Source organism: Sutcliffiella sp. FSL R7-0096 (assembly GCF_038595065.1).
Classification (GTDB): domain Bacteria; phylum Bacillota; class Bacilli; order Bacillales; family Bacillaceae_I; genus Sutcliffiella_A.
Map to the genome: position 1 here is coordinate 4143986 of NZ_CP152003.1, position 230686 is coordinate 4374671.

212 protein-coding genes, 1 tRNA gene, 1 other RNA gene, 1 pseudogene and 2 riboswitches (2 of these 217 cut by a window edge) are annotated in these 230686 nt (G+C 40.7%); of the genes and pseudogenes, 31 read left to right on the top strand and 184 right to left on the bottom strand.

The window, feature by feature from the left end; all coding sequences use genetic code 11:
• A protein-coding gene (locus tag MKY77_RS21325; RefSeq protein WP_339147698.1) for a 3-hydroxyacyl-CoA dehydrogenase NAD-binding domain-containing protein crosses the window boundary here: on the bottom strand, window positions 1-152 show its 5' end (the start). The gene continues 2233 nt to the left of window position 1, outside the view; the window shows 152 of its 2385 coding nt (coding positions 1-152); its start codon is at window positions 150-152; the stop codon falls past the left edge of the window.
• 235 nt (window positions 153-387) lie between these two features.
• On the opposite strand from MKY77_RS21325, the gene MKY77_RS21330 reads away from it, so the two are divergent.
• Entirely contained in the window at window positions 388-534 is a 147-nt protein-coding gene (locus tag MKY77_RS21330) for a YuzL family protein (RefSeq protein WP_339147699.1), read from the top strand.
• 39 nt (window positions 535-573) lie between these two features.
• On the opposite strand, the gene MKY77_RS21335 is transcribed toward MKY77_RS21330, so the two are convergent.
• Window positions 574-1491: a proline dehydrogenase gene (locus MKY77_RS21335; protein ID WP_339147700.1), complete on the bottom strand. Its 918-nt coding sequence runs from the start codon at window positions 1489-1491 to the stop codon at window positions 574-576.
• 400 nt (window positions 1492-1891) lie between these two features.
• Here MKY77_RS21335 and MKY77_RS21340 point away from each other — a divergent pair, with 400 nt between their 5' ends.
• From MKY77_RS21340 to MKY77_RS21350, 3 genes are all read left to right on the top strand, one after another.
• Window positions 1892-2173, top strand: a complete 282-nt coding sequence (locus MKY77_RS21340; protein ID WP_339147701.1) for a hypothetical protein — start codon at window positions 1892-1894, stop codon at window positions 2171-2173.
• Between the two features lie 16 nt (window positions 2174-2189).
• Complete coding sequence (locus tag MKY77_RS21345; protein WP_339147702.1) at window positions 2190-2528, top strand: spore coat protein; 339 nt, start codon at window positions 2190-2192, stop codon at window positions 2526-2528.
• Window positions 2529-2725: 197 nt separating this feature from the next.
• A complete protein-coding gene (locus tag MKY77_RS21350; protein ID WP_339147703.1) occupies window positions 2726-3367 on the top strand; it encodes a hypothetical protein in 642 nt (213 codons plus the stop codon).
• Between the two features lie 590 nt (window positions 3368-3957).
• Here MKY77_RS21350 and MKY77_RS21355 read toward each other — a convergent pair.
• From MKY77_RS21355 to MKY77_RS21375, 5 genes are read right to left on the bottom strand one after another with little or no spacing between them, the layout of a single operon-like run.
• The gene (locus MKY77_RS21355; RefSeq protein ID WP_237663124.1) at window positions 3958-4209 is read right to left on the bottom strand and encodes a YusU family protein; all 252 of its coding nucleotides are present in this window, start codon (window positions 4207-4209) and stop codon (window positions 3958-3960) included.
• Window positions 4210-4255: 46 nt separating this feature from the next.
• A complete protein-coding gene (locus MKY77_RS21360) occupies window positions 4256-5008 on the bottom strand; it encodes an IucA/IucC family C-terminal-domain containing protein (protein ID WP_339147704.1) in 753 nt (250 codons plus the stop codon).
• On the bottom strand, window positions 5005-5823 hold the full coding sequence (locus MKY77_RS21365; RefSeq protein ID WP_339147705.1) for an ABC transporter ATP-binding protein: 819 nt from the start codon (window positions 5821-5823) through the stop codon (window positions 5005-5007). The genes MKY77_RS21360 and MKY77_RS21365 overlap by 4 nt, the downstream gene beginning before the upstream one ends.
• A 17-nt stretch (window positions 5824-5840) precedes the next feature.
• Window positions 5841-6896, bottom strand: a complete 1056-nt coding sequence (locus MKY77_RS21370; protein ID WP_339147706.1) for an iron ABC transporter permease — start codon at window positions 6894-6896, stop codon at window positions 5841-5843.
• Window positions 6893-7897: an iron ABC transporter permease gene (locus MKY77_RS21375; RefSeq protein ID WP_339147707.1), complete on the bottom strand. Its 1005-nt coding sequence runs from the start codon at window positions 7895-7897 to the stop codon at window positions 6893-6895. Before MKY77_RS21375 ends, MKY77_RS21370 begins: the two co-directional genes overlap by 4 nt.
• 179 nt (window positions 7898-8076) lie before the next feature.
• Here MKY77_RS21375 and MKY77_RS21380 point away from each other — a divergent pair, with 179 nt between their 5' ends.
• Window positions 8077-9069, top strand: a complete 993-nt coding sequence (locus MKY77_RS21380; protein WP_339147708.1) for an iron-siderophore ABC transporter substrate-binding protein — start codon at window positions 8077-8079, stop codon at window positions 9067-9069.
• 404 nt (window positions 9070-9473) lie between these two features.
• Here the strand turns inward: MKY77_RS21380 and MKY77_RS21385 are convergent, their stop codons facing one another.
• The 12 genes from MKY77_RS21385 to MKY77_RS21440 all read right to left on the bottom strand — a co-directional run bounded on the left by MKY77_RS21385 (window position 9474) and on the right by MKY77_RS21440 (window position 22438).
• On the bottom strand, window positions 9474-13661 hold the full coding sequence (locus MKY77_RS21385) for a 5'-nucleotidase C-terminal domain-containing protein (protein ID WP_339147709.1): 4188 nt from the start codon (window positions 13659-13661) through the stop codon (window positions 9474-9476).
• 389 nt (window positions 13662-14050) lie between these two features.
• A complete protein-coding gene (locus tag MKY77_RS21390) occupies window positions 14051-15328 on the bottom strand; it encodes an IS110 family transposase (RefSeq protein WP_342515391.1) in 1278 nt (425 codons plus the stop codon).
• 765 nt (window positions 15329-16093) lie between these two features.
• On the bottom strand, window positions 16094-16852 hold the full coding sequence (locus tag MKY77_RS21395) for a (S)-benzoin forming benzil reductase (RefSeq protein ID WP_339147710.1): 759 nt from the start codon (window positions 16850-16852) through the stop codon (window positions 16094-16096).
• A gap of 15 nt (window positions 16853-16867) precedes the next feature.
• Window positions 16868-17320 (bottom strand): site-2 protease family protein, encoded by a 453-nt coding sequence (locus MKY77_RS21400; protein WP_339147711.1) that lies wholly within the window; start codon window positions 17318-17320, stop codon window positions 16868-16870.
• Window positions 17321-17473: 153 nt separating this feature from the next.
• Window positions 17474-18256 (bottom strand): sulfite exporter TauE/SafE family protein, encoded by a 783-nt coding sequence (locus MKY77_RS21405; protein WP_339147712.1) that lies wholly within the window; start codon window positions 18254-18256, stop codon window positions 17474-17476.
• Between the two features lie 278 nt (window positions 18257-18534).
• Window positions 18535-19662, bottom strand: a complete 1128-nt coding sequence (locus MKY77_RS21410) for an MBL fold metallo-hydrolase (protein ID WP_339147713.1) — start codon at window positions 19660-19662, stop codon at window positions 18535-18537.
• Between the two features lie 53 nt (window positions 19663-19715).
• Complete coding sequence (locus tag MKY77_RS21415; RefSeq protein WP_339147714.1) at window positions 19716-20267, bottom strand: sulfurtransferase TusA family protein; 552 nt, start codon at window positions 20265-20267, stop codon at window positions 19716-19718.
• A 29-nt stretch (window positions 20268-20296) separates the two neighbouring features.
• Window positions 20297-20593: a rhodanese-like domain-containing protein gene (locus MKY77_RS21420; RefSeq protein WP_339147715.1), complete on the bottom strand. Its 297-nt coding sequence runs from the start codon at window positions 20591-20593 to the stop codon at window positions 20297-20299.
• Between the two features lie 218 nt (window positions 20594-20811).
• A complete protein-coding gene (locus MKY77_RS21425) occupies window positions 20812-21168 on the bottom strand; it encodes a rhodanese-like domain-containing protein (RefSeq protein WP_339147716.1) in 357 nt (118 codons plus the stop codon).
• Between the two features lie 14 nt (window positions 21169-21182).
• On the bottom strand, window positions 21183-21662 hold the full coding sequence (locus MKY77_RS21430) for a DsrE/DsrF/DrsH-like family protein (RefSeq protein WP_339149887.1): 480 nt from the start codon (window positions 21660-21662) through the stop codon (window positions 21183-21185).
• 35 nt (window positions 21663-21697) lie between these two features.
• Window positions 21698-21925, bottom strand: coding sequence for a sulfurtransferase TusA family protein (locus tag MKY77_RS21435; RefSeq protein WP_339147717.1), 228 nt, complete (start codon window positions 21923-21925; stop codon window positions 21698-21700).
• Window positions 21926-22177: 252 nt separating this feature from the next.
• Window positions 22178-22438 carry a metal-sensitive transcriptional regulator gene (locus MKY77_RS21440; protein ID WP_010196754.1) on the bottom strand — a complete coding sequence of 87 codons (261 nt, stop codon included), beginning with the start codon at window positions 22436-22438 and terminating at the stop codon, window positions 22178-22180.
• A 277-nt stretch (window positions 22439-22715) separates the two neighbouring features.
• On the opposite strand from MKY77_RS21440, the gene MKY77_RS21445 reads away from it, so the two are divergent.
• The gene (locus MKY77_RS21445) at window positions 22716-25136 is read left to right on the top strand and encodes a beta-galactosidase (RefSeq protein ID WP_339147718.1); all 2421 of its coding nucleotides are present in this window, start codon (window positions 22716-22718) and stop codon (window positions 25134-25136) included.
• A 206-nt stretch (window positions 25137-25342) separates the two neighbouring features.
• Here MKY77_RS21445 and MKY77_RS21450 read toward each other — a convergent pair whose 3' ends face one another.
• From MKY77_RS21450 to MKY77_RS21540, 19 genes are all read right to left on the bottom strand, one after another.
• Window positions 25343-26101 (bottom strand): sugar phosphate isomerase/epimerase, encoded by a 759-nt coding sequence (locus tag MKY77_RS21450; protein WP_339147719.1) that lies wholly within the window; start codon window positions 26099-26101, stop codon window positions 25343-25345.
• A 261-nt stretch (window positions 26102-26362) separates the two neighbouring features.
• Entirely contained in the window at window positions 26363-27331 is a 969-nt protein-coding gene (locus MKY77_RS21455) for a sugar phosphate isomerase/epimerase (protein WP_339147720.1), read from the bottom strand.
• Window positions 27332-27346: 15 nt separating this feature from the next.
• Window positions 27347-28384, bottom strand: coding sequence for a Gfo/Idh/MocA family oxidoreductase (locus tag MKY77_RS21460; protein ID WP_339147721.1), 1038 nt, complete (start codon window positions 28382-28384; stop codon window positions 27347-27349).
• A 13-nt stretch (window positions 28385-28397) separates the two neighbouring features.
• Window positions 28398-29120, bottom strand: coding sequence for a ThuA domain-containing protein (locus tag MKY77_RS21465; protein WP_339147722.1), 723 nt, complete (start codon window positions 29118-29120; stop codon window positions 28398-28400).
• Window positions 29121-29551: 431 nt separating this feature from the next.
• Window positions 29552-30535, bottom strand: coding sequence for a LacI family DNA-binding transcriptional regulator (locus MKY77_RS21470; RefSeq protein ID WP_342515467.1), 984 nt, complete (start codon window positions 30533-30535; stop codon window positions 29552-29554).
• 135 nt (window positions 30536-30670) lie between these two features.
• Window positions 30671-31762: a Gfo/Idh/MocA family oxidoreductase gene (locus tag MKY77_RS21475; protein WP_339147724.1), complete on the bottom strand. Its 1092-nt coding sequence runs from the start codon at window positions 31760-31762 to the stop codon at window positions 30671-30673.
• 58 nt (window positions 31763-31820) lie between these two features.
• Window positions 31821-35165: an amylo-alpha-1,6-glucosidase gene (locus MKY77_RS21480; RefSeq protein WP_339147725.1), complete on the bottom strand. Its 3345-nt coding sequence runs from the start codon at window positions 35163-35165 to the stop codon at window positions 31821-31823.
• Between the two features lie 319 nt (window positions 35166-35484).
• Window positions 35485-37644, bottom strand: a complete 2160-nt coding sequence (locus MKY77_RS21485) for a glycoside hydrolase family 3 N-terminal domain-containing protein (RefSeq protein WP_339147726.1) — start codon at window positions 37642-37644, stop codon at window positions 35485-35487.
• 154 nt (window positions 37645-37798) lie between these two features.
• Window positions 37799-38758 carry a carbohydrate ABC transporter permease gene (locus MKY77_RS21490; protein ID WP_342515468.1) on the bottom strand — a complete coding sequence of 320 codons (960 nt, stop codon included), beginning with the start codon at window positions 38756-38758 and terminating at the stop codon, window positions 37799-37801.
• Window positions 38759-38772: 14 nt separating this feature from the next.
• Window positions 38773-39636 carry a sugar ABC transporter permease gene (locus MKY77_RS21495; protein ID WP_339147728.1) on the bottom strand — a complete coding sequence of 288 codons (864 nt, stop codon included), beginning with the start codon at window positions 39634-39636 and terminating at the stop codon, window positions 38773-38775.
• A 2-nt stretch (window positions 39637-39638) separates the two neighbouring features.
• A complete protein-coding gene (locus MKY77_RS21500) occupies window positions 39639-41900 on the bottom strand; it encodes a DUF5696 domain-containing protein (protein WP_339147729.1) in 2262 nt (753 codons plus the stop codon).
• Complete coding sequence (locus tag MKY77_RS21505) at window positions 41893-43917, bottom strand: YIP1 family protein (protein WP_339147730.1); 2025 nt, start codon at window positions 43915-43917, stop codon at window positions 41893-41895. Before MKY77_RS21505 ends, MKY77_RS21500 begins: the two co-directional genes overlap by 8 nt.
• A gap of 18 nt (window positions 43918-43935) precedes the next feature.
• A complete protein-coding gene (locus MKY77_RS21510) occupies window positions 43936-44814 on the bottom strand; it encodes a carbohydrate ABC transporter permease (protein WP_339147731.1) in 879 nt (292 codons plus the stop codon).
• Between the two features lie 408 nt (window positions 44815-45222).
• Window positions 45223-46116 carry a sugar ABC transporter permease gene (locus tag MKY77_RS21515; protein ID WP_339147732.1) on the bottom strand — a complete coding sequence of 298 codons (894 nt, stop codon included), beginning with the start codon at window positions 46114-46116 and terminating at the stop codon, window positions 45223-45225.
• On the bottom strand, window positions 46106-49045 hold the full coding sequence (locus MKY77_RS21520; protein ID WP_339147733.1) for an extracellular solute-binding protein: 2940 nt from the start codon (window positions 49043-49045) through the stop codon (window positions 46106-46108). Before MKY77_RS21520 ends, MKY77_RS21515 begins: the two co-directional genes overlap by 11 nt.
• Before the next feature lie 214 nt (window positions 49046-49259).
• On the bottom strand, window positions 49260-50636 hold the full coding sequence (locus MKY77_RS21525) for an extracellular solute-binding protein (RefSeq protein WP_339147734.1): 1377 nt from the start codon (window positions 50634-50636) through the stop codon (window positions 49260-49262).
• Between the two features lie 503 nt (window positions 50637-51139).
• Entirely contained in the window at window positions 51140-51634 is a 495-nt protein-coding gene (locus MKY77_RS21530; protein WP_339147735.1) for a DUF1854 domain-containing protein, read from the bottom strand.
• Window positions 51631-53823 carry an ABC transporter ATP-binding protein gene (locus tag MKY77_RS21535; RefSeq protein WP_339147736.1) on the bottom strand — a complete coding sequence of 731 codons (2193 nt, stop codon included), beginning with the start codon at window positions 53821-53823 and terminating at the stop codon, window positions 51631-51633. Before MKY77_RS21535 ends, MKY77_RS21530 begins: the two co-directional genes overlap by 4 nt.
• 12 nt (window positions 53824-53835) lie before the next feature.
• The gene (locus tag MKY77_RS21540; protein ID WP_339147737.1) at window positions 53836-54591 is read right to left on the bottom strand and encodes an alpha/beta hydrolase family protein; all 756 of its coding nucleotides are present in this window, start codon (window positions 54589-54591) and stop codon (window positions 53836-53838) included.
• A gap of 354 nt (window positions 54592-54945) precedes the next feature.
• Here MKY77_RS21540 and MKY77_RS21545 point away from each other — a divergent pair, with 354 nt between their 5' ends.
• Entirely contained in the window at window positions 54946-55359 is a 414-nt protein-coding gene (locus MKY77_RS21545; protein ID WP_339147738.1) for a VOC family protein, read from the top strand.
• Between the two features lie 238 nt (window positions 55360-55597).
• On the opposite strand, the gene MKY77_RS21550 is transcribed toward MKY77_RS21545, so the two are convergent.
• The 7 genes from MKY77_RS21550 to MKY77_RS21580 form a co-directional block, all read right to left on the bottom strand.
• Window positions 55598-55906 carry a DUF962 domain-containing protein gene (locus tag MKY77_RS21550; RefSeq protein ID WP_339147739.1) on the bottom strand — a complete coding sequence of 103 codons (309 nt, stop codon included), beginning with the start codon at window positions 55904-55906 and terminating at the stop codon, window positions 55598-55600.
• 6 nt (window positions 55907-55912) lie between these two features.
• Window positions 55913-56644: an SDR family oxidoreductase gene (locus MKY77_RS21555; RefSeq protein ID WP_339147740.1), complete on the bottom strand. Its 732-nt coding sequence runs from the start codon at window positions 56642-56644 to the stop codon at window positions 55913-55915.
• A 28-nt stretch (window positions 56645-56672) separates the two neighbouring features.
• The gene (locus MKY77_RS21560) at window positions 56673-58226 is read right to left on the bottom strand and encodes an ATP-binding protein (RefSeq protein ID WP_339147741.1); all 1554 of its coding nucleotides are present in this window, start codon (window positions 58224-58226) and stop codon (window positions 56673-56675) included.
• Between the two features lie 167 nt (window positions 58227-58393).
• Window positions 58394-58759: a transfer-messenger RNA gene (gene ssrA / locus MKY77_RS21565) on the bottom strand.
• A 188-nt stretch (window positions 58760-58947) separates the two neighbouring features.
• Complete coding sequence (gene smpB, locus MKY77_RS21570; protein ID WP_060665428.1) at window positions 58948-59415, bottom strand: SsrA-binding protein SmpB; 468 nt, start codon at window positions 59413-59415, stop codon at window positions 58948-58950.
• Window positions 59416-59533: 118 nt separating this feature from the next.
• The gene (gene rnr, locus MKY77_RS21575) at window positions 59534-61894 is read right to left on the bottom strand and encodes a ribonuclease R (protein ID WP_339147742.1); all 2361 of its coding nucleotides are present in this window, start codon (window positions 61892-61894) and stop codon (window positions 59534-59536) included.
• 202 nt (window positions 61895-62096) lie between these two features.
• Window positions 62097-62837 (bottom strand): carboxylesterase, encoded by a 741-nt coding sequence (locus MKY77_RS21580; protein WP_339149888.1) that lies wholly within the window; start codon window positions 62835-62837, stop codon window positions 62097-62099.
• 462 nt (window positions 62838-63299) lie between these two features.
• Window positions 63300-63407, top strand: a riboswitch (cyclic di-GMP riboswitch).
• A 32-nt stretch (window positions 63408-63439) separates the two neighbouring features.
• Here MKY77_RS21580 and MKY77_RS21585 point away from each other — a divergent pair.
• Together MKY77_RS21585 and MKY77_RS21590 are read left to right on the top strand one after the other, a co-directional pair.
• On the top strand, window positions 63440-63586 hold the full coding sequence (locus MKY77_RS21585; protein ID WP_339147743.1) for an anti-repressor SinI family protein: 147 nt from the start codon (window positions 63440-63442) through the stop codon (window positions 63584-63586).
• An 88-nt stretch (window positions 63587-63674) separates the two neighbouring features.
• Window positions 63675-64013: a helix-turn-helix domain-containing protein gene (locus tag MKY77_RS21590; protein WP_339147744.1), complete on the top strand. Its 339-nt coding sequence runs from the start codon at window positions 63675-63677 to the stop codon at window positions 64011-64013.
• 19 nt (window positions 64014-64032) lie between these two features.
• On the opposite strand, the gene MKY77_RS21595 is transcribed toward MKY77_RS21590, so the two are convergent.
• The 11 genes from MKY77_RS21595 to MKY77_RS21645 form a co-directional block, all read right to left on the bottom strand.
• Entirely contained in the window at window positions 64033-65004 is a 972-nt protein-coding gene (locus MKY77_RS21595) for a metallophosphoesterase (protein WP_339149889.1), read from the bottom strand.
• A 72-nt stretch (window positions 65005-65076) separates the two neighbouring features.
• Window positions 65077-66867: an ABC transporter ATP-binding protein gene (locus tag MKY77_RS21600; protein ID WP_339147745.1), complete on the bottom strand. Its 1791-nt coding sequence runs from the start codon at window positions 66865-66867 to the stop codon at window positions 65077-65079.
• Window positions 66868-66960: 93 nt separating this feature from the next.
• Window positions 66961-68025: a nucleotidyltransferase family protein gene (locus MKY77_RS21605; RefSeq protein WP_342515732.1), complete on the bottom strand. Its 1065-nt coding sequence runs from the start codon at window positions 68023-68025 to the stop codon at window positions 66961-66963.
• 405 nt (window positions 68026-68430) lie between these two features.
• Window positions 68431-69708 carry an IS110 family transposase gene (locus MKY77_RS21610; RefSeq protein ID WP_342515391.1) on the bottom strand — a complete coding sequence of 426 codons (1278 nt, stop codon included), beginning with the start codon at window positions 69706-69708 and terminating at the stop codon, window positions 68431-68433.
• A gap of 178 nt (window positions 69709-69886) precedes the next feature.
• Window positions 69887-70354 carry a lasso peptide biosynthesis B2 protein gene (locus tag MKY77_RS21615; protein ID WP_339147747.1) on the bottom strand — a complete coding sequence of 156 codons (468 nt, stop codon included), beginning with the start codon at window positions 70352-70354 and terminating at the stop codon, window positions 69887-69889.
• A gap of 23 nt (window positions 70355-70377) precedes the next feature.
• Window positions 70378-70674, bottom strand: a complete 297-nt coding sequence (locus MKY77_RS21620) for a lasso peptide biosynthesis PqqD family chaperone (RefSeq protein ID WP_339147748.1) — start codon at window positions 70672-70674, stop codon at window positions 70378-70380.
• The gene (locus tag MKY77_RS21625) at window positions 70667-71608 is read right to left on the bottom strand and encodes an aldolase (protein ID WP_339147749.1); all 942 of its coding nucleotides are present in this window, start codon (window positions 71606-71608) and stop codon (window positions 70667-70669) included. Before MKY77_RS21625 ends, MKY77_RS21620 begins: the two co-directional genes overlap by 8 nt.
• Window positions 71609-71679: 71 nt before the next feature.
• On the bottom strand, window positions 71680-71838 hold the full coding sequence (locus MKY77_RS21630; protein WP_339147750.1) for a paeninodin family lasso peptide: 159 nt from the start codon (window positions 71836-71838) through the stop codon (window positions 71680-71682).
• Between the two features lie 20 nt (window positions 71839-71858).
• Window positions 71859-73772, bottom strand: a complete 1914-nt coding sequence (locus MKY77_RS21635; RefSeq protein WP_339147751.1) for an asparagine synthase-related protein — start codon at window positions 73770-73772, stop codon at window positions 71859-71861.
• A gap of 463 nt (window positions 73773-74235) precedes the next feature.
• Window positions 74236-74358 (bottom strand): paeninodin family lasso peptide, encoded by a 123-nt coding sequence (locus MKY77_RS21640; RefSeq protein WP_339147752.1) that lies wholly within the window; start codon window positions 74356-74358, stop codon window positions 74236-74238.
• A gap of 62 nt (window positions 74359-74420) precedes the next feature.
• Window positions 74421-76352, bottom strand: a complete 1932-nt coding sequence (locus MKY77_RS21645; protein WP_339147753.1) for an asparagine synthase-related protein — start codon at window positions 76350-76352, stop codon at window positions 74421-74423.
• 184 nt (window positions 76353-76536) lie between these two features.
• Here MKY77_RS21645 and MKY77_RS21650 point away from each other — a divergent pair, with 184 nt between their 5' ends.
• Window positions 76537-78996 carry a right-handed parallel beta-helix repeat-containing protein gene (locus MKY77_RS21650; protein ID WP_339147754.1) on the top strand — a complete coding sequence of 820 codons (2460 nt, stop codon included), beginning with the start codon at window positions 76537-76539 and terminating at the stop codon, window positions 78994-78996.
• A 307-nt stretch (window positions 78997-79303) separates the two neighbouring features.
• Here MKY77_RS21650 and MKY77_RS21655 read toward each other — a convergent pair whose 3' ends face one another.
• The 18 genes from MKY77_RS21655 to MKY77_RS21740 form a co-directional block, all read right to left on the bottom strand.
• Complete coding sequence (locus MKY77_RS21655) at window positions 79304-80824, bottom strand: sugar translocase (RefSeq protein WP_342515469.1); 1521 nt, start codon at window positions 80822-80824, stop codon at window positions 79304-79306.
• A gap of 30 nt (window positions 80825-80854) precedes the next feature.
• Window positions 80855-82135 carry a peptidase gene (locus MKY77_RS21660; protein WP_339147756.1) on the bottom strand — a complete coding sequence of 427 codons (1281 nt, stop codon included), beginning with the start codon at window positions 82133-82135 and terminating at the stop codon, window positions 80855-80857.
• A gap of 15 nt (window positions 82136-82150) precedes the next feature.
• Complete coding sequence (locus MKY77_RS21665) at window positions 82151-83116, bottom strand: polysaccharide pyruvyl transferase family protein (RefSeq protein ID WP_339147757.1); 966 nt, start codon at window positions 83114-83116, stop codon at window positions 82151-82153.
• A gap of 18 nt (window positions 83117-83134) precedes the next feature.
• Window positions 83135-84322, bottom strand: coding sequence for a glycosyltransferase (locus tag MKY77_RS21670; RefSeq protein ID WP_339147758.1), 1188 nt, complete (start codon window positions 84320-84322; stop codon window positions 83135-83137).
• 9 nt (window positions 84323-84331) lie between these two features.
• A complete protein-coding gene (locus tag MKY77_RS21675; RefSeq protein ID WP_339147759.1) occupies window positions 84332-85069 on the bottom strand; it encodes a glycosyltransferase in 738 nt (245 codons plus the stop codon).
• A gap of 6 nt (window positions 85070-85075) precedes the next feature.
• The gene (locus MKY77_RS21680) at window positions 85076-86233 is read right to left on the bottom strand and encodes an aminotransferase class I/II-fold pyridoxal phosphate-dependent enzyme (protein WP_339147760.1); all 1158 of its coding nucleotides are present in this window, start codon (window positions 86231-86233) and stop codon (window positions 85076-85078) included.
• Window positions 86234-86255: 22 nt separating this feature from the next.
• The gene (locus MKY77_RS21685; protein ID WP_342515470.1) at window positions 86256-86948 is read right to left on the bottom strand and encodes an HAD family hydrolase; all 693 of its coding nucleotides are present in this window, start codon (window positions 86946-86948) and stop codon (window positions 86256-86258) included.
• A 3-nt stretch (window positions 86949-86951) separates the two neighbouring features.
• Window positions 86952-87905 (bottom strand): ATP-grasp domain-containing protein, encoded by a 954-nt coding sequence (locus MKY77_RS21690; protein ID WP_339147762.1) that lies wholly within the window; start codon window positions 87903-87905, stop codon window positions 86952-86954.
• Window positions 87898-88497, bottom strand: a complete 600-nt coding sequence (locus MKY77_RS21695; RefSeq protein WP_339147763.1) for a sugar transferase — start codon at window positions 88495-88497, stop codon at window positions 87898-87900. The genes MKY77_RS21690 and MKY77_RS21695 overlap by 8 nt, the downstream gene beginning before the upstream one ends.
• Window positions 88481-88675, bottom strand: a complete 195-nt coding sequence (locus MKY77_RS21700; RefSeq protein ID WP_339147764.1) for a hypothetical protein — start codon at window positions 88673-88675, stop codon at window positions 88481-88483. Before MKY77_RS21700 ends, MKY77_RS21695 begins: the two co-directional genes overlap by 17 nt.
• Window positions 88676-88684: 9 nt before the next feature.
• Entirely contained in the window at window positions 88685-89758 is a 1074-nt protein-coding gene (locus MKY77_RS21705; RefSeq protein WP_339147765.1) for an EpsG family protein, read from the bottom strand.
• Window positions 89759-89788: 30 nt separating this feature from the next.
• Window positions 89789-90673, bottom strand: a complete 885-nt coding sequence (locus tag MKY77_RS21710) for a glycosyltransferase family 2 protein (protein WP_339147766.1) — start codon at window positions 90671-90673, stop codon at window positions 89789-89791.
• Window positions 90674-90686: 13 nt separating this feature from the next.
• Window positions 90687-91793, bottom strand: a complete 1107-nt coding sequence (locus MKY77_RS21715; protein ID WP_339147767.1) for a glycosyltransferase family 1 protein — start codon at window positions 91791-91793, stop codon at window positions 90687-90689.
• Entirely contained in the window at window positions 91778-92932 is a 1155-nt protein-coding gene (locus tag MKY77_RS21720; RefSeq protein WP_339147768.1) for a glycosyltransferase family 4 protein, read from the bottom strand. Before MKY77_RS21720 ends, MKY77_RS21715 begins: the two co-directional genes overlap by 16 nt.
• 13 nt (window positions 92933-92945) lie before the next feature.
• On the bottom strand, window positions 92946-93821 hold the full coding sequence (gene galU / locus MKY77_RS21725; RefSeq protein ID WP_339147769.1) for a UTP--glucose-1-phosphate uridylyltransferase GalU: 876 nt from the start codon (window positions 93819-93821) through the stop codon (window positions 92946-92948).
• Window positions 93822-93833: 12 nt separating this feature from the next.
• Entirely contained in the window at window positions 93834-95684 is a 1851-nt protein-coding gene (locus MKY77_RS21730; RefSeq protein WP_339147770.1) for a nucleoside-diphosphate sugar epimerase/dehydratase, read from the bottom strand.
• 233 nt (window positions 95685-95917) lie between these two features.
• Window positions 95918-96586 carry a CpsD/CapB family tyrosine-protein kinase gene (locus MKY77_RS21735; protein WP_339147771.1) on the bottom strand — a complete coding sequence of 223 codons (669 nt, stop codon included), beginning with the start codon at window positions 96584-96586 and terminating at the stop codon, window positions 95918-95920.
• A complete protein-coding gene (locus tag MKY77_RS21740; protein WP_339147772.1) occupies window positions 96567-97289 on the bottom strand; it encodes a hypothetical protein in 723 nt (240 codons plus the stop codon). Before MKY77_RS21740 ends, MKY77_RS21735 begins: the two co-directional genes overlap by 20 nt.
• Window positions 97290-97836: 547 nt before the next feature.
• On the opposite strand from MKY77_RS21740, the gene MKY77_RS21745 reads away from it, so the two are divergent.
• A complete protein-coding gene (locus tag MKY77_RS21745; RefSeq protein WP_339147773.1) occupies window positions 97837-98217 on the top strand; it encodes a helix-turn-helix domain-containing protein in 381 nt (126 codons plus the stop codon).
• A complete protein-coding gene (locus MKY77_RS21750; protein WP_339147774.1) occupies window positions 98210-98344 on the top strand; it encodes an anti-repressor SinI family protein in 135 nt (44 codons plus the stop codon). The genes MKY77_RS21745 and MKY77_RS21750 overlap by 8 nt, the downstream gene beginning before the upstream one ends.
• Window positions 98345-98409: 65 nt before the next feature.
• Here MKY77_RS21750 and secG read toward each other — a convergent pair whose 3' ends face one another.
• The 10 genes from secG to MKY77_RS21800 form a co-directional block, all read right to left on the bottom strand.
• Complete coding sequence (gene secG, locus MKY77_RS21755) at window positions 98410-98640, bottom strand: preprotein translocase subunit SecG (RefSeq protein ID WP_060665413.1); 231 nt, start codon at window positions 98638-98640, stop codon at window positions 98410-98412.
• A gap of 293 nt (window positions 98641-98933) precedes the next feature.
• On the bottom strand, window positions 98934-100229 hold the full coding sequence (gene eno, locus MKY77_RS21760) for a phosphopyruvate hydratase (RefSeq protein ID WP_339147775.1): 1296 nt from the start codon (window positions 100227-100229) through the stop codon (window positions 98934-98936).
• A 196-nt stretch (window positions 100230-100425) separates the two neighbouring features.
• Window positions 100426-101961, bottom strand: coding sequence for a 2,3-bisphosphoglycerate-independent phosphoglycerate mutase (gene gpmI, locus MKY77_RS21765; RefSeq protein ID WP_339147776.1), 1536 nt, complete (start codon window positions 101959-101961; stop codon window positions 100426-100428).
• Window positions 101954-102715, bottom strand: a complete 762-nt coding sequence (gene tpiA, locus MKY77_RS21770; protein WP_339147777.1) for a triose-phosphate isomerase — start codon at window positions 102713-102715, stop codon at window positions 101954-101956. The genes gpmI and tpiA overlap by 8 nt, the downstream gene beginning before the upstream one ends.
• A gap of 198 nt (window positions 102716-102913) precedes the next feature.
• The gene (locus MKY77_RS21775; RefSeq protein ID WP_339147778.1) at window positions 102914-104098 is read right to left on the bottom strand and encodes a phosphoglycerate kinase; all 1185 of its coding nucleotides are present in this window, start codon (window positions 104096-104098) and stop codon (window positions 102914-102916) included.
• Window positions 104099-104303: 205 nt separating this feature from the next.
• The gene (gene gap, locus MKY77_RS21780) at window positions 104304-105311 is read right to left on the bottom strand and encodes a type I glyceraldehyde-3-phosphate dehydrogenase (protein WP_339147779.1); all 1008 of its coding nucleotides are present in this window, start codon (window positions 105309-105311) and stop codon (window positions 104304-104306) included.
• A gap of 213 nt (window positions 105312-105524) precedes the next feature.
• Complete coding sequence (locus MKY77_RS21785) at window positions 105525-106544, bottom strand: sugar-binding domain-containing protein (RefSeq protein ID WP_339147780.1); 1020 nt, start codon at window positions 106542-106544, stop codon at window positions 105525-105527.
• 167 nt (window positions 106545-106711) lie between these two features.
• The gene (locus MKY77_RS21790) at window positions 106712-106954 is read right to left on the bottom strand and encodes a glutaredoxin family protein (protein WP_339147781.1); all 243 of its coding nucleotides are present in this window, start codon (window positions 106952-106954) and stop codon (window positions 106712-106714) included.
• Window positions 106955-106974: 20 nt separating this feature from the next.
• Window positions 106975-108318: an RNA polymerase factor sigma-54 gene (rpoN, locus tag MKY77_RS21795; protein WP_339147782.1), complete on the bottom strand. Its 1344-nt coding sequence runs from the start codon at window positions 108316-108318 to the stop codon at window positions 106975-106977.
• Window positions 108319-108923: 605 nt separating this feature from the next.
• Window positions 108924-109001: transfer RNA gene (locus tag MKY77_RS21800), tRNA-Arg, on the bottom strand.
• Between the two features lie 345 nt (window positions 109002-109346).
• Here MKY77_RS21800 and clpP point away from each other — a divergent pair.
• Window positions 109347-109931 carry an ATP-dependent Clp endopeptidase proteolytic subunit ClpP gene (gene clpP, locus MKY77_RS21805; RefSeq protein WP_060665404.1) on the top strand — a complete coding sequence of 195 codons (585 nt, stop codon included), beginning with the start codon at window positions 109347-109349 and terminating at the stop codon, window positions 109929-109931.
• A 44-nt stretch (window positions 109932-109975) separates the two neighbouring features.
• On the opposite strand, the gene MKY77_RS21810 is transcribed toward clpP, so the two are convergent.
• The 25 genes from MKY77_RS21810 to MKY77_RS21930 form a co-directional block, all read right to left on the bottom strand.
• Window positions 109976-110233, bottom strand: a complete 258-nt coding sequence (locus MKY77_RS21810) for an HPr family phosphocarrier protein (protein WP_063559560.1) — start codon at window positions 110231-110233, stop codon at window positions 109976-109978.
• Between the two features lie 76 nt (window positions 110234-110309).
• The gene (gene whiA / locus MKY77_RS21815; RefSeq protein WP_237663072.1) at window positions 110310-111254 is read right to left on the bottom strand and encodes a DNA-binding protein WhiA; all 945 of its coding nucleotides are present in this window, start codon (window positions 111252-111254) and stop codon (window positions 110310-110312) included.
• A 47-nt stretch (window positions 111255-111301) separates the two neighbouring features.
• Complete coding sequence (locus MKY77_RS21820; protein ID WP_339147783.1) at window positions 111302-112267, bottom strand: YvcK family protein; 966 nt, start codon at window positions 112265-112267, stop codon at window positions 111302-111304.
• The gene (rapZ, locus tag MKY77_RS21825; RefSeq protein ID WP_339147784.1) at window positions 112267-113157 is read right to left on the bottom strand and encodes an RNase adapter RapZ; all 891 of its coding nucleotides are present in this window, start codon (window positions 113155-113157) and stop codon (window positions 112267-112269) included. The genes MKY77_RS21820 and rapZ overlap by 1 nt, the downstream gene beginning before the upstream one ends.
• 46 nt (window positions 113158-113203) lie before the next feature.
• The gene (locus MKY77_RS21830; RefSeq protein WP_339147785.1) at window positions 113204-113662 is read right to left on the bottom strand and encodes an 8-oxo-dGTP diphosphatase; all 459 of its coding nucleotides are present in this window, start codon (window positions 113660-113662) and stop codon (window positions 113204-113206) included.
• A gap of 618 nt (window positions 113663-114280) precedes the next feature.
• The gene (trxB, locus tag MKY77_RS21835) at window positions 114281-115237 is read right to left on the bottom strand and encodes a thioredoxin-disulfide reductase (protein WP_339147786.1); all 957 of its coding nucleotides are present in this window, start codon (window positions 115235-115237) and stop codon (window positions 114281-114283) included.
• A 190-nt stretch (window positions 115238-115427) separates the two neighbouring features.
• Window positions 115428-116864 carry a tetratricopeptide repeat protein gene (locus tag MKY77_RS21840; protein WP_339147787.1) on the bottom strand — a complete coding sequence of 479 codons (1437 nt, stop codon included), beginning with the start codon at window positions 116862-116864 and terminating at the stop codon, window positions 115428-115430.
• Between the two features lie 546 nt (window positions 116865-117410).
• The gene (hisIE, locus tag MKY77_RS21845; protein WP_339147788.1) at window positions 117411-118085 is read right to left on the bottom strand and encodes a bifunctional phosphoribosyl-AMP cyclohydrolase/phosphoribosyl-ATP diphosphatase HisIE; all 675 of its coding nucleotides are present in this window, start codon (window positions 118083-118085) and stop codon (window positions 117411-117413) included.
• The gene (gene hisF, locus MKY77_RS21850; protein ID WP_339147789.1) at window positions 118082-118840 is read right to left on the bottom strand and encodes an imidazole glycerol phosphate synthase subunit HisF; all 759 of its coding nucleotides are present in this window, start codon (window positions 118838-118840) and stop codon (window positions 118082-118084) included. The genes hisIE and hisF overlap by 4 nt, the downstream gene beginning before the upstream one ends.
• The gene (gene hisA, locus MKY77_RS21855; protein WP_339147790.1) at window positions 118841-119572 is read right to left on the bottom strand and encodes a 1-(5-phosphoribosyl)-5-[(5-phosphoribosylamino)methylideneamino]imidazole-4-carboxamide isomerase; all 732 of its coding nucleotides are present in this window, start codon (window positions 119570-119572) and stop codon (window positions 118841-118843) included. It lies immediately after the preceding gene.
• Between the two features lies 1 nt (window position 119573).
• Window positions 119574-120206, bottom strand: coding sequence for an imidazole glycerol phosphate synthase subunit HisH (hisH, locus tag MKY77_RS21860; protein WP_339147791.1), 633 nt, complete (start codon window positions 120204-120206; stop codon window positions 119574-119576).
• 3 nt (window positions 120207-120209) lie between these two features.
• Window positions 120210-120797, bottom strand: coding sequence for an imidazoleglycerol-phosphate dehydratase HisB (gene hisB, locus MKY77_RS21865; protein WP_339147792.1), 588 nt, complete (start codon window positions 120795-120797; stop codon window positions 120210-120212).
• 121 nt (window positions 120798-120918) lie between these two features.
• Complete coding sequence (hisD, locus tag MKY77_RS21870) at window positions 120919-122196, bottom strand: histidinol dehydrogenase (RefSeq protein ID WP_339147793.1); 1278 nt, start codon at window positions 122194-122196, stop codon at window positions 120919-120921.
• Between the two features lie 4 nt (window positions 122197-122200).
• Window positions 122201-122833: an ATP phosphoribosyltransferase gene (gene hisG / locus MKY77_RS21875; protein WP_339149890.1), complete on the bottom strand. Its 633-nt coding sequence runs from the start codon at window positions 122831-122833 to the stop codon at window positions 122201-122203.
• Window positions 122827-124011, bottom strand: coding sequence for an ATP phosphoribosyltransferase regulatory subunit (locus MKY77_RS21880; protein ID WP_339147794.1), 1185 nt, complete (start codon window positions 124009-124011; stop codon window positions 122827-122829). Before MKY77_RS21880 ends, hisG begins: the two co-directional genes overlap by 7 nt.
• 635 nt (window positions 124012-124646) lie before the next feature.
• Window positions 124647-125159, bottom strand: coding sequence for an acyltransferase (locus tag MKY77_RS21885; protein ID WP_339147795.1), 513 nt, complete (start codon window positions 125157-125159; stop codon window positions 124647-124649).
• A complete protein-coding gene (gene ppaX, locus MKY77_RS21890) occupies window positions 125152-125802 on the bottom strand; it encodes a pyrophosphatase PpaX (protein WP_339147796.1) in 651 nt (216 codons plus the stop codon). The genes MKY77_RS21885 and ppaX overlap by 8 nt, the downstream gene beginning before the upstream one ends.
• Complete coding sequence (locus tag MKY77_RS21895) at window positions 125792-126736, bottom strand: nucleoside recognition domain-containing protein (RefSeq protein ID WP_339147797.1); 945 nt, start codon at window positions 126734-126736, stop codon at window positions 125792-125794. The genes ppaX and MKY77_RS21895 overlap by 11 nt, the downstream gene beginning before the upstream one ends.
• Window positions 126737-126796: 60 nt before the next feature.
• Window positions 126797-127660: a prolipoprotein diacylglyceryl transferase gene (gene lgt, locus MKY77_RS21900; protein WP_339147798.1), complete on the bottom strand. Its 864-nt coding sequence runs from the start codon at window positions 127658-127660 to the stop codon at window positions 126797-126799.
• A 22-nt stretch (window positions 127661-127682) separates the two neighbouring features.
• The gene (hprK, locus tag MKY77_RS21905; RefSeq protein WP_339147799.1) at window positions 127683-128621 is read right to left on the bottom strand and encodes an HPr(Ser) kinase/phosphatase; all 939 of its coding nucleotides are present in this window, start codon (window positions 128619-128621) and stop codon (window positions 127683-127685) included.
• 215 nt (window positions 128622-128836) lie between these two features.
• Window positions 128837-129187: a MetQ/NlpA family ABC transporter substrate-binding protein gene (locus MKY77_RS21910; RefSeq protein WP_339149891.1), complete on the bottom strand. Its 351-nt coding sequence runs from the start codon at window positions 129185-129187 to the stop codon at window positions 128837-128839.
• Window positions 129181-129681 (bottom strand): MetQ/NlpA family ABC transporter substrate-binding protein, encoded by a 501-nt coding sequence (locus MKY77_RS21915; RefSeq protein ID WP_339147800.1) that lies wholly within the window; start codon window positions 129679-129681, stop codon window positions 129181-129183. Before MKY77_RS21915 ends, MKY77_RS21910 begins: the two co-directional genes overlap by 7 nt.
• Window positions 129682-129949: 268 nt before the next feature.
• A riboswitch (SAM riboswitch) is annotated at window positions 129950-130055 on the bottom strand.
• 224 nt (window positions 130056-130279) lie between these two features.
• On the bottom strand, window positions 130280-130639 hold the full coding sequence (locus tag MKY77_RS21920) for a phage holin family protein (protein ID WP_339147801.1): 360 nt from the start codon (window positions 130637-130639) through the stop codon (window positions 130280-130282).
• Window positions 130639-130839, bottom strand: coding sequence for a PspC domain-containing protein (locus tag MKY77_RS21925; protein ID WP_063559538.1), 201 nt, complete (start codon window positions 130837-130839; stop codon window positions 130639-130641). The genes MKY77_RS21920 and MKY77_RS21925 overlap by 1 nt, the downstream gene beginning before the upstream one ends.
• Before the next feature lie 2 nt (window positions 130840-130841).
• On the bottom strand, window positions 130842-132032 hold the full coding sequence (locus MKY77_RS21930; RefSeq protein ID WP_339147802.1) for a DUF4097 domain-containing protein: 1191 nt from the start codon (window positions 132030-132032) through the stop codon (window positions 130842-130844).
• Window positions 132033-132473: 441 nt separating this feature from the next.
• Here MKY77_RS21930 and MKY77_RS21935 point away from each other — a divergent pair, with 441 nt between their 5' ends.
• Window positions 132474-132881, top strand: a complete 408-nt coding sequence (locus tag MKY77_RS21935) for a hypothetical protein (protein WP_342515471.1) — start codon at window positions 132474-132476, stop codon at window positions 132879-132881.
• A gap of 69 nt (window positions 132882-132950) precedes the next feature.
• Here the strand turns inward: MKY77_RS21935 and uvrA are convergent, their stop codons facing one another.
• Window positions 132951-135827: an excinuclease ABC subunit UvrA gene (uvrA, locus tag MKY77_RS21940; protein ID WP_339147804.1), complete on the bottom strand. Its 2877-nt coding sequence runs from the start codon at window positions 135825-135827 to the stop codon at window positions 132951-132953.
• 7 nt (window positions 135828-135834) lie between these two features.
• On the bottom strand, window positions 135835-137814 hold the full coding sequence (uvrB, locus tag MKY77_RS21945; protein ID WP_339147805.1) for an excinuclease ABC subunit UvrB: 1980 nt from the start codon (window positions 137812-137814) through the stop codon (window positions 135835-135837).
• Between the two features lie 401 nt (window positions 137815-138215).
• On the opposite strand from uvrB, the gene MKY77_RS21950 reads away from it, so the two are divergent.
• Complete coding sequence (locus MKY77_RS21950; protein ID WP_339147806.1) at window positions 138216-138746, top strand: hypothetical protein; 531 nt, start codon at window positions 138216-138218, stop codon at window positions 138744-138746.
• 98 nt (window positions 138747-138844) lie between these two features.
• On the opposite strand, the gene MKY77_RS21955 is transcribed toward MKY77_RS21950, so the two are convergent.
• From MKY77_RS21955 to MKY77_RS21965, 3 genes are all read right to left on the bottom strand, one after another.
• Window positions 138845-139105 (bottom strand): CsbA family protein, encoded by a 261-nt coding sequence (locus MKY77_RS21955; protein ID WP_342515472.1) that lies wholly within the window; start codon window positions 139103-139105, stop codon window positions 138845-138847.
• Between the two features lie 81 nt (window positions 139106-139186).
• On the bottom strand, window positions 139187-139609 hold the full coding sequence (locus MKY77_RS21960) for a hypothetical protein (protein WP_339147808.1): 423 nt from the start codon (window positions 139607-139609) through the stop codon (window positions 139187-139189).
• Between the two features lie 541 nt (window positions 139610-140150).
• Complete coding sequence (locus tag MKY77_RS21965) at window positions 140151-141728, bottom strand: peptide chain release factor 3 (protein ID WP_339147809.1); 1578 nt, start codon at window positions 141726-141728, stop codon at window positions 140151-140153.
• 150 nt (window positions 141729-141878) lie between these two features.
• Here MKY77_RS21965 and MKY77_RS21970 point away from each other — a divergent pair, with 150 nt between their 5' ends.
• Window positions 141879-142148, top strand: coding sequence for a hypothetical protein (locus MKY77_RS21970; RefSeq protein ID WP_339147810.1), 270 nt, complete (start codon window positions 141879-141881; stop codon window positions 142146-142148).
• Window positions 142149-142242: 94 nt separating this feature from the next.
• Here MKY77_RS21970 and gntK read toward each other — a convergent pair whose 3' ends face one another.
• The 3 genes from gntK to gnd form a co-directional block, all read right to left on the bottom strand.
• Window positions 142243-143775 carry a gluconokinase gene (gene gntK / locus MKY77_RS21975; RefSeq protein WP_339147811.1) on the bottom strand — a complete coding sequence of 511 codons (1533 nt, stop codon included), beginning with the start codon at window positions 143773-143775 and terminating at the stop codon, window positions 142243-142245.
• Window positions 143776-144190: 415 nt separating this feature from the next.
• Window positions 144191-145537, bottom strand: a complete 1347-nt coding sequence (locus tag MKY77_RS21980; RefSeq protein WP_339147812.1) for a gluconate:H+ symporter — start codon at window positions 145535-145537, stop codon at window positions 144191-144193.
• Between the two features lie 235 nt (window positions 145538-145772).
• On the bottom strand, window positions 145773-146669 hold the full coding sequence (gnd, locus tag MKY77_RS21985) for a phosphogluconate dehydrogenase (NAD(+)-dependent, decarboxylating) (RefSeq protein ID WP_339147813.1): 897 nt from the start codon (window positions 146667-146669) through the stop codon (window positions 145773-145775).
• 171 nt (window positions 146670-146840) lie between these two features.
• On the opposite strand from gnd, the gene MKY77_RS21990 reads away from it, so the two are divergent.
• Window positions 146841-147698 (top strand): MurR/RpiR family transcriptional regulator, encoded by an 858-nt coding sequence (locus tag MKY77_RS21990; RefSeq protein WP_339147814.1) that lies wholly within the window; start codon window positions 146841-146843, stop codon window positions 147696-147698.
• 201 nt (window positions 147699-147899) lie between these two features.
• Here MKY77_RS21990 and MKY77_RS21995 read toward each other — a convergent pair whose 3' ends face one another.
• Window positions 147900-148907: a DUF1646 family protein gene (locus tag MKY77_RS21995; protein WP_339147815.1), complete on the bottom strand. Its 1008-nt coding sequence runs from the start codon at window positions 148905-148907 to the stop codon at window positions 147900-147902.
• A gap of 437 nt (window positions 148908-149344) precedes the next feature.
• On the opposite strand from MKY77_RS21995, the gene MKY77_RS22000 reads away from it, so the two are divergent.
• Window positions 149345-149965 carry an SDR family oxidoreductase gene (locus tag MKY77_RS22000; RefSeq protein ID WP_339147816.1) on the top strand — a complete coding sequence of 207 codons (621 nt, stop codon included), beginning with the start codon at window positions 149345-149347 and terminating at the stop codon, window positions 149963-149965.
• A 238-nt stretch (window positions 149966-150203) separates the two neighbouring features.
• Here MKY77_RS22000 and MKY77_RS22005 read toward each other — a convergent pair whose 3' ends face one another.
• The 8 genes from MKY77_RS22005 to MKY77_RS22040 all read right to left on the bottom strand — a co-directional run bounded on the left by MKY77_RS22005 (window position 150204) and on the right by MKY77_RS22040 (window position 162128).
• Window positions 150204-150332, bottom strand: a complete 129-nt coding sequence (locus MKY77_RS22005; RefSeq protein WP_342515473.1) for a hypothetical protein — start codon at window positions 150330-150332, stop codon at window positions 150204-150206.
• Between the two features lie 164 nt (window positions 150333-150496).
• Entirely contained in the window at window positions 150497-150982 is a 486-nt protein-coding gene (locus tag MKY77_RS22010) for a CBO0543 family protein (protein ID WP_339147817.1), read from the bottom strand.
• A gap of 109 nt (window positions 150983-151091) precedes the next feature.
• Window positions 151092-151703: an NAD(P)H:quinone oxidoreductase gene (wrbA, locus tag MKY77_RS22015; protein WP_339147818.1), complete on the bottom strand. Its 612-nt coding sequence runs from the start codon at window positions 151701-151703 to the stop codon at window positions 151092-151094.
• Between the two features lie 266 nt (window positions 151704-151969).
• Window positions 151970-153166 (bottom strand): PDZ domain-containing protein, encoded by a 1197-nt coding sequence (locus MKY77_RS22020; RefSeq protein WP_339149892.1) that lies wholly within the window; start codon window positions 153164-153166, stop codon window positions 151970-151972.
• A 308-nt stretch (window positions 153167-153474) separates the two neighbouring features.
• Complete coding sequence (locus MKY77_RS22025) at window positions 153475-154953, bottom strand: S41 family peptidase (protein ID WP_339147819.1); 1479 nt, start codon at window positions 154951-154953, stop codon at window positions 153475-153477.
• Window positions 154954-156633: 1680 nt separating this feature from the next.
• The gene (locus tag MKY77_RS22030) at window positions 156634-159102 is read right to left on the bottom strand and encodes an SIR2 family protein (RefSeq protein ID WP_339147820.1); all 2469 of its coding nucleotides are present in this window, start codon (window positions 159100-159102) and stop codon (window positions 156634-156636) included.
• Between the two features lie 608 nt (window positions 159103-159710).
• Window positions 159711-160187 (bottom strand): hypothetical protein, encoded by a 477-nt coding sequence (locus tag MKY77_RS22035; protein ID WP_339147821.1) that lies wholly within the window; start codon window positions 160185-160187, stop codon window positions 159711-159713.
• Between the two features lie 441 nt (window positions 160188-160628).
• Window positions 160629-162128, bottom strand: coding sequence for a hypothetical protein (locus MKY77_RS22040; protein WP_342515474.1), 1500 nt, complete (start codon window positions 162126-162128; stop codon window positions 160629-160631).
• 142 nt (window positions 162129-162270) lie between these two features.
• On the opposite strand from MKY77_RS22040, the gene istA reads away from it, so the two are divergent.
• A complete protein-coding gene (gene istA / locus MKY77_RS22045; RefSeq protein WP_339149856.1) occupies window positions 162271-163815 on the top strand; it encodes an IS21 family transposase in 1545 nt (514 codons plus the stop codon).
• Window positions 163815-164579 carry an IS21-like element IS643 family helper ATPase IstB gene (gene istB / locus MKY77_RS22050; protein WP_339149857.1) on the top strand — a complete coding sequence of 255 codons (765 nt, stop codon included), beginning with the start codon at window positions 163815-163817 and terminating at the stop codon, window positions 164577-164579. The genes istA and istB overlap by 1 nt, the downstream gene beginning before the upstream one ends.
• A gap of 39 nt (window positions 164580-164618) precedes the next feature.
• Here the strand turns inward: istB and MKY77_RS22055 are convergent, their stop codons facing one another.
• The 7 genes from MKY77_RS22055 to MKY77_RS22085 form a co-directional block, all read right to left on the bottom strand.
• Complete coding sequence (locus tag MKY77_RS22055; protein ID WP_342515475.1) at window positions 164619-165053, bottom strand: hypothetical protein; 435 nt, start codon at window positions 165051-165053, stop codon at window positions 164619-164621.
• 377 nt (window positions 165054-165430) lie between these two features.
• Window positions 165431-165748, bottom strand: coding sequence for a DUF4406 domain-containing protein (locus tag MKY77_RS22060; protein ID WP_339147823.1), 318 nt, complete (start codon window positions 165746-165748; stop codon window positions 165431-165433).
• A 188-nt stretch (window positions 165749-165936) separates the two neighbouring features.
• Window positions 165937-166473, bottom strand: a complete 537-nt coding sequence (locus MKY77_RS22065; protein ID WP_339147824.1) for a GNAT family protein — start codon at window positions 166471-166473, stop codon at window positions 165937-165939.
• Window positions 166474-166718: 245 nt separating this feature from the next.
• Window positions 166719-167267 (bottom strand): hypothetical protein, encoded by a 549-nt coding sequence (locus MKY77_RS22070; RefSeq protein ID WP_339147825.1) that lies wholly within the window; start codon window positions 167265-167267, stop codon window positions 166719-166721.
• Between the two features lie 337 nt (window positions 167268-167604).
• A complete protein-coding gene (locus tag MKY77_RS22075) occupies window positions 167605-168813 on the bottom strand; it encodes an MFS transporter (RefSeq protein WP_339147826.1) in 1209 nt (402 codons plus the stop codon).
• 336 nt (window positions 168814-169149) lie between these two features.
• Window positions 169150-169749, bottom strand: a complete 600-nt coding sequence (locus tag MKY77_RS22080; RefSeq protein WP_339147827.1) for a hypothetical protein — start codon at window positions 169747-169749, stop codon at window positions 169150-169152.
• Between the two features lie 188 nt (window positions 169750-169937).
• Entirely contained in the window at window positions 169938-170285 is a 348-nt protein-coding gene (locus MKY77_RS22085) for a VOC family protein (protein WP_339147828.1), read from the bottom strand.
• A 490-nt stretch (window positions 170286-170775) separates the two neighbouring features.
• Here MKY77_RS22085 and MKY77_RS22090 point away from each other — a divergent pair, with 490 nt between their 5' ends.
• Complete coding sequence (locus tag MKY77_RS22090) at window positions 170776-172455, top strand: ribonuclease J (protein WP_339147829.1); 1680 nt, start codon at window positions 170776-170778, stop codon at window positions 172453-172455.
• A 163-nt stretch (window positions 172456-172618) separates the two neighbouring features.
• Here the strand turns inward: MKY77_RS22090 and MKY77_RS22095 are convergent, their stop codons facing one another.
• Entirely contained in the window at window positions 172619-173071 is a 453-nt protein-coding gene (locus MKY77_RS22095) for a hypothetical protein (protein WP_339147830.1), read from the bottom strand.
• Between the two features lie 222 nt (window positions 173072-173293).
• Window positions 173294-174580: an MFS transporter gene (locus tag MKY77_RS22100; RefSeq protein ID WP_339147831.1), complete on the bottom strand. Its 1287-nt coding sequence runs from the start codon at window positions 174578-174580 to the stop codon at window positions 173294-173296.
• 150 nt (window positions 174581-174730) lie between these two features.
• Between MKY77_RS22100 and MKY77_RS22105 the strand changes: the two genes are divergently transcribed.
• From MKY77_RS22105 to MKY77_RS22115, 3 genes are all read left to right on the top strand, one after another.
• The gene (locus tag MKY77_RS22105) at window positions 174731-175159 is read left to right on the top strand and encodes a CBS domain-containing protein (RefSeq protein ID WP_339147832.1); all 429 of its coding nucleotides are present in this window, start codon (window positions 174731-174733) and stop codon (window positions 175157-175159) included.
• A gap of 95 nt (window positions 175160-175254) precedes the next feature.
• Window positions 175255-175434: a hypothetical protein gene (locus tag MKY77_RS22110; protein WP_342515476.1), complete on the top strand. Its 180-nt coding sequence runs from the start codon at window positions 175255-175257 to the stop codon at window positions 175432-175434.
• Window positions 175435-175509: 75 nt separating this feature from the next.
• Window positions 175510-175944 (top strand): universal stress protein, encoded by a 435-nt coding sequence (locus MKY77_RS22115; protein WP_339147834.1) that lies wholly within the window; start codon window positions 175510-175512, stop codon window positions 175942-175944.
• A gap of 29 nt (window positions 175945-175973) precedes the next feature.
• On the opposite strand, the gene MKY77_RS22120 is transcribed toward MKY77_RS22115, so the two are convergent.
• Window positions 175974-177428 (bottom strand): SulP family inorganic anion transporter, encoded by a 1455-nt coding sequence (locus MKY77_RS22120; RefSeq protein ID WP_339147835.1) that lies wholly within the window; start codon window positions 177426-177428, stop codon window positions 175974-175976.
• 564 nt (window positions 177429-177992) lie between these two features.
• On the opposite strand from MKY77_RS22120, the gene MKY77_RS22125 reads away from it, so the two are divergent.
• Both MKY77_RS22125 and MKY77_RS22130 read left to right on the top strand, forming a co-directional pair.
• On the top strand, window positions 177993-179459 hold the full coding sequence (locus MKY77_RS22125) for a SulP family inorganic anion transporter (RefSeq protein WP_339147836.1): 1467 nt from the start codon (window positions 177993-177995) through the stop codon (window positions 179457-179459).
• Between the two features lie 15 nt (window positions 179460-179474).
• Window positions 179475-179894 carry a universal stress protein gene (locus MKY77_RS22130; protein WP_339147837.1) on the top strand — a complete coding sequence of 140 codons (420 nt, stop codon included), beginning with the start codon at window positions 179475-179477 and terminating at the stop codon, window positions 179892-179894.
• Between the two features lie 343 nt (window positions 179895-180237).
• Here MKY77_RS22130 and MKY77_RS22135 read toward each other — a convergent pair whose 3' ends face one another.
• The 3 genes from MKY77_RS22135 to MKY77_RS22145 all read right to left on the bottom strand — a co-directional run bounded on the left by MKY77_RS22135 (window position 180238) and on the right by MKY77_RS22145 (window position 182136).
• Window positions 180238-180642, bottom strand: coding sequence for a GNAT family N-acetyltransferase (locus MKY77_RS22135; RefSeq protein ID WP_339149893.1), 405 nt, complete (start codon window positions 180640-180642; stop codon window positions 180238-180240).
• A 167-nt stretch (window positions 180643-180809) separates the two neighbouring features.
• The gene (locus tag MKY77_RS22140; RefSeq protein ID WP_339147838.1) at window positions 180810-181025 is read right to left on the bottom strand and encodes a hypothetical protein; all 216 of its coding nucleotides are present in this window, start codon (window positions 181023-181025) and stop codon (window positions 180810-180812) included.
• 253 nt (window positions 181026-181278) lie between these two features.
• Window positions 181279-182136 carry an MBL fold metallo-hydrolase gene (locus tag MKY77_RS22145; protein WP_339147839.1) on the bottom strand — a complete coding sequence of 286 codons (858 nt, stop codon included), beginning with the start codon at window positions 182134-182136 and terminating at the stop codon, window positions 181279-181281.
• A 473-nt stretch (window positions 182137-182609) separates the two neighbouring features.
• Here MKY77_RS22145 and MKY77_RS22150 point away from each other — a divergent pair, with 473 nt between their 5' ends.
• Window positions 182610-182762 (top strand): hypothetical protein, encoded by a 153-nt coding sequence (locus MKY77_RS22150; protein ID WP_339147840.1) that lies wholly within the window; start codon window positions 182610-182612, stop codon window positions 182760-182762.
• 145 nt (window positions 182763-182907) lie between these two features.
• Here MKY77_RS22150 and MKY77_RS22155 read toward each other — a convergent pair whose 3' ends face one another.
• From MKY77_RS22155 to MKY77_RS22335, 37 genes and pseudogenes are all read right to left on the bottom strand, one after another.
• Window positions 182908-183294, bottom strand: coding sequence for a DUF6262 family protein (locus tag MKY77_RS22155; RefSeq protein ID WP_339146265.1), 387 nt, complete (start codon window positions 183292-183294; stop codon window positions 182908-182910).
• 22 nt (window positions 183295-183316) lie between these two features.
• Entirely contained in the window at window positions 183317-185290 is a 1974-nt protein-coding gene (locus tag MKY77_RS22160; RefSeq protein ID WP_339146267.1) for a tyrosine-type recombinase/integrase, read from the bottom strand.
• Window positions 185274-186362 (bottom strand): tyrosine-type recombinase/integrase, encoded by a 1089-nt coding sequence (locus tag MKY77_RS22165; protein WP_339146269.1) that lies wholly within the window; start codon window positions 186360-186362, stop codon window positions 185274-185276. Before MKY77_RS22165 ends, MKY77_RS22160 begins: the two co-directional genes overlap by 17 nt.
• A 269-nt stretch (window positions 186363-186631) precedes the next feature.
• Complete coding sequence (locus MKY77_RS22170; protein WP_339147842.1) at window positions 186632-188503, bottom strand: TnsD family Tn7-like transposition protein; 1872 nt, start codon at window positions 188501-188503, stop codon at window positions 186632-186634.
• Window positions 188500-190053, bottom strand: coding sequence for an ATP-binding protein (locus MKY77_RS22175; protein ID WP_339147843.1), 1554 nt, complete (start codon window positions 190051-190053; stop codon window positions 188500-188502). The genes MKY77_RS22170 and MKY77_RS22175 overlap by 4 nt, the downstream gene beginning before the upstream one ends.
• Window positions 190043-192163: a hypothetical protein gene (locus tag MKY77_RS22180; RefSeq protein ID WP_339147844.1), complete on the bottom strand. Its 2121-nt coding sequence runs from the start codon at window positions 192161-192163 to the stop codon at window positions 190043-190045. The genes MKY77_RS22175 and MKY77_RS22180 overlap by 11 nt, the downstream gene beginning before the upstream one ends.
• Before the next feature lie 16 nt (window positions 192164-192179).
• Window positions 192180-192980: a TnsA endonuclease N-terminal domain-containing protein gene (locus tag MKY77_RS22185; protein WP_339147845.1), complete on the bottom strand. Its 801-nt coding sequence runs from the start codon at window positions 192978-192980 to the stop codon at window positions 192180-192182.
• 183 nt (window positions 192981-193163) lie between these two features.
• Window positions 193164-194507, bottom strand: coding sequence for a peptidoglycan DD-metalloendopeptidase family protein (locus MKY77_RS22190; RefSeq protein ID WP_339147846.1), 1344 nt, complete (start codon window positions 194505-194507; stop codon window positions 193164-193166).
• A gap of 114 nt (window positions 194508-194621) precedes the next feature.
• Entirely contained in the window at window positions 194622-195515 is an 894-nt protein-coding gene (ftsX, locus tag MKY77_RS22195) for a permease-like cell division protein FtsX (protein ID WP_339147847.1), read from the bottom strand.
• On the bottom strand, window positions 195505-196191 hold the full coding sequence (gene ftsE, locus MKY77_RS22200; protein WP_339147848.1) for a cell division ATP-binding protein FtsE: 687 nt from the start codon (window positions 196189-196191) through the stop codon (window positions 195505-195507). The genes ftsX and ftsE overlap by 11 nt, the downstream gene beginning before the upstream one ends.
• Before the next feature lie 377 nt (window positions 196192-196568).
• Window positions 196569-198992 (bottom strand): S8 family serine peptidase, encoded by a 2424-nt coding sequence (locus MKY77_RS22205; RefSeq protein WP_339147849.1) that lies wholly within the window; start codon window positions 198990-198992, stop codon window positions 196569-196571.
• A 307-nt stretch (window positions 198993-199299) separates the two neighbouring features.
• Window positions 199300-199638, bottom strand: a complete 339-nt coding sequence (cccB, locus tag MKY77_RS22210) for a cytochrome c551 (RefSeq protein ID WP_339147850.1) — start codon at window positions 199636-199638, stop codon at window positions 199300-199302.
• 60 nt (window positions 199639-199698) lie between these two features.
• Entirely contained in the window at window positions 199699-200568 is an 870-nt protein-coding gene (locus MKY77_RS22215) for a YitT family protein (RefSeq protein WP_339147851.1), read from the bottom strand.
• 579 nt (window positions 200569-201147) lie between these two features.
• Window positions 201148-202246, bottom strand: a protein-coding gene (gene prfB / locus MKY77_RS22220; RefSeq protein ID WP_339147852.1) for a peptide chain release factor 2 whose coding sequence is annotated in 2 segments (ribosomal slippage) — window positions 201148-202173 and window positions 202175-202246 — 1098 coding nt in all. Because the reading frame shifts where the segments join, the coding sequence is not laid out codon by codon here.
• A gap of 502 nt (window positions 202247-202748) precedes the next feature.
• Complete coding sequence (gene secA / locus MKY77_RS22225; RefSeq protein WP_339147853.1) at window positions 202749-205259, bottom strand: preprotein translocase subunit SecA; 2511 nt, start codon at window positions 205257-205259, stop codon at window positions 202749-202751.
• Window positions 205260-205481: 222 nt separating this feature from the next.
• The gene (raiA, locus tag MKY77_RS22230) at window positions 205482-206042 is read right to left on the bottom strand and encodes a ribosome-associated translation inhibitor RaiA (RefSeq protein ID WP_237663027.1); all 561 of its coding nucleotides are present in this window, start codon (window positions 206040-206042) and stop codon (window positions 205482-205484) included.
• A gap of 464 nt (window positions 206043-206506) precedes the next feature.
• Window positions 206507-206893, bottom strand: coding sequence for a hypothetical protein (locus MKY77_RS22235; RefSeq protein WP_339147854.1), 387 nt, complete (start codon window positions 206891-206893; stop codon window positions 206507-206509).
• A 9-nt stretch (window positions 206894-206902) separates the two neighbouring features.
• Window positions 206903-207256, bottom strand: a complete 354-nt coding sequence (locus MKY77_RS22240) for a hypothetical protein (RefSeq protein WP_339147855.1) — start codon at window positions 207254-207256, stop codon at window positions 206903-206905.
• Entirely contained in the window at window positions 207256-207657 is a 402-nt protein-coding gene (gene fliS, locus MKY77_RS22245) for a flagellar export chaperone FliS (protein WP_339147856.1), read from the bottom strand. The genes MKY77_RS22240 and fliS overlap by 1 nt, the downstream gene beginning before the upstream one ends.
• Window positions 207658-207676: 19 nt before the next feature.
• Entirely contained in the window at window positions 207677-209185 is a 1509-nt protein-coding gene (locus tag MKY77_RS22250) for a flagellar hook-associated protein 2 (protein WP_339147857.1), read from the bottom strand.
• Between the two features lie 12 nt (window positions 209186-209197).
• Entirely contained in the window at window positions 209198-209527 is a 330-nt protein-coding gene (gene flaG / locus MKY77_RS22255; RefSeq protein WP_342515477.1) for a flagellar protein FlaG, read from the bottom strand.
• A gap of 177 nt (window positions 209528-209704) precedes the next feature.
• A pseudogene (locus MKY77_RS22260) lies at window positions 209705-209818 on the bottom strand (flagellin); the annotation flags it as partial.
• Between the two features lie 336 nt (window positions 209819-210154).
• Window positions 210155-210916 (bottom strand): flagellin, encoded by a 762-nt coding sequence (locus MKY77_RS22265; RefSeq protein ID WP_339147859.1) that lies wholly within the window; start codon window positions 210914-210916, stop codon window positions 210155-210157.
• Window positions 210917-211089: 173 nt separating this feature from the next.
• On the bottom strand, window positions 211090-211317 hold the full coding sequence (gene csrA / locus MKY77_RS22270) for a carbon storage regulator CsrA (protein WP_339147860.1): 228 nt from the start codon (window positions 211315-211317) through the stop codon (window positions 211090-211092).
• 15 nt (window positions 211318-211332) lie between these two features.
• Window positions 211333-211770, bottom strand: a complete 438-nt coding sequence (fliW, locus tag MKY77_RS22275) for a flagellar assembly protein FliW (protein ID WP_339147861.1) — start codon at window positions 211768-211770, stop codon at window positions 211333-211335.
• 12 nt (window positions 211771-211782) lie between these two features.
• Window positions 211783-212376 (bottom strand): DUF6470 family protein, encoded by a 594-nt coding sequence (locus tag MKY77_RS22280; protein WP_339147862.1) that lies wholly within the window; start codon window positions 212374-212376, stop codon window positions 211783-211785.
• A 258-nt stretch (window positions 212377-212634) separates the two neighbouring features.
• Window positions 212635-213513 (bottom strand): flagellar hook-associated protein FlgL, encoded by an 879-nt coding sequence (gene flgL, locus MKY77_RS22285; protein ID WP_339147863.1) that lies wholly within the window; start codon window positions 213511-213513, stop codon window positions 212635-212637.
• Between the two features lie 10 nt (window positions 213514-213523).
• Window positions 213524-215386 carry a flagellar hook-associated protein FlgK gene (flgK, locus tag MKY77_RS22290; RefSeq protein WP_339147864.1) on the bottom strand — a complete coding sequence of 621 codons (1863 nt, stop codon included), beginning with the start codon at window positions 215384-215386 and terminating at the stop codon, window positions 213524-213526.
• Window positions 215387-215397: 11 nt separating this feature from the next.
• Window positions 215398-215862: a flagellar protein FlgN gene (locus MKY77_RS22295; RefSeq protein WP_339147865.1), complete on the bottom strand. Its 465-nt coding sequence runs from the start codon at window positions 215860-215862 to the stop codon at window positions 215398-215400.
• A gap of 196 nt (window positions 215863-216058) precedes the next feature.
• Entirely contained in the window at window positions 216059-216322 is a 264-nt protein-coding gene (gene flgM / locus MKY77_RS22300) for a flagellar biosynthesis anti-sigma factor FlgM (RefSeq protein WP_237663015.1), read from the bottom strand.
• Window positions 216323-216385: 63 nt separating this feature from the next.
• Window positions 216386-216802 carry a TIGR03826 family flagellar region protein gene (locus MKY77_RS22305; protein ID WP_339147866.1) on the bottom strand — a complete coding sequence of 139 codons (417 nt, stop codon included), beginning with the start codon at window positions 216800-216802 and terminating at the stop codon, window positions 216386-216388.
• Between the two features lie 61 nt (window positions 216803-216863).
• The gene (locus MKY77_RS22310; RefSeq protein ID WP_339147867.1) at window positions 216864-217580 is read right to left on the bottom strand and encodes a ComF family protein; all 717 of its coding nucleotides are present in this window, start codon (window positions 217578-217580) and stop codon (window positions 216864-216866) included.
• Window positions 217573-218550 (bottom strand): helicase-related protein, encoded by a 978-nt coding sequence (locus MKY77_RS22315; protein WP_342515478.1) that lies wholly within the window; start codon window positions 218548-218550, stop codon window positions 217573-217575. The genes MKY77_RS22310 and MKY77_RS22315 overlap by 8 nt, the downstream gene beginning before the upstream one ends.
• 6 nt (window positions 218551-218556) lie before the next feature.
• Window positions 218557-218784 (bottom strand): hypothetical protein, encoded by a 228-nt coding sequence (locus MKY77_RS22320; protein ID WP_342515479.1) that lies wholly within the window; start codon window positions 218782-218784, stop codon window positions 218557-218559.
• Complete coding sequence (locus MKY77_RS22325; protein WP_342515480.1) at window positions 218775-219059, bottom strand: hypothetical protein; 285 nt, start codon at window positions 219057-219059, stop codon at window positions 218775-218777. Before MKY77_RS22325 ends, MKY77_RS22320 begins: the two co-directional genes overlap by 10 nt.
• Window positions 219060-219123: 64 nt before the next feature.
• The gene (locus tag MKY77_RS22330) at window positions 219124-219489 is read right to left on the bottom strand and encodes a hypothetical protein (protein WP_342515481.1); all 366 of its coding nucleotides are present in this window, start codon (window positions 219487-219489) and stop codon (window positions 219124-219126) included.
• Entirely contained in the window at window positions 219458-219604 is a 147-nt protein-coding gene (locus tag MKY77_RS22335; RefSeq protein ID WP_342515482.1) for a hypothetical protein, read from the bottom strand. The genes MKY77_RS22330 and MKY77_RS22335 overlap by 32 nt, the downstream gene beginning before the upstream one ends.
• Window positions 219605-219744: 140 nt before the next feature.
• Between MKY77_RS22335 and MKY77_RS22340 the strand changes: the two genes are divergently transcribed.
• From MKY77_RS22340 to MKY77_RS22355, 4 genes are read left to right on the top strand one after another with little or no spacing between them, the layout of a single operon-like run.
• The gene (locus MKY77_RS22340; protein WP_342515483.1) at window positions 219745-220032 is read left to right on the top strand and encodes a helix-turn-helix transcriptional regulator; all 288 of its coding nucleotides are present in this window, start codon (window positions 219745-219747) and stop codon (window positions 220030-220032) included.
• Window positions 220029-220238, top strand: a complete 210-nt coding sequence (locus tag MKY77_RS22345; RefSeq protein WP_342515484.1) for a hypothetical protein — start codon at window positions 220029-220031, stop codon at window positions 220236-220238. Before MKY77_RS22340 ends, MKY77_RS22345 begins: the two co-directional genes overlap by 4 nt.
• Window positions 220222-220737: a hypothetical protein gene (locus MKY77_RS22350; RefSeq protein WP_342515485.1), complete on the top strand. Its 516-nt coding sequence runs from the start codon at window positions 220222-220224 to the stop codon at window positions 220735-220737. The genes MKY77_RS22345 and MKY77_RS22350 overlap by 17 nt, the downstream gene beginning before the upstream one ends.
• Window positions 220738-220757: 20 nt before the next feature.
• Window positions 220758-221276 (top strand): hypothetical protein, encoded by a 519-nt coding sequence (locus MKY77_RS22355; protein WP_339147625.1) that lies wholly within the window; start codon window positions 220758-220760, stop codon window positions 221274-221276.
• Between the two features lie 169 nt (window positions 221277-221445).
• Here the strand turns inward: MKY77_RS22355 and MKY77_RS22360 are convergent, their stop codons facing one another.
• The 8 genes from MKY77_RS22360 to MKY77_RS22395 all read right to left on the bottom strand — a co-directional run.
• Window positions 221446-222342 carry a hypothetical protein gene (locus tag MKY77_RS22360; RefSeq protein ID WP_339147626.1) on the bottom strand — a complete coding sequence of 299 codons (897 nt, stop codon included), beginning with the start codon at window positions 222340-222342 and terminating at the stop codon, window positions 221446-221448.
• A 45-nt stretch (window positions 222343-222387) separates the two neighbouring features.
• Window positions 222388-222774 (bottom strand): phage holin family protein, encoded by a 387-nt coding sequence (locus tag MKY77_RS22365; protein WP_339147627.1) that lies wholly within the window; start codon window positions 222772-222774, stop codon window positions 222388-222390.
• Window positions 222775-222814: 40 nt separating this feature from the next.
• Window positions 222815-223027, bottom strand: a complete 213-nt coding sequence (locus MKY77_RS22370; protein WP_339147628.1) for a hypothetical protein — start codon at window positions 223025-223027, stop codon at window positions 222815-222817.
• On the bottom strand, window positions 223024-223449 hold the full coding sequence (locus MKY77_RS22375; RefSeq protein ID WP_339147629.1) for a hypothetical protein: 426 nt from the start codon (window positions 223447-223449) through the stop codon (window positions 223024-223026). The genes MKY77_RS22370 and MKY77_RS22375 overlap by 4 nt, the downstream gene beginning before the upstream one ends.
• Window positions 223450-223515: 66 nt before the next feature.
• Window positions 223516-223878 carry a hypothetical protein gene (locus tag MKY77_RS22380; RefSeq protein ID WP_339147630.1) on the bottom strand — a complete coding sequence of 121 codons (363 nt, stop codon included), beginning with the start codon at window positions 223876-223878 and terminating at the stop codon, window positions 223516-223518.
• Window positions 223879-223881: 3 nt separating this feature from the next.
• Window positions 223882-227949 carry a phage tail spike protein gene (locus MKY77_RS22385; RefSeq protein ID WP_342515486.1) on the bottom strand — a complete coding sequence of 1356 codons (4068 nt, stop codon included), beginning with the start codon at window positions 227947-227949 and terminating at the stop codon, window positions 223882-223884.
• 10 nt (window positions 227950-227959) lie between these two features.
• Window positions 227960-229387, bottom strand: a complete 1428-nt coding sequence (locus MKY77_RS22390; RefSeq protein ID WP_342515487.1) for a distal tail protein Dit — start codon at window positions 229385-229387, stop codon at window positions 227960-227962.
• An 11-nt stretch (window positions 229388-229398) separates the two neighbouring features.
• Window positions 229399-230686 carry the final stretch of a tape measure protein gene (locus tag MKY77_RS22395; protein ID WP_342515488.1) on the bottom strand. It continues 2360 nt past the right edge of the window, so only the last 1288 of its 3648 coding nucleotides appear in the window; its start codon lies off the right edge, out of view; it ends in the stop codon at window positions 229399-229401.

The following is a 230686-nucleotide window of genomic DNA, read 5'->3' on the forward strand; positions in this document are numbered from 1 at the left end:
GTTAAGCCTTTTTGTTCTTCTTCACTCGATAATTTGTTAGGAACGATATCTAACAAGATTGTAGGAATGCCAACGTTTGCTAAGTGTGCGGCAATGCCGGATCCCATAACCCCAGATCCAATTACAGCAGCCTTTTTAATACTTTGTTTCATTCTTCCTCCCCCTTGATAGTTGGTTTTAATGGTTAGTGATAGTTTTTTTGAATGAATGCTCATTCATTTTTACCGCAAAAAAATATCTCCTTTACAAGAGTTCCCTTGGTTTTAACTATAAAGTATTTTGAAAATTTTCGCAATAAATAAATCGGAATTTACCATATTATTTTCTAATGTCTGTTGCATGTTGCTATTTAGCGTGGGAAAAATGAAGAGGTGGAGGTGAGACATCATGGCAAAAATGAAAAAACAACCTTCTCATGCTGCAAAAAGTGCGGCAAGTGTAAAAGGAAACGCTGGTCCTACCGTGGAAATGGACTATAGCGGGAAAAAAACGAGCAACAATCAGCAGTACGGGAAACATAACATGCAAGACTGATTTATATACGAAAAGAGCGTGCTGTTCGCACGCTCTTTCTTATTTCTTGATGATTCCTTTTAGTACGAATGCGACGTTTGCAGGACGTTCTGCCAGGCGGCGCATGAAGTATCCGTACCAGTCTGTGCCGTATGGAACGTAAACACGCATTTTGTAGCCTTCTTTAACTAGCTCTAACTGGCGCTCCGGGCGGATTCCATATAGCATTTGGAACTCGAATTGATCCTTTGAGATACCGTGTTTCTTGACTAGATCTTTTGTATATTCAATCATGGTATCGTCATGGGTGGCAACTGCTGTGTAGTTTCCGTTCAATAGGTGCATCTCGATAATTTTTTTGAAATTGTCATCCACATCTTTTTTCTCAGGAAAGGCAACTTCCGGTGACTCCTTATAAGCACCTTTTACAAGACGGAGGTTCGGACTGTATTGGTTAAGATCTTCCATGTCCTTGATCGTACGGTATAAATAGGACTGGATGACTGTTCCAACATTGTCATAATCCTCTCTTAACTTTTTAAAGATCTCAATTGTTTTTCCGCAGCGTGAGTAGTCTTCCATATCAATGGTGACGAATACTCCATATTCCTTTGCCGCATCAAGAATTCTGCGCATGTTTCGCATAACCACATCGTCTGAAATATCCAGTCCCATGGAAGTCATTTTTAATGACAATTGGGAATCCAGGTTTTCGGTGCCGATTGCACGAATGGCTTCGATGGAGTTGTCTGCCATTACATTTGCTTCTTCTTCGGTATCAATGAATTCACCCAAATAGTCGATGGTGACACATAGGTCTTTTTGGTTGAGCTCCTGGATGCATTTTACTGCTTGATCAATCCGTTCCCCAGCGACAAACCTCCCAGCACCACAACGTAATCCGTATTTTCTTGCCATTTTTGTTAATGCCTTATTCTTGGATAAATATAAAAATGTATTGCGCATTACTTGTTCCATTTTGTTATTCCTCCCGCTTTTCTTGGTGTCCCTCTCCGATTGCTTTGTGCTATTTTTCTAAAATTATCGCTCTTTTCATTGTTACGAAATATGCATTCCATGCCATATTTAGAGTGTGTATGAAATAAAAAGTTAAAATAACGACTTTGTACTCCATAACAGCAACAAATCTTGATGAAAAGAGCTTTATAGTAAACGCTTTCATTGAGTGTAAAAATAAAATTACACCCTCATTTTATCATCTTTTCAAATATTTGAATACAAATTATTTGTCGGGAAATAGTGTTGTTTGCTGTCGTTATTTTAAACATCATGAGTGTCGATGATTTTCCCGATTCATACATAATTTCCTGCTTAACGGTTACGCTACATTTGATAGATTATGATAGGAGGTCGTTGTATGCAACAGCAACAACCACAGCAAAATACTACTCAACAGCCCGGCTTTTATCAGCAACCGCCAAACGTCGTAACGACAAAAGATTCCTTATACTTTGCAGATATGCTTTCATGGAATTTACTTGCGATGAAAAAAGCTCATTTCTTTGCAAGTCAATGTCAGGATCAAGAAGTTGTGAATGCTATTGAAAAAGCAGGCCAAATGCATCAGAGGCATTATCAAAAGATTTTGACTCACATTCAGGGTCAAAATCAAATGCAGCAACAGCAGCCACTCCAATAAGAAAGAAGGGTACTTCATGAATCAGCAAAAAATACAGAATCCTGAAACACAGGTTGCCAAAACACCTCAAATGAATGAGCGTGACTTCATCAATGATATGCTGGCGACAGAGAAATACATGACCGCTTCCTATAGCACCGCACTTAATGAAGCAAGCAACCAGCAGATTTACACCGATTTGCTAGCGATCTTCAATGAAACGCAGAACTGTCAGCGTGAGCTATACAATTTGATGTTCCAAAAAGGCTGGTATGGACTAGAGCCTGCCGATCAGATGAAGTTACAGCAGGAATATCAGCAGTTCCAAGGCTACACGAACCAGTTTCCTTATGGCACTAATGGAATGATGCAATAAATAATAAAGCGACGGGTGAGCTGACACATTCAGTATCATCCGTTGTTTTTTGGTATTTTTATGTCCATGCAAAATCGTATCTTCCCTTCTACCCTTCTCAATATTTTCCGAAACACGAACCTTTCTAATTAACATAATTCCTTGGCGTTTGTTGTGGTAAAATTAAACAAATTGCATTTATTTTAGGGGTGAATTTGGTGAAACTTTTAATTTCTCTGATTTTGGTAGGAGTTTTGTTAAGTGGATGCTCTAATTCAGACGGTCATCAAGAAAAAGTTGCAGAGTTAGAAAAGGAAATAGCGGAAGTCTATGCACAACTAGAGGATAAAGAAATGGAATTAGAGACAGTTTCCCAAAAGCCTGAAGAAGAGGAGACTGGGGAGTTCTTCACGATTCCTAAAGATCAAGTTCCTCGTTTATGGCGAGATGTTGATGCACAACTTTGGGATTACTTAATCGATCATTCTATGGCAGAAGAGAACGGCTGGAAAAAAGACGTTACAAATTGGCGAGAGTGGGTTGGAGAATTTGATGAGGCTCTGGGGACTGCCAATCAAATTTGGGAAACTCCAGGACTGTTAATGAATGCATGGATGTTGGATGTAGAAATCAGTTATGGACTTGGTATGGATGTATGGGAAATTAACACTAGGATTGATTTGGATGAGAATAAAGCGGAAGGATACATAATGAGTTATGGAATGCATGATGATTCTGTTTCCGGAAGTGATATAAAGCTGACGATGTTGAAAGAAAATGACTTCTGGTATGTGGAGAAGGCGGAAGTACGTGAAAGGTGTTCAAGGGGTGTAAGTGAGGATAAAGAGCTTTGTTTGTAGCCAAATAAAAAAGCCCGAAATACGAAATGCGATGGATGTTGGGCGGGGGTATTGGTGGAAGGAGTGGGAGATGGTTGGCGGTAGAAATGGCGCGGTTCTTGTCGATTTCCTGATAAAATGAAGAATTTCATGATTTATCGTGGGAATTCCTGATATCCTACGAATTTTCATGATATATTTCAGAGTTTCATGATATCCTTCAAATTTTCATGATATCCTTCAAATTTTCATGATATCCAACTGAAGTTGGCTATTCCCTCCCCAGATTGTGAATTTTGCTAAGATTGGACAAATGGTCTTTTATGATGGAAATATTTAATTTACAAGGCGTGGATACTTCGCAAACTATAAAGTAGGCTCTGTTAAAGTTTCTTGTTGATAATGAGCAGGTTTCCAGCTGTTGATTGGATCAAAAGGTGTAGACTCCTGTGGGAGAGTAGCGACAATCTTGAGACCCCTGAAGCGTTGTGAGGAGGTTCAAGGTCGCCCTCTGGATAAGCGAAGCCTATTGCGGAAATCAACAGCTGCGTTTAACAGGGCATTAAAGTAATGGAGCCCTGATTTGCAAGATAGCAATTCAAGGCTCTTCCTCATTTACCGCTTTTCGCACGGTGGGCATCATTCAGTTCTTTGATTTCTTTGATTAATGTCATCATGTCCTGCTTGGCGTCCGGATATTGCTCATTCCAATGCTTCACAAGTGGTGGCATTGATTTTGCGATATATGTATAGAGCACCCATGCTTTCACATTTTCTTTGTGCTCCTCATTCGCTTCTCCTAAAAGAAGTTCTGTGTATTTCTCCAATAACCCATCCAACTGCTGTTCGAGTTTTTCGTTCATCTGCCGAACCTCCCCTCAAGCTTTTGTTCCATTATAGTGAAGTCAATCACACATTACAATTCAATGGACAGGTCGAGCAACGTGCACCCTCGCTATTGGTTTTATAATAGTAGCAGCAAGTTGTTCGCATTCTCATCTCTGCTTGGTGCTGTTCCACAAACGTTTTTGGCTTGTAAAACGTTGCGGCTGGATTTCTTTTCATTCCGAATAATGCCGGGTCGGCCTCCAGTAAGCTTTTAAAATCTTCCTCTTGGTATGGTGTATCCAGCTCCAGGTTTTGCAGGATGGACTCGTACATCCAGTAGATATAAAGCACAATATTTTCCCATAAAGTTTGGCGGGATACCTTCGCCACTTTGGACATACGTTGAATGAGCGGGGCAAATACATCGTGGAATAGCTCTTTGAAATGTTGTACTCTCCATTCCTCGCGAGTATTAAATGCCGTTACCTCAACCGCTTGGACCTTCGTATAACGAAGCTTCGGAAGCCAAACATCATTCTCCATATAAGAATCAATCCAGATAGTAGAAGGGTCTACCTTCAGGGTTTTATTGAATGCTGACATCGAGAGCAGGCAATTAACGGCAAGGAAGCCGAGCCTTTTCATGAGAAGTGATGCTGCAACGTCCATTTCATCTGTCCCCAAAGCATCCTGCACCTTCAACAAATACGCTTCCGTTCCATCATGGATAAGGGAATGAAGGGAGATGGTATCTTCCACTTCTGCCTCCCCTGCTACAAACCGGCAGCTCTCTTCCAGAAAACGAAATTCCTGTTGAGTCAGTGTACTCATCATGCTCTCAGCCCTTCCAAATTAGGCACTAGGCATCTACCGCGACCGTGCGGAATGCATAATGGTGTGCCAAAAAGCGGATCTGTTGTAACCTGGCAATTCATATCAAAAACATTTTTCACAAGGTCACAGTTAATTACTTCCTCCGGCTTGCCTTGAGCATAAATCTGCTTATCACGGATGGCAACTAAGTGGTGTGCATAGCGGCAAGCAAGGTTAAGATCATGAAGCACCATGATGATAGTACGGTTTTCTTTTTCATTCAGTTCGAAAAGCAAATCTAGTATTTCGATTTGATGAGTAAGGTCCAGATAAGTTGTCGGCTCATCCAACAAGATCACATCCGTCTCTTGGGCAAGTGTCATGGCAATCCATGCGCGCTGACGCTGCCCACCGGATAAGGAATCGACCGTTCTTTCTGCCAATTCCTCCATGCCAGTTGCACGAAGGGAGTCCCAGACCACCTTCTCATCATGCTCTGACCATTGCTTTAACCACGACTGGTATGGATACCTTCCTTGTTTTACCAGTTGAAGCACGGATAACCCTTCCGGTGCAGTCGGACCTTGTGGAAGGATGGCAAGTTGTTTGGCAATGTCCTTTGTGGATTGGCCAGATATCGCCTTTCCTTCAAGGAGCACATTTCCTTGACTTGGCTTTAACAAACGAGCTAACGAACGAAGCAAGGTGGATTTTCCACAGCCATTTCCACCGATAAAGACCGTAATCTCCCCTTTAGGGATTTGCAGATCTAATTCCTCTATAATGATGGATTCACCATAGGATAATGTAAGTGACTGGGTTTCTAATGCATGCATGTTACTTCCACCTCTCGTTAAGAATTTCTCGTTTTGTAAAGCAGATAAATAAAGTATGGCGCTCCGATTGATGCGGTAAATACACCTGCTGGAATTTCAAGTGGTGAGAACAGGGTTCGGCCGATCAAATCGGCGAGCATGACAAGAAATGCTCCGATAAATGCCGATGTTGGAATCAATACTCCGAAAGAAGAGCCGACTAGCCTGCGGGCAATGTGGGGAGCCATCAATCCAACAAATCCAATGCCCCCTGCAAAAGCAACCGCTCCACCTGTTAATGCCGTACTCAGAAATAGAAGGCCCATTCTGTGCTTGTTGACAGCACCGCCAACTCCTGTTGCCACCTCATCTCCAAGTTCCTGTATGTTCAATTGCCTTACTGCCATTATGCTGACGATAACAAGCAGGACAGTCCAAGGCAATAATATTTTTACATGACTCCAGTTCGAGCCATATACTGTTCCAGTGATCCAAATGTTCGCTTGGCTTGCTCGATAAATGGGACCAAGTAACATGAATAACGTAGTCAATGCCTGCATTAACGTGGAAATCCCGATGCCGATCAGCACTAGCCTAATCGGTGATAATCCGTTTTTCCATGCAAGGGAATAAACAATGATCGCGATGGCCGTCGCGCCGACAAATGCACTTAATGGCAGCCATTGGATGCTAACAGTCAAAGAGTTGTTGCTATCACTGAAAAGAGCTAGAAACAAGACAACCGCTGTCGAAGCACCGCCAGTCAATCCTATAATATCAGGAGATGCGAGCGGGTTCCGAATTATGCCCTGTAAAATGGCACCGGCAACCGCAAGCGAAATTCCGACGAGCAGCGCAATGATGATCCGTGGTAGCCTGAATGATTGGACAACTAGCGTTTCCATGGAGTCTCCTTGACCAAAGAATACTTTTATGACATTCCAAGGCGAGATCTTCATGTCCCCCATCCCTGTACTTAAGATGAAAAGGGCGATTACAGCCAGTGCTAAACTGACAATGGTGAGAATCGCTTTTTTATCTATAAAAAAGGATAAGTTATCTTTTCCTAGTCGAAACGTTTTGTAATTCTTCATTTTCCATGGAACCCCCTTCGTGCAATGTAGATGAAGAATGGAGTTCCAATGATGGCTGTCATGACACCGACTGGGACCTCTTGAGGCATGATGACATAACGAGCACCAATATCCGCCGTCAACAGGAGAATGCCTCCTAGAATCCCACAGTATGGAGCAAGCCAGCGATGATCGTTCCCTACAAAGTAGCGCGCAACATGCGGAATGACGATGCCGATGAAGACAATGGGTCCTGCAATGGCAACCGCACCTCCCGCAAGGAGGATGATGATGACTGCTGCCGTTAATTTTACAATGCCTGTTTTCACTCCAAGACTTGTTGCCACATCATCCCCCATTGCAAGCAGGTTGATCTTTTTTCCTATAAAGAAGGAGGCAATCCAAGCAACCGCTATATAAGGAAGAACCGCGTAAACCATATTGAGGCTTCTCCCCTGAACAGAACCAGCAAGCCAGAAAAGCACTTGATCCAACGCAGTCTCATTTACAACAAGCAACCCCTGTGTAAGTGAGGAGAACATAGCAGCGAAAGCAGCCCCGGCAAGTGTAAGCTTCATAGGGGTCAGACCCTCCCGGCCAATGGAGCCGATGAAGTATACGGCGAATGCAGCAAGTGCGGCTCCCGCAAAAGCAAGCCAGGTGTATGTTTGCAACGAGGTGACAGAGAAAAAAGAGACCGCCACCACTACAAAAAAGCTTGCTCCCGCATTAATACCGAAGATACCCGGGGATGCCAATGGATTCTTGGTTAATGCCTGCATCCATAGGCCGGCAATTGCCAGGCTTCCGCCTACTATGGCGGCTATGATCGCCCTAGGAAGGCGAACAGATTGAATGATGATATGCTCATTGGATCCATCAAAATTGCGGAATGCATCAATCGCAAGTGACAGGCTCGTATTTGTATATCCATATATGATGCTTGCCACAAAACTGAAGAATAATAGAATTACTCCTATGATCAATCCCAGTATTTTATGGCTATTTTTTTGGAGTAACATAATTGTGTACCTTCTATCTATATATAACTTTTTATCCACTTATAAGTTTAGGAGAATTAGGAGGAAGTGTCAATGACTTTGAAAATCATTCTCAAAAGTTATTGACAACGTTTCTCATCAAGCGTACTATTTATCTTGTGAATGAAAATCATTATCAATACTATACGGAGGCTACATATATGTTAAAGAACAAAAAGTTTTTCACATTATTTTTGCTTAGTTTAGTTACTTCCCTTGTGCTGGCAGCTTGCTCTGGCAACACTGCTAACAATGGTGGTCAAGAGAAAGATGCTTCTGGCGACGGAGAGGCACCTTCTGAGGAAACAGCTTATAAAGTGGAGCATGCAATGGGGACAGCTGAAATCGAAGGAACTCCTGAGCGTGTCGTCATTTTAACAAATGAAGGTACAGAAGCATTGCTTTCCATGGGTGTAAAACCTGTCGGAGCTGTTCAATCTTGGTTAGGTGACACTTGGTATGATCATATCAAAGCAGACATGGATGGCGTTGAAGTGGTTGGGACAGAAAGCGCGGTAAACCTTGAGGCGATTGCTGCACTACAGCCTGATTTGATTATCGGTAACAAACTTCGTCAAGAAGACGTGTATGAGCAACTGAATGCTATTGCACCAACTGTTTTTGCTGAAACGTTAAAGGGAGATTGGAAAGAAAACTTCCAGCTTTACGCTAAAGCATTGAACAAAGAAGAAGAAGGTAAAAAAGTGATGGATGACTTTGATGCACGTGTTGTTGAAATGAGCGAGCAGCTTGGTGAAAAGAAAGAGCAGGAAGTATCGATTGTTCGTTTCACTGCTGGAGATGTTCGTATCTATCATAAAGATTCCTTCTCTGGAATCATTCTAGATCAGCTTGGATTTGCACGTCCAGAATCTCAAAATGTTGACGACTTTGCTGAAATGAATGCAACAAAAGAAAGAATCCCTGCCATGGATGGCGACATCTTGTTCCACTTCTCTTATGAAACTGGTGATGGAGAAGCGACTAAAATTAAAGACGAATGGTTGGAGGATCCTCTATTTAACAACCTGGAAGTTGCAAAAGCAGGTAATGTGCATGAAGTAAGTGATGCTGTATGGAACACTGCTGGTGGCGTACTTGCAGCGAACATCATGTTGGATGATATTGAAGACGTGTTTTTAGGGGAAGAGTAATATTGAGGGAGCTGGCACTTGTTGTGTGCCGGCTCTTTTTTTGTTTTTGGTTCTGTAAAAGCATACTTTTGTTTTTTGTAGCAACCTAGCTGTTGATTGGAGCAATAGGCGAAGACTCCTGAGGGAGATAGCGTTTTAGGGGAGACCCCGCAGGCGCAAGCCGAGGAGGCTCCCCAAACGCCCCTAGGAAAGCGAAGCCTAGTGCGGAAATCAACAGTGGTGTTTAACAGAGCCTTGTTTTCTAAGCTTTTTGGAGTCCGTACAAGTGATAAATTCAAGTAAACGGACATTTATGGTGCATCTCCTCCGACAACCCCTTCCTATTCCCAAAATTCTGTGGTCAATCAAAACCAAAAAAAAGAGGACCCGAGAGCCCCCTCCTGCAAACATATTAACTTACAATACTATTGAATCTCACTTCTCTCCACTACGGTACCTTCCGCATCTTTCACCACTACCGTCAGCGTATAGCGTTGACCAGTATGGTTGGCAGGAATTGCAACGTCCGCATTAAACACTTCTTCACTCTCTCCTGTCACTTCATAGGCTTCTTCAGAAGAATGTTTCACTCTGCCATGCTTGTCCACTAACTCCACAGAAACCGTGAACTCACGAGTATCGCGAACATGGTTAGCAATCGTAGTGCTGACTGTTACATCAGACTTGCTTTCAAGTTTCTTCAACTCTTTTCCTTTTGCATCAAGGAATCTGTTCTCAACCGTATACTTCACTTCCGGCTCTTCGTAGGAGTCTTCCTCGTATTCCACAATATCAGCTACGCCACGAGGCTTAAGTTGAATCACTCCATTAAAGTTCCCGGAAATACCTGTCACAGTAACCAGGTCTCCATTTTCAAAGGTGAAGTCACTGAATACTAGGCCAGTACGGTTATCCACACGGACCACTACAGATTCTCCATCCTTCGTTGCCACAAATTCAAAAGTACCAAAATTATTAACGCTCTTAAGCTCTGAAATTTCCACACCCTCAACAGATACTAGCTCCCCTTCGTTCGAGCTGCCAAGTTCTGCTGGCGTCACCACTTGAGCTGCAGGTACATCAGCAGTGCCAGTCTTTTCAAATGCAGTCAAAGAACCGATCTGGAACTCACCATTATAAGAGCCGACGGTACCTGTCACTTTTACCACATCACCTGGAACTACATCCTCAGCGTTTTGGAATACGTACGTTCCAGCTGTTTCATCCTGTACATAGAATCCTTTTTGGCCCCATGCACCAGAAATTGTCGTAACCACACCCTCAATCGTTACCACACTGCCGTTTGCAGCTTCTCTAGCTTCTGCGATCGTCACTGTCCCGATGTCGCCGCCAGGCTCGCCCACTTCAGAGATGCGCCCTTCTGCTGCATAGTTGATTGGTCCGTCAAAACTGCGAACAAAATTCACTGTTGCTTCTAAGTCTTCCGGTCCTGTCACAGGGTTTTTGCCAAGTTCTCCGATAGGACGATACTTGCTTCCTGTGGACGTTGCCATAAAGTTGTTTGTTACAACCGTATATGTTGCTTCCTTATCGATTGGTGTTCCGTCAGGGAAAGTGATATCTACCACTTTGTAAGTGGAACCATCCCACGTATAGTGGAAACCAGCAATACTGTAGTCTGGTCCATATGGAGCCTGAAGTTGTGCATTCATGATTGTATACAGATCTGCACCTTTAATCTCAAGCTTCATTAACACATTGTTAAATGGCTGGATGTTAAACAACTCGCCCCAAGTGATGTCCCCTTGATTTAGATTGTCACGGATTCCGCCGCCATTCATCAAGGCAAAGTCCGCATCCATTTCTGCTTTCATGCCATCTGCAATAAGGTTTCCAAGAGCATTATCGCCAACCTCACCGCGAACGCCATATCCGCCTTCCATTGCTACTTCCGCAAATCCGACCACTTCATTCAAAATAGGCGCAATGCGATTTTCATAGTTTGCAAGAATTTCCGTTACAACTGGATCTGGATCCATTTTGCTTTGATCAACGAATACAATTTCTGCTTCCTTGTTTACGATATCGCCTGTTTCCGGATCGATTTCAAGGTCTACTGCAGAAAATGCTTTTCCATAATCCAATGCTTGGACAATCAGTTTGTTGTCCACCATTGCATTTACGATTTCGTGGTTATGTGCTGCAAAAATAACGTCCACTTCATCATCCACATTCTTCGCAAGGTTTGCCGCGTCCCCAGTAGCCGTTTCCCCTGATTGGGATGCCGGCATATGGGAAAGTACCACAATCGCTTTGATTCCTTGCTCTTTCAATTCATCAGTCGCTTCATTGACTGCCTGTACTTCATTCGTAAACGTGATATCCTGGATGCCATCCGGGATTACCATATTCAATGTCGCTGTTGTGTTTACACCGATAAAGCCGATTCGTTCACCGCCAACCTCTAAAATTTCATAAGGAGGCAGGAAGGTTTCACCGGAGTCTTTCCAAACACAGTTGGCACAAACATTCGGGAAGTTCATCCCTTGATAACCTTCTGTTCCTTTACCTTCCGGATGGTCTCCGCCATTTACCATACGTAAGAATTCTTCTGTACCCTCGTCAAACTCATGGTTTCCGACAGTACCAATATCAAATCCGATTTCATTCATGATTTCAACAACCGGCTCATCTTGAAGCAATGCCGCAACAGGGGAGCTTCCTCCGATCATGTCACCAGCATGGACGATTAAAGTATTTGGATTCTGTTCTCTACGGTCTTTTAAATAAGCGGATACATAATCCATGCGGCCTGCAGCTGCAATGCCATAGTCTCTTGATAAATCATATGTTTGATCAATTTTACCGTGTAAATCATTCATTCCTAGAAGTTGCACGGACACTAGCTCGCCTGGATTTGGATTCGGTTCTTCTCCATCTTCAGCGAGTGTGAAACCAGCTGCCAGTGCCTCCGCTTCATTCCAGAAGAAGATGCGCTTCTCAACAGGTACCTTTTCCCATTCAGTAGGCTGTACATATTCTTTTGTATCAGAGTTTCCAACCGGTTTGTTTAATGGGTTATTTTCATAGCGTGCACGGAAGAATGTTGGTAGCTCAAGTAATGGATCCTCTTCGCTCCAGATTCCTTTCCCCGCATCCTTCGCTTCCTTCACGGCAGCCTGGAATTCGTTATACTCCTCTTCCGGACCTATCGGCCAGATGAAATAAGTCACTGCGAAACCTTCTCTTGCCATTTCAAGGTTAGTGTTCAAACGGTCTTCTTTACGTAAAACTTGAGCCAAAATCCGTCCGTAATTGTCAGTAGGCTCATCGCCGATTTTTAAAATAACTTCATCACCGGCTTTTAATAAAGATTGCATGTGTTCTGTGGCACGTTTTCCATGATCCATCTGATTCTGATCAAGGTCGTTTCTGATAGAATGATAGGTTTCCGGCGTATCGATATTTACATAACGAACGCTTTGAGAACCGAATAATGGAGATGTGATACGTATCGTATCGCCATCCGTTACACGCTCTACAACCGCAGGATATTCCCCAGCTGCACTTGGTGGTTCAGGTTGTTCTGACGCCAATACGATATCGGACGCTTTTCTCGGTAAAATTTGATAGGTATTGTATTGGCTAAGGATAGCAGTAATCTCATACCACTTACCTGCTTCCAATGCATCAATCGCATTCGTACCCTCCATCACACGTAATGTAGTGGAGTTAAAATCATTATCCGTCAATGTTACATTATATCCGCCACCAGCCGGAGAAGATGGCTTGTTGGATACATAACCTGTTACTGTTACAAGCTGGCCCTCTAAAGGTTCCGCCACAGTTGCAGATTGAAGGTCTTCAATAGTAATAGGTGTTGGTTCTGGAAGTGCTTCATTTTCTGCTAAAATTTCTATGCCATTGGAATTCGGCATGATTTCAAGCAGACCGTTATAAAGGGCGATTTTCCCTCTCACTTCTACTTTTTGCCCTTCTACAAGGTTAGGGAAACCTGATAAACTATTGGAAAACAAATTGATCCCCGCTGTTTCATCTTGTATGTAAGTGGATAGCTTCCCACCGCCAATTGCTGCATTGTCTGCTGTGACAACACCTTGAACGATGACTTCTTGTCCTACATTTTTCGTGCGCGCTTCAGCAAGTGTGATTAGTTCCGGTTCTGCTGGAGGTACAGGGTCCTGGCCGCCGTCGATGATGGTGAAAGCGGTTGGGCTTCTTAAACCTGGTACTGAAAAATACGCTTCAAGTGAACCAGTAATTTGAATTTTTGCGTGGTAGTTACCCGGATTATCAACAAGGTTTAGTGCTGTCCTAATTGAATTATTAGGTAGTTGGACTGGTAGCATTTTTCTAATGTCTGTTTCATTCGGGGAGTCTGCAAATGCTAGATTAGTAGCTTGGGCCCATGGAGCTTCCAAATCAAAATTATTGGTGGACACAACCGTCCCCACAATATACCCCTCTACATTCGCCGTTCCGCTATTATTGGCAATTGCTTGCTCCACTGTAATAGCCGTTGATTGGTTCTCTGCCGCATAAGTTGTAATGTTCATAGCTGGCAAAAGATTAGAGAATACTAATATGAAAGCTAATAGAATCATGACAACTCTTTTAGAATGATGTCGCATTTGTTTTCCTCCCTCTATAAATATTGATATATCAACGGTTTGACCCGTTGGTGGGATGTCAAAAAAATATTTTTCGACATACTCCCTAACAGATATTAATAAATTTGTGATTCTCTTACATTTGGTGGGTACGCTACGCGGTCACTACTGGGTAATGATGGTAAAGTAGTGATCATTGGATATACGATGCACAATGGATCTCTGCGTAGCTTATGATGACGTACCCTCCCATGTCTCTGGGCATCAGTGTGCCTACATTCCTTCGTTCGGTCTAGTCATAAGGCAGAGGCTAGCGAAGCTCCTTTAGGGACTCGAGGTCGAATGGAAAAAATAGTGCCAGCTTCTCCGTGTCATCCTGTTGTCTAGGTCTTTAAAGGGGATGCAGGACTTTACATAGCCTCTGCGAGACTAGGAATATCCCTCATCATTCGCTTTGCGTCAAACGCTTTGTGCTTCGTGCTGATTCCATGGAGAACTTTTAAGAGTTTTCCGCATAGGACCACGATGGATTGCTTCTTGCGTAACGGATTATCCTTACGGTTTGTGTAGTAATCATGGAGCCTTTTAAAAGCTTCATTATGGCGAATCATCGGCATCATCACTCGGAATAGGAGGGAACGAAGCTTTCTTCTGCCCCTTTTGGAGATTCGCTTTTGTCCTTTGTGCTGGCCGGAGGAATTTTCCCGTAATGTCAATCCCGCGAGTTTGATTAGTTGGCGTGGATCTTCATAGTGAGAAAAGCTTCCGATTTCAGCTAGTAAATCGACAATCGTGGTATCTCCAAGTCCAGGAACCGTTGAGAGCCATTCGTATTCTACTGATGTTTGGATAAGTTCAACCAGGTGCTGCGTAATGCTTTCAATCTCTTGTTCTAACTGGTGGTAACGGCGAACGAGTGTGGCAATTTCCATACGGGCCATCTCCCGTCCTTCTGTTACCCCGATCGAGTCTGAAGCGAGTTCTATCAGTCGTATGGCTTTCGGCCTTTGGGGGGATTTGAGCCCCTCGACCTTACGGTAAAGTGCCAATACTTCATCCGGTTGTTTCTGATGAAGATCGGCCGGAAATGGTGTGCACTCCAGGACAGCCATTGCCATCTTTCCGAATGTCGGAAAGACCTGGGTGAACTCAGGAAAATAGCGATCCAGCCAGCGAATGACCATGTTTTTGACGGCACCCAGTTCCTCTGTCAACTTGCTTCTGAACGTTGAACCCACACGGAGTTCAGCCTCCACATCCTTTAGGATACGAGGATAACTGAAGCGTCCATCTTTAATCAGGCGAGCGATAACTAACGCATCTTTACGGTCATGTTTGGTTGGCAAGTTGTCATCCAATTCTTTTGACCGCTTAACGTGCATAGGATTGGTCATCACCAGGGGAATGCCTCGTTCCTCAAGGAAATAGGCTAGATTAAGCCAGTAATGGCCGGTAGGTTCAATCCCGACAATGACCTCCGTCTTTTCGTATTCTTTCATGGCAGCCAAAATACGCTCGTAAAAACGATCAAAACCGTCGCTAGACTGTAATACCGAAAAAGATTTTTGAAGCACACGCCCACGGTCATCGACAAAGCAGGCGAAGTGTTTCCGCTTTGCAATATCGATTCCGACTACAAGTGTATTTTCGGTGACTTGATTTATCTTCTGATTTTGTTTAAAATCCATGTTGGAGTCCTCCTTGGTTACCTAAGTTAGGGGTCAATTCGGTGCACGATTTGACACCCCGTATCATACCAAGAGGGCTCTTTTTTGTTCAAGTCCCCGAAAATCCTTCTAACAGGAATGCTCCTTTATAATAGTTGGACGTCGTACACTTTCCCAATATACGTGAACTGTGTAAACGCATTGTTGTTTTGCAGTAAAGCAATTGTAAAAATTCTTTAAAGTCTAACAACTTCAACTATATTATGCAGGACGTTCATTAAAGTGGACATACGACATATTAACCTAATTTGCTACACTGAATAGTCCAATAGTTTCAAAAATAATCAGAATAATAGGTTTTTTGTCACATTAAGGGATATATTAACAATATTGAGTTGTAATATCTGAAATAAAAAACCATCCCCTCAGCTAGCATGAGAGAAACGGTCACCTATATCTAGTGATTTTTGAATTCCAGCACTCCCCCATCAATCTCGAGAGAAATAGAAACGTTTGTAAATAAAAGAAGCACACCGATAAGTGTGCTTCTCAGTGTGTAGACAAAGTCATTTGAAGTTATAGTTTCCCCGTTGATCGCAGTGAAAGGAGCGTAGACTCCTGCGGGAGGAAAGGACATGGAAGACCCCGCAGGGCGTAGCCCGAGGAGGCTTCCGGACTGCCCGCGGAAAGCGAAGCTCCTGTAACGGAGATCAACTGTTATAGGTAATAACCAAACTAATCTATAGTTTGTCAACAGTCTGAGAAGCACACCGATAAGTGTGCTTCTTAGAGGAATTCTTTAATATCATAGACTCTTCCGTTTTCTACATTACTTGAAAATAGTAAATCAATCATTTTTTTGGCTACAAACTCCGGACTTCTTAATTGCCCCTCTTCATGGTAGGATTTGAACATTTCTACATTATTGAAATTCTCTTTGTCAGAGCTACGGATGACTCCTTGCATAGCTGTATCCATGATCCCTGGTGAAAAAGAGAGAATGGTTGTCGGATGTGTAGCTTGGCTTTGCTCGAGTCCTACCGTTTTCGTGAACATATCTAGCCCGGCCTTTGTCGTGCAATAGGTGTTCCAACCATGGATTGGATGATTTGCTGCACCGGAACTGATATTGACAATTACCTTTTTGCAGGTCCATTCCTCCGTCAGCCGGATGAATTCATTTGTCATGAGCATCGGTGTAAGGAGGTTGAGATGAACAGCTTTGATCATCGCGGACTCCTCCGCTTTCCCAGCAGGCTTTATCGGGTCGACCATTCCTGCATTGTTAATCAAGTATATTCCCTCCACCTGATCATCTTCTTCGATGGTTGCTAAAAGATATTGTACAATCCCAGTCACCCGTTCATGCTTGCTCAAATCTTCTTGTAATAAAGTGATTTTTGCACCATTCTGTTTTGCTGCCAGTTCTAGATCCTTATTTTCATTTCTAGCAATGCATATTACATGATGGTTTTCTTTTAATAGTAGTTTTACTGTAGCTTCTCCAAGTCCTTTAGAAGAGCCTGTGACGATAAAATAGTTCATTATATCACTCCCAATCTATCTTTTTTTAAACCTAATCAGGGAAGAAGCAATCTGCCAGCCGTCCGAGCGTTTTTCTCCTAGTTTAAAGGGAATAAGATTGATAATGCCAATCCAGAGGCTGAAATAGACAAACAAAGCTGAAAAAGAAAACTGGAATGGAGTCCAAAAAGGTAGAATCAAAAGGATGGATAGTAAGTTAAAAAGAGGCCCACCAAAGGAAATCAAAGCAATTTCTTTCTTTGACATCTTTCCTGCATGTGCATTGCTGGAGTACCCTCCCAAAAATGGGATGATGTTGAGCTGAATGCGTGTCCCCTTAAAATAGAAATCCAAGATCTTCGGGCCTACCCCAATCCCAATCTCCGTGTTTTTCACCTTATATAGTTTTGCCATACTCACATGACCTGCCTCATGAATCAGATGGACAAGCGGTACAATCAAGTAAAAAAACATCAATGTATCAAGCATACCAAGGCAACCTTCTTTTTAGTCGTTGGTTTCATTATACATGAGTAGTATTTGTATGGGGAAATTTCGGCAGGTACATTTGGTCCGCAACCATAGAAATTTTTTTATAAAAAAAGAACTAACTTCATTTTTTAAGAGTTAGTTCTTACTTTTTTATAAAATATCCAACCAAATCTTGATGGTCGTTGCTAAAATCAATAAAGCTAAAATCCACTGTAATACTTTTGTATTCATCTTCTGCCCAAGCTTTGCGCCGATTGGAGCCGCTATGATACTTGCGATGACCATGACGATTGCTGGTATCAATAGCACCTGGCCAGTAGTTATCTTCCCGACGGTACTACCGATGGAAGAGATAAAGGTGATTGCAAGTGACGTCGCGATCGTCATACGTGTAGGAATCTTCAGTACCACAAGCATGATCGGTACAAGCAAGAATGCCCCAGCCGCTCCCACAATACCGGAGCCAATACCGACGATGAATGCTAGGATCGCAGCCAGCGCTTTATTGAAGGTAACTTGATCTAGTGGTATCTCATCAATGCCTTTTTTAGGAACGAACATCATAATAACAGCAATAAGTGCAAGGATACCATAAACCATATTAATACCATCAGCGCTCATAAGGCGGGAACCATATCCTCCGATAAAGCTACCTATCAGGATACTTACTCCCATATAAATGATTAGGTCTTTATTTAAATAGCCGCCTTTACGATAGGCCCACACACCTGAAATCGTGGCGAAAAACACCTGAACCGCACTGACTCCTGACACCTCATGTGCCGTGAGCGCGGTAAGACCGAGCATCGGTGGAATATATAAAAGCATTGGGTATTTGATAATCGAACCACCAATACCAACCATCCCTGACACAAACGAACCAATAAAACCTATCGCAAACAAAGCTAAAAGCCACATAATATCGATTTCCATAAAGCATCCCTCCTCCTAGTTCTAACTAGTACGGTGTTGCATATTACACAGTTAGTTTCCGTTTCCGGATGTTCGCTTTCCGCGGGGCGGTGCTTGAGCCTCCTCACAACGCTTCAGGGGTCTCAACCTACCGCTACCTTCCGCCGGAGTCTCACATCCTGCACTACAATTAACTGGGGGACCATTCTTTATTGATAACTCCCCTTTAATGAATTTTTCCGCCCTTCGACATGAAGGGCGGAATTCCTTTGAGGGTCTGACCCCTCTTCACAATTTTTTTATCCGTGCACCGCGCAACGGTTTGGACCGATTTCCATGTCGCGTTGTTCGTCTTCGGTTGGGTTGATTTTGCCCATGTTTAGTTGGCGGATTTCTTGGTATGCGTTTGGTTGCGGTGGCAGTTTTTCGGAAACTAGTTTGCGGAATTCTGCTTCGTCTTCGATGTTTAGACCTGCATTGTTTTCAAACAAATCGCCTAGACGTGCTGCTACTAGACCACCTTCGCCAACTTCGGACATTGTACCGAAGTGAGCCGGTAACACCAAAAGATTTTCTGACAACTCTTTGTAACGAGAGTAAAGTGTTTCGCGTAGATCTGCTACCCAGTCCTCTGCTTTTCCGGCAAGGTCAGGACGGCCAATGGATTCCACGAATAGAATGTCACCACTTAATAAGAAACGGTTATCCACTACGAAAGATGTACTTCCAATCGTGTGACCCGGTGAGTAGATTGCCTGTACAGCAACCTTCGTCGTACCGACCGTGATTTCCACTCCGTCTTCAAGTGCTGCGTAATCAAACGTTACTTCTTCTGCATCCTTTGGAGGTAACCAATACGTCGAATTCGTTGCTTCACGAAGCATGCGTCCACCGGAAATGTGGTCTGCATGCAAGTGCGTGTCAGCCACATGGACTACTTTCAATCCTTTTGCTTCAGCAAATGAAATGTACTGATCCACCATACGTGTAGAATCAATAATCATCACAGAACCATCAGATTCGACCAAATAGCTTAAGCAACCTTTTCCAATACGGACGAACTGCCACAGCGTGCCGCCATCTGTTAAATCTGCTACCTTAACTGGCTCCAAGTACTCGCTCCAAGCCTTCATTCCACCTTGCAAGTAAGAAACATTCTTCACACCAGCTTCAACCAGCATTTCACCAACAAAGATAGAAGACCCCTCTTTTGCACATACAACCAATACATTTTCTGATGGAATTTGGTCTAATATTTCCTCTACGCCTTCCATTAACTCAAAGTAAGGTACATTTTTATGCTCAACAGATTCGCCTTCAATTTTCCAATCAGCAAATGCATTTTCATTTCGCACATCTAAAATAAATAATAATTCATTAGCTAGGATCTTCTTCGTTACATCTTTTGCAGTCATTGCGTTTAACATGAATAAATACCCCCTGCGGTATAATTTATTTTAAAAAAATTTAGATGGTTAAGTTAAGCTGTAGTACCTTCCCACTTGCTCATTCCCGGAACAACATTCCTTACATTTGTAAAACCTAGTTCTGTCAACTTTTGTGCAGCCATATCACTGCGACTTCCTGTACGGCAAACGACATATGTTTCTTTTTCTTTATCTAAATCTGCTACGCCATTTTCAAGATCACCTAATGGAACGGATACTGCACCACGAATGTGTCCGAATGCATACTCGGCAGGTTCACGGACATCAAGTACCGTAATGTCTGTTTCCAATTTTGCAGCCAACTCTTCGTTCGTTGCGACATGAGGATAGTTTTGCTCCTCTTTTTCCTCTTCTGCTCTTGCTTTACGGATATAATGCTTCAGCACATCTCCTTCCTCAAGTGTTCCTAAATATTGATGGCCGATTTTATCTGCCCATGCTTTGATATCCGCTTTGGAACCTTTATCGGTTGCAAGTACTTCCAATACTTCTCCTGATTCAATCTGATCGATTGCCTTTTTTGTACGCACGATCGGCATTGGACACGCCAATCCTTTAGCGTCTACAGTCAAGTTTACATTCATCGTTAGCACATCTCCTTTTTGTTAAAAAATTATTCTACTTTACCTTCCCACTCGAGCATTCCGCCGACCATATTAATGACGTCGAAACCTTGGGCTACCAAGAACATGGAGGCCTTCCCACTTCTTCCACCTGAACGGCAGACCATGAAATGCGTTTTGGATTTATCGATATCTTGCGTACGAAACTCCAATAAACTTAACGGAATGTTCATTGCTTGTGGAATCTTTCCTGCAGCTACTTCCTCCGCTTCACGAACATCAATGATCGATATCTGCCCGCCTGCAGCAAGCATTGCTTCTAATTCCTGTGGTGTAATCTCTTTCATGTTTGACAGCCCCTTTTCTATTTATAAGGATATCTTCGTAAACTTTGTTGCTTTTCGTATTAATACATCAACCGTTTATTCCTTACTGTCGTGCTCTTTTCCCTGCTGGACTTAAAAATACTACTTGCAATCTTCACAGTGTGTAAGCAGTAAAAAGTCCAATTGCCGACTTTTTACTAGTAAATAGCAACAATCTTTGAGAAAAGAGCCTTTTATAATTACCAGGCATTCATGCCACCTTTTACATTGGCAAGCTTCGTGAATCCTGCTTTCTTCAATTGTTTGACGGCTGCATTACTGCGCATGCCGCTTTGACAGATGACAATAGTCTCTTTGTCTTTAGAAAGTTTATTTATGTTGTTCCCAATGGTATTCAATGGGATATTTTGAAACGGTCGAATATGATTCCCTTTGTATTCCATCGGTGTACGAACATCAATGAACTGTTTGTTCTTGTCGTTTAATTCCTGTTTTAAATCAGCCGTTGTTATCTGACGGACCCCGGCAGTCGGCTTCATTCTGCTGATCAGAAAAGCCACTGCCAGCTCCAATAAAATATAAGGAAAAAACTCCATCTAGCCACACCCCTTTAGATGAATAAGTTCACATTGCCTTCAGAAGCATCGCCTAGATATGCGCCAACCCCTGCATACTCAATTCCGCCGATCATCTCTTCGTGCTTCAAGCCAAGTAAATCCACTGTCATTTGGCAGCCGACAAGTTTAACATCCTGCTCTTTTGCCATCTCTATTAAGCTTGGTAAAGACTGTACATTATGCTTTTTCATGATTCCTTTAATCATTTTCGGACCCATGCCAGCCATGTTCATCGTGGACAATGGCAGCTTGTTAGCTCCGCGTGGCATCATTTTGCCGAACATTTTTTCGATAAAGTTTTTCTTTACTGGAACAAGCTCCTCTTTTCGAAGTGCATTCAATCCCCAGAATGTGTGGAAAATCGTTACTTCATGATCATATGCTGCTGCACCGTTCGCGATAATATAAGCTGCCATCGCTTTGTCATAGTCACCGCTGAAAAGTACAATCGTTGTTTTCTTCTTTTCCATGATAAGATCCTCTCCTTTTGTCTTTGTTTTATCTATCGTTACGCTTTTTTAATATAGAAAGTAAATACGTCGTTATCTTCTTTCATGTCCAATAGCTCGTTTCCAGTTGCTTTACACCATGCTGTCAAGTCGGTCTTAGCACCTTTGTCAGTAGTGATAACCTCTAGAATCTCACCGCTGTTCACATCATTTAATGCTTTTTTTGTTTTCACCAATGGCATTGGGCAAGCTAATCCTTTTGCGTCTAATACTTTGTTTACATTCATGTGTAATTCCTCCTAATGTTTTTACCCCTAGGGGTATTTATTTGATTAAAAAAATATATAATATTTTATATTTTATATTTTCATACCTGGTAGGGTATATTTCACTTCAAAAAAAAGTGGCTTATCCCTAATACCCTTAGGGGTATATTAACATATAAAAAAATATGATGCGACCTTTCGTTTAAATACCCTAGTGGGTATCAATAACTCTATAATATACCACTTAGGGTATATTATCAAATACTTTTTTAACTACCTGCTTTTAATGAGAAGATCGACAGCTTGTTGCACCATTTCGCTAGTCTCTTCTCCTTTTAGTACATTTTCCCGAACACATTGCTCTAGGTTTGTACTAACGATGACGCCAATGGCACGTTCGATTGCTGTCGTTGCTGCATTTAACTGTGAAACCACATCACGGCAATCTTCACCTTGCTCCATCATATGAAGAACTCCCCTGATTTGCCCTTCGGCACGTTTCAAACGATTCTTCATTTGGTTTGTGTATTCCATAGCAGCATGCACCTCCTGTTGAAAATAATGTAGTAACAATGTCTATGCTCATATGTTATACCCCATAGGGTATATTGTCAACCCTTTTAATAACAAATCTTTTACTGTTGTTGCTTCATATCTTCTATACCAATATAAAGCAACCCTCAATAAATAAAATCGTTTCAACAAACACCTATTTGTGGTAGGATTATTCTTGTATATCAGTTAGCGAAACGTTTCAATTTAGGGTATTTTGTAAGCGCTTTTCTATTTTACGTTAAGGGGATGAAAAGACATGATTGAAATTAAAAATAAACAAATACTTATAGATGGAAAACCTGTACTTATTATGTGCGGAGAGATACATTATTACCGTTTGGAACAAAAAGATTGGCAGGATCGCATCAATAAACTGAAGGATGCAGGCTGTAATGCCGTTGCCACGTATATCCCTTGGCTGTGCCATGAGCCTCTTGAAGGAAAGGTGGATTTAGACGGCCAAACCCGACCGGAACTAGACTTGGGTGCATTTATTGACCTTTGTGCCGAAAATGATTTATATTTCTTTGCCAGACCAGGCCCTTTCATTATGGCAGAGATGAAAAATGAAGGAATACCCCATTGGGTAGCTGAGAAGCACCCGGAAATCATTCCAGTTGGGTGGGATGGGAATGCAGCAACCACCCCAACACTTGATTACTTGGCACCTAATTTCCTAAAAGAAACGAAAAAGTGGTATGAGGCAGTGATGGCAATAATCACTCCACGTTTGCATACAAACGGCGGAAACATCATTGGAGTGCAGCTTGATAATGAAATCGGTATGCTATCTTGGGTCAGCAACTGTCCTGATTTGACAGAGCAGTTGTTGGAGGACTTTACTCGCTGGTTAAAAGTAATATATAAAGACTCTGAGTTAAAGCAGCGATATCCATTAAATTTGCAGGATGCATCCGAAAGAAACTCTGGCATCCGCTCTCCTAAAGAAGAGTATGCAGCGGAACTTATGCGTGACCTTGGGCATTACATGAGGGATCGTTTTTCCCGTTATGTCGCTATTTTGCGCGAGTTTGCCGAAGAGTTCGGTGTGAAGGATGTGCCGTTCATTGTCAATATCCATGGAACAGGTGGGGGCCGCGGATTAACGTATCCAATTGGTATCTCTCAGCTTTATGAATCCTACACACAAGGCAATGGATACTTGTCCGGTTCTGACATCTATTTTGGAGATCTGGATATGGAATCCTTCCAGGATCTATACTTAATCAACGGTTTTATGGACGCGGTTCACAACCCAGATCAGCCTTTGACTAGCGTTGAGTTCAACTGTGGAGATGGAAACTTTGGGGAGACATACGGCGGTCGTTATGACGTTTCTGCTGCAGATTTCAAGACAAGAATGTGTGTCGCACAAGGAAATCGTCTGATCAACTATTACCTGTTTACCGGCGGGTACAACTATAAAATGGATGAGGCAGCTGGCGACGGAAACGGCCGCATCGCTTCCACTGGAGAGCGTCATGGTTTTGCAGCACCAGTCAATCCAGAGGGTAAGCTGAACTACACCTTCCCTCGCATGGCACGCTCCATCAAAACGATGATGGCGGTTGGCGACAAGCTGGCAGCAATGGATGAGGACCGAGACTCTGTAGCCTTTGCGTTTATTCCGGACTATTATATGACGGAATACCGCTATCCCGACAGTGCGAAAATGCGGGAGATCACCGACAACATCACAATGCATCGCGGGGCAGGAGCATGGGAGATCGTTGCGAGAGCCATGTTGCTTGCAAGCTATCGTTTCAGTTCCGTGGACGTTCAAAATAAAGAATTGGATGCCAAAGTGACCAAGGCTCTTGTTCTCCCCTCTGCCCGCTACATGGATAGAGAGGTACAGTTGAAATTGGTGCGATATTTGCAGAGTGGTGGAGGAATTCTGTTATACGGAGAGGTTCCAACCTTTGATATGGAAGGCAAACCTTTCACTGCCCTTGCAGATGCGCTTGGGGTGAAACCATTGGGAGTGACATTCAATGAACACGGTCGATTCATGTCCTTGACAGCGGACGGTTGGGCAGCAGGGCGACCTGAAATTCGCACTTATTTTACACAAACATTTGAGCTTGGTTCTGACGCAGAAGCCATCATGCGTGTCACGGAATCGGAGGATGTATGTGGTTTTGATGCGAAGGTTGGCGAAGGTCGTGCTATTGCGCTTGCTACGGCTTACCGATGTGATATCAAGCTTTTCAAAACTGCGCTGGAGCGACTTGGTGCCGTTGCGGGCCTGACCCATGACTGCGAGTACCATGGAATCTTCTCGACTTCTGTTTCTAATCGCGATGAGCGTTTTATTCATCTGTTGAATTTGGATGGATTTGAAAAAGAAATTCAGGTTCGTTTAGGGGATGAAAAGTTCTTGGAAGGACGCACGTTTACCCTTCAAAGCAAAGATGGCGTGATGCTTCCTATGAATGTTACGTTTGAGAAACCAGGAGTGAAAATAGTTTATTCGACAGCTGAAATTATGGAGGTTAGCGCTGATTCTATCGCATTCAGACTGACACAGAGCAGTGACAACATCTGCTTGGAAACAAACAGGGTTGTGATGGAGGATGCAGATTATGATGTGGAAGTGGTTAATTCTTCAAAAGTTCTGATTACCTCTAAGAAACATGGAAAAATTGATGATCATTTAGTGGTTAAATTCAAATAATAGGTTTCGGAGAGCTGTCCAGGTACCATTACTCTTAAAGAGAGTCCGGTATCTGGGCATTTTTAATGTGGATTGGTTGAGTTCGTGCCGAAACAAGGTGAGTTCATGCCAAAATGATGCAAGTTCGTGCCAATCTCCCCAAAATCCATTCTAGAAACTAAAAAACAGGCAGCCTCCCTAACTCCGGCCACCTGTTCAATAAATTATTAGATTTTCTCCATCATCCCTTTGAGATTCCCAATACTCACCCGCAAACTGTCCAAAGGATTGCCTGGACATACGTCCTGTTCAATGATGTACCACTGTACCCCGTTCTCTTCTCCCCAACGCAATATCGGTTCAAAATCGATGACACCAGTTCCTACTTCCGCAAAGCTTCCTTCTTCACCAGGAGCCATATCCTTCACATGTAACGTTGGAACACGGCCAGCTAAAGGTGACAAAAATTCCAGTACATCGTGACCAGCTTTGGTCACCCAATAAACGTCCAGTTCGGCATGCAACAAGTTATCAGAACTTGGTTCTAATAGATATTCCAAGACTACCTTATCCTCTATTTTCTTATGAAACTCGAAATCGTGGTTATGATAGCTGATGGTGTAACCGTCTTTTTTCAACACAGCGGCAAGCTCATTCAACTCCGATTTTAAAGAAACGTAATAATCCTCTGTACGGTCCTCTTCCACCACATATGGCATGACAAGATGCTTCGTGCCAAAGAGCTCTGCTTCATCCAACACGGCAGGAAGCTCATTGTGTAGTCGATCTACCCCTACGTGCATACCGGCAACCGATATTTCCAATTCGTTCAAGGCCGCGGCGATTTTCTTTGGATCATGGCCGTAAAGTCCTGCCATTTCCACTCCGGCAAAGCCCATGTCTTTTAGTTCTTTAAGTACACCGATAAAATCTTTCTCTAATAAATCACGCACTGTATAAAGTTGTGCAGCAATTTTGTGTTTCATCTTCTATCCGCCTCCAATTTTATAAAAGGTTGTTTTCGGAAACTTTGTTGTTGTTTCGTTTACTCAAATTAGCCGTTATATTACTTACTGTCGTGCTCTTTTCTCTATTTTACGAAGGATACTACTTGAAATTTCTAGAGTGTTTAATCTGTAAACAGTCCAATTGCCGACTTTTTACTAATGAATAACTACAATATTTGAGAAAAGAGCTTTATAAAAAACAAGCAACCAAGAGCCTTGGTTGCTGCTTCTGTTATATCCTTACACCCACCACATATCAGCAGGTTGTTCTTTAATCAATACAGATTGAAGGTTCGATACCGCACGGGCAAAGCCTTCTTCAATCGACATGATCGGGTCTTCGTGCTCGATGCTTACGACATAATCGTAACCGTACGTGCGCAACGCACTCATCATGTCCGACCACTCTTGAACACTATGGCCGCATCCGACAGAACGGAAGCTCCATGCGCGGGTTTGGACTTCGCCGTATGGCTGCATGTCCGTCAAGCCGTACATGTTCACATTATCCTGATCGATGTAGGTGTCTTTTGCATGGAAATGATGGATGGCTCCAGCTTTTCCTAAGATTTTGATTGCTGCAACAGGGTCGATTCCTTGCCACCAAAGATGACTTGGATCTAGGTTTGCGCCGATTGCAGGGGATGTTAACTCACGAAGTTTAAGCATCGTGTGTGGCGTATGTACCAAAAATCCGCCGTGTAGTTCAAGACCGATTTTGATGTTACGCTCTTCCGCGTACTTCCCTACTTCCTTCCAGTAAGGAACAAGCTTTGTTTCCCACTGCCAAGTCAGGATATCGCCATACTCATTTGGCCAAGGTGCAACAGGCCAGTTTGGCGCTTTTGCCGTCTCGCTGTCACCAGGAACGCCTGAGAAGCAGTTCACTACTTCCACTCCTGTCAAAGCAGCAAGGTCAATTGTTTTTAATAATGTTTCATGTGATTCTTTTGCAAAAGCCTCATCCGGTGAAATCGGGTTCCCATGACAGCTGAATGCACTGATCTGTAAACCGCGGGTATGGATTTCCTCCATATAAGCATTGCGTGCCCCTTCGTCCTCAAGAAGAGTATCCAATGGACAATGGTTGTTTCCAGGGTAGCATCCTGTACCGATTTCCACTGCATCCAGACCTGCCGCTTTCACATAATCAAGCATTTCCGTGAAAGGTTTATTCGCAAAAAGGACGGTAAATACGCCTAGTTTCATAAGTGTTCACGCTCCTTAGTTTAATTCGTTTTGGATGTTGACTATCTTCTTCGTTTCGTTGGATTCAAGCGCTCCTAAAATAACCATTAAGGAGTTCTTTCCTTCGTTTCCGTCTACAAGTACTTCTTTATCTTCTAGGATGCTTGCCACAAAATGATCGATTACACGAGAACCAGTTTGTCCGCCTGCATCATTGCTTTGGATTTTGCCTAATTCGTAGCGAACTGTTTCGCCAGTTGCATATTGTACGACTAAAGAGTGTGTCGGATCGTCTTCAAGGCGAAGAACCGCTTTTTCCGCATAAATGATGGTGGAATTATCTTCACGCTTGTAGGACCAGCTTGCAGCCAACGTCCCAACGATGCCGCTTTCTGTTCTAAGCGCGCAAACTGCCGTGTCATCCACATCTGTGTTTTCTTTTGAAGAAGTTTCTATGAATGCTCCCACTTCCACGATTTCTTCCCCTAAAAGATAACGCATCAAGTCGGACTTGTGCACGCCAAGGTCTCCCATCGCTCCGATGAATGCTTCTTCTTTACGGAAGAACCAGCTGTCTTTCCCGTCCACGCTCCAGCCCTCTGGTCCAGGGTGTCCGAATGCCGTACGGAAGCTGTAGATTTTCCCTACTTCACCGCTTTCGATCAGTTGTTTCGCTTTTTGGTGGGATGGAACAAAGCGTTGGTTGTGCGCGATCATCAGCTTTTTCCCAGATGCTTTCGCTGCAGCAATCATCTCGTCTGCTTCTTCTTTTGACGTAGCCATCGGCTTTTCGCATAAAACGTGCGCTCCTGCTTTGGAAGCATAGATGGATACAGGGGCATGCAGATAGTTCGGTGTGCATACACTCACCACATCCAATTCTTCACGGTCAATCATTTCTTGATAGCTTTCATAAGCTTTCCCGCCATATGTTTCAACAGCTTGCTCCGCGCGCTCTTTTACGACATCACAAAACGCCACAATCTCCACATTCGGGTTTGCGTGGTACTCCGGTATATGACGGTGCTTAGCGATACTTCCGCATCCTACTACTCCAACTCGTAATTTCTTCATTATGTTGTCCCCCTTATTTGCTTTTGATTTCTTCTAATGGTTTTGCATTTCCGTAATATACATCGCCGATCGTAGTCGGTTTTGCCCAGTTAACGGCATTCTTGATAACTTTTTGTACTTTTTCATGATAGTAAGTCGGGTATGTTTCATGGCCAGGGCGGAAGTAGAATACTTTCCCTCTCCCGCGCTTGTATGTGCAACCGCTGCGGAATACCTCTCCACCTTCAAACCAGCTCACAAACACCAGCTCGTCAGGATCTGGAATATCGAAATGCTCGCCATACATTTCTTCGCGCTCGATATCGATGTGCTCCCCGATTCCTACTGCGATTGGATGGCCTGGTGATACTACCCAGATGCGCTCCTTTTCATCCGCTTCTCTCCATTTTAGGTCACATGTCGTACCCATCAATGTTTTGAAAATTTTAGAGAAATGACCAGAGTGAAGAACGATCAATCCCATTCCGTCTAGTACTCTATTTTTTACGCGAGTAACGATCTCATCGCTTACATCGTCATGCGCCACATGGCCCCACCATAAAAGTACATCTGTGTTGTTCAATACTTCTTCGGTAAGTCCGTGCTCTGGCTCGTCCAATGTTGCCGTTCTTACTTCATGGTTTTCTTCTTTTAGGAAGGAAGCGATGGCACCATGAATGCCTTCTGGATATACTTCTCTCACTTTTGCGTTTGTTTGTTCATGTCGGTTTTCATTCCATACAGTTACTTTAATCATTGTTTGTTGCCCCTTTCGCTGCTTGCAATCTAATTTTTAATCTTTCTTACACCACTGTTGATTACCGCGCCAGGCTTCGCTTTCCGCGGGGCTGAGGAGAGCCTCCTCACAACGCTTCAGGGCCTCCACCTATCGCTACCTCCCGCCGGAGTCTTCGCCTTTCGCTACAATCACCAGCTAGGTTACCTTACATACTTCTATTTTTGTAAAATCTCTAACTCTATTATTTTGTTGTGGTCAGTTGTGTGGGAACGTTTCCATATTGCGGTGCATGTAACGTTTCAAGACAACTCTCCTACATTATAAATGGATAATAAAGCGTTTTCAATGTTAAAGTCCGAACTAGATGGTAAAATTCCGACTTGATTGTTTTGTGACCTTGAAAAAAGCCTTTCCCGTCACTTACTGACAGAAAAGGCCAATCTACTATTTCACTTTACCGACTTGCGCTCCACAATCTCGGTAGAAAGATTATAATAATTTTCTACATCCTCTTTGGCCAAAGCTTGGAACACCACATGCACCGCTAACGCCCCGACTTCATACTTGGGCTGCCTTACCGTGGTAAGCGGAGGGTTCACATATTCAGCCAACTGGATATCGTCATAACCGATGATGGAAACATCGTCAGGCACGCTGATTTTGTTCTCTTTGAATGCTTGCAAACCACCGATGGCCATCTCGTCGTTGGCATAGAAAATGGCTTCAGGAAGCTGGAGTTGAGCGATCAGCATTTTCGTTGCTCGGTAACCACCTTCACGAGTAAAGTCCCCGAACACCTTCCATTTATTTTGGAACTTGATGCCGTATTCCTTTAATGCACTCATATATCCATCATAGCGCATCTGGTTATCATGGGAATTTAAAGGCCCGCTAACATACCCTATTTCCCGGTGGCCTTTGCTGATTAAATATTCAGTGGCCGCATATCCGCCATGAATGTTGTCCACTTCCACCTGATACACAAACTCATGATTAAGCTTCCGATCAAGTACTACAATTGGAAAACCTTCACGTGCAGATTCCAGCAAAATATCATTTGTTATATTATGGGCGAGGATGATCGCACCATCCACCCGTTTTTCTTTTAAAAACTTTGCTGCGGTTGATTGCGCTCCTCCAACAGAGCTGCATGCTATCAGGTCGTAGCCATTTGTCATGGAGACTTCCTGTACCCCTTTGATGAGCTCAGAATAGAAGGGACCGGAAAGATCCCGTAATATGAGTGCTATTGTGTTTGTTCTTGTTCTTTTTAAGTCAGAGGCAAAGCCATTTTTAAAATAATTCAGTTCCCTTGCGGCTTCCTGTACCTTTTTCATGGTCGCCGGACTGACTTTGTTTACATTGTTCAGTGCATAGGACGCGGTTGAAACAGCCACTCCTGCAAGCTTTGCCACATCTTTGATTGTTGCCACTTTTTTACCCCCTCATGAAAGCGGATCTATCTCGATCCAACTCCCCTTCGAAACGTTTCAATCTCCTTCTTCTAGCATAATGTAAACATTTTCATAAATCAATAGTTTCCCTATTATAATGGATACTTCCTACCTTTACAGAATCATCCCCATTGGGAGTGCTGCTGGCCGCTCGCACCTGTTTTTTATATCGACATGGACGCCCTCAGAGGAGGACTCATGTATTGCATGCATCACCTCAAGAACTTGGAGGGCCAATTCTCCATTAGTGAGATGTGGACGTCCTTCATATATGGCATGTGCCATTTCCGCTGCACCGATGCCCCGGCTGTTCTCTGCATAGCGATGTGAAAGCGTCGTTTCCTTGAACGAATGTGATCCTGCTTCCCGAAGCCTGACGGTACCACCAAAATTGTTTGGATCTGGTACACTCAGTGTTCCTTTTGTACCGTGAATTTCGATGCAAGGATGCTCTGTTCCGCCAAATACGTCGAAACTTGTCACAATGGTTCCGACTGCCCCGCTTTCAAAATCCAAAATGCCTGCCACATGCGTAGGGGTCTCAACTGGTAGCCTGCGCCCATAGTCTTCGCTTCTGGTCACCGTTCTTTCTGTGAAGCCTGACTGTGCTGAGCCTGTGACCCGCTTGATGGGTCCCAGTAAATGAATAAAAGCGGTGAGATAATATGGACCCATATCGAACATCGGTCCACCGCCTTTTTGATAATAAAAATCTGGGAAGGGATGCCAGCCTTCTGGGCCGCCGTTAAGCATAAAGCCGGTAGCAGCAAGCGGACGCCCTATCGCTCCATCATCAATCAGCTTCCGGCATGTTTGCAATGCCGCACCAAGAAACGTATCTGGTGCAGATCCTACACGGAGGCCTTTTTGCTTGGCAAGCTCCAAAACTTTTCTACCTTCCTCCACTTCTAGTGTGAGTGGCTTTTCCACGAAAACATGCTTGCCAGCTTCAAGTGCAGCATGTGTCACCTCATAATGGGCTTTTGGGATAGTGAGGTTGATGATCATGTCAATTTCAGGATCCTCAAGCATTTCAGCCACCGTATAAACCTTCTCGATTTGAAACTCCTTCGCCCTGACTTTTGCTCGCTCCATGTCAAGATCCGCCACAGCGACGATGTCTAATATAGTAAACTTGGATGGGGCTTCTAAGTAAATTCCGCTAATAGTTCCGGTTCCAATGATTCCTGCTTTCATTTTTTTCATCTTATCTGCTCCTCATGAAGAAATACGGCGCAGTCAGCTACGCCGTATTTGCCTTTTCCTATAAGTATACCTCAATTTTATTCTCGCGATGGGAAAGCTGTTGGTCCAGTAGTTCTTTACCAATCACGAAACCACCTTCACGATAGCGGTTCGCAGTCGCTTTTCCTGCAACCTCTGTTCCATTAACAAGTACTTTTTTATGATTTTTCCCTAGGTGATAGATGAATGTCACATCTTGTCCGTTTACTTTATACGTAAATGTCAAACCGTCAAGCTCCGCCGGAAGCACAGGATCCACTACAAGGTCTCCAGCTTGGAAGCGGATGCCAAGGCAGTTGGAGATCAATTGGTTCATGTAGATTCCAGGTCCGCTAGAATAGATTCTCCAGCCGCCTTTTACTTTTACAGAACCGTCGCGCAGTTTGCCGAATTGCTCTTGGGCTTCATAACGGTCGTTGAACTGGCCATCAGAAGAGCTGAAGTAAGCATTGCTTTGACGGCGCTCTGCGTTTGGCACTGCCTTCTGGATGTTGATTGGGTTGATTGTATTCAAGCCATTCCACACTTCATCGGTCTTCCCGAGCTTGGCCATCGCTTCCACGTAACGGATATGTGCGTGGACATATTGCAAGCCGATTTCACGACCGAAGTTTGCTGCTTGCTCGGCACGTTTGAAGTGAGTACTGACACCACCTGCATAGTTTGCCGGGCGGTTCATAAGGCGGACGCCGTCTGGGCAGTACAACTCTTTCTTAATAAGCTCAAAGTGTGCTTTCGCCTGTTCTGGTGTTAGTAGTTCGCTGATCATACTGCGAGTCATCGGCAGCAAACGATAATGAATGCCGGTTTTCGTATCTTCAGGGTGTACCATCAATTCCGGTTTATCCTGTTCTTCCATGTAGACAAAACCAGGGATTACATCAGATGCAAGCATGTATTTGTTAAAGTCGATTTCAATTCCTTTTGCCAAAGCCTTCAGATCTTCTGCTTCATCTGTCAATACTTCCTCAAGTGCTTTGGAAAGAGTGTTCAATACTTGGTATGTCAAAGAAACGGTCCAGCTCGATACCATGTATTGCTTCAGTTGGGCATTTGCTGGCTGCAGCGTGTCATCCCAGTCTCCATCCCCATAGGAAGATAAGAATGTATCATGTAGGAAGTGATCCTTAATAAATTGAATTTCTTTTTTCGCATGTTCCAACACAGTAGCTTTTTCTTCTGTGAAATGGAAAGCACCACGAACCGTGTAAGGAACCTTTTCTTCTAAGATGGAGTAATCTTTTGTGATCGTCAGGTAATCACTTAACACTTTAAGTGGCCAAACGATGATGTCTCCATGGCTCTCTTCACTTTGGATACGGTTGTATTGATCAAACATGAACCATTGCGGCCAGTTCCCTGTATCCTCATATTGATGGGTGTATACCTTTTTGATGATTTCCTTCACGCTTTCGTAGTTTTGCGTTGCCATGAAGTATTCCGTTGGCCCCTGACAAACATCACGAGTTCCCCATGCCGCTCCCCCGTACTGCTCCAGTCCATGTGGCACAGAGTAGTGAACAAGCATGTTGTGCGTGTACCACCAAGCAGTGGCATTCATTTTTTCTAGCTCTTCCTTGCTTTCGCCCCCCAATGTCAGCTTGAATCCGTTCATCACCTTTTCAAAAAATGCACGGTAACGCTCCACCTCTGTGGCAAAGTCCGGAGTCACAAATTCCCTCTCTTCACCGTGTAACAACCCTTGAACCGTCATCGTCCAGCTTGCTGTTGCCTCTGTTTCCAATACCGCAAGGGAAGCAGATCCAGGTGCAACCCCTTCTGCAAGCTTTGTTTCGTCGCTAACGGTAAAGTCTGCACCTTCCACAGTCAGCTTATAAGCCAAGTCAGGGTATACATGCTTGCTGTCAGACCCTTCCACTGCTGTGAACATCAGCATTTTGCCGTCCTGATTCATGTCATAGGAAACAACCAACTCGTTGTTGTTCATGGAGATTTGGTTGGTAACAAGGTAGCGATAGTTTTTGCCGTTTTCAGAAGCTACCTCTAATTGAATGTCAGGCGAATCCACTATTGTATAGTTCGTCACCACGATCACATCATCCGCCGTTTTATAGTACCAGCGAGCATAGTTAAAGCCGATCTCGAATGAGGTAGGCATCGTTAATAGTTGGTATTGTCCATCCACTTCCACATAGATACGCTGTCCGGAAGTTTTCATGACATTCAATGCATTACGTGCATTTGTCATCATCTTATGGAAGGAAGTGTTACCCACCACAAGCTGGGAGTTGAAGATTCCGTACATATAAGAAGTGGAGGTGATGATGTTTTCCGTCATTTTGTCATTATTGCCTGACATGATGATATGACCGTGGGGACGCTCCACGATAAGCTCTTTTTCTTTTAGCACGATATGTTCATACGTATCTGTGAAGAAAGATAGCAAGGTGTCTCCGTCCCATTCTTCCTGCTGGCGAACCGGGAAGTACTTATCTAGTTCCTCTATTGTAAAGGAAGCCCCCGAAAGCACTCCCGATAGGTTTGCGTTGGCACTTACTTTCTCCAACTCTTTAGCAGAGTAAGAAGTCAGCACTTTTACTTCCTCCCAAGCTTCTGCTACCTCCTCTGTAAACTCCAGCTCCGTTACAGCTTCCTGGTGATTTTCTTTGAATAGGCCATAAAATACGAAGCTTTCTTGTCCATCCAGCACAACCTTTTTGGATTGCAATCCTGTAAAAGCAAATTCATATTGATAGATTTCATTGGCAAGTGTTTCTTTTGTCAGCACTTCTGGCTCATTTGTTTCTTTATAGGAAAGACCGAAGAATTGGAAGCCATCCGTTGAGTAGCCGACTGCTTTTGTCAGGGAGCCTTGTTGCAGGTATGGAAAACCTCCTGGCTGTGGCTGGTTCTGACGGGAGCAGACAACATAGCCATGCTGCTCGTCTTCAAATACTGTGTGGTCAATGTATTGAGATAAGTAGGATTCGTTTGTACGGACAAGTCCTTTGCTTCCGATTCCAACGTCTTGACCGTAAACGATATCGACCGTTTGGCCTTCGCCATTCACTTTTACATCCCAGAACCAGATGCCTTTTTCAGATAGACGGAAACTTACGGAATAGTCAATGTCATCCACTGTTCCTTTCCACTTGATTTCGTTTTGGGAATAGCTTGTGTTGCTGGTTGATTTTACGCCTAGTAATGGGTAGGCTTTGATACCATTTTCTCCGTGAACTCGAAGGTATAGATTGTTCAGTGCACCGTCGATCGGGTTGGACATCCATTGGTTGATCATGGTTTCTTTGTATGTTGCTTCGAAGAGGTCCCCGCTGTTTAGGAAGGTGAAGTGGACGTCTCCTGACTCTATATTAATCTTTTGGCTCGATGTGGTTGTTTGCATGATTGATCCTCCTTTAATGTTTGTTACTGATCTTACGACGTTGTTGAAAAAGTGTATTATTCTAAATATCCGTTTAATACCGCTGTTGATTTCCGCAAATGGCTTCGCTTTCCTAGGGGCTCTGGTGGAGCCTCCTCACTTCGTTGCGGGGTCTCCACCTAGCGCTATCTCCCTCAGGAGTCTACGCCTTTTGATCCAATCACCAGCTAGAAACCACTTATATTTTTGTTTTTGCGTTTTTCATTTGGCCTCGACTGCCGTTTTTCAACGCTTGCGTCTTCGCCTTTTTCACCTGCTGATACTGCACTTTCGTTACAAACTACTTATTTAAAACGAACTCTTTTATCGTCAATTCGTTGCTGTTCGGGCCGATCATGGCGTGGAATTTGCCTTTGTCACTTTTGAAGGTCAGGTCCGAATGGTAGTAACGGAGTTGATCTTCTGTGATGGTAAAGGTTACTTGTTTTGTTTCACCAGGCTCTAGCCATACTTTTTCATAGCCTTTTAGTTCTTTAAGCGGGCGGACGATTTCGCCAGACAGATCACGGATATATAACTGAACCGTCTCTTCACCGGCACGCTCTCCTGTGTTCGTCACCTTGACAGAAACATCGATGCTAGTGTCTTCTGTTAAGCTATCTGCTGAGGCGCTCACATCGCTGTAATCAAACGTTGTATAACTCAAGCCGAACCCAAATGGCAATAGGGGCTCATTTGGAATATCAAGATAATGTGTGACATAGCGCTCCTGCTTGTTTTCGCCTTGAGGGCGTCCCGTGTTGAAGCAGTTGTAGTAGATCGGCACCTGCCCGACAGAATATGGGAAACTCATTGTAAGTCTTCCAGAAGGATTCGCCTCTCCAAACAACAGGTCTGCGATGGCTGAACCGGCTTCGGTACCTGGGTACCATGCTTCAAGCAAGGCATCCGATTCAGCAATTACTCCATGTAAATCCAAAGGACGACCATTGAAAAGTACCGTTACGACAGGTTTTCCAAGCTCCCTTATTCTCGCTACAAGCTTTAATTGTGCTTCTGGCAGGCGGATGTCTGCCCGGCAGCCACCTTCCCCGCTCATTTCAGATGCTTCTCCAAGTGCAAGGACAATGACATCTGCTTCCTTTGCTGTCTCCACTGCTTGATGGAGCTGTTCTTCTGTAATTGTTTCGATATCCGATCCCTGTGCCACTAAAAGGTTAGCCTCTGATGTTTTTGCAAGTAGTCCTTCATATACCTGTATTGCTGCTTCCTTTGAACCTTGCCAAGACCATGGGCCAAGCACATCTCCATTTTTGGCAAATGGACCGATGAGCGCGATTTTTTGTTCTTTATTTAATGGCAGAACCTCGTCATTTTTTAAAAGAACGCTAGATTTGATGGCAAGTTCCTTTGCCACTTGGCGGTGCTCTTCTGACATGATGACTTCTTTTTCTAGTTCCTCGCTCGTGCCGCGGTATGGATTTTCAAAGAGTCCAAGTTTGTTTTTAAGATTTAGAATACGTAAGACCGATTCGTCGATCAGTGCTTCCGAAAGCTCGTCGCTCTCTACAAGATCTTTAAGGTTCTTTGCATAACAGGCGGTCATCATTTCAATGTCCACCCCGGCTTCCAATCCTTTTAGCGCGGCTTCCCGTTCGTCTTCTGCAACACCATGTGGAATCAATTCTTTTACTGCGCCCCAGTCGGAGATCATGACACCGTCAAAGCCCCATTCCGCTCGTAACAAATCTCTCATCAGCTTTTTGTTTCCTGAGGCAGGAATGCCGTCAACCGTGTTAAAAGCTGTCATGACCATTTCGCAGCCTTCATCGAGTGCTGCTTTGTACGCTGGCAAGTAAGACTCACGAAGCTGTCTTTCTGACATGTTGACGGTATTATAATCGCGGCCTCCTTCCGGTGCGCCGTATGCCGCAAAGTGTTTTACGCACGCTGCAACACGGTGAGTGTCATTGGTCAAGTCCTCTCCTTGGAAGCCTCGAACAAAGGCCTTGGCAAAGACACTGTTCAGATAAGGATCTTCCCCGGTTGATTCCATCACTCGTCCCCATCTTGGATCTCTTACTAAGTCGACCATTGGTGCAAACGTGACATGAACACCAGCGACAGAGGCTTCTTTTGCCGCAATTTCGGCACTCTTTTCTGCAAGCTCTGTATCCCAGGAACAACCAATTGCGAGAGGTACAGGAAAGATGGTTTTAAATCCGTGGACTATATCTGCCATCATCAGTAGAGGAATTCCTAGCCGGTTTTCTGCAAGGTGCTCTCGTTGAATATTGGCAACTTCCCATGCCCCTGATGCACCAAGGACAGATCCGCTGTTTTGCACCACTTCATTTGAAATTCCCATATCTTCAAGAGGACCGGTAATTTCTCCATCCCCTGCTGCACCTTTATAGAAGAATGTTGCCAATTGCATGAGCTGGGATATTTTTTCCTCTAACGTCATCTGTTCTAAAAGGCTTTCCATGTTTTTAGCCATCCTTTGCTACCTCCCCGATCGTGTTGTATGAACACGAAACGTTTTCACTAAAAATAATGAATAAATATAAGCTTTTCTGTAATAAAATCTGCCATATTTGTCGAAACGTTTCTATTCATTTCGATAAAGAGGCCCAATTGGCCCCTTTTCCCTCTTATTCACCAGCAATACCGGAGCGGTCGACACCTTCGACAAACCAGCGTTGCGTGATTGCATATACTACCAGCATCGGCAAGATCGTCATAACGGTACCTGCCATATTGATGCCTTCATTGATTTCTGATGCTTCCCCACCACTTTGCGGGTACATCTGTTGATAGGTTGCTACGAACTTTTGCAGTTCGAGTGGTAACGTCGTTAATGAGTTACCAAAATAAATCGCTGCCAAATATGTTTCATTCCAGTACCAAACGAAGGAGAACAAGAACGAAATGATGATCGCAGGTGCAGCCATCGGAAGCGCAAGCGTCAAGAATATCCGTAAATATCCCGCCCCATCAAGCTGGGCTGCTTCTTCTAATGCTTTTGGCATCATTTTAAAGAATTGATAGAAAATCAAGATGAAAATCGCACTGTTGATTCCCTGTCCAAGTAGTGCCGGAAACAAGAAAGACTGAATGCTTCCCAGAATACCAATCTCGTTAAAAAATACATAACGAGGGATGACCGTCACTTGAGGTGGGATGATGAACGTCGCCAATACCAGCACGAACATGGTTCGTTTGAATGGAAAGGCAAAGCGTGCAAAACCATAACCCACCACTGCACATACTGCCGTTTGAACAATGGCCGGGATGGCTGTTACATAAAAGGATTCCACTAAGGTAGGCAGGAATTTCAATACCGCATAGGCAGATTGATAGTTATCAAGATAAAGTTGAGTCGGTATCCAGTTTACTAGTGGATTGAGAATATCATCCAAGCTTTTCAGACTGTAAGAAATCATATATAGCAACGGGAATAAGTAGACAAAGCCAATTCCGATCAACAGGCCGTAAATGAAAAGCTTATCGAGAAGGCCGTCGTTCCCTTTCATTCCGAAAGCGAGCTTTTTCAACCTGGTCACGATGCCTGTCCCTTTTGGTTTGCGGTTAGTCAGCGATTCGCTTGCCATGATAACGGCCTCCTTTAAGCATAATTTTTTCTTCCTCTGACGGTCAGCAGTGCTACTGAAATGCCTAGAGCAACCGCAATCAACAAGAAGTAGATCCATGATAGGGCTGAAGCATAGCCAAACCCTGTATTAATTTGAAACATGTTTGTTTGGATATGTTCGATGACTGGATTTAACGAGAATATCGAGAATGTCACAATGGTATAAACCGTATTAACGACGATCATCGGGAAAATGCTTGGCAGTGTCACCTTCCAAAAGCATTCCCAGTTGGACGCGCCATCAATTTTGGCAGCTTCATATACTTGTGTATCTATTTTCTGCAAGGCTGCCAGGAAAATTAAGAACTGAACCCCGGAAAACCATAAAATAATGATCAGGTTATCCATTAAATACAGAAGGACACTACTGAATAATGAATCAGCAGAAAGCATCGTTTCAAATATCGCATAATCCTTGATGGACGGGATGGATGTCACTCCCTGTGAAATCAGCTCATTGATGACCGGGCCGCTCGCAATGATGACTGGAAGGAAGAAAATCATCCGGAAAAAATTGCGGAAGCGAATCGGCTGATTCAACAGGATCGCGATGATGAGTGAGAACACAATGATGATGGGCACAGAGAGCACAAGCTCTTGCACAAACGTCAATAGCTTTTGTGTGAACAGTGCATCCACCGTGAAGGCATGCTTGAAATTATCAAAATTGACAAAGGTCGTCTGGATCCCCTCTGTTGTGATCCGTACCTTTTGAAAGCTTAAGTACAAAGAATAGAAAAGGGGGTAAGCCGTGAATAGAATAAAACCAAGAATCCATGGTGAGATGAATAACAATCCTGTCAGCGTATTCTTTGAGCGCATGGATAACTGTTTCATGCTTAATTCCCCCTTTCTTTTATGCTGAATGACGTAGCATCGACCGTTGTTCCCTCAATGGTAACGTCTGCGTCCGTATAATTAACGATGATGGAGACGCCGTTTTCGTACATGACCTCAGAAACTCCCGGCTGGTGGACGATACGATCGATGATGGAGCTGTTCTCCACTTTTCCGAGACTGTCTTTAATTTGACTGTATTGACTGATCAATTCCTCTTTCCAACTATCAAACTCGGAAGTATATAAACCTCTTGATGGAGTCTTCATCAAGAGCTGTGCAGACTCCCTTGTCAAGTAGAAGGATGGATAAGCACCAAACTCGATCATTCTCAGCACTTCTTCCGTCGGATTATGGGAGAAGTTGGAGAAGGTCGCATAGTACGGCGTGTATCCCTTCAATACAATTTGTAAAAACGGCACAGTATCCGTTACAAACATATAGTTCGAGGAATACATCGGCATATCCAAGTACTTGTCCATATATCCCCAAGCATAGTCGTTTGGTCTGTATAAGGATAAATCAATATTTTGTTCCTGATAGTGAGCAAATAGTTCTTGATTCAAGCCGATCATGTCTGCTCTTGAAGATGCCATCCCTTTGTTAAAATCAGAGAATAGCTTGCTCCCAGTCGTTTCAATGGCAAGGTTCTCTACCCCATGATCCTTGAAAACCGCAGCATCTTTTTTCGCGATTTCCAGTGATTTTTCAGGACTGAGATAGTAACTGCTATAGCCATACTGACTTTTCGTCATCGGTTGGCCGTTAATTTTCTTGGAAACATCCTTGCTTCCAGAGAAGCCGGATGCTCCATCAAAAGCAGTCGTGAAATCTGTGTGGAGATAGAAAGGAACTTCTCTTTCCTCTAACTTTTGGATTGTTTCCTCCAAGTCACCTTTACTGCCAACCTTCTTTTCTAGCGGGAATTTCTGCGGCAGTGTTCCAGTCAATCCGCCTTTTGTCCAGCCTTTTAATACAACATGCAAATTATCCACATCGTTTTGCTCAAGCTCTTCAACAAAAGCAGGAATATCGCGGATCTCCGTCATTGACTGAACAGTATTCCAAATCAGTCCTTTTTTCGTTTCCCCACCTAATAGCTCCAGGCGAAGATCTACCACATCTTCATTGTTACTAGAAAGGGAGCCCTTCTCCTCTAAATGTTGCTGATATTTGTTGGCCATGCCTACATAATCAGCTTCATCATTGGAGAGGAACATCACTTTTTGCTTAATATTGAAACTGTTTTTTTCCTCTTGGTAGACGTTGAAGCCTCCCATGCTCTTACTTGTCGGTTGAAAATAATTAAAGCGATATTGATAATCGGATGTTACCCAAAAGAAGTCAGTAGAAGCGCCAGATGGGTAAGCAAGAATCCTGCCATAGCTTTGGCCTTCTTCAATGGAAGTAAGGAAGGCATTCTGCTTTACGCCATGCACTGCACCATAGACTGGAACGGATATCGCCTGTGCCGGGTAGGTGTAGACATTTTCTGTGCTTTTCGGTCTTGTAAATCCTTCATCTTCTCCGTAGATGGAACCGATGAATGGAGTATCGGAACGGAAAGCACTCTTTTCGAATCGCATTAAGGCCCCGCTTCCGTCTGGTATAAATAAGTATCCGGTGATATCATCCATATGTGCGGCACCAAGGAAAGGGTAAACTTTCATGGCCACTATCTTATTGTAGGTACCATCCTGTACGCCCTCATTCGGCACATCAATGACGATGTTTTCGTCTTCTAGCGTCACATTCAGCACTACTTCAATGCTGGAACCTCTAAAATCAATCTCTGCGGTAAAGCCGTTCTCGTTCATTTGAAGGTTAGGCTTCGTCTCTTCCGTCAGGATGCTTTCCGTCTTGATATTCCCGCGGCGATCTAGATAATCAATGGTGATGGCCGATTGCACCATATCTGTCCATGTGTTGTTCAAGCGATAGTTATTGGCATTATCAACACCTGAGTGCCAAATATAGCCTGTTTCTTTGTTCTGAATTTTGATTGCCAGTGACTCTTCTTGTACATATAGCGCAAGCTTGTCGTTCTCCGTCACCTTTGTAAAGCCATCAAGCCTTCCTTCCGGCAGAGGTTTATTTTCTCCCTCTGGCTGTGTGAATTGATTGGAATCAAAGCGGAGGGTCTCTTCTCCGAGCTCTGTCTCCACTTCTATTTCCTCTAACTCTTCCTTTGATGTCAATGATTCAGCGAAAACCGACACCGGAAGTATGGCGATAAGCATGGCAAGCAGAATTTTTTTATACACGGAGAATCACCTCCTGGATGATTGCTGTTACAAAATCTATTACCTGATCCATCAATACGTAGATGATGAAGCAAACCAATACGATGATGATCATACAGAAAATGGTCGTCAGGATATTTCGTACCGTTCCCCAGAATTCAAATGCATGAATTTCCTTAATCATGATGAACAGGATAATCAAGGACCATCCCATCATCACTTGCATGAAGAAGGCGTACAGGAAGTATTCATTAAGTGTTAGCACGTTTGACATGAGTGTAATCGGTACTAAGAGCACAATGATCGGTGCCAACGAATAAATGGTTCCGATATAGATATCGGAGAACTTTCCTTCTCCATCGTTAATCGTACTGACTAGATAGTTAGACACTATGAAAAGAAGAATTGGCAGGAATAATAGAATGAATTCCATTCCGAAATTAATTTGCTCAAGGCTTGTACCGCCCCTAAAAATGAATCCTGTGAAGTACTTCATGAACAGGAATTCTAAATAAAGAATGATATAAAGGATGGTCGCCGATAGAACGGAAACCCTTCTTTGTCTTTTAATATAATAGAAACTGTCTATTGGTTGACGTAAAAACTTGCCAAGGAATAATAGCTCGCTTAATAGTTTCTTATTTTTGAATGCCTGCCATCTTTTCCTTGCCGGTGATAAAATCCCTTTCTTCTTATCTGCAAAAAGCAAGGTCGCCCTGATTGCGAATAATCCAATGAGAATGGTGAAGACAAACCCGAGATGATCATTCATCCACTGGTTCCTAATTTCCCAGAAGGAATCCGAATACCCTTCCACATTCCCGACGAGCTCAAAGGATTGCAGGGCCTCTTCATATTCCTGTTGCTTGTAATAGGCTTCTCCCATTGCATTATGGGCAAGACCGATGGAGGAGTTCATGCGCAATACTTCGCTCCAATATTGCTCACTCTCTATGTAGAGCCCTTGTGCATATAGCGAGATTCCACCGTGAAGCATTTCTGCAAAAGCTGTTGGCTCTAAAAGTTGGATCGTTCCGCGCTCACGGTCTGTGACAAAAATTCGCCCAAGATTGTCGGTTGCAATACCCGATGGGTCCATGAACAGGCCAAGGCGGTTTGTGCCATCGTCTTTTCCTCCGAATAAGAAGAGAATGTTTCCAAAGCTATCAAACTCAATAATTCTTCCATTACTGTCGATAACAAAGAAATTGCCTAGTGGTCCAATTGTGATATCAGTTAGGTTAGACGAGTCTAAAATTCCTGATGGCAAGATGTTTCCACCAGCAATGTTCAACTTTCGAATGGTTTCAAATCTGGTCCCTGCTGTAATGGTGTATACAAGTCCTTTTTCATCAATCGCAATATTGGTCGGCGCTGGCGGCACTTTCAGGAACATGCTGGAGCGCTGCTGGTCTGTTGTCAGGGCATCCTGGATCACAGACATTAACGACGGCCTTGTACGGTTTACACCGAAGAATCCAAGAAATGTACCATCTTGACCAACCTGGATGATCCCATTTGTTGAACCCTCTCCGATAATGTAGAGGTTGCCTCGTTTATCCACGGTGATTTTCTGTGGTTTATAAGGCGTCCTTGTCCCAAACAGCGGCGAATCAGGTCTGCCGTATTCTTGGAGCATTTCCCCTTCTTTAGAAAAACGATAGACTTTTTCGTTTGTATAATCCGCCACGTAAATTTGCTGTTCTTCATCCACAAAAACCCCAGTCGGCATTTGCAGGATTCCTTCTCCGACTTCCAAGAGTTTTCTACCATTCTCATCAAATTTGGTTACTTTCTTCGTACCGGAATCCGCAACATATACATCATTGTTTTGATCGATATAGACATCTTCTGGATTGACTATTTCACTTGTACTTCCGAAAAGCCCAACCGGAATATAAGCGGTCTGCGTCTCAATGATATCCCCTTCTGTTGATACCGTCTCTGTAGTATATGGAACAGACAGGGCTGCAAAGGATTGCAAAGGAGAAAGGAGGATTAACCATACAGTCAATAAACCAATGAATATGCGTTTCATACTCTTTTACTCCCCCTTCTACTTAATACCTGAATGTGCCATCGTATTCATTACTTGACTTTGTAAGATGATAAAGATGATTAAATTTGGAATGAACATGATCAGTGATGCCGCTGCCGCCATTCCTTGACCAGCAACCGTGTTTCCACTGGAGGTCGCCGTTAAGGTCGACATATAAAAGGCAAAGGTCTTCAAATTTTCATTATCGACAAACAATGTCGAGGTTTCCGTGTTATTCCAGACAAGCTGAAACGATAAAATGGCTATGGTTGCAATTGCCGGTTTTACAAGCGGAATGATGATCTTCCGGAAAATTTGATAGTCTGTCGCCCCATCCATCTGGGCAGCTTCTATTAATTCGTTTGGTATTTGATCAATAAATTGTTTTACTAAGAAAAGCCCGATCGGCATCGCGATCAGCGGGAAAATGTGAACAAGGAACGTGTCCAATAATCCCACCTTTTCAATAAGTAAGTAACGCGGGATGACGACTGCCGCCGAAACGAACATCAAGGCAAGGGTGTTGATTTCAAAGATGGTTTTCTTTAGTCTGAATCGTTTTTTTGATAGTGCATACCCTGCCATTGTACTGATCAAGACTGTCACAAATACGACAATGAGGGTGATGGAAATACTATTAAACAAGTAACGGGACATCGGAACGCCCGATGTACTTGTGTTGTTCATTAAGTCTATGAAGTTCTGCATCGTCGGCTTTTGCACAAAAAAGCGCGGTGGATAAGCGAAAAGCTCATCGATCGGCTTAAAGGCGTGGGAAAAGACAAAGACGATGGGCATAGCCATAAAGATGGCGAGCGGTATTAGAAATGCATAGAACTTTAATTGGCTTTTGTGAAAACGGTCTGGATTTATTTTCGTTCCATGGAATGCCGACACATCATTCACTCCCTACATTAGAAGTTTTATAGCTTGGATGTTTTCTAAAAGATTATTAATCGCTTTCAAGATTGATCGTTCCTTTTCGCTGCAGTCACTTGCTCTCCGTTGGTGGCCACTGAAAATGCATATAGTATCGATTTAACACCGCTGTTGAATTCCGCAATAGGCTTCGCTTTCCGCGGGGCGATGCTTGAGCCTCCTCACTTCGTTGCGGGGTCTCAAGCTACCGCTTCCCTCCCGCAGGAGTCTCCGCCTTTTGCTCCATTCAACAGCTAGAAACCTTCAATACTGTAAAATTCCAGTTTTCTATGGCCTCCTATTTCGGGTGTTTCCCTTTCCCGGCTGGAATCAAGTGACTTCCGCTCAATCCACTCATTAACATTGCCCTAGAAAACAGCCATCTCTTTAGTCTTTTTCTCCGAATAAACGCCAGGCGATTTTTGAGAAGATATATACGAATAATAGTAATAGAACGGATATTGCTGCTGCATATCCCATTTCGTAGCGGATGAATCCATAGTCTTCCAAGTGGTTGACCATCAACTGACCTGCATATTGAGGCGTCGGGTTGGCACCTGATAAAGCGACCCCGATAGCGCCGGCCTGGAAGGTTCCAACGACCGCCATTACTGCCCCGAACAGCATCTGCGGCTTCATCGATGGAATGGTGATATAAATGATCTCTTGGAATCTATTTTTGATGCCGTCAATATAACCAGCTTCATAGATTTCCTTATTGATATTCAAGACACCGGATAGCATCGCAAGGAATCCTACCCCCATGCTTCCCCAAAGCGTAACGACTATCATGATGGTCATTAGGTGATCTGGAGATTGAAGCCATTGAACAGGCTCCAGGATGACACCAATCGTAATCAATAAACTATTCAAGTAACCCGTTTGGTCTCCACTGAATATAATCGTCCACACAACAGCCATCGCAATCCCGGCTGTCATGGAAGGGGAATAGATGATAAGCGCCAAAACCGTTCTTGGAACCTTCGAAATTTGCGCTAACATCCATGCAAGCAGGAAGGATAAAATATATCCTCCCGGCCCGACGATGAAAGCAAACATCAATGTATTTGGCAGGACGCGCTGCATAAAGACCTCATCCTGTGTAAGCACGCTGACATAGTTGGCAAGTCCGATGAAGCTCGGCATCTCGATCGCGTTGAAATACGTAAAAGACAGGAGAATTGCCACTACCACCGGGATGATGATAAAGGTAAAGAAGAAGATTAAATATGGTGCAAGAAAGATCGATGTACTTGCATGCTTTTGAAGGCTACTCCTCATTTTCTTCCACCCAGCTTTCTACTTGTTCAATCGTTGGAATTGGATAGGTCTTCACGATTTTCCCGTTTTTCATATATCCGAATTCCTCCATTTTCCGTCTCATTTCACGGTCAATGGTCACCACCGCATCGTCTACGGCTGAACGGGTATTCTCTCCGTCAAAGACAACCTTGTTCCATATATTACTGATTTCACGCTCTACCATATAGGTGTAAGGCGTTTTCGGTACTTCCCTTAAATGCTCCCATTGCTCGAGGATGACTTCCTTATGTTCCTCTGGCCATGGCAATTGTTTAAAGGCATCAAGATTAGCAGTATTCCACATATAGGACGGACCGTACATGATCTGCAAGGTGGTGGCAAAGTCAGTCTGAGTTTCTGTGGACATCCACCATTTCAGCACCTGCCATGCCGCGTCCTTATTTTTGCTGCCGTTAAAAATCATGCCAGCCTGTCCAGAACCTGTCGCCCATCTCTCCACTTCACCGTCTTCATTTTCCACACCAGGGTGAAGGGAGATGTCCCACCAACCTGAGATTTCCGGTGCGGCAGATGTAAGCTCCACATATGTCTGGAAGTTAGAAACACCAATCGGCAACGTGGAATAACGGAAGTGGTTATAGAAATTCGGCACCTGTAATGGTGTGCTGTAGATCGTGTTCAAATCCGTCATAAGCTGAATGCCGCGAACCGTTTCATCACTATCGATCGTGGTCCCCATGCCATTCTCTTTATACAAGTCCCCTTGATGTTGATAGATAAATGGGGATGTTGATTGGAATGGTTTGAAAGCAACCGCCCCTGCAATCGGTGTATAGTAGTTCAACCCAAAGCGCTGCAGCTCCGGTAAGACATCGACTACTTCCTCCCAAGTATCAGGCACAGGAACATCCAAAGCATTTAAAATATCTTTTCTATAAAACTGTACAAAGAAATCCTGCGTCTCCGGTAAACCGTATACCTCATCCTCAATCATCATTGGCAAGAACGCCCCAGGAGAGAAATGGCCTAACGTTTCATTGAAGTCCTCAAACTGTCTTAAGTCATATGCGGCGCCACGGATAGCCAGTTCATATGGCAACCAGCTACTGATTCCAAGTGCGAGATTGGGCTGACTGTTCGCCGCATTGGCCAAGATCAATTTTTGCTCGGAAGGCATGATGGAAAACCTAACTTTTATCCCTGTTTGCGGGGTGAAGTTTTGATCCACCATATTTTGCATCAATTCTACGTATTGTCGTGGTCTGTTCACCCACACATCCACTACATCATCATCCACTTTTTCCGTAGCCAATGTATTGGATTGGAAGGAGTGAAAGAATTTCAAGACAGATTCTTTTGTTTTTGCGAAAAATCCAAGTTCCGGTTTTGGCAACGTTTCGTCACCGTGAATATATATTCGATCCATTATCAATGGCTGTTTTTTCAATTCCAGTGTTGCATTACCAAGAAGCTGTGCGACAGAGCTTGAGCCTTCGGAGAGCTGTGTCAGTCGTGCCGGAATTTTATCAGGATCTGCTGCAAGCTCCCTTAACCGTTCCACGGCAATGTTGAGCGATACAATCTCCACTGATTCTTTCCCATCACTTAAGCCAAGCAGGTACTCACTTTCTCCTTCAAGCTTATCCGCCCAGGAAGTAAGTTCCCCTTCAATCTCAGGCATGTACTCGGTAATTCTCCAGCCGCGAGAGCGATCTTGGTTGTTTCCAGTCAAGCGCTTAATGGATAAGGAGAGCTGTTCAATGCCCTTCATCACTTCATCCATCTCGAATAACGTGCGATTTACAGGTGACGCGTCACCTTTTAATGTCAGGGTGTTTTTCCCCTTTTCCAAATAAAAATAATACGGTTCCCCGTCTCCGTTACTAAGTGTTTCATTCACCCAGCTTTTCTTTTGTTGGAAAGAATAGCTTTCCACTTCTTCAAAAGGTACTTCTCCATTGATCATGACTGTCCGGAACACCGGAAAGCCAGATTGTTTTTCTTGTAAAACCTTTAAGGAAATCTGGTAGTAGCCTGCTTCCTCCACTTCCATTTCCCATGTAGCCGTTTGCCCACTTGTTTCCCATGACTCCCCGCCGATTGCATTCAATAGGCGTTTGTCACGCTCATAAGGGACAACGGACGCATCCTGTCTATTCACAGGTCTGATAAAAGAACTGTTCTTCTTAAGCGGGTGCTCCGCTTCAATTGTGATAGTGTTTGTTTCAGCGAGGTCCCCAGGTTGGTTCTCTCTATAATCTTCATATGTAGGAATCGTTCCCACACCGCTTACATAAATATTGCCAAGCAGCATTTCTCCGCGGATATTCTCCAACGTGATCGTATTTTTGCCTTCTTTTAATTGATACTTTAATGGTCTTGCTTGCAGATAACTGGAATCCTCTGCTTTTACAAAATGCCATTGGTCGATCGGCAGCTGCTCAGGAATGATTTCATCCCCAAAACGGTCCTGCTCAAACTCATTGCTTGCACTTCTCCAGTCCTTCGGAAAAAGAATTCTCCGACTTTCAAAATACGGATATTCCCCATTCACTTGGATGGAACCTTCTATTGGAACGATTCCTTCACCAAGAGGATAATAATCAAAGCCCAGTTCATATAACCCTTCTTCGTCTACTTCCACTTCTATGGTGACAGCATTACGGTCTCCCCAAGTGGATACCTGATCGCCATAATCCTTGCTCTCATTACTTGAAAGCAGGCTATTCCCATCATTGGATAAAAAATCAGCGGGAGTGACAACGCGCTCGAAATCTTGCGCGTTGCCCTGTCCCACTTCATTCCACTGCTCGAGGATCGTTAGATAGCGTGGCTCAATGACTTGTTCTGCCACCTGCTCAGGCGTATTCTCTTCATCAGCAAATGCGAATTGGCCTGGTACTAGCAACAGCAGTATTAATGACCAGAACATCATTTTACGTTTCATATCTAATCCCCATCCCCTTTACAGTTGGCTCTTTTCTAAAATATTGTTACTATTACCCAAGAAAAAGTCGGTTTCAGGACTTTTTCCGCCCTTTAAATCTAAAACTATTAACCTGTAAGAATTATTTTTTTAAGAAAGAGCACGACAGTAACTTCAATTTCGGGTAATTATTCCATACGCAGAAGTTGCAAATTATGCGAAACAGTCATACAACTTATTGACCAATTGCTTCTTTGCCTTCTTGATACTTTTGATTCGCTAATTCATTAATTTGCGCTGCATAGTCTTCGATTTTAATGTCGCCTCTGACACTTGCATCAATCAATGCCGCAATGTTTGCGTTCGGCTCTTCACCAACGGCTACACCAGTCGGCGCTTCCCATCTGGATTGAGCAAATCCTGGTACAGTTTTAACAGGCTCCACGATACCGTTTTCCAAATTGTCATACGCTGTACGTAATCCAGGGATATCCTGAACTTCGAAGAATGCATCCAATACTTCTTCATCTTGAGTCACAGGCAAGTTGTTCAATGACTTGTCATGCTCGACCGCTAAATCAATACGCTTTAAGAATCCTTCTTTACCAAAGCTCATCCACTTTGCAAAAAGGAATGCTTCCTCTTGGTGCTTAGTAGATTTGGAGATTCCCATGAAATCATTTACGATAACCGTTCTTCCACCAGGAGTTCCAACAAAATCCCAATCAAAGTCTAGGTTAGTAGAGAAGTTTTCGACTGCCCAGGATCCATCCCAGAAAAGTCCGATCCCGCCACCAGCAAATACTTCTCCAGCATGCTCACCATTGAAATTAGCTTTTTGCTCATCAGATAAATTCTCATAAGAATAACCGTTTGTTACAAAGTTGCTTGTAAGGTTAACACCAGAAATGAATTCGTTGCTATCCAAATGATACTCTTCATCACTGAATGTATACCAGCCAATCGTTTCGTTTACAGAGGATGGATACCAGTCCACAATGGCAAATGGATTGTTCAACCCAACCACGCCACTGTTCACATTTGTTACAGAACGAACAGATTCCGTGAAATCATCAATAGAGAAGCCATATTCAGGAACATCCAGGTTTGCCTGGTTGTATAGATCTTTATTAACAAAATAACCAAGGAAATGCTGTGCACTAGGAATGGCATAAACAGCATCATTGTATGTAACAGAATCTGTTACAACTTCAGGAATGTTTGCAAAATCCTCATCTTCAGCAGCCAGCTCTGTTACATCTAACAACCAGTCATTCGCAAGTCCAGTCGGTACTTGAGATACCATGAACACGTCCGGCATAGCATTGGCACTTGCTGCAGAAGAAAGGGAGTTGTTCCAATCATCTGTTGCAATAGACTCATCAATTTCCACATTGATATTAGGGTATTTCTCTTCAAACTCGTCAATCATCAGACGCTCAATATTTTGATCTTCTTCCGTTCCAAGCGCCCAGCTTGCAAACTTAATCGTTACTTGATCTCCGTTATTCGCTTCCTTGCTTTCATCGTTTGATGCATTATTAGAATTACTGCAACCAACCACAAGCATGAACGAAGCAACAATAGCAATACTAGATTTCATCCACTTCATGAACCAAACACCCCTTATATAGTATTTCACTGCCTTTATCGAAACGTTTCAATTTGTTCGTAAAAATAAAAAGGGAGATCACTCAACCTTTTATACCTGTTCCCTCTGCAATTGATACGTTTCACTACCGTCATTATACCCCCTCTTGAAAACGATTACAATATTATTTTCGAAATATTTTCGTAGATTGAGAGAATTGATTGAAAAGTCTTATTAGAGAAGGGTTTGGTAGGTATTACCTGTGTTTCTATGTTTATGAAAAATAGAAAAAAGAACCGATCTTAAAGTGTAGAATCGATTCGATTTTCATTTATATGTTCTATTAAACGCCGCTGTTGATTTCCGCAAATGGCTTCGCTTTCCTAGGGGGCGCTGCTGGAGCCTCCTCGGCTTCACCTGTGGGGTCTCCACCTAGCGCTATCACCCTCAGGAGTCTTCGCCTTTTGCTTCAATCAACAGCTAGAAAACTCTTTTCATTTCTCAACTTTTACAGAGTTTACTTATTAAATCACTTTGGATAATTCTTTTCTGCTGTGCATATCCAGTTCTTTGTAGCTTGTGATTTCACATCTCTTTCCGTCCATGTCCGTGATGATGATCCGGTTGGGCGGTAGCAAATCAAGATGTTCGTGAATGTTTCGCATCATCAACTTTAATGGTCCCCTATCCGTATCAAGTTCAAAGACCCAAAGACCCGGTTCTTCTTTAATCGATCGGATCTTTTCCACCTCAGGAACCACATAACGAACATTCAATTCTCTTCTGAGTGCAGCTTCACTTTCGTCATTTAATTGCTTTACATCCTTTACAACGCCAAGCTCTGTGTCACCATCCCAGATAAAAATATATTCATAAGGTCGTGAAAACGGAAAGGTCCGGAAAATGCCAATATTGCGATATACCTTGTCCATATACCTAAAGTTCATGGTTGTGCCTTCACCGTAGAAAAACTGTACCTTTTCCGGGTCAAAGTATGTAATATCGAATATTTCACTCATCCAACCTCTACTCCTTTGATTTGTGACAGCTCTTTTTGCGCTTCCACAAGCTTATGATAGATTCCCTCTTTTTCAAGCAATTCCTCATGAGTTCCAATTTCCGCTATAACACCTTTGTCCACAACTACAAGTCGATCCGCATTACGCAGGGTCGATAACCGGTGGGCAATGGCAAACGTGGTTCTCCCTTTTACAAGCCTTGAGATGGCTTCTTGAATCTTTCTCTCCGTTTCGGTATCAACAGACGCGGTAGCCTCATCCAAAATAAGGATTCGGGGATCATGCAGGATGGCCCTTGCAATCGCAATCCTCTGTTTTTGACCGCCGGATAAGCGGTGTCCCCGTTCCCCAACTTTTGTATCATAGCCATCGGACATCTTCACCACAAACTCATGGGCATTGGCGATTTTAGCTGCGCGCATGATTTCCTCCGGTGTCGCATCCTCCTTGGAATAAGCGATATTTTCCGATATTGTGCCATCAAATAGAAAAGTCTCCTGCAATACTACCCCGATACTCTGATGAAGTTGCTCCTGTTTTAAATTCTTTAAATCGACCCCATCCAGTAAGATCCTTCCCTCATTCGGATCATAAAAACGGGTGATCAAGTTGATCAGAGTGGATTTACCTGCTCCGGAGTGCCCAACAAGCCCGATCATTTCCCCCGGTTTCACGTCCAGGTCTATATTTTTGATGACAGGTTGGTGCTTTTCATATCCAAAGGTCACTCCTTCCACTTGAACATGACCTTTAATATTATCCAAAACGATAGGATCCTTATTATCAGGGACTTCTGAAGGCGCATCAATAATTTCAAATATGCGATTAGCCGAAGAAATCGCTCTGGTAACCCAGCTGATCATCTGATTGAACCACTGCAATGGACCAAAGAACATACCAAGATAAGCAACAAATGCAAGCAAAGTACCTAGCGTTATATCATCACTTATGACGGACAAACCTCCAAAATACCAAACCAACAGCATCCCCGAACCGGTAATGAAGGAGAATAGCGGGAATACGCCTTGCCAGAGTCCATCCGTCCTCATGGTCTGACTTACAACTGCCTGATTACCATCCATATAGCGACTTTGTTCCTGCCCTTCCTGACCAAATGCCTTCACCACCCGTATCCCCTGAAGCGTATCTCCGACAATCATGTTCAACTTATTGATTGATTGCCATTGCTTATACCAAAGGTGCTGCACGCGCGGCCAAATAACGATTGAGAAAATCAACACAATTGGTGACGGTAAGAGGGCGAACAAAGCAAGTTTCCAGTCCAAGCTGAACATCATCACAATAATGGCAAGTAAGAGCATCACTTGCCCGATTATATATAAGACTCCATCTGTTAAAAACTGTCTGATGGATTCCGCATCACTATTTACCCTTCCGATGAATTGTGATGTTTGCCTTCTATCGAAATAGCTCACAGAAAGGCGCATGAGAGATTGATAGATTTCTTTTCTCATATCCCCCATTATCTTGCTTCCAATCCACACACCCAATATTCCTTTTAAGAATTGCATCAGCGCAAGAACCATACCAGTGACACCTAAAAGGAGCACAAGGATGAAGAGGGAACTTCCCAGTTCTTTTGGCTCTAACACATCATCCACGATAATTTTCGTCAAGTAAGGCGGTGCCAGTTCCAAAAGCGTTGCAATCAACAAGAACACCACAGCAAGCGTAATCTTTCCTCGATACGGATTTGTAAAATCCAATATCCTTCCTATTACCTTTTTCTTATCCACACATACAGAACAAACCTCTGTCCCCTCTTCAAAGGGGCGCTGGCACTTTTGACAAAGCTTCGGCAGATCTGCTTTGGATATCTGCGGAACTTCCTCACTTTTAGCTAGACAATTGATGAACTTTTCCGCGATTGAAAACTTTTGCATATAAGAAGAGGAACACCGCACGAGAACCTCATTTACTTCTTCATCCCCACGAGTTATGGTGAACGCCCCGGCCCCGATAAATTGTTCCAGCTTGGCTGAACTAACGCTTTCTAACTCTACTGTCTTGAACAACTCTCCATTGTTCGAATAGAGTTGAATCACCTTATCAGAAATTGCTAGCCAGTTGTCTCCAAACTGGCCATCCACATCCATATCTGTCTTTGCTAAATATAGTAACCTTCCATCTATATGTACCTGAAAGTGACACGATTCAATAAATGACATATAGTCCCCCTTTTAGAGCTGTTGTTCAAAAAATGCCAATACCTCCTGGATATGCTTATCCCAATATCCCCAATCATGGCCACCAGGTCCATCTGAAAAGGTTAAATCTAATCCAGCTTGGATGGCATGATCCCTGAAACGAATATTTGCTTCATAGTTATGATCTTCCGTGCCACAGCACTGATATAGCTTTGGAGTGCTTTTGCCCATACTTGAGGCAAGATGATAAAGATCATCCTTACTTCCCAATATTGGACGGTCGCCGAATATATACTTGAAATCTCTCGGGAATGCCGGCAATCGCTCATTGATGTCCACTGAGCCTGACATGCTAGCCGCGGCTGCAAATTTATCCGGATTCCTCAATGCCACCTTAAATGCGCCATAACCACCCATGGAAAGCCCTGCTATAAAGTTTTCCTCTCTCTTATCTGATAGGGGAAAAAAGCTTTGGGCAAGGGTGGGAACTTCCTCGCTAACAAATTTGTAAAAATCGTACCCATGTTCCATATCTGTGTAAAAACTCCTCCCCGCAGCAGGCATCACAATCGCCCATCCCATCGCAGAGGCATAACGTTCAATGGACGTAAATCTTGTCCAGATCGTATGGTCATCTGAAAGGCCATGCAGTAAATAGACGGTAGGGTGTTTCTTTTGTTTGACCTTTGTTGATACCCCTATTTGTGAATTTGGCTGTGGCAAGAGAACAGTCATGGAGGTGGAACATTGCAATGCCTCCGAGAAAAAATCACATGTGATCCTAGCCATGATTCTCACATCCTTTTCCAATTGATTGAAACGTTTCGACTTTAACCATTATACGAGGTGGTGAATCCGCTTTCAATATATTTTATATAGATACTATTAGTTTCTCAAATTCTATTAGTTGGTGATTGGAGCGAAAGGTGGAGACTCCGGCGGGAGGTAGCGGTTGGTGGAGACCCCGCAAGCTTGCCGAGGAGGCTCCACCAGCGCCCCGCGGAAAGCGAAACCGTTCGCGGAAATCAACAACGGTATAAAAGAGGTATAACCGCATTTGTCGAACGTATGTTCTTTACTTTTCAATTATTGCAAAATATAATGAAAGAGTAAGTACATACCCAATCAAAAGGAGTGTTGATAATGAAGCATCAAGCTGTACCTTATCTATCATTTAACGGCAATGCAAGACAGGCACTTGAGTTTTATAAAGAAGTTTTTGAAGGTGAAATCACTGGGATCCAGACCTTTGGTGAAGCCGATTTCCCTACTCCACCGGAAGCAGACTATCTAGTCATGCACGCACGTTTTGAAAAAGGAAACCTGACACTGATGGCATCCGACTCATTCCCAGGCCAAACAGTAGAGATTGGTGGCAATGTCTCCCTTATGCTGGAGATGGAAAGCGAAGAACAGGTTGACACCCTTTATGCACGTCTTAGTGAAAACGGGAAAGTACTGATGGAGCTTCAAGATACCTTCTGGGGAGCGCGTTACGGAAGTGTTCAAGATTTCTTTGGTGTGAAGTGGGATTTGAATTATACGAAACCGCAATAATAGGTGGCTTTGTTTAAACATACTGTTAATTTTTGCAGCAACCTAGCTTTTGATTGGAGCAATAGGCGAAGACTCCTGAGGGAGATAGCGTATAGGGGAGACCCCGCAGGCACAAGCCAAGGAGGCTCCCCAAACGCCTCTAGGAAAGCGAAGCCTAGTGCGGAGATCAACAGCGGTGGTGTTTACCAGATCCCAAAAAAAGCTTCGAGGAACATGGAGGTTCTCGAAGCTTCTAGGTTCATTTGGGCAGAATTTTTTTGCCTGATATTAGCTCAAACGTTTTTAAGAAAAACCAACTGAAACCGGCATAAAAGCCAATGAGTGGATACCTAAAGGATGCCGGCTTATTCTTTTCAAAGTAAAAGTGGCCAATCCATGAAAATATATAATGTAACAAAGCAAGCGCAAGGGTTACCCACCAATTAATAAAAAGAAAAATCCAGGCTAAGAAAGCAAAGAGAAAAGCGAAGTAGTGCAGAAGCTGATTCCATTTGTTCTCATGTGCTTTTTGGTATAATAGCAAATCATTCTTAACTTTTTCTCTCATACCTAGCTATCCCTCGTAAATCATCTTTCTTGTCATGCCGCCATCCACCGTAATGTTTTCTCCATTGACAAAATTGTTTTCGGAGTCCGTTAGATACAAGCAAGCCTTTGCAATATCTTCTGGTTTCCCGACTCGATTGGAAAGATGTTGTGCATGGTCCTTATCCCTTAGCTCTTCATAATTTTCATTCTGGATCCATCCAGGTGAAATAGCATTCACCGTAATATCCCGTTCACTTAAGGAAGCTGCCAGCGCATGCGTCAGCGCCACAATTCCGCCCTTAGTTGCAGCATATGCTTCTGAGTTCGCTTCGGACATGGACGCCCTAGTGGAGGCGATGTTAACAATAGAGCCACCATTTTTCATAAACTTAGATGCTTCTTTGGAGGCGATGAACACACTGCGCAAATTCGTGTTGATCACGTCGTCCCAAGCGTCCACAGTAAGATCATGTAGTGGAGTAAATCGGGATACTCCTGCATTATTGATAAGGATATCAATCTGGCGGAAGTTTTTCATGGTTTTAGTCATCAAGTGTTGAATGTCCTCTTCTTTTCTGACATCCGTTTTAACGAAAAGCGCTTTGTCTCCCAGCTCCTGTTGTAGAACCTGTCCTGCTTTTTCATCCTTGTCAGCAAGCACCACGCGTGCTCCTGCATTTACGTAGGACGTTGCGATTCCTTTGCCGATTCCATTTGCCGCACCAGTTATGATGACCGTTTTGTTTTGGAAATCCATAGAGATTGCCTCCTTTGAGTAGGTATTGCTAGCCATTACAAGGCAGAATTATTTCGACTACCGCCCCACCATTGAGATTATTTTGGATATAAAGTTTACCATCATGAATCTCTTCTACCACGCGTTTACAGATCATTAACCCCAGGCCATTGCCGTCTTTTTTGGTTGTAAGAAATGGTTGGCCCATTCTGTGCAAAATATGGTCAGGAAAACCATTTCCGTCATCTTTAAAGCTTATCAAAACCTGATCATCACCCTGTAGTCTTACATTGATGGTGAGTTTTCCATTCTGTGCCACCGACTCCACACTATTTTTCACCAGATTGATAAATACCTGCTTCATTTGGTTACCATCACTATAGATAGGCTTAACATCCTGAAAATCATATAGAATTTCGACATTTTTAATAATGGCGAAGCTCGATAATAATACTTCTATTTCATTGATAAGATCACGAACATCATGCCAGTCCTTTTTCTGAACGGTCGGTCTGGAGAGAACAAGGAACTCGTTGGTAATTTGATCAATCCTTTCAATTTCTTTCAACATGATTTCCGGGAAGGCACTACTTGGTCCACCTTCTTCACACAGCTGTATAAAGCCTTTTAAAGTAGTAAGGGGATTCTTTATTTCATGGGCGACTCCTGCTGCCATCTGCCCTACAATTGCAAGCTTTTCGGCATTTTGAATATAGGATTCGGTTTTCATATATTCTGTAATATCATGGAGCTGAATCAATGTCCCTTCTTGGAACGGGAAAAAATCTACCAAACATGTTCTTGTTTCGTGTTTATTTTGAAAGATAATTTTGTAATCCTGGATAACTTCCCCTTTTACATATAGGTCATGAACACGGCTCAACAACTTTAGTTCATCAATGGTGTAGAGTTCATTTTCATGAGGTAAACCTAAAATATCCCTGGCTTTAGGGTTAATCCTTACAATTTCCTTGTTTTTCTCTACCACAATATAGCCGGTATTCGATTGTTCAAGCACCATATGGTTCATTAGATTCAAGTAGCGGTTTTTTTCCAAAAGGTCGAGTTCCCTCTGAATAGAATCTACCACTGTTTCCAAAGAAGCCATGATAAGCGGATTCGCGACCTGTATAAACGTCATCATGGAGATCGTACCAACCACTTGATTTTTATGAAATAAAGGGGCACTGTAGCATGCAGTCTGATGGAGAAAGTAATAGTAGTGTTCCTCTCCAATTATCTGAACGGGAATCCCAAGATCAAGTGCCGCTAAAACAGAGTTAACCCCTGCTTGCGCTTCACTGAATTGCACGCCTTTTTTCAGACCGACCTGATTAACAACCGTATCCTCCATGCTCGGATCGCCAAGATATTCAATAATATTACCCTTTTCGTCCGTAACCGCCACAAGTATAGGTATACCTTTGCTCTTTTCTAAAAATGTATTCATAAACAACCTGATAATATCCAATGTATCCTTGTATCCACTTTGAATCTCGGATAACTCTTCATCCGATAAGCTATTAAAAGTGGGGATGACATGTGGATCTAATTTATTGATATGGCAACGTTCGCGCATCTTTGTAATATATTCTTCTAGCATGCTATCATCCTTTGAGACTTGTCATTTGCTCATACTAAAAAGTATATACTACTGAGAGAGGAGTTGAAACGATGAAAGATTGGGAGTCGGGAATTTAGGTGGTTTATGGAGTTTTTTATGGCAAAACAAAAGACCACACTGGTAAATAGTGTGGTCTTCTTACATTTAAATGGAGACGGAGGGAGTCGAACCCTCGTCCAGAAACATCGCCACTTGAGCATCTACGAGTGTAGTCAATATATTAGTAATTCGCTGACCGTTCCGCCTATTGACTGGCATCCTGGCAGCTAGCCTGATTGTTCTCTTCCTTTGACCTCAGACGGCGATCTCCGGCGTAGCCCACTAAGAGTGAGTCCCTGATCCTACCACATGGGCGATGGAGGGAGGAACCGCATCAGACTGTTATTAGGCAGCTAATGCGAAGTTGTTGTTTTCTTTGCCAGTTATTATTGGCGTTGACGTTGATGACGAGGACGATCCCCCCGACTCGCAACCCAAGCTCGAACTATCCCTGTCGAATCCGTAACGTCCCCTCGATTAAAATGTCCCTGTTGAAGTTTAAATCAACAAAGAGCAAAACACGAGGTTTCTACGGGAGAGATAATCAAGCCAACAAGTTGGCTATTCAATTATCAAAGCATCGCTCTGTGTATCAGCGACAACTATATTATAGCACATACAGATAACTTTGCAATTGTAAGTTACTGTAAATTCCACTACTCTATTCCTTTTGACGTTCACGGAACGCTCTCTCAATATCACGTTTCGCTTCTTTCTTTTTCAAGTCTTCACGCTTATCATACTTTTTCTTACCTTTACCGAGTCCTATTAAAAGCTTGGCATAGCCATTCTTAAGATAGATTTTTAAAGGTACTAAAGCATATCCTTCTTCTTTTGTAAGACCGATAAGCTGATTGATTTGTTTACGATGAAGAAGCAACTTGCGTGTACGTAGCGGATCATGGTTATAACGGTTACCTTGCTCATAAGGACTGATGTGCAGATTGTGCAAGAATACTTCGCCGTTTTGCACTCTTGCAAAGGAGTCTTTCAAGTTAACTCGGCCAGCTCGCATGGATTTGATTTCTGTACCTTGCAGGACCATACCTGTTTCATAAGTCTGTTCAATGAAGTAATCGTGATTCGCTTTTTTATTGGTGCTGATGACCTTACCTTCCCCTTTTGGCACGTAGGTCTCCCCCCTTTCTTTCTAACATGGCGTAGTGAATATTTTACCAAATCCACCACCCCTCTACAAGAAAGAAGAGCCTCATCTTGTAAAAAGGCTCTCCACATCTCGAAGTTTATCACTTCTTCTTTTTGCGTTTCTGTTTTGGTACATTTTCAAAGAACTTTTTATTCTTCTTTTTCTTTTTAGCTGGACCTTGTGTCGTCCAGCCAATCTCAAATGTGTAATCATCGATGTCGCTTTCTGCTTTACGCTTCTGACTGCGACCTTTTGCAGGCTTTTTACGCTCACTTTGAATGACACGTGGTGCGCTCTTCGTGTCAGGACGGCGAGTGCCTTTCATCCCTACTACTTCAAAATCAATGGAACGTTCATCTTTATTAACATTGATGACACGGACTGTGATTTCGTCCCCGATTCTATAAACCTTGCCTGTACGTTCCCCGATCATCGCATAATTGCGTTCATCATAACGGTAATAGTCATCTGTCAGGTAGCTCACATGGACAAGCCCTTCAATGGTGTTCGGCAACTCAACGAACATCCCGAAGTTGGTCACAGAGCTGATGATGCCATCGTACTCTTCGCCAATTTTATCAAGCATGTATTCGGATTTCTTCAGTTCATCCGTTTCACGCTCGGCATCAACTGCGCGGCGCTCCATATTGGAGGAATGCTCCGCTATCTCCGGCAACTTGTCGCTCCATTTTTCCTGTGTTTTCTCATCCAGTTTCTTCTGAATAAGATACGTGCGGATCAAGCGATGGACAATTAAATCCGGATAACGACGGATCGGTGAGGTGAAGTGTGTATAGAACTCCGTGGATAGACCAAAGTGGCCTAAGCTTTCCTCATCATATTTTGCCTGCTTCATGGAACGAAGCATGACAGTGGATACCACCATCTCTTCCGGCTTCCCTTGTACCGCCTCAATAACTTCTTGAAGTGCCCGCGGGTGAATTTCGTTACCTTTTCCTTTCACCACATAACCGAAGTTTGTGATGAATTCAAAGAAACGTTGCAGTTTTTCCTCTTTTGGATCCTCATGGACACGGTAGATGAACGGCACATTCATCCAGTGGAAATGCTCGGCCACCGTTTCATTTGCAACAAGCATGAACTCCTCAATCAAACGCTCGGCAACAGAACGCTCACGAAGCACAACATCCTTAGGTGCACCCTCTTCATCCACAATTACTTTGGATTCCTTGAAATCAAAATCGATGGCACCACGTGTCATACGTTTTTTACGAAGGACAGCAGCTAACTCCTCCATGAGCTGGAACATTGGAACCAAGGATTCATAACGGGACGTTACTTCCTCGTCCTTATCCACTAGAATTTTGTTCACGTCGGTATACGTCATCCGCTCCGTCGTCTTAATGACACTGTGGAAGATTTCGTGCTTCACGACTTCCCCAGCATTATTCAACTCCATCTCACAAGAAATGGTGAGTCGGTTTACTTTTGGGTTCAACGAGCAAATTCCGTTGGACAGGCGATGAGGAATCATCGGGATAACACGGTCCACGAGATAAATACTTGTTCCTCGTTCCTGTGCCTCCAAGTCTATCGCTGAACCTTCAGTGACATAGTGAGTAACGTCGGCGATATGGACTCCAAGCTTATAATTACCATTATCAAGCTTAGTCACGGTTACGGCGTCATCCAAGTCCTTAGCGTCCGCTCCATCAATCGTCACGATTACCTGATCGCGAAGGTCACGGCGGTCCCCCAGGTCCTTTTCATCGATTTCATCCGGCGTCGCATTTGCCTGGTCGAGGACCTCTCTTGGGAACTCCTGCGGCAGGCCGTGCTTATGAATGACAGATAGGATATCCACACCCGGATCATTTTTATGTCCAAGAATACGGATGACTTCCCCTTCTGCACTTAAGCGACCTTCCGGATACGTCACTAATTTTACAACGACTTTATGCCCTTCAACGGCCCCGTTGCTGGCACTTTTCGGAATAAAAATATCATTTGCGATTTTCTTGTCATCAGCAATGACAAAACCAAAGCTTTTGCTTTCAGTATATGTACCCACAATCTCCTTGACGCCACGCTCCACAATACGGATAACGGTACCTTCCTGCCTTGAGTCGCCAGCAGCTTTCCTGCTTACACGCACAAGTACAATGTCTCCGTGCATCGCATTATTCAACTCATTTGGAGGAATGAATACATCGTCCATATCCGCTTCTTCCGGCATCACAAATGCAAAGCCTTTGGAGTGGCCAATCACTTTTCCTTTGATAAGGTTCATTTTCTCTGGCAGGCCGTAGCGGTTGCTGCGGGTGCGTACGATGAGGCCTTGATCTTCCATATAGACCAACGCTTTAACGAAGTCTTTGAATTCTTCTGAGTCTTTTATGCCAAAAGCCTGTTCCAGTTCTTGTGTGGTCAGTGGCTTATAGGCTTCTTCTTTCATGTAGGAAAGAAGTTTATCTACGTGTTGCTGAATAATTTCTTCCATTATATATCCCTCCCCTTTTTTCGGGTTTTGAATGTCTGTAGTTCACCGCTGTTGATTTACACGCTAGGCTTCGCTTTCCAGTGGGCGGTCCGGAAGCCTCCTCACAACGCTTGAGGATCTTCCCTGTCCCTTCCTCCCACAGGAGTCTACGCCTATCGTTCCAATCACCAGCTAGGGAACTTCATTTGCTATAGTATTAGTATTACCAATCTAACGACTCTAAAAACTCATATACATCTTCATGTAGTTGCTCGCGCTCTTTGTCGAGGGTTATGACATGTCCGGATTCCTCGTACCATTTGATTTTCTTATCGTCAGACTCGACCTCGTTGTAAATGATGTTGGCACTGTCCGTGTTGATCATATTGTCATGGCGGGCCTGTACCACAAATGTCGGCGAGTAGATCATGTCTACATTATTCCGCACGTCTGCGATCAATTCCTGCAGTGACTTCAGTGTATTCATTGGAGTTTGTTCAAATTCTTTCATTTCCTGTTCGATCTGGTCAGCAGTTTTTCCTTCACGGCGCTTGAACTCCCTAGCATATTCGAGTACTCCCTGATACATGATTTCCTCACTCTTGATATACATCGGGGCACACATAGGCACAATACCCTTCACAGGCATCGTATAACCTAATTTCAATGAGAAAACACCGCCTAATGACAGTCCGACTACTGCAATGCTTTCAAACCCCTTATCCTTCAAGAATTGATAGGCCTCCATCACGTCCTCCCACCAATCCTCAGGACCAGTGTGAACCAATTCCTCCGGCGGCACCCCATGACCCTTATATTGTGGGGCATGACAGGTGTACCCTCTCTTCTCTAGAAAACGGCCCATCATCCGCACATCTGCCGAATTCCCAGTAAAACCGTGTAACATCAATACCGCACGATCACCGCCTTCAAACGTAAAAGGCTTTGGCAACTTCACTTTCATCACGTCAGAACATCCTTTCATTCACATGTATTTATAGTATGCAACTTTTAGTTAAATATCAGATATGATTAGTCCGAAAAGAACATTTTACCATAATGGAGTGGGAATAGCTTTTATTACGGTTAGGTTGACTTTTATTCGCAAAGCCGTAGACGTTTACGGGGGTACAAAAGGAAGATGTATGTAAAATGAATGTTAAGTAGTAGAAAATCGACAAAAATAATGTTTTTCTTTTTTTGAAAAAACCCTCACAAATAGTGCTTTTTACTATTCAAATACAGCTAATCAATTCCTTAAATTCGTATTTAAACAACATTCTTTTCTAAAATCATTTTTTTAAAATAATATAAGCCGTTCGACATTTATCTGCAACATTCCATATTTAGTTAATTTATAATAAATTCAGGGTATAGCAAGGACAAAGGTAGTAATACAAAAGTTGTATATCGAATGATTCGAAACAACAGTAAAAGGCAAACTTGCTGAAAGGCAAGGACGCAAAGTCAACAGATCTAAGATTGTGTAAAAGAGAAACATCCTTTTACGAATTAAGATGGCTGGGCTGCCTGAAATACCAAAGTATTTTAGGAGGGAAAAGGATAATGGAAAACATAACAATTAAAATGACGGAAAATTTAGATAAGGAGTGGGTGGATCTAATTACAAACGCATTGAACATGGGTATTTCCTCCGCAGAAATTAGAGATTTCTTACATAATTATCGCAATCATACTTCATTTAAGCTCTAATTTTGTGAATATTTACGTATTTTCGTTCTAAATATCTAACAATCCCTTCGTTATATGCTATAATAAGCATGATAGGAAGGTGAAAGCCATGATTGGTGAACGAATTAAAAAATTTAGGGAACAACGAAAAATGTCCATGTCAGAATTAGCAGAACGTGCCGGCGTGGCCAAATCATACCTAAGCTCGATAGAACGGAATTTGCAATCCAACCCATCCGTTCAATTTCTTGAAAAAGTCTCATCTGTACTTGGAGTCAGCGTTAATTCCCTCCTCCACGATGAAGACGAAACCCATGCAAAAGAAAACCTTGACCGGGAATGGGCCACCCTTGTAAGAGAGGCAATGGACTCCGGTGTGACGAAAGAACAATTCAAAGATTTTTTGGAATTCAATAAATGGAAAATAAATCAGGATACAAAGAAGTAAGTGCCTTCCAACTTGGCACTTACTTTTTTGATGTAAATGTAATAACGTTTATTTCCGGTGTATTAAACAAGCGAAACTTCATAAAAGGTATAGTATCACTACTGCCTAGACCTGTGCTAACATATTGTTTAATTTCTTTGTATTCCCAGAGACCTTTTACTCTGTCCTGGGGTGGGAAGAGACCGTTTCTTTCATAATAGGATTCTGGAATAAATAGTGCTCCATAAAATGGTATTCTATATTGTCCACCATGATAATGCCCAGCTAATATCAAATCGAACTTTCTGATATTGTAAAAATCATCACTGAATAAAACATCCATGCGAGAATCAGGAATTGGATAGTGATTTAAAGCAATTAATAAATCAGATGATTCTTCATTTAATATCTTATTTTCTTCATTTTTATCCATTTGAAGCTTAACATAAGGCGAAAAATTTCCATTTGCTGATGAAGCTTTATACGCCTCGATTCTCTTATTACTAATAATGGAGCTCTCAAAATCGACTACCCTAACTAATGAATTACCTAGTCTAATTGTATATGTAGAATCTAAGAAAACGACTCCCCTTTCTTCCATCCCAACAATAAAATCATTTACTTCAATCCCAGACTTTGTAAACAAATATGGACGAGGATCCGCATTACCAGGCACAAAAAGTGCATGCTCTTTATTTTCAATTCCTTCAATTAAGTTGTAAAATGGACTGTAATTTTGGCTGTTACTATTGTTCAGCATATCTCCAGTAAAAACAATTACATCATATTCAATATCATTAATTTCTTTAATTAACCTTTTTTGCTTTTCCCCAAACTCCTTTTCATGGAGATCGGTTATTTGTAGAATGGTAAAACCGTCTTGAGCTTCAGGAAGATTTTCTATAATGACTGTATGTTCCACTACTTTTATTCGGTTGTTGTCAAATACAGGATAGATTAGTAACAAAAGTATTAACACGAACACAATTTTAAAAATTTGACCAAAATTCATTACTTCCAAATTACACCTCTCCAATCCCCTTGCTTAAAGCGTGGAAAAAAGAAAACACCCACATCGTGAGCGTTAAGACATTGCTTCTAGTTGGTTCTTTACCAAATTACTAAATACACTTTTTTTCTCTTCTGCTAGTTGGACAAAGCCACCTTTTTGAATAATGGTTCCTTCATCAAGAACCACCACTTGGTCTGCTTTTCGAATGGTCGATAGCCTATGAGCAATAACAATAATCGTCATTTTGCCTTTTAAGTTTTCTATGGCTTGCTGTATTTTCGCTTCATTTTCAGAATCAAGTGCACTAGTTGCTTCATCTAATACAAGAATTGATGGCTTCCTTAATATAGCTCTTGCAATAACCAGACGTTGGCGTTCCCCTCCAGATAGCTTTATTCCTCTATCCCCAATCACGGAGTCCAATCCATCAGGCAGTTTTTTGACGAACTCTGCTGCTGAAGAGAAGTAAAGCGCTTCCCAAAGTTCTTCTTCAGTAGCATTTGGATTAACTAACATCAAATTTTCCCTCACAGTTGTGTTAAAAAGGAAAGGATCCTGGGGTACATAACTAACTGCTTTTCTTAATGATATTAGGTTATCTTTTGTGAGAGACTTCCCATCAACCAACACCTCACCACACTCTGGTTGGTTCAGCCCCATAAGTAAATCTATAAGAGTACTCTTTCCAGCACCAGACCTGCCAACTACAGCAGTCATTTGATTAGACGGTATGTGCAAATTAATATTCTTTAATGCAAAATCAGGTTGGTCAGTATTATACCGAAAAAAAACATCCTTCACTTCAATACTTTTCTTCACTAATAGCGGCTTACTATTTTCCACAGCTGTAAACTCTCTTGCCTTTCTAGATTCTGATTGAATGGCAATCACTGCTTGGAATGCAGGGATGGTAGTCGCCAACTGCTCTAACGAACCTTGAATTCCCGCTACCCTTGGCCACAGCCTTGAGAAAATGATAATAATTAACATAAGCTGCGTGACCTGAGCATTAAAAAGATTCACAGCGATGTAGATAAAGGTTGCTATTAAGATGGCAGAAGCTATTTTATAGTACATTTGTGATTTTGTTTTCAACTTGGTGTACTCAATTTGTTCATTTTTCATTCGATCTGTAATGGTTTGGTACCAATCCATCCGTGTATCTTCCAATGTATTACTCTTGATATCCTTGATTCCATTAATTTGATCTGTAATTCCCGCTAAATAGCTTCTACCTAAATCATAATTTCTCTTGCCAAGCTCCATGGACCATTTTAGAAACTTCCGATTTAAAAGTACAAGCAGTATACCGCTTAATAGAACAAAGCCCGTTATACTTGGCGACAACCATAAAGCCAAGCCGATTTGAATACCTGTAAAAATTAAAGAAGAAAGAAATTGTAAGAATGAATTGGTTCCAGCACTCGCCCTAGCAATTTCTGCTGTCATATAGTTGATTAAATCTGACTTTCTATTCTTAATAAAAAAATTCCAGTTCGCATGCAAAAACGCATCATAAGTTTTCACCCGTAAATGTCTAAAAAACCCGTGCTGGATAATAGCATTTCGTATCGTTATTTGACGGTGCACCAAATTATGCGCAATTACAATCAATACATAAATAGAGAGAATACCCGGTAGTCCTATGAGATCCGGAATCCTCTGCAAGATTTCATAAACTCCAGCAAAAGGTGTACCACTGACCTCAAAATTAACGAATCCTGTCATTGTAATCATCGGAATCAATAACAACAATCCAATCCCATCAAGTAGACCGATGATTATCATAGATGCCATATTAATGTAGAGAACTTTCCCTGCATAAGCTTGGATCTGCTTAAAAAAATAGAGCACAGCGCTCACAATAAAACCTCCTTGGTCCTTACATGGGTTAATAACTCCATAATGTACTTTCTATATATGTAACCACTACAAACAATCCATTTTTCAACTTCATTAAGAAACTATCTGCCTTCGAGATTTCCTCCAAGCCCACAACATCGGCCTTAATGGAAAATAAAGAAAGTGTAATAACTTTGGTAATGGTAGAGTTTCCGCGTCTTCAGGATAAGGGAACAACCAACATATCATCGACAAAAACTTCTGCTGTGGAGACATTAATGCAAATTGGTGTCTTCCGTGGAACTTTGAAACATATTTTGGAACTGGATCTGTATGAAGGTTCACCATATTTTCTAAATAAAAGATGGCTTCTTGTGCTAGCTTCATAGACTTCTTATCAATAATCCTATTTGCATATTTAGGCATTCTGGAGTCTAATAACCCTTCTGCAAGTAGAAAAGCCTGCCCGCCTACTTTTTCTACGTGGTACTTTCTCATTTTTTTCATGACTTCACGCCAATTCAGGTCAGCTTTTAGCATTTGTTGAATATCACAAAGCCATCTCAAGCGGGACCACCCATGTCGTGCTCCATGGGTAATAAGGAAGAAAAACAAGTCTTCTTTTCCTAAAATATATAATGGTTCTTTAAGAAGCGAGCTCGTTCTCTTATGCTTCCACAAGTGGTCAAAGCTCGGTTCAAAGGCAGGCCCAGGATTTAGGCGCCAATGGATTTCTAATTTCACGCCCTTTTCCTTATGGAAAAACGTTATATGATGATGTCTCCATGACCAATCCCCTAGAATCGTTTCGATATAATCATCCTTTATATACCCATGTAGGTTGAGAAGCTCTTCTGCTTTCTCAAGCTGGGCGATTGGAATAAGGACATCTAAATCGCTACATGTTCTCAAAGATAAATCTCCGTATAAGTCATGTGCTAAGTTTGGGCCTTTTAGAAATATTAACGGGATATCACTTTCTTTAAACGTTGCGTTTACCCAGTTCATCTCCGCACTAAGCTTGAGCATTTGAAACGTATTACTTTTAAAATAGTTCGTTAGTTGCTTTTTCACTTCACTTGGAATAAAGTCCATTTCTTTTATTCTTTGATGGATTAGCGGGTAAAGGCGATGATGTAATGCTAAGTCTAAAAAGAGGCTCCAGTCAATCATTTCCATATCCACTATATGTATAGATGGTTCCTCCCTCTATAAATATTGATATATCAACGGTTTGACCCGTTGGTGGGATGTCAAAAAAATATTTTTCGACATACTCCCTAACAGATATTAATAAATTTGTGATTCTCTTACATTTGGTGGGTACGCTACGCGGTCACTACTGGGTAATGATGGTAAAGTAGTGATCATTGGATATACGATGCACAATGGATCTCTGCGTAGCTTATGATGACGTACCCTCCCATGTCTCTGGGCATCAGTGTGCCTACATTCCTTCGTTCGGTCTAGTCATAAGGCAGAGGCTAGCGAAGCTCCTTTAGGGACTCGAGGTCGAATGGAAAAAATAGTGCCAGCTTCTCCGTGTCATCCTGTTGTCTAGGTCTTTAAAGGGGATGCAGGACTTTACATAGCCTCTGCGAGACTAGGAATATCCCTCATCATTCGCTTTGCGTCAAACGCTTTGTGCTTCGTGCTGATTCCATGGAGAACTTTTAAGAGTTTTCCGCATAGGACCACGATGGATTGCTTCTTGCGTAACGGATTATCCTTACGGTTTGTGTAGTAATCATGGAGCCTTTTAAAAGCTTCATTATGGCGAATCATCGGCATCATCACTCGGAATAGGAGGGAACGAAGCTTTCTTCTGCCCCTTTTGGAGATTCGCTTTTGTCCTTTGTGCTGGCCGGAGGAATTTTCCCGTAATGTCAATCCCGCGAGTTTGATTAGTTGGCGTGGATCTTCATAGTGAGAAAAGCTTCCGATTTCAGCTAGTAAATCGACAATCGTGGTATCTCCAAGTCCAGGAACCGTTGAGAGCCATTCGTATTCTACTGATGTTTGGATAAGTTCAACCAGGTGCTGCGTAATGCTTTCAATCTCTTGTTCTAACTGGTGGTAACGGCGAACGAGTGTGGCAATTTCCATACGGGCCATCTCCCGTCCTTCTGTTACCCCGATCGAGTCTGAAGCGAGTTCTATCAGTCGTATGGCTTTCGGCCTTTGGGGGGATTTGAGCCCCTCGACCTTACGGTAAAGTGCCAATACTTCATCCGGTTGTTTCTGATGAAGATCGGCCGGAAATGGTGTGCACTCCAGGACAGCCATTGCCATCTTTCCGAATGTCGGAAAGACCTGGGTGAACTCAGGAAAATAGCGATCCAGCCAGCGAATGACCATGTTTTTGACGGCACCCAGTTCCTCTGTCAACTTGCTTCTGAACGTTGAACCCACACGGAGTTCAGCCTCCACATCCTTTAGGATACGAGGATAACTGAAGCGTCCATCTTTAATCAGGCGAGCGATAACTAACGCATCTTTACGGTCATGTTTGGTTGGCAAGTTGTCATCCAATTCTTTTGACCGCTTAACGTGCATAGGATTGGTCATCACCAGGGGAATGCCTCGTTCCTCAAGGAAATAGGCTAGATTAAGCCAGTAATGGCCGGTAGGTTCAATCCCGACAATGACCTCCGTCTTTTCGTATTCTTTCATGGCAGCCAAAATACGCTCGTAAAAACGATCAAAACCGTCGCTAGACTGTAATACCGAAAAAGATTTTTGAAGCACACGCCCACGGTCATCGACAAAGCAGGCGAAGTGTTTCCGCTTTGCAATATCGATTCCGACTACAAGTGTATTTTCGGTGACTTGATTTATCTTCTGATTTTGTTTAAAATCCATGTTGGAGTCCTCCTTGGTTACCTAAGTTAGGGGTCAATTCGGTGCACGATTTGACACCCCGTATCATACCAAGAGGGCTCTTTTTTGTTCAAGTCCCCGAAAATCCTTCTAACAGGAATGCTCCTTTAACAGCTCTAAAAGGAAGAGCAACTCCTTTGGAACTCTCTCTACATTTAAGTTAGTTTCCTTCATAACGACCTGTTCCCCCTAAAGTCTTAGCAAATTTCCCAACTACAGTAAACCGTTCCATTCCTTCTGCACCAGTGACATAATAAGGTCCACTTCGTAACCAGGCATGTGCAATCAATTTCCCGTTCTCATCCTTTGCCGTGCCAAGATAAAGTGTACTTTCAATTTCCCGTTTTTCTAGCATCCTCATAGCAGCAATTGCTTTTACCAGGCACTGGCTTTCCCAAAAGGTGTATTTACTCATAATATGGATCGATTGAGAAACATTAGCAAGTACTTTCCTATTGGTCAGTAAAGGATCAAAAGAAGTCTCCTTCATTTTCAACCCTAAAGATGGAGCAACTTTAGAAAAAGGAATGCTCTTAAGATATCTGGCCCACGCCATATAAATATAGGATTCTATAAATAGTTTCCTTGACTCTTTATCCGTGTTCCATAAAATCTTTAATTTGTTCATCTTTAAGGTCCCCTTGTAAAAGATTACTTTGTTACTACAGAAATTAACCCTTCTCCATAAAGCATATCCATAAACGTCATCACTTGATTTTCACACAATTCGTGATCAACATCATACTGTTTCATTAATTCCTGGACTATGCTTTCAAGTGTGCTTTGGTTCTCTATTAAATCCCAAATGACACCACCTATTTCACCAAGGTTATAATACTTTCCGTTCGTAATACTAAACATCACTTTTTCTCCATCCATATCACTAACAATGTTTCCTTCTACTTGAGAAATCACTTGGTTTTGAGAAAGTGTTTCACTTCTACCCATTTACCACTTCATCCTTTCTTTCAATAGAATTAATTATAAAATCTGTTATTTGATTAGCTGTAAATTCCGAACTGGATCGTTGTATCTTATAGAACGTAATTTTATTTGCCATTTTAGCTGTTGTTTGAAAATGCCATTCCATGAGTCCAGCCCGGGAAAGAAAGAAATTTCGATACGTGTGCAAAAACAAAGTGTGGAGTCTATTTAATCCTTGGATAGGAGTAAATGTTGTCGCTTCCTCCTCTGTTTTTACTAATTCAAATATCCCTGCTAATGGAAGTGTGGCTGTCGTAAACTGAGAAGAAACCGGTATAGCAAACTTTGTCTCTCTATCTATAATAGGTCGAAGATTGCTTGACTCCATACCAAATTTGTTCAAACTCTCCTGCCATAGTTTCTGTTGAGGATACGCAGGAGTAACGACTGGAATATTGTCTATTGTAAAAGTAACTGGAATGACATCATCACTTATTAATTCGTAACCCCTTTGCAGCAGTACAGAAGCAGTTGTAGATTTACCAGCACCAGAGTCCCCAACAATGGCATATGCTTTTCCATTGATGGCAACGGCACTTCCATGGAGAGGAAGAATCCGCCTTTGCATTAGAATTGCTCCCATACATGTACCAAGCAGGTAAAGTCGAATATGATCCACTTCCGCTTCTTCCACTGCACTAACAATAATTTCATTACCGTTTTTCACTTGAAAAATCGCCGTACCTGGGATCTCGAACATGCACAAATTCTCTACAATATGGAAGTAACGGTTAGGTTCAGAAACTTCATCCCACTTTTCTTCTAATCTACCTTTTTTAATAGTAATGTCTGGAAAGTTGGGGTATATGGTGAGAGGTTCTAACTCGGGTAGAGGATATTCAGTTGTGATGGTGAAGCCGAATGCTTTGTAGAGTAGCAGATTACTATTTTTTATCATAAAGCCTCCGTGATTTAGGTATAACCCTTTTAACAAAGGGTTATACCATTATTATTTTAAAATGATTTCAATTAGCTGTTGTTTAAACAGCTTGCATTAGACCTACCTTCATGAGTTTCACTTTTCCCATCAGAAACATCAAAACAATCCGCATTTGCATTCCCAGGTCCATTCATTGTCATGCTAATATCCAACACTTCAACCATAGGTGTTTTCCACTCTCTTTTCATTACTCTCACCTCCTTTCAATTTATCCTTGTTTCTGTAAGAAACGATACAAAATAAGGCTTCTGGTTAAGATTTTAAAGTCGTTCTCTATGACCATTTCTTGTCTTGGCATATCGCCTAAGTTTGAAATTGCTTGTTTTATTATTTTAGTATCGATTAATTCAGATAGCATGGAGTCATTGCTCATCTTCTTCAACTCTTGCTTGAAACTTCCCCAATCCTTTTTCATACGGTGGATCACATCTGCTCCTTGAAGCCCTCTATGGTCTTGGTTTAAACGTACTTTATCAGGCAATTTGTTCTTTGTAGCCCTTCTTAAAAACGAACGCTCAAGCCCGCCTAATACATATTGTTCTTTTGGGAGGGAAAGACAGAACTTAATCACCCGAAGATCATTGGTAGGATCACGGTCCCAAACACCATAACGTAATGAAAGTTTGGTATTTGCTACACCACTTTTATTCCAAGGATATAACTGTCGATAATAGTCGTGGCGATATTGATCTAAGTCTTTTACTGACTCCCCCAATCCTTGCATTCCAAACTCTTGCAGTTTTTCATACACTTTAGTGCTCTTCGCAAGTTCAGGGTTGATAAAACTCGGAAAAGAATAACTTGGTTCCTTTTGTTTTGTTAGAAAAGCACGTAAGGCTGGATAGGTCCTCTTGGCCAAGAAAGGAAGCATCACTTTTTTTCCTGTTCGAAAACTTGTGCAAAAACTAGTTAACTCTTGATTTAATTGAATCCATTTCCATTGCTTAAGCAGAGTACTATAGTAATCGTAATTTAATCTCATCGACCCCCATGAAATAGAATGATTCCCACGTGCTCCATTCAACATCACCGATATTCCTTGTTTCGCAGCTGCTTCGCTAATTCCTTTTAACCAAAACGTGTTTTCGAAAAACTTATACGGCATTTCCATAATGTCAAGGAACTCATCCACTTCAGACAAGGGGCTTGCCCCAGGGAAACTCAAATAATTATCGTTAATATTTCCAACATGATTCACGGTTTCTTTTATAAATAGCCTTTCATCCGGCACATAATAATCAGATGTCCAGTCCTTAAAATCGCCTTCAGGAATATAACTAAATGTATGTAACGTCTTGTTCTCTTTTTTTAATTCATTAGCAGCAAAACTAACTACTGTTCCCGAATCTAGTCCTCCACTTAAATGTGACCCAACCTTTCCGTTAGTTCTCAATCTATCTTTTACAGCCCGGCCAAACACTTCATGAAAAGCTTCTATATACTCTTCATTTGACGATAGCTTGAGCTCTTGATCAATGTTGATTGTGCAGTATCTCTTCAATTTCACTTCACCATTCGCAGTTACCGTGATACTGTGAGAAGGAGGGACTTGGTGAATAGAGTGATAAACGGTGCTTGTCATATCTGCTGCTTCCACTAACGTTGGGATAGCAATAAACTCTGCTAGCCATGAATGGTTTAACTGCTTCTTATAGTTTGGTAGTGTCAGTAATGGCTTTATTAGAGTGGAAAAAGAAAAAATCTCTTTATCTTGATAATAGTAAAGGGTTCTTGAACCAGAAAAATCCCTTGCTCCAAAGAGTTTATTCTTTTTTTCATCCCACAGCATAAATGCATAGTCTCCTATAAGATATTTGGGACAATCTTCTTCCCATTTGTCATAAGCTAATAAAATTAAATGGCTATCTGAGATGGTTAATCTTTGTGAACCAGTTATTTCTAGTTGATTACATAATTCTTGTCTATTATCAATAATGGCGTCTGCTGTAATTGCTAGCTGTTTGTGAGAATCATAATATGGTAGGTTTTTTAGGTTGTAATACGGTGTAATTGGAAGAGGTTTGTAATTCTTCGATACATCGGGTTGAGTATAAGGAACAAAATCCAGTATGTTTCTTTGATCTTGTCGAAGCACTTTATAAACACCTAATATAATGCTCATTTTATCCTCCATTACTAACAAGAATTTTGTTCTTTATAAAGAACAAAAACTTTAAAAATAGAATCAAGCCATAAATAATATTATTTCACCCATATAATAATTAAAACGGTTCTTTATAAAGAACATTATTGTAATTCCAACTTACCACTTCCCAAATTTATAGTCAAGTAAAAACTAGAGTAATATTGTTTGTTCCAGCAAATTCTACATTGAGTTGTAATGCTGAGTTAATTCTTGCTTCCATCATTAAAGTGAATTATAAAATAAATATCCCAATAAACTATTATTATTAAGTACTTAAATATGTAATAATTTTTTACATTATAAATGTAAATTTTTAGTATTTTCATGATTAATCTTTATTAACTTTTTGTTATTGGCAGCACATTTAAAATAGGGAGAGGCCTACAAAAAGTCAACAAACTGACTTTCTGAACAGCCTCTTCTTTTAGGTTGATGTTCATTAGCTGTAATGTACATCCTCATCCGGATCATGTTGAACAGCATCCGGTATTCTAATCCCAGGTCCTGCAAAAGTCATATTTACGTCTAAAATTTCTAATTCTGGCTTCTTCCAGCTTTTCATTGTATCACCTCCCTTAATAAAATTAGAGAAGCTTTTCTTATTTCAATCCCCAAAACACCTCTTCAAATATATTTCTTCAAGAATCTATAAGTAATTAAACTTCTCATTAATAATACAAAATCTAAATTAAATACATTTTCAGGGCGGGGGTTATCTTTTAAACTAGCAGTCGTTTTTTCGATAAGGTCTGTGTTTAGATATTCCTTTACTAAAGGGTCTTTAATCAATGTTTCTAATTCGCAGATAAAATTCTTCCATAAAGGAATCATTCTAAATAGACTGTCGCTACCTTGTATACCTCGAACACGCTGATTCAATCTTACTTTCTCAGGAAGTATACCCTTTGTCGCTCTTCTAATTAATGATCTATCAAAACCATTTTGTACGAATTGGCTTTCTGGGATGGATAAGCAAAATTTAATAACTCTCAGATCATTTGTCGGATCACGATTCCACAATTTATATCGCAACGATAATTTAGTATTTACTGTTCCGTTTGAGTTCCAAAATGTTACTTGTTCAAAACACTTTTTCCTAGCTTCATATGCATTTGGTGTCTTAAATTCAAGGGGCTCAATTCCATTTGAAATTAGTTTATGAAAGACTCCAGTCTGATTAGCAAAATCTTGATTTATTAACATAGGAATCTTGTAAGAATCATGATGCTTACTAAATATAGCAGGATAAGCTTTATTCAATATCCTTGAGAAAATTCTAGACTTTTTGACACCAATATTTTTACTGTAAGCATCTAATTCTTTATAAAATAATAGGAACTTCCTCTGCTTTAATAACAATGTCTGGTAATCAAGGTATGGTCCCCAAGATATACTCCAGTTCCCTCTGGCTCCATTTAATAAAGTACCTACACCATCTTGAAAAGCTTTTTCGTATACGCCTCTAATCCAAAATGAGTTATGAAAAAATTTATAGGGCATTTCATATGTTTCCAACCAGGTATCAATTTCTGTGTAGGGACAACTGTTTTCAAGCGCTAGGTAATTATCTTCTATATTGCCGACATATTGGACGGTTGAATGTATATAAGGTCTCTCATCCGCAATTCTATGTTTTGGCGTCCACTGCTGAAAATCACTAGGTGGAATGTAACTATATGTATGCAGTCTTCTTCCTCGCCTTTTTAACTCTCGAGATGCATAGCCAACAACAGATCCAGAATCCAACCCTCCACTTAATTGAGCACCTACATTACGATTAGTTCTTACTCTTGAATTTACTGCTGTTTGGAAAATTTCTACAAATGCTTCTTCATACTCTTTGTTCGTTTTATATCTGATTCTTTCGTCGATATTGACTCTTGTAAACCTTGATAATTTCACCTGACCTTGTTTAACGATTAAGGTATGTGATGGTGGAAGTTGCTTGATTCCTTGATAAATAGTGGTATTTGCTTCCACCGTTTCGAACATTTCAGGAATAGCTAAATATTCAGCCAGCCATGATTCATTTAATTTCTTTTTTATGTGAGGGAGGGTCAATAGGGGTTTAAGTGTTGTGCAAAAAGAGAAATATTCGGAATTTACATGATAATACAGCGTACGGGTACCAGAAAAATCACTTGCTCCAAAAATTTGATTTTTTGATTCATCCCAAATGATAAAAGCAAAATCTCCTACCAAATATTTTGGAGAATCTTCTCCCCATTTTTGGTAAGCCTCTATAATCAATTCGTCATCTGAAATTTCATCTCTTTTAAATAGGGGGATTTGCAATCTATCCAATAATTCCATTCTGTTGTCAATAATTGCATCTGCAGTTATTACTAATTTCATTTCTCTTTGATGAAAAGGATTCCGCTTACCAACTGATTCCGGTGTTATCCATTGCAAGTGGCAGCCTAAAAATACATTTTCATTCTTCCAGGTTTGAACATCATCCGCAGGAAAACTGCTGAATCCGCCCATTAGAGCCACACAGTGTTCAGGTGGAATATTATTAGAATTGAAACTGAGTAAACCTGCAATCGCGCTCATATGTACCTCCAAATTTCTGGCAGCAAATTAAATGTTCTTTATAAAGAACTTATCATTCTTAAAAAAGAATGTCAATCATATCAGACGACTTTCCTTAATAAATTTCCCTATTTGTACAAACCATTCTGCTCCCAAAAGAATATATATATTTATATTGACTATTAGGTTATTGGAGGTTTTTTAAATGGCGAGTAAAATACAAATAAAAAGTTGTTTGAAGAGTGAATTACCCAATCTTGATGTAGGGGAATTCGCAATCTGTACAGATTCAAAAGAAGTATTTATAGGTACGGAAAATGGAAACTTACAAATTGCCAATAAGGAAGATGTCGGGGGCCTAGATGACCTTCAAACAACAAGTAATATTAGTTTAGTTCATGCAGTAAATGAAATCTTTGATAGGTTAAATACGAATATGGATGAACGAGCTGAATCACTATCGATTGGCGATCTTACAGATGTTAATCTATCTGACTTTATAGCTGATAATGGAGATGTTTTATCTTTAAATGATGGGGAATGGGTACCTACATCCACATCCACATATGTAATTAATTTAGAACTATGGGGAATTTACAATAACGGTTTAGAACCACTTGCAACAACAAATGGAATAAACAATGCCTTGCATTGGGCAAGTGAAAAAGGTTATAGCAGGTGTAAGTTGCCAAAAGGTCAATATACCATTGACAAGGATAGTTCGGTTAATATGGTAAGTAACATGACGCTAGATTTATATGGTTGTTTATTAAAAAAGGAAAGTAACGGTAACCAGAAGTATTTTATTATAAATATAGAAAACAAGGAAAACGTCCTAATCTCAGGAGGTATCATTGAGGGTGATAGATATTCACATGACTATACAACTACTCCAGGAACTCATGAATGGGGTACAGGAATCAATATAGATTATAGTAAAAACATTCGGATAGAAAATGTTGAAATTCGAGAGACTACTGGATATGGCATTTTTATCGGATCAAAATATCAACAAATTTACACGTTGAATAAATCAAACTTGGAACAAGGAACCATTGATAATAGTGGAAATCTCATTAACGAAAATAATTGGGTTCGGTCAAATATTTCTTTTAATTTATCAAACCAAAATATCCAAACTCGAGGCTATTTTATGATCTGCGGAAATGGTTACGGAACTTATGGTGCAGGAAATGAAATTTCTAAAGATACAATTAATCTATATTTTTACGATAATGAAGGTAATTATCTCGGCGTTGTTAAGAAACGTACATTTGAAGAAGTTTACCTTCATTCAATTCCCCATGGATCCAAAAAGTTCAAACTATCTTATAGGAAAGATATAAACGGGATTCAAAATAGTTTAATTACAATCAGAACCGATATACCTTCAAAATGGATAAGCATTAACAATTGTTTTATTCATCATAGTAGAGCTTTAGGTATTGTGGGGGCTGGAGGTCAGTATATTGACATAGAAAGTTGTGAAATTTCAAATATAGGAGGAACTGCTCCAGCTTGTGGAATTGATATAGAAGATGGTTATAGTTTAAATCAGAATATCACTATAAGGAATAATTTCTTTCATGATAATATGGTTGCAGATATTATTGTAATAAGTGCTAGGAATGTCTTGATTGAGTTAAATAAATTCAACAATAGTGTTGACTTAGGCGGTCCAAGAGGTGAAAATTATATTTCTCAATATAATCGTTACAATCTCTCTTCAGCTAGTGGGAAAACTTTAGCCGGAGATAACGGAACCTATGTAATCTTTAGGTATGATCATTTTACTGACGCTCAAATATTCTTATCCGGAAATTCAATGTATAATAACTGTATTTTTGATAATATGAATTTCATCTTGCAATCTGACCAATATTTAACTAGTACCTTTATTTCATGTAAATTCAACTTCAATAAACCGGATGTTGGTTGGTCTTGGATTCTAAGAAAAGGAAGCATAATTTTTCGTTTCTGCGAATTTAATATCAAATGCAAATGGTACTATTTTAGGAGTGAAGCACATTTAGGCGAGTGGGAAAAAAACAATCTTGTTTTTGAAAACAATACTTTCAATACTTCTTCTAGCATAGGAGAATGGATCTTTGAGGTTGGGCAATTAACTATTGTAAATAATGTTTTTAAAGGTAATGCACATGCATCTACTTATTATAGCTTCCGAGTTAAAGCAAACAAAACCTTCTTTACTGGAAATAAAGTTCGAGATGTTCACTTTATCTTAGAAGGACAAGGATTAAACTCACAAGCTACCATTAAGGATAACAGAATATTTATCGATAAAACTTCTCCCGTACAAGGTTCAGACCGCTCCGAATTTCTCCATTTATATTGGATTGATAATTTAAATATCAATAATAATTTCTTTGAAATACTTCAAGCAAACGTAGTAATAAGGTGTTTTACTATTTATGCTGAAAAACAACTCATATTAACTGACAATTACTATAGCTGTAGTAACGGAGACAAAGCAAGAATAGATTTATTTGGAGCTTTAAGAAACAGTAATAACCAAGGAACAATACCTCCATTAAAAAGTGTCATCAAAAACAATATTTTGGATAATGTTTCACTAAATCAAGCCCCGACTTATATAAACCAAATTGTTTATCAAGTAATGGAGTCAAATGTAGATTTTCCTTAAAAAAATGGAAAGAGCCTGGGACAAAAGAATATTAGTAAAACAAAATCCGAACATTCGTTCAGAATTCTAAAGTAAAATATTGAACAAGTTCGGATTTTTCTTCATTAACCTTCTACGAGTGGCGTTTTTGTTAAACACCGCTGTTGATATCCGCTCAAGTCTCCTTTTTCCGTGGGCGGTCTCGGGAGCCTCCTCGTCGCTACTACCAACCCCGGGGGCTACTCGCTCCGTTGGGGGACATACACGGGCTTTGGCTACCAACTTCTCTCATGAGTTTTGGACCAGCCTCTTTTTATTTATTCGATTCTCATGATACTTTTTTGGAATTTTCTGGAATATATTTTTTTAACACGAAAGTCCTAAAAATACTTCTTAAGTAATTAATTTCTTCACTCTTCCGAAATAAAAGATAGAAAATTAAATTAGGTATTATTAAACAAACTAAAAAGTTAATCATCAGATTGACTAACGGATCCGTAAATGCCGTAACTTCCATTGTTTTTAATAGTACAGATATCCCTACGACAATACACATAAACTTGGAATAGGTTTGGAAATAAGTTCTAAGTGGCTTGTCAAAAATGTGTTTGTAAAGCAAATAAGGATCAAACCAAAAATACACACAAAGCCTACTAATTATAGTACCTAATAATACTCCCACAATCCCCAATGGCTTTACTAGCAAGAGAGTGAGGGCAATATTTATACAGGCAGCTATAATCGGCCTGTATTTTCCAATTTTAAACAGACCAGTTGTCTCTCTAAACATCGTACAAGTTCCTTGAATTCCAGCAGTAAAAAAGTTTAAAACGATGGCTAAAACGATATAATTATTAAATAGGTATTCCTGACCCAACCAATAGGATAAAAAAGGGTTTAATAGAATGATTAAATTTATTGCACAGAATCCAAATATCCATAAATGGGTAAAATTAATTACTCGAAAGATAAAATACTTACGCTCAACAGACCCATTGCTAACTAAATTTCCAACACTAGCTGTCAATGAATAAAAAATATAACTAAGCAATGTACTAAGTGCGCCTAAGATTAACAAGTAATTGGAGTAAGTTCCTACCGCTACTATCCCTAAATAGACGGAGATGACAACATTATCTACTCCGTTTATGACAACCCCACTAACTTTATATAGACTTTGAGCATATAATCCCCTGAAAAATTCTTTTTTTTCAAGCTGGTTTAACTTCGCACTATTTCTTTTAATAAAAGGATATAGTTTTTCTGCAATGTTCGATACATACAAATTTTCTGATATCCTAACAATTAATTGAATACCCAATACTAATAGATACATATGTGTAGTAAGTAGTATTACGATTTGTAGAACATTTGAAAATAATAAAAATTTCGTTCGAACTTTTGAAATAATGTGACCTTTTTGATCAGCAATTATTATAGAATGTTTATAAACTGAGAAATAAGTTAAGGTAGCATTCAATAAAAAAAGCAAGTAAATGATATTTAGATTCGCAACTTTAGGGTCACCATTAATTAGATATTGTAAAAAGGGAAATATACATAAACCTATGCCGAAAACTATCAATCCAATTATTTTGTACGCTTTCCTGTATAAATTTAGTAAGGCCTGTATTTTATACGTATTCCCCTCTGTTAATGGATGGTATAAACTATATAACATCGCAGTATCAAAACCAAGATTGGCCAAGGAAAGTAATAATAAGATACTCGTGAATAGACCTTCAACACCAACATATTCAATACCTAGTGTAAAGATTATTGCTGTTCTTACAAAGAAGCCCATTAATAAGCTTACAATTTGAGATACCAACCCAAAAATAATATTCATTAAGGAGTTTTTTATTCTCATACTAAAATATCATCTACTTTTTTGGTAATAAAAAGACTCTTTATATAAATTACTGATTTTCCGCCTGATTATTGGAAAGAAATACTTCATTCTATATGCCAGTAATTCTTTGAATCTTTCCTTTTTAAAATTATAATCAATCATCCAGGAACCAATTTCTTTGAAGACAATGTTTTGATGGTTATCTTCGAATCTACTACGGATTTCGTTCCAGTATATCTTGATAAAATTATCTGTGAAGAACTTACTTTCATTTTTCATTGCATGGCGTAAAAACTCCGAGAGCTTTACTGAATCATTCGGGAGATTAAAACCAAAATCCCTTGGATCATACCCTTCTGCTATGATCCCCATTATTGTCCTCAGACATTTTTCACACTCACAACAATTAATTTCATTTTTAAAGCAAACCCTCAATTGAATATTCTCTACATTCTTACAATTATTTAAAACAATACTTAGTTTTTTCTGTCTAGTTAAGTCATATCCATCGTGGAAAACATTTCCTGATGCGAATTTTATTTTATTATCCACTGTTGGATCTGATGCACATGTAACTTTGTATGCTGGAGTATTAGAGCTAGCGATGAATAATGTTTGAACCCTCATGTCATAGGCAATTGGAATTGCAGCTGATATGATTGCTAGTCCATGATGTAATCCGTGCCACCATGTATCTCCTAATTTTTTTGAAAAATCTTTATCCACTAATTTGCTTAATAGAAATGTTCCATAATTTGATTCAACAAAAATATTAGTTAAATTATTTGATTCGCCAAATAAAAGTGCATTTTTTTTATCTGCTTCCCAAGTATCACTTGGCAATATTTTTTCCTCATGCCAAGCATATTCAGTTATTAATATTGGATTTGAGTTTTTATTTCTAATATAGGTTGTGAGTGCATCCAGGCCGCCACTAAATAAAGATGCTGATTTTTTATTGATTTCATATTCATTTTTTACTAATTTTTTTACTTGTATGTTCCCTTTGAATTTTATATTAGGGAACATACTTTGGTAGCCTTTTTTCACTTCATCTAAAGATTTGTAGAAAACTTCATCTAATTCATCTAAATATAAATTAGAATCTGTAATCCATACAAGTGGGGCGATATTTGATATAAAGGGTATAGCTAGAATACTTATTGGTACATTTTCCATACATTTGTTGTATTCATAGAACAATATATTTTCAGGGTGAAAATATCTACTTATTTTCCCTTTAGAATTATAGTTAAAATCAACCCTATTATTTTTCACTATAATATTTGTTAAAAACACATCACTCATAGCTATCTCCTTCATTTAATTAAATTGGTCGAACCACTTATTCACAATTTCAAAATTCACATTAACATTCGTTCTTATCTTAGAATTAATCAAGCCATCTAATTCTTGTAAATCCTTACGTTCTATGCAGTTCAAATTATAACTTTCCTCCATTCCTTTAGCGCGCTCATCAATTGAAATAATTATTGCTCTTTTCTTTTTTCTCATCGCGTATATTCCGCCATGCAAGCGGGTACCTACATAGTCAATATCTAAACTTAAGCATTTCTCGAAATTTTCTAAATCCGGTGGAACAATTTTAATACTTTCAATGTTTTGCAACTCTTTTAAGTAAGCTAAATCTTGTGCATCTTGAATCCAGAAATAAATATTTTTGTAATTTTCTCTTAAGGTGTCAATTAGTAATTGATCATGATCATAATCTTTTGAATGATGAGTTAATGTAAAAATAACGTTTTCTGATTTTGTTAACTTAATTTCTTTACAATGATCAGGTGTCAAAGACCATAAAGTTGGACATCCGGTATTATAAGCTCGAAAACCCATTCCCTCTACAATTTTCTTTGTTCTTTCATCTCTTACACTGTGTATATAATCTTTAGAAAGTACTTTTTTATATAACATTTTTGTGTATACACCCACTTTATCTCCTTTACCAGCTCCTACCCCCAATAAAATGCTATTTTTCAAGGGAGAATAATTTAACAGATTTATGTTCCATTGAGGAAAATGAGTGAGCATATTCATTGTAAGCAAATTAGTACCACCTACAAATTTATATTTAGCGTTAGAATAAATTTTCACCCTGTTTGATCCTCTCATTACTTGAAACCATTGAAAAGGAGAAACATGAGTTGGTAATGTTAAAACAAACGAATCCATCGTTAAATCCTTAATTTGATGTTTTACACATTTCATAATAATATCGTCACCTTTATTTAATGACCCTACTGATGTATCTAGTAATAGAATATTATCCATATTTTCTCCTCATTCACTTTAAAATAATTGATATAATTTTTCTATCTCATCCTCGTTATTGTAATTATTCTTGGAAATGTTGCTTATCAATTCTTTCGTTTTTTCACCTTTAAGAAGGCTTTCCAGTCCATCTGCAATGCCTATATCACTTTTTTCACAGATTAATCCTTCATAGCCATCTACTATTTGACTATCAGCTGTATCATAATTTGTTAATAAAATAGGCTTTTCAAGAATTAGTGCTTCAGTGACAGTGACCGCTTTTCCTTCATATCTCGAGGGTTGAACATATATGTCCGCAGCCTTGATTAATGGATAGGGGTTTATCCTTTTTCCTAATAATATAAAACTGTCCAACAGATTATTTTTATTTATTAATTCTAATAAAGCTCTTTCCTCACCGCCGTACCCAACAACATACCAAACTATATTCTTGTAACCCCTCTTCTTTAGGATTCTCATAGCATTAATTGCAATATCCAGTCCCTTAGCATAAGATAGTCTGGCGACTGTAACTATTTTAATTTTTTGGTCTATTAACAAGGGGTTTTCTATCTGTTCTAATGACATTTTCCTAATCAATTCAGCAGAATTAATATTTTCAATTACTTTTACCTTGTGTTTTAAATTTGGATACTTCTTAACAAAAGAGATTTTACACATCTCTGACACTGCAATGATATGGTTGAAATTACTCCAAATAATCGAATCTGCTTCAACATCTGTTTCTATGGCTGAAAAATCCGTATGTATCCAAGCTATTTTTACTTTTGCATTTACCTTCTCTGCCACAAAGTTATGTGGCCACAGATAGCTTATCGCTACATCATATTCTTTTTTAACTTTTGGTAAAAAAGGCATTGCGTATTTCCACATTAATTGCATTTGATAATAGCCAGGCTCAGAGAAACGTTTTATTTTCCCAATAAGATCGGCTTGCAGTTTTGCTAGAATCCGTGAAGTTGCAATGACATAGTTTTTTTCTTTCAATAAAGTGCCAATTGATTTTCGGAAAGTGGCGTACTCTGGAATTTCATTTAACAAATGTACTTTGTTGGAAAGCATGGGCATGAAGTCACCCTGGTGTCGATATAGCATTAAATCTACATTGTAATTACCATAATCAAAATGCTCTAACATACTTAATAAACTTCTTTCAACCCCTCCTATTTCTAAATCATAGGAGGCAATTAGTATGTTTTTCATTGAAACCTCCTATATCTTGGCTAAGGCCTTTCTAATCTTTGCTATATTTTGTCCTCCAATAATAAATGCGGAAGTCGCCTTAATCTTTCCTTTGATTTTGGCATCCCAAGGCAGCCAGCTTTTGTGGTAATGGTGCATGGCATAGGTCTCATCTGTAGAATAATTAATACAATTAATATAGTCATATGGTGAAAAAAAGGGTTGAGGATACACCGAACCTACATTTTGGATTGTTTGGTTTTCGCCGTTTCTTACCATTCCTAATTCCTCAAGCATTTTGGTCACCATTGCTACATTAGTTAAGTCGTTCAGACTCCCATCTATATTTATGAACGACCTATTCTTATAAAGATCAAGAAATTCCTTAATGAGTCTATTTTTAGGCTCTGATCCTATCGTACTAGTAGCAATATAGTTTTCTTGTTCAAATCCCCAGAAAGACTCGTTAGTCAATAAGTCATCAAACGGCTTGAATACTTCCACATCTGTATCCAAGTAAATCCCACCATATTCATACAGGACTTTAACTCGAACATAATCACTTACAAAAGCAAACTTACCTGCTTTATACGCTTCATCGGCATATTTATTTTCCTTAAAGTCACTATTTGTCTCATTCCACTCGATAAATTGATAGTCATTGAGATGCTTTTTCCAGCTCTCCATACATTTATTTACGATTGCTGGTTTTTCTTTTTCTCCAAACCAACAGTAGTGAATGATTTTTGGTATTTTTTGCTGTCTCACATACCTTCACCCTTCCTTGAGCAACATTTGGTTTGTGCACTTTTTAATACAGCTAATAATTCGATTTTGGTCCTGCGGATTTAGGTTAGAACCTGACGGTAAACAAACACCTTTATCAAAAAGATTCGCAGCAACATCTTCCCTTTCATCATGACGGAAATACTTGCAACCATGAAATAAAGGCTGTAGATGCAATGGCTTCCATAAGGGTCTTGCTTCAATATTTTCTTTTGCTAATGCTTTAATTATTTCGGTGGCATGAATTCCTGCCTCTCTGTCATTTATTATGATTGCCGTCAACCATCTGTTAGATTTTGTCCCTTTTAACTCTGGCATAAATTGTATTCCATTTACTAAGCTTAAAGCTTTATAATAACGATCGAATATGTCCCTTCTTGCCTGGACTCTATCTTCCAAAACTTCTAATTGTCCCCTTCCGATTCCAGCAAGAATGTTGCTTAACCGGTAGTTATAGCCTATCTCACTATGCTGGTAATGAATGGCTTGATCTCTTGCTTGAGTTGCTAAAAATCTTGCTTTTTCCGCAAGTTTCCTATCATTGGTAACGAGCATACCTCCACCCGAGGTAGTGATGATCTTGTTGCCGTTAAATGAGAAAATTCCAAACTGACCAAACGAGCCACTTTGCTTTCCTTTGTAATAGGATCCTAATGATTCCGCAGCGTCTTCTATTAAAGGGACTCCATATTGATTACACAATTCTAGAATTTCATCCATCTTTGCACTTTGTCCGTACAAATTGACCACAATAACCGCTTTCGGTAATTTGCCACCTTTTAAGGCATCAATAAATGCCCTTTTTAATGCGTCAGGAGACATGTTCCAAGTGTCCGGTTCCGAATCAATAAAAACCGGCTCGGCTCCTTGGTAAAGAATAGGATTGGCACTTGCAACAAATGTGAGGGTGGAGCAAAAAATCGTATCCCCTTTCCCCACCTCTAATAAAGAAAGAGCCAGATGAATGGCTGCAGTTCCAGAACTTACTGCTACAGCTTCATTGACTCCTACTTTTTGGGCTATTTCTTTTTCGAAAGCATTGACATTTGGGCCGAGTGGGGCAATCCAATTGGTTTGGAATGCTTCGTCTACATATTTCATTTCGTTCCCACTCATATGAGGTGGGGACAAGTATATCTTTCCCATACCACGATCTCTCCTTAAAAAATTAAGTACAAAAAAGATCTTTTATTTCTTTTATTTCTGCTATTTCTCTCAAATCCTTTATTATGTGATGTGCTTTATACTGTTCTTCAACGATTTGATTTTTATAAATGCTTTCTTCTCTTATAACTTGTATGGTTCTCCAACCCAGTCTCTTTGCAGTTATAAAATCTTTATTTATGTTATCCCCAACATATATACAATCTTCGTGATTGCACCTAAATTCTTTACAAATTACATCGTAAGGAAGCCTATGTGGTTTCCAGAATTTTTTTCCGTATTCATCTGTAAAAACTATTGTTTGGAAATATTTTTTTAATCTTAAAGAATTCGCTTTATTTTTTTGAGTTGCTAAATATCCATCAGTAATGACTCCTAATTTCACCCAAGGGTAAATTTTTTTTTGCAGCGCTATGAATTCTTCTAAGATCGTTATTTCAGGTAAATGATTACGATAAACGTTAACCATTTCATCAATCTGCGAAGAACTATATTCTATCCCCAAATAATCTAAAGCTTGATTAAATACAAACTTCTTCTCTCCATTTAAAAATATGTTTATTGCAATTTTATAAAAGCCTTTTTGATTCCAGTTTTTTATTAACCAGTCATCTACTGCTTTAAAACCACTAAAGACAAATTCTATCTCATTGTAAAGAGTATCATCCATATCAAAAATTAATGATTTCACATTCATACATCACGTACCAATTAAAATTGCCTTGTCATATCGAAGCATTGTAACATCTTCTTTCCATGAACTACTGTATTTAATAGAATTTCCTCTAAGTATCTGAATCGTCCATAATGCAAAATTTGCGCCTGCACCTATAGATAAAGGTATACCCCCACCGAATCTTGGGTTGATTTCGATAAATACTATGCTGCCATCATCTTTCTTAAAACATTGCAATGTTATACAGCCCATTGCGCCTGGAAGTTTTTCAACCACCTCTTTTGCTGCATTAATAATCTCTATATCTTTAACGGTCCTGCCTTTACTTACTTCACCAGCCCTTGTTTCAATTCGCAATCTAGGGACAATGGTAATGATGTTTCCGCTGAAATCTAACATTACATCAACTGTATATTCTTTACCTACCACATATTCTTGAATCATTGCATTAGGAATATATTCTCTAAAAAAGGATAATTCTCTTACGTTTTTCACAATTGTGACCCCTTTGCTGGAACTTCCATCAAAAGGCTTAATCACAATAGGATAAGTAATTTCATTTATTTCTTGGACATTATAAACTTTGGGAGTTAGTATGTTATTTTCAATGAAAAAGTTGTACGTGTCGACTTTATTATTTGCAATGTTATTTAATTCTTCACTGGATACTAATACTTTGACCCCAATCTCTTCAAAGCAATTTAACGATTTTGATAGTATAGTTAATTCCGGGTCGATGAGTGGTACTACTAAATTGATATTCTCTTCTTTACAGATATTAATGATTTCAGAAATATAATTTTCGTTCCTAACACTAGAGATAGTGTAATGTTTATCACTAATCATTGCTGTTGGAACAAGATTGTTTCTATCTGCTGTAATAATTTTTCCAACATCTTCTCTAAGTTCTATGAAGCTATTAATAAGCGATACTCTTCTACCAGAACTTGTAAACAAAATGTTTATCTTCTTATCCATTTTGTCTTTCTCCTTTAAAAATTGGCATTGTTATTGTTTTTGCATTATTAATATCTTTTGGAAATACCGTTCTGATAAATGTTTTCATTATTATTTTTAGATCTAATAAAAACGAGTACTTATCTACATACAATACATCCAATTTGAATTTCTCTTCCCAAGAAATAGAATTTCTCCCATTAACTTGGGCTAATCCTGTAATACCTGGCTTTACAAGGTGTCTTCTATTTTGTTCCTTGGTATACAACGGGAGGTATTCAGGTAGTAAAGGTCTTGGCCCGACAAGACTTAATTCTCCTTTAATTACATTGAATAATTGGGGAAGTTCATCTAAACTAAACTTTCTGAGTAGTTCACCTATAAATGAAATTCTTTCATTATCAGGTAATAACACCCCATTCTCACCTTTTTTTTCAGACATTGTTCTAAATTTATAGATTGTAAAAGGTTTTCCATTTAAACCAATTCTAATTTGTCGAAATAATATAGGTGACCCTACATCAAGTTTTACACAAATAGATACCCCTACAAATAAAGGGGCTAAGATTACAATTAATATTATTGAAGTAGTTAAATCAAACACTCTTTTCATATTTACCTCCCTCTATATTTACCTCATCTCCATTGCTATTTATGTTTAAGAACGCAAGCTTAATATCTTCAATCACTTTAATGACACTAATCTCTTTTGATTCCTGCCCCTTTTTGTAGATAGAAAGTAGAATGTTTCGTAATTTTTCTTGTGTACATTTATCTGCTATAGACATCATGTAATCTCCTTAAAAGAAATTGCTTTTGTACGAAATAGCCAATGAGATGACATGTTCATAATAAAAGTAAGCTAAATAGAAAACAAAAATTCCAAAATAGAGGAATTTTTGATCTCTTTCTTTCACTAACTTTACGACCCAAGCAATTAAGATTAAATTGTATAAACCAAAATAGATAGTAAACCTAGCAAAAATCCAATTCTGGGAAGCAATAATCATGAAGATGAGATTTAAGATACAGATATTTACAATGTAATCACTATTGGGAAAGATATTTCGAAACTTCTCTCTACCTAAATAAGCAATAAATAAAGGGGCAGCATATACTAATACTCGTAAAATACTTGCGCCACCTTCGGAGAAATCACTGTAATGTCCGTACTGTGTATCCTCCAAAGCGATAAATAGTAAGCTTGAAAATTGGTTATAACCGACAACAACAATCATGGCAATACCTAATAATGCGAATGTAGACTTAGTCCATGCTTTTCTACGCACTAAAAAATAGATAGGAATAAAAATTAGTGCACTTTGATGAAAAGTGGCGGCTAAAAAAATTACAATCATGAACTTTTTCCAGTTTCCATCCATAATGTATTTGGTAGCTGCAAATATAATCGACGCAGAAAGGAATTGTCTTATTCCATTCATAGAAACTAAAAACAAGCCGCTTGTGATGTAAACAAAAAGGCTCATTTCAATCATTCTAGAATACTTATATAGGACCAGGACGATTAGCATATTTGTTATCAATGCTGTTGCCAGTATTAATATTTGCGGGTCTTCAGACAGCTTTTTTAATATCATTTGTAGAATGCCAAACCCTATATCTTTTTGACTCCATATAAATTCCCATGAAAAATCATGTACTTGGTAAGCGTGCCGATAAAAAAAAGTGTCTCCAATATTAGTGCGTAATCCAGATACTAATATCAGTGCTACCATAGCCAATATCGTAAGATATCTATTCGGTTTAATTTTTACAGGGGAATAAATGGTGGTTGCAAATACAGGTGTGGATAAATAGCGAGCTCCAAAGGCCAATAAGAACACGATTACAAGGTTCAGATAAAGTACAGTCATTTTTTCGTTATTCCTTTCATGAACAGCACACTAAGCAACCTTTGTTTTCCTAACAATGTACAAATATAGTAAATATCCAAGTGGGATGGCCAGGGTTGTTATTCCCTTATTAGGAGCATCAGAAATAAAGTTCCTTTTACTCATGAACAAACTGCTAGATACATAGTGAACAGCTTGCCTGACCTTGAACGTAAAACTTACAAATGGTAGCTTCATCAATTCTTTTCGATAAAATGCAAAGCCCTCCGGATTATTACGATATTGATTTAACATATTTACAGACGAACCATCGGGAAGATATTCAACGATACATAATGGCTCATTCATAATCAAGAGTTCGTATTCTTGGTCAAGCTTATAATACTTGTAAGCCAGCCCAACATACTTTTCTCCAGTAAAAATGGGATAAGGATATCTTTTTGTTAATTCGGTTCTGTATACAAGCTTTTTATCACCTTTTACCCCGTGTTTGTAATACAAATTAAATAGAGTCGATGTTTTGTGTTCTTCCGGTAATGGGGTACCGATAATCTTACCATTTGTAGAAAGATCTAAGCCCACGATCCCGCTTACTTTTTCGCTACCATGCTTTTTCCAAAAAGTCACTATTTTCTCTACGGCATCTTTAGGCATGTAATCATCTGAATCAATGCAAACATTTAATTCGGTTGTGATATGCTCATAGGCAGTGTTATGGGCACCGTGCATCCCTTGGTTTTCCTGCCAGATATACTCTATTTCAATATTATTTTCACTTATCCAGCTATTAACTAAATCTTTTGTTCCATCAGTTGAGCCATCATCGATAATTAACCATGTAAAGTCCATACTTGTTTGATTTTTTAAACTCTCATAACATCTTCCAAGACAATAACCTCTATTATATGTTGGTGTAAATACTGTTAATAACTTCATTACTTGACCACCTTTATATTGCCGAGTAAAAACCTTCTGTCCAAGATGCTGTATTTTTTATGTTGTAGCCACTATCATCTAATATCTTCGTACAGTCCATTACCCGGTTGGTTGAAGTGCTCATTTTAGTTGTTATGGCATCAACCCATTGATCATGTTTTTTTATAGGAAGATACTTTACTAACCCTAATCCCAAATCTACTTCTTCTGTTATGACATCAGATATTAGACATGGAACACTGGCACTCTGAGCTTCAATTAATGTAACAGGCAAGCCCTCATGCAAAGAAGGAAATGCAAATAAATCCATTCCCTGTAGCAAGAGTGGGATATCACTTCTTACACCTGCAAAAATTACTTTCTCTTCTAATTTTAGATTTCTCACCTTTTTCTTCAGTTGTTCCCGAAGAACGCCGTCTCCCACCAGTAAGAGGCAAGCATTCTTATCCACTTTTGCTATTTTTGCAAAAACATCTATTAGAAAGTTATGATTTTTTTGTTCGTTGAATCTCCCTATATGTCCTATTAAAAAGTCCGAATCCTTTATTCCGAACTCTCTCCTGATACGTTCTCTATTAAAGGATATAAACCTAAAGTTCTCTGGTTCAATCCCGTTTTTAAGGATTTGTGCATTTTGAAATTTAGTTTTAAAAAGCCATTCCGCTGCCTTTTCGGAACAAGCCATATAGTGAGTAGCACATCTTAAGATGTCTTTCCCAACGTACCATTTATAAAGTTTGGCTATTGCATTCCCCTCACTACTAGTATTGTGGCTATGCGCTATTCTGGTAGGTACATTATGTTCCTTAGCCACTTTTAACACCAGACCACTCATTTTATCCATGTGGGAGTGGACAATTTTATATTCTAGGTTGGACTTGAAGAATTGTTTGAGCGCTTTGATATATCCCATATGTCCAACATCCGTGATATAAGGGATCCGATGTACTTTTCCTCCTAGACTTTGAATCTCTTTATCAAAAACTCCCTCTTTACAGGTCAGAAAATCAAACTGTATTTTTGTTCGATCGATATTTCTGTAGAGATTCATCAGAAGAGTTTCCGCTCCGCCCCGATTCATATTTACTACGGCGTGGAGTACTCTTATCGGGCTTCCCATAGAACCCCCTCCTGTTCTAGCATATACTTTTTATAAATCTCAGAAAGTTGTAGATGTACTGCTTCTTCGTTAAATTTTGTTAAAATTAGCTTTCTGCCATTCATGCCTAAGAGTTTTCTTTGTTCTATATTCGAATAGAGTTTCTTCCATGCTTCTGAAAACTGGCTACTGCAATTTTCTTTTAACAAAAACCCATTATACTCCTCAAACACCAGTTCCCGGTGACCGCGATTGTTGCTTGCAACTACCGGTAGTCCACAGGCCATGGCTTCCATGATATTGACTGGTAGGCCTTCACGAAAACTGGATCCTACTGCGACATCACATGCTGGGAGGATTTGGTCGATGTCTTTTCGGAAACCGAGGAAATCCACACGGGAAGAAACTCCAAGTCTTTCGGCGAGCTTCTTGCATTCCTCTAATCGTATTCCTTCGCCGGCAAGCAAAAGACGAGCTTTAGGAAGCTCGTCTTTTAGGAGTGCTAAGGCGTTAATGAGTACTTTCTGGTTTTTGTTTTTGTTGAATTCAGCTGCGTAGAAGAGGATAAAGTCATCTTGTTTGAATCCGTGTTTTAGGCGGAGTTCTTTTTTCTGTTTTTCTGTTGCTGGTTGGAATCGGGTTGTGTTTACCCCAACCCCATTCACCAGTTCTACATGATTTGTTCTTAATCGGTGATCTACTGCCAATGTGTAGTCTTCACGGTTTATCGTAATCAGGCAGTCTGTATATGCGGCAAGTTGCTTTTCAATTGGATAGTATAATAACCAGTTTATGTATGGTGCACCTTTGCAGAAGTGAAAACCGTGTGCGGTGTAGATAACTTTTGTGCCATTTTTTCTGGCTTCTTTGGCCGCAAGACGTGTCAACACGCCACCGAGTGGAGTGTGACAGTGAATGATTTTATACTGGTTTTGATTGATGATGGCTTTTAATTCCTGATAGGCTTTCTTGTTGTCCTTACGGAATGGCGAGCGGTGGATGGGAATGACATGTCTTTTATCAGTAAAAGGTAATTCCAAGTTTCCTGCTGCAGCAACATGCACTTCCCACCCCTGTTCTTTGAACCATTTCATTGTAGGCAAATGGAAGGCTTTAAAATGGTAGTCTACTGTGGCACAAAAGAGAATTTTTTTTGACAATGTTATCCTCCTATTATTTAATGGTTTCCCTATTCATCACCTTTGATAGGAAATCCAGTAGCGGATACTTCAATTCTTCATGTTGTAGGGCAAATTCAATGGTTGTTTCAATGAATCCAAGTTTTTCACCAACGTCATAGCGTTTTCCTTCGAATTCATAAGCATATACTGCTTCGAACTGATTAAGAGTGGCGATGGCATCTGTAAGCTGAATTTCCCCACCGGCTCCTGGAGTCTGGTTTTGAAGGATATCGAATATCCTCGGCGTTAAAATATAGCGTCCCATTATCGCTAAGTTAGAAGGAGCTTCCTCCATTGCCGGCTTTTCAACAAGAGCATTAATGGTATAAAGTTGTTTACTTATTTCTTTACCGTCAACAATTCCGTATCTGGAAACTTCGTCTGGTTTCACACTCTGCACACCCAACATACTAGAACTGAAACGATCATATTGATCGATCATTTGCTTAAGACATGGTGTATTCGATTGAACAATGTCATCACCTAGTAGTACGGCAAAAGGCTCATTCCCAATGAATTTTCTAGCGCACCAGATGGCATGCCCAAGTCCTTTTGGTTCTTTTTGACGGATATAATGAATATCCACATTGGATGGTTTCTGCACTTCATTCAGCAGTTCCACTTTTCCTTTACTTAGTAAGTTCTGCTCCAATTCAAATGAGTTATCAAAGTGATCCTCAATTGCGCGTTTTCCTTTCCCGGTCACAATGAGAATATCTTCTATACCTGCATTGATCGCTTCTTCCACAATGTATTGAATGGTAGGCTTGTCGACAATCGGCAGCATTTCCTTTGGCATGGCTTTTGTAGCCGGGAGAAACCTTGTTCCGAGACCCGCAGCTGGAATAATCGCCTTTCTTACTTTCATGTATTTCACTCCTTATCCTGTAACCGTGAGCATCACTTTCGGTTTTTCTGTATGCTCTTCTATCGCTTTTCTGTTCGCGAGTTGCAACAAATTCACCCTAAGGTCCTCGTTACCATATGTTTCTAGGTTCTGTAGCAATTCTTCTATTTCGCCCATATATAATTGGGATGCCTTTCCAATGTGAATTTTTGGATAGATCTGTCTTTCCTGTATTTCGTTATCGTTGAGCAGTTCTTCATACAACTTTTCGCCGGGTCGTATCCCTGAATATTCAATGCCTATGTCTTCTACCGAATAACCGGATAATTTTATCAGGTTTTTTGCAAGATCCAGGATTTTAACTGGTTCTCCCATATCGAGCACAAAAATTTCCCCGCCGCGTGCAAGACTTCCTGCTTGGATTACAAGTCTTGACGCTTCTGGAATAGTCATGAAATATCTGATCATGTCAGGATGGGTTACGGTGACTGGTCCACCCTCCATTATTTGCTTTTTAAACCTTGGGATGACGCTTCCCCTGCTACCCAATACATTGCCAAAACGAACAGCAATGAATTTAGTGGTGCTCTTTTTATCCAAATCTTGAATGATCATTTCCGCTAACCTTTTGGTAGATCCCATTACGCTTGTGGGATTTACTGCTTTGTCAGAGGAGATCATGACAAAGGTATGAACGTTTTTCCAGTTGGCCGCTAGTGCGACATTCTTTGTGCCGATAATATTGTTTTTTACTGCCTCTTCAGGATTTCGTTCCATCAACGGCACATGTTTGTGGGCAGCTGCATGGTAGACAATGTATGGCTGGTGCTTCTCCATGATCGTGCCCATTTTCTTGCCATCCTGGATGTCCGCTATTTCTGTTACAAAATCAATATTGGTGTTTTTGAATGTTTCCTTTAATTCCATTTCAATGGAATAGATACTATTTTCACCATGTCCAAGTAGCACTAACTTAGAGGGATGAAAGGAGGCTACTTGCCGGCATATTTCCGACCCGATGGAACCACCTGCTCCTGTTACCAGAACCACTCTATCTGTGATGGTTTCTGAAATACTATCAATATCCAATTCTACCGGCGCTCTTCCAAGCAAGTCTTCCACCCTGACGTCTCGGAAATGATTGACGGAAACTTTACCAGTCATTAAATCCTCCAGCATCGGAAGGGTCTGCGTTTTCACCTTTGTTTTCCCGCATTCCAGGAATATTTGATTTAATTCCTTTTGGTGTAAGGACGGAATGGCGATGACGATATGCTCAACTTCCAGTTCCTTTACTGCTTTGACGATACTCTCCCTTCCCCCTACGACGGGTACTCCGAGAATGTCTAATTTATTCTTTTTATTATCATCGTCAATGAAAGCGATCGGGTGCAAATCTGATTTCGGGTTGCTGAGAAGCTGCCGTGCTACCATTCTCCCGGCTGCACCTGCCCCAATGATAAGTGTCCGTTTGACTTTTCCTTTTTTCAGTAATACATTATCCCTCCACAATCTCCATCCGAATCTTGATCCCCCTATGCAGACAAGGTAGATGAACCAGGTGGTAAGAAGCATCCGTAGTTGCAGGCCGTTCCCAAGGAAGTACTGAATAGGTACTGCAAGGAGTATGCTGATACTTACAATTTTAATGATTATGTATAATTCCCCTACACTCGCATACTCCCAAGCTTTTCGGTATAGTTTGTATCTATGAGAAACAATGGCATGGATAAGAACCAGGCTCATGATGGTGGATATCAAGATATGCGCATTTTCCCCTTGGAGAGTTCCTTTGGCTAAATAATTACTTAGAAACAATGCTACTATCAATAATGAAATGTCTGCTACCAATAAGATGAACAATCTATAAAAACCTGCCAACATTCATCCTCCTCTCTTTCATTTTTTGAATTGCTTAAGGATGGAGTGAGAAGGTGTTCACTTCATTCCTAAATAATTCAAATTTAATCTGGGCATTCAACCCACCCTCACACCACACTACCGACAACTTGTGTCTAAGGTTTTCACCCACAGCATGATCGAGTGCCTCCATTGATAACGGCAAGGAGACATCGCCGATATAAAGAAAATAAAATTCTTAATAAAGAACATTATAATTAAAAAATTTTGCTTAACAGACCTTTTGGTTTTGCGTTCAAAACCACTCCCAATAAGTTTGCCTTTGCAATTTCCAGTGCTTTCTTTGCCTCTATAGCCCTGGCATTTTCCGTTTTACCATCTTTCACTACCATGATGACACCGTCACATTTGCTCGCAAATATTCGGGTGTCATTACCTTGTAGGGCAGGAGCAGAGTCGACCAGAATATAGTCAAAGCTTTTTGAAAGCTTTTCAAGCATTTGATCAAGAGTAGTAGATTTAAAGACTTTCTCTGTACTATATGGTATTGGTCCTGCAGTTAACACTTTCAATCTACCGATATTCGTCTGATTGATGGTTTCCTCCGACGTCTTTTGACCTGTTAGAACATTGGTCAAGCCGACGGTATTTTTTATTTTAAACACTTTATGCAAGGACGGTTTTTTTATGTCAATATCAATTAGAAGTACATTCTGGCCGTTTTCTGCCAATGCTGCTCCCAAATGGGTGACAATGGTCGTTTTTCCTTCTTTATAGCTAGGCGAAGTGAAAATGATGACTTTACTATTGTTTTCAAAAGAGGAGAATTCTAAGTTAAGTCTAACCCTTTCAATTTCTTCAATTAATGATTGAGGTGTCTGCTTGTTCCTTCTAAATATACCTTTATCAGCTAATTTTAGATTCATTTACGTCACCTCTCACATAGGATTCGACCTTTTTCTCTTTGTTAGCTATCAATGTTTTCTTTTTATATTTTGATATAGTCCCCAGTACAGGTATTTCAAGTAGGTTCTCTATGTCTCTTTCCGATCTAATCTTGTTATCCAAACTATCCAGCAAGAAAATAAATCCTATTCCGAGGATGGCACCCAATACCATCCCAATTTTTATCAGCCTATTGGATTCAGGATTTATAGGAGCTTGATTTTCCTTGACGACAGCAGGATACAGTATTTCAATAGTGTCGAAATTCAACGTACTTGCTACCTGCTCCTTAAAGACTTTAGCTGTGGTGTTTGCTATTTCAGCAGATCGGTAAGGATCTGAATCGGTTACGTAGATTTTCACAATTTGAGAGTCTTGCACTGTCTGAACGCTAATTTGGTTGGCCAATCCCTCCATCGATCTTTGCAGTTCCAACTCCTTTATTACTGCTTCCATCACAGGTGGTTCTTTAACAAACACTTGCAACGTGTTGATTATGCTAGCACTATCTTGGATGAGTAGACTAGCCGAAGTCTGATATAGCGGCGTAGGCTTGGAAAAATGATTATAGATAGCAGAAGTTCCCGTTGTAATGATAACAAACAAGATAAGTATCCATGATTTCTTTATTAGAAGTTTTATTATCTTACCGATTTCAATTTCCTTATTACCATTTGAGTCCATGTCTACCCCTACTTTCTTAATATGAACGGATGTGCTATATTGAGAACATTTTTGTGGATTATTTTGTATTTATATACCAGATTATAGTTCATTATATAGAACGTGTCAACGAACAAGTTTTATTTTTTATATCATCGTGTCGTATGAACTTTTTACTATATTCATTTTCAATTTTTTCTTTCCTACCATTTTTAATGGTGAATACATTACTGGTGATGCAAGAAATTGTTTCTTATCTATTAAATCCTCCGCACAATTCGGGCATCTCGATTGATCTTGCTCAAAGCTGCTATACGACTTTTTTTTGCATCGGCTGCATAATTTCATATACATATTTAAGGTTTCCCCTTTAATTATGAATTTTGAATAATAGTATATAACAAATCGTTCTTTATAGAAAACATCAAAAAAGTTTAAAATTTCTTAATAAAGAACTAATTTCGCCAGTTTTCTTTCTTATCCTCTCGTTTTTTGAATATTATGTTTTTCACAAAGAACAATCAGTACTATATAATGAACAACATACATAAATATAAGGAGACTACTGATGATCGGGAAACGGATTAGGAAGCTAAGGAAGAGCAAAGGTTATTCACTAAGTGAGCTGGCCGAAAAAGCAGGCGTTTCAAAATCATATTTAAGTTATTTAGAACGTGATTTACAAACGAATCCATCATTACAATTTCTTCAAAAGATATCTGTGAGTTTAGGGACAAACATAGAATACTTACTGGACGGTCAATCTACTAGTAAAATATCGGAACAGAGCAGATTTGTTATGGATGAGGAATGGAAGAAACTGATCCAGAAGGCCATTAGAGAAGGTATGACAAAAGAGGATTTTATTAATTACCGGAGCTACCTTCAGTTTCAAAAGTGGCAATCATTTAATCGAAAAGATACCAAGGAGGAAGGCACAAGTGGTTGATACAGTAGATTTGGATTTGGAATGGGTTGAATTGATACTCGAAGCAAAAGATCTAGGAATAACGGATGAAGAAATTCGAAGGTTTTTTGAAGAGGTTAAGAAAGAAAATGTTATAACAAACAGATGAAGCATGGTATATAAAAAGATAGCTGCAAAAAACCACTTTCCAGTTTGGAAAGTGGTTTTAATTTATTATGCGAAGTATGCAATAGACAGTGTCAGGATAAAGAATAATACAGAGAGAACGACTGTCGCACGGTGTAGAACAAGATCTAGGCCGCGTGCTTTTTGTTTTCCGAAAAGTGTTTCTGCTCCACCGGAGATTGCTCCTGAAAGACCCGCACTTTTACCTGATTGAAGTAGTACTACTGTGATCAAAGAGATTGCTACGATAATAAGTAAAATAGTAAGAAATAACGTCATGTAAACTACACCTCCTGCGGAACGTACATATCTGATTATATTAAATGTACCACATTATGACAAGGTGGACAAGAGGAAATGAGAGGTAGACTATCCCTTTTACCCACCGCTGTTCCTTTCCGCAAATGGCTTCGCTTTCCGCGGGGCGACCTTGAGCCTCCTCACTTCGTTGCGGGGTCTCAAGATTGTCGCTACTCCCCCGCTGGAGTCTTCGCCATTTGCTCCAATCCACAGCTTAGAAGTCAAATAAACAAAAAAGAACCCAACCTAGGTTGGGTTCTCGAGTGAAGAAATTACTTCTTCAGGTTGTAGAAAGAACGTAGGCCGTCGTAGCGAGCTGTGTCACCAAGTTGGTCTTCGATGCGAAGAAGTTGGTTGTATTTAGCTACGCGGTCTGTGCGGGATGGTGCACCTGTTTTGATTTGGCCAGCGTTTGTTGCTACTGCGATGTCAGCGATTGTGCTGTCTTCTGTTTCACCAGAACGGTGAGAGATTACTGCAGTGTAGCCTGCGCGTTTTGCCATTTCGATTGCTTCGAATGTTTCAGTAAGTGTACCGATTTGGTTCACTTTGATTAGGATGGAGTTACCGATTTTGCGCTCGATACCTTCAGCCAATTTCTTTGTGTTTGTTACGAATAGGTCGTCTCCTACTAATTGAACTTTGTTTCCGATGCGCTCCGTTAATAGTTTGAAGCCTTCCCAGTCGTTTTCGTCTAGGCCGTCTTCGATAGAGATGATTGGGTACTTGTCCGCCATCTTCTCGTAGAAGTCCACCATTTCAGCAGAAGTGTAAACAACGCCTTCACCTTTAAGGTGGTATTTGCCGTCTTCTTTGTTGTAGAACTCAGAAGCTGCAGCATCCATAGCTAACATTACTTGCTCGCCTGGTTTGTAGCCAGCTTTTTCGATTGCTTCGATGATTGTTTGAAGCGCTTCTTCGTTAGATCCTAGGTTTGGAGCAAATCCGCCTTCGTCACCTACAGCAGTGTTTAAGCCTTTAGCGCTTAGTACTGATTTAAGAGCGTGGAAGATTTCAGCGCCCATACGTAGAGCTTCTTTGAAGTTTTCCGCTCCAACAGGCATTACCATGAATTCTTGGATGTCAACGTTGTTGTCCGCGTGCTCTCCACCGTTGATGATGTTCATCATTGGTACTGGAAGCGTTTTGGAGTTGAATCCGCCAAGGTGTTGGTATAAAGGAATTTGAAGGAAGTCAGCTCCTGCACGCGCTACTGCCATAGATACACCAAGGATTGCGTTCGCACCTAATTTTCCTTTGTTTTCTGTACCGTCAAGGTCGATTAATGCTTCGTCAATTGCTACTTGCTCAAGTACGTCGAAAAGACCTACTAGTTCAGGAGCGATGATTTCGTTTACGTTTTCTACTGCTTGTTGAACACCTTTTCCAAGGTAGCGGGACTTGTCGCCGTCGCGTAGTTCTACTGCTTCGTATTCACCTGTGGATGCTCCACTTGGTACTAGTGCGCGTCCGAATGCTCCGGATTCTGTGTATACTTCTACTTCGATTGTTGGGTTACCACGGGAGTCTAGGACTTCGCGTGCGTAAACGTCAGAGATAATTGGCATGTTTGTAACTCTCCTTTGGGTTTGAGATATTTTTATTGTTTACTGCATTAACACCGCTTTTGATTTGCGTTCCAGGTGTTCGCTTTCCGCGGGACGGTGCTTGAGCCTCCTCACTTCGTTGCGGGGTCTCAAGCAACCGTTATCCCCCGCAGGAGTCTCACACCTTGCACTCCAATCAAAAGCTAGAAATCAGTCATTACTTCTTTATTAAAGAACTTCCTGTCATTTCTAGTGGTTTGTCCACTCCTAGTAAGTCTAGCACAGTTGGGGCTAGGTCACCAAGGATTCCGCCGTCGCGGAGTTGTACGCCGTTTTTTGTGACGATGACTGGTACCGGGTTGGTGGTGTGGGCAGTCATTGGGTTACCTTCTGTCGTTACGACTTCGTCAGCGTTCCCGTGGTCTGCCGTGATGATGGCAACACCGTCTTTTTCTAAGATGGCGTTGACTACCTTCCCTAGGCATTCATCTGTCACTTCCACTGCTTTGATCGTTGGCTCAAGCATTCCGGAATGCCCGACCATATCAGGGTTTGCGAAGTTCAGGATGATGGCGTCATGTTTATCGGCTGCTATTTCGGCAAGGAGTGCGTCTGTTACTTCGTAAGCACTCATTTCCGGTTGTAAATCATAGGTTGCCACCTTTGGAGAGTCGATCAGGATACGTTCTTCTCCAGGGTATGCTTCCTCACGTCCACCGCTCATGAAGAACGTGACGTGTGGATATTTTTCCGTCTCCGCGATACGAAGCTGTTTCAAGCCGTTTTGGGATAACACTTCGCCCAATGTGTTGTCCATTCCTACTGGTTTGAAAGCTACATATCCATCCACCGTTTCACTGAAGTGAGTCAGGCATACGAACTGAAGGTTGTTCGGATGCTTTGGCCCACGATCAAATGCGCGGAAGTCAGAGTTGGTGAATGTGTTGGAAATCTGGATGGCACGGTCCGGACGGAAGTTATAGAAAATAACTGCGTCTTCGTCTTGGATGGTTGCCACAGGACTGCCATCTTCTTTTGTCATAACGGACGGAAGGACGAATTCATCAAAGATTCCGTTGTTATAGGAGTCATTGATACACTCCATCGCGTCGTTATAAGTAGGGCCGTCTCCGTACACCATCGCACGGTAGGATCTTTCTACGCGATCCCAACGCTTGTCTCGGTCCATGGAATAATAGCGGCCGGAAATGGTTGCTATTTCTCCCACTCCGAGGTCTAAAAGTTGTTCGTTTAATTGCTCTAAGAATTCTGGAGCAGATTTCGGTGCAACATCGCGACCATCAAGGAATCCATGAATATACACACGGTCCAAGCCTTCTCTTTTCGCAAGTTTTAGAAGAGCGAATAGATGCTGGATGTGACTATGAACGCCTCCATCTGAAAGCAAGCCGAACAGGTGTAGGTTGGTTCCTTTTTCTTTTGCATGTTGGATGGCATTCAGGAACGTTTCATTTTCATAAAAGTCCCCTTCGCGGATAGCCACGTTTACACGCGTTAAGCTTTGGTACACCACGCGACCGGCGCCGATGTTTAAATGGCCAACTTCCGAGTTACCCATTTGCCCTTCAGGCAGTCCTACCGCTTCCCCGCTTGCAGTCAATTGTGCATGCGGGTATGTGCTCCAAAATTTATCAAAGTTAGGTTTGTTTGCTTGCGCCACCGCGTTACCGGTTGTTTCACCGCGTATTGCAAAACCGTCTAAGATGATCAGTGCTACTGGTTTTTTAGTCATTCTTACCTGCCTCCAAAAGCTGTAAGAAAGATTGGTGCTCAAGGCTTGCGCCTCCTACAAGTGCTCCATCGATATCGGATTGAGCCATGTATTCTGCGATGTTTGTAGGTTTTACAGATCCGCCGTACTGGATACGTACAGCATCAGCTGCAGCCTGGTCAAACTCAGCAGCAATGACGCTACGAATGTGTGCACATACTTCGTTTGCATCTTCCGCAGTGGAAGATTTTCCAGTTCCGATTGCCCAGATTGGCTCGTATGCAACAACAGTTGTTTTTACTTGATCAGAAGTTAAGCCTGTTAGAGCTTTCTTCACTTGGTTGCCAACGATGTCGTTTGTCTTGCCCGACTCGCGCTCTTCTAGTGTTTCACCGCAGCATACGATTGGAGTCAATCCGTGTTTGAAAGCTGCAAGGGTTTTCTTGTTTACTGTTTCGTCTGTTTCCGCAAACATTTCACGACGCTCAGAGTGACCTAAAACCACATAGGATACACCGATGTCTTTAAGTGCAACAGGGCTGACTTCGCCTGTGAATGCTCCGCTGTCTTCGAAGTGCATGTTTTGGGCACCGATTTGAAGGTCACGGCCTTCCACGTTTGAAACAAGTCGCTCTAAGAAAAGAGCTGGCGCACATACTACCGCGTCGATTTTATCAGCAGCAGGGACTAGTCCTTTTACCTCTTCTACGAAGCTTGTTGCTTCGGAGAGTGTTTTGTGCATTTTCCAGTTACCAGCAATAATTGGTTTACGCATGGTATCCATCCTTTCGGGGTTGGGGTTGTAAAGTTTCGGTAAACGCCGCTGTTGATTTCCGCAAATGGCTTCGCTTTCCTAGGGGCGCTGCTGGAGCCTCCTCGGCTTTCGCCTGCGGGGTCTCCACCTAGCGCTATCTCCCTCAGGAGTCTTCGCCTTTTGCTCCAATCAACAGCTAGAAACTTTATAATACAAAAATTACTTATCGTTCAGCGCAACTACTCCTGGAAGTTCTTTGCCTTCCATGAATTCTAGGGATGCGCCTCCACCAGTTGAGATATGGCTCATTTTGTCTGCGAGGTTGAATTTTTCAACAGCAGCCGCAGAGTCTCCTCCACCGATGACAGAGTATGTATCGGTAGCTTCTGCCAGGGCTTCACCTACTGCTTTCGTGCCGCCAGCAAATGCATCTAGTTCGAATACTCCCATTGGTCCATTCCAGATGACTAGCTTGGAGTTCTTGATGACATCCGCGTAGATTTCACGTGATTTAGGTCCGCAATCAAGGCCTTCCCAGTCGCTTGGAATTTCTTCAACAGGTACGATTTGCGTGTTTGCGTCGTTGGAGAAATCATCTGCTACGACTACATCCACAGGCATGTACATGTTCACGCCTTTTTCTTTTGCTTGTTCCATGAAGGATTTAGCAAGATCGATTTTGTCTTCTTCTAGTAAGGATTTCCCTACACCATAGCCTTTTGCCTTGATGAACGTGTATGCCAGTCCACCACCGATGATTAGGTTGTCCACTTTGTTTAGAAGATTTTCAATCACACCGATTTTATCTTTAACCTTTGCTCCACCGATGATCGCCGTGAAAGGACGCTCAGGGTTGGATAGGGCTTTTCCTAGTACTTCTAATTCTTTTTCCATTAAGAGGCCTGCAACTGCCGGTAAGTGCTGGGCAATACCTTCTGTGGAAGCATGTGCACGGTGAGCAGCGCCGAATGCGTCATTCACATACACGTCTGCAAGCTCAGCGAACGCCTTTGCAAGTTCTGGATCGTTTTTCTCTTCACCAGGGTAGAAACGAACGTTTTCTAATAAAAGAACGTCTCCCTCACTCATCTCGCTTACCAATGCTTGTACGGAATCTCCGTAAGCTTCATCCGCTTTTTTCACATCTTTTCCAAGAAGCTCTTGTAGACGAGCTGCAACCGCATTTAAGCGAAGCTCTTCGACTACTTGCCCTTTTGGACGTCCTAAGTGGCTTGCAAGTAAGACTTTCGCGCCGTTATCCACTAGGTGCTTGATTGTTGGCAATGCAGCACGGATACGGGTTTCGTCAGTTACTTGTCCGTCCTTCATCGGTACGTTAAAGTCCACACGACAAAATACGCGTTTGCCTTTGACGTCGATGTCACGAATACTTTTCTTGTTCATTGAAACGGCCTCCCTTTAAAGGAAATTTGTTTGGTACTGAGTGATTTCAGTAGGAGTCAAGTGACTTCCGCTTCCATCACATCAATAAAGTCTTTATAAACATGAAAAGAGGGAGGGGTGTGTTCCCCAATCCCCCTCTACTTCACATGTCTTATTATAGAATGCTGATAAGGTTTATCCAAGCAATATCTTTTTGCTATGAAAATTATAGTCCTTTAGCAGCGATGTATTTCGCTAGGTCTACTACACGGTGAGAGTATCCGCTCTCGTTGTCGTACCAAGAGATTACTTTAACCATGTTGCCTTCCATTACCATTGTGGATAATGCGTCGATTGTAGAAGACTCAGGGTTACCATTGTAGTCACCAGATACTAGTGGCTCTTCAGAGTAACCAAGAATTCCTTTTAATTCGCCTTCAGCCGCTGCTTGGAACGCTGCGTTTACTTCTTCAGCCGTTACGTCTTTGTCAAGCTCAGCTACAAGGTCAACTAGAGAAACGTTTGGAGTTGGAACACGCATTGCTCCACCATTCAATTTACCTTTTAGTTCAGGTAATACTAGAGATACTGCTTTTGCAGCTCCAGTAGTTGTAGGGATGATGTTCTCAGCTGCTGCACGCGCACGACGGTAGTCTTTGTGTGGCAAGTCTAAGATTTGTTGGTCATTTGTGTAAGAGTGAACAGTTGTCATCATTCCACGTTTGATACCGAACTTGTCGTTCAATATTTTCGCGAATGGCGCCAAGCAGTTAGTCGTACAAGATGCGTTAGAGATAACGTTGTGGTTATCTGCATCGTACTTGTCTTCGTTAACACCCATTACGATTGTGATATCTTCATCAGATGCAGGTGCGGAGATGATTACTTTCTTCGCTCCAGCTTCTAAGTGTTTCGCAGCGTCTGCACGCTTTGTGAAGAATCCAGTAGATTCCACTACTACTTCTACTCCAAGCTCACCCCAAGATAATTTCGCTGGGTCGCGCTCAGCTGTTACTTTGATTGTTTTGCCGTCAACAACTAGGTTGTCGCCGTCTACTTTCACGTCCGCAGCTAGTTTGCCGTGTACGCTGTCATATTTTAAAAGGTGTGCAAGCATGTTAGCGTCAGTTAAGTCGTTAACTGCTACTACTTCTACCTCAGAGTTGTTAAGTGCTGCGCGGAATACGTTACGTCCAATACGTCCAAATCCGTTAATACCAATCTTTACTGCCATGTTAAGTTCCTCCTTAGTTTTTCTAAGAATTTTTTTGGGGGGTGGCTGTGCTGAACACGCATTTGATTTCCACAAAAGGCTCCGCTTTCCGCGGGCGGTCCGGGAGCCTCCTCGGCTTTTCGCGTGTGGGGTCTCCCATGTCCTCCCGCAGGAGTCTACGCCTTTTGCTCCAATCACATGCTGATGTTCACTTAGCCTTTATAGAAGGGATGTTTAGTCCCTAATTAACTCTTTTGCTGCTCCTTCATCCGTGATGAGGATGGTGTGGGGAGCTTTTTTTAGATACGCTTGAATCGCTTTTGCCTTCGAGGCACCGCCGGCTACTGCAATCACACATTGTATCTTTTCCAAATCTGCGAGCTGCATTCCTACCGTCTGCACTTTGTGTACTACTTCTCCGGCTTCATTAAAGTAGTAACCGAAAGCTTCTGCCACGGCGCTAGCCTGTTCGATCTTACGCATATTCTCCGGCGCTGTTTTACGGCGCTCTGCCATTGTTTTAGCGTCTCCAATTCCATGAATAACCATACTAGAATTTTTGATGAGGGAAATCACTTCTTTTATTGAAGGCTCCTCAATCATCGACTGGTAGGATTCATGGCTCAGTGAATCAGGTATATGCAAGAGCCTGTAGTCGCCCGAAGCCTTCTCCGCCATGGTGGCACAGATGGAGTTCGACTGGTTTTGCACCTTTTCACCAAGACCGCCTCGAGCCGGGACAAATAGCAAGTTGCGATTCTTTGTGTCGGGTGTCATCATTTCCGCTACGGAGGAAACAGTCGTTCCGCCAGCTACGGCAATGATATTGTCGTCATGGAATCGTTCTCGCATGGTTGCCACGCTTGCACGGCCGAGTTCCTTCTTCACCCAAGGGGATTGGTCACTGTCACCCGGAACCACGACAACTTTTGTAATCCCTAACTTTTCTTCTATTCCCGCTTCCAACAGCTTTAAACCGGAAACCTCTTTCATGATCTCTTCCAGGTCCTTGATAAGGAATTCCCCTTCACTCGTCAATGTCATGCCGGCAACACTCACAAGAATCAGGTTCTGTGCTTTGAGAAAATCTACCTCGCTTCTCAGCACACGTTCACTCAAACCCAGACTACCTGATAAGCTTCTTCTTCCAATCGGCTGCATCAACCTTATGTATCTCAGGATCTCGTATCGTTTCTGCATAATGGAAAGAAGATCAGGCAACAATTTCTTTTGTACTTCAATAATCTGCTTCATTATAGCTTCCCCTTCAGAGTGTGTATTTTACCTGATGGACAAAATAACGTCCGCTTTCTGGACGTTTAACGTCCCGCTATGACATATTATGTCCCAGTAGCGGTAAAAAAAATCACCCTTGCTACAAGTTGATTGTAACAAAGGTGAAACCCTTATGCAACTAGGGTTTAGCGGATTTTTTTAAGTAAACGCTTTCTTACTTCTTCTTTGTTCACTTGCCCATAAGCAAGCATTTCTCCCTCATGCTCCACTACCGGGATCATAAGCTGATATTTTTCCAAAAGAACATCGTCTTTATAGATATCAAATTCTTCTATTGTAAAATTATATTCGGATTGCAGCTCTTTTAGCTTTGTTTTTGCTTTATCACAAAGTGGGCAATCCACCTTTGTAAAAAATTGAAGGTTCATTTTTGCATCTGCCTTTCTATCTAGTCATACCTTTTTCTCATGGAGGAACTCGGTATGTTCAAAAGATCCCTGTATTTTGCCACCGTTCTCCGCGAGATAGTTATATGATACTGCTTTTGCAAGATGTTTGTCAGCTGCTGATCGGACAAAGGCCTCTGTTTGTTTTCATTTTTCACCAGTTCTTCGACAAGCTGCTGTACCTGCTTTGTCGACGTTTCCTCTTCATACTGCCGTGTAAGCCCTTGGCTGAAAAAATATTTCAGTTCGAACATCCCGTATGGTGTCTGCACGTATTTTTCCTTTGTCGCACGGCTCACGGTGGACTCATGAATATCAAGCCTTGTCGCAATATCTTTTAATGTTAGCGGTTTCAAAAAAGAGGGTCCGTTAAAGAAGAAAGATTGCTGAGTTTGGAGGATCTCTTCCATCACTTTTACAAGGGTGTATTTGCGGTGCTCCATGCTTTTGACGATCCAATGGCATTGTTGCAGCTTTTCCTGTAGATAGGATTCTAGTTCGTTCTTACTTTTAAGTGCGGCCTCGTTTTGCTTGTTTATTTTTATTTGAGGAATGATTTCTTCATTCAATGATACGACGAATTGGTTTTGATGCTTTTGGACGACCAGGTCCGGAATGATGTACTTGGGCCTTTCTGTTGTTTCATACTTATTTCCTGGACGCGGGTTCAATTGGACAATTTCATCGTGAATTCCCTGTATCTGTTTAAGGCTGATGGCATACTTTTTGGCAAGCGTCTTCCACGCTTTTTCAGCAAAAAGAGTGAAGTCGTTCTCAAGTATCGCCTCTGCCATTTCGTTCCGGTTTGACTGCTCCCTGCGTCTTAATTGCAGCAACAAGCATTCCTGAAGATTTCTCGCACCCACTCCAGCTGGTTCCAGTTGTTTAATGTGAGTAAGCAGCTTTTCGATTGTTTCTGTTGTTGTCTTTAGCTGCTTCGTAATGGACGCTGGATCCTCTTGAATGTAGCCATTCGGATCCATGTACTGGATGACTCGTCTTGCAAGCTTTCTCTCTTCGGGTGAGAGCGGGCTGTCGACTAGTTGCTGTTCTATATATTGCTGGAGGGTTTCTCCATGCTTGCTGAAGTTTTCGATGGAAAAGGTTTGTAGAGTGGTGGTTCCAATCTTCCTTGGTTTAAGTCGCTGCACCCTTGAAGAGGCAAGCTCCCTTTGTGTAGCTGGCATTTTCAGCTCCATAAGCGGATTCTCCAGTGACTGCTCCTTCAGGAAATCAACCATCTCAAGCGTCGAATACTGCAACAACGTAATCGCCTGCTTCAGCTCCTGCGTCATCGCAAGCCTCAACGACTGCTCCTGATACAAACCAACGGACTGCTTCATCATACTTACCATTCCTCCTCCGGCCACTCTCCGATCCAGTTTTCGGTCTCTCCCTATATTCTACATGAGTTTGTGGGACTTGTAAGCTTTAAAAATCTTCCTTTAGGGGTCAGACCCCGGCAGGAATTTCTCCACCTATGTCGAAGGGCGATCTTTTTTGCTAGCGGTGCTTGCTAATTATTCTATTTTATTATGGTGTTTGGATTGTCATACTTAATTTTCATGGTGAATGGTGAGATTTTGGGGTGAAGTTGGGATTGGGAGTTGCTGGTGGGTGAGGCTACAGGGGAGTTATTTTCCGTTAGGGATGATTTATTTTCCGTTAGTGGAATTTTACTTTCCGTTAAGGGATGTTTATTTTCCGTTAGTCCATTATTCGATCCAAAACTCATAAAATACTTTCCCTTTCCCTAAATCTAAATGACTATGGGTAAAAGAAAAGGCATTCCACCATATAGCCGGGATGCCTTTAGACAAAATAAAAACCCAGTGTGCCGACACTGGGTGGATAGATCATATAAGATAACGGCCCTTGTCCGTTACAAGTAATACTATAACACGTTTATCAATTGCGTTTCAAAAGTAAGTTTTTCCAATATAGAAATCAATGGCGCGCTCGGAGGGATTCGAACCCCCGCATGACGCGGTACCGGAAACCACCGCTCTATCCCCTGAGCTACGAGCGCACGCTGCAAATGGAACTTTATTAATATACCAAATTATACACCAGTTGTCGAGAGGCGGGCAATAGTCTATTCATAGCAACCCTATAAAAAATACATATATCCCCCTCTAGAATACGGTTTGAAGTTTAATTCCACCCCAGAGTGGATATGATTATGTACATGGGGAAAAATGGGGGTATTTGCGATGGTTTTTATTTGACCATTCTTGACCTTGTATGTATGATAAAAGTACATAAAGTTTTAGTAATACTTACTAATTTGATAGAGGTTCACCATGGTGTTTACCCATTTTTACATATGAACCCTTATCAATTTAAAACTTAAATTTCAAGGAGGAAAAGTGAGATGAACTTAATTCCTACAGTTATTGAACAAACGAGCCGCGGGGAACGCGCGTATGACATTTACTCCCGTCTATTAAAAGACCGTATCATCATGCTTGGAAGTGCAATTGATGACAATGTTGCAAACTCCATTGTGTCTCAGCTTCTATTCTTGGCAGCGGAAGATCCTGATAAGGATATCTCCCTTTACATCAACAGCCCGGGTGGATCCATCACAGCTGGTATGGCCATCTACGATACAATGAACTTCATTAAGCCAAATGTTAGCACAATGTGCGTGGGTATGGCTGCTTCCATGGGGGCATTCCTACTTGCAGCTGGTGCTAAAGGCAAGCGTTTCGCTCTTCCTAACAGTGAAGTCATGATTCACCAACCACTTGGTGGAGCACAAGGTCAAGCAACGGAAATTGAGATTGCTGCAAAACGCATCTTGTTCCTACGCGAAAAGCTGAACACGATCCTATCCGAGCAAACTGGTCAACCAATTGAAGTGATCTCCCGCGACACAGACCGCGACAACTTCATGACAGCTGACCGCGCATTGGAATACGGACTAATCGACAAAGTTATCCGTAATAATAACTAAGAAAAAATAAAACCGGGCTTCCCATCAAGGGGAGACCCGGTTTTTTAGTTCTCTTGCTGAACGTATTCTGTTAATGCCGCAATTGCATCCTCTTCATCGTGACCGTCAGCGATTAGCGTAATCGTTGTTCCGGAGCTGATTGCAAGGCTCATTAGGCCCATGATGCTTTTCGCATTTACTTTCTTGCCGTCTTTTTCTAGAAAAACCTCGCTTGAGAAGCGGTTTGCTTCTTGTACGAAAAGGGCAGCCGGACGTGCTTGTAAGCCCGTTTTCAAACGTACATCCACTTGTTTTTGTACCATGTGTATTCCTCCTCTATCCAATTTTATGTTGGCTGATCCGATAGCCGTCCCTCAATCGCGAAGGCCCCTCACAGCTTTATTTAACAGATTCCCCTGCACGTAATTTATCGGCAATTTCATCTATTTTCCGTAGTCGGTGATTAATGCCGGATTTGCTGATGGTCCCACTTGATACCATCTCGCCAAGCTCCTTCAAGGTCACATCCTGATAGGTGACACGCAGCTCTGCTATTTCGCGAAGCTTGTCAGGTAGAATCCCAAGCCCGACCGTGCTGTCAATAAAACGGATGTTTTCTACCTGCCGGATGGCTGCACCGATTGTTTTATTAAGATTGGCTGTTTCACAGTTTACCAATCGGTTGACTGAATTCCGCATGTCTCGCACAATCCTAATATCCTCGAATTTCAGCAACGCCTGATGTGCGCCAATGATACTCAGAAATTCCGCAATCTTCTCCGCCTCTTTCAGGTACGTGATATACCCCTTCTTACGCTCCAGCGTTTTACTGTTTAAGTGAAACATATTCATGAGCTCGCACAAAGATTCATTGTGTTCATGATAGAGCGAGAAAATCTCGAGATGATAAGAGGACGTCTCCGGATTGTTGACAGAGCCTCCTGCTAAAAAGGCTCCGCGCAAATAGGAGCGTTTGCAACATTTTTTGGCAATCAGTTCCTCTGAAATATCACGGACAAATGTGAAGCCGTCCTTCAATATTTTCAATTCATCCAAAATATAATGGGCCTGCTCTGCATACCGTACGATGTAGACGTTATTCTTTTTCAATCTCATTTTCTTACGTACAAGCAATTCGACACGCACATCGTATATCCTTTTTGTCAGCGTATAGATTCTGCGGGCAATCGCAGCATTTTCAGTTTGGATATCCAAAATCAGTTTCCGATTGGAAAAGGACAGCGATCCGTTCATCCTGATAAGTGCCGCAAGCTCTGCCTTTACGCAACAGTCTTTCGTTTCTATGGTGGTCAGTTCTTTTTTTGTTTCAGAAGCGTAGGACATCGTTGATCACCCCCAGTCTAATTTTCCTTGCATCCGGTTGCATCTATCTATTCGTCTTTTTTGATCATTGAATATAAAAGCGCTGCCACTTTTTGGGTGTCATGACGAATGACCCCGTCCTCGTAGCGAATGATTTTGTCATGCACAATCTCTAGCCCAAGGTTTGACAAGGCCGCGATATCGTACACGACCGGTGTTGCCGATTCTTTTTTATAACGCATGGCGATCTCCTCAGGAATACCTTCCTCATTTACCAGGATCGTATCCATGAAGCTGCAGCCAAGGTGGTCATAAAGTGCCTTGACATGGTCGCTTGCCGTGTATTCCAACGTTTCGCCAGCCTGTGTCATGACATTGCAGATATACACCTTTTTGGCATGCGCGTTGCACACCGCCTCGCCGATCTTTGGGACAAGGAGGTTTGGCAGGATGCTGGTGTAAAGGCTTCCAGGACCTACAATGATGAGATCAGCCTTCTCTATTTCCTCAACCGATTCCTGCAAGGGCTCGACGTTCTCTGGTGTTAGGAATACCCGTTTGATTTTTTGCCCATGAGCGGGGATTTTCGATTCTCCTGTAACGATGGAACCATCCACCATCTCCGCATGTAAAACAACGCTTTGATTTGCAGCAGGGAGAACCTTTCCTCTGACATTCAATACTTTGCTCATTTCACGAATGGCATGGACAAAGTCGCCTGTAATCGTAGTCATGGCAGCAAGGAGCAGATTACCCAGTGAATGACCGGATAACCCGTTTCCGGTTGCAAAGCGATGCTGAAACAAATCCTCGATTAGTGGTTCCACATCCGATAACGCCGCCAAGACATTGCGGACATCCCCCGGTGGAGGTATGTGCAGCTCATCACGCAATCTTCCAGAGCTTCCGCCATCATCGGCGACCGTTACCACTGCTGTGATATCCACATCATAATGCTTTAATCCTCGGAGCAGAACAGGAAGCCCCGTTCCGCCTCCGATAATGACAATTTTGGGTACCTTTTGACGTTTCATCAGTGTTTACCCTTTCGTTTCTCAATATCACGATGTGTAAGGAGTGTATCATATTCATCCTTAAAATGCTTCGCAAAATACTCTGCCAATGTCACGGAACGGTGCTGCCCTCCCGTACATCCAATGGCAAGCACAAGCTGGCTCTTCCCTTCCCGCTTGTAATATGGAAGCATAAAGCTCAACAAATCTCCCAGCTTTTCAATGAACTTCTGCGTTTCCGTCCATTTCAATACATAGGAGGAAACCTCTTCGTCAAGTCCTGTCATCGGTCTCATATGATCAATATAATGAGGGTTTGGCAAGAAGCGTACATCAAAAACAAGGTCTGCATCAATAGGAAGTCCGTACTTGAACCCGAAGGAAACAACATTCAATTTGAAAGTCTGTTTGGAGTGTGTAGCAAATTGTTTGAGGATTTTCTCTCTGAGTTCACGCGGTTTTAGGTTGGAAGTATCCAAGATCAGTTGGGCACGGCCCTTCAATTCTTCCAGTAGCTCACGCTCATGCTCGATCCCTTCAAGCGGCAAGCCCGATTTTGCTAATGGATGTGATCTTCTTGTTTCCTTATAACGGCTAACAAGAACAGAATCCTTCGCATCAAGGAATAGAATCTGCGGTGTTACCCATGATAATTCCGAAATGTCATCCAGCGCTTCAAACAGGCTGTCGAAAAACTCGCGTCCACGCAGGTCCATTACCAATGCCACTTTATTCATTTTATTGCCCGACTCTTCCATCAGCTCCAAAAACTTCGGAAGCAGGGTCGGAGGTAGATTATCGACACAGAAAAAGCCAAGATCCTCCAAGCTTTGGATAGTGACGGTTTTCCCCGCTCCGCTCATCCCAGTGATAATCACCAATTCCACATCACTGCTCGTACCTGTACTCATATTGTTTTCACTCCTTTAATTCTGGCTTTGGCTTTTCAATCACCAATCAGTTTGGATCCAGACGGTAGGACAACAATTCGAAATCCGGCGTGTAAGTGAACGTACCGAAAATCATGCCAGAACCTTTAATGAGATAATCGAGTATGTGAAAATCCCCTGGCGCCATTGGAAGTGTTGCAATATCCTCCTGCTTATGCCATTCGATTTTCCCTTCTTCTGATTCCTTCACATTCTGTCCGTCATACTCCGTCGCAAGGAAGGTGAACATCATCCATTCGGACACGATGTCCTTTCCCTCTTTTATCACAAATGTAAAAACACCCTTAAGGGCAGGATTTTTTAAGTAGATGCCTGTTTCTTCACGATACTCACGCACCACGGTATCTTTCACCGATTCTCCGTGCTCCATTTTTCCACCAGGTGCAACCCACCACCCACGACGTGGCTTTTGCAACAGTAGCACTTGGTCATCTTTCACTAACACACAATTTGTTACTCTTTGCATGGTTACAACCCCTTTTAATCTTAGCTGTCTAATTATAGATTTCCTTTTTCATTGGCTCTGTTAAAGCATACTGTTGATTGGAGCAATAGGCGAAGACCCCTGAGGGAGATAGCGTTTTAGGGGAGACCCCGCAGGCGCAAGCCGAGGAGGCTCCCCTAACGCCCCTAGGAAAGCAAAGCCTAGTGCGGAAATCAACAGCGATGTTTAACTGAGCCTTTTCATTAAAAATAAAACTAGCCAAGTGTATCATTTTTTATTTTACAGCAAATGCACCTATTAAGACACAATAAAGTTCTACAAATTAACGAACTCTATGTAAGGATTCCTGACAGGTATCGATTCCAGGTTGGGAACAGAGATTTGTAAACGCTTTATTTTTCAAGTATATCATAGCTTAACTATAAACTAAGCATACCCTAAAAAAAGGCATAAAAAAAGGACACGGGAAAAAGGGAACCCGTGTCATCCACTATATTTATAAAAGGGGGTCAATTACTATTTATATAATAACCGATTATTGTTTCAAAGCTGTTACAGATGCGTTAAGGCGCAGTTACGTTTTGGTTAAAGGAACATTTCGACAAGTCCCTTTATAGTTCGACATACCTATGCCGAGCTTTATTTTGCTGTGTTTGCCTTTAACTCCTCCACAAGCTCTTCCACATAGTGTTGGGCACTTTGTGCAGCGATACTTCCGTCACCTGTTGCCGTTACAATCTGACGTAACGTTTTCTCGCGGATATCACCAGCCGCAAAGATTCCAGGAATTTTCGTTTCCATTCGCTCATTTGTTTCGATATAACCCATGTCATTTGTAATTCCAAGGTTCAAGAATGGTTTTGTCAATGGTAGCATTCCCACATAGATGAACACACCATCTGTTTGGAACTCCTGCTCTTCTCCATCCTTCGTGCTCACAAGCGTCACACTGCCAACCTTGCCGTCCTTTTCGTTGATTTCTTTGATGGTGTTGCTCCAGATGAAATCGATCTTGTCGTTGTCAAATGCACGCTGTTGAAGGATTTTCTGTGCACGAAGCTCATCACGACGGTGAACTATCGTCACTTTGGATGCAAAGCGAGTCAGGTACACGCCCTCTTCCACAGCAGAGTCCCCTCCACCAACAACCACCAATTCTTTATTTTTAAAGAACGCGCCATCACAAACCGCACAGTAGGAAACTCCGCGTCCGCCAAGCTCTTTCTCACCAGGGGCACCGATTTTTTTGTACTCGGCACCACTTGCTATGATTACTGTACGTCCTTTATAAGATTTACTGCCAGCGTTCACTGTTTTATATTCTTTTCCATCAATAACTTCTTTCACATCACCATATGCATATTCGGCACCAAACTTCTTCGCATGCTCGAACATTTTAGTGGATAGCTCAGGTCCAAGGATATGGTCAAAGCCAGGGTAGTTCTCGACTTCCTCTGTGTTTGCCATCTGTCCACCCGGCATTCCGCGCTCGATCATCAACGTGCTCAAATTAGCACGGGATGTGTAAACTGCAGAAGTCATCCCCGCAGGTCCTGCTCCAATAATGATCACATCATAAATTTTTTCCTCTGTCATGTTGCCCACTCCTTTAACTCTTTTACTGCTTTATGATAACCCTATTTTCATCCGATTTTAGATATATAATTACGGAACACCCTTATAAAGTATTCCCAGTTACTATCCTATATAACAGGTGGGTTGTCCGTCCAACTATTTGCTCATAAGAAATCAGCAAAAAAACCGAACCTTTACTCAGGCCCGGCCTTTAAGATAAAGTAGCAACCAATTCCTCTACTCTTTTGATGTATTTCCTTAAAGTACTTTCAGAAACCTCATATGTTTCCACCAACTCTTTTTGAGTCACTGCATAACCATTCCCTTTGCTCCAGACATAGGCAAAAGCCCCAGCCCAAGCAGGTGCATTCGTGAAAGTAACGGCTTCCTTCGATGCGCGTGCATAAAGGTCAAACCATTCTTTTACGGTCGAATCGACCTGTTTCTTTTTTAAAAGTTTTGCAATTTCATACCCATTGACCACATTGACCGGTACATCCTTACGATTCAATAAGGCAAACATGGCAAATTCGCGTACAGAAGATGTGACAAAGGATTGCTCAAGTACATTTTTGACCGTTGTCTTACTTGAGAAGCTCGATTGGAAGATGTGGAAGAGCTGTTCGGCTTCTTCTTCCTCGACCGTTTTATCTTCTACATGGTTCCATGGCTCCGTGCCGGCCTTTTCAGGGTTCAACTCAAGCACTTTCGCCCATGCCTGCTCTGCGGTCGTAAATCGTTCCGTCTGATAGGCTGCATTAGCCAGCCAGAAATAAAACGTACCATCTCCTTGAAAACCGTTCTTCTGCAGAGAACGCAACCACTTGAAGGACAGTTCGTAACGTCCGATCAGCCCAAAAGTCGCGCCAAGCTTATAACGATGTTCCACTAGAATCGGTGTCACCTTTTCAAGGCGGGTTGCAAGCTCATTCATTTCCTTCACATTATTCTCGTAATGGAAAAAGACAAGCAGGTTGCATAGCGCATGCAGGTTGCCTGGATTCTTTTCCAGCACTTCCTCCAGCACATCGCGCGCCTCTGAAAGATTCCCCTTGTAGAAGTAGGCCAATGCCAAGTTATTGTATGCCGACCAGAATTGCGGATACTCTTCAATGATTTGCTCGAGTAATGCCAACGCTTCATCAAGCTCACCTTTCTCAAGCAAACCTCTGGCATTTTCCTGCATGACAATAAGGTGATCCTGACCCTCCACATAATCCTCCGGTTCGTCCGTCTCGATTTCCAAAAGATCTATCAAATCTTCCGTATCCTCCACGAACTCCCCGTCCGGCTCCATCGTCAAATATTCCTCGGCATGCTTCCTAGCCTCCTGGAACAATCCCAAATACGCATAATTGTTCGCCAAAAAGTAATGGCAGTCGTGCATATCGGGAGCCAAATCTCCTATAATTTCCTCTAAAAGTTCATTCGAACGCTGATAATCGCCAAGCTCGGTTAAAACAATCGCCAGTTGACACATAATGGATGCATCACTCGGCTTCATCGCCTCCGCACGCTGCAGCCATTTTCTTGCCTTATATAAATCCCGCTTTCTATAAGCGCGGATGCCCTTTTGAAAAAAATAATCGCCATTCTGCGCAAATGGGATGATCTTCGCAACTTGTTTCATATTCGGATTTTTTCCCATTATAGCCTCCATACAAACTTACTTACCGTTCGTAGTATAACACAACACCGCTTTGAAAGGGAGGTGGGAAATTTTGATGTTTGTTGTTTTCTGGCCTTGATAATCGGGGGTTCTTTTATACTTTAAGTGAAATACTTTATTGAAATAGCTATTTCAAAAGTTAATCTCGAACCCTACAGTTGCATCCCTTTAGAATTGGTGATTTTGAAATTTATTGAACAAACGTTTGTTTAGAAAAATCTTTATTCATATAGTATAAGTCTGGTTTTTTTGCTTTTTTGGGATTAAAACATAATTATTTCAAACTAGCTTTTTGAAAAGTAATTCTTAGTTGCGACGGCTGTATCCCTTCGTACATTTGACCTTTTATATTCGATTATACAAACGTTTGTTTGAAATTTACTATGGCAGGAAAAAAGTAGAGAGTTCCCCTTTCCCGATTTTTAAGAGTCTTGGATAAATTGAAAAGGGGGATAGTACTCTCATTAAATAAAAAACACCTCCCCAGCTGCTCGCAGGCAACCAAGGAAGTGCAACCTTATAGTTTTATTTCTCCGCTCCTCCAGGCTTTTTCGCATGACGCTCTTCCAGAACCGCCAAAACCTCATCCAAATTTACGTCCTGTTCTCGCAACAGCACCATCACATGGAAAAATAGGTCGGCAACCTCCCAAGTCAGCTCCCCGCGGTCACGATTCTTCGCGGCAATGATCACTTCCGCCGCTTCCTCGCCAACCTTCTTCAAAATCTTATCCACACCCTCTTCAAAAAGGTAGGTGGTATAAGATCCTTCTGGTTTTTCCATAGCACGCGAGGCAATCAAAGACTCCAAACGCCCCAAAATGGAAGATGCAGAATCGGCCCTCTCAACGTCTGCTCCACTACCAGCACTAGCCCCATCAACCAGCACCACCTCATGAAAACAGGTCGACTCTCCCTTATGACACGCCGGTCCATTTGGCTCCACCAACACAAGTACCGCATCCTGATCGCAGTCATAGCGCATCTCTACCACTCGCTGTGTATTGCCGGAAGTCGCTCCCTTATGCCAAAGTTCTGCACGTGACCGGCTCCAGAACCAAGTCTCCCGGGTTTCTATCGTTTTCACGAGCGATTCACCGTTCATATAAGCAAGTGTCAACACTTCCTTACTAGAAACATCTTGCACAATTGCCGGGACAAGTCCTTTTTCGTCAAACCTAACCGCTTCAAGATTGATCATCGAACCTCCACCCCTTTCTCCTTCAAGTAATTCTTCACTTCTTTTACACTTGTTTCTTTATAGTGGAAAATGGACGCGGCCAATGCTGCATCAGCCGCTCCTTCTTCAAACGCCGTAAGGAAATGCGATGCTTCCCCTGCACCACCAGAGGCAATGACCGGAACCGAAACGGCTTCACTCACCGCTTTTGTCAACGCAAGGTTGAAGCCCTTTTTCTCCCCGTCGCTGTCCATGCTTGTCAATAAAATCTCCCCGGCTCCCAACTTGACCGCTTCTCGTGCCCAGTCCACCACTTCCCAGTCCGTTTCGCGACGACCGCCATGTGTGTAGACTCTCCACGAGCCGAGACTCTCGTCATATTTTGCATCAATCGCGACCACAATGCATTGCGAACCAAAGTAATCCGATCCAGCCTGAATCAAGTAAGGATTCAGCAATGCGGCCGTGTTCAAGGAAACTTTATCCGCACCGGCACGCAACAATCGTTTCATATCTTCGATGGAGTTGATACCGCCCCCCACCGTAAACGGAATGGCCAATTTTGCCGCCACCTGCTCAACCACATCCACCATCGTTTCCCTACCTTCATGGGAAGCGGATATATCTAGGAATACCAACTCGTCGGCACCTTCTTCATCGTAAAATGCAGCAAGCTCCACCGGATCGCCGGCATCACGAAGCTCCACAAACTGGACGCCTTTCACGACACGCCCTTCTTTTACATCCAAGCAAGGTATGATTCGTTTCGTCAGCATCTATTTCACCTCTTCCAACGCTTGGGCAAGGTTTATTTTCTCCGTATAAATTGCTTTTCCAACTATGGAACCTGATACGCCATCTTTTGCAAACTCTCTCAATGCAAGTAAATCTTCCACCTCGCTTACCCCACCCGAGGCAATGACGGAAGCACCTGTCACACGGGCAAGCTCGACCGTCGCCTCAACATTTGGACCTGAAAGCATACCGTCTGTCGCGATATCCGTAAAAATGAATATCTCCGCTCCAGCATCTGCCAGTTCTTTTCCGAGTACGGTCGCCTTTACCGTGGATGTCTCCACCCAGCCTTCTGTTGCCACATAGCCATCCTTGGCATCGAGGCCGATAGCAATTCGGGAACCGCCATACTTCTTAAGCATTTCTCGCACAAAAGAAGGATCCTTGATCGCAGCACTCCCCAAGATGACACGGTCCACTCCGTTCGATAAATAGTGCTCCACGTCCCCAGCCGCCCGGATGCCACCACCGATCTGCACTTTTGCAGGCAACTCACTGGCCACCTGCAACACAAAGCGGTCATTCACCGGGGAGCCAGCCTTCGCACCGTCAAGGTCCACCATATGAATCCACTTTGCCCCTTGCTCCACGAACGTTTTCGCCATATCAAACGGGGAATCTCCGTATACCGTTTCCTTGCTATAGTCGCCTTGCAGCAGGCGCACACATTTTCCGCCGCGCATATCGATTGCCGGGTAGATGGTAAAACTCATATTATCGCTCCTCTTCCTTCACAAGGTTTACAAAGTTCTTTAGAATCGCCAAGCCGACATGGCTGCTTTTTTCCGGGTGGAACTGGGTGCCGAATACATTCGCACGACCTACCACCGCAGGCACCTGCACATCGTATGTACTGCTTGCCAATAATTCAGCTGTGTCAAAATTCTTTACATAATAGGAGTGGACAAAATAAACATAGTCCTCTGGCACACCGTCCAGAAGCAACGATGCCTGCTGAAATTCAAGCTTGTTCCATCCCATATGCGGGACCTTGTATGACACGCCATCCGCTGTTTCTCCAGGAAAGCGTTCGACCTTTCCGGTTAACAGGGACAAACCTTCTGTTCTCCCATTCTCTTCACTTTCCTCATACAACAGCTGCATGCCAAGGCAGATCCCAAGCAACTTTTTCCCACGGGCGGCTTCTTCTTTTATAAAAGAATCAAGACCCGTTTCCTGTAAAATGGACATGGCATCACGGAATGAGCCAACTCCAGGGAGGATGAGCCCTTCCGATTCAAATAACACATCCCTATCATTTGTGATGACATACTCCACATCCATCCGCTCGAGCGCCTTGGAGACGCTATATAAATTCCCCATTCCGTAATCAATGATGCCGATCATCTTCTACAACATTCCCTTCGTCGATGGTACTCCTTTAACGCGCGGATCGATTGTCGTTGCTTCATCCAGTGCGCGACCAAGCGCCTTGAATATCGCTTCAATGATGTGATGCGTGTTCGTTCCGTAGTGCACAATCACATGAAGGTTCATTCGCGCCTCCAAGGCAAGCTTCCATAAAAATTCGTGCACAAGCTCAGTGTCAAAAGTGCCGACCTTCTGGCTTGGGAATTCCGCTCTTATCTCAAGGTGAGGACGATTGCTGAGGTCCACAACCACCTGTGCAAGCGCCTCATCCATTGGCACAAACGCATTTCCATATCGTTTTATCCCCACTTTATCCCCAAGTGCATCTTTTAACGCCTGGCCAAGGCAGATCCCGATATCCTCCGTTGTGTGGTGATCATCGATATCCACATCCCCATTTGCCTGCAGGTCCAGGTTGAACTGGCCGTGCTTCGTGAAAAGGTCCAGCATATGTGTCATAAACGGAACAGGCGTCTCAAGCTTTGCCGTTCCTTCTCCATCTATCGTAAAAGCAAGCTGTATCTGCGTCTCTTTCGTATTTCTCTCTAAACTGGCTGTACGTGTCATCACAACGTCTCCTCACTTTTGCTTAGTAACTTTAATGTGCTGGCAGTGTCGATGAGTAAGCGACTTTATAGCTGTTGGTTGAAGCAGAAGGTGAAGACTTCAGCGGAAACCAACAGCGGTGTTAATTAGACCTGTTAGTAAATCGCGATTCCACCGCACGGGCATGTGCTTCTAAGCCCTCTAAACGTGCAAACGCTGCAATTTTATCCACATTATCCTTCAATGCCTGTTCACTATACATAATCACACTGGATTTTTTCACAAATTCATCCACAGATAATCCACTGGAAAAGCGTGCTGTACCGTTTGTCGGCAACACATGGTTCGGTCCGGCAAAATAATCCCCAACAGGCTCCGAGCTATATCTTCCTAAGAAAATAGCTCCTGCATGCTTGATAAAGGGCAGAAGATTCATCGCCTCAGCTGTCATCACTTCTAAATGCTCTGGTGCGAGCTCATTCACGACACGGATGGCTTCTTCCATGGTTTCTGTAACATAAATGGTGCCGTACGCCTCAATAGAAGCTCTCGCAATTGCCTCGCGTGGCAGGGTGGACAGCTGTTGCTCCACTTCCTGAACGACTTTTTCGGCAAGTGTTGAAGAAGTGGTCACAAGAACGCTGGAAGCCCGCTCATCATGCTCCGCTTGGGACAATAAGTCTGCTGCAATTTCATTTGGCCTTGCCGTATCATCAGCCAACACCACTATTTCACTAGGCCCGGCGATGCTGTCGATATCCACAAGTCCATACACTTCCTTTTTCGCAAGGGCAACAAAAATATTCCCCGGACCGACGATTTTATCCACAGGCTGGAGGCTTTCCGTACCATAGGCAAGCGCTGCGACCGCCTGTGCACCGCCGACTTTGTAGATTTCATCCACACCTAGAATATCTGCCGCGACAAGTACTCCAGCAGGCAATGTGCCATCTCCGGAAGGTGGACTTACCATCGCAATTCGTTCCACTCCTGCAACCTGTGCCGGAATGACATTCATCAACACGGAAGATGGGTAAGCTGCTTTCCCGCCCGGCACATAGACACCAATAGCATCAAGTGCTGTCACCTGCTGTCCTAGTATCGTACCATCAGATTTTGTGGATAACCACGACTGTTTTACCTGTTTTTGGTGAAAATCACGGATATTTTCCACTGCGTTGTGGATTATGTTGATAACCTGTGGGGGAATTTGTTGATAAGCTTCCTTTATCTCCCCTTTTGTCACCTTTAATGTGGACAGTTTGGCACCATCCCATTTTTCTGTGTATTCGTAAAGCGCCCTGTCACCCTTCTCTTTAACCGCTTGAATTACTTGAAGAACAGCTATCCGCTGCTCTGCCGTTCCCTGGTCAATCGACCGGCGTAATGACACCGATTCTTTTACTCTCTTTATCTTCATCGTGTTACACCTCCCCGACTACCTCAGCTAATCTATCCACAAGTTCATCAATCTGTTTATCTTTCAACCGATAACTCACAGGGTTCACAATCAAACGGGATGTGATATCCACAATCCGCTCGAATTCCACGAGACCATTCTCCTTCAAGGTCCGGCCTGTGGATACAATATCCACAATTCTGTCAGACAAACCGATGAGTGGCGCAAGTTCGATGGATCCATTCAATTTGACGATTTCCACCTGTTCCCCCTGCTCCCGGTAGTAGCTAGATGCAATGCCAGGATACTTTGTGGCGATTTTTGGTGCTACATCTTTCATTTCCGTTCCAGGAAGCCCGGCAACCGCGAGATAGCAGTCACTTATTTTTAGGTCGAGCACTTCATAAACGTCCCGTTCCTCTTCCAACATCACGTCCTTGCCGGCAATCCCGACATCTGCCACACCATGCTCCACATATGTCGTCACATCCATCGGCTTCGCTAAAATAAAGCGCATGTTTTCGTCCGGTACATCAATGATCAGTTTTCTAGAGTCCTCCAAATCGGGAGGAATACGGTATCCCGCTTTCACCAGCAACTGTGCCGCTTCTTTAAAAATTCTCCCCTTTGGCATCGCAATGGTCAGTACGCTCATGATTCGCTCTCCTTTCTGGCTTTTCCAAGGAAAAAGGTCACATCGCTAAAAGACGCAGTGCATGCATCCACATTTTCCACGCCGGCGATATCCTGAAGAACCACCTTTTCCCCGTCCTGTCTTTTCTCGTTGGCAAAAGCAATGGCTTCTGCTCTTCTTTCCTGGCTGAACAGGACCCCATGGATATCCGCTTCGACCTTTTGGATATTTTTCGCTTCAAGGAGCCTGTCAAGATGAATGCCAAACCCTGTCGCCGATTTTTCCCGGTTGAATTTTTCAAATAGCTTATCGTAACGCCCACCATTTCCGATAGGGAAACCGATGTTCCCGGCATATGCTTCAAAAACAATCCCGGTGTAATAACTCATATGACTGACAATGTTCAGATCGAGCTTGACGGAATCGGTGACCCCATATGCCTCAAGCATCGTCCAAAGCTGTTCGAGTTCCTGGATGGCCTTTTTGCCAGCATCCCCATCAAGCACTTCTTTAGCAAGCTCGATGTTAGTGGAATCCCCTCTTAACGTTAACAGGTTTAAAAGGCGTTTTTTATCAATAGAGGATAACGACAGGCTTTTCACATGCTCGCGGTATCCCACGTAGTTTTTTTCATATAAGTATCTTCTTAACGTTGCCGCTCGCTCTTCGTTTCCGACCACATCGAGAAAAATTTCTTGTAAGAAGCCGATATGTCCGATTGCGACAGTGAACGTGGAAAGTCCAGCTTTTTTCAACAGGGCGACAAGCAACGCAATCATCTCGGCATCTGCACTGATGGAGCGGTCGCCAATGCACTCGACACCGATCTGCTCAAACTCCGCTGGTCTTCCCGCTTCATTTTGCTGGGCACGGAACACATTGGCAGAGTAGGCAAGCCGTTGCGGATAACCATCATTCACGAGCCTGGACGCCGCAACCCTTGCAATCGGTGCCGTCATGTCAGGTCTTAAGACAAGTGTATGTCCTTGCTGATCTAGTAGCTTAAAAAGTTGCTGATCTAGGATCGCGGACGCTTCACCCACTGTTTCGTAGTATTCAAGTGTCGGTGTTTCCATGAATTGATAGCCCCATTGGCTAATCTCCGCTGTCATTGTGTTTTTGACGTTCTGCTTTGCTTCATATAAGGAAGGAAGCGTATCCCGCATTCCTAGTGGTTTTTCGAACATGAATAGTTTTGACATGTGGATACCCACCTTTTATAATAATCTGAAATCCTTTAGTTCGCTAATATGGTAACATACTAACAAAATGAAGCTTTTTGGTCAAGTGTTAGTGGTTTGTGTTGTGGTCTTCTCTATTTTGGGTAAAAAAAGGCACTTTATCCTTGGAGACAAAGTGCTTGTTGTATTGGAAGTGGTGATTGAATTATTGTGAAGACTTCTTTGACAAGAAGGGCGATCTGAGATTGTCTTTATATTTGGTTATGGTGACAATCTTGAACAATCCTGAGACGAATTTTACTCCGAGAGATTGTCTTCCTACCGCTTATGATGACAATCTCGAACCGAATTTCACTGTGAGATTGTCTTTATTCACCTTATGATGACAATCTCGAACCGAATTTCTCTGTGAGATTGTCTTTATTCACCTTGTGATGACAATCTCGAACCGAATTTCACTGTGAGATTGTCTTCATACGCCTTATAATGACAATCTTGAACCCGTTTTCACTCTGAGATTGTCTTCATCACACTTATGATGACAATCTTGAACCCGTTTTCACTCTGAGATTGTCTTCATTCCTCCTAGAGGACCTCTCCAGCTCGAACATTCTCTCATAAGGGCTTCATCCTCAGTTCAGCCGGTATTTTCTCGTCTAAAACTTCATCCGCTCCTGCATCTCTTCTTTACTATAGATGACACGCATGGGGTTGCCTCCGACGAAGGCGCCTTCTGGGACATCTTTATGTACGAGGGTGCCGGCGGAGATGATTGCGCCGTCGCCGATGATGACGCCTGGCAGGATGGTCGTGTTGGCGCCGATCATGACTTCGCTCCCGATCTCCACGGCTCCGAGGCGGTATTCCTTCACCAGATATTCGTGGGCGAGGATGGTCGTGTTGTAGCCGATGACCGTATTGCGGCCGACACTTATTTTTTCCGGGAACATGACATCAAGCATCACCATCAGGGCGAAGGATGTCTGGTCCCCAACCTTCATGCGCAAGAAGGTGCGGTACAGCCAGTTTTTCATGCCGAGGAACGGGGTGTACCTGGCAAGCTGAATGACCGCAAAATTCTTAACAACCTTCAGAAAAGGGACCGTCTTGTAGACATGCCAAAGCGAATTAGCGCCTTCCACCGGATAGCGAGTTGTCCGTCTACTCACCCGTGTTCACTCCTACAAGTGGCAGCAGGTCCTTCATATGTGTCAGCATGTAATCCGGCTCATAGGATTGCAGATAATCGACTCCCTTGATGGTCCAGCTTACCGCTGCCGTTTTGGTGCCGGCATTTTTCCCTGCCAGTATATCATGATAATTGTCTCCCACCATGATGGCTTCGTCCGGTGTGGACCCAAGCTGCTGGAGGGCAAGTTGGACTGGTTCCGGATCCGGTTTCGCATTGGTGACATCGTCTAGGCAAACGACTACGTCAAAGAACTGATCAAGCCCGGTCAGCTTCAAGCCCATCACCACGGTCTGACGCATTTTAGTCGTGACGATTCCAAGCTTCAACCCCTTCTCATGAAGAGCCTTCACCGTTTCATATACGCCGTCAAATTCTTTTACTAACGTGTCATGGTTGGTCATATTGAAGTCACGGTAATGTGTGATCATTTCGTCCACCCGGGTTTCATCCATTTTTACGAAGGTATCGTAAAGTGGAGGTCCTAAAAAAGTAAGGATGTCTTCACGGCCATATTGTTCCGGATAATAGTGGTTTAGCGTATGAAGAAACGATTCGATTATCAGGTCATTCGTATCAATAAGTGTTCCATCTAAGTCAAAGAGCAGCGTGTTAATGGTCATAGGATGCTTCCTTTCTTTTCTCAAGTTCAATTCGCTTCCAAATGAAGGCCACTGCGATCGTAAGCAGGATGGCTGTGACGATTCTTATCATCAGTAGTGGCCAAACTGGAATTCCAAGTGGGATGAAGATCAGGGTGTCCTCCACCACTGCATGGCAGGCAACAAGGAAGATGAATGCCAGTGTCAGGTCCTTCTTACTTACATTATCCTCTTTTACCGCTTGAATCATAACACCCGCTCCATACGCAAGACCGATCAATAGACCCGCAGCCATGGTAGTGGAGGTGTTTTCCTTCATGCCAAGCATCCTTGTGAATGGTGCCATCCATTTGGAGAATACAGCCAACCAGCCCAGTTCCTTCATATACTGCACAAGAATCATCAACGGGATCACGATGATCGCCAATTGCAAGATTCCCATCAATCCGCGCTGGGTGGCATCAAGCAGTATAGGGAAAAAGCCAGTTACAGCCTCCTCAGATTTTGCTACCATCCCATATTGGGCAAGCTCGCCCCCGCCCTTCCAGGCAAGGTTGATGATGATCCCCGAGAAAAAGGCAAGGCCCAATCTTACCAAGAGGATCACCCATATTTTCAGGCCAACCTTTGCAGCGACTGTCGATTCCACCAATAGATTATGGGAGAACGACAGCATGACGGCTAAAATAAAGACCTCTTTTACGGTTAAATCAAGGGTAAGAATGGCCCCGATCCCTGCATAGAGGTTAAGGAAATTACCGATGACAAGTGGAATGGCTGCTTCCCCTGACAATCCGAAGATCCCCATGATCGGCGCGATTGCTTTGATAAGATATTGTAGTACAGGTGTATGCTGAAGGATACCGACTAGGAGAGTGACCGGAAAAATCACTTTTCCCAGTGTCCACGTTGTCATGAGGCCCACCTTCAGTCCCCGTTTGAATGTTTGAAACATGATGCCCCTCCCCCTTTGAAGTAGCCTATCCATTTCTCTGAGTATGGTGGAGGCCTTCGTTTACTTTGTCGTTTCTGATTTCATTTTTGAATCCATATAACGCTCTTTTTTATCAGGATCTAAGTAACGCTTGTTCGCCATGCCAAGCATTCTGCGCACAATGATAAGCGCGATGGCAAGTATGACAAGTCCGATGGAGATGACCTGCGCAATTCTTAAGGATTCCGTCAGCATCAGGCTGTCCGTACGGAGGCCTTCAATAAAGTAGCGACCGATCGAATACCAGATTACATAGCTTAGGAATAGCTCTCCGCGTCTCAGATTCACTCTTCTGAGTAAAAGAAGCAAACCGAAGCCGACAAAATTCCAAATCGATTCATAAAGGAAGGTAGGATGATAGTAAGCTCCATTTATGTACATCTGATTGACAATAAAATCAGGTAAATACAATCCTTCCAGGAACTCCCGCGTAACCTCACCACCATGGGCTTCCTGGTTCATGAAGTTACCCCAGCGTCCAATCGCTTGTCCAAGGATGATACTTGGGGCCCCGATGTCCGCGAGCTTCCAGAACGAAATGCCTCTGATTCTCGCAAAGACAACCCCAGTGGTGATGGCTCCAATCAGACCTCCATGAATCGCAAGTCCGCCTTCCCATATCTTCAGGATGTCTCCTGGGTTCTGAGAATAATGATCCCATTGGAAAATAACATAGTACAGTCGTGCACAAAGGATGGCAATCGGGATGGCAAACAAGACAAGATCGACGAATACATCTTTGTTAAGCCCCCGTTTTTCTGACTCCCTTGTGGCAATCCATAAACCAAGCAGCGCCCCTGTCCCGATGATGGCACCGTACCAGTAAACCGTGATCGGCCAGCTGATCATAACCGGATTCAACGGCTCGATGTTTCCTAACAACATGTTCCCCACACTCCATTATCTATTAAATGTCTTCATGCTCATTTTCACTATTGATTACACCGGACAAACGGTTGGAGAACTGCTCGGCAGCGTTCATGCCCATTCGCTTGAGTCGGAAGTTCATCGCCGCCACTTCAATGATAACAGCCAAGTTTCGCCCAGGACGAACCGGCACCGTCAGCCTTGTCACTTCCGAATCGATGATTTTCATTTTCTCCTCATCCAATCCGACACGATCGTATTGCTTGTTTTTATCCCAAAGCTCCAAATTGATAACAAGTGTGATCCGCTTGTAGCTGCGCACCGCCCCTGCTCCAAAAAGCGTCATGACGTTAATAATCCCTAAACCCCTGATCTCAAGCAGGTGCTCAATCAATTCCGGTGAATTACCGATAAGCGTATCCGTATCTTCCTGTCTGATTTCCACGCAATCATCCGCAACCAATCGGTGCCCCCTTTTTACAAGCTCAAGCGCCGTCTCACTTTTACCGACCCCACTCTTACCTGTAATGAGCACACCAACTCCATAGATATCCACAAGCACCCCATGTACAGCCGTTGTCGGTGCTAGCTTTCCTTCCAAGTAGTTAGTCAGGTGAGAAGAAAGCCTAGTGGTTTTCATCGGTGAGCGCATAAGAGGAACACTTTCTTTTTCCGCTGCTTCCACAAGTTCAGGCGGTACCTCCATGTCCCTTGAAACGATGATACCGGGAGTGATATCTGTACAAAGCTGACTCATCCGCGCTGTTTTTTCCCTTGGCGTGAGCCTTTCAAAAAAAGACAGCTCCGTCTTACCAAGTAACTGAATCCGCTCAGCCGGGTAATAGGTGAAATAGCCGGCCATCTCTATACCAGGGCGGGAAATATCACTTGTCGCAATAGGACGATTAATGCCCTCTTCCCCACCAATCAATTCAAAATTAAACTTCTCAATCAGATCCTTCGTCCGAACCTTTGGCAAGGCCAAAACCTCCTTCAAATTAAAAACAGAGTACTGCATGTTATGTAAAATTAATCTTTTTTCATTTTAGCACTATTTGGTTTATTTATTAAGTGGGAGAGGTGGGGAAATAGTTTTATACCTAAAAGAAGAACAGAAATGGTTACCACACAAAAAACCGAGCAACCATCGCCCGGTTTTAGTATTAATCATATCAGTAGACATGAACATCACTATTAAAGGTTATCTTGGATTTCTTCCACAGGTTTCTCCACAGGCATTTTGGTCCCACCAAATTCCTTCTTGATAAATTCCTGAACTTCTTCCGAATGGTAAATACTGCTTAGCTTTTTAATTTTTTCATTATTTACGTTTTCTGTTTGAGTTACAAGAATATTGATATTCGCTTCCGTATCCTGATTGATTTGTTCGTGATAAATGGAATCTTCAATAGAGTTAAGTCCGGCATTTAGCGCAACACTGTTTCCAATCAAGGAAGCATCAACATCAGGAAGGACCCTTGCCGTCGTGGACCCGTCAACTGTTACGAAATTAATGTTTTTCGGGTTTTCTTTAATATCTAGTATCGTTCCAACGAATCAAAATCTTCCTTTAATGTAATGATTCCTGCATCCTGCAAAAGGCGAAGTGCTCTAGCTCTGTTTGCCGGGTCGTTCGGAATGGCAATTTCAGCATTATCCGGAATTGCATCTACCGATTTTAAACTTTTAGAATAAATCCCCATTGGCTCTAAATAAGTTGTTGCTATGGCAACTAAATCTGCATTTTTACTTTTCACATAATCTTGAAAATATGATAGGGACTGAAAAGCATTGACGTCGATCTGGCCATCATTAGTAGCTTCATTGATTTGCAAACCGTCATTAAATTCCTTCACCTCTATTTCAATGCCTGCATCTTTAGCTGCTTGAGACTTAGATATGTAGTTCCAAACCTGGGCATCTGAGCCGGAAGATCCTACAATAACTTTATTGTTGTCAGCAGCATTTGAACTTAGGTTACAAGCTGACAAGATTACCAGCAAGATTCCTGTTAAAAGAATTAGTGAAATTTTATTCATGTTCTTCTCCCCTTTTTTCTAAAAATAGGCTTTGTTAAACACCGCTGTTGATTTCAGCACTAGGCTTCGCTTTCCTAGGGGCGTTTGGGGAGCCTCCTCGGCTTACACCTGCGGGGTCTCCCCTAAACGCTATCTCCCTCAGGAGTCTTCGCCTATTACTCCAATCAACAGCTAGGTTGCTGCAAAAATCAACAGTATGCTTTAACAGAGCCAAAAAATAAAAAAATCCCTCTAAATAAGAAGGATTTTCCGTGTAAACGAATGTCTCATCTTATCTTTCAAGCACATTTATGCTTGATGGAATTGGCACAGTACTTCATAAGCCTGTTGCCGAGGTTTCATAGGGCCATTCCCTCCACCTCTCTTAATAAGAATATGTTTTTATATTGTCTAGAAAAAATAAAACTAAAATCCCCCATTCATTCCAGCAGTGCATGATTAATTGGATGAAAGCTTCTGATTAGTTTATCATTATCTAAAATTTGTTAATATTAAGATATTATAATTAATCACATCTGTCAAGTCGGATTTATGATTATCTGCAATTAAAATAACGCGAACCACATTATTATCGGTTCGCGTTATTTTAAAAAAATCCCTATTTTCTTTTTTGCAAAGGTTCTACAATCGCCTTCTGGATCAATAGATTCAACAAAGCAATGAAAATTGCCGCAAGGATTGCCGTTCCAAAACCATCAATATTAAATGCATCGCCCATTAGGAAGGCCGTCAGCATCAAGGTGATGGCATTGATGACAAATAGGAACAATCCAAGGCTGAGTAGTGTGACCGGTAAGGTGAGTATTACCAGGATTGGCTTTACAATCGTATTCAATACCGCCAGAATTATACTGGCAATGATGGCCGCACCCACTCCACTCAGCTGGAAAGAGTCAAAATAGCCGGCCACCACAATTAATACTAATGCATTGACGAGAATACTGATGGCCCACCTCATTAGCGTATCTCGGTCTCTTCATTCGGTAATAAAAATGTTAGGACAAAGTACGTGAGAATCAATGGCATGACTCCTGTCGGGAATAACAGGATGACAAAGATGACACGCAATAGATTTGCATCCACTCCCAAGTATTTTGCAAGACCGCCAAGCACACCTGCAAGCTTGCGGTCATTTTTTGAACGTATAAGACGCTTCATGGTTACTTCACCTCATATGGTTTGATTAAAATGGAGCCGGTTGTCGTTTCTGCCAGGATGTAGGTAAGTGGCGCATCTTCCTTTTTCGCTTTAAAATGAAGTGCCTTTTGTACCACCTCATTCTTTTCTTCCACTACATCCATCCCAGGAACCTCACATGTGAAGCTTCCAAGGTTGGTTTTCAACTCCGCTTCCACAGAATTGACTGTCGGAATGAACAGGTCTACACTGCCTGTTTTCGTTTTAGCCATAATGGAGCGGGCTGCTGAACCGGTAATTTCTCCGACAACACTTCCGTTAAAACTTTGTACATCCAGCTTTTCGATATTGCCTCGTACCCTCAGCATACCGTTGATCGTTTCCGCTTCGACCTCTTTTGCATCGCAATCGGTCAGCTTGATATGACCGTTTGCCGTTTCCGCTTCAATATACTCGCTCGCCAGATTATCCCATGCAATTGAGCCGTTTGCCGACTTCAACTTCATCGACTTTACATGTAAACCTTCCCCTGAAATCGGTCCATTAAACATGCGGATATTGAGATTATCGTATTTTTCTTCCGGTACATAGACCGTCGCATTCACTTTTATATGCTTTTTCTGAACCGAAAATCTCAATTTGCCTGCTTCAATGGAAAACAGTACTTCACTCAAAAACGCTTTGCGGGCATCATCCTGGGAGTTCTCCTCATATACTTTTGCCTCACACTCAATCTTCACATCGTTTTCTTTCCAAGGAACCACTTTCACCGACCCATTTGCCACATCTAAATCAATATGCTGCAAATGTACATCGGATTGCTGGAAAATGTGCTGAAGCGAAATCGAAGGACCAAAGTTGAAATCCAAATCGAGATCCTTAATCTTCTGTAGCGCGCTTCCGACGAAATCCAAAATGTTATTCTTAAAAGAGGAGGCCTGCTTGCTGTAGGAGTCGAACTTTGATTTGTCATAAGAGCCGGATCCTGAACCATTCTTTGCATTCGAAAAAACCTTTGTGGACAGAGCCTGAAAAATATTCTCTTCCGCTTCCTGGGAACCCTTGGCACCCTTCGTAAGCTCCGAAACAATTTCATCCTGCCTCAAGTTCTTCTCTTCACTATTCTTCTCCAAACTCTCCAATAAAATGATAGCCTCTTCCGCCGTCAGCTTCCCTTCCTCCACCAACTTCAAAATACGCTTACGCTCTTCCATACCTCAACATCCTCCTTTTAAACTACTCTACCTCAATATCAAAAACATCTATACTACCTCTACGACCAAACCACCCTAAAAGTTTCATTTATTGCTTCTAGTCTTATTGTTGCACAAAAATTGCGAAAAGGGGTCAGACCCCGGCAGGATTTTTTAAACTTATGTCATACGCCTCAAGTCTTAGAAGGCAGAAATACTTATGTGTGGCCGTTTTCATTGTTGATTGTTGTAGTGCAAGTTATGAGACTCCTGTAGGTGGAAGCGGTTGTTTGAGACTTCGCAAAGAAGTGAGGAAACTAAAGCATCGCCCTGCGGAAAGCGAACACCTGGAATGGTAATCAACAAGTAATGGTAAGCACCTAAATTTTTGGGTCGTGATGTCCGTCATGGTATAATGGCCTTAGCTTTTGGGTATAGATTGTGTGGAAGGAGTGGATTGTAATGGACTTTATTATGGATCATTTGCTGACTATCATTATCGTGCTAGTCGTTCTGTTTGTGGTGATACCCTTCTTGAAAAGCATTTTGTCAAAGCTTCTTATTGTCGGCCTTGTTCTGGCAGGACTCATTTTCTTTGGAGTGCTTGGCCCTGATTTTACAGAGTCGTCCTCCAACTATGTTGAGAATACGATTCGTCCTGTAGTGACGGAAGAAATAGATAAAGCAAACTTCAATTATGATGAAGAAACAAAGGAATATATCATTCAAAGTGTATCCTTTCATCTTAAAGGAAAATTGAATGAGAATACTGGGGAAATCCGATTCAAAGAGAAAACATATGAGATGGATGTTCGCTTCCTAAAGGATATTATTGAACAGAAAGTTAAAGAACAAGAGACAAACCAGTAAATACCAAATAAAAAGGATGATGGCCGCAAAATCCGCGGTTCCATCATCCTTTTTCTCTTGATCAACAGATTATCCTTTGCTCACTGTTTCTACTTCTTTTACTCTCTGCTCCATTCGGTCGCGGTCACGCAACAGTACCGGGCGCAAATATTGGCCTGTATAGGAGGCCTCTATTTCAATGACTTCTTCTGGAGTTCCAGTAGCAATGATGCTTCCTCCTTTGTCCCCACCTTCTGGACCAAGGTCCACCATATAATCCACAGCCTTGATGACATCCAGATTATGCTCGATTACTAGAACTGTATCCCCATTCTCCACAAGACGCTGAAGAACTTTCAGTAATCTGGCAATATCGTCTACATGTAGCCCTGTCGTCGGCTCATCCAAAATGTAAAGCGAACGACCGGTAGATCTGCGGTGCAGCTCCGATGCCAATTTGACACGTTGCGCTTCCCCGCCGGACAAGGTGGTAGCAGGCTGACCTAAAGTGATATAGCCAAGTCCCACATCATAGATGGTTTGCAGCTTCCTCTTAATCTTAGGGATATTCTCGAAGAAGCTGACAGCATCCTCTACCGTCATTTTCAAAATATCATCTATATTTTTCCCTTTATATAGCACTTCTAGCGTTTCACGGTTGTAGCGTTTACCATGACAGACTTCGCAAGGGACATATACGTCCGGAAGGAAATGCATTTCAATTTTAATGATTCCATCGCCTCGGCATGCTTCACAGCGTCCACCTTTTACATTGAAGCTGAAACGGCCTTTTTTATAACCGCGTACTTTTGCTTCATTGGTGGAAGCGAACACGTCACGGATATCGTCAAATACCCCTGTATAGGTAGCCGGGTTGGAACGAGGCGTTCTCCCGATTGGTGACTGATCGATATCGATGACTTTATCAAGGTGCTCGATTCCCCTGATTTCTTTATGTTGACCTGGTTTCGTTTTGGCATTGTGTAATCGTTGTGCCAGCGCTTTGTGCAGAATTTCATTGATAAGTGTACTCTTTCCAGATCCAGATACACCTGTTACTGCAACAAAGCATCCTAGTGGTATCTTCACATTCACATTGCTCAGGTTGTTTTCGTTGGCACCGATGACTTCCAGGAAACGATCCTTCACAATCTTTCTTTCCGTTGGAAGCGGGATGAACTTTTTCCCTGATAGATACTGTCCTGTCAAGGAAGCTTCGTCATTCATCACTTCTTCCGGTGTACCTGCAGAAATCACCTGTCCGCCATGCACACCGGCCCCTGGACCAATATCAAGGAGATAGTCCGCTGCCATCATCGTATCTTCATCATGCTCCACGACGATTAGCGTATTCCCGATATCCCTCATGCTTTTAAGGGTTTGAATGAGGCGGTCATTATCGCGTTGATGAAGCCCGATGGACGGCTCATCCAGGATATAAAGGACTCCGGTCAGACGGGAACCGATTTGTGTGGCAAGACGGATCCGCTGAGCTTCTCCACCAGAAAGCGTCCCAGCTGAACGACTCAGAGTTAGATAGTCCAGTCCTACATTGTTCAAAAACCCGAGACGCTCCTCGATTTCTCGAAGAATCAAATGGGCTATTTTTCTTTCTTTTTCCGTCAGATTAAGATTGTCGAAGAAATCCAAAGCTTCCACGATGGAAAACTTCGTGACATTCCCGATATGCTTTTCATTAATAAGTACCGAAAGGCTCTCGATTTTCAGGCGGTTTCCTTTACAAGCTGGACAAGGTTGCTGGGCCATATACTTTTCCATCTGTTCACGAATATAGTCCGAGCTTGTTTCCTTGTAGCGTCTTTCCACATTGGGGATAACTCCCTCGAAGCGGATATAGCTTTCCCGCACCTGGCCAAAGTCATTTTCATAGCGGAAGTAGACTTCTTCTTTTCCACTTCCGTAAAGTACTTTGTCCAACAGGTTATTGGGGATATCTTTTACTGGAACATCCATATCAATGCCAAAGTGGTTGCAGACCGCTTGTAGCATCTGTGGATAATATTGCGAACTTGTCGGCTCCCATGGAGCAAGGGCATGCTCTTTTAAGGTGAGGTTCTTGTTTGGCATCACCAGATCCACATCCACCTCAAGCTTTGTCCCCAATCCATCACATTTCTGGCAAGCACCATATGGACTGTTGAAGGAGAACATTCTCGGCTCCAGTTCACCAATGGAGAATCCACATTGTGGACAAGCGTGATGCTCGCTGAAAAGAAGCTCCTCTTCCCCAATGATATCCACAATTACTTTTCCTTCGCCTAATCGAAGAGCTGTTTCCAATGAGTCGGACAGACGTGTTTCCACCCCATCTTTAACGACAATCCGATCAATCACCACTTCGATGGAGTGCTTCTTATTTTTCTCCAGCTCAATCTCATCCGAAACTTCCACCATTTCACCATTCACACGGACACGGACATAACCTTGCTTTTTAATGTCCTCCAAGGTTTTCACATGTGTACCTTTACGGCCTTGAATGACAGGAGCGAGAATCTGAAGCTTGGTCCGCTCGGGATACTCCATGATCCGGTCCACCATCTGTTCGATCGTTTGGGAAGATATCTCAATGCCATGTTTTGGACATGTTGGTCTGCCTACCCTTGCAAAAAGAAGACGGAGGTAGTCATAGATTTCCGTTACCGTTCCAACCGTTGAACGCGGGTTACGGCTTGTTGTCTTTTGATCGATGGAAATGGCCGGTGAAAGCCCTTCTATCGCATCCACATCCGGTTTGTCCATCTGCCCAAGGAACTGACGGGCATAGGCAGACAAGGATTCCACATATCTGCGTTGTCCTTCCGCATAGATGGTATCAAAAGCTAGCGAGGATTTCCCCGATCCTGAAAGCCCCGTCAACACCACAAGCTTGTCGCGGGGAATGGTCACATCTATATTTTTTAAGTTATGGGCTCTGGCCCCTTTTACTACGATTTTATCCATTGCCATCCTTATGTCATCCTTCCGCTTTGAGCTCCAAGATGAGGTCACGAAGCTCGGCTGCACGCTCGAAATCAAGCGCTTTTGCCGCGTCTTTCATTTCCTGCTCCATGCTTTCTATGAGCTTTTCTCTTTCTTTCTTGTTTTTCGGTCTGAATGTAGGTACTTTGCCTTCGTAATCGCCATCTTCCTCGGCAACAATAGTAGCACGAATAAGCTCAGGTACTTTCTTCTTGATAGTGGTTGGCGTGATTCCGTGCTCTTGGTTATATGCTTCTTGGATTTCACGGCGACGCTTCGTTTCATTTAACGCAATATCCATGGACTTCGTTATTTTATCGGCATACATGATGACTTTACCGTTCGAGTTACGCGCTGCACGTCCGATAGTCTGGATCAAGGAACGCTCGGAACGGAGGAAGCCCTCTTTGTCTGCATCTAAAATGGTGACAAGGGACACTTCCGGAATATCAAGTCCTTCCCTCAATAGGTTAATCCCGACCAGAACATCATGTTTGCCCAATCTCAATTCCCTGATAATCTCAATCCGCTCAAGCGTTTTGATTTCAGAATGCAGGTAGGCAACTTTGATCCCGAGCTCTTTCAAATAAGCAGTAAGATCCTCGGACATTTTTTTCGTAAGGGTAGTGACAAGGACCCTTTCGTCTTTTTCCACACGTTGATGGATTTCACCGATCAAATCATCAATCTGTCCTTTGATCGGCCTCACTTCAATAACCGGATCAAGCAGCCCGGTAGGACGGATGATTTGTTCCACCATCTTTGGTGTATGCTCCAGCTCGTATGGGCCAGGCGTTGCGGAAACATAGACAAGCTGGGCTGTCTTCTTTTCAAACTCCTCGAACCTCAATGGACGGTTGTCCTTTGCTGAAGGCAGACGGAAGCCGTGGTCTACAAGGACCTGCTTTCTTGCCTGGTCCCCATTGAACATTCCCCGAATCTGTGGCAGGGTAACGTGCGACTCGTCTATTACCAAAAGGAAATCTTCCGGGAAGAAATCCATTAGTGTATACGGAGTTGATCCTGCAGGGCGAAGTGTCAGGTGGCGTGAATAGTTCTCGATTCCTGAACAGAAGCCCATCTCCGCCATCATTTCCAAGTCATAGCGAGTACGCTGTTCCAGCCGCTGCGCTTCCAAAAGCTTTCCTGCTTCTCTAAGTTCTTCAAGACGTTCTTCTAATTCAGCTTGGATATTGACGATTGCCTTTTTCATCTTTTCTTCGCGAGTAACGAAGTGGGAGGCCGGGAAGATGGAAACATGGTTGCGGTCTCCAAGGATCTCCCCTGTAAGGGCGTCCACTTCCCTAATGCGGTCAATCTCATCTCCAAAAAACTCCACGCGAATGCAGTGCTCGTCACGTGAGGCCGGGAAAATCTCCACGACGTCCCCTCTGACACGGAATGTTCCACGTTTGAAGTCAATGTCGTTCCTGCTGTACTGAATGTCGACTAGGTCGCGTAGAAGCGTATTCCGCTCCTTTTCCATGCCTGTTCTTAAAGAAACGACAAGGTCACGGTATTCTTCCGGTGAACCCAAACCATAGATGCAGGACACACTGGCGATGATGATGACATCATTCCGCTCAAAAAGAGAGGCGGTTGCTGAGTGGCGCAACTTGTCAATTTCATCATTGATACTCGCATCCTTTTCGATAAATGTGTCGGTAGATGGCACGTACGCCTCTGGTTGATAGTAATCATAATAACTAACAAAATATTCGACCGCATTGTTTGGAAAGAATTCCTTAAACTCACTATATAGCTGCCCGGCCAACGTTTTGTTGTGGGCGATGATTAACGTTGGTTTGTTTACCGCCTGTATCACATTAGAGACAGTAAACGTCTTCCCGGTACCTGTTGCACCAAGAAGCGTCTGATGTTTTTTCCCGTTTTTGAGGCCTTCCACAATCTCCGCGATCGCAGTCGGCTGATCTCCATCCGGCTTATATCCAGAAACTAACTCAAACTGTTCCATTCACTAAAAGCCTCCATTTCCGTTCATCTAACCTCTAGGCTCTTTTCTAAAAGAGTGTTGTTACTAACAAGTAAAAAGTCGGCATTTGGACTTTTTACCGTGTATCTGTTCTAAACAAGCATGTACTTTTTATTGACTAATCAAGAAAAGAGCACAACAAAAACATTTATATAAATTGATTTAAAAAATGTAAAAGCAACATTGTTTATATTGGAACCCATCCTCTACCAATATTCTACCACAACAGAAGCCCAAAACAACAAAAATACGAACTGATATTCGCTTTTTTTTGAATCATCTTCTTTCTCTATACCCGTCTCTGTTGCGTTTAATAGTTGTTTTCTATATTCTTATCATTATCATGTATCGGGAATCGGAAACTGTTTTAGGGAGATTTTGTGATGAAAAAGTTTTTTAATAGAAGAAAAATGAGGTTAAAAGGTTTTGCAGCAATTTGCACTGGCATTTTGTGCTTACTTTTGGCAGGCTGTTCATTCCATGCCATTCCAGAAAAAACGATGAACATTCCATATCTGGATGAGCGTGCTTTGGAAAATCCTGAAGAGGAGTTTACCTATAGTGAAGTGGATGGAGAGTATGTCCATGATTTTATAAAAGCTAATAAGGATAAGGCAGTAAGGTGGACGGCAACTGTTACCCGGGTAGAGAATAGCTCAACTTATGAGTTACAAGAGCCGTTCCTGCCGGCAGTATTGGTCACCTTCGCAGACAATCTGGATCCAGCCCCGCAGGTTGGTGATGTCCTAACTTTCACAGGCGTACTGACTGGCTATGGGGAGACGTTCGGGAAAGATCCCCTCTGGGTGGTGAGGCCTGCAAGGCTTGAAGAGACTACCGAAGAGGAGCAGGAAGCCTTAATTGCTTATCAACAGAAGGCAAAACAAATAAAAGAGGAAGCGGATCTCCCTTAACCTGAAGATCCCGCTTCCTCTTTTTTTACTTTGTTGCTTGGAGCAAAGGCGTAAACTCCAGCTGGAGAGTAGCGATAATGTTTAGCCCCCGCAGCTTATTATTTAAATTTCCCTACCATTCGCTTTGCATACAAGAATCCGACCACAAGCGAAACAATATCAACTAAGATAACATACCACTCATTTCCATGACCTTTAAAGATGGAGACTAAAATAAGCGCTACTGCCAAACCTGTTCCAACATATAAGCTATAGGTCACACGTGTAAACAGCACCACAAGTAATGCAGGAATAATCACTGCCAAAATCAGCTTTACCAACAATCTGAAAACCTCTTTTCTATCTGTTCCGAAAATCATCTATTGTCAGTATAGCAGTTTTTATACCTTCTTATAAAACAATTAACTAACTAATTATCCAGGTGGCTCCTCCACTGCCCCTCACTCAACCTCTACAGCTATTTCCGTCACACTTCTCAATTTCTTCTGCTTGTTTGCAAGCTGTATCTTATTTACAAAGGTAAGGATTGATTGCCTGTCATCATCATTCTCAATCAGAAACTCGACCAGGTAGGTGTACCTTCTTTTTTTAACATTTGCCTGAACTCCGAGAATATTGGCTTTGAATTCGAGCACCTGATTGGAAATCATGAATTTCAACCCTAACAGTACATCACTGTTTTCCGGTATTTGTACGCGACTGATAAATCGCAGTTTTTCCATATTAAGCTCTTCCACGAATACCTTTGTACTGCCTGTTGTCACTTCACGACCGTTCACTTGTAAAATCGTCATTCCTCCAACAACGAAATGTCTCGTTCGATAGAGTCCTAGCCACATAAGCTTTTCCTTCTGATCGCTCACCCAAAGTCCCCCTACTAACGCCCTTTTTGTTTTTATATCGGCAGAGAAGGGGCTTTTTTAAAGAGGGTTTCATCTCTTGTTACAAGTGGATCGAAAGTATAGACATGAAGACCTCCTCTATCTAAAAATTTTCTCGCCCACGTCTACATCCGGCTCATGAAGACCTCTCCTATCTAAAAACTTCCCCACTCATGTCCTCATCCCGCTTATGAAGACCTCTCCCACCCAAAAAATCACCCACTCACGTCCTCATCCCACTTATGAAGACCTCTCCCACCCAAAAAATCACCCACTCACGTCCTCATCCCGCTTATGAAGACCTCTCCCACCCAAAAAATCACCCACTCACGTCCTCATCCCGCTTATGAAGACCTCTCCCACCCACAAATCTCCCCTCTCACGTCCTCATCCCGCTCATGAAGACCTCTCCTTCTCAAAAATCTCACCTCTCACGTCTTCACCCCCATAAAAAAATAAAAAAGCCCAAAGTCCCCTTCCTAAAAAGGGCATTCTGGGCTTTCTATCTTAAATCTCCAAAGAATTAATCCTCTTCCGCCATAATATCAATCAAGCCGATTTTCGGATTCTTATCTTGGAACCATCGTAACGAGAAGTCATTATCAAACAGCGCAACATACTGATCATTTCGATCCTTCACAAGGATATTACGTGAGTCAAACAACGTCGTATCCACATCCTGGCTCTCCAACCAACGCGGAATTTTCGAGCCGATCATGTTATAGACGACTTCCACATTGTACTCGCCTTTCATGCGGTATTCGAATACGTCCAATTGAAGCTGACCAACCGCTCCAAGAATGTAGGCCTCCGTACCGTATTGACGGAACAACTGGATTGCACCCTCCTGCACAAGCTGGGTGATTCCTTTACCAAACTGCTTCCCTTTCATGACGTTCTTTGCTTCCACTCTTACGAAAAGCTCAGGAGCAAACGTTGGGATCTCGTCGAATTCGACCTTTTGACTCCCACCACTAAACAGGGAATCGCCAATCTGGTACACACCAGGATCATAAATCCCAATGATATCCCCTGGATATGCATGATCTACCGTCTCACGGTCAGATGCTAGGAATTGCTGGGACTGGGTCAGCTTTATTGATTTACCGGTCCTGCTTACTGTTACCGTCATTCCACGCTCAAACACACCGGAACAGATTCTCAAGAATGCAAGACGGTCACGGTGAGCCGGATTCATATTCGCCTGGATTTTGAAAATAAACCCGGAGAACTCGGTAGATTTCGGCTCAATCTTCTCTACTTCTGTCTGACGTGGCTGCGGCTCACTTGCTAGATCCAAGAACGTACGGAAGAACATTTCCACACCAAAGTTGGAGATGGCACTTCCGAAGAATACAGGAGTCTGTAAACCATTCTTCACCTTGTTGATGTCAAAATCATTTCCTGCCTCTTCCAACAATTCAAAGTCTTCTTTTGCTTGTATAAAAGTCGGGTGAGTGGAGATTTCCTCCACAGCATCCAATTCCTTGAACGGAATGCGATCCTCTTCATCTTTTCCTTGATAACGGATGAACACTTCATTGTAACGGTCGTAAACACCCAAGAAGCGTTTCCCCATTCCAACCGGCCAGTTCATCGCATAAGATTCAATGCCAAGCACTTCTTCAATTTCTTCCAATAGCGCAAGCGGCTCTTTTCCTTCACGGTCCAATTTGTTGATGAACGTAAAAATTGGGATACCGCGCATACGACAAACCTTGAAAAGCTTGATGGTCTGCGGCTCGACCCCTTTTGTACAGTCGATGATCATCACGGCGCTGTCCACGGCAGTCAACGTACGATACGTATCTTCACTGAAATCTTCGTGTCCTGGAGTGTCGAGAATGTTAATATGCTTATCCATATATTCAAAGCTCATAACACTTGACGTTACAGAGATTCCACGTTTCTTTTCAATCTCCATCCAGTCAGATGTCGCAAACTTTCCTGATTTTTTACCCTTAACCGTACCAGCCGAACGAATAACGTTTCCGAATAAAAGAAGCTTCTCCGTCAAAGTCGTTTTCCCGGCATCCGGGTGGGATATAATCGCAAAGGTTCTGCGGCGGTCTATCTCTTTATTTAAAAGTTCATTTTTCACAGTTTCCGTACCTACCTCTCAAAAATTACACAATAGTGCTATTATAACAGAAATCAGCTTGAGAAAAATATAGCAATCCAACGAAAACCTATTTCCAATATTCCTATTCTCGGTTATACTCTTTGTAAATATATGTTAGGAGTGATCATTTTGGCAAAAAGTAGAGCAAAAAAGCTGCGTGACAAGCAAGTCCGCGAAGGCAAGCGCAACCCGGAAAACGGCCGCGGTACCTACGCACTGGCAAACCTTACAACAAAAACGACCAAGACGAAAAAAGAAAAATTGAATCAGCTGTACAAAAAAGAACGACAATCTCGCTATGGTGGTGACCGGGAGAATGTCGTTCTTTATTTTTATGTTCGTATATGTTCGCTGTTGATTTCCGCGCCAGGCTTCGCTTTCCGCGGGGCGTGTGCTTGAGCCTCCTCGCAACGCTTTAGGGGTCTCAAGCTACCGCTACCTCCCGCTGGAGTCTTCACCTTTCGCTCCAATCAACAGCTTTAGAATCTAGCCATCATTTCCTCTGCTGAAACGCCACCACCGCATCAAATTCTTGCTCATACAAACGGCTCAATCGAATGAACAACGGAGTCAACTCTTTGTACACTTCCACTTCCTTCTGGTCAGGCACATACCCATTCGTCGTCCCAACCATCTCATTCATCACATCAAACGAATCAATTTCACCCAGTGCATACAACCCAAGAACCGCAGCACCTAAGCAGGAACTTTCCACACTTTCCGGAATGCTTACTTCCTGGTTGAATATGTTAGAAAGCATCTGACACCAAACTTCTGAACGAGCAAACCCGCCTGTGGCGTGGATTTTCTCAGGAATTCCAATAATCTCTTCCAATGCCAACAGTACGGTATAAAGATTAAGGTTGATTCCTTCTAACACGGCGCGCATCATGTGCTCCCTTTTATGGTGGATACCAAGTCCGTAAAAGGATCCGCGCGCATTTCCGTTCCATAAAGGTGCACGTTCACCTGTGAGGTAAGGGTGAAAAAGGACACCTTCCGCACCAGGTTTCACTTGGGCAATTTTAGCTGTCATCACATCATAAGGATCGATGCCGAGTGCTTTTGCCTCTTCCACTTCCGCTTGGCAAAATTCATCGCGTAACCAGCGCATGATCATTCCGCCATTGTTGACTGGTCCGCCAATCACCCAATGGTCTTCTGTCAGCGCATAGCAGAAAGTTCTGCCCTTTGGATCGGTTACAGGCTTGTCCGCAACGGTCCGAATAGCTCCACTTGTTCCGATGGTCAGTGCCACCACGCCTGGCTGGACAGCGTTGACCCCAAGGTTGGAAAGTACGCCATCGTTTGCGCCAATTACAAATTTCACATCAGCAGGCAAGCCTAATTTCATAGCCCAGTCCGTTTTTATTCCCGAAATGACTTCTGTTGTAGGCACAAGTCGAGATAGTTTACCTGGTGTCACACCGGCAACTCCAAGTGCGCCTGCATCCCAATCCAATTTTTCCAGGTTCAGCATACCTGTTGCCGAAGCAATGGAATGGTCCACAACATACTCACCAAACAGTTTATGGAACACGTACTCTTTTATAGAGATGAATTTAGATGCCTTTTCAAAAACTACAGGATGTTCGTTCCGCAACCAGACAAGCTTGGCTAAAGGGGACATCGGGTGAATCGGCGTTCCCGTTCTCCGATAGATCTCATGACCATTCCATTCATTCTTGATTTTTTTGGCCCACTTCTCACTGCGCTGGTCGGCCCAGGTGATGCTTTTCGTTAATGGATTTCCTGCTTCATCCACTGCAATCAGGCTGTGCATCGCAGCACTGAAGCTAACATGTGACAGCTCTGTGGGATCAATGCCACCAAGCATGAGCGCTTCCCTGATGGAAATGGCCACCGCTTCCAGGATTTCGTCGGGATCCTGCTCAGCCGCTCCCATTTCAGGAGTGTAAAGTGGATATTCCACCGCATGTTGGCTCCGTACTTTTCCGTCCTTTGTGAAAAGCACTGCCTTGGTGCTTGTTGTTCCTATATCAACGCCTAGCATGTATGTTGTCATGGTGTCTTCCTCCTTGATTTAAAAGACTGTTTTCGTAAACTTTGTTGCTTTTGCGTATTCATGTATCAACCGTTATTTTCCATACTGTCGTGCTCTTTTCCTTGCTGTATCTAGAAATACTACTTGCAATCATTTAGAGTGAATAAGGCGTAAAAAGTCCAATTGCCGACTTTTTACAAGTTAATAGCAACAATCTCTGAGAAAAGAGCCATTCAAAATCACAACGGGCCAAGGAAATAGCTCCTTGACCCTACTTTAACTTATCTTAAGGCTCTGTTAAACATCGCTGATGATTTGCGCAATGGGCTTCGCTTTCCCCGGTGCGCTTACGGGGTCTCCTCTAAGCGCTACTTCCAACTGGAGTCTTCACCTTTTCTCCAATCATCAGCTATATCAACAATATCCTTAACAAAGCTTATCCTATAAATATACCAAGAGTTACCGCTACTGCAAAACCGACAAGTCCGATGATTGTTTCCATCATGGTCCAGGACTTCAAGGTGTCTTTTACATCAAGACCGAAGTATCTATTCACCAACCAGAATCCAGAGTCGTTCACATGGGATAGAACCGTTGCACCGGAAGCGATCGAGATAACGATCAGACCAAGCACAGGTCCTTCAAGACCCATGATACCGATAAGCGGTGTGATCAGACCTGCTGCCGTCACCATAGAGACCGTCGCGGAACCTTGGGCCACACGAACTGCCGCTGCGATCAAGAACGCGAGAACGATTGGAGGCAATGCAGAACCTGCCATCATCTCACCAAGAACATCACCAACACCAGAATCGATCAATACTTGCTTGAATACCCCACCGGCACCTGTTACAAGGATGATGATACCAGCTGGCTCAAGCGCTTTTGTCGCAATATCCTGTACATCTTGTTTCGTATATCCGCGCTTTGTTCCAAGGAAGTAGAACGTCAATAACGTTGCGATAGTCAATGCTACGAATGGGTGACCGACAAATGTCGTAATCTCACGAACGATGTGGCCTTCCTCATAGATGACCGTTGAAAACGTATTCACTAAAATCAATACTAAAGGTACTAAAATGATAGATGCAATCAATCCGAAGCCTGGTAGATCTTTGTCATATACCTTGTCTTCATCGATTTCCATGTACTTTGGAACCACAACATGAATTTTCTTACCAATATATTTACCGAACACCGGTCCAGCTAAAATCATGGCCGGAATACCAGCGATAACACCGAATAAGATAACCCAACCTAGGTCTGCGCCGATCAGGTCAGCAACCGCAATCGGTCCCGGAGTTGGCGGGATGAAGCTGTGCGTTACAGCAAGTCCAGCTAGTAATGGAATACCGTAGTGTAAAAGAGACTTACCTGTTTTTTTCGCCAAGCCATAAACGATTGGCACTAAAATGATGAAACCTACATCAAAGAATACCGGTATCGCCACTAAGAAACCGGTGATACCAAGTGCCCATTGGGACTTTTCTTCTCCAAATTTCTTCATCAAGGTTTGAGCAAGTCTTTCTGCTCCTCCTGAGACTTCTAGCATTTTACCGAACATGGCACCAAGTCCGACTACGACTGCAACGAAGCCGAGGGTGCCTCCCATCCCGTTCTGGACGGATGCGATGACTTCATTTAGCGGCATGCCTGCTGCGATACCTACTAGTAAACTGACAAGTAGCAGGGCTACGAATGCGTGTAGTTTTGTGCGGATGACTAGGAATAATAGCACGAATATGGCTGCTGCTGCGATTAGGATTAGCATGGATCCTGACATGGTTTGTTTCCTCCTTTTTATTACTACTTTTAAAAGATTTATGTTTTTACGTTTACTCCAGCTGACTTCCGTTGCAGATATTCGCTTTCCGCGGGACGGTGCTTGAGCCTCCTCACAACGCTCGGGGGTCTCAAGCTACCGCTACCTCCCGCAGGAGTCTCATATCTTCCACTTCAGCCAGCTGGGAGAAATCAGTCAATTTAGCGTCTCTCTTTTTCTACTAATCTAATAAATCTTAGTTCTTTTCGACTGCATGGCCACCGAATTCGTTTCGTAGTGCTGCGACTACTTTTCCGGAGAAGGTGTCCGGCTCTAGTGAGCGGTAGCGCATCATTAGGGATAGGGCGATGACTGGTGCTGCGGCCTGAAGGTCAAGGGCTGTTTCTACTGTCCATTTACCCTCACCTGATGAATGCATAACGCCTTTGATTCCTTCCAATCTAGCATCCTTGCTGAATGCATTTTCGGTTAGTTCCATCAGCCATGAGCGAACAACCGATCCGTTGTTCCATACTCTTGCAACCTTTTCATAGTCAAAATCAAAATCACTTTTTTCTAAAATGTCGAAGCCTTCTGCGATTGCTTGCATCATGCCGTACTCCACGCCATTGTGGACCATTTTCAAGAAGTGGCCGCTACCGGACTTTCCTGCATATAAGTAACCGTTCTCTACACAAATATCTTGGAATAACGCTTCTACATGCTTGAATGCCTCTTCATTGCCGCCGATCATCGTGCATGCTCCATTTCGAGCACCTTCCATACCGCCACTTGTCCCGACATCCAGGTAGTGGACACCTTTTGCAGCAAGCGCTTCTGCACGCTTTAATGTATCTTTATAGTTGGAGTTACCACCGTCGATGATGATGTCCCCCTCAGTTACGAAACCAGTAATCTCTGAAAGTACGTTTTCGGTAATTTCCCCTGCAGGGACCATCATCCATATCACTTTCGGAGATTCCAGCTTGCCTAGAGCTTCCTCAATCGAGTAAGCACCGACAGCGCCAGCCTTTTCGCTTTTGACAACGTTTTCTTTGTCCACATCAAAAGCGACTACCTCATGCTTGTTATCTATTAAATTCAAAGTCAAATTATAGCCCATTTTACCTAAACCAATCATTGCTAGTTTCATAAACCGTAAAACTCCTTCGTATGAATTCCTATTTGAGGAAAAATATTTTTTAACTTGTTCCTATTATGAAAAAAAATTCCCCAAAATGCAAGCGTTATCAAAAAATAGTTTCTTTTTTTTTGAAATCTCTTTATGATAGATAGTAGATTACTATTTCTGGAGGGTCGCACCATGAACAGGCAAGAAACACAATACTGCATGATGCGCATACGTTCCCACTATCCACAGTTCAGGGGGAAGGAGCAAGTCATCGCGGACTATATCCTCAATAATCCACAGAAAATTGTCCACAGCACCATCAACCAAGTAGCAGATGACCTTGGTGTAGCAGATTCTACTGTTTTCCGTTTCTGTCAGCGCATTGGTTTCAAAGGCTACCAAGCGATGAAAATTGCACTCGCAACGGAAATTGTGGAGCCCATTCAAGATATTCATGAAAATATCATGGAACATGACAGCGAAAAAACGATTGCGGAAAAAGTATTTCGCTCCAATATAAAAACACTTGAAGATACTCTAAAAATCCTTGATGATCAGGCTTTTCATGAGGTGATCAGCGCCATTCTTGGAGCTCGCAAAGTCGAATTGTTCGGCAGTGGCGGATCCAATGTCATCGCATTGGACGCCTACCATAAACTTATCCGTACAGGGGTTTCTGTGAACGTCCAGTCCGACACCCACATGCAGCTTATGTCTGCCAGCCAACTGACAGATGAGGACGTAGCCATCATCATTTCGCATACTGGAGCGTCCAAGGATATGATGCATATTCTCGAAGTTGTGAAAGCAAACGGCGTCAAAACGATCGGCATCACGAACTTTGCCAAATCTCCGCTTAGCCAAGGTGTTGATATTGCCCTCTACACGATGTCAGAGGAAACGGATTATAGATCAGAGGCATTGGCTTCCCGGATCGCCCAGCTTGCCATGATTGATGCCATCTATGTCAATGTACTGATGGCGAAAAAGGATAAGGGAAAAGAGGCGCTACAGAAGGTACGTGCTGCGATATCCGTGAAAAGGGTTTAATAAAATTCAAAAACACAGAAGTCCTAAAAAGTGACTTCTGTGTTTTTTTATCAGCTCTTTTCTCAAAGATTGTTGCTGCCCACTAGTAAAAAGTCGGCAATTGGACTTTTTACAGCATAAAAAATCTAAAAAGGCATCAAAGTCTTTTGGTGTAGTCAGAAAAAGAGCACAACAGCAAAGAATATAACGAAAACAGCCTTTTTATAAGACGATAAAATAATATATCACCATCGCACAAATGCCGACCGGAACACCGTGGCGTGCCCACTCTTTACTTGTAATACCAAGTTTCCCCGCAGCAATGATATTAGGGATGTTCCCAGGTACCAACATTCCCCCACTGATCATGAGACCAAGCAAAATGATGCGAATGATTGATGGATCCAGCTCGGGGCTGATTTCTGCAGCCGCGAGTGTCGCGTTATCCAAAATGGCGGAGGACATATTGAACCAGTATAAGACGGAAGGGTCCATTCCTAAAAAGTAGGCGGAGACAAATGGTTCAAATCCCGCACCAAGAAAGGTCAGTCCCATTACAAAAAAGTAAATTTTTAAGCCCCGAATAAAGATTTCCTCGTAGCTCTCCTGGTCCTTCATACTCCGCTTCAGATCGTTAGGACCTGGTGCTTTGACCATAAAGGCAGCAAGCAAGCCGAATAAGAACAAAGCGAATAGGATATCCTTGCCCACCAGCCTTAACAGGTAAAAGAAATCCCCGTTCAACTTACTGATTGTCACGATGGATAACGGCTCTCCAATCGGCGTCAGAGCTGCACCCAACCCGATGGAAAAACAAGCAAGGACTGTAAGCCGTATTCTTTCTCTCTTTTCAAGGTCTATCCCTACCACTATGAATACCAAAAGAAGTGCAGCAATGATAGCGGTAATGACACTTGAAATCAAACCAAGAAATACGACAAGCAAAAAAATAAACAACTTGAATGGAACCCTGTTTTTCAAAAAGTGGAGGATCCGGCTAAACGGCATCTGCATCCATCTAAATATCAGGCCCGCGACTAAGACGGCGAGTGATATGAATATGGGGTCGGTTGCGGCCATGAAGAATAGCTGTTCATTGTAGACACCACTTACCATGGTTGCAAGTATTCCCATGCTCAGTAAAAAAACTTCCATATTTTCTTCTATTTTTTTGACAAGTAATGGTCCCGATAAAACGATCAGAAAAATCGATATCAACCCGAAATCCATTTTTCACACTCCCGTTGTCTGAAGAAATTCTTTAGATAACGGTTCATGTATATGCAGTTATTGGACAAACATGCCTGTTGTGTTGCTTACTGCGGTTCAAATGAAACTGTTGGTCAACCTTCTCTTTCACACCGAAACCCATCCCAAAGGTAATATATATACTACGATAGGTCGAGCGACAACTATGAGAATAACGGCAAGTAATAAGCCCTTTGTAGATACCCGCAATGCTTATAAAACGTTAAGTAATATATAAATAATAACGTTTTATCACTTGTTACAGAAAAGCAATCTTTCTTCCTAGATAGCGCCCGATCCTAACACTATGGAGCACTATATTAGTACAAAAACTCCAAAATCACATAATCCAACCCAGACATAGTCGAACAAGTCTATTTATAGTAAACTATCAGTATTTGAAAAAGGAGGCCAATCTCATGAATATTTTACTTCTCGGCGCAACCGGACGAGTCGGAAGTCATATAGTCACTTACGCCCTATTAGATGGACATCATGTTAATGTATTAGTTCGTACTCCAGAAAAGATACAAATAGATAATGAAAATTTATCCATTATTCAAGGGAATGTTTTAAATAAAGATGATATGATACATGCAGTGCATGGATGTGATGTGGTTGTTAGTGCACTAAATACAGACGGTACAACGACCCTATCAGAAAGCATGCCACTTATTATCGAGGCAATGGAACACGAAGGTATAAAACGAATAGTAACTATAGGAACAGCCGGTATCCTACAAAGTAGATCCACTCCCAATACTCTACGTTATCAATCTAGTGAATCAAAGCGTAAATCAACCCGTGCAGCGGAAGAACATCATAAAGTTTACGATATACTCAAACAATCAACCCTCGAATGGACGATTGTTTGTCCTACTTATTTGCCTGATGGAGAAAGGAAAGGCAAATATCGTATAGAACGAAATTATTTGCCAGAGGATGGAGTTAAGATATCAGTACCGGATACAGCAGAATTTACATTGAGACAAATTAATACTAACGATTATATTAATTCACGAGTAGGTATCGCCTACTAATTACGACTCAAGCGATACTTTGGTATTGAATTATATGGATTGTTGAAAAAATAAAAAGATGTCATGTAAAATAACATCTCATTACTGAATTACAACATCCACTAATGATGAGGTTCAATACTGCATAGTGTTTGTGCTTCTGAAAATTCCTACACTAAGTTATTTGTCACCCTCGTAAAATAAAATAAAATAAAATAAGCGCTAATCCCTTTTATGGTACCGCGCCAGTTGAAAATCTTTAATGCTTTTTCTTGTTTTTCACCCCTGCTAATGTCACAAAACCGGATAGTGCAAATGGTACAGGTGTAAAGCCAAAACCATCAAGAAATCTTCCCGACCTCCGGTTGCGTGCGACTTCACCAGCCATTTGTTTTTCTTTAACGCGTCCAGGGCAAACCTCTTAATTCATTCTTGATGGAGTCAAAAGCTTACAATTGCCCCAATGGACTTGCCCAATTTATCATTCACAACCTTAAAAAGGGTTCAAGTAGCAAACCTTTACGATTTGGGAAATGATTATAGAAGCCTATATTATACGACTTCTTTTTGATTTCCCTTTAATTTATCCACTATTTTTAGTAATCCAACAAAACCTCTAATTGTAAATAATGTAAAATTCACACTACCAAAAGTATGGAATGGCGTCCATTTTTTCCATTTAAATAACCGTGTAGTCTTTTCCATATACCATTGAGCAACACTCATGGGAACACTAAATATTAAACTTTTCAATAAGATTTTCCAAAGTTTATCGTTGTAGGAAATCTTTACCCAGACAACACTTAAGAGAGGAAAAAATAATACGTCAAAAATAATATTTGTTTTAAAAATATTTGGAAAGGGACGAATAGGATATTCAACTCTTTTTGTTCCAACCACATAAGCATCAATAAGAGTAGATAATACTCCTTTTGAGAAGAAAATCAAGAGATTTTCTCCCACTTTTCGTCCTTTAAACAAAAAAGGAAAAGAAATAAAACATAAAGATGTAAGTAAATTCAACAGTTTTTTCTCCATAATAAACATCCTTTCAAAGGATTTCTTTACAATATTAAAATTTCCTATTCTAAAAAATATATCCTTAAAAAAAGCCAACCAAAAATATATTGGTTGGCACTTACATTTATTATTGATTTGCTTTCTTTACCCATTCTGCAACGGTCACTGTACGTTTTGCCTGATGTTCTACAGCCGCTCGAACATCCTCAATCATTTTTCCATCTTGGCCTACTGTCACACTTGTTCCATAAGGGTTTCCACCTGCTCCAAATATAACTGGATCAGTATAACCTGGAGTGGCAATAATCGCCCCCCAATGCATCATAGATGTATATAATGAAAGAAGTGTAGCTTCCTGACCACCATGTGGATTTTGTGCCGAAGTCATGGCACTGATTACTTTGTTTACTGTTTTTCCACTTGCCCATAACCCTCCTTGTATATCTAAGAATTGTTTCATCTGTGATGGCATGTTTCCAAATCGAGTCGGAACACTAAAAATGATTGCATCTGCCCATTCAATATCATCCCCTGTTGCAACTTGGACGTTTTTGGTAGCTTCCACCGTGTTCTTCCACACTTCATTTCTCTGAATAACAGACTCGGGAGCTAATTCTTGGACCTTTAGTACTCTAACCTCAGCACCAGCTTCTTTAGCTCCTTCTTCCGCCCATTTTGCAAGTTGATAATTTGTACCACCCATGCTGTAAAAAATTACGGCCAGTTTAACATTTGTCATCTTCTCTGTCTCCTTTGTAGTTGAATTGCCAAATAAATTGGTTATTTATACACCACCTATTATTTCTTTCGTATCTAATCTACATACCTTTTTTAAGTTATCCATTTTGAAACTTCGTGGTTTACTGGTCAAAAGAAATAATAAAAAAAGAGAAACGACTAATTCGTTTCTCTCAAGTGTATCCATATTAATTTCCTTTCCGGAAAATTATGAATCTCGATCCGAAAAATCTGAAAAGATTCCCGAGGAATTATGGAAATTTACAATTATACCGCTTCTGTATGCTTCCACTTCTTGCCTATCTGTACAAATAAAAGGCCTAACTCATGATGATCATTTTCATATAATGCACATTGTGCAAAGCGAGCCTCACCGTTGGTATCCACGACCTGTAGCTTGCAGAAGGCACGGTTTTGTTGAAGTGCTTCGTAAAAACTAGACACCGAATTAACGGGCATATTGTTCACTTTTGTGACGACTTCGCCAATATGAAGATTCATTTTTTCGGCAGGGCTTTCCGGGATGACTCCCAGAATGACAAGGCCCTCATCTCTCTGAACAAAAATTGGCTGTTGCTTGTCGTCCTGCATTCTGGCTCTGTAGTTCAACCACTCTCTTCCCACAACTGCAATGACCGCTGCAAGGATGGCGGCATTTTCCCACCAGAAGCTTCCGACACTAATTGCTAGCGCGAATACTCCCAGTAAGAGTAACTGACGGCCGACAAGTGGTATGACGTCCATTGGCAGACTCGACTTCAGGCGCTGATAATATCCCATGCTGAACGGGACGAGCCACAAGGATAAAGTATGTTCTCCCATCTGCAGCACAGGCCACCACTCGAAGCTTGTTTGAATTCCACCAGACCCCATAGGGACAAAAAGAAATATTGGCAGGATCCATACGCGCTGGATCACATGTGTGCCGACCGGTAATCCCCGTTTACTTTTTTGAAGCTGTGGAGAAGTTTGTAGTGGCGCCTGCTTTAAGACAAACAAACCCTCTGCAATCATAAGAATCCCCATCAACAGTGCCAAGGTAGGAAGATGTGTCTCTGCCAAGGAATCAAATAAGCGCTGAATAATGGTGATGCCGGTTTCCAGTTTTGGTAATAGAACGACACCCAACATGGAAAATCCGAATATGTAAGCAGTCGAAAGCCATCTTGGCTTGATGAAAAGTGTAAAAAGAATCGTAAACACGCTTAGAAGTACAACCGTTCCGAACGGCAGAATGAATCCTAAGCCTAGTGTGAGAACTGATAAAGCAAGTCCCACCATAAGGCTTTTGCATGCTTTTTGGAACTCTGTGAGTCCGTATTCCACTCTTATATGAAAGTCATAGCGTTCTCTTTTAACGCGAAAATATCCCAATACTACCGCAACGGCTAACGTCACATAAAGGACAGGGTGGATGAAAAGGCGTCCCACTCCTATCAGTAACTCCAAAACCCAAGAATCCATCACCCATTCACCGCCTAACCAAACAAACTTTTCTTTTATTTTAACACAAAAAAGTCAGCTCCCACCATAACGGAAGCTGACTGTGGTAATTTATTTGGCTCTTTTCTCAAAGAGTATTGCTATTCACTAGTCAAAAGTAGGCAATTGGACTTTTTACAAGAAAAGTCCAATTGGACTTTGCATAGCTTACGTACTCTAAAATAAGCATGTAGTATTTTTAGTATAGCAGAGAGAAGAGCACGACAATAAGGAATATTACGGTTAATTTAATCATATGAAAAAGCAACAAAGTTTACGAAAACAGCCATTTATTTCAGCAATATTTTAATTGCTTCTTTTAGCTGAACATCATTTTCTTTTGCGCGTACCGCATCAAGTAATTGTGCTTGCAGCTGTTCTGCTGTCTGGCTATCGACTTTACCGGATGTGGATAGATCATTTTCCGCTTGGAAGGACTTTACGGCATCCTCTGTTTCCTTGCTGAAATAACCATCGTCACGTCCCGGATCAAAACCAAGGCCTTTTAGCATCACTTGTACGTTTTTCACTTTTTCGCTGTTTGTGTCAAGGGCCAGCTCTTCATCCTTTTCCATGTTGATTGGGTTAGCATAGAAGTAATCAGGCTGTTTGACAGGTATGGTCGGCTCCACACCGTCATTGTGAATCCAGTTACCATCAGGTGTCAACCACTTATAAAGAGTCAGCTTCAAGTTACTGCCATCACCAAGCTCCAAGGCTTGCTGAACAGTACCTTTACCGAAGGAAGCATCACCAATCACATCATAATTCCCTGCCTCTTTTAAGGCTCCTGCAAGGATTTCCGATGCAGAGGCACTTCCCTTATCAATCAGTGTCACAATATCATATGGCTTCTTTTCTGTCATGGAGGAGAAGAAGCGTTGCTTTTCACCATTTCGCTGTTCGATCTGAACATACGGCTTTTCTTTTGTGACAAGCTCAGCCGCAATGATCTGTACCTGATCTAAAAGTCCACCAGGATTTCCACGAACATCAACTACCAGGCCTTCTATATTTTCTTTCTCAAGAGCTGCCAATTGTTCCTGGAAGTCCTTGCCTGTATCTTGAGAAAAGGAGGTGATTTGAATATAGCCCACTTTTTTACCATCTTGTTCAATCGTTTCGGAGTAGACTGTTTCAATCGGGATCGTATCACGGGTCACATCAACATTAAACGGTTCCTGTACACCCGGGCGCTGAATTTCTAGCGTAACGACCGTTCCTTTTTCACCACGGATTTTAAGGACAGCCTGATACAAATCCAGGCCTTCTATGTCTTCTTCATCCACCTTAAGGATCTGATCATTCGGTTGCAAACCTGCCTTTTCAGCCGGAGAACCACGGAATGGTGAAACGATCGTCACTTTTCCATTTTGCATGCCAACTTCAGCCCCAATGCCCTCAAAAGAGGATTCGAGTGACTGGGTAAATTGTTCTGCTGTATCTTTATCCATATACACGGAGTAAGGATCCTCCAAAGTATTGACCATCCCTTGAATGGCACCTTCAATCAGCTTTTCAGAATCTGTTTCTTCCACATAACGGGAGAAAATGATTTCATATGCCTGTTGAATCTTTTCCATTTGCTCTTTTGTATTTTTCGCCTTTTCCTGTGGTGCCGCCTGCTCCGTGTTATCCGTCAGAGGGTTTTGCACGGACGGTACTGCCGCAGCCTGACCATGTCCGAACCATTGTAGTCCTGCATACATTCCTGCTGCTCCAACTAGAACTGATACAACCATCAATACTGTAACGATTTTGCGATTCATGAAAGCTCCTCCTCATCCTATACCCCGTACCGAACGTTAGATATGACGCAATTGTACCATAGCCGGCGTTGGTTGAAAATTATTAAAACTTATGTAAGTGGCCACGGAGTGCGGGACAGTTATCCGTTTGCTTGTCCCACCTGCCATTTCGTCCGTCCTTGTAATAAAAGGCATCACACAGGGTAGTGTAATGCCTTTCATAGTGTAAGTATATGTTGTTGTGGGGAAAATATGTGTGGAGATGCGGAAATGCTTATGATGGTTAGGATGGATTTGGGGAACATTTAATGTTGTAATCAAATTTCTAAATAGAAAAAACACAACCCCGCCGCTTATATTAAACAGCGAGATTGTGTTGGTTTAAAAGTTGTGGTGTTACAAAAAAGTAGTTAAATTATATTTAGTAACAATCATTAATAAATCTATAATACCATTTACTCGTTTACAAGAAAGTGCTTTAATAAAGGAAATTGATTAATTTAGTATATATTATTAAATAATATTAATTATAATCAATGTTGTATATTTATTCCTAAACCTGCATAAATAATTAAAACTAATTTCTTCAATATCTTTTTTATAAGTAATTACCCCACTCGTCTAAGAAAAACATTGGCAAGTGAAGGCCGGGTGGGGTAACTCGTTCACACCTACAATAGCTATTACTGAAGAATTATTTTATCCTAAGTCAAAATGTTGGTAGCACTTTGGCTTCTTTTTAATTATATGCGAATTACTCTAGACTTATCAAAATTATTGGTACAAATTCTAAATTGAAGTTTCGGTCAGTACATAAAAGCTTCATTTAATGAAATAACTGATTACTAATATATTGCAACTAACAAAACACCTTAAAGCATCTTCAACTTAAGCTCCAGATTGTTTAACCTGTTGCTTTTCATTGTCTGAATAATTTACGAGTGGTTAACATAAATTACTCTTAAAATAGGAAAAGACTGTTTTTTTCTTATTTTAAGACCTAAAACGTATTTTTATTTTATTATTTAATATGCAACTTAAAACCCAGCAGCTTTAAGGTCTTTTAATTTTGAAAAAGCTGCTTCCTCAACATTATTGTTTATTCTCTTATAAATGTAACCTGAAACATTATTTGGAAGTGTTACTCCTTCTTTAAATAAACAACAAACTCTATTTCTACCTAACTTAGCAACAAAATAACCAAATTCAAAAATAACATTCTGTCTTGCTCTATACTCAAGATCTTTTTCTTCGTCACTTTTCTCTTTATTTTCAGCTAAAAATCCAATATCATCTGGAGTTAATAGTATTATCGCAAAGCCAACGATACTATATTTTCAAACTTTTCAATAATAGTTTACCCTTCATCCGCTTGCATGTGTAATACTATTGGTTCAAGCCCCTATTATTCGTAGATTCATCACGATCATGAACTAAAAATATTTTGTTATCTCCCTATTGAATTTTGGAATCATCTTTAGGGACACTCCTAGAATACAAGTTAAACTACTCTCTGTACTCCTCAAATTGTTCAAGGTGAATGTAGAAACTTACCATTCGTTACCTACCATCTATATGCCACATTGACACGAAATTCACTAGATAGAGCTTACTGGTTAGTTTTTAATACCCAAAAAAAAGTGTCTGACTCTACTATTTATCTTTACAAAGTCACACACTTCGATTTTGGAAAAAACAAACTTAAGCATTAATTATTGGTGCTTTTTCATATAAAAAATTCTGGACATACCAGTTGTTATCTTGACACGCTTTATCTAAGCGTTCTTTAATTGATAATCCATCAGGATCAGTTTGTAGATTATGGCGAGCTAGCCACCCTAACACTAAGTCACCTTCTGTGTCACCATTTAAAGCTAATTTATGCCACCACTTTATAATTCCATCTAGATGATCAGGATCAAATTTATTTAGACTCTTGAAAAACTCATCCGCCTTAACCCATTTATCATAGCTCCAACTATTAGCAACTAAATATAATGCTTTATTAACATAAGCGATTGCAATATTATCTTCTATACCTATGTCAAAGAGTGCTTCAATGTCATATCCTTCGTAATCTAGAACATCTTTCCTTCTTAGCATATAGCCTAGATTAACTGTTGACTGTGGGTTATTGCTTTTGTAACCTAATTCAAACATCTCAAAAGCTTTTTTAATTTCTTTTTTACCATAAAGTATTAAGCCCAACATTGTACAAGCATCACCAAAATTTTCTTCATTATTTACATCCAGTTGGATATCACTATTTATTACCATCTCTAAGTACTTTTCAGCTTTTGAAATTTCATTATTTAAATAGTATGTTCTACCAATATAAAAAGTAGTGTATATAAAGTGTGTATTAAACATTGGATTTTTAGAATTTGAGTATACTTTATAAAGTTCATTATATGCATCTATAATAACCTTTTCGTCTTCTTTTATATGAAGCCTTGCAAAAGTATATAAATTCAAAATTAAGGTGGTAACAATTTGAATATCTTCATTTTGGCTATCGTTAAACTTACGAAGATATCTATTGATTTCTATTTTTGCTAATTTAGTTTCACCTATTACTTCTAGCAATCTTGTTTTTTGAACTAATAAGAATGCTACTCTTACCTCAAATTCAATGCTAGTCTCATTTTCATATCTTAATATACCTTCTTCAAAACTGTCTATTGCTTCATAAACTAGTTCCATTTCTGACAATACCTGAGATTTTAAATTTAAAGTATCTAAAAATAATAATCTAAAACTAAATGAATCTTCATGTTGAAATCTATCAATAATACCATTTAATGTTTCAACAGTCTCTTCATATCGTTCCAATTCTTCTAATGTTTCAGCTCTAATTAGTAAGCACGAAGCTACCTTTAAACTTAGTTTGTTTTTAAATTTATTATCTTTAAGGGATTTATATACATCATAATTCAAATCACTAGCAACTATTATTTCTTCTGATGGTTTAGATTTCATTATTAATAATACCAGTATTTCAATAAGTTCTACTTTTTGGTATTCTTCTAGCTCATTAATATCAAGTTGCAAACTATCTAATAATTTTAAGGATGCTTCATATTGAGAACTAACCACTAAGCTCCTTAGGGTTTGAACTTTACTATAGTCCACCTTATTACTATTGACACTAACTTCAAGTGACTGCAGTTTTTTTAGTCGATGTACGACATGGCTTAAGAAGAATACATCATTATTTTCGTCAGTATCTTCTGTACCTTGAATTAAATTGGCTAAAAAACTCAATGGATCTTTAGTTATTTCAGGTTCAGCTAATTGTAATTTTTGAATCATAGACTCAAAGACCACCTCAGCAGGTAAAAAGTTTTTTGAATCAATAGGAGACTTCAAATCTTCATCTAAGTTTTTTACTCTATCATTCGCAACAACAAATACTACATTATTATGAGATTTTAACCAATCAGGCATTGAACTAATACTATCTTCATTATAACAGAACCAATATAAGTTATATGGAAGAGAAGGCTCATTCAATCTCCTTTTTAAATAGGTCATTATTATATCGTCTTCCCAACCACTATAGCCGACAATTATAGGCGAACGGGAACCCCCAATACGTTCTAACATTGAAGCCATTTGTGTAGCTGCAGTTCTATCTGTTATTTCAACTGTTAAGTTGCAACAGTCATAAGATAAATAGTTACCATGAATGTGTACTAGTTGAATTTCATCTAACTCAGCATCAATTTTAAAAGCTGTTCCAGGATGATCGCAGATCATTGGATTTGAATTGAAAAGGGTTAATGCTCTAGCAAGAAAATTGTCAAAATTAGGTGTAATTACAACTTTTCCAATACCACCTTTTGAAAGAAGGTGAGCTAATTTAAAATTTGCATTTGTAATTGGCTTGTTCTCAATAAGTTTTCGAAAATATTCCCTTCTTGATTTTGAATGAGGAAGGGCTCTTTGTAGCCAAGTCGAATACTCTTCTGAACCATTTAACTCTTTTATTTCTTCATAAGTTTGGTCAGTTAATTCTTTACAATCTTTTATTATTTTGTTTGCTGTAGGAATGATTGGTGAAGAAATCCCTGCCCCTACAATAAAATAGAATGGATTTTTTGTGTCTTCTGGAGTTACTGCTCTAGCAATTTCATTAATGGCAATTTCCAATTTAACTATTCTAGACATCAGCCTACCGCCTTGTTTTTTTCTTTTATGGTATTCTTTTGCTATATTATAATTAAATTTTACCATGGAAAGATTGCCGAAAAATTAAAATATGGAAAAAAATTAAAATTATTTTTGGTTTTATTTAAATTAGGAAGGGAATATGATTTTTATGTAGAAGTAATAATTAAATAGGAGAGTGATATTATGGGTTATTCAAATAAAAAAAAGATAAAAAATAAAAAAGCTCCGAAGAAAAGCATTCAGTAATTTAGTGGAGATTTGGAATCTCTTAAATACCAGTTACATAAAAGATTAATTTCCGAAATCTTAAAAACAAAAGCCCATTGGTGTTAAGCCAAAAACTAAAAATTAAAGACATTAAAACATATCTTTCTGAGATGAGAATCAGCATATGATTCTCACCTTTTTTTAAAAAAATTTATTACTCTTTTCTTGCAATCTGAACTGATATCATAAAAAGAAGAGTCAAGGGAACTTCTATACTAGAAGTTGGCAGTAAATAAATAATTGTTTTTTCTTTTGCATATTCGCCTATTGTTGAAAAATGAAAAACATCAATAAGTCCTTCTGTTCATAGGTATTTAATGTCATTTTCCATCTCTTTTTTATTTTTTTATTTTTTCAATGCTTAATATTGATTTTTCTTGTAAAGGAAAAATCACTTCTTGTTCCGCCCTGATAGCCGGTGAGTTTAATTCGAAATTCTTAATTTCAAGTTTCACAACTTCTATAAATCCTTTAACACTAATCCCCGGATTATCTTTTGTTGCTTCTGCTGTAATTATTGTATGAGCACTTCTTGGATTGAACCAATATATTTCTTCTAATTTTTCAGCTGATGTCCATGAAACATAATGATTATTATAATTCACTTCATCATGGCCTAAATGAACTCTTCTTATTTTCCCTGTATATAGTAGATATTTTGCAACCTCATTTTCATATTTATTTTCACTGTTCTCCCAATTACGAATATCTTGTAATAACTTTTTCCAACATTCATCTGTATGGTCTAAGTTACTTCTACCACTTCCTTCTTTTGGATGATTTACCCACATTTCAAATAATTCGAATATGTCCATTTTTAGCTCCTTATTTTAATACATATCATTATACTCTCATAAATGAATTGATGTCTTTTTTATTTTTCCTAAAATCTAAAAGACTACTTTTAAGATAGTAATGGTTCTCGCAATGTTTAAAGAGATAGGAAATTTCGGTTCATCTTTTTTGCAAATGGCTAAACTCTTTTCAAAACAGTGCGACTTTATTTTAAACTCCTTCTTCAATTCACATTTTTGAATTCTTCCAAATTTGAAGTTGTTTATTGAGCAGTAAAAGTCTACTACGCAATATAAAATTACTCCTCTTCTGGCTTAAAATAAAAAAATGAGCGCTGATCCTTGTTCTAGGATAGCAGCCGTTTGTTGAAGTATACTTTTTTGCCTTTGCATTAAAATAATACCTATATCACTTTTGTGGTACTCAGTAGTTACTTGACTAAAAAAAGAGAATGTTATTGCTCAATCTTCGATATTAATTTTATATGGACTCTTGCCAGAAAGCAGTTTTTCTAATAAATTTCCTTCATACATCTCTTTTATAAAGTAATATTGCAGGTTATATTGTCCGTTCGAATATACTTCTATAATTCTATTCATTAATGAACCAGCGTAAGCTTCTGCAAAATTAACTAGATATGGAACAAGGTTTTTATCTACATAACCATTATGAACTATTTGATTTCTACATTTATAAATGTAATCAACTGTTAATTTAACTTCACTTCTTTTTTCTCTTAGTTGCTTTAAAGCCTCTTCGTTATCTTTATAAAAAGTTACCGTATCCTCAATTTCATCCAGAAAACTTTCTTTTGTAGTATATTCTTTTAATTCTTCCATTCTGTTATAAAAATGCTTCAAAGACACTACGGAATCTTCAGAACGGGCATTGTATATTCCTACACTTTGAAGGAAATCAACTGGTATATTTATCGTATCATCTTGTTCATAAAAACTTTGACTGTATATGTCCGTTACCCTAAAAAGATTACTGATAGGTCTATATTGTTCCCAAAGAAAATACATATTTGATATAGTTTCTTTAACGAAAATAAATTTAGATTCTGCGTCTTTTTTTGATATGTTCGCTAAACTCTCAATAGCAATCCAATAATTTAAAAGTTTACTTTCTTCATTCTGCCATTGTGCCTTAGATATTATATCAAAGACACCTAGTATAGTATTTGCTTCAAAATATAATTCTCTCTTTTCTAATTCTTGTATCACTTGTGAAACTTTTTTTATATTATCATACTTTTTATCACTTAAAAATTTCGGATTACTCCTACTTATATTTCTTCTAAATTGTTTATCATCTCTAGAACCAAACAAAGTTCCGAAAGAGCCATTCTCTTCATCAATTTCTTTTCCTCTAAATTGGCCATCCCAAAAAAATTCGTGATATTCATGAGCATAATAGAAATTCAACGAATTCAATAAATTTAAAAACTTAGCTTCAGCGATTTTAGAGGCAGATTTTAGAGAAGTTGCTGTTACTATGACCTTGGCATTACATCTACTTCGAAACTTATCTTTTAAATTTGATGAATCAATTTCTTCACTTTTCTTTTCGATATGGCTTGTATCAAATGTTTCATCAAAATTAACATCCTCTCCAAGCATTTTTTCCGCTTCAGGACTATACAAATGACAGTCAAATAATAAAATATTATTACTTTTAGGGAGTGTAACCATACCCCAAATTGGATAAATAAAAATGTATTCTTTTTCAACAGAAATTATTTGTTTCCTGAAGAAATCCAATCGATCCTGAATACTCAAGCTATCTATATAATCTTTCTTTTCTAACTCAGTATCAAATTCTTTAGGTATTCCTTTATATCTTATATATATTTTCCCTTCATGGATAAAATATGATTCAAATACTTCTGAAATAATATTTTTTACATCTGCAATATTCATACCAGAGGTAACCAAATCAACTATTATTTCCTTAGTCAACTCTTTAACTTGTAAACGCTAGAATAAAGTTGACACTTTTTGCTTGATAGGATTTTACACTTTTGCTCAATCAACCTATTACTTTAGTAAAATAGTTTGTGACGTTATTTTACTGGAGGTTAGGATTTTGGAGGAGAAGTTAGTGTTATATATTAAGATTCATGAATTACATAAAAGAAAGTTTAAAGTATCACAAATAGCTAAAGAGCTTAAGGTCTCAAGGCCAACTGTCTATAAGTATTTAGAAATGACATTCGATGAGGCTACAGCTTATACTGAACAACCTTTAGGAAAGAAGAAAAAACTAGATCACTATAAGGACTGGATACTTGCCTGGCTAGAAGAGTACCCTCATCTAAGTAGTGCTCAGATCCATGATTGGCTTTTAGAGAGATACCCCGACCTCGTGGTCGGTGGAAGTACTGTAAGAACATATGTGAGGGGTATTCGAGAAGTCTACCAGATTGAGAAAAAGGTGATTGTCCGTCAATACGAAGCAGTTCCTGAACAGCCTATGGGTAAACAACTCCAGGTAGATTGGGGAGAAACAAAACAGAAAACAGTAAACAACAAAGAAACCAAGCTGTACTTTATTGCCTTTGTACTCGCTAACTCTCGTTATAAATACATGGAATGGCAAGCACGCCCATTTACGACAAGAGATGCGATCCGTTGTCACGAAAATGCGTTTCAGTTTTATGGAGGGCGAACAGAAGAAATTGTCTACGATCAAGATCATTTAATCTCAGTGAGTGAAAATGCAGGACAACTGCTTTTAACAGCTGAATTTCAAAGCTATGTTAATGAGCGTAAATTCAAAATATACCTGTGCAGAAGAGCAGATCCCGAATCTAAAGGTATGATTGAAAATGTAGTGAAATACATTAAAGGCAATTTTGCAGACAGTCGTGTATTTAATGACATTGAAGATTGGAATGAACGTGCACTACAATGGCTCAAGCGTACTGGTAACCACCAGGTGCACCAGACAACGAAAAAAAGACCAGCAGAAGTGTTTCTCCTCGAAAAGCAACACTTACAGCCAGTCTCTTCGTTACTTTCATATGAAAGCACCAATAATCAAAGTATAACAAGAAGTGTAAGCAAGGACAACACGATTCGCTACAAGTCAAACCGTTATTCCGTCCCACTCGGGACTTATCAAACTATGAGTGAGAACCTTGTGTGGGTTGAAGCGAAGGTAGAAGATCACAAAACTCTTGTCATACGTAGAGAAGCAAATGGTGAAGTGATTGCCGAGCATGTCATCAGCTCGGAAAAGGGAAAACTTATTCAAAATCGTCACCATACCCGAGATCGCTCTAAAGGCATTAAGGAACTTAAGCAACGCCTCATTTCTCTCTTTGAAGAACAGCTTAAAGCAGCTGCATACTTGGATGAGGTTAGTCAAAGATACCCAAGGTATCAGCGAGATCAGTTTGCGATTATCTATAAAGTAATCCAGCAGTATCCGACCTTAGTTGATTCTGTTTTAACTAAGTGCATGACAGAGAAGCTTTACAATGCGAATGATTTTCGTGATATCGCTCATCATCTCGATACATTACAAGTTGAACCGGCTGAAGAGGTACAATCCTTTTACACAAATTCGTTAAAACACTCTCATATCAAAGCATCTACGCGTTCTCTTAATGCTTATACCAGTATTTTAGGAGGTAGAGCATGATGAACAAGACTGTACATGAACTACAAGATCAATTCCGTCAGCTACGATTGGCGGAGACTGCGGAGGAGCTTCCACTGCTTCTTCGCGAAGCTGAAAAAGCATCATGGACCTACTTGGAGTTTTTAGAGTCTATTACCCGACATGAATTAGCCAAACGTGAAGCGAAAAGCCTTGAAAAAAGAATGAAATGGGCACGCTTCCCTTTCGTGAAGTCATTAGATGAGTTTGAGCTGAAAGGACAAAACGTTCTGACGGCTCGACAGCTCTCCCAACTCCGTGAATTAAGCTGGCTGGAGCAACAATACAATTTAATTCTTCTTGGTCCCCCTGGCATTGGAAAAACATATATCGCAATTGGACTTGGACTCGAGGCTGTTTATAGAGGGTTCAATGTTTATTTCGCCACAATGGGTGAACTTGTGCAGCTTTTAAAATCAGAAGAGTACTTGAACAAATCTAAAGTCCAATTAAAAAGAATCAGAAATGCCGACCTAGTAATCATCGACGATTTAATGTATATGGCCATGGATCAGAGAGAAGCGAACCTATTTTTTCATTTGATTAATCATTTGTACGAACGAAGTTCGATTATCCTGACATCAAATAAAAGTCCAGATGAATGGGGCAATTTAATAGGAGACCAAGGGATCACCACAGCTATTTTAGATCGTTTACTTCATCGTGTGGAGGTCATCCATGGAGACGAAAAAGAGGAAAGTCATCGGATGAAAAATCGGAAGAGCATTTTTTCAGCAGAAATGTAAAAAGGAAATGAGCAAAAAGTGTAAAATTCAACTTGACGTCTACATAACTCTTAATCGATATTTTTTTTGGAATAATTTCATTTCTAATATTGAATATAATTCATCAAATAAAATATTTGCAAAACTTTGCTTTGATATTTTTATAGACAATTCTTTAGAAATAACATACACTGCTGTTTTTTCTTTTCTCTCTAACTTTTCTTTTATAATAAGTAATTCTTCTCGAAAAAAACTTATATATTTTTTGGAAATCAAGGTGTCAATTAATTTGATATAAACCTTTCTATTATTGTCACTTTCAAATTGGTTTAATTCATACTCATTGATGATGTCTAAAAGAACAACCCTTATATTTACAATATTAATACCAATCATTCCATTTTTTACTTCTTCAGCAATAGAATTCCATTCATCATACCAATAAGTAAGCACTTGACTATAGAATGAATCACTTTTATATCTATCCCAATCCAAGTTATCACCCTCACTAAAGTATTTTTTAGTTAAAACAGTTAAAACTTTACTATTAGTATAGCACTTTAAAGGTTAACAAAGTTCTCATCTTAGGAAGGAAAAGTAAAACTTATTATTTTTTCTAAGCTGTTTATAACAGGACTTGCAACCTTCCTATTCTATAAACATGGGGTATCTTTTTACCTCTACATCTCAATATTTATTAAATTTCACGTATAACTTTTAGATGACCCAAGAACAAAAGATTGGCGCTGATCCTTGTTACAGGATAGCGCCCGATTGCCGAATACTCGATTTCGAGATACTTGTATATGTTCTTCGATTAAAGCTCCAGATAGCTTAATTAATATCCTGAAGTTATTTTTAGGTTATGAAACTTAAAGTATTGGTTGTAGATTTGTCATTGAATAATAAGTAATACCTTTTCCTTTATTTTTAGCATATTCAATTTCTTTTTGTGTACTTTTTCCAATATATTCATTGACATCTATAACGAATATTTCATCGCACATATCTATTTTATGATAATGCATTTCCTCTAACATTAATTCTTGTTCGTTTGTTAATTTTATTTTTTCACTTTGATCAAAAAAGCCCAGACTAATAACAATATTTCCTTGATATGTTAATGTTGCTTCAGCTTCTCTAAATTGCCTTTTAAATTTTGTAGAACCACATAAAGTTATTATTTTCATATTCCACCTCTAAAGATAATATGAGCTTTTTATTCAATAACTTTCTTCCGCTTTTCTTTCCATTATCTATGTAACTAGCGACCTACCTGCTACAATCTCTCCCAGAATTTAGAAGAATGTTATACCTTTTATTTTAAGAAAAAACTCAATAGTTATAGAAGAAAAAAGGAAGTCCATTTAAAAGTAATTCACATTAGTTCTTCTTCAAGTATTGCAAACAACAGGCTATCTCTCCACTCGCCTTTGATTTTGGATTCTTTTTTAAGCTCTCCTTCTAACCTAAAACCAGCTTTAGTTAAAACATTTATTGAACCAATATTCTCAAAGTCACATTTAGCAAATATTCTATGTAGACCCAAACCCATAAAGCCAAATTCTAATAAAGCATTAACAGTTTCCACTGCATATCCGTTTCCCCAATATTCTGGATCAAAATAGTAACCAATTTCAGCAGTTTCATTATGATCTGTAATAACTAAAAAGCATTCACCTACTATATTACTAGAGGATGTCACTGCAAAAACATATACTCTTCTTTTTTGTTCTTTTTGAAAATCAATTTGTCTATCTAACATTTTCTTAGTGTTTTCAAAGGTAATAGGTCCCCAAATTACGTACTTAAAAATATCCTTGTTAGACCGAATGTTATATATTGCTTGTAGATCGTCAGATTCCAATTCTCTAATTGATAACCTTTCAGTTTCCAAAGTTGTGATTTTAGCCAAATTTTCACCGCCAGTTCACTATTGTAAGAGACCACTTAAATATTGCCGTTCCCTGTTTATCGGTTGTTAATAATTATTCTGTAATCCTGCCCTATTGCTTAATACCAATTATTTCATAAGCTTCAAATTACTACAATATACAATTCTTCATCTTGGTCAAGATAAAAAGAGCGCTGATCCTTGTTCCAGGAAAGCGCTAGATTGCTAAGGTTAATTATAATTTTTTTGAACAAAAGTTTAATAATCTAACTTCTAACTTTTTTCTCAATAATCTGCTGAAGAATTTCTATACTTTTATGGTCTTTCGGACGAAGTTTTCTTCCTGTTCCTTGTTCGTAAACTCTTTTCTCCTCAAGTAATTGGTATGGGTTAAGAACATTTATTGATATACCATGTACCGTATAGAATTCCTTAGTTAAGGCATCTTTCCTCCATATCCAGTCGGGAAAACCGTTAGCGACTATTTTTCCCTCATCGGAAAGCATAACAAATACAAAACTCACATCGATATTGTTCTTGTAGAAATCAGTTTGAAAATCACTTACTACATTTTTTTGATAACCAGCCTTTACAAGAGCCTGTTCCACGTGTTCACGATGTTGGATCCATGTAACTAAGTCAATATCTGAATGTGACCGTGTAATCCTTTCTAATAAAAAATCTATCGCCCATCCACCTCGTAGCCACAAGCTCAAATTAAAAGATAAGCAAATTTCATTTATTTCTTGAAGTATATCTAACTGTAGTTTGCTCGTATTATTTTCATTTTCTAATGTAAGATCTTTAAAATCCATCCTCATCCACACCTTTAAAGTAATACAACTTTACTATTGGTTTATTCTGCATGAGTCTTGAAATAACCTTTTTGCTAACCTAACGCGTATTTCAGAATGTGGCTCTAAAATAAAATGAGCGCTAATCCTTGTTCCTGGATCGCGCCCGATTGCGGAAGACTTTAGTTCGAGATAACTTGTAAAATGGTCTACGATTAAAGCTCCAGATTGCCTAAGAAAGTAGATCCTTCTGCTCGGTTCAATTCGGTATATAAAGCATTCCTTTATCCTTTTAGATAAAGATTCAATAAACTAAAAAATGAAGGTTTTGCAGCAACCAAAACCTTCATTCATATATTTATTGTTTCATCACATTTCTAACAAACAATCGCTTGTTTTGATGAACGATCACACTTACTATTGCAAGCAAAACCCCTGATATAATAAATACGAAACTAATTCCCATAAAATCTGCTAGTAGACCCATAACAAGAGAACCAATTCCAAACATTCCGGTTCCGATAGCACCTAAAGAGGTATAAACCGTTGTTAACTGTTCTTTTGAAACACTAGTTTGGATAATCGATTGTTGAGGTATACTCTTAATTTGTGCGAAAAGCCCTACAAAGAGGGATAAAATTAATGCAACGATAGGGATACTATTTATGCTAAATAATAATGTAACTACAAAACTTAGGAGTGAACCAAGAAAAATAAAGGTACCTAATCTCTTTTCAATAAAATTCGCATATTTAATACAATAGACACTCCCTAGGATTAACCCTAAAAAGAATACACCATTAATAAAGCCCCACCATTTTTCATCAACATTTAAACCATCGCTGACAAACACATATAATATGGCAGCAATCCACACCGTTCCAGCAATAGTTTCAAAAAAATCGATCCAAGCGATTCTTTTTAATACTGGAGTGTTTATTATAGTTACCCATCCTTCTTTTATCTGTTCAAATTTACCTTTGGGTTCGGTTCTATTTTGATTTAAATCATCTAAAAAGCAAAGTAAGATGCTTGCAACCACGAATAATAAACCGACCAACCATACCAATTGTTGAGAGCTCATAACAATAAGAAACATACTTCCTACAATCCACATAGATGCTTGTACGACCTGAGTAACTGTATTGGAAATTCCATTAGCTTGAATTAAATGTTCAGGTTCAACATAGTGTGGAATCATTGTTTGTCTTATAGGATTGGCACATCCATCAAGGAAAGCAATAAACCCTATAATTAGGAATATTAAATAATAATTAGATGTTGTTATTCCGATCAACATAAAACCTAAAATAAAAAGCAAAATCGTTTTTCCAATTTGCGAGCCAGCCATTAACCATTTAAGATTGACTTTCCCAATCAATAAAGGCGTTAATATACTAGATAAAAACATAGAAGTAGTAATCGTAAATGGTACAAATGAAGATGCAGTTGCAGAACCCGTTAATAGGAATATTGTACTTATGACGCTAATCATATATAATACATCGCCAATATTAGCGAGAGAATTACCTAATAGTAATAATAAAAAGTTTTTATTTAATTTCATTTTGTATCCCCCAATTTTTAAGTTAAATCTATTAATGTGTGGGGAGAATTTAAATTGGACTATTCATTAATTAATTGCTCCTTTCTCTTATCGAATAAATCTGGGGGACTAGATTTATTACTAAATTTTTTAGCTTCCTAATCAAATGTTTATATGAATATTAGTTGGCTTCATTGTTTTGTAAATATAAACGTTTTCTTGATTTTTAATTTCAAACATTGAACATTTCTCAATAGATATTTCACGTAATTAAGAAGCTTACTATCCCAGATAAGCATCCGTTGAATAAATGTATTAAATTCATTTTCAAATGCACCAATTTTTCCTATGCAATATTTATCTTTTTTCATTAACTACATTATGGTAATCAATTTCTAAATAATATATTTCTCTACTTAGAACGTCATAAAAGAAAGGAACAAACTCCAATTCTTTAAAAACATAAACTTCTATTTGTTCAACATTATTTCGATATGCTTCAAATATCCTATGGTTTCCATTAATACAATATGGTTTGTTATTCGTTAAATATCGACTCTGGAGAACCATTACAGGATTTTTATGATTGGGGTTAATCAGATTTGAATCTTTATTTATGTTACCTTGATCAACAGCATCAATCATGTTCGACGGAGAAAATTGTACTGGCTTAATACCCTCTTCTTTAATAAATGAAGTAGCACATTCAATGTCTAAAGCATATTCAAATACACCAGTTGGATACTCTACATATAATGAAAAGGTTTCCTGCCCTATCGGATGAGTAACAGGGTAAATTTCACTACTAAGAGATTGATTTAAAAATCCAGTCCACTTTTTGGCAACCTTAGCCCCATAAACGGATTTTTTCTCCATTTCTTTAATACGTGAAATAAAGTGTTTATAGGGGTTAAAATATTGAGATTCTGTTTCATAAATTTTAATTTTACTATTCATTTACAAATCCACCTTACTCCGTTTTAATTATCTTATTTTTATATACTTTATACATCTTTGCTAATATAAAATGAGCGCTGATCCTTGTTATAGGAAAGCGCCCTTTTATTGAAGATCCTTATTAGTAAACGGTCATCAATAAAGGGAATCTCGTTTAAATAAACAAGTATATTTGATTATCACTAAAATCACTCAAAAAAACATACTTGCAATTTATTACCATCCAAGTCATAAAAGTTGAAGAATTTATTTACACCATCATTATGTAGTTCACTTACACTTACACCCTGCTCCTTCAAATTTTTATACGTTCTTTTAATATCCTTGGAAAAGAATATAGGATAACTCTGATTATCACCAGGGTTAGTATCACCCTTTTCAATTGTTAAAGGTACACTGCTGCCATCCCCAACATTTAAAACTTGATAGCCTTCCCCCTTAAAAGCTACTTTTAATCCTAATAATTCTTGGTACCAATCACTAGATTTCTCAATATCACTAACCCTCAGGCACAATGTGTCAATTCTTTCAATCATGAATAGACCTCCTAAAGAAATTTTTCATCGTTTATCTTGATGCTTTGATAGCTTCTTAAGCCTGAAAACTGCCCGTTTGCTTAATTCCAATTATTTCATAATCTAATAATTCCTACAATATGAAATTCTCTTTGGTCACGACAAGAATGGCGCTGATCCTTGTTCCTGGATCGCGCCCTTTAGCAGAAGACTCGATTTCAAGATAGACTTAAAAGACATTAATTATGATCTTCTCTTATTGCTCCCATTTTGTGTAACAACTTAAGAGTGAATTCACATCCTCTCTAATTGTAGTTATTACAATCTCATATTATTTATTATTACTTTTTTAGACAAATTTTCGCTTATATCATACCTTCAAGTAATGCTTTAAACTCCACTAATAAAGGCTTCCTTTGGTAGAGTTCAATTTGCTTTCCAGTGAGAGTCCTTCTTCAAATCTTACAGTTTATGTTAAACTTAATTTATATTATAGAACGGAGTAGAGCACATGAACAAACAAATGAAAGACCTCGGTATTTTTGCGTTAGGCGGACTCGGTGAAATCGGGAAAAATACATACTGCATAGAGTACAAGGATGAATTGTTGATTATTGACGCAGGTATAAAATTCCCTACGGATGAACTATTCGGAATTGATTATGTCATACCTGATTATACGTATCTAGTTGAAAACCAACACAAAATTAAAGGTATATTTATTACCCATGGGCACGAAGATCATATCGGTGGTATTCCATATTTACTAAAACGAGTTAACATCCCAATTTACGCAGGAAAACTGGCCATCGAATTAATAAAGGAGAGGCTTAAAGAACATGGCCTGGTTCATAAAGCCACTTTTCATGAATTGGCCGAAGGTAAGAATGTGAAGTTTGGACAACTAGAGGTAGATTGTTTCAGAACCACGCATAGTATTCCTGACTCATACGGAATCGTTGTTCACTCACCACTAGGGAATATAGTTCATACAGGAGATTTCAAGTTTGATTTGACCCCCATCGGACCGGTTTCCAATTTAGAGAAAATTGCTGCAGTCGGGAAGGAAGGGGTCTTATGCCTTCTTTCAGACAGTACAAACAGTGAGATTCCGGGCTACTCATTATCAGAATCTAAAATTAAAAAGACCATTCATGAACTATTCGGACAAATACAAGGAAGAATCATCTTTGCAACGTTTGCATCCAATATGTATCGGTTTCAGCAGGCGATTGATGCTGCCGTCTTACATAACAGAAAAATAATTATTCTAGGCAGAAGCTTATTGAAGGCTGTAAAAATAGGAAGCAAATTAGGGTATTTGAAAATTCCCGATAAAACATTGATTGAAGCTTCAAAAGTGAACCATTATCCCGATGATCAGATTCTCGTAATCTGTACAGGTAGCCAGGGTGAACCATTTGCTGCACTATCAAGAATTGCGTATCACAAGCACCCTCAGCTCGCCATAAAAAAGCATGATACGATCATATTCTCGTCCTCACCAATACCAGGGAACACATTGAGCATTAATAAAATTATTAATCAACTTAGCCGTTCCGGTGCACATATTTTACACCACCGTCTAAAGGCAATCCATACATCAGGTCATGGGGCCCAGGAAGAATTAAAACTGATGCTTACCCTTTTGAAGCCTAAATTTTTCGTTCCTATACATGGCGAATATAAGATGTTGAAGCAACATGTAAAGTTGGCACAGGATTGTGGTATCCCGGCCGAGAATTCTTATCTTTTAGATAACGGAATGGTACTTGAAATTGCTGATGAACATGCGTCCGTTTCCAGGTCAGTTCCAGCCAATGCGGTATATGTGGATGGAGAGGGTATTGGAGATATTGGGACGATTGTTCTTCGTGATCGACAGAGATTCTCCCAATCTGGTGTCTTACTTGTCGTAGTGGCAATAAATTTTCGAATAAAAAAAATCGTTTCAGGTCCTGAGATTATTTCCAGAGGATTTGTATTCATAAGAGAATCCGATGATTTAATCAGAAAAATAAAGGATTTGGCCCATACAATAACAACGGAATCACTTGCATCCAAAAACAACAGATGGATTGACCTCCGCACTGATATAGCAGAGAAAGTGGAACCTTTTGTATATAAAGCTACGGGAAGAAGGCCAATGATTCTTCCAGTTATTTATGATATTTCAAAAACAAGTAACTGATACAGTGTGTGATGATATTGCAAGAATAAAGGAACTTCAATATATGAATGAAGTTCCTTTTCTTGTTAAATCAAATTTTGGGAGTTTCAGTTTATTAATAATCACTCCTATCTTTCTATTGCACATAAATCCATTTTCAACCATTACTTTATAATAGCATTTTTCAAACTTGATGCTTTTTATTTTTGTCACGTTGTTCCTTTAAAATCTTTTGTAAGTTTTCATTAGTATTTAGTAGTTCATGTAATTTTTCTTCTTCAGCTTTTTTCATTTTCCATTCCATTTGCTTTTTTCTACCCTCAAGCTCCTCTTCATAGATTCTTTCCAATTTTTCAATTGAAAAATCCCATGACTCTCCAGGATAGTGACTTCTTGAAGGTGTATAACCTGGTAACTTAGGAGTAACCAGAGTTACATACAAATCTGAGGATTTAAATTGAAAATCGTATTTTTCCTTTAGTATATTAATATTTTCTTTACTCCCCTCCTCGCATAATGTTAATACCTCAAGCACTTCATCCCAATATAGGTTTAAGTCAGTAGGTGAATCATAGTAATTAATTGATGTTGTAACGATTTCCCTTGTTCGCACGCCTGGTTTAAACCATCCAAACATGTAGTTATTCCTCCTTAGTAATTTCGGCTATTCACCCTATACTATTCTTAACAAAACAAATTAAGAATATTTGTGCTGCCACATAGAGTCAAAGAGAATTAATTACTAATGGAGTTTTTACAGGAAAAACTGAGTGATATTATAAGAGTAATAACTTGATAAGTTACAGTTTTCAACAAACTTCGAATTAGGTGAAAAGTAGAAATAACCACACTGTATTGCTTATGAAACCTTTTTATGAACCAAAACCCTATCTTTATTTGGTTTCCTTGCTACAACCGCGAAGACCATTCCGATTAGTGGAAATAGCATCATAAGATAAAGTATTTCTTGATATCCACCATAAAAATCATAGGCAAGAGCAAATGGCAGTGGGCCAAATGCCGAACCGATTACCATAACAGTGGAGGAAACACCTTTAATGCTTCCAATATTGGCTCTTCCAAAATAGTTCGGCCAAATAATTCCTAAACTTATGGCTTCAAACCCTCCAACAACTCCTCGAGCAATTCCAAACAAGATAGCAGTGTAATAGGAATCTGTGCTCACAAGTAAAAACATTATTCCAATCTGCCCAAAAAACACCAAGGCAATGATGTAATTGACTTTTATTTTTTCGACAGCAAAGCCTGCAATAAAGGTAAAAGGAAATGATACAATCGCCATCAGGCTCAGAATAAATGCTGCTTCTGTTCGTCCGATATTGCTTTCAGCCATGATTGGGACAAAGTGAAAAACAATACCTGTATTCACCATGGATGGGACGGCAACACAAAAGAGCAATAACCAAAATTGCTTGGTTTTCATAGCTTCCTTTACTGTCCATGCTTCTTCAAATATGGAAGGACGATTACTGGCTTCATTCTGCAACTCATTTAGTGCAACATTGTCAGGAAAAAGACCGACATCTTCCGGTTTGTTACGAATAAAAAAATAGGCCAAAGGAAGAAATACTCCTAACAGTAATCCACCCCAAACGAACCAAGAAATCTGCCATCCAAATTGGTCAATTAACCAAGCATTCGCTGGAGGTAAGGCAGCTGCACTGATAAAACTTCCAAAAGCCAAAAAACTCATGGCTCTTCCTCTCTTAATAACGAACCACTGAGGAATGAGCGTGCCTGGTATCAGGGTTAAAGATCCTTGACCGAAAAGTCTTAACAGGAAGAATCCTATAAACAACATAACTGGTCCCAATAGGAATGCATTAAAGATGCAAGCGATTCCCAACATCGCTGCAACAAATACTGTCATACGTCTTTGGCCGAATCTATCTACAAATCTCCCAATCACAAAGAGCAGAAATCCTGCAAAAAGGGTGGCAAAAAGGTACATGGTTGATACTAAGGTACTACTCCACCCGAAATGCTCAAGATAAGCAGTGATAAAGATGGAAATAGAATATGTCTGACCCGGACCTGAAAAAAAGACCGACATTGCTGCCATTGCAACAATAACCCAACCATAATAAAAAGGTGGAGTGAAGGGCAATTTAGTTGATTGATTCATTGTTCTCACCTACACATTTATTTCGATTCCCTAAACATTCCCATTAAACTATAACAGATATACAAAATATCGTAAACGAAATTTATGTATAAACACACATGAATAAAATACATCCTGAAGGAAAAAGTAGAAAATAAAGGAGGAATGACAATGACGCAAACATTAAACAACATTATGGCAAAAAACATTATAACAATTGAGGCAACACAAAGTGTAAAGGAGGCTGCCGCATTAATGCAGCAGCATAATATAGGATCGATTCCGGTTATCCAAAATGGGCAATTAGCTGGCATCATCACCGACAGGGATATAACGATCCGAACTACTTCTCAAGGTTTGGATGCCAATACCCCTGTCTCTTCCTGTATGTCCTCAAACATTGTTGCTGGAAACAGCTCCATGAGCGTTCATGAAGCAGCCCAATTAATGGCTCAGAATCAGATTAGAAGGCTTCCGGTAGTTGAAAACAACCAAATTGTCGGTATGGTTGCTTTAGGTGACCTTGCGACCATTCAGGAATATCAAAATGAAGCCGGACAAGCTTTAACCAATATTTCTGTTCATGATAACCTCCGATAAAATTTGCGGGTAGAGTGCAATCATCTGCCCATACATACCAATATTGCAGAATAGTCAGTTAATTGTTATAATAAAGAAAACGCTTCCAAAATCATATGAATGGGAAAGGTGATGCTGTTGTTATGATGGATTATCAATACAGACGACGAGCTTTTCAGAACCTACATGTGGAACAAGAAGAAGCAAAAAAGGAATTTCAAATACAAATAAAAAAGGGTAAATCATTGCTTGCATCCGTCGCTGCATGGTTTTCGTTTTTTCATCACACTTCATAGGAGCGAATCGCTCCTTTTTATTTTGCAGTCTTTTCTCGCTTAACTGTATAATTGGCTTAGGGGGGATTATTCTCGATGAAAAAAATTCTTGTTGCTCTTGATGGATCCAAACATGCTCAAAACGCAGCCATTCATGCAGCTGATCTAGTGAAACAAATGAAGAATTCCTCATTGACCATTGTTCATGTGGTCGAAGAAGCTCCACCAAAAGATAAATTACTGTTAGCTAATTTTGACGTGGAACAAGTCTTAAGAAATGATGCATATGAAAAGCTATTACAGACAATCCGCATATTCAAGGAAAATGAGGTGGATTTTCACCTGGAGGTTGCAATTGGGGAAGCCGCAGAGGAGATTGTAAGACTGGCCATCGATCAGAACTTTGATTTAATCGTGATGGGGAGCAGAGGATTGGGCACGTTCGGTGAAGTGATATTCGGCAGTGTTAGTCATCAGGTTCTTCATGATGCCCACTGCCCTGTAATGGTCGTAAAACAAGAAAAAGGATGAGGGTCAAAATCCCTCATCCTTTTTCTCTATTAATGCCCTGACGGTGCAGATAGACCAATTTTATTTACTAATGCTTCACTTTCCGGATTCAGTCCGACAATGCTCACACTCTTACCTAACTTTTGATATTTCAATACCGTTTTTGCAATGGCTGTTACTGCTGATTGGTCCCAGACATGCGTGTTACTGAAGTCAATAACCACTTCTTTTGGGTCATTGTTATAATCAAAAAGTTCTACAAAGTGGCTCATCGTTCCAAAGAACATTTGTCCAGAAATGTGATAATATACTTTATTTTCTCTTAATGTCATTGTTGCTTTAATTTTGGCCATTTTCCATCCGAAGATCAAGGCACTTAAAACAACCCCTGCTGCCACACCTTTTGCCAAATCATGCGTGTAAACAACAATTGCTACTGTTACAATCATAACAACTGCATCTGCACGAGGAATCTTGTGCAGTTCACGAATAGATTGCCAGTCGAACGTACCAATTGCTACCATGAACATTACACCTACAAGTGCTGCCATAGGAATTTGCACGACAATATCTCCAAGAACCATAATGAGGAATAATAAGAACACTCCGGCAACCATGGAAGAAAGCCTTCCCCTACCACCAGATTTAACATTAATCACCGATTGACCAATCATTGCACAACCAGCCATACCACCGAAGAATCCAGTAATGACATTGGCAATACCTTGACCCTTCATCTCACGGTTTTTATCACTTTTGGTTTCTGTCATCTCATCAACGATTGTTGCTGTTAATAAAGATTCTAAATTACCTACAATCGCTAGAGTAAATGCGTAAGGTAAAACAATCATAAATGTTTCCCAAGAAAGTTCAACCATCGGAATGTTGAAAATAGGAAGGGCTCTAGTAATCTCCCCTTGATCTCCAACAGTACTTAAGCCAAAACCTCCACCAAAGATGGCAATTGCAGTGATTACAGCAATCGCAAACAAAGCAGATGGAATAGCTTTAGTAAATCGAGGTAAAATATAGATGATAGCTAGTGTAGCTGCTACAAAAGCATACATTACCCAAGTTGCACCAACAAATTGCTCCAATTGAGCCATAAAGATAAGAATTGCTAGTGCATTAACAAAACCGATAATGACTGCCTGTGGTAAGAAAGACAAATACTTACCTAGCTTGAATATCCCCATCAGTATCTGAATGATACCTGTCAGGATTGTTGCAGCAAAAAGATACTGCACACCATGATCGGCAACTAATGTAATCATCAGTAATGCCATGGCTCCAGTTGCTGCAGAAATCATTCCTGGTCGTCCACCTGTAAACGCAATTATTACTGCGATACAGAAAGAAGCATATAAGCCTACCATCGGGTCCACACCTGCAATGATAGAAAATGCGATTGCTTCTGGAATGAGGGCTAATGCTACGGTCATACCGGCAAGTACGTCTCCGCGTACATTACCGAACCATTCTTGTTTTAAGTTTGCTACGTTCATAGCACACCTCTTTCTATAATATTTAGTTGTTGACTTTCTACTCTCAAGAAAGTCGGGTCCGTTTGCAACAGAATGAATCATAACACAGAATAAAATGTCTGCAAATCTCCCTGAAAACGCAAACAATAAGAAATAGCTCTTTCATTCTTCCCCTTACTTCATTTTCCTCGATATTTCGTATGAACTTCAAAAAAATACAAATAGGCCCGGTACCAGCGTTCGGGTAACCAGGGGAAAAGTAAATTCTTTTATCCGTAAAGTCCTAACTTTCAGGGCTTTTTTTATATGTCAATTTTCGATAAAATTAGGAAGTTTGCAGCAACAGATTAAGTCTTCTGCTCCAATTTCATCACGAACAAGCTTAAACTCAACCATTCGTTTCCATCTGGTTCTGTTACCCACAACTTATCTTGTACTAAATCACAATCGTGCCCTTCGGAGCAACACTATTAAGAAATTCAAATATGCAATTTAGAAAATATTGGTGGCTGGGTATCACTTTCCTTTTAACATTTAATCTACTTTCACTATTCATGAATTTATCTTATTTGCAAATAATAATTCATGAAAGGAGGAGGTATCTTGGAGAACACTAATTATTTTCACTCATGGTTTGGAAATATTAAAGGGGATATACTTTCTGGTATCGTCGTAGCATTAGCCTTAATACCAGAGGCAATTGCTTTCTCCATAATAGCGGGAGTAGATCCTATGGTAGGATTATATGCTTCTTTTACAATTGCTGTTGTCATTGCATTTGTCGGTGGTAGACCTGGAATGATTTCAGGTGCAACTGGAGCAATGGCCTTGTTATTTATTCACTTAGTTGCAGAGCATGGATATCAGTATTTATTGGCAGCAACCATATTAACAGGGGTCTTACAAATTATCTTTGGTGTGCTAAAACTAGCTCGATATATGAAGTTTATTCCACGTTCTGTGATGGTGGGATTTGTTAATGCATTAGCAGTATTAATTTTTATGGCACAATTGGAGCATTTTATAGGTGAAACTTGGATTATGTTTGTATTAGTAGCCTTGACCCTTGGTATTATTTACTTGTTTCCTTATCTAAATAAAACCATTCCCTCTACTTTAGTCGCAATTATTACAGTAACAACGATCGCAATCTTTAGTAATACTGGTGTCCGGACAGTTGGGGATATGGGAACTATTTCTAAAACCCTGCCTTCCTTTTTCATTCCAGACATTCCCCTATCTATAGAAACTTTGATGATTATCCTCCCTTACTCACTTGCTCTTGCTTTAGTAGGTATATTAGAGTCCTTGTTGACTGCCTCTATCGTGGATGATATGACGGATACTGGAAGTAATAAAAATTCCGAAAGTAATGGACAAGGTATTGCCAATATTATTACAGGATTCTTTGGAGGAATGGCAGGTTGTGCAATGATTGGTCAATCGATTATTAATGTAAGTTCTGGAGGCAGAGGAAGATTATCCTCCTTGTTTTCTGGTATTTTCCTCATGTTTCTAATCGTTGTACTGGGAGACATCGTTGTTCAAATTCCGATGGCCGCATTAGCTGGAGTGATGATAATGGTAGCTATAAGTACGTTTGACTGGAATTCAATAAAAACCTTACACCTTATTCCAAGAACTGACGCTGTGGTAATGGTAGTAACCGTTCTAACCGTAATATTTACTCACAATCTTGCCATTGGTGTTTTTACTGGGATACTTTTAAGTGCCATATTCTTCGTTTCTAAGATTTCAAAAGTTCGTGTAGAAAGCACTCTTGATGGGAATAAAAGAATATATAAATTAACAGGTCAGTTGTTTTTCGCGTCTGTTACAGAATTATTAACTAAATTTGATTATAAAGAAGATGTTTCGGCAGTAGAGATCAACTTGAGAAGATCGCATTTATGGGACGACTCTGCCATTGCTGCTATTGACAAAATTGTTAATAAATTCGAGGAAAGTGGCAAACAAGTAATCCTAACGGGGTTAAACGAGGATAGTTCTGAATTAGTTGAGAAATTAACCAATAAACTAGGTTCACACTAAGCAAGGAGGCGTAAGATGTTTCATAAAATATTACTTGCATCAGATGGATCAGAACATTCAAAAAGAGCAGCTGAAAAGGCAATAGAAGTTGCTAAATGTAGCAAAGATTCTTTATTAGAAATTGTGTATGTTATTGACGGAGATCAAGCTAAATCTGACGTTTTACAGAATTGGAACACAGCAGATTTGGATGACAAAAGAACGAAAAAAATTAGATGGGTAGAGCAGAAAGCAAAAGAATCAAATATTACTTTTAATGTGAAGACACTTAGTGGAGAGCCGGGACCCTCTATTGTAAAACATGCTAACGAATACGATTTTGATTTAGTAGTTATAGGAAGCAGAGGGCTTAATACACTTCAAGAATTCGTATTAGGGAGCGTAAGTCATAAGGTTGCAAAGAGAGCACAATGCCCCGTTATGATTGTGAAATAAAACAATCTTTATAGCTATTGTTGGGTTATAAAAAAGTTTGATTAAAAACACGTCCTATTATGTTGAATTTCCAAATATAAAAGAGCCTGCTTTTGAAAAAAGATGTAGCTTTGAAATAAAATTTGAGCAAAAATACCTCGAAATCCTTATTTTACGATAAATAAGAAGAATCCATTTTGAAAAAAGATTGATCAAAAAGGATTCTTCTTTAGTAGATTTAAGTTTGGTTTTTATAAAAATGCTTGATCATTTTCTACCTGTGTTGCTCCACAATTTCGCCCGATTGCTGAAGAACTAAAATCCTAAATTAGAGCTTCCAAAATGGAATAGCTGCTATTTCATTTCAACTTCCAGATTGCTTTTTATAATTCCTTAAAATCATACCATTTGTCTTTATCATACCAAACTTATCATAATAGGGAACCAAGTCATCGTCACAACATAAATCAATCATGTATATGTCATCAAGTTCTTTTAGCATACGATTTACTAGTTCTTTACCTATCCCTTTATTTTTGTACTCTGGTAACACCTCAAGGAGTGGAATATAGGCAGATAGAACACCGTCGCTAATCGCGGTAATAAATCCAATTACTTGATCTGTATTATCATCTAACCCAATAACTACTTTACTGCTATTTTTCAGCAGTTTTAAGTGAGTTTCTAGTTTTGGTGGATTAGGCCAATTAACAAAAAAACCTTTTAACATATCTGAAGAAATACCATCGAGTGAATTCTTGTATATCATCATATATCAGCTCCCAATTTTTAATAACTTATTAGACAGATGATATATCAAAAGTAAAGTAACAAAAATATGACCCCCAAGTCTTCTAAGAAATACTTAATTATTCAATTCACATTTAAGAATTCCTACCACTGGCTCGATAAATGCGCCCGTTTGCTGAAAAATATTTAATGAAGTCCATGTTTTAATATTTGATCCCTGATAACCTCGTTACCAAATGTGAACCAAAATAAAAGCAGCAATACTATTACTCCCATCACCAGACTAAACCAAGCAAAATATTTATTTTCCCTATTTATCATAGGATATAGAACAATTAGTAATGACCCAAATGCAAGAGTAATTACTACCGATAGTTGTCCTGTTAGTGTTTCAAATACCATTTAAACTGCCTCCGCTTCTAATATTATTTCAAGTTAAATAATTCTACCCGATTACTTCATACCAATTATTTCATAATCTAAGAATTCCTACATTAAGTTATTTATCGTCTTGGTCCATATAAAAACGAGCGCTGATCCTTGTTCCTGGATCGCGCCCGATAGTTGAATAAGGTAAAGGCGATCCTTCAATTAGAAGAATCGCCCCTATATTATGTTTGCTGTTAACTTATTGGTGCAAATTTTAGTTAGAAATTCATTTACTTAATTGTGATTTAATTATTTGGTCATTCACAAAGGCTTTTATAAAGAAATGTTCATTTGAATTGGGAGTTCTATTATTCTCCCTTTCAAAGCGTTCAATGGCTTTATCAATTGATGTAGAATCTGTGGCTTTGCTGGTAGAGATAAGTTCCTTCCAATACAGATTCATTTCTTCTAAGTCACAAATAGACTCATGTCCAAGTATGAAGTAATTAGCATCATACTTTTGAATATCTTCGATCATAGACAATAAAAGCGATTGTTTGTAATGAAATAAAGAATTTGTTGTTGTTCCATAAGCACTATCACCTAAAAAAAGAACTTTATCGTCAGGAATATAAATAATGGTTGAATCTTCACTATGCGTTCCCTTTATTGTTTCTAGGACACAAATCTTGTTTCCTAGATCAATAGTTAGGGATTTTTCAAATATAATATCCGCAGAGTTTAACCTAAAGGAATCCCTCAAGGGTATTTCATTTATTATGATTTCCATACATTTAGAAGAGATCCTATTAGACTCTACATATTTGTGAAGGGAATCATCATCAAAAGAATAGCTTTGCCACTCTTCTAGTATTTGATTTGTAAGGCTATTAACTATGATTGTAGCACCAAATTCATTCAGCCCTAAGATATGGTCCCAATGTCCATGAGTTACAATCAAATATTTAACTGGAGGCAGATTTAAAGCCTCAATTTCCTTTAAAAAGTCTTGTGCATGCTGGACTGAATTTCCAGAGTCTATTACAAGACTAAATTTATCTCCACAAACCAACCCTAAAGTTGGTCTTTCTTTAATATCATCGTTTGATAAATAATAAATAGATGGGGTAATTTTATTTAGCATGTTATTTCTCCTCTTTTAATTATTTTTGAGAAATGAGAAAATCTACATGCTCGGTTAAATTGTATAGATTTTCTCAGATTATTTTTTTACCATTGGACTTTACCTCCTTTGTCTAAGAACATTCAGATAATAACACAATAATACTCTAACATACTTTACCAATCGATGGATGATTTATTTACCAACTTTTTCAAGGACTCTTCTTATGAGATAACTCTAGGGTAATGTCAGCCTTCCTAAACTTCTCCCTCTAACCTATTTTTTTGCAAACTATCCAATTAGTTAAAATTAGCGCTAATCCTTATTCAAGGATTGCGCCCTATAGTGTAATAAGGAAATAAATAATTTAGTGTAGATTGTCTTCGAACTCATTTAATAGCCTAATTGAACCTTAAATATTGTAAATACTTGGTATAAGTGATAACTTGTATAGACATAGTGTTGCTTTTCCTATGTAAAGGAGGAAATACACTATGATTAGTAATGCTGAACGCTTACTATTTATTAGAGGACTTGGACGTTTACAAAAAGATTTCAAAAAATGTAGCGATAACCCCGTGCGTAACGCTATTCATCAAGACATTCTTCTACTTCGAAAGACATTATCTATAACTGCTAGAAATTAGCAGTTTTTTTAATGTATAGTATGTAGTCAACTTCACAGATATGAGTTGCTCCACAATCGGGCCATTATATATAGTATCATGGTAAAAAATGAGGTTCGATCGAACCTCATTCTATGTTTACATGTTAATAAAGATATGGTTTATTTTAATTGATTTCCTTATAAATTGCGGCCCAATCGACCTTTAATTGTTCCTTCAATTTCTTATTTTCTTCTTCGAGATGCATCATTTTCTTTCGAAGTGATGCAATTATCACATCTTTAGAATGGTCTGTCATGTTTCGTTTTACTTGATTCGGTGAATCTAATTTTTCTTCTTGTTTTCTTAATGTTTCAATTCTCGACCTGATATCGCTGTGTTTATATAAAAATGGTTTTGATACCCCTGATTTTGCTGATACAGAATTAAAATTTATCTTTTCTTTATGTTTAATCATTTCTTTAATGGTACTTTCAACCTTTTGCTTTGCTTTTTGCTGTTTTTCTTCGATACTTCGAAGAAGTGGTTGAGTATTTGGGTTTATATTTGCCATTGTATTTCATCTCTTTCTATATTCAGTTTCTCAATTCTCTTCTTGTTTTAGGAAGTCCATAAATCCCACCATTTTTTATTATTCCATCTCTAATTTCTTTATACTTTTTCAATTTTGGCTGAATAATTTCAATTGATCTATTTCTACCTGATTTTTGATATATCTCAATATCAGATTCCATTTTAAGAATTTGGTCGTTATAGAAATCTAGAAACGTCAGATCTACATGGAAACTGCGGCAATTGTTTTTTATACATGGTGGTTCTAAAGTTTGTTCCAAAAAGTCACAATTATTTTTGGGGCTTTTAATACACAAACCGTGATCTAATCGAATGGAATCCAAATTGTGGCGGAGCCATTCTAACTCTAATCCATTTTCGTCTGCTTGTTTTTCTATACTAGTAGCGATAATTTTGCCACCTGGATTTAATCTTACAGCCCCATTACTTGTGGCTTTTTCCCATTCTTTTCGAAGGGTTGTATCATGAATCTGGGCGTATACCAGTGTCATTTCAGGGCTCACATGAGCCATCAGCTTTTGTACATGTAAAATGTTCATACCGTTATTAATAAGGTTTACTCCATAACGATGTCTAAATGCATGTGCTTTACATCGATAGATATCTCCGTTTTCATCCATTATATTATTTTCAATAGCTAGTTTATTTAAATTATTTACTACATTGTCACGCGAAATGGGCTGTCCTTTTCTTGTACCATGATAGGTTGGAAATAAATAATTTAATGGATTTGTTTCTGAAGTCGATTTTTCCCTTGTTAATTTTTGTTGGGAAAGCACAACCTTAGCTATTTCTTCCGAAATTGGGACCCGATGATTTTTCCCCTTTACTTTACGCTGATCTCCGGTAATCCACCAACCATCTTCTCTTTGAATCAAGCAATCTACTTTCAAAGAACACACATCTGAAATTCTAAAGCCTGATGTCTCTAACAATATTACAACCGGAATAATCTCCTGCGGCAGTTTTCCCATGTGATCAATGATCTGATTCCAAACAAAATCAGATATGTATTTAATTTCGTTAGATGCCTTTGGAGGTAGTCTAGGTTTATCTTCAGGTACAATTAGGATTCCTACAGGCTTTTTGGGAGCTTCATCCCATTCATATCTTTGAATATATACAATAAACGTTTCTAGTACAGATAATGAGCGATGGATGTGATTCTCAGTAGGGGGTTGACCTTTGTGAACGCTATCTCCACCCATTGGAGAGGTTCGCAAATAATGCATAAATTCCTCGATATCTCTCCTACTTAATGAGGTTAAGTCTTGCCAGTTTGGATACTTTTTATAAATATATTTAAAGAATTCTTGCAGCTTTGCCATGGTTTGTATGCCAGAACCCCAGCTTAAACTTTCTTGTATTAGAACACGTTTTTCGATATATCTTTTTGCCAAGTTTTGAAAAGGTCTTGGTACAGAAGTGAAATTTAAAGTGTACCCGCAATTACTGTTATTATAGTCAATACCTAGTTTTCGAACATCCCAAATATCTTTCTCTGTTTCCTTCCGTTGATCATACCAGTCAAAGAAAAATGAATAAATTCGGTTGTATAACTGGAGGTAGCCTTTTACTGTTAAGTCGCTTTTCCCATGTTCAAAAAGATAGGTTTTATAGTGAATTGAAAATTTCCCGTAAGGGATGTCTAGAATAGAACCAATATCAGAATAGAATCTGAAAATAAAATCTTGCAATTTATTAAATGCAGTAGAATTACTCCATACTGTTGCCATATTTATTTCTAAATTAGTCAACCGACTGAAGAAATAATATTTAAATTCATTTCTAATTCTTGGATTCAATGTTTCCTCAAATTTAATTATTGGGCTTTTTATTATTATTTCTTTTTTGTAAAGGGGACAATCTAATGCATCCCATTCTTCGTTTTCCCAATACCCACTTAACTCTTGTAAAATTTGCTCATATCTTACAGCTCTAGCTTGTTGTTCAGTTGCTTTATTTAATAAAATCATTCTTGTCACCTTTCATCTTGTCATGTGCTTTCTGCCACTCTTTTCGTATAGTGACATCGGTGGGATGAACATAAGTCTTAATTGTTGTTTGAACGTTCGAATGACCCAACAACTTTTGGATTATCGATATTTCTACCCCTTGTTCATGAAGCTCAGTGGCATAAGTATGCCTTAACATATGGGGGGTAATATCAATCTGGGTTTTCTTTCTTATACGTTTAATTACATCGAAAGCTGCTTGATAATTTAATGGTTCTCCCTTATTAGGACCAGTTAGATTTATAAATACATGATTGGTATCCGCGTCATGATAATCAATTAGGTAATCTTGAAAAACATTCATTGTATCGCCAGATACATATACTCTTCTTCCTTTGCCGTTTACAGTTTTAGATTCTCGTACTTGAATGGAGGTAGAGCCAATATCAAAGTCCTCGATCCATAAAGATAATGCCTCTCCAATTCTAAGACCGCCTTCATACAAAATTCGAACCAATAAAGCATCTCGAATATTGCTACACGCATCATGAATAGATTGAACCTGATCTTTTGTAAGTGTTAAAACCTCTCTCCGAGGTTCTTTAATTTTTAAAATGTTTTTATCAAGTGGCTTCCCCTTTGATATATGATGTAGAAAGGGTTTGAACGATCGGTAATTCCCAATCACTTGCTTCTTTGTTTTTTCTGATAGATCTTTTTCATAATCTTCAATTCGCATTAAATAATCGTAGAAACTCTGAACGCAAGTCACCATAGTATTAACTGTTCGCTCAGATCTCCTTGCTTTTGTTTGTTGAAATTGAATTACTTTAGTAGATTGATTAGGACTTCTTAGCCAAGATACATACTCCGCCAGAAGGTTAAGATCCACTTCCTTGTACTCTTTTTCTTTTTCGTTTAAAAATTGAAAGTAAAACTTTAAATAATGACAGTATGACTTTAAGGTATTTTCGGCCTTTCCAATGTTATCTAGATATTTAAGAAACCTTAAAACTGGACCGACAGGTTTGTTATCTCCATCAATAAGCAAATATCTTTTTCTGTCATTAATTAAAACCTCTTGCACTTTCATTAACATCACCTCCAAAAACAATAGTGATGTATTTTTGTTTCTCTTTCTATGAAAACTATGTTTACTATATTTATCTACTATATATATGTTGTAAATAAAGAAACAAAAAGGGCGTAGTAATTAACGTTATTAACGTTAATTACTACGCCCTGGTATACTACATATAATGGCCCGTTTGTTGAATACTATATGATTGAAATCAGTATATTTTTTTATAATAAAACTTTTCCTTTGAAGAAAGAACACTGCATTTTTAGCTATACCTTTATTCATTCATAGAAGTCATCGACCATAGACTTCAATATTTGTTTCTTTTTTTTACACTTAACATTAAAATACCCCACTTTATGGCTAAGGGTTTTACGCTTATACCTTTGTTCAATAGGTAAGGTCCTTTGAGTATCTAAAATCGTCTTAGCCCTCCTTAAATAAAAATCCTCCCGTTCTTCTTCATGCTCTTTTAAAAAACTATAGGTTTTCGGAAGCATAGGAAAATGATTTTTATGCAATTTAATGTTAGCTTTTCTCAAAATACTAGTAAGGGTTATTCTCTTAGGGTCATTATCATCCGAAAATAACTCTAGATAAGAAATACGAGCCCTAGCTAGATATTCTTCATCTCTTTGCTCCCAATTAACAATGGGTTTATACTGTCTAGTTTTTTTATGATATGTTAGGCTATTAAGCCACTCTTTGTCGTTATTGTATAATCGTTTATATAGGGGATAATTTAATTTTTTTATTTCCGTTATATTGAATCCTGGATTATTTTCTACTAACCTAAACCAATCAGAGCGATCTTTCTCTTGGTCATATACCGAATATTTAATATCCAAAGGCTTCTTTTTTTGTTCTAGACAATATCTTACTGAATTTTCAGGAATCCCTAAGATTTTCGCAATGGTATAAATCTTGTGTTTTTCTATATGATATAGATAATTTATTTTCTCTGCTAGCATGTGACCACAAAAATGCAATAAGTCCCATGTATAATCCATGGTATCGAAATCACTACCTTTTTTAACATAAGACATTCCGCATATATTACAAGAATAGGTAGAAGAAATAGTCTGATTTGAAACATATGTTTTAATAGATGCACCAGTATTCGTCTTATACGACATACAATGATGGTTTAAACAAACAAGCTTTTCTTCAATATATTCTCTATTTACAAGCGCTGTATCTTTTATTCTTAAGCCATTTTCTAAAAAACCTTTTATATTAATCATACCTCTATTAATATTCATTTTATAGTATAGGAAATTGATAAGTATTAGATGAAACAAAGGGTGTTTGTTTCTTTTGTTTTCAGTCCATAATGAAGCTAGTTGTTTACCAATTCTAGACAAGTTAAAACCTAAATCTATTAGTACATCACCGTAGTAACTAATAATTTCTTCAGCTACTTCACGAGTTTTAATTACTTTCTGGTACTTGCCAAACCCTAGTTGCTTTAACAAATTCCTATATATTTCCGGTAATTCACTTGCAAAGGGCAACCCACCTTCGTCATCAATTATTTCATGAATTAGTTTTGATAGGTCTATTAAACTTTCTTTCTCATTATTTTTCTCTCCAATATCAATACTTGATTTTAATCTTTCACTATTAATTAAAACAAACTCTTTATCAATTTTATTAACATCGCTCATTTGAATATATTCGTTATGAATGGGACAAACCAATACCCCTGGAAGTTGATGCAATATTCTCCAATATGAATATCCAAACTTAGCCATATCTTCTTCTGCGCAGCTTCTACAAAACCTTAGGTATGGAAAATCCTTAATTCTTGATGCTGTTTTACCAGTAGACAGCTGAAAATGGTAGTAATTATCTTCAATCATCTCTTTTAATACTCTCTTTCTCAGTTCTGCCTGCATAAAATACATATAATAACAATAGCTTGTATGTGCTATTATCCAATCTTCACTTGTTTCTTTTACGTTAAAAATCTTTGTTTTTTTGTAAAGACTCCCAATATTACTTGAGAAGTCTAATTTCAGATTTTTACTCTCACTTTCAAATAAATCTTTAAGCGTATGCTTCTCTACACTTCCATTTCCGCTAATAATATGATATCTACTAATTACTGAATATAACATCTCACCTTGGTGAGGTTCCGGAAAAATATTCATAGTTTATCGCCCATAAAATCATCAAAGGGGTTGGAAATAAATTTTGCATCAATTAAGTACTTGTGTATTTTTTCTGGTGCATCTTCTTCCTTAGCTAACTTTAAAATTTCCGTATAAATGACCGTTTTAATAGTTTTAATGGGTTGCTTATTCTCCATTAACTCACTAACAACAATCTTTAATACTTCTGCCAAAGTTGCATTTTTATTCTCATAAAGGCAACTTTTCACTATTATTTCTGTCTTATATAAATCAAGATTCAAAGGCTGTAAATAGTTCATAATTTCTTGAAACTTGGAAATATTTTTCTGCCCTTTTGCTTCGCTAATTATTTTTAATGGCTTACCTTTTCTATTGCTGATATATTCCTTTATATCTAACGGTAAAATATCATTGTATTTAATAATTTCCTTTTCATTATTACTCTTAAGTGCACCTATAAATGGCTTTACTAATTTTAAATCTTCATGAGATACTGCTTTAATTAACTTTACATTCAATTTTTCTATCCCTAATTCCATTGAGCGACATTGTGTTAGCCAAAACAATTTAATAAGAATATCTATTATGCCTTGCGTTTCTTCATAGAGTAGTTTTTTTATCTGCGGAGTTAATGGAGTATATTCTCTTGTAATCTGATTCTGCCAAAGTGTCTCTACAATAGCATCCCATTCCTCATCATCTGAATTAAAATTCTCCCAAACAAGATCTCCCAAACCACTGCTTCTTCTTGCCTGCCTTAAGTCTTTCTGAAGAATACTTTTCGCACTCATAGTCCCTATTAATAAAGTAGGAATACCTATAGAGTTCGTTAAAGTTACAAAAAAGTTCATCATCTGTTCAGTAGACCCTCCTCTTTTACTTAACAGATGTTGAATTTCATCAATAACAAGCACTCCAATTACATGTATTTTTGATAAATGTGCCATATGAGTAACCATAGCACTAACAGAAACCCTATTGTTTCCGAATTTATAGGAGTAATCTGTACCTATTAGGTTATCTATTTCTTTAAAGAAAGAAATACACAAAGTTTTCAAAGAGCCATCATGAGGGCAATTTAATTTCAGCCATACGATTTGTAATCTATTTACTGGGCTTCTATGAACTAAGACCTGTGAATACATAGAAAGTACAGATTCAATATTCCTGCTTTTCCCCATACCTGGAAATCCCATTAATGAGAAACTTTTAGTGAAGACAGTTGATGTATTAATATTTCTATCATATAGACTTAGGTTAGCAATTTTATTATAGGGGTTTCTACTAATATATCCAGATCTTAACAACATAGAAAGTTTTCTTTCTAAATCTAAGGTTGCACTGATTGGTTGAAAGAATGTGCTGAATCGAAGAATTAAATGATATCTATGTTCTAGAGGTAAACTTCTATCTAAATCAGTAAACAATATAGTTTTATTTAAAGTATCATAAACCGAAGATTGACTTTTTATTTCTGGCAGTGCTTCAATAAATGGATTTCCTTCATATTCTTTGATATCTTGTTTAAAATACGTTGCCACTGTTAAATTTTGTTCTTCAATTTTCATATTCATGCCCCCCCTTATATAAACCAAGAGCTAAGATAGATTTTTTCTTATAACTTGCTGTTCCAGTTTCTTTCTCATAGGGAGCTGTTTTTTCAACTAAAGCTTTCTGATCGATAATAGAATTTATCTGTCTTTCTTTTCTTCTATTTTCTTTAATATTTTTAATAATGTGACTTTTCGGGATAGAAATTGTTTTCTTTATTTCTATATTAGCCTTTTCTACATATTCCTTGGTTAATGTCTGTAAGTTATGATAAAGTGTTATATCTCTTCCAACCTGGTGTTTATCTTCTTGTGCTCGTTCTTTTTTTATAAATTCATTTAAATATTCTATATCTTCAAAAGAAACATCAAAGTATCTCTCCTGATGGGGGAGCAAATAACATGGATAAAGTTTGTTACCATATTCCATATATATTTCTTCAGTAAATCGTTTGTCATACCTTACATTGACTCTCCAATTCCCCTCAACTCGCGCTTTTGATAGCCAGTTGTTATCTTCTATTATCTTTGCAGAATACCTAGCTCCCTTAAAGTGTAATCCATCTCTCTTAATTACTCCCACTCCTCCTGGTAATAGATGTATATATACATAGTTAGGAGTATAACTTTTTAAATCTCCGGCGTAATTCCTTATTCCCCAATGCCATATATCTTTTGGTTTTGCTTTTAAACCGTCTTCAAACATTGCTTTTGTAAAAGGATATGTTTTTAAATAACTTCCATTGTAGTGAAGGATGCAACGAATCATAAGTTGGCTAAACTCCTTAAGAGTTAGTTTTGCTTCAAGTCTATAATCTTTTCCGCCTCTTTGCTGAAAATCCTTTTCTATAGTTCCTGGTGCAAAAAGATAAATGTGTTCTGGTATTAAGTCTAATAATTTCTCTACAGTTCCTTTCATGTCTCCACGGTAGGATGAAGTATTTTCTATTGTTATGTTAAAATTTGATTCTAAGCTATCCGAGTTATACCCAATAAATTCTGCCTTATCTGCCAATAACACCTTAGGAAAATGAGAGGAAGGCCATTGAAATTCTTCCATTTCTATACCATATTTTTGGCATAGCTCTTTCTTATTAGTAATTGTATTGACCATTGCTGCAATAGCACCATCCCATGAAGATACTGATTCGAGTCCTACATGAAACCCTGTTACTAACCTACTGAAAACATCTACGCAAATATATATAGTAGGCTTTCCTATAATTTTATTTCTGTCATATGCACTTACTATATACATATTTGCTGGTGTTGAATCAATTTCAAATCTAGAACCTGGTCCGTTAGTTTCATATACACTAGAGCCAAGCAACCCTCTATGGTCTCGTTCATAAGCTTTGGATCCCTCTTTATGTTCAATTATTTCTTTAGATGTATATAATTTTTTAGCCCAATAAATAAATTGTCTATAGGAAGGCGATGCAGCAACAGTTACTAGTTCTTCTTGACCATATGGATTTATTATTTTTTCCGAATAATGCTCTAGTAACATCATTTTATACGCAAATTTATAGGTACTTCTATGTTTTTCAAAGTAGTGGGTTTTCAATGCTGAACGGATTTGACCTTTTACCTTTTCGTCAACATTTAAACCAGTGTAAGGTGAGTGTTCTGAATTTGGCCTACCTGTTTTTTTAGACTTTAAGAATTTATCTTTACCTCTCCCACCAGAGTTATATTTTTTATTTGCAAGTGCGTTTTGGGTCATACCACCAGACCAATATCTTTTAAGGTAATGATAAATCGTTACGTCGGATACCTTAAATTCAGCTATCTGCTTTTCAATTAGTCTATATCGTTGATCCCTAATATAAATATCAGGTTCCACTGTTACTATATCTTTAATTATGTTCCAAGCTTTTAAACTTTCACTTTGTAGTTTAGGGGATAATGAATCAATTCTTACGAGGTCAGTAAATTCGTCTTCTATATGTTCAATTTCATTTCCAATTAACCCCCTATTTAATTCACTTATATTAATAATGTAAGGTAACTTTTGTTTTTCCCCACAGTCAATAACATAACCGTAAATGTTGTTAGGGTTAATCCAAAGTAATCTAAATTTTATATTTTTGAACTTATCAAAATAAACATTGTTAACTGCTATCAATTTAGACCCCTCCTACTTAATCTACCAGTCCTTTTTTCCAACTTTGATGAAAATTTAATTTCTCATTTAAATTAATTCTTATTTTTTTGTTATACACTAGATAATGGAGTACCTTTAAAACTTTTTCATGTGAGACATATAATTCCCTTCCTATCTCTACCACTGAATCAATAATTTTTGATTCAGGATTTTGATTTAAAAACAATTCGTTTATTTCATGAATTAATTGTTGGTCTATTTCACTTATATATAAACTAGAATCTCTTAAATCATATAGGTTGTTGGCAAGTACTTTAGGAATCTCTTTTTCTGTAATAACCGCCCAGTTAATACCTTCTTGCATAAAATATTGTCTTTCAATTAATAATTTTTGAATTGTTCTTTCGTCAGTTAACTCTGATGAAGGTTTAATTGAACGTGCATAAGTTGTTATTTTTCCACTCTTATCTCTCGCTGTTAATAGAAAATCTAGTGTAACGACCGTTTTTGTTTTTGTATTAGGATAAACCGGATGTTTGAACCCTAAAATATCCGCTATTTCAGCTGTTTTGTCTCGATTAAGAATTGGGTATTGCTCTCTTATATCAATAATTTTGTCACTCCATTCGAATAATAGAAATGCATTTCTTTCTAGGTCAGAAAGGGTGTGATAAATTCTATTAATCTTGGTTCCTGGTATTCTAGCAACTCTTCCAGTAGATGGAACATCCCTCACAGTTAACCACGGTTGATATTGTTCAAATTCCCCCTTTCCACGACCTTCTTTAATATATCTTCTTATTTTTTCTTCATTCCACTTATAGTTATATCTTGGCATTTTCATACTCCTTTTTTATAAAATAAAAAAAACACAACTTTATCAATAGGTTTGACAAAGTTGTGTTTTGCTAATCGTATATTTATTCATTTTAACAATATTCTTGTTAATAAATTTTAAAAACTTTTTTGTAATTCAAGTACATTCTTGTAATTTAAGGACTTTCTTGTGGTATCACAAAAGTTAAAAGTTGATATAAGACGCAGGGTTCACTGCATTGGACTTGGATCCATTCCAGCCGCCTTTGTGTAGCTCAAAGTGTAAGTGAGGGCCTGTAGAGAATCCAGTGTTCCCCATGTTACCGATGAATTGGCCTTTGGATACGGATTGTCCCGCACTTACTGCCATGCTATCAAGGTGGGCATAAACAGTCGTCCAAGTTTGTCCATCAATGTAGTGAGTGATGAATACTACATTACCATAAGAGCTGGAGTAGTAAGCTTGGAATACAGTACCGCTTCCTGCTGCCACTACCGGTACATTTCCAGTTCTACCGTTTTTACCGACATCAATTCCGTAGTGCTGGGAGCCCCAACGAGTACCAAATCCGGAAGTCACGCTACCAGTTGTCGGTCTTGTCCAAGATCCGGATGAAACCGGTGGTGGCGGTGATGATACTTGAGTCGGTGGTGGTGCTGGCTTACCTGCAGCTTTTGCCGCGGCAGCTGCCGCTTCTTGCTCTTTACGTTGTTGCTCTTCAAGGCGTTTTCTTTCTGCCTCTTGTCTTGCACGTTCTTCTGCTTCACGCTTGGCACGCTCTTCTGCAGCTTTGATTTCTGCGCGGATTGCTTGTTCCTGAGCTGCTAGAACTTCTGCTTCGTTCTCAAGCTCATGGATTTCGTGCATGGTGGCTTGTTCTTTTTTCTTTAATTCTGCCAGTAGCTTATCTTTTTCAGCGATTTGATTTTTCAGTTGTACTTCCATGTTTTCCAAATCAATCAACTGCTGCTCTAAGGAAGCAAGCTGTTCACGCATTTCCAGCTCTTTTTGTTCGAGAGCCTGCATGTCCTCTTGATGAGCTTGTAGAATATCACGATCGGCTTGAACAATTGTTGCTACCGCACCAACGCGGTCCAGAAAATCTCCAAAGCTTTGTGCACCTAACAATACATCTAAGTAATTCACGGCTCCCCCACCCTGTTGGAAGGAACGAGCGCGATCTTCTAGAAGCTCATTTCTTTTTGCGATACGTTCTTTTAGTACTTCGATTTCTTCTTTTAACTTCTCAATCTCTTTACGAGTAGTATCGATTTCTTCTTTTTTACCACTGATTTTATTTTTCGTTTCTGCTACCGCTTTATCAAGGCGTGCCACTTCTGCTCTGATTTCATCTTGCTCCGCTTGTAGCTTATTTACTTCATTTTTCTTTTCGGATCTAGTAGATTCATTTGATGATTGTTGATCTTTCACTTCATTAAGCTTTTGCTGCATCTCATTCGCAAACGCTTTTTCGGATACACCCGAAGCGAAGAATCCGGAAAAGCCAATGACTGCAGCAATAGCAATTGTACCAATCTTTCTTCTCATCCCTTACTTCCCCCTAATTTCTTATGTATCCTGACAGGAACAAATTGGATGCTCCCATCAGGTTTTTGTTTTTTATTGAACGGGTATTTCTACCATAGAATAGTTAGTAATCTCTTACACTCTCAAAAACTTGCGGACGGACATCATGCTTCCCCACATACCGATAAACGCTCCGATTGCCACCAGGATTGCGATGACCTGGAATGCGAATGGGTAGAATGGAAGCATTTGAATGAATGTGCCTTGGATTCTCGGCTGTACTAAATCTATTAAATAATAGTAGGATGTGAGGATGATTCCAATCGGCACAATCGAACCGAGGACTCCCAACCACAAACCTTCTAAGAAGAATGGCCAACGGATGAAACCGTTTGTGGCACCAACCAACTTCATGATTTCTATTTCTTTCCTTCTGGCAAAAATGGTGATCTTGATGGTGTTGGAAATTAAGAACATAGCCGTAAATACTAGTCCCAAAATCAGGGCCAATCCTACGTTTCTTGCAATCTCAAACACTTTGAATAATCTTTCCACCGTTTCTGCGCCGTAAATGACTTTGTGTGTGTAATCCAGCTCGTCAATCTTCTTGGCAGCTGTGATGGTTTCTTGTGGTGTTGCAGTCTTTACGATGAAAACATCATATAGCGGATTATTTTGTTCAAACAACTCAAAAGCTCCGCCTTCTTCTCCAAAACTGTCCACTAAACCTTTTAACTCATCTTCCTTCGAGGAATAGTCGACTGTTTCCACTTCCGGAATGTTCTCTATCTGCTCTTTTAGTACTTCTTGGTTTTCCTCGTTTGCTGTCAGATCAATATGAACTCGAATCTCTACGTCGCTTTCAATTTCGGATGCGACGTTATTCAGGTTCATCATCAGTACAAGAAACACACCAACCAATAGGAGAGTAACCGTCACGGCACTGACAGATGCAAAGGTCATCCAGCCGTTACGTGCCAAGCTTTTAAAACTTTCCTTAAAGTGTCGCATCAGAGTTCTAGGCTTCATAACCGTAGTCCCCCTCTGCTTGGTCACGCACTATCTTCCCGTTTTCAATTGCAATCACACGTTTTTTGATGGTGTTTACAATCTCACGGTTATGTGTGGCCATTACTATCGTTGTACCTTTTTCATTTATCTCTTCAAAAATATTCATGATCTCCCATGAGGTATCCGGATCAAGGTTACCCGTTGGTTCATCTGCTATCATTACTTTCGGATTATTGACAATGGAGCGGGCAATGGAAATACGTTGCTGCTCTCCACCTGATAGTTCATTTGGAAGATGGCGCGCCTTGTGTTTCAATTTTACTAGATCAAGAACTTCCATGACACGCTTTTTTATATTTTTGGGACTTTCTTCTATTACTTCAAGGGCAAAAGCTACATTTTCATAAACCGTCAACTGCGGAAGAAGCTTAAAGTCCTGAAACACAACTCCTATGTTTCTTCTAAGTATAGGGACTTTGCCTTCCTTCAGCTTGGAAAGGTTCACTCCGTCTATGACAATACTCCCGTTTGTAGGCTTTTCCTCTCTGTACATCATTTTGATGAACGTGGATTTTCCAGCCCCGCTGGGTCCTACTACATAGACAAATTCGCCTGCTTTTATATTTATATTTATACCATCCAAAGCTTGGACGCCGTTTGGGTATTTTTTATAGACGTCTTGCATTTCAATCATTTAATCACCTATCTGGGTCAAAGATTTGAATCTCATTGCAGTCCCTGTTTTCGACGCACAGGAAGGAGAGTATTCATTAAACACTGGTGAATACGGATAGAACACTTGCTACAGAAAACGCAATATGTATATTTATCTAATTTTTCCGCATAAATCACTTTATTATTATATCATCTATTTCGACAAAATAAGAGTTTTTATTATTACAGTTTCTTTTCAATTGTATGATAGGGTTGGTAATAGAGGGATAAATTACCTTCACTGTGGGGTTTGTCGAAAAATATTGTCGGTTTGGAGAGAAAAAAACACCTTTTGGGGGTCAGACCCCCAAAGGTGTTTTTGAAGTTTTATAGAATACTATAAGGTTACTCTTAGCATTATTGGATAGTTAGTACGTCGGCAGCAGCGATTGCGCGCTCATTGTTGCCTTTTTTCGCGTAGACTGCCACACGGTAGTTTCCTGCTGGCAGTTGTGTTCCATCAGCCAGGGTACCATTCCAGTCATGGTAGTTATAGCCTTTTCCAAGATCTGCATCATAAAGTGCGTCTCCCACGTAAGTACCAAGTCCACCAGTTGCTGTAGCAGTGTAAACCCAAACCTCGAACTCATCTGCTCCACCTGGAAGGTAAGAGTAGAGTTCAAAGTTGTTATCTCCCAGTGGAGTAAATCCAAAGTGAGTAACACGAGGGTAATCCGGCTCGCCTACAAATAGAATAGTAGGAACTTGAATTGTGGTGCCACCCTCTGTCACAAGCAAGTGCCCTTCATAATATCCAGGCTCAAGCTTGGAAGCATCCACTTGAACATTTACATTCACATTTTGTTTCTTACCAGCTTTTACTTTTGTGTTATTGCTAGTTTTTACTTTAACGTGTTTGCCTACTTCATTTTTAAAAGTAAACTCTACACTGTAGTTCTTATCTTTATTGGACAAGTTCTTAATTTCGAACTTTTGATTTTCTGTTTGCTTCCCTTTCTTCTTTTCAAACACTCCGAATGAATAGCTTCCAGGGTTCACAAGTGTCTCAGCTTGTAGAGCATCAACCACACGGATGCTTCCTGCACCTTGAGAGTTGTGTGCATACTCTTCACCAGTTACCGGGTTGATCATTTTTTCCGCTGTGTTCATCAATGCAGATTTCACTTCATACACGCCCCAATCAGGGTTTGCTTGAAGAATCACCGCTGCAGCACCAGCTACGTGTGGAGCCGCCATACTTGTACCTTGTTTCGCTCCGTAACCATGTGGGTTAGCAGGATCGAAAGTTGGTACTGTACTTACAATGTTCACACCAGGGGCGGAAACGTCAGGCTTGATCATCCAAGTGTCCACTACAGGGCCACGGGAAGAGAAGTCTGCCATTGTTTCTCCGACTCTTTGAGAAAATGCAATATCGAAGCTTACTGTTACATTAGCTACTTTTGCTTTTAGTGCTTCTCCATCAGCTTGGTTCAGCATGATAGTTGGTACATCCATACCAGGAATTAATGGCATTGCACCTGCAACATTATTGTATAGAACTGCTCCAACCGCTCCGGCTTTCTTCGCTTCTGTAGCTTTGTCTACGAAAGGAATGCCAGCTCCACGGCTGATTAAAGCGATTTTACCTGTTAAATCTTTACCTGCAAACTCAGCAGGAGAACCAAATCCTACATCTACTAGTCCAAAATTTTGACCATTAAGTGCCAATAACGCTTCCTCGGATGGGAAACCTTGAACGGCAGAAGATGCATAGGATACACCGTCAGAAGACGTTGTTGCTGCTGTAAATACGTTGTAAGGAAGCTGTGTAGCCCCTACAGAAATAGCTTCACGGGAAGTTCCCGGAGAACCAACTGTCCAGTTGTTTGGACCAGCGTTACCATTTGAAGTTACTGCAACTACTCCCTCAGCCATTGCTTGATCAAGAGCAATGGAAGTTGCCCAGTCAGGAGCGTTTAAAGAGTTACCTAATGAAAGGTTCATTACGTCCGCACCATCAAGCACTGCGCGCTCGATAGCTGCTACTACGTTTTCTGTAGATCCGCTACCACCAGGCCCAAGAACACGGTAAGCAAGTAATGTAGCGTCAGGAGCTACCCCTTTGATTTGTCCATTTGCTGCAACTGTTCCCGCAACGTGGGAACCGTGAGTCGTTGCCGCTCCACGAGGGTCACCTGGGAACGTTTCTTGTGGATCTGCATCGTTATCTACAAAATCCCAACCTAGATACTCACCAAAGTTACCTGCTAAATCAGGGTGCGTGTAATCAACACCAGTATCGATGATTGCTACTTTTACACCTTCACCTGTAAAACCAAGGTCCCAAGCTTCGTTAGAACCGATGAATGGCGCAGAATCGAACATTGCCGGGCTGAATTCCTCTTCGGAAACAACCTCGGTAGTCGTGTATTCCACATTCGGATATACCGCTTTTACACCAGGAGTCGCTAGTAGACTAGGAATCTCATTTGCTGGAATCTCAAGAGAGAAACCGGAGAATACATGCTCGTACTCACGCTCTACTTTGCTTTTGGAAGTACGTGCTGCCACTTCCTTCTTTACTTTATCACGAGCACTTTTCAGATTCTGCTTAGACTGCTTCTTCCCATTGTGCTTCGCTTCAACAATAGATTGTTCTTGTAATTCGACAATTACCTTAACTGCTTTGGAGGATGATAAATCAAAATCCCCTTGTAATGTAGCCAATTCATGGTTTTCTTTACCTGTGTTGGCAGAGACACCGTTTGCTGCAAACGTACTGAATACAAGTACAAGAACCAGCAAAGGCATGAATGCTGCGATAAACTTCTGCTTCAAATCATCCCACTCCCCTTTTTTTGTATCTTACGACTTATGTAAAAAATTCTAGACATATACTTAAGTACCATTTACTTACGTTAGTCCAAAATCTTTACAATCCACATTATATTTTTAAAAATTCAAATTTTCAATATACTTTAGTATAACAAACGAACAATTTCGACAATTTGGTTAAATATAACTAGTAAAGTTCCATAATACTCCAATTAAAACACCCTTAATTCCCTATGATTTAATAAAAGCGTTTAGGTATCTTAGGGCATAAAAAAGAACCCTCCATTTTTCAGGAGAGTTCCTTACTTTCTTATTTATGTTGCGCTAACCACTCTGCTAAAACTGTCGCATCTTCTTCCGGAACAAGACCAGCTGGCATGCTTCCTTGACCATTGTTGATGATGTTTTCAATTTCATCCTGATTATATTTGCTTCCTACTTTTTGAAGGTTCGGCCCGCTTGCTCCTTCCATGTTACGACCATGACAGCCGATACAGCTTTGATACAATTGCTGTGCCTCTTCATTTTCTACCATTGCGAACTCGCCTCCGCCGCCAGTTGTTTCCTGATCCTCATTGGCGCCGCCTCCGCAGGCTGCAAGCGTAAGTAGTGATGAACCTAAGACAAATGCCATAAAATACTTTTTCATAGATAGGTCCCCCAATTTTGAGATGTAATTATTACCAAGTTCGATTATATTATATCCTATTTACTCTCTTTTAAAACCCTCACCCAATACCTCGGATGCGTTGGTAACCACGACAAACGCCGACGGATCAATGGTCCGGACCACTTGTTTCAATTTTGTGAATTCGGTCTGATCGACCACGCACATTAATACAGGCAACTCACTTTCCGTGTAGCCCCCATATGCGGCAAGCTTTGTCACACCACGATCGATTTTCGTAAGGATGGCTTCCTTGACTTCATCTTCCTTCTTCGTGATAATGATCGCCATCTTGGAATAACCAAGTCCGACCTGTACAAAATCGATAGTCTTACTAGTGACGAAAAGTCCGATAAGTGCATACATCCCAAGCTCCAAATCAAATACCACCGCTGCAGAGATAACTATAAGGCCATCAATGATTGCCACACAAGCTCCAAGCGTCAACCCGGTATACTTATGGATGATCTGTGCTGCAAGGTCTGTTCCACCTGTGGAAGCACGGCCCCTGAATACCAGCCCAAGCCCAAGTCCTACACCAATTCCCCCGAACAAGGAACCAAGTAACGGATCCTCTGTAGCCGGTGCCATGTTGCTTGTCCAAAGTACTATCAGCGGGAGCGTAATAGTACCCACTAATGTCTTAAGACCAAATTGTTTCCCTAATAATATGACCCCAGCCAGGAATAGCGGAATATTAAAGCATAACTGCACAATCCCCGGTTCCCAATCAAGGAGTGATTTCAATATGGTACTGATTCCACTAACCCCACCGGACGCTACCCTATTTGGAAGTAAGAACAAGTTGAACGCCAGCGCCACAATCGCTGAACCCAACACCACATATGTATATTCCTTCACCCGTTGATACACAGGCTTCACTTGATATCCATTTCTATTTTTACGACTCAACTTTATGTCCCTCCAAGTCTTTCCTCTAAGCTCTTTTCTCAAAAATTGTTGCTAGCCACTGGTAAAAAGTCAGCACTTGGACTTTTTACAGCTTATCTCTCTTAAACATACATGTAATTTTTCTGTACAGCCGGGAAAAGAGCACGACAGTATGAAAGATAACGGTTAATTGATAAATTCAAAAAAGCAACAAAGTTTACGAAAACAGCTTTTCTCTTTAAAAATTCACACAACGAGCAAGAGTATAGCACGCGATGGCAAGGGTGTAAATGGCATTGGTATAACGTGGTAAAGCGTTAACGGAAGTAGTGTAAATATATAGTTCTAATCATTTTCTAGCTTAATTGGGCTAATGTGCTCATTTCTTGGTAGGATTTCCTTAAGTTTGTACACTATGCAAAGGAAGAGCTAAGTGAGTTTTGCATTGGGAATTTGAGAGCTATTGGAGCTAGGCAAACTCTGTTTTACTTACTACCTGGGTATTATATAGGGTTATTGATTACCCTTTCCTCCGATTTGTCCACTTCTTGAGACAAAAATACACCCCCAGCCATCCAGGCCAGAGGTGCTATCATCATCTTATAATTTCGATCTCAAATATGCATCAATAAACGGATCCAAGTCCCCGTCCATGACCGCTTGCGTATTGCCGACCTCCGTATTTGTACGGTGATCTTTTACCATGGAGTATGGATGGAACACATAGGAACGGATCTGGGAACCCCAGCCAATATCCTTCTGCTCGCCGCGGATTTCATCCAGTTCCGCCTGCTGTTCATCCAACTTTTTCTGATAAAGCTTGGCTTGCAACATTTTCATCGCGCGCTCACGGTTCTTGATTTGAGAACGCTCCGTCTGACAAGTCACGACCACATTCGTTGGGGTGTGGGTAATACGAACCGCGGAATCGGTTGTATTGATATGCTGCCCACCCGCTCCACTTGCACGGTACGTATCAATTTTCAGATCTTCCGTACGGATATCAATCTCGATGTTATCGTCAAACTCCGGCATAACCTCACAAGAAACAAAGCTTGTGTGACGGCGGCCGGAAGAATCGAACGGGGAAATACGCACAAGGCGGTGAACCCCTTTTTCCGCTTTCAAGTATCCATATGCATTGTGACCCTTGATCAGCAACGTGACACTCTTGATTCCCGCTTCGTCCCCAGGCAGGTAATCAAGCGTCTCAACTTTAAAGCCTTTGCGTTCTGCCCAGCGAGTGTACATACGCAGCAACAATGAACCCCAGTCTTGGGACTCGGTACCACCAGCACCCGGGTGCAATTCAAGAATCGCGTTGTTCTTATCATGCTCACCGCTCAACAATAGTTGAAGTTCGAACTTGTTGAAATCTTCCGCTACCGTTTTCACTTCGCTCGCAAGCTCCGTTTGTAGCTCCGCATCCGGCTCTTCTTTTACCAACTCATAAGTTAACTGCAAGTTCTCATAGTTCTCACTTAACTCATGAAACTGTCCAACAGGTTCCTTCAGTGCATTAGCTTCATTGATGACCACTTGAGCTTCACTCTGATTGTTCCAGAACTCGGGATTGGACATTTCATTATCAAGCTCGGCAATTCGACGTTCTTTGGCCTCTAAGTCAAAGAGACCCCCTAAACTCGACTAATCGCTTAGCCATTTTTTCTAACTCGTGACGAATCTCTACTAATTCCATTTATTTCACCTCATAAAATTTTCACTAACCGAATTTTAACCCTTTTCAAACAAACAGGGCAACTAATAGTCTATAATATCGTATTTCACTAAAATAAAAAAGTACCTGAGTCTGGTATCGGGAATTTGAAGAATCATTTTGTGCGTGTTAACTTTCCTGAGATAGCTTTTTCAAAAGTTAATTTCAAATTGAAACGCTGTAGCCCATGGGAAACTTGAATTTTCATTTTTGATTAATCAATCGTTTGTTTAAAAATTACTATGCCAGCAAAGGGAAACCTTCTAAAAGTGACAAAAACATGAGAAAATCCCCACTATCCTGCCATAGCATTCTCAAAAGTTAATCTTAAAGTTAACGGCTGTACCCTTTGGGAATCCTAACTTTCCATTTTCATTTATACCAACGTTTGTTTAAAAAGAGCTATCGTACCAAAATGGCACCTAGCCTTAAACAAGCAAAAAGCGGGGCCAAAATAGCCCCACTTCCACTCTCAAAACCGCCATTACTTCCCGCAGCAGTTTTTATATTTCTTTCCGCTACCACAGATGCAAGCATCATTGCGGCCAACGTCCATCACTTTTTTCACTGGTTTTTTCTTTGGAGGCTCGCCGCCACTTTCTTTTGGAACGACTGCCTGACCTTTGGCTACTTCTTCACGTTGAAGGTTGTTGCGGATCTGTGCTTTCATCACATATTTCGCTACATCTTCTTCGATAGCAGCAATCATGTTTTCAAACATCGCAAATCCTTCGAACTGATACTCACGAAGCGGATCGATCTGACCGTATGCACGTAAGTGGATACCTTGACGAAGCTGATCCATCGCGTCGATATGATCCATCCACTTGCTGTCCACCGCACGCAGCACGACAACCTTTTCGAACTCACGCATCTGTTCTGCGGAAAGCTCCTGCTCCTTCTCGTCATAACGAGCTTTCACTTTTTCTACGATAAGCTCAGAGATTTCCTCAGGCTCTTTACCCCGCAGGTCGTTAAGTGTTACCGCTCCTTCTTCTAACAGATTAGCGTCTACATAGTCAACGATTCCCTGCAGGTTCCAATCCTCCGGAACCTCCTCTTTTGGAGTATAAAGTCCAACTTGACGCTCAATTGCGGAAACAAGCATTCTTTCCACCACTTCACGCAAGTTCTCGGAATCCAACACTTCGAATCGTTGCTTGTAAATAACTTCACGTTGTTGACGAAGAACATCGTCATATTGTAGAAGTTGCTTACGAGCATCAAAGTTGTTGCCTTCCACACGTTTCTGGGCTGATTCCACAGCACGAGAAACCATTTTACTTTGGATAGGCTGGGTATCATCCATACCTAAACGTTCCATCATCGTTTTCATGTTGTCCGAACCAAAGCGGCGCATCAATTCATCTTCCATGGAAAGGTAGAATTGCGTCACACCAGGGTCTCCTTGACGACCGGAACGTCCACGAAGCTGGTTATCAATACGGCGGGATTCATGTCGCTCTGTACCGATAACAGCTAGTCCGCCTACTTCTTTTACACCTTCGCCGAGCTTGATATCTGTACCACGACCGGCCATGTTCGTCGCAATCGTAACAGATCCCTTTTGACCTGCGCCAAGGATGATATCCGCTTCACGCGCATGGTTTTTCGCATTCAACACGTCATGCTTGATTCCGCGCTTCGTTAGAAGTTTCGAAATAACCTCAGATGTTTCAATCGCAACCGTACCCACAAGCACAGGTTGTCCGTTTTTATTACGCTCTGCGATATCATCCGCAACCGCATTGAATTTTCCTTCAATCGTTTTAAAGATAAGATCGGCACGGTCATCACGCACTATTTCCTGGTTTGTCGGAATCGCGATAACGTTCATATTGTATATGTTACGAAACTCCTCTTCCTCTGTTTTCGCCGTACCAGTCATTCCGGCAAGCTTTTCGTACATACGGAAGTAATTCTGGAATGTAATCGTTGCGAGCGTCATGCTCTCATTTTGGATATCCAAACCTTCTTTTGCTTCAATTGCTTGGTGTAATCCATCGGAATAGCGGCGACCTTTCATCAGACGACCAGTAAATTGGTCAACGATGACAACCTCGCCTTCCTGCACGACATAGTCCACATCATGATGCATGGTCACATGTGCTTTTAACGCCTGGTTGATATGGTGGTTCAAGGTAACATTGCCAATATCAAACAGGTTTTCAATGCCGAACGCTTTCTCGGACTTCGTAATCCCGTCCTCTGTCAGCTGCACACCTTTTGTTTTCACATCATACGTGTAGTCCACATCTTTTACTAATGTACGGGCAAACGCATTCGCTTGGATGTACAAGGCAGCAGACTTCTGGGCACTACCGGAAATGATCAATGGCGTACGCGCTTCATCAATCAAGATGGAGTCAACCTCATCAATTACTGCATAGTGAAGGGGACGCTGCACCATTTGCTCTTTATATAGGACCATATTGTCACGCAGGTAGTCGAATCCGAATTCATTGTTTGTACCATATGTGATATCCGCTTTGTAGGCTTCAATTTTTTCATCACGGGACAGTCCGTTTAGGTTCAAGCCGACAGTAAGGCCAAGGAACTCGTAAAGCTGACCCATTTCCGTCGCGTCACGGCTTGCCAAGTATTCATTGACTGTTACAACATGAACGCCTTTACCAGTAATAGCGTTCAGGTAAACAGGCATCGTTGCCGTCAACGTTTTACCTTCCCCCGTTTTCATCTCGGAAATGTTTCCTTCATGTAGGGAGACACCACCCATGAGCTGTACTTTATACGGATAAAGTCCGAGTACACGCTTGGACGCCTCGCGAACAACCGCAAATGCCTCGACCATCATATCATCGAGCTTTTCACCCTTCTGGTAACGGCCTTGAAATTCTGCCGTTTTCTCGCGAAGCTGTTCATCGGTCAGCCTTGCCACATCTTCACTTAGTGATTCTATCTGATCCGCCATTTTTTCAAGACGCTTCAGTTGACGCTTATTCATATCAAACACTTTATTCAATAAACCAAGCATACAAACGCTCCTCTGTAACTATAGTTTTATAGCCTAAATAATATATAAATTTTAACACTTATTGGGGGTTGGTACAACTTAAAGCAAGATTTGCAGACAGTCTTTTCTGAAAATAAACGGGAAATGACAAAATAATCAACGGTTCAACATTTCCCGAGAAATGTTGCTAGCCGAAAACGTCGAACAAATAGAAAAGGACCCTGCTGGCAGGGTCCCCTTTAATCAGTAAGACTCAATCAATCCATATTTCCCATCGTTGCGCTTATACACAACATTCGTTTCGTTTGTTGCCGCGTTCAGGAATACGAAGAAATTATGTCCCAGCAGGTTCATCTGCAGGATTGCTTCCTCACTGTCCATCGGTTTCAAGTTGTAGCGCTTCGTACGAACCAAATCTGCTTCGTCCTCTTCATCCTCCACTGCTACATGGGCTGGTGCGCCATTATCAATTACTTCGTTGAATAAGTATTTAGGTGAACCTGTATCGCGAAGCTTACGGTTGACCTTTGTTTTATGTTTTCGTATTTGTCGCTCTAGTTTATCTACGACAAGGTCTATCGCTGCATAGAGATCATCGTGACTTTCTTCTGCACGTAACACTAGGCCTGTCATAGGGATGGTTACTTCAATTTTTTGTTGGTTGTTGTAGACTTTCAGATTTACTTTGCATTCTGCATTGTCTGTGGAATCAAAATAGCGTTCAATCTTTCCGATCTTATTTTCTACATAATCTCGGATTGCTGGAGTTACCTCAATGTTTTCACCGCGTACGTTGTACTTCATAAACGAACTCCTCCTTTTGTTCCTGTTTGGACTTTTCTTACGCCCAAACAATCTGCCTACATATTCCCTTCTAAAAGAAGGGTTAAGCTTTATTAAGCTTATGTAAACATATTTCTACAATACCCTACAGAATTCCTGCCTAAACGTAAAAGAAATGTTAAGAATTTGTGAAGGTTTGAGTTTAGCTTGGTCTTTGTGGGGTGAAACAAGTATATGCGAGGTTATGGAAAAACTTTCTTAAAAATCGGGGGCAACATTTAACTCCCTGTTTCCTTTCATTCCAGACGTTCGCTTTTCGAGGGGCGCTGCTTGAGCCTCCTCACTTCGTTGCGGGGTCTCAAGCTACCGCTCTCTCCATTCGGAGTCTCACGTCTTGCACTTCAGTCAACAGGGGGGAATTGCAACCTCAGATATTCACCCTTTCCCCATAAAGAAATAAAAAACCCTCCTAAGTTGGTGGAGGGTTAGTGGGTGATGCGGGGGAGGATGTGGTGTTGTATTTGGTTCTTCCAGTTTTCGTATGCTGGTTTGAAATAGGTTTCTAAGGCTTCTTTTTCAGGAATGGTGTTTTGATCGAAATGGCCGATTTGTTCGAGCTCATCTAAGAGGGTGCTATATTGAGCAATCACCTGAAGGACTTCCCCGTTCTTTTCAAAGAGAGTAACGAGTTTTACGTGCACTTCTGCAATTTTCCCAATCGCCTCGTGGCTGTCCAGCACGACTTGGCGTGTCACAGGTGTGGAGGCGTTACGGTTTTCGTCACTCAAATACTCAAAAGCTTCTTCTATCGTTTCCAGTAGGGCATTATATTTCTTAAGTAAGACAAATTCACCTTCTTTCAAAGCTGCCATACTCTACACCTAGTTTCTTTTATCATAATACATCCCGTCTGCTGTGGGAGAGCTGTAGGCTTGACCATATGCCTTGACAGTCTTTTTGGACTGCTGAATTTGTCCCCACTCCTGCTTTAACTGTTTGTGAAAGCCCTCAAGCTTTGGAGTGACCTGCTGGCTTGCTAGGGCCACCTTTTTTCCCAGTGCCATCTCTGCTTCCGAAAAAGGAGGAACAAGGCGTTGTAGTAAAGAGTCCCTAATCTGTAACGCTTTATCAATCTCTTCCAAAAACGCATCTCGGTTATCCTCTGAAGGTAAAGGGCCATCTAGTAATGCCAATAGATGCGTCGTTACTTTATCCAGGTTCTCGACAACGTTCATTACGCTTGGCCACCTTGCGTAAACGCCTGCTGGCGATTCAATTGAATTACCTGCTTCCAAGCATCGCGAAATTCCGTCATATGTCCTTCCACTTCTTCCACCATCGCAGAATCATTATTCATGTTCGCTTCAATAAGACGACGGTTCATATAGTCGTACATCGTCATCATCGATTTTCCGACATCTTGGCTAGTATCAAGGGTCACCATCAGTTCCTGAATGATTTTTTGCGCCTTGACAAGGTTAATATTTTTCAATTCTATATTCTTGTCTTCTATAGCTTTCTTGGCCAACTTCATAAACTTCAGAGAGCCATTATAAAGCATTAGCGTCAGCTCACCAGGGGTAGCGGTGTTGACCGAATTTTGTTGATAGGCTTGATAGGGATTCTTCATTGCCATTGTTGATCACTCCTTATTATCAGCCATTATAAAATTGACTCATTAATTGCATGGATTGTTGATTGGACTGTCCTATTGCTTTTTCCATCGCGGTAAATTGGCGCCAATAGCGTGCCTCTACCGTTTGCATCCGTTTCTCAAAATCCGAAATACGTTTGTCTACATTCATTAACTCGCGACCAATTGTGAACTGCTGTGCGGTACGACTTGTATTTCCTGCACGCGCTTCAATGCTTTGGACAGTTGCTGTTGCAGATTCACGTAATTTCCTGGCTATTCCTGTACCATTAGCTGTGAAGAGCTCCATAACCGAGTTAGAATCATTTTCTATTGCCGCTCTTAGCTTATCTTCATCAATTAGCAACTTTCCTTTGTCTCGGTAGTTAGCTCCTGTAGCGATTCCTATTTCAGAAAGTTGACTGAACGATCCAGTCACTCCACCAACTTTCTCATATAGACTCAATCGCATTTTGTTCAAACCAGAAGAAAGGATAGAGTCATTGCGTAACAAACCACTTCTTGCTTTCTCTTCCCACTGTTCAATCTGTTTTTCAGAAAGAGCTTCTCTTTCTTGATCTGATAATGGTTTATAATCACGGTATACTGGTTCCCCGATTTTCCCGTTTATTTTCTCTATTAATTCGTTATATTTTGTAATATAATCCTTGATGGCATTAAAGGTTTTGTCAGTGTCGTTCCTCACTGCTACTACAGCAGAATCCCCTTCCATATCCCCATGCAATGTAAAAGTTACACCATTTACGGAAAACGTGTTAGACTTCCTTGTTGTTTCTACTCCATTGATTTTCAATTTAGCGTCCGTACCCATTACTTCTTCGGGCGATCCGCCTAAATTTAGAGTATCAGTGAGGAAATCCCCATCAAAGTTAAAGGCTTTTCCTTCTGCCCCCACCAAGTTTCCAGCATTTTTTCTGGTCAGCATTAATTGACCATTCACTTCATCAAAAAAGGCAGTGACACCAATTTTTGACGTGCTTATTTTATTCATTAAATCATTCATCGTAGATGTTTGATTTATTTTAAAAGTATCCTGTATTTCATTTCCATCTGCATCAAAGGTTGTAATGGTAAAACTGTGTTCCTCTCCATCTCCTAATATGGCTGGTGGGGTAGAAAATTTATCTCGCTGATCCATAATACTTTTGCTAGGATCGAATTTTTCTCCTGTCCCATTCAAAATCTCCTTTGAATGAATAGAGGCAGGAGTAGCAACTTTGACATCTGAAATGGTATAGGTAACGTTTGCTGCAGTCGAGGAAGCTGTCGCAGTTACCTTGTCATTACTAGATGTTACTTGCTTTTGTGAATAAGTCCGTTGAAGAGTCATATCAAAAGAAAGATTACGAAAATCATTCAATAGTCTATTAGTTTCGCGGTAATCATCACGCTTCCACTCCAACAGCTGCTTCTGCTGTGTAAGTTTATTCATGGGCATTCGCTGGGCTTTCATCAAATCAGCTACCATCTGATTAATATCCAACCCACTCTGAAATCCAGTTAAGCGCATCTCTTTCACCACCTAAATCTTTTTATCGACAAATAACCCCATATATTCGGTCATTGCTGCATACATATCCAAAAACTTTTTGGAAGGAATCTCCCGTATTACTTCCTCAGTGGCAACATCCACCACCGTCACATAATATTCGTTTAACTCATCATGCAGCTCAAAACGGACAGACACATTCATTGGTTTTATAAAATCATTCATGCCTTCCACAATCGTCTCCATTTGACGCCTGCTTTGTTCAGGATGAGTTTGCTTTGTTTCCTTGATTGAAACATCTACTTTTGTGGATACTGTACCTAGTGATTGCGTTCTAGTTGTAGAGTCTAAGATGATAGCCATTGGCGAAATATGCATACGGGTCCCCTCCGCGAAAATGTTAATTCTAGTAGTATTATCGGTAGGAAGAAAAATAAATAAAGAGGGTTTAGTAGAAAATTATCTTAATGTGAGTTATAGTTAGACGTTTGGAATAGAAAAGAGACCCTATATAATTTAGAGTCTCTCCTAAAAGGATTATTAACGAAGAAGTTGTAATACTCCTTGTGGTTGTTGATTTGCTTGAGCTAGCATAGCTTGAGATGCTTGTGCAAGAATAGAATTTTTGGTTTGTTCCATCATTTCTTTCGCCATCGTGCGAACATTTACTTTCATAAATGACTAGACTATATCTTCACCCATTTTAAGGGGTCGGGCACTTCGGATTCACAGTGCTGATGGACACTGTTTCACCTACGGATTTCATCATCATAACTTTCGCCTTAGATGGTTTATCCTAGTCGTTGAACCTTCTCCATCCTTTCGGAACAGGAGCTTGGCTGCTGATTGCCAAATCTTTTCTTTTTTCAGACCGTCACGCCTGTCGTTTCCAACTACGTTGTGGAAAGAAAAGCTCTCATGGGTTTCCAGCAATTCACCCGATAATAATCACTAACCGTTACCAGTTAGGACGACTGTACTTAGTGCTACTTAGGCAACTAAAGCATAATCAACGTCACGGATACGAGATTCCGCAGCAGTTAGGTTTTCAGAAGATGTGTTTAGGTTGTTTATCGCATACTCAATACGGTTTTGGTAAGATCCTAAGTTTGATCTTTCCGCAGAAACTAATTTAATTGCATCATTAATTGTTGTAATAGCAGCAGTTGCAGTCGCACTATCGGATGAAATATCTATTGCATCTGCTGTTTCATCATCTCCAGTTGCAATACTTAGTCCAGTCCCCCCGGTCATGTCTGCAATTGACAATGTGATTGTCTGATCTTCATTTGCTCCTAACTGAAAAGTAAAGGAACCATCTGTATTTGGACCGCCAGCACCAGTAAGTAATTCTTGCCCATTGAATTGTGTATCTTTTGCAATTCTATTAATGTCCTTTGCAAGTTGATTTGCTTCTTCTTGGATTGCTTCACGGTCCTCTGTAGTATTTGTATCGTTAGAAGCCTGTACTGCCAATTCTCTCATTCGCTGAAGCATAGAATGTGTTTCATTCAATGCACCTTCAGCCGTTTGAATCAAAGATACGCCGTCCTGACCATTACGAGCTGCTTGGTCTAATCCGCGAATTTGTCCACGCATTTTTTCTGAAATTGACAGTCCTGCTGCATCGTCCCCAGCACGGTTAATACGTAAACCAGAAGACAATTTTTCCATAGACTTCATTTGACCTGCAGTAGCACTGTTCAATTGACGGTGTGTGTTCATAGCAGCGATATTGTGATTAATTCTCATTACAATTTTCCTCCTTGAGTTGTCGCCGATTTCACGTCCTTGTGTAATCGGTGTTGAATTTGCAAATAGGGCAAAAGTCGGCCGCCTTTCGATTCTATTTGCTTACATATTTTATATCGACCGTACTCGACAACTGTTAATAGGGATAGATAGAATTTTTCACAAAAATTATATTAGTTTTTTAGTTGGTGGCTCAAAGCCTGCAGAAGATCAAGAGAGGAATTGGACGCTGCGTTGTTTTCCTCTTGGATAGAAAGATAGATTTCTTTTCTATGTATCTCTATGTGCTTTGGTGCTTGTATGCCAAGTTTCACTTGATCGCCATTGATACCAAGGACCGTAATTTCGAGGTCATCCCCGATTTTTATGGCTTCATCTTTTTTGCGAGTTAAAACTAGCAAATGGTCTCCTCCTCCCTATTTAGCTACCGCTTCCGGAAACAGATTGTGTTTCGTTTGATAAGGACTGCCTGTTAGAATCACTTGTTTTCCAATCTTCTTTTTAACATTCACCACAATAGGCGCCTGCAGGTTGGCAGTTGTGAGGTGAAATGGGTCTGCCATTGTCAGAACCATATAGACAGTCACTTCTTCAGCAGAATCCAACTCGAGAACATCCACCGCTTGGTTCTCTAGGTCGAAATCATAATCTGGATAGAACGCAAAAGGATTAGCCAAAACAAATCCAAGCACGGGTGTCTGTACCGACTGTAAAATATGAAACGTCCCTTCCTCCGTAAAAGGGATCACCGTAAATTCCTTCTCCTCTAAAAACCCTGGCAAGCCATTCGGGAACCTTAGCACTTCTTCTTCCTGTACCTCTATTAAACCATGGTACTTCGTTTCTATTTTCATCTTCTCACAACCTTATATTTTTTGTTCGTAGCCGCCTGTACCGACATACCGCAAATTCTCAAAATCTATATCAAGTGAGGAGTAATTAGCCATATTGACCTGTGTGTTTCCCGGTGTATACTCATGCACTGGCTTATTTATCACTACATCTATAACAGGCTTACGCTCCTGCCACTGAATATCCAAAGAACCAGGCTCATAATTAATTTTCACACTAAAATGGGAAGGAATCCAGCCAATATTGAATTCTTTTGGAGGACCTTCACTATTCCGCTTCGCCTGACGGACAATTGCGCCACCACCATGTTCAATTCTCATCATTTCATTTCCGTCCTGTACAACGCGTGTTAGCCCCGCAAGCCATTCCTGCCGCCCAAGTTGCGCCGCTTCCTCAGTCCTCCTGGCAACACTCTTCAAATCCATATCCTCTCTAGCCTGCGTCTGATCAATCGTCAACCTCCCCGGCGTCCGCTGCATCATCAACTCTGCCTTCGGTTGCTCCATACTAAGTTCGGCCCTAGGTTGCTGGATTTGTTGTACCGGTTTCTGAATCTGCAACTCAGTCTGAGCAAAAGTCGACTGCAACCGTATCTGTGGAAATAACATGTAATCACCCATCTCTTAAAAGGTTTTTGTCTCGATCTAGAAAGATATCATAGGTGTGGATTGCAGCAAATGGCGTAGACTCCAGCGGGGGAGCTGCAATGTTGAGACCCCCTGAAGCTTTGTGAGGAGGCTCAAGGTCGCCCCGCGGAAAGCAAAGCCATTTTCGGAAAGGAACAGCGGTGCGGTGCTAATTCCAAAATAAAAACTGCCCCGGAAACAACTGCCCCCCAGACAGATCTCTCCAAGACAGTTCGTCCCCTACCGTAGAAAATCCAACAACGAAGGCTGAATCACACGCGCTCCCACACCAAGCGAAGCACGGTGCACACTTTCCTGCATCGTCAAATTCGTAATCACTTTCTCAATATCCGCATCCTCATTATCGGACAGGATTCGTGTCGCTACCACTTCTTGATAACCAATGCGGTTGTCCACCATTTCAAGACGGTTATAGCGAGCTCCTAACTCAGAACGCTCCGCAGAAATCGCATCCGCAGCTTTGTCAAAACGTCCCATCAAACTCTTCAACGCATCCGTATCACTAGATTCAAGTGCCGATTGAAGGCCATTCCAAATCTCTATCATATCTTTATTAAAAACATTATCAGCATTGATGTTTGATTGCAGCTTAATTCCACGGGATACCTCCACCTCGAATGGAGAGTTTTCCATGCTTACAGACATAGGATCGTTTGCATCCGTAATTCTCGGCTTATCAATCGCAGTACCGTTAAAAATGTACTTCCCGGCAACCTGTGTATTTGCAACCTGTACGAAATCGTGCTTCAACTGCTCAATTTCTTTTGCCATCGCCTGGCGGTCTTCCGGTGAGTAAGTATCATTGGATCCCTGAACCACCAACTCGCGAGCACGGTGCATCACACTTTGCACGTGGTCCAACGCCGCTTCGGAATTTTCCATCCATGCATATGATTCACTCAGGTTACGTTTGTATTGTTCAAGTTCCGTCAAATTCGTACGATAATACATCCCTTTCATCGCCACGACCGGGTCGTCGGATGGCCGGGAGATTTTCTTGCCTGTGGAGAGTTGTTCCATCAACTTACCCATTTTCCCATAGCTTGTACTTAATTGTCGCAGTGAGTTCTGCGTCAGCATGCTTTGTGTGACACGCATTTATCTACACCTACCTTCCGCCTAATCCTAATCCGTTAATGATTCTATCTAAAAGTTCGTCCGTTAATGTAATCATTCTTGCCGATGCATTGTAAGCATGCTGGAACTGAATCATGTTGGTCATTTCCTCGTCCAAGGATACACCGCTGACCGATTGGCGACGTTGATCAACAGACAATCGCAATGTTTCACTATTGTAGGAGAGTCGGTTTGCTTCCTGGGCATCAACCGCCAATCCTCCAATTACACTTTCGTAATAGTTTTGGAAGGTTGTAGAAACACCGTTCAACTGAAGTGTCCGGGCTTTTACTTCTGCCAATGCAATGGCATTGCTTCCGTCACCTACACGGCCACCGACTTCACCGGTCTTCGGGATATCAACCGCAATGAAATTCCCTTTTGAAACGTCTTCCAAGCGGACTTTACTCAAGTCAAAATTGACAGAAGGATTGCCAGCCGAATCGACAAACTCTCCCGACAATCCTGCACCAAGGTCTTCTAAAGTGGAAAAACTTCCAGAAGTCATTAATTCCTGTTTCGGAGACTTTGCTGCATCATAGACAGTGTATGTAAATTGCTGGACCCCATCAGCATCTACTGTCGACTGCACGGTAACAGACACATTTCCCACTCCGTTATAGCCATGGAACTCACCCGATGTGATGATACCCTTGTTGTAGCCGGAAGCAGCGATATTGTCCAACGACTGGACGATATCCGCTGATACCGTGAAAAGTTTTGCCGCATTTTTTATATTACCAGCTACTATATTTGTATTTTTAAATTCAAAGAACTTAAACGCAGTGTGCTCACCTGTTTCCATGCTCGAGATGCTCCACCCGGATTCATGTACCCTATTGATCTCCTGTGCGAATTCAAACGCCAAGGTATCGAGGTGATTAAGCATGTCAGGGTAAAGACCCTTTTCTGTATTTCCGTCCATAAATCCGTAAGAATCAATAAGACCTCGAAGCTTGCCGGATGACTGCATGCTACCGATCCCGAAGCTCGTATCTCCGAGTCTGAAGCCATCCACGAGACCGGTATCCGCTCGATACTCCAAGGAAAGCCTGTTGACTCTATTGCTTGTCGCATCGACCAGCGTGCCAATTTTACGGCCGGAGTCATCCACCATTTCAATGGTATACTTCCCTTCCGCCAGGGGACTTGCACTACCACCGGTCCCAACTTTTGATACCTTGATATTGACCAGCTGAGAAAGCTCATCTACCAGGCGATCGCGTTCATCATATAGATCGTTGGCAAGATAACCATGCGGTTCCAAATCTCCAATCTGTTTGTTGATATTGTTAATTTGTTGGCTCAGTGCGTTGACTTGCTTTTCCGTGACATCCATTTCATTTTTCATGTCCCCTTGAACCGAACTAAGTGAATCCGATAAAAACCGAAATGTTTCCGCAACAGCTAATCCGCGCTGTCTTACAACCGAACGTGCCCCTGCATTCGTCGGGTTAACTGCTAGATCTTGAAACGCCTGCCAAAAACGGTCCAACGTAGTGGAAAGACCAGTTTCGGATGGCTCATTCATGATTTCCTCCATCTTCTGCAGGGAGCCTGCGCGCGCTTCCCAATAGCCAAGCTTATTGTTTTCACCACGATACTGGATATCCAGGAAACTCTCCCGCACACGCTGGATACTGCCCGCCTCTACCCCTGTCCCCATTTGCCCGGGTATTTGCGGACGGTTCATGGAAGCTGGTGGATATGGTTCTGTTTGGACAAAATTGACCCGTTGTCTGGTATATCCTGGGGTATTGGCGTTGGCAATATTATGCCCGACCGTTTGAAGGGCAGTTTGCTGGGTAACCAGGCCTCGCCTTGCTACTTCGAGACTATGAAATGTTGAACGCATGGGTGTTCCTCCTAAGCTTTTGAATCGAACAGAGAGCGCGCAGGTGCACTAACGCTTTTCTTCGTGTTCACAGGTTTTTCGTAATTTAGCGCATTAGGTTGCGGGTTAAGGGTGTTTATCGTCATGGTGACAAATTGCAGGGATTGTTCAAGTAACAGTTGATTGAGCTCGTTTTGCTTTTGGATGTTTGCAATGGTTTCAGCTAATTTGTCTTTCAAGGTAATTAGTTCAACCTTTTCGCCCGGTGAACACATTTCAATTAGATCGGTCACCGTTTTACCATCGGATAGGGTCGCACGTTGCTTTTCTAGTTGAACAATCGCGCGAGTGTATTGCTTCTCTTCTCTTGTAATCTCTTGGAGCTCATCTACCTTGTTCGCCTTTACAACCTTTTCTTTCCGTACAGTCACTTCATAAAGGTAAGTATGCAAGGTGAGCATTTTTTCTAGTATCGTGATAATTGTTGGAATGGACATAGGTTCTCCTTATTTCAAGGCTCTGTTAAACACCACTGTTGTTTTTCGCACTAGGCTTCGCTTTCCGCGGGGCGGTGCTTGAGCCTCCTCCCAACGCTTCAGGGGTCTCAACCTACCGCTACCTCCCGCGAGTCTCCACCTTGTGCTACAATCAACAGCTAGGATTCTTATAATGCTTCTACATGCTCTAACAGCCCTATTTATTAAAATAAAAATCTATCATCTTACTAGCAACAGCCTTAGGGTCTACCTTGTAGGTGCCGTTTTCCACAGAAACCTTAAGCTTTGCGATTTTTTCCTGTCGTGCCTCTGCAAATTGGGAACGCTCCTGCATTTCTTTTGCTTTACTGGAGATTTCCACCTGATCGCTCTTTGCCTGATTAGGCGTCTGAACCTGCTGTTGTTTCATATGATTCTTATAGGGGTTGACTCCTGAAGGACCAATATTATTAATCTTCATTGTTATCCCTTCCTTTTCGAACAGTTTATCTATCTATGAATATCGGCACAGATTAACGAATGTTTATAGGAATTTCTTATCAATTGCATGGTAGGTTCTTCCTTCGCTCCGGATTACCCGCTGTCTTTCTTCTTCACGGTCCAATTGCGAAAGTTGTCCCTGGATATCTTTTTTACAACCAATACACAGCTTATCCTCTCTAATCATCCTACCACAACGGTCGCACGGATACCCCAAATTTGGAAATTGGGTCAGCTGGATGCGGCCTTTACAGATGAACTTGAGGATCAACGACTCTGCCACGCCCGTATTTTCCACGACTTGGTCCAAGCTTGCCATTCTGTTATCTCGTTGTCGGATGTACTTGTATACAGTCTGATACTGAACTTCCTCTTCTTTATAACATGCTTCACACACTTCCCTGAAAGCATTTTTTACATAAATCTCTCCACAGTTTGGACAATTATCGAGCTGGGACATGAGGCAACTTCCTTTCGAGCAAAAGTTTCTTACTTTTTATATCGTAAAGGAAGCAAAAAAGTTAACTGCGAACTAAGGTGAGCGAAAAAATATCGGTCGCCCCTGCCTCTAGCAGGACTTTTGCGGCCATTCGTAAAGTCGTTCCGGTTGTGTAAATATCGTCGATCAGAAGTACACTTTTCCCTTTGACCTTTTGGGGTGCGGTGACGTAAAAAGGATTCTCTTGCTGCAGTCGTGACCTGCGTTCTTTTTTGGACTGCTTAACAGAGTCCGTTTTTGCTAGGGGTTCAGTTATTTTACTTGGAGCTAAAAGGTGTGCTAAAAGCAGGGACTGGTTGAACCCCCGCTCATAAAGGCGTTTTAGCCCTAAGGGAATAGGAACCAGTATACACTGCTCTTTTTTGAATTCCTCTTCATACATTTTCCGAAAATCCCTATAAAAAGCTTTTGCAATGATCGCATCCCCTCTAAATTTGTATAGCGCCAACGTTTCCTTCATGTATTTGTTATAGGCAAAAACAGAACGATTCATCTTTAGCATTCCAGCTGTCTCATCATCACTTTCCCACCTGTGGCAATCAAAGCAGATATCCCCATGCCGATTTTCCACCGGGACCTCCTCCCAAACCCTGCCACATATCCTGCATAACTTACCGCTGATTTTCTGAAAAGCTTGCTCACAAGATTCACATACTTTTTCTGGCTTGCTAATACCTAAGAATTCACCCCATCCAAATGAGCGAGCCACCTCGTCCTGACAGATCAAACAGTTACTCATCAAGATATCCCCCCGTCTTCGCTCGATAGTTCATACGCCTGATTTGATCAATTGCGGCTACCATCTCACGTGTCCTACCGTAATGAAAAAACCTCACATCCCCTTCCGGATGCTGACTACTTCGGCCAGCCCTGCCTGCAATTTGCACGAGGGCACTTTCCGTAAACAGATTGTCCTCCGCTCCAAGTACACCAACTTGAACATCTGATACCGTAACTCCTCGCTCCAGTATAGTGGTCGTCACCAAAACTTTTACCTTTCCCTCCCGGAAATCAGCCACCTTTTCTTTTCGTTTCTTATCTTTGGCATGAACCCCAGCCACAAGCTCTCCATAATCCTTTTGTAGGATAACGACAATCCGTTCGAGCAGATCAATAGTAGGAACAAAAAGAAAAGTGGGTCGGTTTGCCGCATGGTGCTTTCGGACCCAATAAAGCACATTCCCAGGAAGCCTGTTTTTCTTCACCCTTTTTTCCCAGTCCCCACACCACTCCATGAATGGGACCGGTAAAAGGTGCTGGTGATACCTCGCGGGAATGATGACAGAAGAAAGCTTGCCTGAATGTACTGCACGCTGCATTTTCTTAGAAGGAGTTGCACTCAGATAAATAGTGCTCCCTCCTTCTGTCTGAGCTTGTCTCGCTGCATATTCCAACGCAGGGTCGACCGAATATGGGAAAGCATCCACTTCATCAATAATGATGGTATCAAAGGCGCTGTAGTAACGAAGTAGCTGATGGGTCGTTGCGATGGTAAGCGGAGAGTTCTTCGTTCTGTCCTCACTGCCTCCATACAGGGTGGCAATCTCCATTTCCGGAAACACCTGTTGGAGACGAGGAGACAGTTCTAGGGCAACATCGGTACGCGGCGTAGCGATGCATACCCGCTTGCCTTGGGTCAAAGCTTTTTCTATTCCTTTAAAAAGAACCTCTGTTTTTCCCGCACCACAAGTGACCAGTAATGAATACATAATTTTCTACCTCACGTCAATTTGACGCCCGCATTTCGTACACTCAAATAAATCCTCCTGGATCTCCAAGTGATGTTTAAGTTTCCGGCAAGTTTGGCATGATAGTGTTACAAGGCGTCCAGGGCTTTTCGTTCCCCCGACCAACATATTTTCCTGGACGTCTTCCTTATTCCTAAATATACATACTGCAAATGACGTCACAAGAACACCAGTTACCAGGCTTACTACCTCCATGAAGACGTCTCTCCTTTCAACATGTATGTGACGTTCGGTGCGTCATGTTTCTTAACCGGTAACACTCTGTACGCCTCATAGACACCAAACTCATTCTGCAGCTGTTCCACCATCAAGGTGTCATCCAGGCACCTCTCCAAGATCAGTCCGGCCAAGGTGGTAGGTTTCTTATTACAAGCTGTAGCCAACCTGTTCAAATTCTTTAAGTAACTATTACTCAATGATACTCCAACTCTATTTATCTTCTTATTGCCTAACCCCTTCCCTTCTATCACACTCATAACCTCCTTAAATGTCATTACCAATTGACAATGGCAACCGTGTTACAGTGTAACTAGGTCACCCGGGGAGGAAGAGGCTAATCCCCCCGCGATTTTTAACCTCTATTCTTCTCCCCTGCCCTTGGGACTCTAAGACGGGAGCAGGGACGTCAACAGGCTTCATTTGCCCGTATATCTCGGCATTTTGTTCTAGCCAATACTTAGCCTCCCTCATGGACCATTTAGGCTCCGGAAGAGGGACGTCAACCCTCTCCTCCTGCTCATAAAAGTATGGCTTCATCAGCTGGTGAAATTGTGGAGAATAGGCAGCCGTAAATAATGCAGCTCTAATAATTTGATTGCGATCCAGGGACGTCACCTTAAATACGTCATCAACATACTTCCTGAAGACGTCATGATACCTTACTGTTGGACGGTACACCATTAGAGGACGTCACCTCCTCCACCATTTCTAAAAGCAATGAGTGCCCTTCAGACGTCAGAAATACGTCTGTACGCGCCAATAAGACTTCTGCCAACTCTTTAGTCATGCTTAACAATAAAACCGCCTCCTTGGGGTCATTTTGGCGCCCTTTTGACGCCTTTAATAAAACTTATGTAGGTGAACTAAAAATATGTCTTGTTTACTTAACTTTTTTATTCTTTGATTCACTAACGATTAGAGGAATTATTTTAAAGAATGTGGAATGATACAAATGGAGGTGTCGTGATGCCTATTAAAGGATTCACTTGTAATCTAAGAGTGATATTAGCCGAAGAGAAGACGAGAAACCCAGCCTTTACTCAGAAGAGGCTTGCAGAGAAAATAGGATTAAGCAGGACTGCTCTTAATGCCCTGGTAAATGAAAACACCTTACCAAGCTTTGAGACAGCTTATGCAATAGCAACTGAACTAAATCGACCAATTGAACGAATTTGGGTGAAATTCGATAATAGAGTCGAAGACCAGGAGAATGATAGTGTATGAGTAAACAGCGAATTGAAGTAGGAGACACCATTCGAAACTCCGAAAATGGTTTAATTGGAGTTTTAAAAAAAGAAGTTGATAGAAAGAATTATTATGTTGAGGGTTATCATGAATATGCTGGTAAGTGGCAAACAGCAGGGGGATCTTTAAGCGACTATCAGAAATGGGATTTGTACCAGAAAGGTGAGAATGATAACATTACATAATATTAACAAACGAGGTGTTTATATGTCAGTTGAAAATTTACTACCTGCATTGCATACGTTCACTCTAAGAAATCCAAATAACAAACAAGATTTCCTTATTAATTTAAAAGAAATGGATGGACAATGTCTTGAGGTCAAGTTTGATTTATCCGGGTTGGACAAGCTTGTAAACCCAATAACCGGAAAAAGAGTGCCATTTTATCTTTATTTGTTTTTATTTCATCAAAAGGGTGGGAAAGAAGTTGAAATATTATCATCCGCCAGTTTTTATTGCGATGAAAATAAGCTTGAGATTGGAAACCTAGGGATGGAAACTCCTTTAAAACTTCCTGAAGATATTGAATCACTAATCGGTGATTTTACTAACAACTTTTTCAGTATTGAACTTCTATATTCGCCAAAAGAGCTTGAAGATGGATCAGACTTAAACCTATTATTAAATAATCCGGAAAGCAGACTCTTCAAATCAAAAGTAGCAATTATTTCGGAGGAATATTAATGTCCAGGTCAATTTTTCAAATGGAACAGTCCAAAAGGTTTAATCGTAAAGTTGTTCCTTTGTTACCAAGGAATGATATAATAAACAACAAGAAGTACACTCCATATAATATCCCCTTAACTTCATTTCAAGAAGTAGCAAGCGGAAAAGACTCTTTTCAAGAGGGTGAAGAAATGAAAAATGAACAGGAATATACAGGTATATTATTTGAAGAACTAAAGCGAGATATTAGAGAACGTGAAGAACGATCAAGGAGAGAAATAAGCGAACGAGAAGAGCGTTTCTTAAAGCAAATGGAGCAATTTTCAAAAGATGCAAAAGAACGTGAAGATCGTTATCGAGAAGAAGCAAAAGAACGTGAACTAAGAATTTCACAATCTATTGAAACTTTACAAACTGAATTCAAGGAAACAAAAAAGGATCTTGTGGATACTTCCAGGTATATTAAAACCCTTTCCATTACTTCTATTATTGCTCTAGTAACAACTGGAGTTGCGATTGCAGGTGTAGCAATAACAATATTTATGACTATAAAATAGAAAAAGCCCCTCCGATTAAGGAAGGGCTTTTAATTTACATCTTTTCCAATTTAATATTATTCGCGCTAATTAAGATTGATTTTTCCATTACCTTTACCTTTGTTTTAGACTGATTATCTTTAGATACGACCTCAAATGTTGCCACTAGAATCCCCTCCTTTATAATTTTTCACAAAGATCTATAAAACTTACCCATCGCCTCAGCAGCTTCGTAACGATCTTTCCCGGTTAACTCCACAAACTTGTTCCCTTTAAGACCTTCTTTAGATCCCCCGCAAACGAGAATTTCCTTTGCTACTTGGACTTGAGTTGCAGTAGTTCTTAGAAAAATTGGTACTTTCAACTTTCCTGCAATAAGCTCTGCAGAAGGGAAATCAGAATACTGATTAATGACAATTGCTTTCTCTAACATAAATGGTTCCTCCTTTTTAGGTGGTACTGGTTTAGGTGTGGGCTTTGGTTTAGCCGGAGCCGGATTAATCGGAATTACCCCGTGTGTCATGTCCAGAAGTACTTTGTAGTAAGATGCCCTCGTCACCATTGGAGCAGGACAGTTTTTCCCTGTTACGTCATAATGACGTACAAAACGGTTATATGTGTCTTTCAACTGAGGGAAGCGTTTTTGTAACATTTGATGGACCAATGCAGTTCTTTTAAGTGTATTGGGATGAATAGATCCATCACTTTCCTGACACATTTCTACACTTATAGTTAAAAGGTTTGCGTTACCCCCTGGATATTGAGGGCTTGTCGCACGTAAGGTGGATAATAACGGTCCTTGTCGTCTATCGTTTGCTTGGAAACACACTTCATCCAGAGGAACAAGTTCTAAAGCCTCAACCTTGTCTACAAATATATGTGCGCTGGCATACCTTTTCTTATCTTCTGGTTGTTTATCATTTAGATCAGGTAATGAGCTATCGAAATAGGTAAAGTGGTTAGCTGCGGAAGCCCCATGATTTGCAGTAGCGTGGTCAATAACCGCTTGGACCCTGAGTAGTTTAATTCCTGGTCTTGTAGTAGGATGTCTACGGATGTGCCTCTTTTTATAATTCAAAGTAACCATAAAGATCTCTCCTTTCAAAATGAAAAAGCCACCACGAATGGCAGCTTAAATTTCTTCCTTCTTTTCTTCCTCTTGAATAACATGGAGTTTTTCACTGATAACCTTTGGAACTCTGACACCTACTTGAGCAAGGTTTTCAATAATCGACAGAATTTCATTTGCCAAATAAAAAAGAACCGTAGCATATGCCACCGCTCCATTTAACCCAAGAATATTATCTATTACATTTGCAACAATGATGACCCCAAACACTAACATTTTTCTGGCATAACCGAATAATGCATTTCGGCTTCTTAGCCGTTTTAATTTGATTGCTTTAAATATGCCTGTAATGATATCAATAAGCATAAGTAGAGCTAGAAAATCCAAAAACTTCACTCCGCCAAATAGGTATGCTTGTACGATTTGTAAACTTTCAATGTTTATCCACATTTTATGTTCTCCTTAAGTTAAGAGCCAAATGCTCTTTTTGTTATTCTGATAATCGAGTAGCTAAATGCTGTTTTACAATGCCTGTTAATGCTGGAATAGATTCGTTGCCTCGATACTCTTCCGAGGTCAAAGGAATAATCCCATTTATGTTGATGTTTCTTTCTGCTGTGTGGCCACTAAAGCTTATTTGTACAGAACTTACTTCTCCCTCATCCGTCCATTGCACATTGGTAGATCTAATTTGAATAATCATTCTTCATCACTCTCCTCATCTGCATTTTCAAAAGCTTCACAAAGGTGGTCCAATACAAAGGCTTCTCTCCCACTTACTTCTCCTTCATAATCCAGAACAATGGGTTTTATAGTCTTTAACATTCCATGGTAATCACCGCCCTCAAGCACATACTCTTCTTCAAACAACTCGTCCTGTTGCTTTTTAAAGCCCTTGATATCTTTAATGGCAAATCCTGTTTCTGTCCTGTTTGGTTGCCCTTCTTCATCCACCCCGGCATACTCTTTGATAAGTGCCATCTCTTCTGCACTAATCTGTTTATATTTTTCTTGCAACGTGTTTACCAATCTGATGCGATGTCTATTTTGTTTTCCTTTTAGGGATAGATTGACTAGAAATGTAATGATTTCTCCAATGTACGCATATTTCAATTTGATTTTCATTATGTTTTCCTCCAATTAAAAACAGACAAAGGATATTTCCTCTGCCTGTTTCGCCTATTTTTTTATTTAGAATGGTATGCTTAGAAAATATAATCTGCTGCCACTTTCCCCAGGGAAGTCGCTGATCTCTTCCTCGTAGTTAAGAAAAACATGTTTCTCGATATCGGGCAGATAATAGACTAGTTCATAACGTTTGATAGTTGGTGTGACAGTTCTTAAATACTCACCAACAAGCTCGGCTTCAATGGTTAGATGTTCTTCGCCTGTTGATGGATGTGTGGTGGGAATCATACCATAAACAGGGTTATCATCAGTTAACCTATATCGTTTCCCATCCAAATCATTCACATAGATATGTTCCTTATGTTCCTCTTCTAAAAAACGAAAAATGTACGTAACTTCTTTTTGCCAATTGATTGTCCGGGCCATAGATTAAGTAGTCCTCCTCATAGTATGAACACTAACGCCGTCTACATAAAACTGAATGCTGCCATTATTGATTCTGATATAGTTGTTGTTGTCCCTCATAATACGTAAGTCCCCGCCTGTCATATCTATTTGAGCATCTCCTATGCCTAGGAAGAACTTTACCGGATCAATTAATCCCCTTAATCTATTGATATTCAAATTTCCTTGCACGTTAATCCCCCTGCCGACACCAGGAGTAAGGTTGATATCTCGCCCTCCTGAAAGAACTATATCCCTTGAAGCATATAAAGTAGCATCATGCGTATTTGCATTTATTCTACTAAACTGCAAACTAGACCAAGGCAACCCGTTTTCTTCTGAACGCAATTGAATTCCATTACTGTCTGTGACCATAGTTACTAAGGAACTACTAGAAAACAGGCCTTCCCCATTGGAAAGTCGTGCAATCCGATTCGCATTTGTGGATTCAACTCTATCTGCAGATAGCGAAATAGAACCTTGACTCCCAACAGTAGAGATATTTACTCCAGAGATATTACCAGCTGTGACAGTACCCAAGTTTGCACTAAGTGCAGATAAGGAGGTTACACTTATCTGATTAGCAGTGACGGTATTGGTCCGAATTCTTCCTCCGTTTATTTCCGTTGTGTTGCCCCAGACCCAATTATCTACTAACCGAGCTGAACGTGATGCCTTAATAACAGATAAAGGATCCACTTCTTGCACTTTAGGATTCGCAACCCAAACCTGTCTGACTGTTCCGGCATTCGACCAATTTAAAAACCTGATCCGGATTCGTCTTATATTTGGCCGGAAACGTGCTATTTGGCCTACACCGTTACCGACTCCTATCACATCAGTCCCTAGTGTACCAGATGGCATGATATATCCAACTAATTGTACCCAATCCGTCGGAACCTCTGGAGCAGAATAAAAATAAAAGTTTGTGTTATTTGCAGTTACAGAGCCATTACTTACGTTTATTTGATCAAATCCAACATTGATACTGTTTTCGTCAAGTCCAGTCAATCCAAAATATATCCGCCCAGCGTTTGCGCTTTTCTTTATCCATAACGATACCTCATAAGCCTTGGAAGTATCTATGTCAAAGTATCCGCTGTAATTTTGCGTATCAGTCGAAACGCTTGACTGTAATACGGGAACACTAAGACCATCAAACGAATGATTAACCACACTTAATCCAGAAGCGTTCCACCTTCCGATTCCTTTTCCTGCGGTAGGATTGTCCACAAGGTTGCCGGTGTTTTGATTTGTGTACACAATCGCTTCGTCACGGGCCGAATTCGCTTTGCTCTGTGCCCCTGTTGGAGTTTCCTTTGTGGAAGGGTCATAATTATTACTGAAAGTCACGTTACCATCTATATGAATTCTAGATGAGAGAATCCTTGTTCCCTCTGTACTGAGATTAATGGCAGCGACTACTCCATTTTTTTCTACTCTTGCATTTAATTCACCTGGTAGTAAGGCTAGGGTAGTCTCTGCGGTGCTCATACGTCCTGTTAAGCTGTTTACCTCTTGTTGTGATGCTTTTGCATTTATCTGTCCAGGTAAGATTTGAAGGGATGCTTCTGCCGATGTTAGTCTTGCATCAATATCTTCTGGTGCAGGAGTCCAATCCGTAGCTTTATTACCAAACTCTAGTTTCACTTCTTTTAAACTGACGTTTCCTGTAGCATCCCTCATTAGTACGGTGTAGGAAGCTATATTAGAAATTTCTTTATCTTGAATAAGTACTGTTCGGACATATTTTTTCCAATCACTCGTTCCAGCTTGTACAACCCTTTGACCAAGGCTAATATACATTATGGAATTATCAGCAAACCTTATTCCCATTTCCACGCCTAACCATGGGTTGCTTGTTCCATAGGCTAAATCCGTGGTTTTGACTAAAAAAGAAAGGGTTACAAATCTCCCTTTCATTTCCTTGATTGTTGATTCAGAAAGGGACATTCCATGCGATGACTTAGGATGTGATTGTCCTAAACTAGTAACGTTCCAATCAAATTGTTGGTTAGTGTTCCTTAATAAATTCCTTCCACCAATCTCCAAGTTGTTTAGATCCGCACGAACCTCACTAACACTAGCCACAATTTCGTTTGCTTTAATATCGAGATTGGCAATTTGACTTTTAGCAGAATTTAATTCTCCGGTTAGAGAATTAATTTCTGTCTCAGTGTTAGAGACACGGGTGGTGACACCTGAAAGGGCCACATCAAGTTGAGACATCTTATTGTTATATACGTTAGTGTCTATCTTCTTTCCAAGTTCAACATTAACTTCAGACTTGGTGTAAACATCTGAAGCATTTGCTTTGAAAGATACCTGACCAGCAAGAAGTTCGATGCTCCCTTCAGTCGTTGTGACTCTTCCCGTCAAGGTGTCCACCGTGTCTTTATTGGCTTTGCCGGAGAGAATGCCAGCCTGTTGTTCAATGGTGATTTGTTGTTCAGTAACCACACCATTCAAAACGGATAACTCGTTGATAGTGGTGCTTATACGGCCATTGATGGTATCCACGTTTTGCTCCACATTCACAATTCGATTTCCATTTACTAAGAGATCGAGTTCCAATTGATTTGCACGTAATAACAAATCATCGGCAATACCTTGAACTCGTGAAATTTCTGAATTAACATCACCAATACGATTATTCAGGTCTTCTAAAATCGCTTGTTCTGCTGCTTCTATTTCCGCCCTGGTGTATCCCCTTGCTTCCGTGATTAATTCCTCTTTGGCACTCTCCACCACAATGTCTGTATACCATGTAGAGTCATCATACACACTTCGGTCTTTTTGATCTACGGTTTCCTTATCATAGGCCCCCACTTCTTCAGCAAACGTAGGAGTCGCTTTCTCCCACTTCTGGGCATAGTGGTTCCAAGTGAAGATAACGTCTAGTTCTCCACTAGTATCTACCCATACCATTCCTTGACGTGGGTTAGGTGGGGGGGTGTCTCTTCGGATGACTTTCTGACCGTATAAGATTTGGAGTTGCAAGAAAGTTTTCATCAGATCTTCTTCGTTATACTCAATAAAGTCACCCAGGACGTATTTCCGTTTTACTTTACCAGCTGCAATGGATCGTTGAATTTCAATAACCCGTGCTTCTAAATACAATGGGGGCACATAGGAAGTATCAATGATGCGATTTGTATCACCCAGACGGACCTTTTCATGGGTGTACCCAAACACTTCCTCCATCGCTACTGCCTCGGCTGTATATTGGACTGTGGTGTTTATACGCTTGTCCAATTGTGCTTCCCCAAGCTCCTTTAAGCGTGCTGTAGTTACGTTATCATCAGAAATAGACGGTTCATAATCTTCCCATAGGTGATTACCATCCCGGGACCATCGTTTCCTAGCTTCCTCGTTTTTAACTTCAACGATTAGCCTGTCACCGTCCTCCTGCTCCGGTCCCAGCACCCGAAGGGCAGTAACGATATCAGCGTTTTCAATGCGCTCTACACCAATGAGGTCTTTCCCTATCCTGGTTTCTTTCTTGGTGTCCTCTCCGCGTTTTTTAATCATATCTACGTATCTACCTACAATACGGCTACCATCTACTACTATTCGGAAACGAAGTTCCAAACCATATAAACTAGCAAGCTGCTTCAACGTCTGGTAAGGATCCTGATAACCCTCAATGGTTACTTTCCGTATTCCGGCATACTCTGTGATACCACGTTGCCATCCAGTGCCAGCTAACGTCCAATCCATCGACATATTGACTGTCTGGCCTTCTAAAACTATTGGAGAAATCCTCTTGCTTTTTTTTAACTCAATGTAAGAGGCCACTGTCTTTACTTGTTTCTTTTTGTTTAGTTGGATCGTATCCAAAATGATGAATTCCCTATAATGGCCATCGTCATCCGGAATAATCACTCGGTTACGCCTGGTAGCATGTGCAGCATTTGGTGTGGTTGCTAGAATAGTGAAATCATAGGTTTCGAAGTTCTTAATATTATCAATGTGTATATCATCAAAAAAGGCGGGGGCATTAATTTTGTTTTCCAAAGTGCATAGTATTTCATCGGTTTGATGATGTAACAAATGTATTTGACTAATGGTAAGGTCCCCTCACTTTTGCTTCGACGTCTACAGCATCTCCAGGAGAAATGACTAGGGCGGTATCGCCCGGCTTGATTGGGAAGAAGGAAGAGATAAAATCACCTTTCAGCTTCTTCATATCTTCACCGTTTATTAGGATCAAGTCTTTTTTAAAGTCCATTACAATCTCGTCTCCTGGTTGGGCGATGTTAGGCACCACCGCACCGGATAGATCGTTTACTTTTTCAACCCATATATGATTTACCGTCATGTAGGCTGGTGTATTTTGCCCACTAACAGCAGCATGAATTTTAATTCCTGCAAGGTTTGCAGAAACACTCTCATCCAAGATAGACCCTTGCATTTCCCCGACATGCTGATTGGAAATGTTGGCTACATACGCTTCCCATTTCCCTTTTACACGCTTGAGTCGAAGGATTCCCGTAAAGAAATCAAACATCTTAGGATCCGCAGGTTGTCCAGCGATGATAAAGGTACCGCCAAACAACGGACCCACTCTCGCTTCAGCTTGTTGTTTGTATTCGTAACGGTGGATATCTTTGAATGCCAATTTTCCAAAGGCATTTCCGTTTTCATCTAACAAGTAAAGCTCAATCCTACCCACACCATCATTGCTTGGAGAATAAAAGGTACACTGCATGACCACTTGGAAATCTTGTAATGGTTGTGAAACGGATTTTTGTAATGCAGGTCCGTGCCAAGCTTCTCCTGTTCCAAAATTACTAACTCTAAATCCATTTTCTGTAGCTTGGAAACTACCCGAAATGACTCCTCCATCCACATTATGAGCATTTGTCCAGCCAATCAGAGTGCGCATAGTATCGGATAGAATGGTTTCTGTAGGATTGACAATGGTTTCTTCAACCGTTACTGGTCTACCAATTCTCATGTACTTATCCGGACCAATGATATCCAAGTGTGTAATTGGTTTCTTAACTAAAAACTTAAATTCTGGATATGCTTCAACGGTTCCTGGGTTGGTCATGATTAACGTAAATGTGCCACTTGTTGATGCAGACTTTGTAAAGGTAAGTTGTGGTCCATATTTGAAAGGATCTGCACAAATAAAAGTAAGAAGCCCTTTCCCTTTATCCAGAACTTCCTCCAAGTTTAACTCTCCGGTGAGTTCTGCATAATACACTCGATCCGGTTCATCTGGAAAAACAAGATTCCTAGGGCCGTCCTTAATCAACCACTTGGCTAAATCTTCTTTAACTTTTTGTAGATTAAGTGCCCCTATCCCTCTGACTTCCACTGGGACGTATAGAATTCTAACTTTTCTCTTCTTCTCGACAGCAATACCGCCCGCGCTACCTGGCACCTCAATTATTTCATGTTCAATCGGAGCCCAGGATGGTCGCTCCACCCCTCTTAATGCCCTGATATAGGACTTGGTAATGTTATCATAATAGAAACTCAAGTTATCACCTCCTAGAACAGGTCCTTTCGTGCTTGTTTAAACTGCAGTGCTGCATCCATGCCATCAACGGTAGCTTCAATAAATTCATGGCCATCAATTCCTACTCTGATCGGCCTTGCTGCCAATCGCTCGATAGCAGATATCAGTCCAGTTAGATTCATATTGGAATTGGAAGTATTATTACCAGGGAGTGGTACTCTTTTGAATGGATCCATGACTTGGCTGCTAGAACTTGCATACGCCATTCTAGAGGTCCCTAATGCTTGCTCAGGTGTAGATGACAGAACCATGTTTTTAGAAAGGATGTCTAACTCTCTGTAAACAGACTTTGCATTTTCCTTTATCCCCACTGCTATCCCTTCCGGAATGAAACGACCGACATCGTCACGCATTAACCTAGAAGGTGAATGGATCCTTAAAGCGCTTTTCATCGTGCTGGCGACTTGGTTGGCTATAGTTCTAGCAGTGGATAGCACTTGCCCTCTACCAGCCAATAACCCTTGATTTAAGCCCGCCATGGAATTTCTACCAATAGAATGAAATTGGGATGGGGTATTATTAAAAGGGCTTAACATGTCTCTAGCCAATCCTCTCACGACATCTTTTTGACGGTTGGAACCATCCCTTAATCGATCCAACATGTTTTTCATACCTGTCTGAGTGACTACTTTCAAATTATCAAAAGACTTCTCTATGTCTTTTACTGAATTATGATGATTTTTAGTAATAGATTTAAAGCTTAATTCAGAATCAGTTTGGATTGATTTGAATAATTTTTGAATGGCTTGAGTTACTTGGGAAGTACCATCATTAATCCCTAATGCAAGACCGGCGGTTATATCGTTACCAATTCGTTTAAATACCCTGGATGGGCTACGAGTTTCTGCTTGCTTCCTTGCAGCCTCTTCAGTAGCTTTGGCCATATTCGCAGCTGCTTTCTCGGCTTCTGGCGTTCCGGCCACCACCCCTCCACTAAACCCTGTAGCAACATCTTTTCCAATTGAAGCAAAATCGGATTTTTTAACCTGATCTTTCATAGATACTGACATGTCATCAACATAGCCGGTAACTAAAGCTATAGATTCGTCGAACCCATCTCCAAGAGTTGTCTTTAAGGCGTCTGTCGCTGTAACTGCTCCGCCTTCTACTGCGTCCGCGAAATTTTTTAACTCATCTTCACCCGCTTGGGCTAACACTGCCAGTTCTGCTGCAGAATCAATCCCCATACTTTCGATATAAGGAATAAAACTATCGTAACCATTCTCACCAGCCCACTTCATCAGTTTAGCCTGGTTTTGA

What these genes read in the sequence shown, in the direction of transcription:
- MKY77_RS21330 (WP_339147699.1), top strand. Translation starts at nt 388, where the DNA reads ATGGCAAAAATGAAAAAACAACCTTCTCATGCTGCAAAAAGTGCGGCA.
- MKY77_RS21335 (WP_339147700.1), bottom strand. Translation starts at nt 1,491, where the DNA reads ATGGAACAAGTAATGCGCAATACATTTTTATATTTATCCAAGAATAAG.
- MKY77_RS21340 (WP_339147701.1), top strand. Translation starts at nt 1,892, where the DNA reads ATGCAACAGCAACAACCACAGCAAAATACTACTCAACAGCCCGGCTTT.
- MKY77_RS21345 (WP_339147702.1), top strand. Translation starts at nt 2,190, where the DNA reads ATGAATCAGCAAAAAATACAGAATCCTGAAACACAGGTTGCCAAAACA.
- MKY77_RS21355 (WP_237663124.1), bottom strand. Translation starts at nt 4,209, where the DNA reads ATGAACGAAAAACTCGAACAGCAGTTGGATGGGTTATTGGAGAAATAC.
- MKY77_RS21360 (WP_339147704.1), bottom strand. Translation starts at nt 5,008, where the DNA reads ATGATGAGTACACTGACTCAACAGGAATTTCGTTTTCTGGAAGAGAGC.
- MKY77_RS21365 (WP_339147705.1), bottom strand. Translation starts at nt 5,823, where the DNA reads ATGCATGCATTAGAAACCCAGTCACTTACATTATCCTATGGTGAATCC.
- MKY77_RS21370 (WP_339147706.1), bottom strand. Translation starts at nt 6,896, where the DNA reads ATGAAGAATTACAAAACGTTTCGACTAGGAAAAGATAACTTATCCTTT.
- MKY77_RS21375 (WP_339147707.1), bottom strand. Translation starts at nt 7,897, where the DNA reads ATGTTACTCCAAAAAAATAGCCATAAAATACTGGGATTGATCATAGGA.
- MKY77_RS21380 (WP_339147708.1), top strand. Translation starts at nt 8,077, where the DNA reads ATGTTAAAGAACAAAAAGTTTTTCACATTATTTTTGCTTAGTTTAGTT.
- MKY77_RS21385 (WP_339147709.1), bottom strand. Translation starts at nt 13,661, where the DNA reads ATGCGACATCATTCTAAAAGAGTTGTCATGATTCTATTAGCTTTCATA.
- MKY77_RS21390 (WP_342515391.1), bottom strand. Translation starts at nt 15,328, where the DNA reads ATGGATTTTAAACAAAATCAGAAGATAAATCAAGTCACCGAAAATACA.
- MKY77_RS21395 (WP_339147710.1), bottom strand. Translation starts at nt 16,852, where the DNA reads ATGAACTATTTTATCGTCACAGGCTCTTCTAAAGGACTTGGAGAAGCT.
- MKY77_RS21400 (WP_339147711.1), bottom strand. Translation starts at nt 17,320, where the DNA reads ATGCTTGATACATTGATGTTTTTTTACTTGATTGTACCGCTTGTCCAT.
- MKY77_RS21405 (WP_339147712.1), bottom strand. Translation starts at nt 18,256, where the DNA reads ATGGAAATCGATATTATGTGGCTTTTAGCTTTGTTTGCGATAGGTTTT.
- MKY77_RS21410 (WP_339147713.1), bottom strand. Translation starts at nt 19,662, where the DNA reads ATGTTAAACGCAATGACTGCAAAAGATGTAACGAAGAAGATCCTAGCT.
- MKY77_RS21415 (WP_339147714.1), bottom strand. Translation starts at nt 20,267, where the DNA reads ATGAATGTAAACTTGACTGTAGACGCTAAAGGATTGGCGTGTCCAATG.
- MKY77_RS21420 (WP_339147715.1), bottom strand. Translation starts at nt 20,593, where the DNA reads ATGAAAGAGATTACACCACAGGAATTAGAAGCAATGCTTGCTGCAGGC.
- MKY77_RS21425 (WP_339147716.1), bottom strand. Translation starts at nt 21,168, where the DNA reads ATGGAGTTTTTTCCTTATATTTTATTGGAGCTGGCAGTGGCTTTTCTG.
- MKY77_RS21435 (WP_339147717.1), bottom strand. Translation starts at nt 21,925, where the DNA reads ATGAATGTAAACAAAGTATTAGACGCAAAAGGATTAGCTTGCCCAATG.
- MKY77_RS21440 (WP_010196754.1), bottom strand. Translation starts at nt 22,438, where the DNA reads ATGGAATACACAAACCAAATGAAGAATCGTTTGAAACGTGCCGAAGGG.
- MKY77_RS21445 (WP_339147718.1), top strand. Translation starts at nt 22,716, where the DNA reads ATGATTGAAATTAAAAATAAACAAATACTTATAGATGGAAAACCTGTA.
- MKY77_RS21450 (WP_339147719.1), bottom strand. Translation starts at nt 26,101, where the DNA reads ATGAAACACAAAATTGCTGCACAACTTTATACAGTGCGTGATTTATTA.
- MKY77_RS21455 (WP_339147720.1), bottom strand. Translation starts at nt 27,331, where the DNA reads ATGAAACTAGGCGTATTTACCGTCCTTTTTGCGAATAAACCTTTCACG.
- MKY77_RS21460 (WP_339147721.1), bottom strand. Translation starts at nt 28,384, where the DNA reads ATGAAGAAATTACGAGTTGGAGTAGTAGGATGCGGAAGTATCGCTAAG.
- MKY77_RS21465 (WP_339147722.1), bottom strand. Translation starts at nt 29,120, where the DNA reads ATGATTAAAGTAACTGTATGGAATGAAAACCGACATGAACAAACAAAC.
- MKY77_RS21475 (WP_339147724.1), bottom strand. Translation starts at nt 31,762, where the DNA reads ATGAAAAAAATGAAAGCAGGAATCATTGGAACCGGAACTATTAGCGGA.
- MKY77_RS21480 (WP_339147725.1), bottom strand. Translation starts at nt 35,165, where the DNA reads ATGCAAACAACCACATCGAGCCAAAAGATTAATATAGAGTCAGGAGAC.
- MKY77_RS21485 (WP_339147726.1), bottom strand. Translation starts at nt 37,644, where the DNA reads ATGGCTAAAAACATGGAAAGCCTTTTAGAACAGATGACGTTAGAGGAA.
- MKY77_RS21490 (WP_342515468.1), bottom strand. Translation starts at nt 38,758, where the DNA reads ATGGCAAGCGAATCGCTGACTAACCGCAAACCAAAAGGGACAGGCATC.
- MKY77_RS21495 (WP_339147728.1), bottom strand. Translation starts at nt 39,636, where the DNA reads ATGAAACAGTTATCCATGCGCTCAAAGAATACGCTGACAGGATTGTTA.
- MKY77_RS21505 (WP_339147730.1), bottom strand. Translation starts at nt 43,917, where the DNA reads ATGAAACGCATATTCATTGGTTTATTGACTGTATGGTTAATCCTCCTT.
- MKY77_RS21515 (WP_339147732.1), bottom strand. Translation starts at nt 46,116, where the DNA reads ATGAGGAGTAGCCTTCAAAAGCATGCAAGTACATCGATCTTTCTTGCA.
- MKY77_RS21520 (WP_339147733.1), bottom strand. Translation starts at nt 49,045, where the DNA reads ATGAAACGTAAAATGATGTTCTGGTCATTAATACTGCTGTTGCTAGTA.
- MKY77_RS21525 (WP_339147734.1), bottom strand. Translation starts at nt 50,636, where the DNA reads ATGAAGTGGATGAAATCTAGTATTGCTATTGTTGCTTCGTTCATGCTT.
- MKY77_RS21530 (WP_339147735.1), bottom strand. Translation starts at nt 51,634, where the DNA reads ATGAGTGAAATATTCGATATTACATACTTTGACCCGGAAAAGGTACAG.
- MKY77_RS21535 (WP_339147736.1), bottom strand. Translation starts at nt 53,823, where the DNA reads ATGTCATTTATTGAATCGTGTCACTTTCAGGTACATATAGATGGAAGG.
- MKY77_RS21540 (WP_339147737.1), bottom strand. Translation starts at nt 54,591, where the DNA reads ATGGCTAGGATCACATGTGATTTTTTCTCGGAGGCATTGCAATGTTCC.
- MKY77_RS21545 (WP_339147738.1), top strand. Translation starts at nt 54,946, where the DNA reads ATGAAGCATCAAGCTGTACCTTATCTATCATTTAACGGCAATGCAAGA.
- MKY77_RS21550 (WP_339147739.1), bottom strand. Translation starts at nt 55,906, where the DNA reads ATGAGAGAAAAAGTTAAGAATGATTTGCTATTATACCAAAAAGCACAT.
- MKY77_RS21555 (WP_339147740.1), bottom strand. Translation starts at nt 56,644, where the DNA reads ATGGATTTCCAAAACAAAACGGTCATCATAACTGGTGCGGCAAATGGA.
- MKY77_RS21560 (WP_339147741.1), bottom strand. Translation starts at nt 58,226, where the DNA reads ATGCTAGAAGAATATATTACAAAGATGCGCGAACGTTGCCATATCAAT.
- rnr (WP_339147742.1), bottom strand. Translation starts at nt 61,894, where the DNA reads ATGGAAGAAATTATTCAGCAACACGTAGATAAACTTCTTTCCTACATG.
- MKY77_RS21580 (WP_339149888.1), bottom strand. Translation starts at nt 62,837, where the DNA reads ATGAAAGTGAAGTTGCCAAAGCCTTTTACGTTTGAAGGCGGTGATCGT.
- MKY77_RS21585 (WP_339147743.1), top strand. Translation starts at nt 63,440, where the DNA reads ATGGAAAACATAACAATTAAAATGACGGAAAATTTAGATAAGGAGTGG.
- MKY77_RS21590 (WP_339147744.1), top strand. Translation starts at nt 63,675, where the DNA reads ATGATTGGTGAACGAATTAAAAAATTTAGGGAACAACGAAAAATGTCC.
- MKY77_RS21595 (WP_339149889.1), bottom strand. Translation starts at nt 65,004, where the DNA reads ATGAATTTTGGTCAAATTTTTAAAATTGTGTTCGTGTTAATACTTTTG.
- MKY77_RS21605 (WP_342515732.1), bottom strand. Translation starts at nt 68,025, where the DNA reads ATGGAAATGATTGACTGGAGCCTCTTTTTAGACTTAGCATTACATCAT.
- MKY77_RS21610 (WP_342515391.1), bottom strand. Translation starts at nt 69,708, where the DNA reads ATGGATTTTAAACAAAATCAGAAGATAAATCAAGTCACCGAAAATACA.
- MKY77_RS21615 (WP_339147747.1), bottom strand. Translation starts at nt 70,354, where the DNA reads ATGAACAAATTAAAGATTTTATGGAACACGGATAAAGAGTCAAGGAAA.
- MKY77_RS21620 (WP_339147748.1), bottom strand. Translation starts at nt 70,674, where the DNA reads ATGGGTAGAAGTGAAACACTTTCTCAAAACCAAGTGATTTCTCAAGTA.
- MKY77_RS21625 (WP_339147749.1), bottom strand. Translation starts at nt 71,608, where the DNA reads ATGATAAAAAATAGTAATCTGCTACTCTACAAAGCATTCGGCTTCACC.
- MKY77_RS21630 (WP_339147750.1), bottom strand. Translation starts at nt 71,838, where the DNA reads ATGAAAAGAGAGTGGAAAACACCTATGGTTGAAGTGTTGGATATTAGC.
- MKY77_RS21635 (WP_339147751.1), bottom strand. Translation starts at nt 73,772, where the DNA reads ATGAGCATTATATTAGGTGTTTATAAAGTGCTTCGACAAGATCAAAGA.
- MKY77_RS21640 (WP_339147752.1), bottom strand. Translation starts at nt 74,358, where the DNA reads ATGAAAAGCTGGAAGAAGCCAGAATTAGAAATTTTAGACGTAAATATG.
- MKY77_RS21645 (WP_339147753.1), bottom strand. Translation starts at nt 76,352, where the DNA reads ATGAGCGCGATTGCAGGTTTACTCAGTTTCAATTCTAATAATATTCCA.
- MKY77_RS21650 (WP_339147754.1), top strand. Translation starts at nt 76,537, where the DNA reads ATGGCGAGTAAAATACAAATAAAAAGTTGTTTGAAGAGTGAATTACCC.
- MKY77_RS21655 (WP_342515469.1), bottom strand. Translation starts at nt 80,824, where the DNA reads ATGAATATTATTTTTGGGTTGGTATCTCAAATTGTAAGCTTATTAATG.
- MKY77_RS21660 (WP_339147756.1), bottom strand. Translation starts at nt 82,135, where the DNA reads ATGAGTGATGTGTTTTTAACAAATATTATAGTGAAAAATAATAGGGTT.
- MKY77_RS21665 (WP_339147757.1), bottom strand. Translation starts at nt 83,116, where the DNA reads ATGGATAATATTCTATTACTAGATACATCAGTAGGGTCATTAAATAAA.
- MKY77_RS21670 (WP_339147758.1), bottom strand. Translation starts at nt 84,322, where the DNA reads ATGAAAAACATACTAATTGCCTCCTATGATTTAGAAATAGGAGGGGTT.
- MKY77_RS21680 (WP_339147760.1), bottom strand. Translation starts at nt 86,233, where the DNA reads ATGGGAAAGATATACTTGTCCCCACCTCATATGAGTGGGAACGAAATG.
- MKY77_RS21685 (WP_342515470.1), bottom strand. Translation starts at nt 86,948, where the DNA reads ATGAATGTGAAATCATTAATTTTTGATATGGATGATACTCTTTACAAT.
- MKY77_RS21690 (WP_339147762.1), bottom strand. Translation starts at nt 87,905, where the DNA reads ATGGATAAGAAGATAAACATTTTGTTTACAAGTTCTGGTAGAAGAGTA.
- MKY77_RS21695 (WP_339147763.1), bottom strand. Translation starts at nt 88,497, where the DNA reads ATGAAAAGAGTGTTTGATTTAACTACTTCAATAATATTAATTGTAATC.
- MKY77_RS21700 (WP_339147764.1), bottom strand. Translation starts at nt 88,675, where the DNA reads ATGATGTCTATAGCAGATAAATGTACACAAGAAAAATTACGAAACATT.
- MKY77_RS21705 (WP_339147765.1), bottom strand. Translation starts at nt 89,758, where the DNA reads ATGACTGTACTTTATCTGAACCTTGTAATCGTGTTCTTATTGGCCTTT.
- MKY77_RS21710 (WP_339147766.1), bottom strand. Translation starts at nt 90,673, where the DNA reads ATGAAGTTATTAACAGTATTTACACCAACATATAATAGAGGTTATTGT.
- MKY77_RS21715 (WP_339147767.1), bottom strand. Translation starts at nt 91,793, where the DNA reads ATGGGAAGCCCGATAAGAGTACTCCACGCCGTAGTAAATATGAATCGG.
- galU (WP_339147769.1), bottom strand. Translation starts at nt 93,821, where the DNA reads ATGAAAGTAAGAAAGGCGATTATTCCAGCTGCGGGTCTCGGAACAAGG.
- MKY77_RS21730 (WP_339147770.1), bottom strand. Translation starts at nt 95,684, where the DNA reads ATGTTGGCAGGTTTTTATAGATTGTTCATCTTATTGGTAGCAGACATT.
- MKY77_RS21735 (WP_339147771.1), bottom strand. Translation starts at nt 96,586, where the DNA reads ATGAATCTAAAATTAGCTGATAAAGGTATATTTAGAAGGAACAAGCAG.
- MKY77_RS21740 (WP_339147772.1), bottom strand. Translation starts at nt 97,289, where the DNA reads ATGGACTCAAATGGTAATAAGGAAATTGAAATCGGTAAGATAATAAAA.
- MKY77_RS21745 (WP_339147773.1), top strand. Translation starts at nt 97,837, where the DNA reads ATGATCGGGAAACGGATTAGGAAGCTAAGGAAGAGCAAAGGTTATTCA.
- secG (WP_060665413.1), bottom strand. Translation starts at nt 98,640, where the DNA reads ATGACGTTATTTCTTACTATTTTACTTATTATCGTAGCAATCTCTTTG.
- eno (WP_339147775.1), bottom strand. Translation starts at nt 100,229, where the DNA reads ATGCCAATTATCTCTGACGTTTACGCACGCGAAGTCCTAGACTCCCGT.
- gpmI (WP_339147776.1), bottom strand. Translation starts at nt 101,961, where the DNA reads ATGACTAAAAAACCAGTAGCACTGATCATCTTAGACGGTTTTGCAATA.
- tpiA (WP_339147777.1), bottom strand. Translation starts at nt 102,715, where the DNA reads ATGCGTAAACCAATTATTGCTGGTAACTGGAAAATGCACAAAACACTC.
- MKY77_RS21775 (WP_339147778.1), bottom strand. Translation starts at nt 104,098, where the DNA reads ATGAACAAGAAAAGTATTCGTGACATCGACGTCAAAGGCAAACGCGTA.
- gap (WP_339147779.1), bottom strand. Translation starts at nt 105,311, where the DNA reads ATGGCAGTAAAGATTGGTATTAACGGATTTGGACGTATTGGACGTAAC.
- MKY77_RS21785 (WP_339147780.1), bottom strand. Translation starts at nt 106,544, where the DNA reads ATGAAGCAGATTATTGAAGTACAAAAGAAATTGTTGCCTGATCTTCTT.
- MKY77_RS21790 (WP_339147781.1), bottom strand. Translation starts at nt 106,954, where the DNA reads ATGAACCTTCAATTTTTTACAAAGGTGGATTGCCCACTTTGTGATAAA.
- rpoN (WP_339147782.1), bottom strand. Translation starts at nt 108,318, where the DNA reads ATGATGAAGCAGTCCGTTGGTTTGTATCAGGAGCAGTCGTTGAGGCTT.
- clpP (WP_060665404.1), top strand. Translation starts at nt 109,347, where the DNA reads ATGAACTTAATTCCTACAGTTATTGAACAAACGAGCCGCGGGGAACGC.
- MKY77_RS21810 (WP_063559560.1), bottom strand. Translation starts at nt 110,233, where the DNA reads ATGGTACAAAAACAAGTGGATGTACGTTTGAAAACGGGCTTACAAGCA.
- whiA (WP_237663072.1), bottom strand. Translation starts at nt 111,254, where the DNA reads ATGTCCTACGCTTCTGAAACAAAAAAAGAACTGACCACCATAGAAACG.
- MKY77_RS21820 (WP_339147783.1), bottom strand. Translation starts at nt 112,267, where the DNA reads ATGAAACGTCAAAAGGTACCCAAAATTGTCATTATCGGAGGCGGAACG.
- rapZ (WP_339147784.1), bottom strand. Translation starts at nt 113,157, where the DNA reads ATGAGTACAGGTACGAGCAGTGATGTGGAATTGGTGATTATCACTGGG.
- MKY77_RS21830 (WP_339147785.1), bottom strand. Translation starts at nt 113,662, where the DNA reads ATGCAAAGAGTAACAAATTGTGTGTTAGTGAAAGATGACCAAGTGCTA.
- trxB (WP_339147786.1), bottom strand. Translation starts at nt 115,237, where the DNA reads ATGACAGAGGAAAAAATTTATGATGTGATCATTATTGGAGCAGGACCT.
- MKY77_RS21840 (WP_339147787.1), bottom strand. Translation starts at nt 116,864, where the DNA reads ATGGGAAAAAATCCGAATATGAAACAAGTTGCGAAGATCATCCCATTT.
- hisIE (WP_339147788.1), bottom strand. Translation starts at nt 118,085, where the DNA reads ATGATCAATCTTGAAGCGGTTAGGTTTGACGAAAAAGGACTTGTCCCG.
- hisF (WP_339147789.1), bottom strand. Translation starts at nt 118,840, where the DNA reads ATGCTGACGAAACGAATCATACCTTGCTTGGATGTAAAAGAAGGGCGT.
- hisA (WP_339147790.1), bottom strand. Translation starts at nt 119,572, where the DNA reads ATGAGTTTTACCATCTACCCGGCAATCGATATGCGCGGCGGAAAATGT.
- hisH (WP_339147791.1), bottom strand. Translation starts at nt 120,206, where the DNA reads ATGATCGGCATCATTGATTACGGAATGGGGAATTTATATAGCGTCTCC.
- hisB (WP_339147792.1), bottom strand. Translation starts at nt 120,797, where the DNA reads ATGACACGTACAGCCAGTTTAGAGAGAAATACGAAAGAGACGCAGATA.
- hisD (WP_339147793.1), bottom strand. Translation starts at nt 122,196, where the DNA reads ATGAAGATAAAGAGAGTAAAAGAATCGGTGTCATTACGCCGGTCGATT.
- MKY77_RS21880 (WP_339147794.1), bottom strand. Translation starts at nt 124,011, where the DNA reads ATGTCAAAACTATTCATGTTCGAAAAACCACTAGGAATGCGGGATACG.
- ppaX (WP_339147796.1), bottom strand. Translation starts at nt 125,802, where the DNA reads ATGACCATTAACACGCTGCTCTTTGACTTAGATGGAACACTTATTGAT.
- MKY77_RS21895 (WP_339147797.1), bottom strand. Translation starts at nt 126,736, where the DNA reads ATGTTTCAAACATTCAAACGGGGACTGAAGGTGGGCCTCATGACAACG.
- lgt (WP_339147798.1), bottom strand. Translation starts at nt 127,660, where the DNA reads ATGTTGTTAGGAAACATCGAGCCGTTGAATCCGGTTATGATCAGCTGG.
- MKY77_RS21915 (WP_339147800.1), bottom strand. Translation starts at nt 129,681, where the DNA reads ATGAATAAAATTTCACTAATTCTTTTAACAGGAATCTTGCTGGTAATC.
- MKY77_RS21920 (WP_339147801.1), bottom strand. Translation starts at nt 130,639, where the DNA reads ATGAGGTGGGCCATCAGTATTCTCGTCAATGCATTAGTATTAATTGTG.
- MKY77_RS21925 (WP_063559538.1), bottom strand. Translation starts at nt 130,839, where the DNA reads ATGAAGCGTCTTATACGTTCAAAAAATGACCGCAAGCTTGCAGGTGTG.
- MKY77_RS21930 (WP_339147802.1), bottom strand. Translation starts at nt 132,032, where the DNA reads ATGGAAGAGCGTAAGCGTATTTTGAAGTTGGTGGAGGAAGGGAAGCTG.
- MKY77_RS21935 (WP_342515471.1), top strand. Translation starts at nt 132,474, where the DNA reads ATGGACTTTATTATGGATCATTTGCTGACTATCATTATCGTGCTAGTC.
- uvrA (WP_339147804.1), bottom strand. Translation starts at nt 135,827, where the DNA reads ATGGCAATGGATAAAATCGTAGTAAAAGGGGCCAGAGCCCATAACTTA.
- uvrB (WP_339147805.1), bottom strand. Translation starts at nt 137,814, where the DNA reads ATGGAACAGTTTGAGTTAGTTTCTGGATATAAGCCGGATGGAGATCAG.
- MKY77_RS21950 (WP_339147806.1), top strand. Translation starts at nt 138,216, where the DNA reads ATGAAAAAGTTTTTTAATAGAAGAAAAATGAGGTTAAAAGGTTTTGCA.
- MKY77_RS21955 (WP_342515472.1), bottom strand. Translation starts at nt 139,105, where the DNA reads ATGATTTTCGGAACAGATAGAAAAGAGGTTTTCAGATTGTTGGTAAAG.
- gntK (WP_339147811.1), bottom strand. Translation starts at nt 143,775, where the DNA reads ATGACAACATACATGCTAGGCGTTGATATAGGAACAACAAGCACCAAG.
- MKY77_RS21980 (WP_339147812.1), bottom strand. Translation starts at nt 145,537, where the DNA reads ATGTCAGGATCCATGCTAATCCTAATCGCAGCAGCAGCCATATTCGTG.
- gnd (WP_339147813.1), bottom strand. Translation starts at nt 146,669, where the DNA reads ATGAAACTAGCAATGATTGGTTTAGGTAAAATGGGCTATAATTTGACT.
- MKY77_RS21990 (WP_339147814.1), top strand. Translation starts at nt 146,841, where the DNA reads ATGAACAGGCAAGAAACACAATACTGCATGATGCGCATACGTTCCCAC.
- MKY77_RS21995 (WP_339147815.1), bottom strand. Translation starts at nt 148,907, where the DNA reads ATGGATTTCGGGTTGATATCGATTTTTCTGATCGTTTTATCGGGACCA.
- MKY77_RS22000 (WP_339147816.1), top strand. Translation starts at nt 149,345, where the DNA reads ATGAATATTTTACTTCTCGGCGCAACCGGACGAGTCGGAAGTCATATA.
- MKY77_RS22005 (WP_342515473.1), bottom strand. Translation starts at nt 150,332, where the DNA reads ATGGCTGGTGAAGTCGCACGCAACCGGAGGTCGGGAAGATTTCTTGAT.
- MKY77_RS22010 (WP_339147817.1), bottom strand. Translation starts at nt 150,982, where the DNA reads ATGGAGAAAAAACTGTTGAATTTACTTACATCTTTATGTTTTATTTCT.
- wrbA (WP_339147818.1), bottom strand. Translation starts at nt 151,703, where the DNA reads ATGACAAATGTTAAACTGGCCGTAATTTTTTACAGCATGGGTGGTACA.
- MKY77_RS22020 (WP_339149892.1), bottom strand. Translation starts at nt 153,166, where the DNA reads ATGGATTCTTGGGTTTTGGAGTTACTGATAGGAGTGGGACGCCTTTTC.
- MKY77_RS22025 (WP_339147819.1), bottom strand. Translation starts at nt 154,953, where the DNA reads ATGAATCGCAAAATCGTTACAGTATTGATGGTTGTATCAGTTCTAGTT.
- MKY77_RS22030 (WP_339147820.1), bottom strand. Translation starts at nt 159,102, where the DNA reads ATGTCTAGAATAGTTAAATTGGAAATTGCCATTAATGAAATTGCTAGA.
- MKY77_RS22035 (WP_339147821.1), bottom strand. Translation starts at nt 160,187, where the DNA reads ATGGACATATTCGAATTATTTGAAATGTGGGTAAATCATCCAAAAGAA.
- istB (WP_339149857.1), top strand. Translation starts at nt 163,815, where the DNA reads ATGAACAAGACTGTACATGAACTACAAGATCAATTCCGTCAGCTACGA.
- MKY77_RS22060 (WP_339147823.1), bottom strand. Translation starts at nt 165,748, where the DNA reads ATGAAAATAATAACTTTATGTGGTTCTACAAAATTTAAAAGGCAATTT.
- MKY77_RS22070 (WP_339147825.1), bottom strand. Translation starts at nt 167,267, where the DNA reads ATGGATTTTAAAGATCTTACATTAGAAAATGAAAATAATACGAGCAAA.
- MKY77_RS22075 (WP_339147826.1), bottom strand. Translation starts at nt 168,813, where the DNA reads ATGAAATTAAATAAAAACTTTTTATTATTACTATTAGGTAATTCTCTC.
- MKY77_RS22080 (WP_339147827.1), bottom strand. Translation starts at nt 169,749, where the DNA reads ATGAATAGTAAAATTAAAATTTATGAAACAGAATCTCAATATTTTAAC.
- MKY77_RS22085 (WP_339147828.1), bottom strand. Translation starts at nt 170,285, where the DNA reads ATGATTGAAAGAATTGACACATTGTGCCTGAGGGTTAGTGATATTGAG.
- MKY77_RS22090 (WP_339147829.1), top strand. Translation starts at nt 170,776, where the DNA reads ATGAACAAACAAATGAAAGACCTCGGTATTTTTGCGTTAGGCGGACTC.
- MKY77_RS22095 (WP_339147830.1), bottom strand. Translation starts at nt 173,071, where the DNA reads ATGTTTGGATGGTTTAAACCAGGCGTGCGAACAAGGGAAATCGTTACA.
- MKY77_RS22100 (WP_339147831.1), bottom strand. Translation starts at nt 174,580, where the DNA reads ATGAATCAATCAACTAAATTGCCCTTCACTCCACCTTTTTATTATGGT.
- MKY77_RS22105 (WP_339147832.1), top strand. Translation starts at nt 174,731, where the DNA reads ATGACGCAAACATTAAACAACATTATGGCAAAAAACATTATAACAATT.
- MKY77_RS22110 (WP_342515476.1), top strand. Translation starts at nt 175,255, where the DNA reads ATGAATGGGAAAGGTGATGCTGTTGTTATGATGGATTATCAATACAGA.
- MKY77_RS22115 (WP_339147834.1), top strand. Translation starts at nt 175,510, where the DNA reads ATGAAAAAAATTCTTGTTGCTCTTGATGGATCCAAACATGCTCAAAAC.
- MKY77_RS22120 (WP_339147835.1), bottom strand. Translation starts at nt 177,428, where the DNA reads ATGAACGTAGCAAACTTAAAACAAGAATGGTTCGGTAATGTACGCGGA.
- MKY77_RS22125 (WP_339147836.1), top strand. Translation starts at nt 177,993, where the DNA reads ATGAAAGGAGGAGGTATCTTGGAGAACACTAATTATTTTCACTCATGG.
- MKY77_RS22130 (WP_339147837.1), top strand. Translation starts at nt 179,475, where the DNA reads ATGTTTCATAAAATATTACTTGCATCAGATGGATCAGAACATTCAAAA.
- MKY77_RS22135 (WP_339149893.1), bottom strand. Translation starts at nt 180,642, where the DNA reads ATGATATACAAGAATTCACTCGATGGTATTTCTTCAGATATGTTAAAA.
- MKY77_RS22140 (WP_339147838.1), bottom strand. Translation starts at nt 181,025, where the DNA reads ATGGTATTTGAAACACTAACAGGACAACTATCGGTAGTAATTACTCTT.
- MKY77_RS22145 (WP_339147839.1), bottom strand. Translation starts at nt 182,136, where the DNA reads ATGCTAAATAAAATTACCCCATCTATTTATTATTTATCAAACGATGAT.
- MKY77_RS22150 (WP_339147840.1), top strand. Translation starts at nt 182,610, where the DNA reads ATGATTAGTAATGCTGAACGCTTACTATTTATTAGAGGACTTGGACGT.
- MKY77_RS22155 (WP_339146265.1), bottom strand. Translation starts at nt 183,294, where the DNA reads ATGGCAAATATAAACCCAAATACTCAACCACTTCTTCGAAGTATCGAA.
- MKY77_RS22160 (WP_339146267.1), bottom strand. Translation starts at nt 185,290, where the DNA reads ATGATTTTATTAAATAAAGCAACTGAACAACAAGCTAGAGCTGTAAGA.
- MKY77_RS22165 (WP_339146269.1), bottom strand. Translation starts at nt 186,362, where the DNA reads ATGAAAGTGCAAGAGGTTTTAATTAATGACAGAAAAAGATATTTGCTT.
- MKY77_RS22170 (WP_339147842.1), bottom strand. Translation starts at nt 188,503, where the DNA reads ATGAATATTTTTCCGGAACCTCACCAAGGTGAGATGTTATATTCAGTA.
- MKY77_RS22175 (WP_339147843.1), bottom strand. Translation starts at nt 190,053, where the DNA reads ATGAAAATTGAAGAACAAAATTTAACAGTGGCAACGTATTTTAAACAA.
- MKY77_RS22185 (WP_339147845.1), bottom strand. Translation starts at nt 192,980, where the DNA reads ATGCCAAGATATAACTATAAGTGGAATGAAGAAAAAATAAGAAGATAT.
- MKY77_RS22190 (WP_339147846.1), bottom strand. Translation starts at nt 194,507, where the DNA reads ATGAGAAGAAAGATTGGTACAATTGCTATTGCTGCAGTCATTGGCTTT.
- ftsX (WP_339147847.1), bottom strand. Translation starts at nt 195,515, where the DNA reads ATGAAGCCTAGAACTCTGATGCGACACTTTAAGGAAAGTTTTAAAAGC.
- ftsE (WP_339147848.1), bottom strand. Translation starts at nt 196,191, where the DNA reads ATGATTGAAATGCAAGACGTCTATAAAAAATACCCAAACGGCGTCCAA.
- cccB (WP_339147850.1), bottom strand. Translation starts at nt 199,638, where the DNA reads ATGAAAAAGTATTTTATGGCATTTGTCTTAGGTTCATCACTACTTACG.
- secA (WP_339147853.1), bottom strand. Translation starts at nt 205,259, where the DNA reads ATGCTTGGTTTATTGAATAAAGTGTTTGATATGAATAAGCGTCAACTG.
- raiA (WP_237663027.1), bottom strand. Translation starts at nt 206,042, where the DNA reads ATGAAGTACAACGTACGCGGTGAAAACATTGAGGTAACTCCAGCAATC.
- MKY77_RS22235 (WP_339147854.1), bottom strand. Translation starts at nt 206,893, where the DNA reads ATGGCAGCTTTGAAAGAAGGTGAATTTGTCTTACTTAAGAAATATAAT.
- MKY77_RS22240 (WP_339147855.1), bottom strand. Translation starts at nt 207,256, where the DNA reads ATGAACGTTGTCGAGAACCTGGATAAAGTAACGACGCATCTATTGGCA.
- fliS (WP_339147856.1), bottom strand. Translation starts at nt 207,657, where the DNA reads ATGGCAATGAAGAATCCCTATCAAGCCTATCAACAAAATTCGGTCAAC.
- MKY77_RS22250 (WP_339147857.1), bottom strand. Translation starts at nt 209,185, where the DNA reads ATGCGCTTAACTGGATTTCAGAGTGGGTTGGATATTAATCAGATGGTA.
- flaG (WP_342515477.1), bottom strand. Translation starts at nt 209,527, where the DNA reads ATGGCTATCATCTTAGACTCTACAACTAGAACGCAATCACTAGGTACA.
- MKY77_RS22265 (WP_339147859.1), bottom strand. Translation starts at nt 210,916, where the DNA reads ATGAGAATTAATCACAATATCGCTGCTATGAACACACACCGTCAATTG.
- fliW (WP_339147861.1), bottom strand. Translation starts at nt 211,770, where the DNA reads ATGAAAATAGAAACGAAGTACCATGGTTTAATAGAGGTACAGGAAGAA.
- MKY77_RS22280 (WP_339147862.1), bottom strand. Translation starts at nt 212,376, where the DNA reads ATGTTATTTCCACAGATACGGTTGCAGTCGACTTTTGCTCAGACTGAG.
- flgL (WP_339147863.1), bottom strand. Translation starts at nt 213,513, where the DNA reads ATGCGTGTCACACAAAGCATGCTGACGCAGAACTCACTGCGACAATTA.
- flgK (WP_339147864.1), bottom strand. Translation starts at nt 215,386, where the DNA reads ATGCGTTCAACATTTCATAGTCTCGAAGTAGCAAGGCGAGGCCTGGTT.
- MKY77_RS22295 (WP_339147865.1), bottom strand. Translation starts at nt 215,862, where the DNA reads ATGTCCATTCCAACAATTATCACGATACTAGAAAAAATGCTCACCTTG.
- flgM (WP_237663015.1), bottom strand. Translation starts at nt 216,322, where the DNA reads ATGAAGATTAATAATATTGGTCCTTCAGGAGTCAACCCCTATAAGAAT.
- MKY77_RS22305 (WP_339147866.1), bottom strand. Translation starts at nt 216,802, where the DNA reads ATGTCCCAGCTCGATAATTGTCCAAACTGTGGAGAGATTTATGTAAAA.
- MKY77_RS22310 (WP_339147867.1), bottom strand. Translation starts at nt 217,580, where the DNA reads ATGAGTAACTGTTTGATCTGTCAGGACGAGGTGGCTCGCTCATTTGGA.
- MKY77_RS22315 (WP_342515478.1), bottom strand. Translation starts at nt 218,550, where the DNA reads ATGTATTCATTACTGGTCACTTGTGGTGCGGGAAAAACAGAGGTTCTT.
- MKY77_RS22320 (WP_342515479.1), bottom strand. Translation starts at nt 218,784, where the DNA reads ATGGAGGTAGTAAGCCTGGTAACTGGTGTTCTTGTGACGTCATTTGCA.
- MKY77_RS22330 (WP_342515481.1), bottom strand. Translation starts at nt 219,489, where the DNA reads ATGGTGTACCGTCCAACAGTAAGGTATCATGACGTCTTCAGGAAGTAT.
- MKY77_RS22340 (WP_342515483.1), top strand. Translation starts at nt 219,745, where the DNA reads ATGTGGAATGATACAAATGGAGGTGTCGTGATGCCTATTAAAGGATTC.
- MKY77_RS22345 (WP_342515484.1), top strand. Translation starts at nt 220,029, where the DNA reads ATGAGTAAACAGCGAATTGAAGTAGGAGACACCATTCGAAACTCCGAA.
- MKY77_RS22350 (WP_342515485.1), top strand. Translation starts at nt 220,222, where the DNA reads ATGATAACATTACATAATATTAACAAACGAGGTGTTTATATGTCAGTT.
- MKY77_RS22355 (WP_339147625.1), top strand. Translation starts at nt 220,758, where the DNA reads ATGGAACAGTCCAAAAGGTTTAATCGTAAAGTTGTTCCTTTGTTACCA.
- MKY77_RS22360 (WP_339147626.1), bottom strand. Translation starts at nt 222,342, where the DNA reads ATGGTTACTTTGAATTATAAAAAGAGGCACATCCGTAGACATCCTACT.
- MKY77_RS22365 (WP_339147627.1), bottom strand. Translation starts at nt 222,774, where the DNA reads ATGTGGATAAACATTGAAAGTTTACAAATCGTACAAGCATACCTATTT.
- MKY77_RS22370 (WP_339147628.1), bottom strand. Translation starts at nt 223,027, where the DNA reads ATGATTATTCAAATTAGATCTACCAATGTGCAATGGACGGATGAGGGA.
- MKY77_RS22375 (WP_339147629.1), bottom strand. Translation starts at nt 223,449, where the DNA reads ATGAAAATCAAATTGAAATATGCGTACATTGGAGAAATCATTACATTT.
- MKY77_RS22380 (WP_339147630.1), bottom strand. Translation starts at nt 223,878, where the DNA reads ATGGCCCGGACAATCAATTGGCAAAAAGAAGTTACGTACATTTTTCGT.